Annotated in this window: 255 protein-coding genes, 1 other RNA gene, 2 pseudogenes and 1 other annotated feature (2 of these 259 only partly in view); of the genes and pseudogenes, 105 read left to right on the plus strand and 153 right to left on the minus strand. The window is 45.7% G+C overall.

Annotation, left to right across the window (positions count from 1 at the left end; all coding sequences use genetic code 11):
- On the minus strand, nucleotides 1-773 hold the 5' portion of the coding sequence (locus tag ITJ88_RS07045) for an ABC transporter substrate-binding protein (RefSeq protein ID WP_195865109.1). The gene continues 148 nt to the left of window position 1, outside the view; the window shows 773 of its 921 coding nt (coding positions 1-773); its start codon is at nucleotides 771-773; its stop codon lies off the left edge, out of view.
- A 183-nt stretch (nucleotides 774-956) separates the two neighbouring features.
- On the opposite strand from ITJ88_RS07045, the gene ITJ88_RS07050 reads away from it, so the two are divergent.
- Entirely contained in the window at nucleotides 957-1703 is a 747-nt protein-coding gene (locus ITJ88_RS07050) for an arylamine N-acetyltransferase family protein (RefSeq protein ID WP_195865110.1), read from the plus strand.
- A gap of 3 nt (nucleotides 1704-1706) precedes the next feature.
- Nucleotides 1707-2177 carry an NUDIX hydrolase gene (locus tag ITJ88_RS07055; RefSeq protein ID WP_195865111.1) on the plus strand — a complete coding sequence of 157 codons (471 nt, stop codon included), beginning with the start codon at nucleotides 1707-1709 and terminating at the stop codon, nucleotides 2175-2177.
- Between the two features lie 44 nt (nucleotides 2178-2221).
- Here the strand turns inward: ITJ88_RS07055 and ITJ88_RS07060 are convergent, their stop codons facing one another.
- From ITJ88_RS07060 to ITJ88_RS07075, 4 genes are all read right to left on the minus strand, one after another.
- Nucleotides 2222-2923: a DUF554 domain-containing protein gene (locus ITJ88_RS07060; protein ID WP_047395308.1), complete on the minus strand. Its 702-nt coding sequence runs from the start codon at nucleotides 2921-2923 to the stop codon at nucleotides 2222-2224.
- 16 nt (nucleotides 2924-2939) lie between these two features.
- Nucleotides 2940-3872: a DMT family transporter gene (locus ITJ88_RS07065; protein ID WP_058265884.1), complete on the minus strand. Its 933-nt coding sequence runs from the start codon at nucleotides 3870-3872 to the stop codon at nucleotides 2940-2942.
- Nucleotides 3872-4537, minus strand: a complete 666-nt coding sequence (locus ITJ88_RS07070) for a GntR family transcriptional regulator (protein ID WP_195865112.1) — start codon at nucleotides 4535-4537, stop codon at nucleotides 3872-3874. Before ITJ88_RS07070 ends, ITJ88_RS07065 begins: the two co-directional genes overlap by 1 nt.
- 84 nt (nucleotides 4538-4621) lie before the next feature.
- Nucleotides 4622-5392 (minus strand): CPBP family intramembrane glutamic endopeptidase, encoded by a 771-nt coding sequence (locus ITJ88_RS07075; protein WP_195865113.1) that lies wholly within the window; start codon nucleotides 5390-5392, stop codon nucleotides 4622-4624.
- 160 nt (nucleotides 5393-5552) lie between these two features.
- On the opposite strand from ITJ88_RS07075, the gene ITJ88_RS07080 reads away from it, so the two are divergent.
- Nucleotides 5553-5876 (plus strand): PadR family transcriptional regulator, encoded by a 324-nt coding sequence (locus ITJ88_RS07080; RefSeq protein WP_195865114.1) that lies wholly within the window; start codon nucleotides 5553-5555, stop codon nucleotides 5874-5876.
- Between the two features lies 1 nt (nucleotide 5877).
- Entirely contained in the window at nucleotides 5878-6624 is a 747-nt protein-coding gene (locus tag ITJ88_RS07085; protein ID WP_195865115.1) for a hypothetical protein, read from the plus strand.
- A 401-nt stretch (nucleotides 6625-7025) separates the two neighbouring features.
- Here ITJ88_RS07085 and ITJ88_RS07090 read toward each other — a convergent pair whose 3' ends face one another.
- The 3 genes from ITJ88_RS07090 to ITJ88_RS07100 all read right to left on the minus strand — a co-directional run bounded on the left by ITJ88_RS07090 (nucleotide 7026) and on the right by ITJ88_RS07100 (nucleotide 9225).
- Entirely contained in the window at nucleotides 7026-7256 is a 231-nt protein-coding gene (locus ITJ88_RS07090; RefSeq protein ID WP_195865529.1) for a helix-turn-helix transcriptional regulator, read from the minus strand.
- A gap of 160 nt (nucleotides 7257-7416) precedes the next feature.
- Nucleotides 7417-7989 (minus strand): GNAT family N-acetyltransferase, encoded by a 573-nt coding sequence (locus tag ITJ88_RS07095; protein ID WP_195865116.1) that lies wholly within the window; start codon nucleotides 7987-7989, stop codon nucleotides 7417-7419.
- Between the two features lie 15 nt (nucleotides 7990-8004).
- Nucleotides 8005-9225 carry an MDR family MFS transporter gene (locus ITJ88_RS07100; RefSeq protein WP_370567790.1) on the minus strand — a complete coding sequence of 407 codons (1221 nt, stop codon included), beginning with the start codon at nucleotides 9223-9225 and terminating at the stop codon, nucleotides 8005-8007.
- Nucleotides 9226-9342: 117 nt separating this feature from the next.
- On the opposite strand from ITJ88_RS07100, the gene ITJ88_RS07105 reads away from it, so the two are divergent.
- Both ITJ88_RS07105 and ITJ88_RS07110 read left to right on the plus strand, forming a co-directional pair.
- The gene (locus ITJ88_RS07105; protein WP_195865117.1) at nucleotides 9343-10974 is read left to right on the plus strand and encodes an ABC transporter substrate-binding protein; all 1632 of its coding nucleotides are present in this window, start codon (nucleotides 9343-9345) and stop codon (nucleotides 10972-10974) included.
- Between the two features lie 139 nt (nucleotides 10975-11113).
- Nucleotides 11114-12253, plus strand: a complete 1140-nt coding sequence (locus ITJ88_RS07110) for a globin domain-containing protein (RefSeq protein ID WP_195865118.1) — start codon at nucleotides 11114-11116, stop codon at nucleotides 12251-12253.
- Between the two features lie 50 nt (nucleotides 12254-12303).
- Here the strand turns inward: ITJ88_RS07110 and ITJ88_RS07115 are convergent, their stop codons facing one another.
- The gene (locus ITJ88_RS07115) at nucleotides 12304-13044 is read right to left on the minus strand and encodes a sugar nucleotide-binding protein (protein WP_195865119.1); all 741 of its coding nucleotides are present in this window, start codon (nucleotides 13042-13044) and stop codon (nucleotides 12304-12306) included.
- Between the two features lie 372 nt (nucleotides 13045-13416).
- Nucleotides 13417-14616: an MFS transporter gene (locus tag ITJ88_RS07120; RefSeq protein ID WP_195865120.1), complete on the minus strand. Its 1200-nt coding sequence runs from the start codon at nucleotides 14614-14616 to the stop codon at nucleotides 13417-13419.
- 175 nt (nucleotides 14617-14791) lie between these two features.
- On the opposite strand from ITJ88_RS07120, the gene ITJ88_RS07125 reads away from it, so the two are divergent.
- Entirely contained in the window at nucleotides 14792-15109 is a 318-nt protein-coding gene (locus ITJ88_RS07125) for a hypothetical protein (protein ID WP_064300912.1), read from the plus strand.
- Between the two features lie 48 nt (nucleotides 15110-15157).
- On the opposite strand, the gene ITJ88_RS07130 is transcribed toward ITJ88_RS07125, so the two are convergent.
- Nucleotides 15158-16093, minus strand: coding sequence for a cation diffusion facilitator family transporter (locus ITJ88_RS07130; protein WP_195865121.1), 936 nt, complete (start codon nucleotides 16091-16093; stop codon nucleotides 15158-15160).
- Nucleotides 16094-16266: 173 nt separating this feature from the next.
- Nucleotides 16267-17172 carry a methyl-accepting chemotaxis protein gene (locus ITJ88_RS16425; protein ID WP_195865122.1) on the minus strand — a complete coding sequence of 302 codons (906 nt, stop codon included), beginning with the start codon at nucleotides 17170-17172 and terminating at the stop codon, nucleotides 16267-16269.
- A gap of 262 nt (nucleotides 17173-17434) precedes the next feature.
- Here ITJ88_RS16425 and ITJ88_RS07140 point away from each other — a divergent pair, with 262 nt between their 5' ends.
- The gene (locus tag ITJ88_RS07140) at nucleotides 17435-17851 is read left to right on the plus strand and encodes a hypothetical protein (protein WP_195865123.1); all 417 of its coding nucleotides are present in this window, start codon (nucleotides 17435-17437) and stop codon (nucleotides 17849-17851) included.
- A 202-nt stretch (nucleotides 17852-18053) separates the two neighbouring features.
- Here the strand turns inward: ITJ88_RS07140 and ITJ88_RS07145 are convergent, their stop codons facing one another.
- Nucleotides 18054-18248 carry a hypothetical protein gene (locus tag ITJ88_RS07145; RefSeq protein WP_023468199.1) on the minus strand — a complete coding sequence of 65 codons (195 nt, stop codon included), beginning with the start codon at nucleotides 18246-18248 and terminating at the stop codon, nucleotides 18054-18056.
- A gap of 363 nt (nucleotides 18249-18611) precedes the next feature.
- On the opposite strand from ITJ88_RS07145, the gene ITJ88_RS07150 reads away from it, so the two are divergent.
- On the plus strand, nucleotides 18612-18938 hold the full coding sequence (locus tag ITJ88_RS07150) for a DUF3139 domain-containing protein (protein WP_195865124.1): 327 nt from the start codon (nucleotides 18612-18614) through the stop codon (nucleotides 18936-18938).
- 68 nt (nucleotides 18939-19006) lie between these two features.
- On the opposite strand, the gene ITJ88_RS07155 is transcribed toward ITJ88_RS07150, so the two are convergent.
- From ITJ88_RS07155 to ITJ88_RS07165, 3 genes are all read right to left on the minus strand, one after another.
- Entirely contained in the window at nucleotides 19007-19255 is a 249-nt protein-coding gene (locus tag ITJ88_RS07155) for a hypothetical protein (RefSeq protein ID WP_195865125.1), read from the minus strand.
- A 36-nt stretch (nucleotides 19256-19291) separates the two neighbouring features.
- Nucleotides 19292-19468: a hypothetical protein gene (locus ITJ88_RS07160; protein ID WP_156501870.1), complete on the minus strand. Its 177-nt coding sequence runs from the start codon at nucleotides 19466-19468 to the stop codon at nucleotides 19292-19294.
- Between the two features lie 560 nt (nucleotides 19469-20028).
- Nucleotides 20029-20778 carry an SDR family NAD(P)-dependent oxidoreductase gene (locus ITJ88_RS07165; RefSeq protein ID WP_195865126.1) on the minus strand — a complete coding sequence of 250 codons (750 nt, stop codon included), beginning with the start codon at nucleotides 20776-20778 and terminating at the stop codon, nucleotides 20029-20031.
- A gap of 82 nt (nucleotides 20779-20860) precedes the next feature.
- Here ITJ88_RS07165 and ITJ88_RS07170 point away from each other — a divergent pair, with 82 nt between their 5' ends.
- Complete coding sequence (locus ITJ88_RS07170) at nucleotides 20861-21268, plus strand: MerR family transcriptional regulator (protein ID WP_195865127.1); 408 nt, start codon at nucleotides 20861-20863, stop codon at nucleotides 21266-21268.
- Here ITJ88_RS07170 and ITJ88_RS07175 read toward each other — a convergent pair.
- Nucleotides 21238-22311, minus strand: a complete 1074-nt coding sequence (locus ITJ88_RS07175) for a threonine aldolase family protein (protein WP_195865128.1) — start codon at nucleotides 22309-22311, stop codon at nucleotides 21238-21240. The genes ITJ88_RS07170 and ITJ88_RS07175 overlap by 31 nt on opposite strands.
- A gap of 124 nt (nucleotides 22312-22435) precedes the next feature.
- Between ITJ88_RS07175 and ITJ88_RS07180 the strand changes: the two genes are divergently transcribed.
- The gene (locus ITJ88_RS07180) at nucleotides 22436-23113 is read left to right on the plus strand and encodes a hypothetical protein (RefSeq protein WP_195865129.1); all 678 of its coding nucleotides are present in this window, start codon (nucleotides 22436-22438) and stop codon (nucleotides 23111-23113) included.
- Nucleotides 23114-23312: 199 nt separating this feature from the next.
- Nucleotides 23313-23606 carry a hypothetical protein gene (locus ITJ88_RS07185; RefSeq protein ID WP_029341604.1) on the plus strand — a complete coding sequence of 98 codons (294 nt, stop codon included), beginning with the start codon at nucleotides 23313-23315 and terminating at the stop codon, nucleotides 23604-23606.
- A 41-nt stretch (nucleotides 23607-23647) separates the two neighbouring features.
- On the opposite strand, the gene ITJ88_RS07190 is transcribed toward ITJ88_RS07185, so the two are convergent.
- The 7 genes from ITJ88_RS07190 to ITJ88_RS07220 all read right to left on the minus strand — a co-directional run bounded on the left by ITJ88_RS07190 (nucleotide 23648) and on the right by ITJ88_RS07220 (nucleotide 28301).
- A complete protein-coding gene (locus ITJ88_RS07190; protein ID WP_195865130.1) occupies nucleotides 23648-24142 on the minus strand; it encodes an Imm64 family immunity protein in 495 nt (164 codons plus the stop codon).
- Nucleotides 24143-24208: 66 nt separating this feature from the next.
- Entirely contained in the window at nucleotides 24209-25345 is a 1137-nt protein-coding gene (locus ITJ88_RS07195) for a GGDEF domain-containing protein (RefSeq protein ID WP_195865131.1), read from the minus strand.
- A 134-nt stretch (nucleotides 25346-25479) separates the two neighbouring features.
- The gene (locus ITJ88_RS07200; protein WP_195865132.1) at nucleotides 25480-25725 is read right to left on the minus strand and encodes a phage holin; all 246 of its coding nucleotides are present in this window, start codon (nucleotides 25723-25725) and stop codon (nucleotides 25480-25482) included.
- A complete protein-coding gene (locus tag ITJ88_RS07205) occupies nucleotides 25722-26357 on the minus strand; it encodes a M15 family metallopeptidase (RefSeq protein WP_195865133.1) in 636 nt (211 codons plus the stop codon). Before ITJ88_RS07205 ends, ITJ88_RS07200 begins: the two co-directional genes overlap by 4 nt.
- Nucleotides 26357-27112 carry a helix-turn-helix domain-containing protein gene (locus ITJ88_RS07210; protein ID WP_195865134.1) on the minus strand — a complete coding sequence of 252 codons (756 nt, stop codon included), beginning with the start codon at nucleotides 27110-27112 and terminating at the stop codon, nucleotides 26357-26359. Before ITJ88_RS07210 ends, ITJ88_RS07205 begins: the two co-directional genes overlap by 1 nt.
- A gap of 173 nt (nucleotides 27113-27285) precedes the next feature.
- Nucleotides 27286-27771, minus strand: a complete 486-nt coding sequence (locus ITJ88_RS07215) for an NUDIX hydrolase (RefSeq protein WP_195865135.1) — start codon at nucleotides 27769-27771, stop codon at nucleotides 27286-27288.
- Nucleotides 27768-28301: a DUF402 domain-containing protein gene (locus ITJ88_RS07220; protein ID WP_195865136.1), complete on the minus strand. Its 534-nt coding sequence runs from the start codon at nucleotides 28299-28301 to the stop codon at nucleotides 27768-27770. Before ITJ88_RS07220 ends, ITJ88_RS07215 begins: the two co-directional genes overlap by 4 nt.
- A gap of 155 nt (nucleotides 28302-28456) precedes the next feature.
- On the opposite strand from ITJ88_RS07220, the gene ITJ88_RS07225 reads away from it, so the two are divergent.
- Both ITJ88_RS07225 and ITJ88_RS07230 read left to right on the plus strand, forming a co-directional pair.
- Complete coding sequence (locus tag ITJ88_RS07225; protein WP_195865530.1) at nucleotides 28457-29566, plus strand: GGDEF domain-containing protein; 1110 nt, start codon at nucleotides 28457-28459, stop codon at nucleotides 29564-29566.
- 103 nt (nucleotides 29567-29669) lie between these two features.
- Entirely contained in the window at nucleotides 29670-29897 is a 228-nt protein-coding gene (locus ITJ88_RS07230; protein ID WP_230088560.1) for a hypothetical protein, read from the plus strand.
- Between the two features lie 46 nt (nucleotides 29898-29943).
- Here ITJ88_RS07230 and ITJ88_RS07235 read toward each other — a convergent pair whose 3' ends face one another.
- From ITJ88_RS07235 to ITJ88_RS07245, 3 genes are read right to left on the minus strand one after another with little or no spacing between them, the layout of a single operon-like run.
- The gene (locus ITJ88_RS07235) at nucleotides 29944-30630 is read right to left on the minus strand and encodes a polysaccharide deacetylase family protein (protein ID WP_195865138.1); all 687 of its coding nucleotides are present in this window, start codon (nucleotides 30628-30630) and stop codon (nucleotides 29944-29946) included.
- A gap of 17 nt (nucleotides 30631-30647) precedes the next feature.
- Complete coding sequence (locus ITJ88_RS07240; RefSeq protein WP_230088562.1) at nucleotides 30648-31775, minus strand: MGDG synthase family glycosyltransferase; 1128 nt, start codon at nucleotides 31773-31775, stop codon at nucleotides 30648-30650.
- Between the two features lie 54 nt (nucleotides 31776-31829).
- Nucleotides 31830-32459 (minus strand): DedA family protein, encoded by a 630-nt coding sequence (locus tag ITJ88_RS07245; RefSeq protein WP_195865140.1) that lies wholly within the window; start codon nucleotides 32457-32459, stop codon nucleotides 31830-31832.
- 215 nt (nucleotides 32460-32674) lie between these two features.
- Here ITJ88_RS07245 and ITJ88_RS07250 point away from each other — a divergent pair, with 215 nt between their 5' ends.
- The 4 genes from ITJ88_RS07250 to ITJ88_RS07265 all read left to right on the plus strand — a co-directional run bounded on the left by ITJ88_RS07250 (nucleotide 32675) and on the right by ITJ88_RS07265 (nucleotide 34778).
- Nucleotides 32675-33217, plus strand: coding sequence for a GNAT family N-acetyltransferase (locus ITJ88_RS07250; RefSeq protein ID WP_195865141.1), 543 nt, complete (start codon nucleotides 32675-32677; stop codon nucleotides 33215-33217).
- Nucleotides 33218-33242: 25 nt separating this feature from the next.
- On the plus strand, nucleotides 33243-34046 hold the full coding sequence (locus ITJ88_RS07255; protein WP_195865142.1) for a hypothetical protein: 804 nt from the start codon (nucleotides 33243-33245) through the stop codon (nucleotides 34044-34046).
- A complete protein-coding gene (locus ITJ88_RS07260) occupies nucleotides 34039-34407 on the plus strand; it encodes a hypothetical protein (RefSeq protein WP_195865143.1) in 369 nt (122 codons plus the stop codon). Before ITJ88_RS07255 ends, ITJ88_RS07260 begins: the two co-directional genes overlap by 8 nt.
- A gap of 89 nt (nucleotides 34408-34496) precedes the next feature.
- The gene (locus tag ITJ88_RS07265; RefSeq protein ID WP_195865144.1) at nucleotides 34497-34778 is read left to right on the plus strand and encodes a hypothetical protein; all 282 of its coding nucleotides are present in this window, start codon (nucleotides 34497-34499) and stop codon (nucleotides 34776-34778) included.
- Between the two features lie 57 nt (nucleotides 34779-34835).
- On the opposite strand, the gene ITJ88_RS07270 is transcribed toward ITJ88_RS07265, so the two are convergent.
- Together ITJ88_RS07270 and ITJ88_RS07275 are read right to left on the minus strand one after the other, a co-directional pair.
- A complete protein-coding gene (locus ITJ88_RS07270; RefSeq protein ID WP_195865145.1) occupies nucleotides 34836-35018 on the minus strand; it encodes a hypothetical protein in 183 nt (60 codons plus the stop codon).
- Nucleotides 35019-35146: 128 nt separating this feature from the next.
- Nucleotides 35147-35782 (minus strand): NAD(P)-dependent oxidoreductase, encoded by a 636-nt coding sequence (locus tag ITJ88_RS07275; RefSeq protein WP_195865146.1) that lies wholly within the window; start codon nucleotides 35780-35782, stop codon nucleotides 35147-35149.
- Nucleotides 35783-35945: 163 nt separating this feature from the next.
- Here ITJ88_RS07275 and ITJ88_RS07280 point away from each other — a divergent pair, with 163 nt between their 5' ends.
- The 3 genes from ITJ88_RS07280 (at nucleotide 35946) to ITJ88_RS07290 (ending at nucleotide 37145) form a co-directional block, all read left to right on the plus strand.
- Nucleotides 35946-36377 (plus strand): Rrf2 family transcriptional regulator, encoded by a 432-nt coding sequence (locus tag ITJ88_RS07280; protein ID WP_195865147.1) that lies wholly within the window; start codon nucleotides 35946-35948, stop codon nucleotides 36375-36377.
- A gap of 89 nt (nucleotides 36378-36466) precedes the next feature.
- The gene (locus ITJ88_RS07285; RefSeq protein WP_370567773.1) at nucleotides 36467-36676 is read left to right on the plus strand and encodes a helix-turn-helix transcriptional regulator; all 210 of its coding nucleotides are present in this window, start codon (nucleotides 36467-36469) and stop codon (nucleotides 36674-36676) included.
- Complete coding sequence (locus ITJ88_RS07290; RefSeq protein WP_195865148.1) at nucleotides 36669-37145, plus strand: DUF6773 family protein; 477 nt, start codon at nucleotides 36669-36671, stop codon at nucleotides 37143-37145. The genes ITJ88_RS07285 and ITJ88_RS07290 overlap by 8 nt, the downstream gene beginning before the upstream one ends.
- A 45-nt stretch (nucleotides 37146-37190) precedes the next feature.
- Here the strand turns inward: ITJ88_RS07290 and ITJ88_RS07295 are convergent, their stop codons facing one another.
- The 3 genes from ITJ88_RS07295 to arr all read right to left on the minus strand — a co-directional run bounded on the left by ITJ88_RS07295 (nucleotide 37191) and on the right by arr (nucleotide 38409).
- Nucleotides 37191-37367 carry a hypothetical protein gene (locus tag ITJ88_RS07295; protein ID WP_195865149.1) on the minus strand — a complete coding sequence of 59 codons (177 nt, stop codon included), beginning with the start codon at nucleotides 37365-37367 and terminating at the stop codon, nucleotides 37191-37193.
- A 105-nt stretch (nucleotides 37368-37472) separates the two neighbouring features.
- Nucleotides 37473-37988 carry a hypothetical protein gene (locus tag ITJ88_RS07300; protein WP_195865150.1) on the minus strand — a complete coding sequence of 172 codons (516 nt, stop codon included), beginning with the start codon at nucleotides 37986-37988 and terminating at the stop codon, nucleotides 37473-37475.
- Nucleotides 37989-38007: 19 nt separating this feature from the next.
- Entirely contained in the window at nucleotides 38008-38409 is a 402-nt protein-coding gene (arr, locus tag ITJ88_RS07305) for an NAD(+)--rifampin ADP-ribosyltransferase (RefSeq protein ID WP_195865151.1), read from the minus strand.
- A gap of 199 nt (nucleotides 38410-38608) precedes the next feature.
- Between arr and ITJ88_RS07310 the strand changes: the two genes are divergently transcribed.
- From ITJ88_RS07310 to ITJ88_RS07320, 3 genes are all read left to right on the plus strand, one after another.
- A complete protein-coding gene (locus ITJ88_RS07310) occupies nucleotides 38609-39139 on the plus strand; it encodes a hypothetical protein (RefSeq protein ID WP_195865152.1) in 531 nt (176 codons plus the stop codon).
- Nucleotides 39140-39294: 155 nt separating this feature from the next.
- Complete coding sequence (locus tag ITJ88_RS07315) at nucleotides 39295-39714, plus strand: MarR family winged helix-turn-helix transcriptional regulator (RefSeq protein ID WP_195865153.1); 420 nt, start codon at nucleotides 39295-39297, stop codon at nucleotides 39712-39714.
- A 19-nt stretch (nucleotides 39715-39733) separates the two neighbouring features.
- Complete coding sequence (locus ITJ88_RS07320; RefSeq protein WP_023468160.1) at nucleotides 39734-40156, plus strand: MarR family winged helix-turn-helix transcriptional regulator; 423 nt, start codon at nucleotides 39734-39736, stop codon at nucleotides 40154-40156.
- Nucleotides 40157-40224: 68 nt separating this feature from the next.
- Here the strand turns inward: ITJ88_RS07320 and ITJ88_RS07325 are convergent, their stop codons facing one another.
- The 4 genes from ITJ88_RS07325 to ITJ88_RS07340 form a co-directional block, all read right to left on the minus strand.
- Complete coding sequence (locus tag ITJ88_RS07325) at nucleotides 40225-40755, minus strand: hypothetical protein (RefSeq protein WP_195865154.1); 531 nt, start codon at nucleotides 40753-40755, stop codon at nucleotides 40225-40227.
- Between the two features lie 262 nt (nucleotides 40756-41017).
- Entirely contained in the window at nucleotides 41018-41809 is a 792-nt protein-coding gene (locus ITJ88_RS07330; protein WP_195865155.1) for an ABC transporter permease, read from the minus strand.
- Nucleotides 41806-42600, minus strand: a complete 795-nt coding sequence (locus ITJ88_RS07335) for an ABC transporter permease (protein WP_195865156.1) — start codon at nucleotides 42598-42600, stop codon at nucleotides 41806-41808. Before ITJ88_RS07335 ends, ITJ88_RS07330 begins: the two co-directional genes overlap by 4 nt.
- Entirely contained in the window at nucleotides 42597-43601 is a 1005-nt protein-coding gene (locus ITJ88_RS07340) for an ABC transporter ATP-binding protein (protein ID WP_195865157.1), read from the minus strand. The genes ITJ88_RS07335 and ITJ88_RS07340 overlap by 4 nt, the downstream gene beginning before the upstream one ends.
- Nucleotides 43602-43742: 141 nt before the next feature.
- On the opposite strand from ITJ88_RS07340, the gene ITJ88_RS07345 reads away from it, so the two are divergent.
- From ITJ88_RS07345 to ITJ88_RS07355, 3 genes are all read left to right on the plus strand, one after another.
- Complete coding sequence (locus ITJ88_RS07345) at nucleotides 43743-44126, plus strand: hypothetical protein (protein WP_195865158.1); 384 nt, start codon at nucleotides 43743-43745, stop codon at nucleotides 44124-44126.
- A 156-nt stretch (nucleotides 44127-44282) separates the two neighbouring features.
- Nucleotides 44283-45368, plus strand: a complete 1086-nt coding sequence (locus tag ITJ88_RS07350) for a diguanylate cyclase (RefSeq protein ID WP_195865159.1) — start codon at nucleotides 44283-44285, stop codon at nucleotides 45366-45368.
- A gap of 63 nt (nucleotides 45369-45431) precedes the next feature.
- Nucleotides 45432-46043 carry a YdeI/OmpD-associated family protein gene (locus tag ITJ88_RS07355; protein WP_195865160.1) on the plus strand — a complete coding sequence of 204 codons (612 nt, stop codon included), beginning with the start codon at nucleotides 45432-45434 and terminating at the stop codon, nucleotides 46041-46043.
- Here ITJ88_RS07355 and ITJ88_RS07360 read toward each other — a convergent pair.
- Nucleotides 46032-46922, minus strand: a complete 891-nt coding sequence (locus ITJ88_RS07360; protein WP_195865161.1) for an ABC transporter ATP-binding protein — start codon at nucleotides 46920-46922, stop codon at nucleotides 46032-46034. The genes ITJ88_RS07355 and ITJ88_RS07360 overlap by 12 nt on opposite strands.
- 1 nt (nucleotide 46923) lies before the next feature.
- A complete protein-coding gene (locus ITJ88_RS07365; protein WP_195865162.1) occupies nucleotides 46924-47607 on the minus strand; it encodes an ABC transporter permease in 684 nt (227 codons plus the stop codon).
- A gap of 242 nt (nucleotides 47608-47849) precedes the next feature.
- Here ITJ88_RS07365 and ITJ88_RS07370 point away from each other — a divergent pair, with 242 nt between their 5' ends.
- The 4 genes from ITJ88_RS07370 (at nucleotide 47850) to ITJ88_RS07385 (ending at nucleotide 50307) form a co-directional block, all read left to right on the plus strand.
- Nucleotides 47850-48710, plus strand: coding sequence for an alpha/beta fold hydrolase (locus tag ITJ88_RS07370; protein ID WP_195865163.1), 861 nt, complete (start codon nucleotides 47850-47852; stop codon nucleotides 48708-48710).
- Nucleotides 48711-48753: 43 nt separating this feature from the next.
- The gene (locus ITJ88_RS07375; RefSeq protein WP_195865164.1) at nucleotides 48754-49140 is read left to right on the plus strand and encodes a hypothetical protein; all 387 of its coding nucleotides are present in this window, start codon (nucleotides 48754-48756) and stop codon (nucleotides 49138-49140) included.
- 162 nt (nucleotides 49141-49302) lie between these two features.
- Nucleotides 49303-49965, plus strand: coding sequence for a type 1 glutamine amidotransferase domain-containing protein (locus ITJ88_RS07380; protein ID WP_195865165.1), 663 nt, complete (start codon nucleotides 49303-49305; stop codon nucleotides 49963-49965).
- A 54-nt stretch (nucleotides 49966-50019) separates the two neighbouring features.
- Entirely contained in the window at nucleotides 50020-50307 is a 288-nt protein-coding gene (locus tag ITJ88_RS07385) for a putative quinol monooxygenase (protein WP_195865166.1), read from the plus strand.
- Nucleotides 50308-50376: 69 nt separating this feature from the next.
- Here the strand turns inward: ITJ88_RS07385 and ITJ88_RS07390 are convergent, their stop codons facing one another.
- The 4 genes from ITJ88_RS07390 to ITJ88_RS07405 all read right to left on the minus strand — a co-directional run bounded on the left by ITJ88_RS07390 (nucleotide 50377) and on the right by ITJ88_RS07405 (nucleotide 53902).
- Complete coding sequence (locus ITJ88_RS07390; protein ID WP_195865167.1) at nucleotides 50377-51231, minus strand: LysR family transcriptional regulator; 855 nt, start codon at nucleotides 51229-51231, stop codon at nucleotides 50377-50379.
- An 89-nt stretch (nucleotides 51232-51320) separates the two neighbouring features.
- Complete coding sequence (locus ITJ88_RS07395; RefSeq protein WP_195865168.1) at nucleotides 51321-52553, minus strand: chloride channel protein; 1233 nt, start codon at nucleotides 52551-52553, stop codon at nucleotides 51321-51323.
- On the minus strand, nucleotides 52550-52900 hold the full coding sequence (locus ITJ88_RS07400) for a potassium channel family protein (RefSeq protein ID WP_195865169.1): 351 nt from the start codon (nucleotides 52898-52900) through the stop codon (nucleotides 52550-52552). Before ITJ88_RS07400 ends, ITJ88_RS07395 begins: the two co-directional genes overlap by 4 nt.
- A 24-nt stretch (nucleotides 52901-52924) precedes the next feature.
- Nucleotides 52925-53902 (minus strand): DUF389 domain-containing protein, encoded by a 978-nt coding sequence (locus ITJ88_RS07405; RefSeq protein WP_195865170.1) that lies wholly within the window; start codon nucleotides 53900-53902, stop codon nucleotides 52925-52927.
- A 140-nt stretch (nucleotides 53903-54042) separates the two neighbouring features.
- Here ITJ88_RS07405 and ITJ88_RS07410 point away from each other — a divergent pair, with 140 nt between their 5' ends.
- Nucleotides 54043-54537 (plus strand): hypothetical protein, encoded by a 495-nt coding sequence (locus tag ITJ88_RS07410; protein ID WP_195865171.1) that lies wholly within the window; start codon nucleotides 54043-54045, stop codon nucleotides 54535-54537.
- A 64-nt stretch (nucleotides 54538-54601) separates the two neighbouring features.
- Here the strand turns inward: ITJ88_RS07410 and ITJ88_RS07415 are convergent, their stop codons facing one another.
- Nucleotides 54602-55633 carry a zinc-binding dehydrogenase gene (locus ITJ88_RS07415; RefSeq protein ID WP_195865172.1) on the minus strand — a complete coding sequence of 344 codons (1032 nt, stop codon included), beginning with the start codon at nucleotides 55631-55633 and terminating at the stop codon, nucleotides 54602-54604.
- 169 nt (nucleotides 55634-55802) lie between these two features.
- Between ITJ88_RS07415 and ITJ88_RS07420 the strand changes: the two genes are divergently transcribed.
- Nucleotides 55803-56873 carry a peptidyl-alpha-hydroxyglycine alpha-amidating lyase family protein gene (locus ITJ88_RS07420; protein ID WP_195865173.1) on the plus strand — a complete coding sequence of 357 codons (1071 nt, stop codon included), beginning with the start codon at nucleotides 55803-55805 and terminating at the stop codon, nucleotides 56871-56873.
- 67 nt (nucleotides 56874-56940) lie between these two features.
- Here ITJ88_RS07420 and ITJ88_RS07425 read toward each other — a convergent pair whose 3' ends face one another.
- Together ITJ88_RS07425 and ITJ88_RS07430 are read right to left on the minus strand one after the other, a co-directional pair.
- A complete protein-coding gene (locus ITJ88_RS07425) occupies nucleotides 56941-58551 on the minus strand; it encodes an ABC transporter permease (RefSeq protein ID WP_195865174.1) in 1611 nt (536 codons plus the stop codon).
- A 47-nt stretch (nucleotides 58552-58598) separates the two neighbouring features.
- Complete coding sequence (locus ITJ88_RS07430; RefSeq protein WP_195865175.1) at nucleotides 58599-59483, minus strand: ABC transporter ATP-binding protein; 885 nt, start codon at nucleotides 59481-59483, stop codon at nucleotides 58599-58601.
- A gap of 234 nt (nucleotides 59484-59717) precedes the next feature.
- Here ITJ88_RS07430 and ITJ88_RS07435 point away from each other — a divergent pair, with 234 nt between their 5' ends.
- Together ITJ88_RS07435 and ITJ88_RS07440 are read left to right on the plus strand one after the other, a co-directional pair.
- Nucleotides 59718-60311, plus strand: a complete 594-nt coding sequence (locus tag ITJ88_RS07435) for a TetR/AcrR family transcriptional regulator (RefSeq protein ID WP_195865176.1) — start codon at nucleotides 59718-59720, stop codon at nucleotides 60309-60311.
- A gap of 147 nt (nucleotides 60312-60458) precedes the next feature.
- Nucleotides 60459-60896 (plus strand): hypothetical protein, encoded by a 438-nt coding sequence (locus tag ITJ88_RS07440; RefSeq protein WP_195865177.1) that lies wholly within the window; start codon nucleotides 60459-60461, stop codon nucleotides 60894-60896.
- Between the two features lie 43 nt (nucleotides 60897-60939).
- Here the strand turns inward: ITJ88_RS07440 and ITJ88_RS07445 are convergent, their stop codons facing one another.
- The 6 genes from ITJ88_RS07445 to ITJ88_RS07470 all read right to left on the minus strand — a co-directional run bounded on the left by ITJ88_RS07445 (nucleotide 60940) and on the right by ITJ88_RS07470 (nucleotide 66097).
- The gene (locus ITJ88_RS07445; protein ID WP_195865178.1) at nucleotides 60940-61407 is read right to left on the minus strand and encodes a hypothetical protein; all 468 of its coding nucleotides are present in this window, start codon (nucleotides 61405-61407) and stop codon (nucleotides 60940-60942) included.
- Between the two features lie 124 nt (nucleotides 61408-61531).
- A complete protein-coding gene (locus ITJ88_RS07450; protein ID WP_195865179.1) occupies nucleotides 61532-61978 on the minus strand; it encodes a MarR family winged helix-turn-helix transcriptional regulator in 447 nt (148 codons plus the stop codon).
- A gap of 13 nt (nucleotides 61979-61991) precedes the next feature.
- Complete coding sequence (locus ITJ88_RS07455; RefSeq protein ID WP_195865180.1) at nucleotides 61992-63197, minus strand: MFS transporter; 1206 nt, start codon at nucleotides 63195-63197, stop codon at nucleotides 61992-61994.
- Nucleotides 63198-63377: 180 nt separating this feature from the next.
- Nucleotides 63378-64199, minus strand: coding sequence for an SDR family oxidoreductase (locus ITJ88_RS07460; RefSeq protein ID WP_195865181.1), 822 nt, complete (start codon nucleotides 64197-64199; stop codon nucleotides 63378-63380).
- 25 nt (nucleotides 64200-64224) lie between these two features.
- Entirely contained in the window at nucleotides 64225-65637 is a 1413-nt protein-coding gene (locus ITJ88_RS07465) for an aldehyde dehydrogenase family protein (protein WP_230088575.1), read from the minus strand.
- 97 nt (nucleotides 65638-65734) lie between these two features.
- The gene (locus ITJ88_RS07470; protein WP_023468128.1) at nucleotides 65735-66097 is read right to left on the minus strand and encodes an ArsR/SmtB family transcription factor; all 363 of its coding nucleotides are present in this window, start codon (nucleotides 66095-66097) and stop codon (nucleotides 65735-65737) included.
- A gap of 433 nt (nucleotides 66098-66530) precedes the next feature.
- On the opposite strand from ITJ88_RS07470, the gene ITJ88_RS07475 reads away from it, so the two are divergent.
- From ITJ88_RS07475 to ITJ88_RS07530, 12 genes and pseudogenes are all read left to right on the plus strand, one after another.
- Complete coding sequence (locus ITJ88_RS07475; RefSeq protein ID WP_195865182.1) at nucleotides 66531-67754, plus strand: MFS transporter; 1224 nt, start codon at nucleotides 66531-66533, stop codon at nucleotides 67752-67754.
- 15 nt (nucleotides 67755-67769) lie between these two features.
- Nucleotides 67770-68291: a GNAT family N-acetyltransferase gene (locus ITJ88_RS07480; protein ID WP_195865183.1), complete on the plus strand. Its 522-nt coding sequence runs from the start codon at nucleotides 67770-67772 to the stop codon at nucleotides 68289-68291.
- Between the two features lie 210 nt (nucleotides 68292-68501).
- Nucleotides 68502-72206 carry an ABC transporter permease gene (locus ITJ88_RS07485; RefSeq protein ID WP_195865184.1) on the plus strand — a complete coding sequence of 1235 codons (3705 nt, stop codon included), beginning with the start codon at nucleotides 68502-68504 and terminating at the stop codon, nucleotides 72204-72206.
- Between the two features lie 19 nt (nucleotides 72207-72225).
- Complete coding sequence (locus ITJ88_RS07490; RefSeq protein WP_230088582.1) at nucleotides 72226-75999, plus strand: ABC transporter permease; 3774 nt, start codon at nucleotides 72226-72228, stop codon at nucleotides 75997-75999.
- A gap of 140 nt (nucleotides 76000-76139) precedes the next feature.
- Nucleotides 76140-77034, plus strand: a pseudogene (locus ITJ88_RS07495) (DMT family transporter).
- 28 nt (nucleotides 77035-77062) lie between these two features.
- Entirely contained in the window at nucleotides 77063-77533 is a 471-nt protein-coding gene (locus ITJ88_RS07500) for a DUF7878 domain-containing protein (RefSeq protein ID WP_195865185.1), read from the plus strand.
- A gap of 20 nt (nucleotides 77534-77553) precedes the next feature.
- Complete coding sequence (locus ITJ88_RS07505) at nucleotides 77554-78084, plus strand: hypothetical protein (RefSeq protein WP_195865186.1); 531 nt, start codon at nucleotides 77554-77556, stop codon at nucleotides 78082-78084.
- Between the two features lie 250 nt (nucleotides 78085-78334).
- Nucleotides 78335-78673: a hypothetical protein gene (locus tag ITJ88_RS07510; RefSeq protein WP_195865187.1), complete on the plus strand. Its 339-nt coding sequence runs from the start codon at nucleotides 78335-78337 to the stop codon at nucleotides 78671-78673.
- A gap of 37 nt (nucleotides 78674-78710) precedes the next feature.
- Nucleotides 78711-79886, plus strand: coding sequence for a hypothetical protein (locus ITJ88_RS07515; RefSeq protein WP_195865188.1), 1176 nt, complete (start codon nucleotides 78711-78713; stop codon nucleotides 79884-79886).
- A 210-nt stretch (nucleotides 79887-80096) separates the two neighbouring features.
- Nucleotides 80097-80549 (plus strand): GNAT family N-acetyltransferase, encoded by a 453-nt coding sequence (locus ITJ88_RS07520; protein ID WP_195865189.1) that lies wholly within the window; start codon nucleotides 80097-80099, stop codon nucleotides 80547-80549.
- A gap of 163 nt (nucleotides 80550-80712) precedes the next feature.
- Nucleotides 80713-81066, plus strand: a complete 354-nt coding sequence (locus tag ITJ88_RS07525; protein WP_069940554.1) for a hypothetical protein — start codon at nucleotides 80713-80715, stop codon at nucleotides 81064-81066.
- Nucleotides 81067-81560: 494 nt separating this feature from the next.
- Nucleotides 81561-81872, plus strand: a complete 312-nt coding sequence (locus ITJ88_RS07530; RefSeq protein WP_195865190.1) for a hypothetical protein — start codon at nucleotides 81561-81563, stop codon at nucleotides 81870-81872.
- 382 nt (nucleotides 81873-82254) lie between these two features.
- Here ITJ88_RS07530 and ITJ88_RS07535 read toward each other — a convergent pair whose 3' ends face one another.
- Nucleotides 82255-83007, minus strand: coding sequence for a hypothetical protein (locus tag ITJ88_RS07535; RefSeq protein WP_230088589.1), 753 nt, complete (start codon nucleotides 83005-83007; stop codon nucleotides 82255-82257).
- Nucleotides 83008-83199: 192 nt separating this feature from the next.
- On the opposite strand from ITJ88_RS07535, the gene ITJ88_RS07540 reads away from it, so the two are divergent.
- A complete protein-coding gene (locus ITJ88_RS07540; RefSeq protein ID WP_195865191.1) occupies nucleotides 83200-83607 on the plus strand; it encodes an RrF2 family transcriptional regulator in 408 nt (135 codons plus the stop codon).
- 77 nt (nucleotides 83608-83684) lie between these two features.
- Nucleotides 83685-84587 (plus strand): NAD(P)/FAD-dependent oxidoreductase, encoded by a 903-nt coding sequence (locus tag ITJ88_RS07545; protein ID WP_195865192.1) that lies wholly within the window; start codon nucleotides 83685-83687, stop codon nucleotides 84585-84587.
- A 231-nt stretch (nucleotides 84588-84818) separates the two neighbouring features.
- On the opposite strand, the gene ITJ88_RS07550 is transcribed toward ITJ88_RS07545, so the two are convergent.
- Nucleotides 84819-85739 carry an NAD(P)-dependent alcohol dehydrogenase gene (locus tag ITJ88_RS07550; RefSeq protein ID WP_195865193.1) on the minus strand — a complete coding sequence of 307 codons (921 nt, stop codon included), beginning with the start codon at nucleotides 85737-85739 and terminating at the stop codon, nucleotides 84819-84821.
- Between the two features lie 188 nt (nucleotides 85740-85927).
- On the opposite strand from ITJ88_RS07550, the gene ITJ88_RS07555 reads away from it, so the two are divergent.
- The 4 genes from ITJ88_RS07555 to ITJ88_RS07570 all read left to right on the plus strand — a co-directional run bounded on the left by ITJ88_RS07555 (nucleotide 85928) and on the right by ITJ88_RS07570 (nucleotide 87575).
- On the plus strand, nucleotides 85928-86227 hold the full coding sequence (locus ITJ88_RS07555) for a hypothetical protein (protein WP_195865194.1): 300 nt from the start codon (nucleotides 85928-85930) through the stop codon (nucleotides 86225-86227).
- 16 nt (nucleotides 86228-86243) lie between these two features.
- Nucleotides 86244-86444: a hypothetical protein gene (locus tag ITJ88_RS07560; RefSeq protein WP_195865195.1), complete on the plus strand. Its 201-nt coding sequence runs from the start codon at nucleotides 86244-86246 to the stop codon at nucleotides 86442-86444.
- A 28-nt stretch (nucleotides 86445-86472) separates the two neighbouring features.
- Entirely contained in the window at nucleotides 86473-87162 is a 690-nt protein-coding gene (locus tag ITJ88_RS07565) for a hypothetical protein (RefSeq protein WP_195865196.1), read from the plus strand.
- 110 nt (nucleotides 87163-87272) lie between these two features.
- Complete coding sequence (locus ITJ88_RS07570) at nucleotides 87273-87575, plus strand: hypothetical protein (RefSeq protein WP_195865197.1); 303 nt, start codon at nucleotides 87273-87275, stop codon at nucleotides 87573-87575.
- Between the two features lie 58 nt (nucleotides 87576-87633).
- Here ITJ88_RS07570 and ITJ88_RS07575 read toward each other — a convergent pair whose 3' ends face one another.
- Both ITJ88_RS07575 and ITJ88_RS07580 read right to left on the minus strand, forming a co-directional pair.
- On the minus strand, nucleotides 87634-88251 hold the full coding sequence (locus tag ITJ88_RS07575; RefSeq protein WP_195865198.1) for a hypothetical protein: 618 nt from the start codon (nucleotides 88249-88251) through the stop codon (nucleotides 87634-87636).
- 69 nt (nucleotides 88252-88320) lie between these two features.
- Entirely contained in the window at nucleotides 88321-88650 is a 330-nt protein-coding gene (locus ITJ88_RS07580) for a winged helix-turn-helix transcriptional regulator (protein WP_023468096.1), read from the minus strand.
- 311 nt (nucleotides 88651-88961) lie between these two features.
- Here ITJ88_RS07580 and ITJ88_RS07585 point away from each other — a divergent pair, with 311 nt between their 5' ends.
- From ITJ88_RS07585 to ITJ88_RS07595, 3 genes are all read left to right on the plus strand, one after another.
- Nucleotides 88962-90164, plus strand: coding sequence for an MFS transporter (locus ITJ88_RS07585; protein WP_195865199.1), 1203 nt, complete (start codon nucleotides 88962-88964; stop codon nucleotides 90162-90164).
- 11 nt (nucleotides 90165-90175) lie between these two features.
- On the plus strand, nucleotides 90176-91126 hold the full coding sequence (locus ITJ88_RS07590) for a TIGR03571 family LLM class oxidoreductase (protein ID WP_195865200.1): 951 nt from the start codon (nucleotides 90176-90178) through the stop codon (nucleotides 91124-91126).
- A 218-nt stretch (nucleotides 91127-91344) separates the two neighbouring features.
- Complete coding sequence (locus ITJ88_RS07595; protein ID WP_195865201.1) at nucleotides 91345-92250, plus strand: TerC family protein; 906 nt, start codon at nucleotides 91345-91347, stop codon at nucleotides 92248-92250.
- Between the two features lie 51 nt (nucleotides 92251-92301).
- Here ITJ88_RS07595 and ITJ88_RS07600 read toward each other — a convergent pair whose 3' ends face one another.
- The 9 genes from ITJ88_RS07600 to ITJ88_RS07640 all read right to left on the minus strand — a co-directional run bounded on the left by ITJ88_RS07600 (nucleotide 92302) and on the right by ITJ88_RS07640 (nucleotide 99764).
- Nucleotides 92302-92940, minus strand: coding sequence for an ATP-binding cassette domain-containing protein (locus ITJ88_RS07600; protein WP_195865202.1), 639 nt, complete (start codon nucleotides 92938-92940; stop codon nucleotides 92302-92304).
- 12 nt (nucleotides 92941-92952) lie between these two features.
- Entirely contained in the window at nucleotides 92953-94434 is a 1482-nt protein-coding gene (locus ITJ88_RS07605; RefSeq protein WP_195865203.1) for a hypothetical protein, read from the minus strand.
- A complete protein-coding gene (locus ITJ88_RS07610) occupies nucleotides 94431-95216 on the minus strand; it encodes an ABC transporter permease (protein ID WP_195865204.1) in 786 nt (261 codons plus the stop codon). The genes ITJ88_RS07605 and ITJ88_RS07610 overlap by 4 nt, the downstream gene beginning before the upstream one ends.
- A gap of 10 nt (nucleotides 95217-95226) precedes the next feature.
- A complete protein-coding gene (locus ITJ88_RS07615; RefSeq protein WP_195865205.1) occupies nucleotides 95227-95949 on the minus strand; it encodes a hypothetical protein in 723 nt (240 codons plus the stop codon).
- Nucleotides 95936-96283: a PadR family transcriptional regulator gene (locus tag ITJ88_RS07620; protein WP_195865206.1), complete on the minus strand. Its 348-nt coding sequence runs from the start codon at nucleotides 96281-96283 to the stop codon at nucleotides 95936-95938. Before ITJ88_RS07620 ends, ITJ88_RS07615 begins: the two co-directional genes overlap by 14 nt.
- Before the next feature lie 143 nt (nucleotides 96284-96426).
- Nucleotides 96427-96906, minus strand: a complete 480-nt coding sequence (locus ITJ88_RS07625) for a DUF4825 domain-containing protein (RefSeq protein WP_195865207.1) — start codon at nucleotides 96904-96906, stop codon at nucleotides 96427-96429.
- Nucleotides 96907-97216: 310 nt separating this feature from the next.
- Nucleotides 97217-97729: a DUF2812 domain-containing protein gene (locus ITJ88_RS07630; protein ID WP_230088592.1), complete on the minus strand. Its 513-nt coding sequence runs from the start codon at nucleotides 97727-97729 to the stop codon at nucleotides 97217-97219.
- Between the two features lie 11 nt (nucleotides 97730-97740).
- Nucleotides 97741-98073 carry a PadR family transcriptional regulator gene (locus ITJ88_RS07635; protein ID WP_195865209.1) on the minus strand — a complete coding sequence of 111 codons (333 nt, stop codon included), beginning with the start codon at nucleotides 98071-98073 and terminating at the stop codon, nucleotides 97741-97743.
- Nucleotides 98074-98489: 416 nt separating this feature from the next.
- On the minus strand, nucleotides 98490-99764 hold the full coding sequence (locus ITJ88_RS07640; protein WP_195865210.1) for an alkaline ceramidase: 1275 nt from the start codon (nucleotides 99762-99764) through the stop codon (nucleotides 98490-98492).
- Between the two features lie 76 nt (nucleotides 99765-99840).
- On the opposite strand from ITJ88_RS07640, the gene ITJ88_RS07645 reads away from it, so the two are divergent.
- Nucleotides 99841-100092, plus strand: coding sequence for a hypothetical protein (locus tag ITJ88_RS07645; RefSeq protein ID WP_230088594.1), 252 nt, complete (start codon nucleotides 99841-99843; stop codon nucleotides 100090-100092).
- Here the strand turns inward: ITJ88_RS07645 and ITJ88_RS07650 are convergent.
- A complete protein-coding gene (locus tag ITJ88_RS07650) occupies nucleotides 100084-100965 on the minus strand; it encodes a LysR family transcriptional regulator (RefSeq protein WP_195865211.1) in 882 nt (293 codons plus the stop codon). The two genes, ITJ88_RS07645 and ITJ88_RS07650, sit on opposite strands and share 9 nt — an antisense overlap.
- A gap of 130 nt (nucleotides 100966-101095) precedes the next feature.
- Here ITJ88_RS07650 and ITJ88_RS07655 point away from each other — a divergent pair, with 130 nt between their 5' ends.
- Nucleotides 101096-101671, plus strand: a complete 576-nt coding sequence (locus ITJ88_RS07655; protein ID WP_195865212.1) for a LysE family transporter — start codon at nucleotides 101096-101098, stop codon at nucleotides 101669-101671.
- A 93-nt stretch (nucleotides 101672-101764) separates the two neighbouring features.
- On the opposite strand, the gene dmpI is transcribed toward ITJ88_RS07655, so the two are convergent.
- Nucleotides 101765-101962, minus strand: a complete 198-nt coding sequence (gene dmpI / locus ITJ88_RS07660; protein WP_195865213.1) for a 4-oxalocrotonate tautomerase DmpI — start codon at nucleotides 101960-101962, stop codon at nucleotides 101765-101767.
- A gap of 45 nt (nucleotides 101963-102007) precedes the next feature.
- A complete protein-coding gene (locus ITJ88_RS07665) occupies nucleotides 102008-102532 on the minus strand; it encodes a nitroreductase family protein (protein ID WP_195865214.1) in 525 nt (174 codons plus the stop codon).
- Nucleotides 102533-102677: 145 nt separating this feature from the next.
- On the opposite strand from ITJ88_RS07665, the gene ITJ88_RS07670 reads away from it, so the two are divergent.
- Nucleotides 102678-103016 (plus strand): winged helix-turn-helix transcriptional regulator, encoded by a 339-nt coding sequence (locus ITJ88_RS07670; protein ID WP_195865215.1) that lies wholly within the window; start codon nucleotides 102678-102680, stop codon nucleotides 103014-103016.
- Between the two features lie 107 nt (nucleotides 103017-103123).
- Here ITJ88_RS07670 and ITJ88_RS07675 read toward each other — a convergent pair whose 3' ends face one another.
- Both ITJ88_RS07675 and ITJ88_RS07680 read right to left on the minus strand, forming a co-directional pair.
- On the minus strand, nucleotides 103124-103675 hold the full coding sequence (locus ITJ88_RS07675) for a TetR/AcrR family transcriptional regulator (RefSeq protein WP_195865216.1): 552 nt from the start codon (nucleotides 103673-103675) through the stop codon (nucleotides 103124-103126).
- A gap of 82 nt (nucleotides 103676-103757) precedes the next feature.
- Entirely contained in the window at nucleotides 103758-104597 is an 840-nt protein-coding gene (locus ITJ88_RS07680) for a hypothetical protein (RefSeq protein WP_230088595.1), read from the minus strand.
- A gap of 191 nt (nucleotides 104598-104788) precedes the next feature.
- Between ITJ88_RS07680 and ITJ88_RS07685 the strand changes: the two genes are divergently transcribed.
- From ITJ88_RS07685 to ITJ88_RS07695, 3 genes are all read left to right on the plus strand, one after another.
- Entirely contained in the window at nucleotides 104789-105100 is a 312-nt protein-coding gene (locus ITJ88_RS07685) for a DUF2834 domain-containing protein (RefSeq protein WP_195865218.1), read from the plus strand.
- Between the two features lie 128 nt (nucleotides 105101-105228).
- A complete protein-coding gene (locus ITJ88_RS07690; RefSeq protein ID WP_195865219.1) occupies nucleotides 105229-106005 on the plus strand; it encodes a phosphatidylserine decarboxylase in 777 nt (258 codons plus the stop codon).
- 161 nt (nucleotides 106006-106166) lie between these two features.
- A complete protein-coding gene (locus tag ITJ88_RS07695; protein WP_195865220.1) occupies nucleotides 106167-106553 on the plus strand; it encodes a hypothetical protein in 387 nt (128 codons plus the stop codon).
- A 73-nt stretch (nucleotides 106554-106626) separates the two neighbouring features.
- Here ITJ88_RS07695 and sstT read toward each other — a convergent pair whose 3' ends face one another.
- The 7 genes from sstT to ITJ88_RS07730 form a co-directional block, all read right to left on the minus strand.
- Nucleotides 106627-107898 carry a serine/threonine transporter SstT gene (gene sstT, locus ITJ88_RS07700; protein WP_195865221.1) on the minus strand — a complete coding sequence of 424 codons (1272 nt, stop codon included), beginning with the start codon at nucleotides 107896-107898 and terminating at the stop codon, nucleotides 106627-106629.
- Between the two features lie 295 nt (nucleotides 107899-108193).
- A complete protein-coding gene (locus ITJ88_RS07705; RefSeq protein WP_195865222.1) occupies nucleotides 108194-109441 on the minus strand; it encodes an MFS transporter in 1248 nt (415 codons plus the stop codon).
- Nucleotides 109442-109781: 340 nt separating this feature from the next.
- Entirely contained in the window at nucleotides 109782-110090 is a 309-nt protein-coding gene (locus tag ITJ88_RS07710) for a hypothetical protein (protein ID WP_195865223.1), read from the minus strand.
- A 102-nt stretch (nucleotides 110091-110192) separates the two neighbouring features.
- Nucleotides 110193-110873, minus strand: a complete 681-nt coding sequence (locus tag ITJ88_RS07715; protein WP_195865224.1) for a hypothetical protein — start codon at nucleotides 110871-110873, stop codon at nucleotides 110193-110195.
- Nucleotides 110845-111489: a hypothetical protein gene (locus ITJ88_RS07720; protein ID WP_195865225.1), complete on the minus strand. Its 645-nt coding sequence runs from the start codon at nucleotides 111487-111489 to the stop codon at nucleotides 110845-110847. The genes ITJ88_RS07715 and ITJ88_RS07720 overlap by 29 nt, the downstream gene beginning before the upstream one ends.
- A gap of 43 nt (nucleotides 111490-111532) precedes the next feature.
- Complete coding sequence (locus tag ITJ88_RS07725) at nucleotides 111533-111790, minus strand: hypothetical protein (protein ID WP_195865226.1); 258 nt, start codon at nucleotides 111788-111790, stop codon at nucleotides 111533-111535.
- Nucleotides 111791-112036: 246 nt separating this feature from the next.
- Complete coding sequence (locus ITJ88_RS07730) at nucleotides 112037-112285, minus strand: hypothetical protein (protein WP_230088597.1); 249 nt, start codon at nucleotides 112283-112285, stop codon at nucleotides 112037-112039.
- A 10-nt stretch (nucleotides 112286-112295) separates the two neighbouring features.
- Between ITJ88_RS07730 and ITJ88_RS07735 the strand changes: the two genes are divergently transcribed.
- From ITJ88_RS07735 to ITJ88_RS07765, 6 genes are all read left to right on the plus strand, one after another.
- Nucleotides 112296-112997, plus strand: coding sequence for a hypothetical protein (locus ITJ88_RS07735; RefSeq protein WP_230088600.1), 702 nt, complete (start codon nucleotides 112296-112298; stop codon nucleotides 112995-112997).
- Nucleotides 112998-113212: 215 nt separating this feature from the next.
- The gene (locus tag ITJ88_RS07740; protein ID WP_035397757.1) at nucleotides 113213-113542 is read left to right on the plus strand and encodes a winged helix-turn-helix transcriptional regulator; all 330 of its coding nucleotides are present in this window, start codon (nucleotides 113213-113215) and stop codon (nucleotides 113540-113542) included.
- A 217-nt stretch (nucleotides 113543-113759) separates the two neighbouring features.
- Nucleotides 113760-114599 (plus strand): aldo/keto reductase, encoded by an 840-nt coding sequence (locus ITJ88_RS07745; protein ID WP_195865227.1) that lies wholly within the window; start codon nucleotides 113760-113762, stop codon nucleotides 114597-114599.
- Between the two features lie 962 nt (nucleotides 114600-115561).
- Complete coding sequence (gene relB, locus ITJ88_RS07755; protein WP_195865229.1) at nucleotides 115562-115786, plus strand: type II toxin-antitoxin system RelB family antitoxin; 225 nt, start codon at nucleotides 115562-115564, stop codon at nucleotides 115784-115786.
- Nucleotides 115783-115950, plus strand: a complete 168-nt coding sequence (locus tag ITJ88_RS16285) for a type II toxin-antitoxin system RelE family toxin (protein WP_230088602.1) — start codon at nucleotides 115783-115785, stop codon at nucleotides 115948-115950. Before relB ends, ITJ88_RS16285 begins: the two co-directional genes overlap by 4 nt.
- A gap of 640 nt (nucleotides 115951-116590) precedes the next feature.
- The gene (locus ITJ88_RS07765; RefSeq protein WP_195865230.1) at nucleotides 116591-118192 is read left to right on the plus strand and encodes a P-loop NTPase fold protein; all 1602 of its coding nucleotides are present in this window, start codon (nucleotides 116591-116593) and stop codon (nucleotides 118190-118192) included.
- A 919-nt stretch (nucleotides 118193-119111) separates the two neighbouring features.
- On the opposite strand, the gene ITJ88_RS07770 is transcribed toward ITJ88_RS07765, so the two are convergent.
- The 7 genes from ITJ88_RS07770 to ITJ88_RS07800 form a co-directional block, all read right to left on the minus strand.
- Complete coding sequence (locus ITJ88_RS07770; protein WP_195865231.1) at nucleotides 119112-120458, minus strand: S8 family peptidase; 1347 nt, start codon at nucleotides 120456-120458, stop codon at nucleotides 119112-119114.
- Nucleotides 120418-122586: a peptidase domain-containing ABC transporter gene (locus ITJ88_RS07775; protein ID WP_195865232.1), complete on the minus strand. Its 2169-nt coding sequence runs from the start codon at nucleotides 122584-122586 to the stop codon at nucleotides 120418-120420. The genes ITJ88_RS07770 and ITJ88_RS07775 overlap by 41 nt, the downstream gene beginning before the upstream one ends.
- Nucleotides 122587-122604: 18 nt before the next feature.
- A complete protein-coding gene (locus tag ITJ88_RS07780) occupies nucleotides 122605-123507 on the minus strand; it encodes a site-2 protease family protein (RefSeq protein ID WP_195865233.1) in 903 nt (300 codons plus the stop codon).
- Between the two features lie 124 nt (nucleotides 123508-123631).
- Nucleotides 123632-124351, minus strand: a complete 720-nt coding sequence (locus ITJ88_RS07785) for a flavodoxin family protein (RefSeq protein ID WP_195865234.1) — start codon at nucleotides 124349-124351, stop codon at nucleotides 123632-123634.
- 14 nt (nucleotides 124352-124365) lie between these two features.
- Nucleotides 124366-127386, minus strand: a complete 3021-nt coding sequence (gene lanM, locus ITJ88_RS07790; RefSeq protein ID WP_195865235.1) for a type 2 lanthipeptide synthetase LanM — start codon at nucleotides 127384-127386, stop codon at nucleotides 124366-124368.
- Nucleotides 127387-127455: 69 nt separating this feature from the next.
- A complete protein-coding gene (locus tag ITJ88_RS07795; protein ID WP_195865236.1) occupies nucleotides 127456-127650 on the minus strand; it encodes a lichenicidin A2 family type 2 lantibiotic in 195 nt (64 codons plus the stop codon).
- A 31-nt stretch (nucleotides 127651-127681) separates the two neighbouring features.
- Entirely contained in the window at nucleotides 127682-127912 is a 231-nt protein-coding gene (locus ITJ88_RS07800) for a mersacidin family lantibiotic (RefSeq protein WP_230088609.1), read from the minus strand.
- A gap of 479 nt (nucleotides 127913-128391) precedes the next feature.
- Between ITJ88_RS07800 and ITJ88_RS16295 the strand changes: the two are divergent.
- Both ITJ88_RS16295 and ITJ88_RS07805 read left to right on the plus strand, forming a co-directional pair.
- Nucleotides 128392-128508, plus strand: a pseudogene (locus ITJ88_RS16295) (transposase); the annotation flags it as partial.
- A gap of 213 nt (nucleotides 128509-128721) precedes the next feature.
- Complete coding sequence (locus ITJ88_RS07805) at nucleotides 128722-128979, plus strand: hypothetical protein (RefSeq protein ID WP_195865237.1); 258 nt, start codon at nucleotides 128722-128724, stop codon at nucleotides 128977-128979.
- Between the two features lie 387 nt (nucleotides 128980-129366).
- On the opposite strand, the gene ITJ88_RS07810 is transcribed toward ITJ88_RS07805, so the two are convergent.
- The 14 genes from ITJ88_RS07810 to ITJ88_RS07870 form a co-directional block, all read right to left on the minus strand.
- Nucleotides 129367-130263, minus strand: a complete 897-nt coding sequence (locus tag ITJ88_RS07810) for an IS3 family transposase (protein WP_425589484.1) — start codon at nucleotides 130261-130263, stop codon at nucleotides 129367-129369.
- Nucleotides 130206-130715, minus strand: a complete 510-nt coding sequence (locus ITJ88_RS16480; protein WP_425589483.1) for a helix-turn-helix domain-containing protein — start codon at nucleotides 130713-130715, stop codon at nucleotides 130206-130208. The genes ITJ88_RS07810 and ITJ88_RS16480 overlap by 58 nt, the downstream gene beginning before the upstream one ends.
- 74 nt (nucleotides 130716-130789) lie before the next feature.
- Complete coding sequence (locus ITJ88_RS16300) at nucleotides 130790-130957, minus strand: hypothetical protein (protein WP_230088616.1); 168 nt, start codon at nucleotides 130955-130957, stop codon at nucleotides 130790-130792.
- 294 nt (nucleotides 130958-131251) lie between these two features.
- A complete protein-coding gene (locus ITJ88_RS07820) occupies nucleotides 131252-132007 on the minus strand; it encodes a hypothetical protein (RefSeq protein WP_370567774.1) in 756 nt (251 codons plus the stop codon).
- 5 nt (nucleotides 132008-132012) lie between these two features.
- Nucleotides 132013-133017, minus strand: a complete 1005-nt coding sequence (locus tag ITJ88_RS16305; protein WP_230088623.1) for a DUF2716 domain-containing protein — start codon at nucleotides 133015-133017, stop codon at nucleotides 132013-132015.
- Between the two features lie 53 nt (nucleotides 133018-133070).
- Nucleotides 133071-133550, minus strand: coding sequence for a hypothetical protein (locus ITJ88_RS07830; protein ID WP_195865240.1), 480 nt, complete (start codon nucleotides 133548-133550; stop codon nucleotides 133071-133073).
- 10 nt (nucleotides 133551-133560) lie between these two features.
- Nucleotides 133561-134733: an SMI1/KNR4 family protein gene (locus ITJ88_RS07835; protein WP_195865241.1), complete on the minus strand. Its 1173-nt coding sequence runs from the start codon at nucleotides 134731-134733 to the stop codon at nucleotides 133561-133563.
- Nucleotides 134734-134805: 72 nt separating this feature from the next.
- Nucleotides 134806-135360: a hypothetical protein gene (locus tag ITJ88_RS07840; protein ID WP_195865242.1), complete on the minus strand. Its 555-nt coding sequence runs from the start codon at nucleotides 135358-135360 to the stop codon at nucleotides 134806-134808.
- 133 nt (nucleotides 135361-135493) lie between these two features.
- Nucleotides 135494-136072 (minus strand): hypothetical protein, encoded by a 579-nt coding sequence (locus ITJ88_RS07845; RefSeq protein WP_195865243.1) that lies wholly within the window; start codon nucleotides 136070-136072, stop codon nucleotides 135494-135496.
- 1 nt (nucleotide 136073) lies between these two features.
- Nucleotides 136074-136796, minus strand: a complete 723-nt coding sequence (locus ITJ88_RS07850; protein WP_195865244.1) for a DUF2750 domain-containing protein — start codon at nucleotides 136794-136796, stop codon at nucleotides 136074-136076.
- Between the two features lie 29 nt (nucleotides 136797-136825).
- Complete coding sequence (locus ITJ88_RS07855) at nucleotides 136826-137482, minus strand: hypothetical protein (RefSeq protein WP_195865245.1); 657 nt, start codon at nucleotides 137480-137482, stop codon at nucleotides 136826-136828.
- Nucleotides 137483-137511: 29 nt separating this feature from the next.
- Nucleotides 137512-138051 (minus strand): hypothetical protein, encoded by a 540-nt coding sequence (locus tag ITJ88_RS07860; protein WP_195865246.1) that lies wholly within the window; start codon nucleotides 138049-138051, stop codon nucleotides 137512-137514.
- Between the two features lie 16 nt (nucleotides 138052-138067).
- The gene (locus ITJ88_RS07865) at nucleotides 138068-139369 is read right to left on the minus strand and encodes a suppressor of fused domain protein (RefSeq protein WP_195865247.1); all 1302 of its coding nucleotides are present in this window, start codon (nucleotides 139367-139369) and stop codon (nucleotides 138068-138070) included.
- 573 nt (nucleotides 139370-139942) lie between these two features.
- Nucleotides 139943-140683, minus strand: coding sequence for a hypothetical protein (locus ITJ88_RS07870; protein ID WP_195865248.1), 741 nt, complete (start codon nucleotides 140681-140683; stop codon nucleotides 139943-139945).
- A gap of 280 nt (nucleotides 140684-140963) precedes the next feature.
- Here ITJ88_RS07870 and ITJ88_RS07875 point away from each other — a divergent pair, with 280 nt between their 5' ends.
- From ITJ88_RS07875 to ITJ88_RS07895, 5 genes are all read left to right on the plus strand, one after another.
- Nucleotides 140964-141203 (plus strand): hypothetical protein, encoded by a 240-nt coding sequence (locus ITJ88_RS07875; RefSeq protein WP_047395737.1) that lies wholly within the window; start codon nucleotides 140964-140966, stop codon nucleotides 141201-141203.
- A 109-nt stretch (nucleotides 141204-141312) separates the two neighbouring features.
- Nucleotides 141313-141699 (plus strand): hypothetical protein, encoded by a 387-nt coding sequence (locus ITJ88_RS07880; RefSeq protein ID WP_195865249.1) that lies wholly within the window; start codon nucleotides 141313-141315, stop codon nucleotides 141697-141699.
- 166 nt (nucleotides 141700-141865) lie between these two features.
- Nucleotides 141866-143758 (plus strand): glycosyltransferase family 2 protein, encoded by a 1893-nt coding sequence (locus ITJ88_RS07885; RefSeq protein ID WP_195865250.1) that lies wholly within the window; start codon nucleotides 141866-141868, stop codon nucleotides 143756-143758.
- Between the two features lie 170 nt (nucleotides 143759-143928).
- Entirely contained in the window at nucleotides 143929-144501 is a 573-nt protein-coding gene (locus ITJ88_RS07890) for a glycosyltransferase (RefSeq protein ID WP_195865251.1), read from the plus strand.
- 164 nt (nucleotides 144502-144665) lie between these two features.
- Complete coding sequence (locus ITJ88_RS07895; RefSeq protein WP_195865252.1) at nucleotides 144666-148187, plus strand: CDP-glycerol glycerophosphotransferase family protein; 3522 nt, start codon at nucleotides 144666-144668, stop codon at nucleotides 148185-148187.
- Nucleotides 148188-148430: 243 nt separating this feature from the next.
- Here the strand turns inward: ITJ88_RS07895 and ITJ88_RS07900 are convergent, their stop codons facing one another.
- Both ITJ88_RS07900 and ITJ88_RS07905 read right to left on the minus strand, forming a co-directional pair.
- On the minus strand, nucleotides 148431-149447 hold the full coding sequence (locus tag ITJ88_RS07900) for an SMI1/KNR4 family protein (RefSeq protein WP_195865253.1): 1017 nt from the start codon (nucleotides 149445-149447) through the stop codon (nucleotides 148431-148433).
- 37 nt (nucleotides 149448-149484) lie between these two features.
- Nucleotides 149485-151527, minus strand: a complete 2043-nt coding sequence (locus ITJ88_RS07905; RefSeq protein ID WP_195865254.1) for an acyltransferase family protein — start codon at nucleotides 151525-151527, stop codon at nucleotides 149485-149487.
- A gap of 309 nt (nucleotides 151528-151836) precedes the next feature.
- On the opposite strand from ITJ88_RS07905, the gene ITJ88_RS07910 reads away from it, so the two are divergent.
- Nucleotides 151837-152118 (plus strand): hypothetical protein, encoded by a 282-nt coding sequence (locus tag ITJ88_RS07910; protein ID WP_195865255.1) that lies wholly within the window; start codon nucleotides 151837-151839, stop codon nucleotides 152116-152118.
- Nucleotides 152119-152357: 239 nt separating this feature from the next.
- Here ITJ88_RS07910 and ITJ88_RS07915 read toward each other — a convergent pair whose 3' ends face one another.
- On the minus strand, nucleotides 152358-153029 hold the full coding sequence (locus tag ITJ88_RS07915; protein WP_195865256.1) for a 5'-methylthioadenosine/S-adenosylhomocysteine nucleosidase family protein: 672 nt from the start codon (nucleotides 153027-153029) through the stop codon (nucleotides 152358-152360).
- A gap of 259 nt (nucleotides 153030-153288) precedes the next feature.
- Between ITJ88_RS07915 and ITJ88_RS07920 the strand changes: the two genes are divergently transcribed.
- The gene (locus tag ITJ88_RS07920) at nucleotides 153289-154158 is read left to right on the plus strand and encodes a helix-turn-helix transcriptional regulator (protein ID WP_195865257.1); all 870 of its coding nucleotides are present in this window, start codon (nucleotides 153289-153291) and stop codon (nucleotides 154156-154158) included.
- Between the two features lie 74 nt (nucleotides 154159-154232).
- On the opposite strand, the gene ITJ88_RS07925 is transcribed toward ITJ88_RS07920, so the two are convergent.
- The 4 genes from ITJ88_RS07925 to ITJ88_RS07940 all read right to left on the minus strand — a co-directional run bounded on the left by ITJ88_RS07925 (nucleotide 154233) and on the right by ITJ88_RS07940 (nucleotide 158727).
- Nucleotides 154233-155030 carry an ankyrin repeat domain-containing protein gene (locus tag ITJ88_RS07925; RefSeq protein ID WP_195865258.1) on the minus strand — a complete coding sequence of 266 codons (798 nt, stop codon included), beginning with the start codon at nucleotides 155028-155030 and terminating at the stop codon, nucleotides 154233-154235.
- Between the two features lie 929 nt (nucleotides 155031-155959).
- A complete protein-coding gene (locus ITJ88_RS07930) occupies nucleotides 155960-156235 on the minus strand; it encodes a hypothetical protein (RefSeq protein WP_195865259.1) in 276 nt (91 codons plus the stop codon).
- Between the two features lie 94 nt (nucleotides 156236-156329).
- Nucleotides 156330-157196, minus strand: a complete 867-nt coding sequence (galU, locus tag ITJ88_RS07935) for a UTP--glucose-1-phosphate uridylyltransferase GalU (RefSeq protein ID WP_064300048.1) — start codon at nucleotides 157194-157196, stop codon at nucleotides 156330-156332.
- A gap of 34 nt (nucleotides 157197-157230) precedes the next feature.
- Nucleotides 157231-158727: a glycosyltransferase gene (locus tag ITJ88_RS07940; RefSeq protein WP_195865260.1), complete on the minus strand. Its 1497-nt coding sequence runs from the start codon at nucleotides 158725-158727 to the stop codon at nucleotides 157231-157233.
- Nucleotides 158728-159105: 378 nt separating this feature from the next.
- Here ITJ88_RS07940 and ITJ88_RS07945 point away from each other — a divergent pair, with 378 nt between their 5' ends.
- Complete coding sequence (locus ITJ88_RS07945) at nucleotides 159106-161049, plus strand: CDP-glycerol glycerophosphotransferase family protein (protein ID WP_195865261.1); 1944 nt, start codon at nucleotides 159106-159108, stop codon at nucleotides 161047-161049.
- A gap of 245 nt (nucleotides 161050-161294) precedes the next feature.
- Here ITJ88_RS07945 and ITJ88_RS07950 read toward each other — a convergent pair whose 3' ends face one another.
- The 8 genes from ITJ88_RS07950 to ITJ88_RS07985 all read right to left on the minus strand — a co-directional run bounded on the left by ITJ88_RS07950 (nucleotide 161295) and on the right by ITJ88_RS07985 (nucleotide 166892).
- Nucleotides 161295-161927 carry a hypothetical protein gene (locus ITJ88_RS07950; RefSeq protein WP_195865262.1) on the minus strand — a complete coding sequence of 211 codons (633 nt, stop codon included), beginning with the start codon at nucleotides 161925-161927 and terminating at the stop codon, nucleotides 161295-161297.
- Nucleotides 161924-162529, minus strand: coding sequence for an AAA family ATPase (locus ITJ88_RS07955; protein WP_195865263.1), 606 nt, complete (start codon nucleotides 162527-162529; stop codon nucleotides 161924-161926). Before ITJ88_RS07955 ends, ITJ88_RS07950 begins: the two co-directional genes overlap by 4 nt.
- A 29-nt stretch (nucleotides 162530-162558) precedes the next feature.
- Nucleotides 162559-163338, minus strand: coding sequence for a phosphotransferase family protein (locus ITJ88_RS07960; RefSeq protein ID WP_195865264.1), 780 nt, complete (start codon nucleotides 163336-163338; stop codon nucleotides 162559-162561).
- Between the two features lie 29 nt (nucleotides 163339-163367).
- Nucleotides 163368-164333 carry a LacI family DNA-binding transcriptional regulator gene (locus ITJ88_RS07965; RefSeq protein ID WP_195865265.1) on the minus strand — a complete coding sequence of 322 codons (966 nt, stop codon included), beginning with the start codon at nucleotides 164331-164333 and terminating at the stop codon, nucleotides 163368-163370.
- The gene (locus ITJ88_RS07970) at nucleotides 164308-165156 is read right to left on the minus strand and encodes a Cof-type HAD-IIB family hydrolase (RefSeq protein WP_195865266.1); all 849 of its coding nucleotides are present in this window, start codon (nucleotides 165154-165156) and stop codon (nucleotides 164308-164310) included. Before ITJ88_RS07970 ends, ITJ88_RS07965 begins: the two co-directional genes overlap by 26 nt.
- Nucleotides 165157-165258: 102 nt before the next feature.
- The gene (locus tag ITJ88_RS07975; protein WP_195865267.1) at nucleotides 165259-165744 is read right to left on the minus strand and encodes an NUDIX hydrolase; all 486 of its coding nucleotides are present in this window, start codon (nucleotides 165742-165744) and stop codon (nucleotides 165259-165261) included.
- A gap of 20 nt (nucleotides 165745-165764) precedes the next feature.
- The gene (locus tag ITJ88_RS07980; protein ID WP_069940480.1) at nucleotides 165765-166175 is read right to left on the minus strand and encodes a hypothetical protein; all 411 of its coding nucleotides are present in this window, start codon (nucleotides 166173-166175) and stop codon (nucleotides 165765-165767) included.
- 30 nt (nucleotides 166176-166205) lie between these two features.
- A complete protein-coding gene (locus ITJ88_RS07985) occupies nucleotides 166206-166892 on the minus strand; it encodes a VOC family protein (protein ID WP_195865268.1) in 687 nt (228 codons plus the stop codon).
- Between the two features lie 132 nt (nucleotides 166893-167024).
- Between ITJ88_RS07985 and ITJ88_RS07990 the strand changes: the two genes are divergently transcribed.
- Complete coding sequence (locus ITJ88_RS07990) at nucleotides 167025-167681, plus strand: carbon-nitrogen hydrolase family protein (RefSeq protein ID WP_195865269.1); 657 nt, start codon at nucleotides 167025-167027, stop codon at nucleotides 167679-167681.
- A 285-nt stretch (nucleotides 167682-167966) separates the two neighbouring features.
- On the opposite strand, the gene ITJ88_RS07995 is transcribed toward ITJ88_RS07990, so the two are convergent.
- Genes ITJ88_RS07995 through ileS form a run of 3 tightly spaced genes read right to left on the minus strand, consistent with a single transcriptional unit; the run spans nucleotide 167967 to nucleotide 172036 of the window.
- Nucleotides 167967-168443, minus strand: coding sequence for a GNAT family N-acetyltransferase (locus ITJ88_RS07995; protein WP_195865270.1), 477 nt, complete (start codon nucleotides 168441-168443; stop codon nucleotides 167967-167969).
- A 16-nt stretch (nucleotides 168444-168459) separates the two neighbouring features.
- Nucleotides 168460-168945: an SMI1/KNR4 family protein gene (locus ITJ88_RS08000; protein ID WP_195865271.1), complete on the minus strand. Its 486-nt coding sequence runs from the start codon at nucleotides 168943-168945 to the stop codon at nucleotides 168460-168462.
- A gap of 10 nt (nucleotides 168946-168955) precedes the next feature.
- The gene (gene ileS / locus ITJ88_RS08005; RefSeq protein ID WP_195865272.1) at nucleotides 168956-172036 is read right to left on the minus strand and encodes an isoleucine--tRNA ligase; all 3081 of its coding nucleotides are present in this window, start codon (nucleotides 172034-172036) and stop codon (nucleotides 168956-168958) included.
- Nucleotides 172037-172092: 56 nt separating this feature from the next.
- Nucleotides 172093-172338 (minus strand) — a binding site (T-box leader).
- Between the two features lie 84 nt (nucleotides 172339-172422).
- Here ileS and ITJ88_RS08010 point away from each other — a divergent pair.
- Nucleotides 172423-172971 carry a GNAT family N-acetyltransferase gene (locus ITJ88_RS08010; protein ID WP_195865273.1) on the plus strand — a complete coding sequence of 183 codons (549 nt, stop codon included), beginning with the start codon at nucleotides 172423-172425 and terminating at the stop codon, nucleotides 172969-172971.
- Between the two features lie 69 nt (nucleotides 172972-173040).
- Here the strand turns inward: ITJ88_RS08010 and ITJ88_RS08015 are convergent, their stop codons facing one another.
- The 3 genes from ITJ88_RS08015 to ITJ88_RS08025 all read right to left on the minus strand — a co-directional run bounded on the left by ITJ88_RS08015 (nucleotide 173041) and on the right by ITJ88_RS08025 (nucleotide 173987).
- Nucleotides 173041-173424, minus strand: coding sequence for a hypothetical protein (locus ITJ88_RS08015; RefSeq protein ID WP_195865274.1), 384 nt, complete (start codon nucleotides 173422-173424; stop codon nucleotides 173041-173043).
- Entirely contained in the window at nucleotides 173417-173626 is a 210-nt protein-coding gene (locus ITJ88_RS08020; RefSeq protein WP_195865275.1) for a helix-turn-helix transcriptional regulator, read from the minus strand. The genes ITJ88_RS08015 and ITJ88_RS08020 overlap by 8 nt, the downstream gene beginning before the upstream one ends.
- Before the next feature lie 136 nt (nucleotides 173627-173762).
- On the minus strand, nucleotides 173763-173987 hold the full coding sequence (locus ITJ88_RS08025; RefSeq protein ID WP_058265324.1) for a DUF2188 domain-containing protein: 225 nt from the start codon (nucleotides 173985-173987) through the stop codon (nucleotides 173763-173765).
- A 458-nt stretch (nucleotides 173988-174445) separates the two neighbouring features.
- Here ITJ88_RS08025 and ITJ88_RS08030 point away from each other — a divergent pair, with 458 nt between their 5' ends.
- Nucleotides 174446-176143 carry a methyl-accepting chemotaxis protein gene (locus tag ITJ88_RS08030; RefSeq protein ID WP_195865276.1) on the plus strand — a complete coding sequence of 566 codons (1698 nt, stop codon included), beginning with the start codon at nucleotides 174446-174448 and terminating at the stop codon, nucleotides 176141-176143.
- Between the two features lie 70 nt (nucleotides 176144-176213).
- The gene (gene solA, locus ITJ88_RS08035; protein WP_195865277.1) at nucleotides 176214-177347 is read left to right on the plus strand and encodes an N-methyl-L-tryptophan oxidase; all 1134 of its coding nucleotides are present in this window, start codon (nucleotides 176214-176216) and stop codon (nucleotides 177345-177347) included.
- A 67-nt stretch (nucleotides 177348-177414) separates the two neighbouring features.
- Here solA and ITJ88_RS08040 read toward each other — a convergent pair whose 3' ends face one another.
- Nucleotides 177415-177684, minus strand: coding sequence for a hypothetical protein (locus tag ITJ88_RS08040; RefSeq protein ID WP_195865278.1), 270 nt, complete (start codon nucleotides 177682-177684; stop codon nucleotides 177415-177417).
- A gap of 148 nt (nucleotides 177685-177832) precedes the next feature.
- Between ITJ88_RS08040 and ITJ88_RS08045 the strand changes: the two genes are divergently transcribed.
- The 4 genes from ITJ88_RS08045 to ITJ88_RS08060 all read left to right on the plus strand — a co-directional run bounded on the left by ITJ88_RS08045 (nucleotide 177833) and on the right by ITJ88_RS08060 (nucleotide 180326).
- Nucleotides 177833-178351, plus strand: a complete 519-nt coding sequence (locus ITJ88_RS08045) for a transcriptional regulator (protein ID WP_195865279.1) — start codon at nucleotides 177833-177835, stop codon at nucleotides 178349-178351.
- Nucleotides 178352-178450: 99 nt separating this feature from the next.
- A complete protein-coding gene (locus tag ITJ88_RS08050; RefSeq protein ID WP_056060843.1) occupies nucleotides 178451-178678 on the plus strand; it encodes a PLDc N-terminal domain-containing protein in 228 nt (75 codons plus the stop codon).
- Entirely contained in the window at nucleotides 178675-179559 is an 885-nt protein-coding gene (locus ITJ88_RS08055; protein ID WP_195865280.1) for an ABC transporter ATP-binding protein, read from the plus strand. Before ITJ88_RS08050 ends, ITJ88_RS08055 begins: the two co-directional genes overlap by 4 nt.
- Nucleotides 179556-180326 (plus strand): ABC transporter permease, encoded by a 771-nt coding sequence (locus ITJ88_RS08060; RefSeq protein ID WP_195865281.1) that lies wholly within the window; start codon nucleotides 179556-179558, stop codon nucleotides 180324-180326. The genes ITJ88_RS08055 and ITJ88_RS08060 overlap by 4 nt, the downstream gene beginning before the upstream one ends.
- 46 nt (nucleotides 180327-180372) lie before the next feature.
- Here ITJ88_RS08060 and ITJ88_RS08065 read toward each other — a convergent pair whose 3' ends face one another.
- The 5 genes from ITJ88_RS08065 to nikA are packed head-to-tail and all read right to left on the minus strand — an operon-like array spanning nucleotide 180373 to nucleotide 185376.
- Nucleotides 180373-181170, minus strand: a complete 798-nt coding sequence (locus ITJ88_RS08065; protein ID WP_195865282.1) for an ATP-binding cassette domain-containing protein — start codon at nucleotides 181168-181170, stop codon at nucleotides 180373-180375.
- Nucleotides 181167-181973: an ABC transporter ATP-binding protein gene (locus ITJ88_RS08070; RefSeq protein WP_195865283.1), complete on the minus strand. Its 807-nt coding sequence runs from the start codon at nucleotides 181971-181973 to the stop codon at nucleotides 181167-181169. The genes ITJ88_RS08065 and ITJ88_RS08070 overlap by 4 nt, the downstream gene beginning before the upstream one ends.
- A complete protein-coding gene (nikC, locus tag ITJ88_RS08075; RefSeq protein ID WP_195865539.1) occupies nucleotides 181970-182791 on the minus strand; it encodes a nickel ABC transporter permease subunit NikC in 822 nt (273 codons plus the stop codon). The genes ITJ88_RS08070 and nikC overlap by 4 nt, the downstream gene beginning before the upstream one ends.
- Before the next feature lie 20 nt (nucleotides 182792-182811).
- A complete protein-coding gene (gene nikB, locus ITJ88_RS08080) occupies nucleotides 182812-183753 on the minus strand; it encodes a nickel ABC transporter permease (protein ID WP_195865284.1) in 942 nt (313 codons plus the stop codon).
- A gap of 12 nt (nucleotides 183754-183765) precedes the next feature.
- Entirely contained in the window at nucleotides 183766-185376 is a 1611-nt protein-coding gene (nikA, locus tag ITJ88_RS08085) for a nickel ABC transporter substrate-binding protein (protein ID WP_195865285.1), read from the minus strand.
- 255 nt (nucleotides 185377-185631) lie between these two features.
- Between nikA and ITJ88_RS08090 the strand changes: the two genes are divergently transcribed.
- The gene (locus ITJ88_RS08090) at nucleotides 185632-186189 is read left to right on the plus strand and encodes a hypothetical protein (protein WP_195865286.1); all 558 of its coding nucleotides are present in this window, start codon (nucleotides 185632-185634) and stop codon (nucleotides 186187-186189) included.
- Between the two features lie 55 nt (nucleotides 186190-186244).
- Here the strand turns inward: ITJ88_RS08090 and ITJ88_RS08095 are convergent, their stop codons facing one another.
- Complete coding sequence (locus ITJ88_RS08095) at nucleotides 186245-187201, minus strand: sensor domain-containing diguanylate cyclase (RefSeq protein ID WP_195865287.1); 957 nt, start codon at nucleotides 187199-187201, stop codon at nucleotides 186245-186247.
- Nucleotides 187202-187588: 387 nt separating this feature from the next.
- Here ITJ88_RS08095 and ITJ88_RS08100 point away from each other — a divergent pair, with 387 nt between their 5' ends.
- The 6 genes from ITJ88_RS08100 to ITJ88_RS08125 all read left to right on the plus strand — a co-directional run bounded on the left by ITJ88_RS08100 (nucleotide 187589) and on the right by ITJ88_RS08125 (nucleotide 193035).
- Complete coding sequence (locus ITJ88_RS08100) at nucleotides 187589-188581, plus strand: siderophore ABC transporter substrate-binding protein (protein ID WP_195865288.1); 993 nt, start codon at nucleotides 187589-187591, stop codon at nucleotides 188579-188581.
- A gap of 20 nt (nucleotides 188582-188601) precedes the next feature.
- Nucleotides 188602-189597 (plus strand): ABC transporter permease, encoded by a 996-nt coding sequence (locus ITJ88_RS08105; protein WP_195865540.1) that lies wholly within the window; start codon nucleotides 188602-188604, stop codon nucleotides 189595-189597.
- Nucleotides 189594-190658, plus strand: coding sequence for an iron chelate uptake ABC transporter family permease subunit (locus tag ITJ88_RS08110; protein WP_195865289.1), 1065 nt, complete (start codon nucleotides 189594-189596; stop codon nucleotides 190656-190658). Before ITJ88_RS08105 ends, ITJ88_RS08110 begins: the two co-directional genes overlap by 4 nt.
- Nucleotides 190655-191407 (plus strand): iron ABC transporter ATP-binding protein, encoded by a 753-nt coding sequence (locus ITJ88_RS08115; RefSeq protein ID WP_064300081.1) that lies wholly within the window; start codon nucleotides 190655-190657, stop codon nucleotides 191405-191407. The genes ITJ88_RS08110 and ITJ88_RS08115 overlap by 4 nt, the downstream gene beginning before the upstream one ends.
- 28 nt (nucleotides 191408-191435) lie before the next feature.
- Nucleotides 191436-192131: a dihydropteridine reductase gene (locus ITJ88_RS08120; protein WP_195865290.1), complete on the plus strand. Its 696-nt coding sequence runs from the start codon at nucleotides 191436-191438 to the stop codon at nucleotides 192129-192131.
- Between the two features lie 124 nt (nucleotides 192132-192255).
- Complete coding sequence (locus ITJ88_RS08125; protein WP_195865291.1) at nucleotides 192256-193035, plus strand: HAD-IIB family hydrolase; 780 nt, start codon at nucleotides 192256-192258, stop codon at nucleotides 193033-193035.
- Between the two features lie 35 nt (nucleotides 193036-193070).
- Here ITJ88_RS08125 and ITJ88_RS08130 read toward each other — a convergent pair whose 3' ends face one another.
- The gene (locus ITJ88_RS08130) at nucleotides 193071-193337 is read right to left on the minus strand and encodes a hypothetical protein (protein ID WP_195865292.1); all 267 of its coding nucleotides are present in this window, start codon (nucleotides 193335-193337) and stop codon (nucleotides 193071-193073) included.
- Between the two features lie 165 nt (nucleotides 193338-193502).
- Here ITJ88_RS08130 and ITJ88_RS08135 point away from each other — a divergent pair, with 165 nt between their 5' ends.
- Nucleotides 193503-194609, plus strand: a complete 1107-nt coding sequence (locus ITJ88_RS08135; RefSeq protein WP_195865293.1) for a citrate synthase/methylcitrate synthase — start codon at nucleotides 193503-193505, stop codon at nucleotides 194607-194609.
- Between the two features lie 283 nt (nucleotides 194610-194892).
- Here the strand turns inward: ITJ88_RS08135 and ITJ88_RS08140 are convergent, their stop codons facing one another.
- The 8 genes from ITJ88_RS08140 to ITJ88_RS08175 all read right to left on the minus strand — a co-directional run bounded on the left by ITJ88_RS08140 (nucleotide 194893) and on the right by ITJ88_RS08175 (nucleotide 203317).
- Nucleotides 194893-195459, minus strand: a complete 567-nt coding sequence (locus ITJ88_RS08140; RefSeq protein ID WP_195865294.1) for a DUF1349 domain-containing protein — start codon at nucleotides 195457-195459, stop codon at nucleotides 194893-194895.
- Between the two features lie 41 nt (nucleotides 195460-195500).
- Nucleotides 195501-196214, minus strand: a complete 714-nt coding sequence (locus ITJ88_RS08145; protein ID WP_370567776.1) for an N-acetylmuramoyl-L-alanine amidase — start codon at nucleotides 196212-196214, stop codon at nucleotides 195501-195503.
- Nucleotides 196215-196337: 123 nt separating this feature from the next.
- On the minus strand, nucleotides 196338-196865 hold the full coding sequence (locus tag ITJ88_RS08150; protein WP_195865295.1) for a general stress protein: 528 nt from the start codon (nucleotides 196863-196865) through the stop codon (nucleotides 196338-196340).
- A complete protein-coding gene (locus ITJ88_RS08155) occupies nucleotides 196862-197908 on the minus strand; it encodes a DUF871 domain-containing protein (RefSeq protein WP_195865296.1) in 1047 nt (348 codons plus the stop codon). Before ITJ88_RS08155 ends, ITJ88_RS08150 begins: the two co-directional genes overlap by 4 nt.
- 82 nt (nucleotides 197909-197990) lie before the next feature.
- Complete coding sequence (locus ITJ88_RS08160; protein WP_195865297.1) at nucleotides 197991-199364, minus strand: PTS transporter subunit EIIC; 1374 nt, start codon at nucleotides 199362-199364, stop codon at nucleotides 197991-197993.
- A 12-nt stretch (nucleotides 199365-199376) separates the two neighbouring features.
- On the minus strand, nucleotides 199377-200261 hold the full coding sequence (gene murQ, locus ITJ88_RS08165) for an N-acetylmuramic acid 6-phosphate etherase (RefSeq protein ID WP_195865298.1): 885 nt from the start codon (nucleotides 200259-200261) through the stop codon (nucleotides 199377-199379).
- 120 nt (nucleotides 200262-200381) lie between these two features.
- Nucleotides 200382-201935 carry a lysine--tRNA ligase gene (gene lysS / locus ITJ88_RS08170; protein WP_195865299.1) on the minus strand — a complete coding sequence of 518 codons (1554 nt, stop codon included), beginning with the start codon at nucleotides 201933-201935 and terminating at the stop codon, nucleotides 200382-200384.
- A 428-nt stretch (nucleotides 201936-202363) separates the two neighbouring features.
- Nucleotides 202364-203317 carry an SMI1/KNR4 family protein gene (locus tag ITJ88_RS08175; RefSeq protein ID WP_230088631.1) on the minus strand — a complete coding sequence of 318 codons (954 nt, stop codon included), beginning with the start codon at nucleotides 203315-203317 and terminating at the stop codon, nucleotides 202364-202366.
- Between the two features lie 156 nt (nucleotides 203318-203473).
- On the opposite strand from ITJ88_RS08175, the gene ITJ88_RS08180 reads away from it, so the two are divergent.
- Together ITJ88_RS08180 and ITJ88_RS08185 are read left to right on the plus strand one after the other, a co-directional pair.
- Nucleotides 203474-204385 carry an EamA family transporter gene (locus ITJ88_RS08180; protein ID WP_195865300.1) on the plus strand — a complete coding sequence of 304 codons (912 nt, stop codon included), beginning with the start codon at nucleotides 203474-203476 and terminating at the stop codon, nucleotides 204383-204385.
- Between the two features lie 3 nt (nucleotides 204386-204388).
- Nucleotides 204389-204850, plus strand: coding sequence for a hypothetical protein (locus ITJ88_RS08185; protein WP_195865301.1), 462 nt, complete (start codon nucleotides 204389-204391; stop codon nucleotides 204848-204850).
- A gap of 78 nt (nucleotides 204851-204928) precedes the next feature.
- Here ITJ88_RS08185 and ITJ88_RS08190 read toward each other — a convergent pair whose 3' ends face one another.
- From ITJ88_RS08190 to ITJ88_RS08215, 6 genes are all read right to left on the minus strand, one after another.
- Nucleotides 204929-205405, minus strand: a complete 477-nt coding sequence (locus tag ITJ88_RS08190) for a glutathione peroxidase (RefSeq protein ID WP_058265298.1) — start codon at nucleotides 205403-205405, stop codon at nucleotides 204929-204931.
- A 73-nt stretch (nucleotides 205406-205478) separates the two neighbouring features.
- The gene (locus tag ITJ88_RS08195; RefSeq protein WP_195865302.1) at nucleotides 205479-205697 is read right to left on the minus strand and encodes a hypothetical protein; all 219 of its coding nucleotides are present in this window, start codon (nucleotides 205695-205697) and stop codon (nucleotides 205479-205481) included.
- A gap of 74 nt (nucleotides 205698-205771) precedes the next feature.
- Nucleotides 205772-205996 carry a hypothetical protein gene (locus ITJ88_RS08200; protein WP_174316164.1) on the minus strand — a complete coding sequence of 75 codons (225 nt, stop codon included), beginning with the start codon at nucleotides 205994-205996 and terminating at the stop codon, nucleotides 205772-205774.
- 19 nt (nucleotides 205997-206015) lie between these two features.
- Nucleotides 206016-206516 (minus strand): GNAT family N-acetyltransferase, encoded by a 501-nt coding sequence (locus tag ITJ88_RS08205; RefSeq protein ID WP_195865303.1) that lies wholly within the window; start codon nucleotides 206514-206516, stop codon nucleotides 206016-206018.
- A 25-nt stretch (nucleotides 206517-206541) separates the two neighbouring features.
- On the minus strand, nucleotides 206542-206832 hold the full coding sequence (locus ITJ88_RS08210; RefSeq protein ID WP_195865304.1) for a hypothetical protein: 291 nt from the start codon (nucleotides 206830-206832) through the stop codon (nucleotides 206542-206544).
- A 46-nt stretch (nucleotides 206833-206878) separates the two neighbouring features.
- Nucleotides 206879-208207, minus strand: a complete 1329-nt coding sequence (locus ITJ88_RS08215; RefSeq protein ID WP_195865305.1) for a M20/M25/M40 family metallo-hydrolase — start codon at nucleotides 208205-208207, stop codon at nucleotides 206879-206881.
- Nucleotides 208208-208314: 107 nt separating this feature from the next.
- On the opposite strand from ITJ88_RS08215, the gene ITJ88_RS08220 reads away from it, so the two are divergent.
- On the plus strand, nucleotides 208315-209235 hold the full coding sequence (locus tag ITJ88_RS08220) for a tetratricopeptide repeat protein (protein ID WP_230088641.1): 921 nt from the start codon (nucleotides 208315-208317) through the stop codon (nucleotides 209233-209235).
- 85 nt (nucleotides 209236-209320) lie between these two features.
- On the plus strand, nucleotides 209321-209509 hold the full coding sequence (locus tag ITJ88_RS08225; protein ID WP_029341400.1) for a hypothetical protein: 189 nt from the start codon (nucleotides 209321-209323) through the stop codon (nucleotides 209507-209509).
- Nucleotides 209510-209566: 57 nt separating this feature from the next.
- Here the strand turns inward: ITJ88_RS08225 and ITJ88_RS08230 are convergent, their stop codons facing one another.
- Both ITJ88_RS08230 and ITJ88_RS08235 read right to left on the minus strand, forming a co-directional pair.
- Nucleotides 209567-210415: an SMI1/KNR4 family protein gene (locus tag ITJ88_RS08230; RefSeq protein ID WP_195865307.1), complete on the minus strand. Its 849-nt coding sequence runs from the start codon at nucleotides 210413-210415 to the stop codon at nucleotides 209567-209569.
- A 39-nt stretch (nucleotides 210416-210454) separates the two neighbouring features.
- Nucleotides 210455-211108 (minus strand): hypothetical protein, encoded by a 654-nt coding sequence (locus tag ITJ88_RS08235; protein ID WP_195865308.1) that lies wholly within the window; start codon nucleotides 211106-211108, stop codon nucleotides 210455-210457.
- 399 nt (nucleotides 211109-211507) lie between these two features.
- Between ITJ88_RS08235 and ITJ88_RS08240 the strand changes: the two genes are divergently transcribed.
- Entirely contained in the window at nucleotides 211508-212821 is a 1314-nt protein-coding gene (locus tag ITJ88_RS08240) for a hypothetical protein (protein ID WP_195865309.1), read from the plus strand.
- Nucleotides 212822-213172: 351 nt separating this feature from the next.
- On the opposite strand, the gene ITJ88_RS08245 is transcribed toward ITJ88_RS08240, so the two are convergent.
- Both ITJ88_RS08245 and rnpB read right to left on the minus strand, forming a co-directional pair.
- Complete coding sequence (locus tag ITJ88_RS08245; protein WP_195865310.1) at nucleotides 213173-214318, minus strand: THUMP domain-containing class I SAM-dependent RNA methyltransferase; 1146 nt, start codon at nucleotides 214316-214318, stop codon at nucleotides 213173-213175.
- Between the two features lie 111 nt (nucleotides 214319-214429).
- Nucleotides 214430-214803: RNase P RNA component class B (gene rnpB / locus ITJ88_RS08250), an RNA gene on the minus strand.
- A gap of 134 nt (nucleotides 214804-214937) precedes the next feature.
- Between rnpB and ITJ88_RS08255 the strand changes: the two genes are divergently transcribed.
- Nucleotides 214938-215381: a hypothetical protein gene (locus tag ITJ88_RS08255; RefSeq protein WP_041255063.1), complete on the plus strand. Its 444-nt coding sequence runs from the start codon at nucleotides 214938-214940 to the stop codon at nucleotides 215379-215381.
- 47 nt (nucleotides 215382-215428) lie between these two features.
- Here ITJ88_RS08255 and ITJ88_RS08260 read toward each other — a convergent pair whose 3' ends face one another.
- From ITJ88_RS08260 to ITJ88_RS08275, 4 genes are all read right to left on the minus strand, one after another.
- Nucleotides 215429-216772 carry a S8 family peptidase gene (locus ITJ88_RS08260; protein ID WP_195865311.1) on the minus strand — a complete coding sequence of 448 codons (1344 nt, stop codon included), beginning with the start codon at nucleotides 216770-216772 and terminating at the stop codon, nucleotides 215429-215431.
- A gap of 49 nt (nucleotides 216773-216821) precedes the next feature.
- Nucleotides 216822-217235, minus strand: coding sequence for a hypothetical protein (locus tag ITJ88_RS08265; RefSeq protein ID WP_023467922.1), 414 nt, complete (start codon nucleotides 217233-217235; stop codon nucleotides 216822-216824).
- Between the two features lie 59 nt (nucleotides 217236-217294).
- Nucleotides 217295-217987, minus strand: coding sequence for a hypothetical protein (locus ITJ88_RS08270; protein ID WP_195865312.1), 693 nt, complete (start codon nucleotides 217985-217987; stop codon nucleotides 217295-217297).
- Nucleotides 217988-218056: 69 nt separating this feature from the next.
- Nucleotides 218057-219052: a potassium channel family protein gene (locus tag ITJ88_RS08275; RefSeq protein WP_230088647.1), complete on the minus strand. Its 996-nt coding sequence runs from the start codon at nucleotides 219050-219052 to the stop codon at nucleotides 218057-218059.
- 68 nt (nucleotides 219053-219120) lie between these two features.
- On the opposite strand from ITJ88_RS08275, the gene ITJ88_RS08280 reads away from it, so the two are divergent.
- From ITJ88_RS08280 to ITJ88_RS08290, 3 genes are all read left to right on the plus strand, one after another.
- On the plus strand, nucleotides 219121-219348 hold the full coding sequence (locus tag ITJ88_RS08280; RefSeq protein ID WP_023467919.1) for a DUF1659 domain-containing protein: 228 nt from the start codon (nucleotides 219121-219123) through the stop codon (nucleotides 219346-219348).
- A 36-nt stretch (nucleotides 219349-219384) separates the two neighbouring features.
- Entirely contained in the window at nucleotides 219385-219591 is a 207-nt protein-coding gene (locus ITJ88_RS08285; RefSeq protein WP_029341392.1) for a DUF2922 family protein, read from the plus strand.
- Nucleotides 219592-219680: 89 nt separating this feature from the next.
- Complete coding sequence (locus tag ITJ88_RS08290; protein WP_195865314.1) at nucleotides 219681-220574, plus strand: hypothetical protein; 894 nt, start codon at nucleotides 219681-219683, stop codon at nucleotides 220572-220574.
- A gap of 97 nt (nucleotides 220575-220671) precedes the next feature.
- On the opposite strand, the gene ITJ88_RS08295 is transcribed toward ITJ88_RS08290, so the two are convergent.
- The 5 genes from ITJ88_RS08295 to ITJ88_RS08315 form a co-directional block, all read right to left on the minus strand.
- Entirely contained in the window at nucleotides 220672-221742 is a 1071-nt protein-coding gene (locus ITJ88_RS08295) for a hypothetical protein (protein ID WP_195865315.1), read from the minus strand.
- Between the two features lie 12 nt (nucleotides 221743-221754).
- Complete coding sequence (locus ITJ88_RS08300) at nucleotides 221755-222573, minus strand: hypothetical protein (protein WP_195865316.1); 819 nt, start codon at nucleotides 222571-222573, stop codon at nucleotides 221755-221757.
- The gene (locus ITJ88_RS08305; RefSeq protein WP_195865317.1) at nucleotides 222570-223250 is read right to left on the minus strand and encodes an ABC transporter ATP-binding protein; all 681 of its coding nucleotides are present in this window, start codon (nucleotides 223248-223250) and stop codon (nucleotides 222570-222572) included. Before ITJ88_RS08305 ends, ITJ88_RS08300 begins: the two co-directional genes overlap by 4 nt.
- A 412-nt stretch (nucleotides 223251-223662) precedes the next feature.
- Nucleotides 223663-224097 (minus strand): hypothetical protein, encoded by a 435-nt coding sequence (locus ITJ88_RS08310; protein WP_230088650.1) that lies wholly within the window; start codon nucleotides 224095-224097, stop codon nucleotides 223663-223665.
- 135 nt (nucleotides 224098-224232) lie between these two features.
- Nucleotides 224233-224907 carry a CPBP family intramembrane glutamic endopeptidase gene (locus tag ITJ88_RS08315; protein WP_195865318.1) on the minus strand — a complete coding sequence of 225 codons (675 nt, stop codon included), beginning with the start codon at nucleotides 224905-224907 and terminating at the stop codon, nucleotides 224233-224235.
- Between the two features lie 107 nt (nucleotides 224908-225014).
- On the opposite strand from ITJ88_RS08315, the gene ITJ88_RS08320 reads away from it, so the two are divergent.
- The gene (locus ITJ88_RS08320; RefSeq protein ID WP_023467911.1) at nucleotides 225015-225698 is read left to right on the plus strand and encodes a lytic transglycosylase domain-containing protein; all 684 of its coding nucleotides are present in this window, start codon (nucleotides 225015-225017) and stop codon (nucleotides 225696-225698) included.
- 15 nt (nucleotides 225699-225713) lie between these two features.
- Nucleotides 225714-226200, plus strand: the 5' portion of a protein-coding gene (locus tag ITJ88_RS08325; protein ID WP_075642144.1) for a DUF1643 domain-containing protein. Its footprint extends 95 nt past the window's final position; the window shows 487 of its 582 coding nt (coding positions 1-487); its start codon is at nucleotides 225714-225716; its stop codon lies off the right edge, out of view.

Raw genomic sequence — 226200 nt, forward strand, 5'->3', positions numbered from 1 at the left:
CACTCTTTCAGTAACTTCGGATCAGCTTCCGCCATGAAGATGACGTCCGGATCCCACTTGACCATCTGCTCTAACGTGATCGTCACAGTCGGTTCCGCTGTTTTCGTAACGGCATTCTCGATACCGATCTTCTCGAGCAACTCACCGTCAAACGACGTCTCACCGTGTGCTGTCAGTGAATCGGCGCGGAAGACACCGACCATGACTTTCCGGTCATCTTTTGGATCAACCTTCTTCTTCGCTGCCTGCAAGCGCTCTTCATGCAGGGCAAGGCGATCGTCCATCTGTTTCGTTTTGCCGACCGCTTCCGCAATCGTCTTAAACGAATCGATGTTCTCTTCATACGTCGCATTGCGACTCTTCAAGATGATCGTCGGTGCGATTTCTTGTAATTGCTTATAAATTCCTTTATGACGGTTGAAGTCGCCGATGATCAAGTCCGGTTGCAAGGAACTGATCACTTCAAGGTTTGGTTGTTGGCGTGTACCGACTTCCGTGAACGAGATGTCTTTTCCGAGTAATCCAGAAACATCCGTCTTGTTTTCTTGTGCGATCCCGACCGGTGTGATGCCGAGTTCATCTAATGCATCAACGAACGAGAATTCGAGCGCGACGACTTTCTTCGGCTTTTCCGGTACTTTCGTTTTTCCTGCTTCGTGCGTGATCGTCCGCGTCTTTTCGTTCGATTGCTCTGCTTGACCTGAACAAGCTGCAAGCATCAAACTGCTCAACACGAGGAGCGTCAACGCTGTCATCCAAGTTTTCCGTCTCATGGTGAGACCTCCTTTAATTCGTGATTCGACATTGAGAATCATTCTTAATTAATCCTGTCTCAGCATATCAAAGATTTCCATTGAACAAAAGGGAAATCCTTATTTTCAGATAATATAGACTGAAATCCACATTTTCTGAAGGAATATGGGATAATCAGGTAGTGAACAAAGGAGGGACCAGAGATGGATTGGATGAAAGACTTAGAACAGCGAATTGAGTTTCAGCTCGATGCAATCACATTTGATCAATTACCTGACTTACTCGAAGCCTTCGCCTACCAGTTACCGTTCGAGAATACGACCGTCCTTGAGAAGCGCATGCGTCCGTTTAGCGACGAGCGCTTCATCGAGACATTTCTGACAGAACGACGCGGTGGTGTCTGTTATGACTTAAACGGACTGCTGCACCGGGTCCTGCAGGAACTGAACTGTCCCGTTCGACTCGTTCAAGCGACTGTCTACGATATGAAGTCAGATGCCTGGTCAGCGACCGGACCGACCCATGTCGCGGTCATTTGGAATGAAACACACCTGCTTGATACCGGCTTCGGCGTCAATTTACCACTCGTTCCTGTTCCGTTGAGTGGAGAGACCGTTCATTCCGCTAGCGGCAGTTACCGGATCATCAATAATGACACACTTGAGATGAAGCGAACGGGACAAGCGGAGTTTGTGACTGGATACCGGTTCGATCGCGAGACATCCATTACAACAGATGACTTATCGAAGATGGAACAGATCATCCAGCAGAGCGACGCTTCGCCGTTCAATAAAGGTCGCCTTGTCGCGATGCGGACGCCGCGCGGACAAAAGACGTTGACCGAGCGGACGTTACGGATTGAAGAAACGACGACGACCGAGTTACCGGTCGCAGGTCCCGCCCAATTCGAGATGCTGTACAACACACACTTTTTAGGACGGGAGTCGTAAACCATGGATCGTTATACACTTTGTTTAATCCGCCACGCAGACCACTTTTTACTCGTCAATCGGCAAAAACGTCCGGCGATGGGCATGTGGAATGGTGTCGGTGGTAAGATCGAACCGGGCGAGACACCGGAAGCTGCCGTCATCCGCGAGACGTTTGAAGAGACAGGCATCACGCTCACCTCAGTGACATCAAAAGGCATCGTTCGCTTACATGGGGAAGAGACCTCTGGTATGTACCTCTACCTGGCTGATTTAGAAGATCGTCCGTTTCCAACACCGGTCATGACAGTTGAAGGAATCCTCGATTGGAAATCACTCGACTGGATTTTAGGCGACGATAACATGGGCATCATCAGCAACCTCCGGCACTACCTACCGATTGCTCTGTCGACCGAGCACCCATTACTGCATGACTTCCATTACGATGGCCATACGATCACGGCATACGAGACACATGAATTGATTGAGACATAACACAACATCCCCGCTCGTCCTTTTGGATAGGCGGGGATGTGTCGTTAGAATAGATGTAAGCCCGTCACAATGACAGCGACGATGACGATGCCCGGTAACAAGTTCGCGACGCGGATCTTCGTGATTCCGGCGAGATTGAGACCGATCGCTGCAATCATCACTCCACCGGTCGCCGTCATCTCCAAGATGAATTCTTGCAGCGCGGCGTCGGGAATGAACTTCGTGATCGCAACGGCACTCAGTGCAATCGCCCCTTGATAGAGGAAGACGGGAATCGCCGAGAACATGACGCCGATTCCGAGCGTTGAACTGAGGACGAGCGCCGTGAAGCCGTCAATCAATCCCTTCGTATAGAGGACGTCGTGATCCTGACGTAGTCCACCGTCGAGCGCACCGAGAACACCCATCGCTCCAATGACGAAAATCAACGTCGCGGTAACGAAGCCTTCGGCGATATTCGATGGTCGACCGCGACTGATCTTACGCTCGAGCCATGCCCCCATCCGGTCGAGCTTCTCATCGAGGCGGAACCATTCTCCGATCGCACCTCCGAGAACGAGACTACCGATGACGATCAAGAAGTTCGTGCTTTTCATCCCCATCTGGATCCCGAGCACGACGACGGCTAGACCAATCGCTTGCAAGACCGTCTCCTTCATCCGTTCCGGAATCCGGTGGAACATCAATCCGAGCAACGTCCCGATGATGATCAGGACGGTATTGACGAGTGTACCTGTTAAAACCATCTGACAGCCTACTTTCTCAATTGATTTTTCGTTTCGCAGGACGGACGACCGTCCGCTCCGCCTGATTCAGGCTATGCAACGTCATCCCGAGCATGACGAGGATGATCCCGAATGTCGCGAGTCCCGTCGGTAGTGCCGCATGGAGAAACAAAATCTCCCCGAGAACGGTAAAGACGATCTCAAACGACTGGGTCGCCTCGATCGCGGCTAACCGGACCGGTTCCGTCCGGACGAGTGACGTCGCGTAGAAGAAGAGCGATGTCGCGATGACGCCTGAGAATAAGGCGACGAAGCCGGACTGGGTCACTTGACTGACACTTGGTAAGCCGACTTGTATGTAAGCAATTACGGAAAGCACGATCCAAAACGGTAGACTCGCGATCGTCATTCCAAGGATCCGTTCAAAGACATCGAGCTCATCCCCATACCGTTCCATCATCTTCCGGTTACCAAGCGGATAGGCAATCGCAGCGACGAGCACCGGCAAGGCACCGAACAGTAAGGATTGTAGCGATAGACTTCCTGCGACGGATAACTGCATGACGACGACCCCAAGGACGATCAAGACGGAATACTTAAGGGCCGACCACGGAATCCGTTGCTTGAACAACGGTGCAAGCAGCGGTCCGGCTAGGATCGTCAATTGCCACGTTCCGGCAATCAGCCAGCCCGGCGCATGATCGGCTGCAAGACAAATGCTACCGTAAAACAGTCCGAAACCGATCGTTCCGTACAGTAACCAAAAACCGAAGTCGGCTCGCAGTGCCTGTAAGACGCGACCAATTCCCCGACGCATCAAGACGATGACGACGAAGAACGGCAACATCAAGAAGAAGCGAAGCGACGCACTGTAGATCCAGTGCCCCCCTGCTCCTTGCATCGATTGATTCAAGATGAAGGTGACGGCAAAGAACATCGCCGCCAAGATCCCATAAATGATTGGTCGCATCAGCGCTCCTCCTTTAATGTCGAGACGAGTAAACGTCCGAGCCCGTTCCAGTTATGTTCCGTCTTCTGGACGAGCTGCTCGACATCCCGTTGTTGACATGCAATCAAAATCGCCGCATGATCGGCAATCGATTGACGACCGAGTCGATCGAACTGGGCGTATTCGAGCCGGCGGATCAGCGGCGTCAATCGGCGAATCGTTTCCCGTAGCTGAGCGTTCTGGCTGCGCTGCACGAAGACATCGTGAAAGGCATCGTCTAGCGTCAGTGCCGTCTCCGTCTCCTGTTGATCGATTGCCATCGTGAACTGTTGGTGAATCGTCTGAAGCTCCGTCAAATCGTCTTCCGTCAAGAGTGGTCCCGCTAGACGCGCTGCTAGTCCGTGCAGCGTCGCGATGATCGGATAGGTTTGCTGTGCCTGTTCAGCGTCAAGCTCCGTCACGATCGTCCGCGAGCCCCGTTTCGCAAAAATCAATCCTTCCTCCTCGAGTCGTTTCAAGGCTTCTCGGACCGGTGTTCGGCTGACTCCGAACATTTCCGCGAGCGCTTGATCGTTCACCTTCTCACCTGGGGCGAGGCGTAAGGTGATGATGTGATGCTGTAAACGTCGATACACTTCCTCACTGAGAGGAAGTCGTGCAATGACTAAATCATCTGTAAGTTTCATATAAGTAATATATTACATATTAATCATCGATACTACCTTTGTTCCAAATAAAAACTCCCCGTCAAAAAACGGAGAGTCAACTATTCAAACGTTACGTGGATTCATCGGTCCATTCAGATGGCTGAGATCATGTCGTTTCAACAAGATTAATTGAATGACGATCGCAACGAGAAGATAGACTTGCGCCAAAAGAACCGTAATTCCTAAATTAACATTCACGACATCCGCAGCGATGCTCGCGAAATCCCACAACGCATGGAAAATGATTAATGGCCAGAGGTTATTCAGCTTCAGTGCGATGATCGCTAAGAACACACCAAAGACGAATGTGTTCGCAAGTTGGAACAACATCGCTGCCGGTGGAATCAAGGCGATCAAATTAAGCAAGTGGAAAGATGAGAACAGAAGCGCACTGATAAGGACGGCACGATACGGATGTTCGTTCGGTTTGAGATAGCGTAAGATGATGCCCCGAAACAAGACTTCCTCATTGAAACCGACGAATAAGGTCGTCAGGAAGACGATTCCGACAAGTTGGAGTGCCGATGATGATATCGAGGACGTGAACAACGCATTGACGATCAATCCGACTTGAACGAGAACGATCAGCAGTAACGGAATGTACCAGATCAGACCCCGCGACTGCAATTTCGAAAACCCGACGGCAGCAAACGTGGCATGACGACGAATGTACCAGACGAGAAAAATCGCTGTTGCGACTTCACCGAAGATCGCGATACGTAACAACTCCGGTTCACCATAACGAATGCCGAAACCAAACGCAGAGACAGCCATGACGATACCCATGATGATGAAGACGACGGTCGCCGAGACGACAGTATTCCGCTTATCCACGATCAATACCTCCCTTTTCTAAACAAGCGACGTATCTACTTTATGATTTGTTTACCTTTTTTTCAGGGAAATGAATCTTTTTTCCTCCAGCTACCTTGCAATACAAAATAGCTTGGTATATCATTACCTTGTAATACCAAGTAGCGAAAGGATGATGCGGATGTCATCGACGCAAATGTTAAAGGGGATTCTCGACGGTTGTTTACTTGCACTGATCGCGGAAGAAGAGATTTATGGTTATGAGCTGGCGACGAAACTGAAAGCATACGGTTTCGCTGACATCAGCGAAGGAACAATCTATCCCTTATTGATCCGGATGCAGAAACTGGGCTGGATCGAAGCGACTTCACGCGTCTCTCCGTCCGGTCCAAAACGGAAGTATTATTCGATCACGACGAGCGGTGCAGAAGAACTCACCGCATTCAAGGAAAGATGGGAACACCTTTCGACAAGTGTTGAAAGTATTTTAAAGGAGGATGATTGAGATGACCCTATCAACGGAATCAACCCGATTTTTGGAAGACTTGAAGGTCTACCTGCTTGCTTCAGGTAAAAATGAACAAGCGACGAACGAGATAGTCCTTGAACTCGAAGACCATCTGATTGAAGCAGAACGCGATGGCAAATCAGTTCGCGCGATCACAGGTGACAGTCCGGCTGACTACATCCAGTCGATTTCGAAAGAGATGGCGTTCGATCCGAAAGAAGCATTTTGGATCGTCATACAAGTCTTTCTCGGTGCATCGAGTTTTCTCTATCTCCAAAATCTGCTGAATGGAACAACGACATTCAGCATCTTGCTAGTTGGTGGCTTCCTGCTGATTAGCGCTGTTTATTTGACGACCCTGGCATTGTTATTCCGTCAAGACGCCTTACGCGATACTGCTCGACCACGTCTCCTGCGCTACGGAATTCATGGGAGTGTTCATCTTCTTCTGATCGTCGGACTATTGATCGTCAACGGACTCATTGATTCGCCCAAAATCACGTTATCTCCGAGCGTCGGGTGGTTAATTGGTGCCCTTCTAATTGCCTGGATTCTAATCACGGCATGGAAGACGAAGACATGGATTTTACCGATTGCAGTGTTCGTCTTTTTCGTGCCTCAACTGCTGCTTTTGTTTGTATTTAATTTGTCAGAGATTACCGCTGTCCTCGTGAGTTATGTTCTGACCTCGATTACGATTGCAGTTACTTTTATCCGTTCATCTAAAAACAGTCAGGCAGATTAATCACTTAATCATTAAGTAGAAAATAAGACAAAGCAGCGATGTTCTCCTACCTTGAGAACGTCGCTGCTTTGTCTTATGACTTTTCACATATTGATTTATTTTGGGTGGATCAATGATTTACACTCGTCTTTTTAATGTAAAAATCACACCACCTAAAACAATGAACGTTAGAGGAATAAGTAATCCTAATATATTTCGATAATCGACAAACGTCAGGTCAGCGTAATTTCGATGATAGATTTCTAACAGTAACCAACCAATCGGAAAAATCGGAAAAGTATACGTATATGCGCTTGAAACAATTCGTCTTCCCCGCTCATCTTTTCCTTCCTCACCGAAAATAAACGGTAGCGATACGAATAAGCTCAATAGAAAAATCGGTATTACTATTATGTTTATAATCACCCTTTTCCCTCACCTTCTCGTTCATATTGAAATACTTCGTTAATATCCTTATTAAATAAATATGCAATTTCAAACGCCAGAATCAACGAAGGGCTGTAGCGACTTCCTTCTAAAGAAATAATGGTTTGTCTACTGACTCCGACCTTCTCTGCCAATTCTTTTTGTGACCATCCTTTTTCAGCTCTTAAGATCGCTAATCGATTCTTAATGAATCCATCACTTTTAATTCCCAAACCATCTCTCCTTTCATCAGTTCTATATTTATTACCATAAATAAACAGTAAAGTTTTTTTGACTTAAAGTAAAGTTTTTTTTACACATCAAATCAAATAAAAAGCGAAATTCTCAGATTAAGAGAAGTTCGCTGATTACTTGTGTCAGTTTCAATTACGTGTTCGTTATTTCACGCTTTGCTTCATACCGCTCACGCGTCCAGTTGTAGACATGGCTCGTCACGGTCCGTCCGTCAATTCGTTCTAAGACGAATGGTCGGTCAAGAACAGGCGTAAACCCGAGTTTCTCAACGACACGGCGTGATTGGTCATTGAAATCAAAGTGACCACACCAAACGATATCGATCGGCAGTTCCCGGAAGATGAAATCGAGCATCGCTTCAACGATTTCCGGCATCCGCCCTTCTCCCCAGTAGTTAGGCGCGAGGACATAGCCGATCTCGACTTGACGATCATGGGTGATCGATTCGTCCGGTCGACGATTGAAGTGAAAACCGAAGCTCCCGATCACTCTCCTAGTTTCCTTATCGGTCACGGCATATTCACCAGGTGACGCTTGGAAAATGCCGATCACTTCTTGGCTTTCGTCAAGTGACGCGTGCGGTGCCCAACCTGCTTTTGGTCCGACATTCGGATCCTTGGCGTAAGCATACAATGCTTCCGCATCCTCATCCTGCCAACGGCGTAACAGGTGCCGTGGCGTTTCGATAGTATCTGGTAAGTTCATCTGTATTCCCCCTTATTAAGATACGTTTCGCTCTCGTTCGACAGATTCCTTCATAAACAGACTCGTATAGACTAATCCAAATCCCGTCAAGAGGATCAATCCGAGGTATACACTCATCATCGACGGGATCAAGAAGGTCCCGACGAGAATCGTCGATCGAGAAAGTAAATCGGCTCCAGCAAACGACGTTCCCGCGAACGCTGAGTACGCCCCACGTTGATCGGCTGGCATCATGTTCGCTTTTTGAGTGTTCAAGACCGGAGAGTAGAGCAACTCGCCAATCGTTGCGATGAAGATGAAGACCATCAGTGCCGTCATGCTGTTGGCACTCGTCACGACGACGTAACCGATAGTATACAGCATCAGACCCGCAGCGAGCGTCCGGCGCGGAGACAAGCGCTTCGCTAATCGCTGGACGATGAACGTCAACGTAACGACGAGTAACGTATTTTCGATGTTGATGATACTCATCATTCGAACCCCGTTGATCGACCTCCCGGCAAATGATAACGGTTCAAACGAATCGGCGAGTCGGACGGCGACATAACTGCCCATCGAAAACTCAGCCGCTAAGATACACATCGAACCGAAGACAACCTTAACGAACGGACGGTCCCGCCAAGCGAGTTGATAGCTCGTGAAGATATCCGTGAGGACACCACGAAGTTTTTGACGTTGCCACGTCCTTGGTGTGTCGTCAAGAAACAGGTAGTATGCAATTGGTAAAACGGACGACGTGAAGCTCAAGATCCAGAACAACAGCAATTGATTACTGACGTAGAGCCAGCCTCCGAGTGCTGTACCGATGGCGATCGAGAGATTGATCAGCCAGTAGTCGAGCGCATAAACCGCTTGGCGGTTTTCCTTCGTCGTTGCATCGATGATGATTGCGCTCATTGCCGGCCGACCAAGATTACTCGTCACCGAGAAGACAGCGTAAATGACCATGAACAATAACATCCAGTCGAGTGTCAATGAAATCGTCATCGTGATGAACGTCAGCGCTGTGAGCGCAGAAGTCGTGACGAGCAGACGTTTGCGGGAAAAGCGGTCGGCAAGATATCCGCCGAGTAGATTCGTGATGAAGCTGACGAAGACCATCGCGATCAAAAATGCACCGGCGATGACCTCGTTGAATGCCCGGACGAACAAGAGGGCCATGAACGGCATGATGGAGAACGAGACAGCCCGGTTGAAAAACGATGTGATGAGACGTACTTTAATTGTTTTAGGTATTTATTTCCATTTCATATTGTCACCTTCCATTCTCTACCTGTATCATAAACAAGACAAGACACAGGAAAAATGGACGTCATTTAAAAAAGATGTCCCCTTTTAAGGAGGAGAAGGACGATGGATGCTTATCTTTTTATGTTATGGAAGACTTGCCGAAATGGACACTACTCGATTGCGACGCTTGCCGACGCCATCCATCTCAGTCCTAAACAAACGAAACGATATCTCAATAAATGGCAGGAAGACGGCTGGATTGGTTACACGAGTGGTCGCGGACGAGGCAACTTAAGTGAACTCGTCTGGTTGCGCCACGTTGAACGGGAGTATGCGAAACGGATGCTCGAGCGGATCGACCGTGACTCGATCGAATCGGTGACGGAGGAACTGACATGGGACTGGTCGCCAGCGCAAGCCGGACGCTTCATGCGACAACTGGAACGAAAATTCGGCTATACACAGACGACGTCTGATGCGTTATTGATTCCGCGAAAACGGAACTTCCTGACGACCCATCCGTTAGAAGCAGCGGATATCCATAGTGCCCATCTCGTCCAGAACGTCTTCAACCGGCTGTTTACGATCGATGTCGACGGCAATATTCAAGGTGAACTCGCCCATCATTATATTTGGAACGGTCCGACGCTCAGTCTCTTTTTACGGAAGGACGTCCGCTTTCATGACGGCTCACTCCTGACGAGTAAGGAAGTGACGAAGAGTCTGCGTGCTTTAATCGCCTACCCGGCTTACGCTTATTCCTACCGGCACGTAAAACAGATCGTCTCGAACGGTCCGTACCGGGTCGATCTCACACTCGATCAGCGCCGGAGTTCAATTTTGCCGCAACTTGCCTCGATACATACTAGCATCATCAAGGATGGCATTGGGACAGGACCGTTCCAACTAACGCAACATGACGACAAGAAAACCGTTCTGACGGCGTTCCCGAATTACTTTGGCATCCGCGCTCTGCTCGACCGGATTGAGTTCATCCAGATGCCGGAACAATATGACCCGGTCTATCGGACATCAGCATCTGACTCTAGTCCGATCGATACGATCGCGACACAATCCGGATTCGGTCTCGTCTTGCTCCATCCACGCGCCGGTGGTCCGTTTGAATCAAAAGCCGCGCGACATTATATCCACCGGCTCGTCGCGGAAGTTCGTGGTGGCATTCACGACTTCCATGAACGGGCACAACCGAACGATTGTGGTTTTCTTGAGTCCTATAGTCAACCCTATACTGTACCGGATGGTCCTGCCGTCTTTTTCACACAACCGATCCGAATCAAGTTGACCGATTTTACGGACAAGGTGACACGCTGGCTCTGTCAGCGATTTGATCAAGACGGGATTCCGTATGAGTTCGTCGAGGTCGGCTTTGAAGAGAGCATTACGGATTTTCATGTCTACGATACGATTGATCTCGCCATCCATGCCGAAGTGTTCGAGCGAAATATCCAGTACGCCTTTTATCAGTTCATGACAAACACGTTCTCACCACCGATCCGACTGTTTCAGCAGATGCCAGAGATGTTGAAATCGATCGAACAATATGACGCGACACCGTTCGAAGACTGGCTCCCGATCCACCAATCGATCGAGCGTTACTTGATCGATGAATCGTATTTCATCCCGTTCTATCACGATACACGACTGATTCCGTATCCGATCGAGCTGCAAAACATCACGATCGACTCGTTCGGTTACTTTGATTTCTCGAAGCTCTGGATTTCCAACCAATCGTGACGAATCGTTGACGAAATCTTGACCTGCTTGTGACAAAACGCACGGTATTCTTTAATCTAGTATTTTAAATATTGTATTAAAGGTGAGGCTGCGAAATACTAAGACTGTCTTCATTACTTAGTGAAAAGGAAGTGGTCTTATGTTATCAACCTCTACCATTCAAATCGTTCAATCGACTGTTCCCGTCCTTGCGTCGCACGGTGCCGCGATCACGAAAGTTTTTTATCAGCGCTTGTTTCAAGCTCATCCGGAACTGAAACACGTCTTCAATCAATCGAATCAACGGAGCGACCGCCAATCGCAAGCACTCGCGACCGCCGTGTATGCCGCTGCTGCTCACATCGATCGACTCGAGACGTTAAAACCGGTCTTATTACCCGTGCTCCATAAACACCGTAGTCTACAAATCAAACCGGAGATGTATCCCATCGTCGGACACGAATTGCTCGGGGCGATGCAAGATGTCTTAGGAGAAGCCGCAACGCCAGACATCTTGCACGCGTGGGGAGAAGCATACGGAGAGATTGCCAATCTGTTCATCACGCTCGAAGCCGAACTTTACGCACAGGATGAACAAGCGAAAGATTTTTCCGGTTATCAGACAGTCGAGATTTCGGATGTCGAGGAACAAGCGGATGGGATTCGCGCCTTGACCTTCCGCACGGACGGTCCACTCCCCGCTTATCAAGCCGGGCAATACATCACGGTACGGATTCAAGATCAAGACGGCTTATGGCACAACCGTCAATACAGTCTGACGACTGCATCGAACACGGAAACTTATACAATTGGTGTCAAACGAGAAGGCATCGTCTCGGACTACTTACATGCAGCGCAAGTCGGTGACACGGTATTGATTAGTGCGCCGGCTGGTGCTTTTACACTCGATGCATCAGGCGAACCCGTCGTGCTGATTGCTGGTGGCATCGGAATCACACCGATGCTTGCGATGGCTGACGAAGCGTTAGCTGCTGGTCGACAGGTAACGTTCCATCACGCCGTCCAAGACGAACGCAATCGTCCATTTACGGAACAACTTGCCTTGCTTGAGCAGCGTGGTGCACGCGTCATTCGTTACGCCGAACATCAGGCAACGGATCAGACAGGTCGCCTGCCGAAAGACGTTATCGCAAGCATTACGGATCTGACATACGTCTGTGGTCCGGAAGCGATGATTCAATATGTGATCGAACACTTCACGGCGTCACCAGACAAACTGCATTACGAAATTTTCGGACCGGCACTTGCCTTTGCGGCAGAAACACCGGTAACGCAGTAAAAAAACATCCCGCTTTCTTTGACACATGTCAAGGAGAGCGGGATGTTTGATTAGAGGGGCAATCGTTCTGACAACAGGCGGACCAAGACGACGTCCGTCGCCATTCGGTTGTCCCGGCGTGGTTCATCGACCGGTTCGATCGTCCAGTTTTTTGCGTGAAGCGTATTCAAGGCACGCGCTAAGTCGTACATCGAATAGCGATCGTTACCGTTCAACTGATAGAGACCTGCTTCCTGTTCGAGTAAAATCGTAACGAGCGCTTCAGCCGTATCTTCAAGCACCGAACTCGACGGATACCAATGCCGACTCGCTCGTATGACGCCGTGCTGTTTCATCTCGTTCGTGAAGTAGTCGACCATATTGTTCGAACCAGCTTCCGTCCCGATCTGCCAGCCGATCCGGACGATCTTCGCTTGTGGATTGAGTGCTTGAATTGCTTGCTCGCAAGCAATCTTGTAGGCACCATACTCGTCGGTCGCGTCCGGTACTGCGTCCTTGTCGATCGGTGCCGGCACGTCGTCCGAGAAGACAGACACCGTACTCGTGAAGAAGAACGGAATGTCATATTCTTGGCACAAACGGACGAGCGCTTCCGTCCAACTGACTGACCCCATCCCGATATGTAAGAAATAATCCGGTCGTTCCGTTTCTAAAAACGTGCGCATCGCGGATTCGTCAGTCGTCGAGACTTTCGTTCGGTCCCAGGCGACTGTCTCGATGTCGTGCTTTGCTAAGACATCCGCAACGACGGGTGCTACCGTACCGTTCATACCTGTAATGATTGCCTTCATGTTGATGCTTCCCCCTTATCTTCGATCGAAAATCATAAAACCCTTGCTACTTCAGTTTACACGGGAAGTATTGATTTAACGAATCTGAGGTCATTCTCCTAGACCATGCATGCCTCAAATGAAAAAAGCGTCCGCTATCCGATCTAACATCGGTAAGCAGACGCACTATTTAGTTCATGATTACTCCGAAACGCCTTCCGTTTCCATACGGCGCCACAGTACATTCAAGAAGACCGTCATCCCACTGATCGGAATCAAAAACAATAACGCCGTGATCCATAAACTATCCATCGACTCCACTCCTCATCGTTCATTTCTATCTCTAGTGTACAGAAGCGCGAAACCGCTTACCTCCACCTCAAGGCGGATATTTCATCCGACCTTGTCCTGTCGTTCCTCAGCAAAGGAAACGGTACGATGAAGGAGCAACCAGATACTGGTCATCACAAGACCACTTAAGGCAAAGAACAGGAAAACGAATGAGATGCTGAAGAACGACGTCAAGTACGACGACAGACCGTAACAGAGCGCAGAACACGCCGTTGACGCTGCGACCATCGCCGTCCGGACCCGGCCGAGTAAGTGCGTAGGTGTCGAGCGTTGCAACAAGGTCGAGAACGGAATCCCGAACAGTGTCAGCGCCATCCCGAGTAAGATGAATCCACCAACAGCCACTGGGACGAATGAGACATAAGCGACGATTGCAATCGCAAGACCTTGCAGGACGACGGCAAAACGAAACAGCTTATCCTGTCGGACGGAGGCGACCCATTTTCCGTAAAGGAGCGACATCGCGATTCCCCCGATCACCGTCGCCAGCTCGAGTGCAGAAAACGTCTGGGCATTTCCCGACAAGACATCCTTGGCATATGGCGCAAGTAAGGTATTCATCGGTGTGATCATCCAGTTTGCAAGGATTGCACAACCAAGGATCCATTTTAAGCGACCGTCACGCACGACGTGACCAATCCCTTCGAGCAACGCTTCGCGGTACGACCCTTGACGTACACCTTCTGCAACTTGCCCTGACATATGTCGAACGAGTAACCAGGCGACGAGATGTAGACCAAGATCAAGCCATAAGATGCTCGCAATCGAGAAATGGGCGATCATCATCCCACCGAGTAAAAATCCGCTCAGCGTACCGATCCGCTCAATCGTAGCAAGATACGCATTCGCTTGCGGCAATTGGTCATCTTCGACCAAGTCAACGACCCATGTGAAGACGGCATTGCCACCAATGATTTGCAGAATCGTCTGCACGACGAGTAAGCCGAGTAACCATGGCAAGACGATGTCCGTCAGACCGATTCCCGCTAACGTGATCCCAAGCGCCAGCAAGCGAATGAGTAATGATGTTTGATACAACGATGCACTGACGAACCGGTCGATCCACGGTCCAACGAACGTTGAGACGAGAAAACGAATCAAAAAGACACCGGTCGCTAGCAAGGCGACACCGGAAGCACTGATCTGTTCCGCACTTACCCAGTAGATCGCGATATAGACGAAACTCGTCCCGATGGTCGATAACAAATCCGAGACATACATAAAACGAAACGCACGTGACATGATGTTTTATCCCTTTCCTAAAACGACTTCTTGTTCATCTTACAATTTTTCTCAATTGCTGCCCATTCTTTTTTCGTCATCACATCGTCATCGTCTGTTAAGGCATTCTTACCCGTCTGTAACAGAGCCGACATGTTCATTCGCTATACTAAAACGCATAGGGAGGTGAAGATCCATGAAAACGCAAACGCGTTATGACTATGAAACCGAACAGGAACAGGTCGACGTCCCATCCGAGGCACGTCTAGGCTACTACTTTCTTTTAATCGTCCTGCCGCTTGGTCTCGCGCATCTTGTCCAGTCGCTTGCTCCTTCGCCGGATCAACACCACTCGTCCGTATTGACGGGTTTGACGTTCTTATCCATCGTCTTATTCATGTACTTAGGTAACCGAGCGGCTGGAAATGCCAAAACGACCTTTTTCGGATACTCGATGTTCTTGAGTATCAGTCTGTTCGCGACGTTGTTTCTACCAACGGTGCCGATCATTTGAGCATAAGCAAACGAGCACCCGTCCGACTTGGACGCGTGCTCGTTTTTTTTAATGCGTATGCGATTCGTGTTTTCCGTCACAATACAACGTATTGCCATGTGCGTGCTGATCCGTCTCGACCTGGATCGTTGCGTGGTTAATCCCGACGTGTTTCAAATCGTGATCAATCTGTTCGCGAATCGACTCTGACTCCCGGACAGTCATGTCGTCCTTGACGACGACGTGACACGATAATGCGTTATACCCACTCGTGATCGACCAGATGTGTAGATCATGCAGCCCGAGGACGGCTTCGTTCGTCTGAATCGTCGAAACGACCTCATCGATGTCGACGTCGCTCGGCGTTCCTTCCATCAGGACGTGAACGGATGCCTTCGTCACGTAATAACCACTCCGTAAGACGAGGATCGCGACGATGATACTTGCCAGTGGATCCGCCCATCCCCAACCGAAGAACATAATCAGAAGAGCAGCTGCAATCGCACCGACCGATCCAAACATATCGCTTAAGACATGCAGATAGGCACCACGCATGTTGAGGTTGTGTTCATGTCCACCGCCGCGTGTCATGATCCAGGCAACGAGAATGTTGACGAGCAATCCGAGGACACTGATGATCAGCATCCCGGTCGTTGCGACAGCGGGTGGATCGATGAAGCGTTGAATCGCTTCAATGAAAATATAGAGAGCGATGACGATTAACGTCACGCCATTTATGATGGCGGCTAAGATTTCAAAGCGTTTTGAACCGAACGTCTTATTCGCATCCGGTGCTTGACTCGAGAACTGGAAGGCTAACAGGGCGATCGCAAGTGAAATCGAATCACTTAACATGTGTCCTGCGTCCGATAACAACGCGAGACTGTTCGTCCAAATTCCGCCGATGACCTCGACGATCATGAACGCGGTGATGATCAGGAACGACAGGCCCAGTACCTTTTTATTGTCGGTATGATGATGTTGGTGATGATGATCATGTGCCATGACGTTGCCTCCTTTTGCCTTACATTCAAACGTCTATTTGAATTATAACGTGCATCCGTTCTGTGGTCAACGGGCTCATCTATTATATCCCACGCCTTTACTCTCCTAAAACGACTCATCTGACTAAACAAAAAAACGATGGCAACTTACCATCGCTTTTTCCATATCCTTTTTTAAATAAACGACCGAAAATCCTCTGTTTGCTGCTCGAGTTGTCGTGCGACCTCTTCGATCGCAGTAAAGCGTTGCATCGTTTCTTTTACCGTCGCAAGGCTCGACGCGACTTCGAGATGGGACGCTTCAATCTTTTTCATCATCGCCATGATTTGACGGTTCATCGTTTCCGTATTCGTGCGTACTTCGACGACTGCACTGCCGACTAAATCCGATAAGTTTTTGACTTCACTGGCAACAACGGTAAAGCCTTTACCGTGCTCCCCAGCCCGTGCTGCTTCGATTGCCGCGTTCAGAGACAACAGGTTCGTCCGGGCCGCAATCTCCTTGATCGTATCAGCGATCTTCGTGATCTCGATGGCTTGGTCATACAGCGTTTCGAACGTCTGTTGGTTTTCTGCCGTTTCACTCGCGATCGTGGTCATCGTCTCTTGAAGCTGGTTGCCCTCTTTCGATCCATGAACCGATTGCAGATTCAATCCCTCAGCAAGCGTCTGGAAGCTTTTCGCATATCCTTGTACACGATCGATCCGGTCCGTGATGTTACTCGCGATCTTGACGACACCGACGACCTCTTCTCCTTCAAAGATTGGCATGTAGGTTGCTTCAAGCCACAAGATGTCGCCCCGGGCATCGACTCGTTTGATTTTATTCGCTGTACTAAAGCCCGAAAACAAGCGTGTCCAAAAGTCTTGATACTCACGGCTGTTCGCGAATTCTGGTGTACAAAACGTATGGTGCTGTAAGCCAATCATCTCGTCCCGTTTATACTTCATCGTTTTCGCAAACAAGTCATTGACGTCGACGACACGTCGTTGGCGATCAAAATAGATCATCGCGACGTTTGCTTCAAGGCTCGACAAAATCGCTGGCGAGCGTAGCGGTCTCGGTAAGGTTTCATTCATAGTGTCATTAACTCCTTCTATGTATCATTCATGTACTAAGACAGTTTTTCAAGAGAACAATCTGTACCTATCTATCGTCATCAATTGACCTTTTTTATAGATGAATCAGCGATTATCCAAGTTGATTTTTCGCGAAAACGAGATCATTTCAATAAAAATATTATGACAGTTACAAACGATACACTACGGCATTGTCAAAAAGCGTAGTAGATGCTACATTTAATTATGTAGTAAATACTACAATTTTAAGGAGGAAATAAAAATGACACATAATAAGCCCCCTCTATTTTCGAAAGGACAAGCCATCCTCTTAGTTGTGCTCGGTGTAGCATTCTGGTTCGTCGGTGCCCTGTCAGTCAGATTCGGATCTGGAATCGGTATGTTCGAAAACGCTGGAAACGTGATTGCCTTCCTGATTGGTTTGCCAGTCTCGTGGATTTCCGTCATCATCATAAAAAAAGTCGCTCGTTTAAATGCTGAACAGATGGTGCCGGGTGTCAGTCTCGGACTGTTAGTGGCGACGTTCTTAGACGGAATCGTTCTAACGTGGGGCACATCGCTGTATGGAACGGATCCCTTACTCGTCGGACGTGGGGCAGCATGGATTCTTTGGGGGGTCTTCGCCTTTCTTGCTGCTGCTTTCATCGAGGCGAGACGAATGGGATATAAAATGTTCTAAGGCGATGAAATGTGTTCTACAGGACGACAAATAACACAAATAGACCATTGGACTCGTCACTCGTCCAACGGTCTATTTGTGAAAAGCAGGTGAATTCCAGTGCGTCGGTGAAAAAGATAATAATCGGAATCGTATCGTGATTACCTTGAAGATTTAGTTCGGTGGGGTCATATTTAAAAAGAACGATGGACTTCAAATGAAATCAATCGTTCTTCGTTTGCGCTTCGATTTTCTCGTTCCGAGCAGCCTCAAAGTTGCGATAAATCGTAAATCCTACTAAACCAATCAACCAGATAATGCCATACCCGAGTTCCCAATCGAATCCAAAATACAAGATTGACGATGTGATGACGACAATGAGAACTAACCGAATGCTCGATAAATGATACTTACTCATGATTTCCCTCCTTTTCTACCGCCACCGAAGTAGATGTATGTCACGAAAAGAATCAACGTCCACGTAAAAACCGCGAATATGATTTTAAATAGGCCGTCAGGCAGTATTTTTGAGATGTATAACAGGGTCATTAGGATTGAAAACGTTAAATGGTTATTTCTCATTTGTGTGGAGAGCTTATTCCAATTGAGCAGGACAAGTATTACCGCGACGGGTGCGAGGAGCGCCGTTAGGAAGAAGAACAGAACGTTCCTCATATAGTACGGTATCTCGTCTTTGTTTTTTCCCATCACATATCTCTCCTCATCTTCAATATAGAATACCTAGCTTCTCTATTCATTTCATCGGAACGGATGTGATTGTATGAAAAAAGAAGTACGTCCACTCATCTATACACTTATCGTTCTCGTCATCTTGATAGCTGCCTATCCGACTTACCTCTTCGTTTCTAAAACGATGACCGAAATCAAGATTGAACGAATGTTAGTTGAATCAGGATACGACCAAAATATTTCAAAAAAGGAAACGGTCTTTGAGTCGAAGACCGGAAGATACGTGCTGGAAATCAAATACACGAATGAACCAGACTATACATACAACTATGAAATCGTCGAAGATCATGTACTGACGACTGTATACGACCAGCATCATGTTGAAGTGACTGGCTCCGTTCAACATGAATTGAAGTAGACATCGTACTTTAAATAACAATCGAGCCCATTCAGCGATCGCACGAATGGACTCGATTTATGTACCTCTTAACATTCTTCTTTGATGTTCAGTGATTCTGCCGAGCGAATCGTAATTTGTTTTGTAGCATCATCGATGGATATGACACAATCCCATGTCGGCTTTAACTGAAGGACATCATTTCGATCCAACCACAAGACCGCAGTCAGTTCGATGAAGTCCCCCATCACTACCATTTTTCTCGCCTTCTCATCAACGACAGCATACAGTTCATCATCTAAGTTGATTTTCCAGTCAAAAAATTCACTGACGCTCATACGTTATCTCTCCCAATCCTTCATACGTTCTCTAGATCATTCCGCCGTAGAAAACGTAATCTTCCATTTTTTCCGCGCAATCAATACTACGATCAGCGAAGCCAACAAAGATATTTTCAGCGTCGTATCACTAATGAGCTGTAGCCCGTAATGCAGTGAAAAGAGCGTCGTGAGCAAGAGAACGACGAGTCCTAAGAACATCATGTTTTTCATTCGATCACCTCTTTTCCAATGGTCGTCTGACGTTACTTTCAATACTCTGACAAGTTCCGTCCAACTTGATTCCCCTTGTTTTTAAATTCCGATATGTTTAAACTAATACAATAACACAAAAAAAGGAAGTCATTCATGATAAAAAAATCCATAAAATACTTTTTATTGTCATTGATGTTACTTGTTATCATCTTGAATCTCTTGAATGGTCGAGTGATTGAAAATGAGCGATTAACGTTAGTCGTGAACATCGCTATCGTGCTGATGGCGTTATTTTTTATCAGTTTGAGGTTCTTCAAACGAAAAAGTAAATAGGATGCTTATAGCTCTAAAAAAAGTATGTAAAGGTGGTTAACTCGTGGGACAATTCATGATTTTTGGTGCCTTGATGAATCTTCTGATCATTGGCGCAGTCGTCTATGTCGTATGGAAATTAGCAAAAAAACTCTTTAAAAAATAAATGACGGATGTCCTTTTTTGATTCATTCTTGAAATTCGTGTCGATCATGATTACATAAGCAAGGTCCCTTTCTCATTCGAAAAAGGGACCTTGTTCTATTTTATCCTGCGTAGTTGAACAACGGACCACGCAATTCAAACTCATACGTCTCACCGTCGACGATGCCGACGATCGCGTCACTTTCGATCAACTGATGCAGGAAGCCTGCCATCTCAGCCGCCGTATGGTACTTCTTGACGTTCTTGCTGTAGTCGAATCCTGCTTCGCCGCGCGAACGATCCGCAAACTCTGTCTCAGTCGCAGCTGGTGCCAGTACTTTCGCCCGGAGTTTTGCCCCGCCTTTTTGCAGTTCTTGCGCTAGCCCTTCCGTATAGGCACTGACATAGAACTTCGTCGCGCAATACGTGACCGCGTTCGGAACGATCCGGTAGCCACCTGCTGACGAGATATTGACGAGTGTCGTTCCTTCAACGTCATGATGATCGCGGACGAACAGACTCGATAGAATCGTCAGCGCCTCGATGTTCAAGCGAAGCATTTTCTCGATTTTCCCGAGCTCAATGTCCTGGACGAGATCAAAATCGCCGAATCCGGCATTGTTGATCCACGTCTCGATGTTGAGTTCCTTTAGTCCCTCATATAAATCATGGACATTTTGGTTATCTGCGAGATCGACCGACTTGAGGATGACATCACTATCTGGTGAGATTTGTTTGACTTCATCCCGAAGTTTTTCGAGTTCTGACGTCCGTCGCGCGACGAGAACGAGTGATTTCCCTTTTCCTGCGAGTAGTTTTGCTGTCTCATATCCAATTCCTGAACTTGCTCCTGTAATGACCGTGTACTTCATGTAGCATATCCCCTTTTTGATTTGGTATAGTGAGAGTCTAATCCTTAGAGTGAACTCTAAGTCAAGCAGAAAGGTGAGATGTATGTATACGATTTCTGAAATCAGTCGATTGACCGATACGAGTGCCCATACGATTCGCTATTACGAGAAAGAAGGGCTACTGTTTCCGAAGCGCCAAAACGGTCAACGTCGATACGACGACCAAGATGTGACATGGCTTCGGTTCGTTCTCCGCTTGCGCGAAACGCATATGCCGATCGAGCAAATCCGTTCTTACGTGACGCTGTTTCTTGCTCACGGCGAGCAGGATACGACGCAAGAACGGCTCGCATTGCTTGAAGCCCACCATGCGAACGTCTTAGCACAACTGGCAGCATTACAAGAAACGGAGCGAATGATCGCAGAAAAAGTCGACACTTATCGTCGCCTCCATCCTATGATTCCCGCTCCTGATGTTGTTCAATCCTCTGAGAACGCCTCCGTCAATTGACGGTAGACCGTTTCACGTTCGTCAGGCGTCAACGCAAGAAAACTATCGCCGATATTGACTTCCGTCGCGCAGCCGCCATCTTTCTCAACGAGATAGCCAGCGATACCCACTTTTCCGTGCGACTGGATTTCAATCAATTTTTCTTCGACGACTGCTTTTTCTGCCTTGAAGTAGAGATGAAACATGTTCGAGACCGGCTCTAGGGGACGAGTCGAGATGCCTGAGATTGCATTCAAACTGCTCGCAAGCTCCTTTGCGGATGCATGGTACTCTGCCATGCGGTCTTTTCGTTGTTCATAATAAAAATCGGCAGACAGAATATACGGATATAGACTGATCAAGTCACCGCCGTAGCGACGTTTCCAGATTCGTGCTTCTTGGCAAAACGATTCTGGTCCAGCTAAGATTGCTCCTGCGACGCCGCCGAGTCCCTTATAAAAAGAGATATAGACACTGTCAAACAGTTGCGCAATGTCCTTTGCTTCTGCCTCATAATACGGTAAGACCTCAAGTAAACGGGCACCGTCCAAGTGAAGACGGATATTCTGTTTGCGGGCATACGCACAGATGACTTCGAGTTCTTCACGCGACGGAAGCAATCCGCCGAGTTCGCGTTGCGGCAGTTCGAGTAACAGACAACTGACGTCCGGCAAAGCTTTGACGTCGTCTATCGACATCAACCGATCGGCTTCTCCGACTAATACTGGTTCGATCCCGTGCAATTTTTTTAAACCGTCCTGTTCGTGAATCTCGAGATGACAGAGCGGGTGATAAGCGACCTTGCGATTGTCCTGTTCATCCGACCAGATACGTAGCGCAATCTGTTGCGCCATCGTGCCACTCGGGAAAAAGACTGCATCGTCGTGCCCGAGTAAGTCTACCATCTTGCGCTCGAACGTCTTGATTAATTCGCCATTGCCATAAATATCACTTGGTTGATCAGCCGAGACATTTCGGAGCGCTTCTTGTAACACGCCAACCGTCCGACTCCCATGTCCATCTAAACGTTTCGTCGTCTTTTGGTAACTCGATCGTAAATCCATCTCGTTCCTTCCCTTCTAAATCAATGACTATTTTTTGAAAAAATCAAAATATTCCCTCTCCACTTTTGCTATACTGTGTAACGAAAGTCTGTTAAACGTACTCGTCAAAGGAGGTGTCCCTATCGTGCAAACGCTTCGCACTCGCCTATTGTTTCTTATTCCACTCGTCTGTCTACTACTACTTACTGTGCAACACTTCGTCCCGTCGCTCTATACGTCACTGCTTGGACGAATCGATCCAGCAACGAATACATATTGCGTCGACCGTTGTGGTCCAAAGGAATCGATTTTCGATACGATCGAAGAAGGAACGTCTTATGGCGAAAGCACGGTCACGATGAGCGAAGCCGATCCGCCAGCTCGATGGTTCCGGACAGGATTCGATTCTTCAGTAACGACACCTCCTTATCTTCTCATACTATGTCTCATTCTCCTGTTTTGCAGCTGGTTTTTCTGGCATTATCTCCAGTGGTTGCGTCGACCTCGTATCGATCCATCAGAGTATGTGCTTCCGCCACGCTTCCCGATTTTTATTTATGAGACAAAAGACCTGCCTGCTGACTCGATTCGAAAACAACTCGCTCACTTTAATACACAATTGCCGCTTTCCTTACAGCGCCGGACCCACGAGACGGTAACGGAATGGTTCGACCGAATTGCGTTCCCTTCTCCCGTTGATCCGCTCTACTTCGAAGTGCGGTATGGGAAAGTGCCTGTCATCTCGACGCATCAATTGACCTTCTTCGTTCAAGCGATGGAGCAGTACCTTCGAAAATGCCAAGTCCGATCATCGATCTCTTGAATTCTTCCGCCCTGCTCATTGAAGCTTGGCGGTTTTTTAACGAAATCAGTTTGGATGACATATTGAAAGAAGGTTTCAAGTGTTTTTAAAATTTGGATTGACTATTTTTCAAAATCAGACGATTAGTTGCCAGAAAACTGGGTAATATAGACTATAGTAGAGAAAAAGTCGTTCAACCAGGAGAGTGAGGTGAGAGAAGATGATCAGTGCACAAGAAGCCTATTACATCAAGAAGGAATTGAATGAAAAATTCGAGGATCCACGGATTTCCTGTGATTTTTCAATCTTTTCACTTGAACCGTTCCAACTTCTCTTGCACGTCCAAGAAGATGTCGATGAACTCAGTACTGAAACACGCTATGGCTTAAGTCGCAAGATTCGGTCCCAGCTTAAACAACTTGATGCACGTGTCGGTGGTGTTCCCGTCAAAGCGGTCTATGTCATATCGGCCCCTCTCATTTCCGATCGATCGTATTGCGTCATCTTACAATGAAAAAAATCCCTCGCGTAAAGTAACGCGGGGGATTTCCATGTTCATCGGTTGGTAAAACCATCGATTTTCCAACCGTTCTTTAAAAAAGTATGCTCCTTGGACCAGTAGATAATCGCATATTCTCGATTGATGTGTTCCCGCTCCGTTATCGCATGCTCGATTTCCGCATCAAAATCACAATAGGCATATACAGCATTCGATCGATCGGCAATCCTCTGCATATCCTCCATGAAAATCGTCTCTTGCTGATCGAGTGACCACGCAGTTAAATTCTCTTCTTGGAAACCGAATCGAAAACCAAAGCAGTCAGGCTCTTTTTCAATCGTCATTCGAACCGGTACTGTTATTAAACCATGATACGCTGAGAAGACGAGCGAGGCATTCCCGTATTGATGATTCAGTAATGGACGCCAGTCTTTCGGAAGACCCTTTTCCTCATTCCAATGTGATCCATCGATATCCGTCGCGTAACTGTATCTGAGACATCGTATATCTGAATGAAACGCATCCAAGACCATTCGAACAGCGTGTTCCATATCTTGCGTTTTTTCAAAAACAAATCCTACCTGTATCAGCATTCTTCATTCCCATCTGATTATGCATTACCCTGCCATGTCACCGATTTGGTTCCGACCATTCTCTTTCGCCCGATATAACGCTTGATCGGCTTGGTCGATCACCTCTTTTTCCGTCGTTTCTGCTCCGGGTACAAGCGACGTCAAGCCAAGACTGACACTGACCCGGCAAAGTGGTTCATAGCGTTCATGTACGATATTCAAGTCGAGAATGTCCTGTCGGATGCGTTCTGCAATGCGCCGGGTTTCTTCTGCTCCACGCGGCAACAAGACTGTGAATTCCTCTCCACCGTACCGTGCGACTTGTCCATGCCGTACTTGACGCTTCAAGACGCGGGCGACTTCTTTTAAACATTCATCCCCTTTTAAATGACCATACGTATCATTATACGACTTAAAAGCATCGACATCGATCAAAATCAGGGAGAGTGGTGTCTGGTGTTGTTTGGCTTCTTCGAGGAGTTGCTCGAGTCGTTCATCGAACGCCCGTCGATTCGGGATGCCGGTCAAGGCGTCGTGAAGCGAACGATGAATCAAGGCTTGTTTACTGCGTTCCATCCGAAACGTCTGGATGAAGGCAATCAAGACAAGAACGGCAATGCTTGCGACAACGACGATGACCCATTTCGCAGCACTCGACGCTTGCTCGGAACGATTCGTTGCTTCGGCGATGATTCGGTTGACGTCCGTCCGTAGACGGGCATCGATCGGACGAAATGTCTCGATATATTGCATCCCTTGATAACGCTTTGCCTCAGCGGCTGCTTGATCCCCGTTTCGAACGAGTGCCAGTTGGGCATCATAAAATCGGATGGCCGTCTCGATCCGGGGAATCGCTTCCGTTCGGACGAGCTTTCGCATGATCGGATGATTCTCATCGAGTTGATTGAGTCGCTTGACCGTTTGATCAAGCCGATCAATCGTCCGCTCATACTGGGCTAGATCCGCCTCGTTCGGTGAGAGGATGTAACTGCGAACGACCAGTTCAAGATTGAGTAACGCCGGAAACAACTCCGCTGCTTCCGTTGAGATTGGAATTGCCTCGTTTAAGATGCGTGCATTCTCTCGTTCGATTTTCAGGAAAGCTTGATAGCTCCAAACGCTTGTAAATAAAAGCGCACAGAGTGCCAAAAACAAATAGCGCTGCAACGTTGACCATTTCACAAAAAGACCGACCTTTCTTTCTCTTTCTAATTGACTAAAGTCTATCCCTTCTATCGGTGTCTTGAAATCAAACTGTTAGTCGTTTGTATGAAATAATGCCCGTTGCCGACACATTCCAAACGCTTCCAGCTTTCTTAATCGGTCAAGGATGTGTTTTCCAACTGTTCCTGTGCCTGCCTTCGTCTCATTGCCCGCTCAGTCACGTCATTATTCTTCCACCAAGCGACGAGTAGACCAACTAGTCCGACTAGACCCGTCACGAATCGCTCGACGTCACTTGCCGACACTGGCAATGCTGTAAAACCGAGCGTCGGTAAGAGTAACTCAAGAAAAACATAGAGCGGAATCAAGAGACGGATCCACGCCTGAAATCGAATCATGGTGACACCGGAAAGAGGCGACGCCATGTTTGCGGACCAACGATTCCGTCAGCGACTAGACGACATGTCTGTTGGAACGTTCGAACGGCGTGCGTCAATCGGGCATCAAAGATTCCTGTCACCACAAGACCCAAGCGTTTTTCAATGGCTCGGACGAGTTCCGGTGCTTGGATTTTTTCCCGGAGATATTGACCTTGTTTTGGCACGTGATGGCGCGCTAGACTGACATGATCGTACAGTTCAAAGTGTGGGTAGTCTGGAAAACGAGACCAATCGCCTCCCCAGTCCATTCCGCGTCGTTTCATCGCGCGAACGATTCGTCGGAGTCGCGCATCTGGCGGAGAAAGGAACAATGCCCCATCCTGATAGAGAAAGACGTCGATTGCGACACCGAAGTTATGGTTTGATTGTCCGCCGCGGGCTTGCGTCACGATGGGTCCTGGCGTCGTCCGTCCTTTTGCATACAACGCATTCTGTTCCGCGATGCTCCGAAAGCTTTGCGCTATACCGAGCTTGATTCCATGCGGATAAAGCTCTCGTATCACGTCACGCGTGATCCGGACGACAGACGGATGCATGCCAGGAACGGATAGTTTTTGATTGGCACGTCGGAGTAATTCTTCTAGCTGCATCAGGCTCCCTCCCTTGTCAGTGCTTGTAATAGTTCAGCAATTTCGGCGTCGTCAGGTATGCTCTGGTTCTTCTTCTGGTGTGCTTCATATGCTCGTTGTGCTGCTTTTTCTTGTTCCACCCAGTTCGGTAATTGAAATAATGAAGTGTCTCTCCTTGAGCGTTTGGTTATTCGTTTCTGCCGTTCAGCTGGCAATCCGGTCGCAAGACGCTTGACGACTTGCTCGATGTAACCGAATTGATGACTGTTCGCTCGCGCCGCTTCTTCGATCGCATACTGGATGCGCTCGATCGGATGGTCTGTTGCCAGCTGTAGCAATTCCTGCTCGATTCGTGGTGTCGCCTTGCCGAGATTCATCTCGTATTGCTGCACCAGCTCCTTTTTTAAAATCGTATTCTTCAAGACTTCTTCTTCGGAGGCAACAGAAACCTCGGGGGCAGTCGTCACTTGACTCGCCGGGGACGGCGTCTCGACACGGGGCAGGACACGGTAAGCATTCGACGTCTGTCCCCCGTGTTTCGTGAACCGTTCGACTTTTTCGATCCGACCGCTTGCGATCAAGGACTGGATACATGACTTGACCGTCGATTTACTGCACGGAACAGCGTCGGCGATCGTCTGATAGGACGGAAATGCTTGACCATCCTGACCACTGAAGCTTTCAAGGATCAGATAGATCATCTTTTCATGGACGGACGCAAATGCCGTCCCGCTCCGTAAGAGCGTATGGGGAACCGGGAGATATGGGGCTTGCATGGTGATTCCTCCTTTCTAGGACATATGACAGGCAGAGGTCGAGGATTGTTCGAAAAAAATACATGCGAACCAATCAGATGATGCTGCTTGGTTTGACCAACACTCCTGACGATTCGTCTTTATGACATTGCAGACATAAAAAAGCGCTCTCCGTTAACGAAGAGCGCTCCTGTTCATTTCAAGACATCCCAATTCGAAAAGTGTCGTGCCTCGAGATCGAGTTGCTGTTCCTCGATCCAGCGAAACGCTTCGAGTACGAGCGGTGACGCGTTATCAATCGAGACGTCACTCGCCTTGACCCAGCGCGCACCGAGCGAGTCTTGTCCGACGAATTGTTCGGGGATACTCAGCGTTCCACCCGTCTGTCGGACGAGATAAAAGACGGCGATGTGATGGACTTCGTCGAACTCGCGCCAATCCCACGGAAGCTTGAAGTCCGCGACGCCGATCTGTCGTTCGAGTGCCACTTCGAGCCCGGTCTCTTCCGTGAATTCCCGGCGCATCGCCGTAGCGAGCGTCTCTCCTTCTTCGAGGCTTCCCCCTGGTAAGTCATAGCGATTGATATACGGTCCACCATTCTTGTCGATGACGAGTAAGGCATCCTCCTTCATCAATAATCCATAGACACCAAATGCCCGGTGGCAACGAATCGTCTTCATGTGTCATTCCCCCTTCTCTTCATCTGCAGGACGGTCGGGATGAATGGATCCAAAAAGCCGTCAAACGGAAACTGTTGCTGCGCGATTCGTTGTTGTAGGTTCAGTAACGATGCACGGGCTCGTTCAATCACATCAGGCGGATAATCGTACAATTGTTGGTTCTCTAAAAATTCGTCCTCGTCGACTACCGTCCATACTCCCTCGCGATGGACGAGATCGAGATCCAGATCAATGAACGATAAGCTATTTCCTTGAAGAACCGGCGGTAAGCAAATGTTACAGTAGTACGTCACCTCTCCCGTCCGCTCTAAATCGAGACCGACCGTAAAATCCGCATCAAGCGGATAGAATTCGAGACTATAATTGTCATATGTATAAACCGCTTCGCGACGATGATGCAAAAGTGTCCGCCCGGGCGTATTCGCGACGAGCAGATAGTTTTCCGTCTGTTCAAGGACATAGCCGTCCCATGAATAGTGCGGACGTCCATCAAATTTTCGCGCTTCTATCGTGACATGCTTCGGTTCCATTCTCACCCCACCCCTTCCCTAAAGCTCTCTAATTTTACCAAATAAATTTGTTTGAGCAAGACTTTACCTGAATCTTTAAAATTTTGAGACTCTCTCGTTGACATCCTTTAACAAACTGCTATCGTGAAAGTATCATACTCAAGGATGTGGAACCGATGTTCATTGCCGAGTTGTTATTAAATGCTTGTATCGCCTTCACCGGCTTTTATTTGATCGCCAAAATCATCTATAGTCAACGTCTTGCGTCAAGTAGCTTGAAATCCCTCATCGTCGGTCTCGCGACCGGGCTGCTCGGGGTACTGTTGATGTTTAAGGGGATTGCCGTCAACGAGTCGTTACGGATGGATTTGCGTCATTTACCGCTTGTTTTGCTCGCTTTTTATGGCGTCCGATCGCCCCTGATCATCGCAACGTTAATCATCGGCTGCTCCCGTTTCTACTTCGGCTGGACACCCCAAGCGATCGTCGCGTTTCTTGCAGTCCTTGGTATCAGCACCGGGATGTACTTCATCCATAAACGGTTGCTCCATCGACCATTCCTGCAAAATCTCATCATGAACGTCTGGGCGTTGTTCATGATCTCGATTGCTGTCTCGATCAATCTCGGCTTTAGTGACGCCGCTCTTCGTTTGCTCGCTTCGACATGGACGATTGGACTGGCGGTCGGGCTCTTATCGAGTCTGTTGACGATTGATTTTCAGTTGCTCAACGAACAGGTGCAGCGCTACAAACAATCAGCGGAACTCGATCATTTGACGGGACTGTACAATCGCCGTGTTTGGGATGAACGGACAGCACTTCTCGAAGAAGAAGGACGTGTCTACAATGTGCTCGCACTCGACATCGACCACTTCAAGCATGTCAACGATACATACGGGCATGCGAACGGGGATCTCGTCTTACAACAGTTCGCACGGATCTTACAGGAAGAAACGCGTCCGCATGATATCACGGCGCGCATCGGGGGAGAGGAATTCATGGTCCTCGTCTATGATTTGACGCCTTCGAAAGTCGCGAAGGTCGCCAACCGAATCCGGGAGCGAATCGCGAACACGCGCTTTCAGCTCGACGGCTTTCCCGCAATCTCGATCACAGCGTCCGTCGGCATCGCCCATGGGAAACACGTCGCTGCCCAGCGGATGAATATCCTTGCCGACGAAGCGTTATATGCCGCCAAGGAACAAGGGCGGAACCGTGTCATTCTGTACGAGGTCGATGCTGAGGCGGCGATGACGACGCAAGACCGCGAACCGGTCCGTTCTTAATCTTTATCATACCCATTCGATTATTGAGTAGACTGCGCTGGGTGATGCAAAAACAGCTCATCCATCCATAAGGAGTGAAGCAATGAAATCCGATTTTGAATTCATGACGACATCAGAAGCCATTCTATTCGTCAGTTCCTTGTTCATGTGGCTGTACATCGGGCGTCATTTCGTCATAATCACGTCGTTTGATGACTTATTTTTAACGCAATCGTGGTGGTTACTACTTCCGCTCATCACCTTCATCCTATTCTTACGCTCGTTCGTCGTACGACGCTTGATCCTCCATCATCGTCAAGCAGACGAGGACGACATATCACGCAATGCTTAATCCATGCAAAAGAGGACTTACCATGAAACCGGTAAGTCCTCTTTCTTTACGCTTGATCGATTCGACGAAACTGTAAGCCACGTGCTTTCCACTCCGGCAAGAGTTCTTTCAGCACCGCAATTGTCTGCACGGGTGCTTGTGGATCTGCACCGAACGTATCCCCATTATCGTGGAGCAAGATGATGTCTCCTTCTGACACATTTGATAGCAGCCGTTTGATTTTTGCCTTTCCGCCCTCTAGCTTCCAGTCCTCTGCCATCTTCGACCAGAGAATCATGTTGTAAGAAGGAGGACAGAGGACATCTCCAGCATTAAGCGCACCCCACGGTGGACGGTAGACCGTCGGACGTTCGCCCGTGATCCGTTCAATGACTGTAGCCGTCCGCTCGATACCTGTCCGGACGGTCGACGGTCGCATCGACCAGTTCGGACGATGGATATAATTGTGGATCCCGACTTGATGCCCTTCTTCGTGCATCCGGCGAATGAGGTCCGGATGTGCTTCTGCTTTATGACCCACGACGAAAAACGTCGCATGAATCCCTTCTTGTTGTAAAAGATCAAGCAGTTCTGCCGTATAGACAGGATCTGGACCATCATCGAACGTCAAGGCGACGGATCGTGAGTCCAGTGATTTCGTCACGCGCCATCCAAAGACGCGTGACGCCATATACGGAACGACCGTATAGGCGAGTGTCGCGAGAACTCCCGCTGTGACAAGACGTGAACGCATGTAAACTAACTCCCTTATTATCCATTTACTTTTTGACGACGATCTTGCAGGCAACCCTCAATCCGTTCAGCGAAAAATCGCTGATCGGCCATGACACGATCATTTTGATACTGTGTGACTGCCTGTTGCCAAGCATGCATGACGTCCGGGTTCTCAAGCGTCCGACGGATGACGTCCGCGAGTGAATCCGTTTGATTAAAGGAGAACGCAAGCCCCTTCTCCATCAAATACGTACGATTAATCTCTTCTTGCCCCGGTAGGACGTGTTGAATGAACAGCGGTACACGTTTTTCGAACGCTTCGCTAACCGTCACGCCACCCGGCTTCGTGACGATCGCATCCATCCGTTCGTACAATTGATTCATCTCATCTCGTGAATCGATATAGGCGAGTGGATGGATATGTGGATGACGTCGAGTGGCTAACCGTTTATAAAGCGTCTGATTGTTCCCGCACAAGACATGAAAATCTGCTTCCGCACACTGTTCGATTTGCGTCAGCAACGTCTCGAGTTGACCGAGTCCACCGTTTCCGCCCGCAACCAGAATTTGTTTGCGCGACTGCGTCGAACGAATGATCGAACCACCAGAAATGGCTGGATGGACAGGGATTCCCGTCACGAACAACCGCTCTTCTGGTACAGCATGGTGCGCGTGTAATTCCCGCCTCGCCTCACGATTTGGCAACAGATGATACTCGATATGCGTCTTTCCCCAAACGCGACTAACGAATAGATCGGTATAGGCATTGATGACGGGGACATCACAAAGGTTTCGTTCCTTCAATTGATTCAAGAGATAGGACGGAAACGCATGCGTACAGATGATGACATCCGGTTGTTCCGTTCGGATGATTCGTAACATCTGTTGTTGGAAATAATGCGACGTCCATCCTCTTGAGCGCGCGTTACTCGATCGTCCGGCAATATGCCGATGGTAAAAACGACTATAACCGTTTGAGAAATGTCGGATCCAGTTCAGATAAAACTTCGATGTCACCCATTCTGCGAACGGGCTGATCGTACTGAGTAACTCTACTTCCTTGACTTCAACATCTGGTCCCTGCAATCGTTCGGCAATGGCTTCCGCGACGAGATGATGACCGGATCGCATCCTTAAAAAAGGAAAGATCACTATTTTTTGCATCGTATGTCCACTCCTTCAAACTATCCGCAAAAATCCTTTAAAAAGAAGTATCGTTTAGTCTTCTTTTCCCGCTTGGTTTTTCCCTAAAACGACGCGTTTTTCGAGCCGTTTACGCTTGATCCATTTGACGAGTACACCGAGCAGAAACAATACGAGTAAGGCGAGTCCGAAATACGGTACGACTTCCGGCTTGATATGAAACGTCTTTCCGGCAAAGTGACCGAGTAAGACGAAAGGAACGACCCATAGCGCGGAACCAAGTGCCGACACAAAGAAATACCGACCGAACGGAATTCGCTTCATGCCTGCAAAATATGGATTGATTTGCCGCACGCCCGGAATATAAAGACCGGCGATGATCGTCCGATTAATCCGTTCCATATAGCCGTTCGACACCCGCTCCCAGCGTTCTCTCGTCAATCCGATGAAACGACCGTATCGTAAGACGGTCGGTCCGAAGAAGCGCCCCGCGCCATATGCCGTCAACATACCGACGAACGTCCCGGCGTATGCCGTTAAGATTGAGTAAATCAAACGTTCTTCGTTCCGACCACTTAAGATTCCAATCAGGACGAGTAGCGATTCTTCCGGTGCCGGAATCCCGACGATGCCAAAAAATAAAAAGATGAAAATAACGCCATATCCATAGGCATCGAGATACTGGTTGACCGTATCCATGTTCATGTTGTCACGTCCTCTACTGCTGTCTCTCTGTAATGTTTCATCGTCTTCTGACTATGTATTCGTTCCTGTTCATGCAATTCCTTTTTTAGAAAAATTAAAACCCGTTTTCAGCTAAAAATTGACCTATTCTCGTATCTCTCCTCGTGACAGTTCTTAGCATTTAGGAGATGATGAAGAGAGTGAAGTATATTTTTAAGGATAGAAGGAGGATGACGATGAAAGAGACAAAACAGCTGACGATTTGCCCGCTCTCGACCGAGAGTATTCCACTCGTTAATGATGCCAACGAACCGTTCCCAATCATCGGACGTATTGTTCCGCAGTTCTCCAGCACCACTTGGTCCTACACGGAAGAACTTTATGAAACAGCTACCGAGACCCATTTCCCGGACGACCGTCTCGATTGGTCTACTTATATTGATCATCAAGATCGTATCGTCCTACTCGCCTTCTCCGGCACTTCTTGTATCGGTCAGATCCGTCTCGTTCGTGACTGGAACCGTTTCGCCTACATCGAGAACATCGCCGTCAAACAAACGTTTCGTAAACTAGGCGTTGGACACCAACTGCTCGCCGCTGCGACGAAGTGGGCACAGCAACGCGAGTTGATTGGTCTGTCCCTTGAAGCACAGGACGATAATCTGATAGCTTGCCGGTTTTACGCGCGAGAAGGCTTCGTGCTTGGCGGTGTCGATAGCCTAAAACAATCCGCCAATCCACACATCGATCTGACGCTGTATTGGTACAAACTATTTTGAGCAACAAACGGAAAGGACTTATTTCATGGTATCGATCGTAAAGAGCAGTTTCATTTCTGCGATATTGTTTGCTTTCTTGTACGCACTGATTGCTGGGCTTGAGATGGGGGATCCAGCAATCTACGGCACGTCCTTCACCGACTTCTTCCTGATTGGTCTACTGTTTGCCGGTCCTGTCATCCTGATCGGTGCACTCTTGACAGAAGGGCTTCCGCGCCTGTTATTCCGTTCGACTATCTCATTCGCACAACGGATCATCCTCAATCAAGTCGTCGCGTTGTTCGCGAGTATCGTCCTCTATCTACTTGTGCAACCCAATCCATTTTCGTTCTATTTTGTCTTGTTCTGTTCTGGAGTAGCATTGGTGTATCTTCTCGTCTCCGAATCAGCGCGGAAGTATCCGGCATTCCTCCCCTATCTATTCGGGTGGCTCGGTCGGACCGTCCTCAGCTTCTTTTTGTTTCTTAACTTGTTTGGTACGATGACGATGAGGATTCCGTTTCTGTCTTATGCGGAGCAGTTGGTCAATGAACAGTTAGATGCTGTCATGCTACTGTTCTTCAGCAGCATCGCGATGGCTGACATGCTGTTAGCTGTCCATTTCACGAAGCGTTCGCTACCGTGGAAGACACATCTCCTCGTTCATCAAGGCACGGTCTTCGTGTTTGCTGGCGCGTTCATTTTGTTCACTTCGCTTCCTTCGGTATTTTTCACCGGAAACGTAGTCGCTGCCTTTTTATATGTGATGGTCACCCGCCTATTCATCGTCATGAAAACCGGGAAGGAGGAACACCATGATCCGTCTGTCATTTCGACTACTGATGACTAACTGGATTTTTTTAATGCTGTATCAACATCTCCCATCGTCACCACGCCTTATGCCCGAGACGGACGCTGGGTATTATTCAGGTGTTTTTGAGACATTGCTGTCGTTTGCGATCATCATCACGGTCGGCGGCATCTTAACGGACGCGATTCGTTACTTCGGCTTCCGAACGCGTCCACTTTCTTTTGCATCACATCTCTTCCTGAATCAAGGCATCGCCTTACTTATTGGTGGCATCTTATTAATCGTTTTCAATGGTCTGTTTCAACCGCTCTATTTTCAAGCGATTGCGAGTAGCGCCGCCTTCCTCTATTATTTAATGACACGTTTGACATTACTATACAAAAACGATTCAGTTGTTTGAAATCAGCCACATTCTTACATTTTTGTTAGGTAAGAATGACAAGCTAGGCATTATACTGAATGTATCGTTCAGTAAAGGAGACATGCCACATGTTTCGTCAAAAATCACTTTTGTACTTACTCATTTTTTTGTCCTTCGGTTTCGCCTTCGACACGATCACTGGATCGTCCCTCATTCCGTTCGTTGAACCCCTTCATGAATTGATTGCCTCACTTGCGCTGACGATCACGACCGCCTGTTTGTCACTGTTCTTTCTGTTCTACCATGGCGTTCGTCCGCATCTTGAATTACTGATCGTCCTCCCCTTTTTGATTTTGACGAGCGGCATTACGTTCTTGTTCGTCTTCTTGAACGCAATGACTGTCATTTAACGTCACCAAAAAGCCCGTCTTCTTCAAGGAGACGGGCTTTGGTCGGCAATATGTAGATCACGGTTTGGCGTTAAGCTCCAGCAACGGATCACTTTCACTCGGCCAATTGATTTGTCCCTCGTAATGATCCTCGATCGTCGCGACCGGTTTCGAACGTTCGAACCGAGACGGTTGCGTCGATGTCGTAAAGACGATCAAGACAGCTAACAGACTGATGATACTAAAAACTCGTCGCATCATGATTTATACTCCTTTAGTCGTTTCTATTCTCATATTAAACAAACCATGCTATTATGCCATCCGTCCTCCGCCGTATCTCTCACTCCGCCCACTAAAAAAGACCGACTACGTAAGTCGGTCTGACACCATCACCCTTGTTCGCCAACGACCGAGAACCGCTCGTTGAGATGTTGCGCGTTTTCTAGCTCATCGACTACAGCGATGGTGTAATCCGCGTAACTGATGTAGCTTTCCCCTTTTGCGTTTAGAATCATCTGCTCGCCGCCGACTGTATACGTTCCTGTGCGTTGACCGCTTGGATCAAAGAATCCAGCGGGGCTGAGATACGTCCACGTCACGTCGTGTTGCCCTTGCAGTTCGATCAAGTTTTTTCCCATGTTCGAGGCTGTCGGATAATACGCTTCCGGGAAATCCGGTGTTTCCATGACGCGTACTGTATGCTCGGCATCGACGAATAGGCTTCCCGCACCACCGACGACGAATAGTCGTGTCTTGCTTCCTGCTAACACATTGATTAAATGACGCCCGACTTCGATATGCTTCGTCTCCTCACCCGGTGCTGCATTAAACGCGTTGACGATGGCGTCAAATCCGTTCAGATCGTCTTTTGTCAGTGCGAGTACATCGCGCTCGAGAATCGTGACGTCTGCCGTCACTTTTGCCGCGTTACGGACGATTGCCGTGACGTCATGTCCACGTTTGATTGCTTCTTGTACAATCAACTGCCCTGCTTTTCCTGTTGCGCCGATGATTCCGATGTTCATGATGATTCCTCCTTTTGATATGTAACTAATGTGATTACATGTAACCAATATAGTTACAAATACTTCGTTTGTCAACTGTGTTGTTCCTATTCCCCGTTTCTTGCCAAATGAACGATACAGCGTATAATGAGAGAACAATATTTTTAAGAAGGAGGGTCATCCGTTGGCCATCAGTACTCGTTTTTCCGTCGGCATCCATATTCTCTCGTTGATTGCGACCGACGAGAAGATGACATCCGACTTGATTGCTGGCAGCGTCAATACGAATCCGGTCGTCATCCGTAAGATCATGAGCATGTTGAAGAAAGCTGATTTGATCGCGGTCCGCCCGGGTGTCGCCGGTGCGCGACTCGCCCGCCCGTTGTCTACTATCACGCTGCTTGACGTCTATCACGCCGTCGCTGTCGTGCCGGACAAGGAATTGTTCGGCGTCCATGCCGCACCGAATCCAGATTGCCCGGTCGGACGAAACATCCAATCGACGGTCACACCCATCTTCGAGCTTGCGCAATCTGCTCTTGAGAAGGTACTCGCTCACGTCACACTGGATGATATCGTCAGTGAAATCGAACAAAAAGAAGCATCGTCCTCATAAGGGCGATGTTTTTTGTCATATATACATTGCATATGTCATCTATATATGACATACTAGCTAAGGGAATATTTGTAAAGGAGTGGATGGATATGTCTACATCGTTGAGTCCGATGAAACAACTTCGCATGCAGCAAGGCTTAACACAAGGTCAACTAGCAGAGAGAGTACATGTCACACGACAGACGATCGCCTTGATTGAAGCGAATAAGTTCAATCCGAGTCTTCGACTTTGTTTAGACATCGCACACGCCTTAGAAACGGATTTAAATACATTATTTTGGGAGGAACAGCATGAGTAAGTGGTTAGAATTCTTTGGTATTAAAAAAGAAACGGATGAACGAGTCCAACAACAAGGGACAAAAGTGTTTTTTGAAGCAGGCATCTTCGTCCTCTTCTTAGCTTTACTTGATATCGTCATTCGTGGAGTGGTTTTAGAACGTCCGATTGTAGAGTGGGGATTTAGCTTTTTCATAATTGGAGGATATCTTGTATACGGCATTATTCGAATGGCATTCGCTGGAGTGTACGATCAAGATATTTATGATGAGACGTCCTTTAAGAAGAAAATGAGAAAACATACGTTAGAACATTTGTTGACCAGCCTTTTCTTATCCATCATCACGACGGTTCATGATGGTATGCCACATGATCTAATAGGATGGATGGAGATCCCCGTTAAGTTTTGTTGTGCGTTCCTAGCGATGCAGTTGGTAGAATGGGTCTTGTCTCGTATCTCACTTCGAAAAATTAAGAGAGAACTTCAGTAATACATAATGAAACGCATCGTCCTATAAAGGATGATGCGTTTTGCATTACATGAACCATTGATACAGTAGATATCCTCCACCGAGGACGACAAGCACCGCGAGCATCTCCAGACCACGCATCCCGTCGTTTTGCCCACGGGGTACGGCACTACCGAGACCTTGATCGACACCATCGCGGAGATGATTGAGTGGTTGTTTCTTTTCTTGTTTGAAGCGAGACATATAAACGACCACCTTTTTACATATTGTACCATTCCATCCTCACCTTGCAGTACATTCTGACAAAAAAATACGTGGTAGTTCTGATCCTACATTCAATTCGTTTCTCTATTCATTTCGAAGCAATTTCATGAACCCCATCTTTTCAACGATCAAAACATCCTGCTCGAAGCGTTTGATAGAATGTTTTGATGCTTGTTCGTCCAACGCATTCGGATGACCAAAGCATACATTTAGTATCGAATTAAGTTTCTCTGCCTCACCGCCGATGAAGTAGTGAGACATATAGGTGTTGTCCTCAGAAGCGATGACGACGAATGTCGCCATATCAAGCACTCCTTCGACGCTTTCTGCTGTCAGGAGTTTGTCTTTCACAGATGCATTCTGAAAGTCATACGATTCGATGGAGGCAATCCTACCTATTAACAGATTAAGAATTGATTTTCGGTAAATACAATAGACGCCAACGATCGTTTCAATGGGTGGAACGAACGGATCTTCGAGGATTGTGATCCATCGCTCATCCTGTTGATTCAGGCGGATGGCATGTAAGTGATTGACCAATAATTGATCAATGACGTTCACGTTCGTTGGTTGGATCGATTTAAAGTCATGTTCAGACAAGTCTTCTCCCCCCGCTCGTTTAGTCGATGATCGTATCCTTCCCTTCTGCGCGTAACCGCTGCAGCGATGCTTTCATCGTCTCAATCTCTTCATCTGTATGCCGCTCCCACGTTCCGAGTTCAGCAATGATCTTCACGGGTTCCGTCGAACGATACGACCGAGTCGGATTGCCTGGGAACCGCTTGTTCGTCAAGTTCGGATCATCCTCATACGCTCCGAGTGGCTCGACGAGGTAGATATGCTCCGGAGCGTCAGATTGCGCGAGCTCCGCGCCCCACTTCGCTGCATCAAGTGTTGCCGTGAAATAGGCGTGCTGGAGCGGTCGTTCACGAAAATTCGACGCGTGCCCTGGTTTCAATTCGTCACCGATTTGCAACGTGGCTTTTGTGCCATGGAAAAACGGACCTTCGACTGGTTTCATACGCTCGCCTCCTGACTGGATACATTCAGTATAGACAGTCGCTTCATTCAGGTGTAGTCTGTTTTAAAATGAAATTTCACGGTATACTTAGAGCAAAGAAAGATCTATTTGTCGTCAGATTGTAACTCGTTTTTTGTCTAGCCATCAGGCATGATGGGTATAGTCATTTTACATACCTATAGGAGGTCATCCGTTCAACGTGAAGTTCTTTAAAGCTTTAGCGAAAACCGAAGAGGCTGTCTGGATCCCAGAAGCCGAGTGGCAAACCGTTTGTGAGCAAGAAGGACTGACCGTGCCGCATCATCCGCAGGAACAATTCGTTGGTCTCGCGTACAACAATCAACGGCAAGTCGTTGAAGTCACGCGTAACGTGCGTCCCCCGGCACTCAGTTATTACGTCACGATCCTTGAACCACCCAATAGTCGATCCCTCATCTCAAAACGTTCATTTTTAACCGTGCTTCATGAACGAACGGAGCGCACGTCCCTCACCGAATACGGTACATTCTGTTTACTTGAAATCAACGTTCGGGAAGAAGGACTCGGCGAGCGTGGTCTGTTACTTGAGTCGTTGATTCATGACATCGAAAAAAAGTATACCCATTACGCGATTCGTGGTGATTATGCGAAGATCACCCTACAAGGACGCGTCTCAGATCACTGTTTTACGAAATATGGATTCCAGTTAACCGATTCCTATCTCACGCTCTCAAATGGGATTCCGTCCTGAACCGACCTGACTTGTTCAGGTCATTTTTTGTACAGTTCTTAGGCAATGATGGGAAGTGATGGGTTTGCGTTCAAACTAGTAGCACTACATATTTTTAATATGGTATGGTAAAAGTAATTCATCAGCAGTACATTCTACATTTAAGAGGTTCCCCCATGACAATAATGACAGAGACATATCCCATGACATGCTGGCAGACGATTTCGACGTATCATAATCAACAAATCAAGCGCGTCAATGCTTTTTTGAAACAATGGGATCTCTCCCATACGAACCTTGAAGTATTGCGTTGCCTACAGACGACCTCATGCACGAGCCAGAAGGAAATCGCTGAACGGATCCAGGTGACCGATGGCACGATTTCACACGGAATCAAACGTTTATTTGATCAGCAACTCATCACCCGCAAGCGCCAATGGAAGACGAACTATTTGCTCTTGACGGAAAAAGGAACAGCCATTCTGCAAGAAGTATTGCCTGCCTACGAACGTTTTCAACAGGAACAATTCGCCGCTTTGACGGCTCGACAACAGGAAGAATTAATCCGTTTCTTCGATAAGCTCAACCCTGCATGACAGAAGAGGAGGAAAAATCATGACCTTCACATTCGAATCTTCAATGCAACACTGGAACGCCATCCAGCGGATCCATTCTCGTTATTCGAAAGAAGTCAACGATGTATTGAAACCAAAAGGACTCTCGAAGTCCCAATTCGATTTATTGATGACCCTGTATCATCAAGAGAGTGCGACGCAAAAATCACTTGAACGCACGCTTGAACTTTCTAGCGGTGCCATTTCGCAAACGGTCAAGAAGTTGCTCGCGGAACACCTCGTCATCCGAAAACGAATCAACCGGGAAAAGCGGATTCTCTTGACGGAAGATGGTGCAGCGCTGATTCAAACGTCAGCTCCCGAGATCGAAGAGATTGATGATCGTTATTTCCGCGCCTTTACATCAAAGGACCACGAGACGTTCGACCAATTGCTCCATAAGATGCAAAGCGATCATTTTTAAATGCGCGTAATCGTTATAACAAAAGAGTCCTTCTCTCTTCTGAAAGCACAGTAGAGAGAAGGACTCTTTCATTGTTCAAATGGGAACGTATTCCTTTTATCTGAATCCGACAATAACGATTTATTTCGAGTCCACCATGCAATCAAGCTTGCCACTAATAAGATGCTTGCCCAGTAAATCAAGAAAGTATTGCTGTTAAAGAACTGACTGTTCATATAGGGCGAAGGTACCGACGTAATACTTGTTAAGTAACTTTCATCGATCGTTCCATTCTCCGCCCTAACTTGTTGTTTAACGAAAACTTGATACTGGCTGAATTGCTCGACTTGATAGAAGATGCCACACACAAGATAGATCATCGTACAGATCGATAAACCAATTAGGAATAAAAAACGTAACTGCGCTGCTCTCATCCATTGCACCACGAGACTGATTCCAAATGGAAAAATCAATAGGAGTAGCAGGAGCGGTATAAGCCCTAGATTACCATTGCCGCTGCTTGATTGCGGATACACTTGCGTCGAGCGACCCAAGGATACAAGAAGTCCACTAAAGATGCTCAATGCCACTACCAATCGGTCTACTCTTACGACTCTCATCTCACTACACTCCTCCTTTGAATAATGTTTATATTCCTTCCGTCTTCCCTCTTCATTATACAAAATCAAGACACTTAAAATTTCCTTTTTCAGGAATCAAGGGAACGGATTATTTTTCTTAACCTGATTTTTAACCATCATCCATTGCTGTACACAGTTGACATCGCTGATCTTTCAACTATGCAAAATCTTTACGAACGAGCTGATAAAAACATCCAAAAAGAACCTTGAAGCGTCGCAACACTTCAAGGTTCTTCTTCTTTCATGATCCCGTACTCGCAAATGCCTTCAGTCCGAACAACCAGAAACGATAAGCGATCAAACAGGCGATGATCGCGACGAGTGGTGTCGCAACAGCCATTACGCTGTAGCCTCTTCCGTCAAAGAAATACATCGCCGGATAAAAGGCAGTAAAGCCGAAGGGGATGATGTAAGTCAAGACGAACATCAACACCTTCGAGTAGATCGTCATCGGGTAACGGGCAAAATCACTCAAACTGAAAACTGCTGAGACGATCGGTAAACTGTCGACCATCCAAAACGAGAACGTCGCAAAAAACAGATTGATCGCGATATAGAGCAATCCGCTCGAAAAAACAAGTACGATCAGCATCAAGACATCACCAAAGCTCCAGATCATGTCGAGGTGATCGGAAGCAACATAGAGCACCCCACCACCAATCAACAGTTGGCCGAACCCGTCTTGTTGGACGCGCTCAGCGATGATTTGAAACAACGGATTGACGGGGCGCATCAACAACCGATCCAGATTCCCGGTCCGGATGTACTGCCAGCCGATTGTCCACAAGTTATCAAAGAAGATATGATGTAAGGCTCGTCCCAAAAAAGCGATTCCGTAAATGAATAGAATCTCGTAAAAGTCCCAGCCGTTTAGCGTCTCGATATGCTGAAAGACGACCGACAGGAAAAAGAGTGAGGCGAACTGTTGACCAAAGACCGACAAGACACCGATCAGGAAATCAATCCGGTATTCCATCATGACCTTAAAATGACTTTTGGCATATAGCCAGTAGAGTTTTATGTATCGTTTCATCCGCCGAACACCGTCACTTTCCGGATCGCGAGCGCGAACGTGATTCGCAAGATGACGAAGAATCCGATCAACCATCCGATTTGAATCAGTAACGCTTGCAGGATGCCGCTTGCGCCAATCTCTCCCGTATAGATCGCAACCGGGACGTAGACGAGTGAAGCGAACGGTAAGTACAGACTGATCGTCTGAAACCAGTCCGGGAACAGCGTCAACGGTACGATTGCACCGGACATGATCGTGATGACGGCGTCCTGTAAGACGGATAGTCCCCAAATGTTGACGGTATAGAAGGCAAAGATGCCGACGAGCAGATCAATCAATGTCGCGAGCAACACGGCACAAAGGACACTACCAACGAAGGCGATGCCAGCCAACCACGACTGTGGTCGATCCACGCCGATGAACAAGATCGAGACGAGGACGAGTGGCAGGATCGAGCGGAACAAGACCGAGACTTTTGAGCCGATGTCTTGGGCGAGTAGTTTATCGAGCAAGTGATACGGACGGAGCAACTCGATTGCGATTGCCCCTTGTTTGATCATTCGGGCGAGATCGCGTCCGGCACCCCCGCGGAACTGATCGATCATCGTCGCAAGCACAGCATACGTCAGCATCGTTGACAGCGAGATACCGGAAACATCGGTCTTATTATCATACACGGCTTGCCAGAAGAAATAGAGGATGAACAGACGCATCGTCACGCTAAACATGCTTGCCCAGTACCAGGCCGTGTAGGCGAGATCAACCTTGATTTGGGACCGCATCAACGCGGTATATTTGCTAATTCTCATGCACTGATCCCCGCTTGGTAGAGCTTGCGGATTAACGTCTCCATCTTCGGGACGGACACGGAGACGTCCCGAACGGCGTACAGCGAAACGATTTCCTTGATGACTTGACCGCTTGACAGTTCTCGGTCGTCAAAGGCGAGCTCGTACGTTAGCTCATCCGTCTCAAACAGGATCACACGATTGATCAACGCTGTCGGTAAAGCGAACGGCACCGGTTCTTCGAGCGTGATTCGAAGTGTCCGCTCGTGACTGAACGATGCCTTCAACTGATCGATCGTATCGTCATAGATGATTTTGCCGTCGTCGATGACGATCACCCGGTCACAGACTTCCTCGATGTCCTGCATGTCGTGCGTCGTCAAGATGACGGTCGTCCCCCAGCGATCACTCATCTCGCGGATGAAGTGACGGATCGTCTCCTTGATCTCGATATCAAGCCCGATCGTCGGTTCGTCGAGATAGACGACTTTTGGTCGATGCAGGAAGGCTGCGGCTAGTTCACAGCGCATCTTTTGTCCGAGCGACAGTTGTCGGACCGGTACGTCTAGGAGCGGTGCGAGATCGAGCTTCTCCCGAAACCACGCGAGTGTCTCGGCAAACTCGGACGTCGGTACTTGATAGATTTCCTTCAACAGCTCAAACGATTCTTGGACCGGAATGTCCCAGAACAGTTGTGTCCGCTGACCGAAGACGGCTCCAATTTGCGATGCGTTCTTGACGCGGTCGGCATGTGGATCAAGTCCGAATACCCGGACGTTCCCCGCGTCCGGACGCAAGACTCCAGCGAGCATCTTGATCGTCGTTGATTTCCCGGCACCGTTAAAACCAATATAGCCGACCCGTTCTCCTGGTGCGATCGTCAAATCAATCGCTTTGACCGCCTCTTTCGTCCGGTACGTCCGGTGAAACAACGCTTTGATCGCTCCGCGTAATCCCGGTTCCCGTTGTAGGATTTGATAGTGTTTCGTTAGTCCTGTTGCTTTGACGGCATATGGTTGCATATATTCTCCCCCTTTTTGTGCAAACGCTTTCCGAAAACGTAGTATACCAGAAAAATCCAAGATTCTTCCATCTCTTTTGAAAATTTTTCTCGATATTCTGACGCTGTCGCGTAATAATAGAAAAAAAGGAGTGGTCTGACCATGCTATTACGCCATATGACACATCGGCATCACATGAAATCAATCGTGACACGCGGTGGATTGTCACCGACATTCCAAATCGATGCACCAACAGGATGGATCGCCTTTGAAGTCGATCCTCCAAGCGTAGCGTATCAAACGCATTTTCATCAATTAAAAAATGATTGGCAGGATGGAGATGTCGTTACGCTCGAATTCGATGGGGAGCGGATGCAAGCAGCAGGCTTCGAGATTCTGCAATCAACAGAAGACGTCCGCAGTCACCAGGCAGAGAGATTAGGCGTATCGATCGAGGAAATCGGCTCGTATGCCTTCGTTCGCAATTTTGTCTCACTTGATTATCTAGTCGAGTCTTCGCGTGAGAAAATCTCAGAGTATTATTGACTTAGTTGAAGAAATCTCATCTTTTTTAAAAAATACGGAAATCAAGATATTTTCATACATCTTTAGGGTATGATTGGCTATATAGAATAAATATTCACTGAATGAAACATTTTTTTGCAGTTATTTTTCAGAACTCATTTCGAGAGGAACACGAACATGTGGAATACGCTGAACCATCTTATCCTCAACGTCGCTCTGACCTTTTTCTTCGTGCTCATCTCCCTGTTCTTTTTTAAGCGATTTCAGTTTCGAAACACGCTTGACAGCTGGCTGAAGAAAAATCTGTTAGTACTGATTCTTGCGACAGGTGCCGGCTACTGGGTCATCCATAATGCCATCACCTATGAGGGATTCCGTTTCGATTTGTCGATCACCTTAATCGTCATCGCTTTCATCTATGGAGGCATCAGTAGCGGCTTCATCACGACCCTCGTCTTCGCTTCCCTTCAAACGTTCGTTTTTGATTCCGCTCATGCCTATTGGCTGATCGGTACGTATCTGATCGTCAGCATCGTTGTCTTGTACTTACAAAATGAAGCACCGGATCGATTCATCTCGTTTCCAATCATCTTCACGATTGCACTCATTCTCTGTTTACCATACATTCAACATGTTCAACCGAATGACGTGACAGCGATGACGATCTTTCTCATCGGGAATGGTTGCGCCGGTCTCCTCTTGCACAGCATCTTGCATCAAGTCCGTTGGCACTTCAATCAAGTCCGGATGCATCGGCGTCTCGCCTTGACTGATACATTGACAGGGCTTGATAATCGACGTCGCCTAGAAGAGACCGTCCAACGGTACAAATCCCAACAGACAGACTTTTCAATCATGATCATCGATGTCGATCATTTCAAACAGGTCAATGATACTTACGGTCATGACCGCGGCGATCATATTTTACGGCAAATCAGCTCTTTGCTAGCATCATATTGTCCCCCAACTTGTGTGCTCGGACGATTCGGCGGTGAAGAGTTCATGATGCTGTTGCCGGAGCATTCGTTGCCGGAGACGCGTCGACTCGCGGAACAAATCTGTGAAGCCAGTGCCAAACGGACGTATGAGTTATCAGCGACGGAACCGCTGCAAGTGACATTATCGATTGGGGTGTCTCGCCAAACGCATCAACCGTCTGAGACCCATAATTTTCTGCAGACGATCCAGCAGGCAGACGCTGCCCTCTATCAAGCGAAGAAGAGTGGTCGGAATTGTGTCTTTCATCATGACCCGTTACGTTAAAGAAAAAAGTGCCCCCTCGCGTGACGTGGAGGAGGCACTGCTATCTGAAATGGAGGAACGAACGTGGAAATCACGCATGTCTTACGCTTTACCGATCGCGATGGCTTTCGACAGTGGTTGACGAACCACGCAGATCACGCGACCTTCTGCTGGGTGATTCTCAGTCGAAAACAAGCCGGAGAAGGTCTACTTTATCTCGATGCTGTCGAAGAGGCACTTTGCTTCGGCTGGATTGATGGCATTACAAAGAAGACCGAAGACGGTGAACTGGCGCAACGATTCACCCCGCGTCGAAAAAACAGCAACTGGACCGAACTGAACAAGGAACGGGTCCGTCGCTTAGAGCGCCTCGGCATGATGCAACCGTCCGGACGACAGGTTCTACCAGACATGCGCACTGATGCATTCGTCATCGATGACACGATCCAGACGCGTCTACAAGAAGACCCGATCGTCTATGAACAGTTTAATGACTTCCCGGAGCTCTATCGACGGATTCGGATTGATACGATTCAAAGTGTACGTAAGGATCCCGTTCTCTATGAAAAACGTCTGCAGACATTGATTGAAAAAACGAAACTAAATCAGATGTACGGTCAGTGGAATGACGGGGGTCGTCTTTTACTCGAAGATGTTCCGGAGACGGAATCAGAGGCTAGTCGGTCAGACCGCTAAGAAAATCTCTTCTAATGATTGACGTTCGATCTGCACCTCGTAGACTTTGACGTCTTGTTTCGCAAGCATGACGAGTAACTCTGGAATATCCTCTTCCGTTGATAAATCCAGCCGTGTACAATCATCGGTTTGCGACAAAAGTCGAGCGTATGCTGGCAGATGCGATGGCTCTAATCGTGGAACAGTCCGAATACGGATTTGAATCTCCTGACTCATTGCTTCTTGTAAGGACGCAACGGTTCCACAGCGGACGATTCTTCCCTCCGTCATGATGGCGACACGATCACACATCTTTTCGATCTCATTCAAGTTATGCGAGGTCAAGAAGATCGTTTTTCCGTCCGCTTTTAATGCAAGCAACAATCGCTGGATCTCGATCGCCGATTCTGGATCAAGACCGGACGTCGGTTCATCTAAAAAGAGTAATTCCGGATTTCCGGTGAGCGCTTGTGCGATGCTGATCTTTTTCTTCATCCCGAACGAAAAGCTCCCAATCTTTTGTCGCTCGGTCCCGCTTAATCCGACTTGTTGAAGCAATCGTCCAATTTCTCGCTTCGTGATGCGAACTCCTGATAATCCTGCCATGTAGTTAAGAAACGCACGTGCCGTCATATCATGATACAGATTCGATGTATCCGGCATGACCCCAATCCGTTGTTTGATGGCATCCAGTCGATCAGCGGGTTCACCGAGAAGTGCGACGGTTCCGCCTGTCGCTTGTGTGATTCCGGTCATAATCTGAATGAACGTCGATTTCCCAGCACCATTACGACCTAAAAAACCAAAGATTTCTCCTCGTTCAACCGTCAAATTCACCTCTCGTAAGACTTCCTTCGCACCGAACGATTTCTTCAATCCTATTACTTCAATCGCACTCATATTACAAATCCTTTCGCTTTAACGTGAGATAGGAGATCGTCAAAAACAATCCACTCCATAAAACAGGTAACAGTAATAACGTTCCAGACATGATGACAGCGTGATACGGCAAGATGTATTGAAACGGTATCAGATACCATTTATCCGAGAACGCTGACCAGAGACCGATGATCGGGACGATAATCCCAAGAAAAATACCGAGAAACATCGTCAAACCAGGTTTTGTAATCATCGTAGATAAAAAGATGTTGAAACTCGTGATATATAGGATGACGATCAGAATCGTCAGATAATCGATCCAGAACCATTGCTGCGCGTAGAACGAGACAATCAGGAAATTGATCGTAAGCGTCGCGCACCAGAATAACAATGATCCGAGAAACTTCTCCAAAACGATTCGCAGACGCGACGTCTTCGTGACCAGTAAACGAATCGTCCGCGTCTCGATTTCACGATTGATGATGTCATGTGATAACGCAGCCACGAACAGAAAACCGAAGAACAGGATGAAGAACTTAATGCTTGAAGTATAGGCAGACGGTTGATTAACACCAGCAAGCAGTTCCGGATGCCTCGTCAAATACGATGCTGTGAAGACGGACGTGATCGTCAGAAAAAGAATCAATAGAATCGCTTTGATGCTTTTGAAGCTGCTCGTGAATTCTTGTTTTACGATTGGAAACATGACAGACTCCTTCGGACATATTTTTGATTAACGCAAGCGTTCTTTTACTTTCGTAACAAGGACACCGAGTCCATATAAGGTAACGGCTGTTAAGAGCATCGTAATGATGGTTTCCATGTGAATTCTCCTTTACGCGAATGACGTGTTATCTTACTCTACGCTACTCTTTGAAGAAAGTTTCCTTATTTTTCAATTTCCAACATTCTCCTCATGGTACAGTAAAAGAAAAAAGGAGACGGCAAATGAAACGTTATACGATCACCTGTCAGCAACAATCCGTTCATATTACGGAATGGGGAAACGAACAGCTTCCGACGATCGTCTGCTTCCATGGACTCGGCAGTACGAGTCTCAGCTTCATCGAAATCGCTGAAGCGCTCGCGGACGAATTCCGTCTGATTGCGATGGATTTACCCGGTCACGGCAAAACACCAGCTTTCTCAGATCCCCTACACTATCGCATGAAACCCTTTACGGACTGGATCGACGAAGTCTTACACATCCTTGATGTCAAGCGGTTCTATGCCTTGTCGCACTCGTGGGGAAGTGTTCTCTCGCTCTATTATTTGATTGAACATGCAGACCGTGTGCTTGGCACGATCCTAATTGACGGCGGCTATCACAGTAAACGGCTCTACGGTCGTTCCGTAGAGGAAGAAGTCGCCTTTTATGAACAAGATTTCGAGGATTCCGTTTCAACATGGGACGAATTTTTGGACATTGTCGTTTATGCCCCAAACGCCCGTCGCTCCCCCTCCCTTGATCAAGCCGGAGTCGATCTTCTTCGGATGGAGGAAGGACGATTCCACTGGCATGCGCGAGGAGCGACGGCTGCTGCGATCGTACGCGCGCTTCACCACGAGGATGTTCTTGATTTCCTCCCGGACGTTCCACCAGCGGACATTCAGTTGTACGTTGCTACGTTACCGGCGGATCAAGCATCGATCCGTCAGCAGGCGACGAACCGATTACATGAGATGACGCAAGCGACGGTCCACTTCGTCCCGGAGACAGGACATCTATTACACTGGGATCGCCCTGACGTCATCATCGAAGCGATTCGTCATTACTGGACGTCCGGAAAAAGATTGTCTTCCATTTGAAAAATGGTTTATTATGGAATTAGAGTAAAAAGGAGGGGTTCATATGTTAAAACGGTTAACGTTCGTTTGTGTGACCTTATGCGTCGCGATCGTCGCTACCCTTGTCGCTGCACGCCACTCAACTGGAAACACCATTTCGTTTGAAGAGCCGTTATCGGTTTACCTCGCGATTGGACTAATCATCTTCTTATTCTTACCACCGCTCGTCCTATCATTTTTCGAACATCCTGTCCTGAAGATCATCAATGTCGTCTATCAATCCTTAATCGTCTTCAGTTTCGTCGGACTGATTCCCGTCGGCTTCTTGATTCCGAACGGATCCTCGACGATCATCGTCGCTGTCCTTGGAACGGTCGCAAGTCTTGCTAGTGTCATCGTGACAGTGCGAAGTCACTCGATGTTCACTAACTATTCTTCTGACGTACGTTAATCTATCTTTCAAACTGCTTCCGCCATCATGGTGGAAGTAGTTTTTATTTTTATGTATAAATTTATTTATCGATAAGCTCATTTTTATTAATTTGTTTTTTGATTCAAGCGGGCGTATTCTAATCACGTAGCCAATCGGCAAACGAAAAAGGAGGAACACATCATGAGTAAACACGTCTTAATGGTCGTCACGAACGCGAAAGAAATGAAGGAAGGTCACGCAACAGGACTTTGGTTGTCTGAGTTCGCGGAAGCTTACATCGAATTCAAAAACGCAGGATATACAGTAACGGTCGCAAGTCCGAACGGCGGCGAATCACCAATCGACGCACGGAGCCTTGAAGATGAAGTCCCAGCTGAGATCCAAGCGACAGCTCCACTCTTGAAAGAGACACTTGATTTGAAAGCAATCCAGGATTTCTCAGCATTCGATGCAATCTTCATGCCAGGTGGACACGGTACGATGTTCGACTTGCCACAAAGTGATGCCTTGAACAACGCCCTTCGGACATTGTTTGAAGCGAACAAGACGGTCGCTGCGGTCTGCCACGGACCCGCTGGACTCGTCAGTGCGACACTCTCAGACGGAATACCACTCGTCGCTGGAAAGACGATCGCAACGTTCACGGATGAAGAAGAACGCGCGACAGGCCTTGACGTCTACATGCCATTCTTGCTTGAGACACGTCTTCGTGAACTTGGTGCGAACATCATCACGGCTGACAACTTCACGGAAAACGTCCAAGTCGACGGAAACCTTGTCACGGGTCAAAATCCACAATCTACGATTGCGGTCGCAAAAGCCGTCATCAATACACTTAACTAATCGAAACAAGGGATCCTTTGGATGAAGGATCTCTTTTCATAGGAGGTTCTATCGATGATTCAACTGATTGCCCGGATTGAAGCGCATCCGAATCAAGGCGAACAGCTCGCTTCTATCATCGAAGGTGTGATCGCCCCTTCGCGTGCCGAGGCAGGCTGCCTGACGTATCAGACACATCGCGCTATCGATGCTCCGAACGTCTTCTACTTTTATGAACAATGGCGTGATCAAGACGCCTTCGATCAGCATGTCGCCTCACCGCACTATCAAGCTTATCGAGCAGACAGTGTCCATCTCGTCGCTGATCGTGCATTGACGTTCTTAAATGACGTATCGAAGTAATGTATATTTCATACAAAAAAGTCCAATCCTCAAGCATTTGCTTGTGGATTGGACTTTTTTTCATACAATTCAACCTAACGCCTTAATCACCTGTTGCAAAACCGGATCATGACGCGAGTCCGTTCGATAGGCGACGTATAACTGATTCGTCGCGAATCGTTCCGGTGCAATCCGTTGTACCCGTCCAGCACTGACCGCTGTCTCGACGAGATAATCAGGCAGGACGCTGATCCCGTGTCCTGCTTCGATCGCTTTTAGTATCGCATCAACGTTCGGTAAGATCATTTCCGGACGAATGCCAGGTCGTTCTCCGAACTGCGTCTGATAGTACCGACGAATGATCGGCAGCTCGAGTCCGTAACTGATCCAGCGCTGACGGTCCATCCATTCCTTTAGATCCGCTTCCGGAACTTCGTAGTCAGTCGGAGCGATCAAATGAAAGCGTTCGTCAGCAATCGGGACGTACTGGACGCCCGGCTCATCGATCCGCTTCGTTGCGATGATGAAGTCGAGCTCATTCGTAAGCAAGCGTTGCAACAAGGGAACCGTCAAATCAAAGACTACCGTGAACTGTGCGACGTCGAGCGGTAGCTTCGGTACGATCCCATGCGTGACGAATTCCGTCGGTCCCCCGAACTTCAAGACCGGACGAGGTTGCTCCCCTGCTTCGTACTTCATCTCAAGCGATAACTCCTCGAGCCGATCAATCAATCCGACGACTTGTGTATAGAGGGCTGTTCCCGCGTCCGTCGGAATCATTTGCCGTGGCGCACGGATGAACAAGGATGTCTCCAGTTCTGCTTCTAGTGCCGCGATATGCTGGCTGACCGCCGGTTGCGTCAAAAAACGAATTCTTGCCGCTGCCGAGACGGAACGCTGTTGGTAAACGTGAATGAAACTGCGATACCATTCAAAATCAATCATATGGTTTCTCCTTTTGCTAGGTCTTCTTAAAAAGTATAGATTCATTCAATCCATAAGACAAATAACGAATAATTTAGTAAGTCATAAATTTATTTATCGGACAATATAAGACGATTTCCGTAGTATTTCGTGAATTGTTGAACGCCAAGACAGACAAGTAGGATCAGTGGAAAGAACTGCAACGGGAATAGAAAGAGAAGAAGCGTAGCGGTCACGAGTGGCTGACGCAAGACGACAGTACAACTTGCCGTGACGACAAGTGTCACGATCAATCCAGGCATGAACGGACTTAATTGGCTGAGACAGAATGCCATGACAGTGCTCGAAAAAATTAACGGGAATATCTTTCCGCCTTTCCAACCGCAGGAAAAACAAAGATGCGTCAATCCCACCTTTCCAATCGCAAGCAACAATAAGGCGCCGATTGCCCAGGAGGATCCTTCTTTCGTAAAATCGAAGATGTCATGTTCACCAGAAAACAATAAGTAAGGGGAAATCATGGATGCAAGACCAATCGCGATTCCCGCGATAAGTGCTAAAAGGATTGGATTTCCGACGCGGGAAACCATCCAGTTCGTCACTCGCTCCGTCCATAGGAAGAAGAGTCCGAACGCAATCCCGAGGAGAATCGCCGGAAGGATGAACCAGATGACGGTCGCATTCCACGTAATCGGTGGTATCTTGATTGCGAACACGCGGTCATGGGGTACGAGGTGCATGATGAAACGAAAACAGGCAAAAGCGACGAGCGTACAAATGCCGTAATAAAAGATGCGTTGTATCTTTTGCCAGCGTGACGTTGCTTGCTGCATCGGTTCCTCCTCGATGGCTTCAGAGACACTGACAAACGGGGCATGAAAAATCGTCGCTAGCATCGCGGCGTATCCCGTCTGCAAGAAACTTTGCCGCTCCGGCTCCGTCAACCTTAGCCGGTCACCGATCCACGTCACCATTCCTCCTAAGATGCTGATCAACGCAGCTTCCGGTCCTAAACTCGCTCCACACGTCAGCACGATCCATGCAGCAACTGCGTTTTTCCAAAGGGCACCGCGATAAGGCACACGACCTTCTTGCTTGAAGTTAGCGAGCGTCTCATGCATCGTCTTCGGGTAATCGCCCACTGACTTTTGAATCAGACCCACACCAATACCGCCGAGTAGACCGACACCGAGTCCATAGAAAGATACATCGAGTACAGACGGTAACCACTCCCACGCAAAATGAATCGATGCGTTGATGCCACTTAAAAACAAGGCAGCCGTCAATCCGACGATTGCTCCGAGGATCAGACAATGCAAGAAGTGCGCCAGATGCGGTTTCATTTCTGCTCCTCCTTCTTCTTCTTGTCCCGGTGATATTGTTTTAATGCCATATTGAAGTTCACGATGACGGCACTGAGAACTCCGACGCCAAGCATGACGTACACGATCGAAAACAATTTACCGAACGCTGTCTGTGGGACGAGATCCCCGTATCCGACCGTCGCGAGTGTCATGACGGAGAAATAAAAAGCATCTAGAATACTGAACTCTTCGACATTGTGATAGAAGACCGTCCCAATCAAGAAAAGTGCGCCGACCATGATCATCAATGCCTTTTGTTCTTCTTGCTTGAATAAGATACGGATGACATGAAAAAAATTTCGGATCAAGATAAAGAACGCTAGCATGCTCTTTCCTCCTCAGCTCCGTCATCACTTCACACGTTCATTGAACAATTTCTCTAGTTGGTCAGGATCAAGTTGATTCAAATCAGGGATCTGGATCAAGGTCAGTTTGACATGCGATAAATCATAGTCGTCGAGTGACTGTTCCAAAAGTTCTCGTTCATGTGCATCATAGCGTTTGCCTAACGTCGTCACCGTTAGTTGCTGGCGTTTCTCGTCATAGCTATGCTGAACGACGAACGTCTCTTGAAATGTTTCCTCGACATAACGGTCAAGATTCGTCTCAAACAGACTATCCTGACTGAGCAGATAAGCTGTATAGACACTTGGTATGCTGATGAGACAGGCTAGCGCAATTAAGGAACGATTGATTCGTTTTGATGACTGAATCCGTAAACTCTGATCTGTCCGTAAGAGCCATTTGACACCAAGGAACGTCGCGATCAAAATAAAACTACAGTTGATCAAGAATAGATAACTGGCACCAAGCGCGTAGGTCATGTTCTGATTCGCAATGGCGTAACCGACCGTACAGACCGGTGGCATCAAGGCGGTAGCAATCGCGACACCAGGAACGATATTATTCGCTCCTTTCTTGCGTAAACCGATCCATCCCGCGACTCCCCCAGCAAAGGCGATCAGCACGTCCCAAATCGTCGGGAACGTCCGTGCGATCAGTTCATCACTCGCTGCCGTCAAAGGCGAAAAATAGAAATAGACGGTCGATGTCACGATGCTGATCGTCAACTGGACGAGCAACAGTCGGAGTGCTTTCTTGAATAGAGGTATATCCGAGATCCCTAACGCCATACCGAGACCAAGAATCGGATTCATCAGCGGTGAAACCAACATCGCTCCGATGATGACAGCGGTCGAATTCAAGTTCAATCCAATCGAGGCGATGAAAATCGCACACATCAAGATGACCGCATTGCTCGACCGAATCGTCAGCTCCTGATCGATTTTGTTTCTCGTCTCTTGCAGATCATAGACCGATGCTTCCATGAAGGATCCACCTTTCCACCGTCGATCAATACGAGTCGCACCATTCAAGTCATTGGTTTTTATTTACCCACTTTTAGTGTGTTCGTCTTATTTCCCGTATGAAAAATAAAAAAATCCCTTTAACGAAAGGTACATTGCTCATGAAAAAATTCCGCGGCAAACGCCGTTATTTTAAAAATCTCGAACTGGAATTCAACAGTTTTTCTTCTCCAGCCTATATTGATTCAGACGTCTGGTTTAACGACTGGCACGAGCACCCTGACTTTTATGGACATGGCAACGCGAGTCTGCGTATTCGTAAAGCACATCTTCGGATTGCGTTGAGCGCTATGCAGGACATGCGACAAAAACTAGAGGAAAAACAGATTGAACATCAGCTTTACATAACGATTGTTCTCGAGGATGCTTCACAAGACGCACTTCATGTCCACACGCCGAATCCGGACGGCACCCCTTTCCCACTCGAGCGGATTCAGTCGTTCCCTCTCGCTTCACACATTCCGACCTGGGTAACGGAACTCTTTCCGGGCAACCGGTATACGATTCATCAATCACAGGAAGAATTCATCGATTACACGGAAGAGACACCTGTCAGCTCGACCGTCACCTTTTTTTACATCTTGCCTAACCGTTAACGATACGACAACGAGCTATCCTTTCCATCACAGGAAGAGGATAGCTCGTTTTGTTCGGTTTCTCTTATGGTAGCAAGACGACCTTACCTAATTTGCCAGCTTGTTTGAAGTACGATTGGGCTTCTCGCGCTTCAGCGAGCGGGAACGTCCGGTCGATGACGGGCTGAATCGTCTGCGTCCGAACGGCCTCCAGTAATTTCTCATAATCATGGCGATTGCCAAGGACGGATCCTTGGAGACGGATATGTTTTAAATAAAGCGTCCGAAAATCGAGCGACGTCACCTGTCCCCCGGACGATCCGGAAATGCAGTACGTTCCGCCACGCTTCAGCAGATCCAGTCCTCGTTTGAACACCGCATCGCCGACGACGTCGAGAATCGCATCGACCGGATCGACTTCTTGCATGACCTGCTGATCCCAATCCGGCTCACGGTAGGAAACGACCAAGTCCGCCCCGAGTTTTTGCAATTGATCCGTCAGCTTCAAGTCACCGACGAGTGCGACGACACGGGCACCGAAGACACGTTTCGCAATCTGGACGTTGAGTGAACCGACACCGCCGCTGGCTCCTGTTACGAGTACCGTCTGTCCTTGTTGTAAGTCAAGTTGTTCGACCATGTGCCACGCCGTCAATCCACTGACCGAGAAGACCGCACTGTCCGTATAGGAAGCAAGCGGCATGTCGTAACAGAGTTCGAGCGGCCAGCAGACATACTCCGCGTATCCGCCGTTATACTCGGAGCCGATGAACGATAAGTCCTCAGCACTTTGTTCGTCAGCGATTTCTCCACTTGCCGTGAACGGGAACAAGACGACGTCGCGACCGATTTCCGTCTCGGCGACACCGTCTCCGACCGCGACGATCCGTCCGCTGATGTCTGAGCCGGGAATCCGTGGGAACTTGACACCTTCTGCTTTCCAGCCGGATTCACTCTCTGCACCATAGGCGCCTTCCCGCATCCAGATTTCTGTATTATTCAAGGCGCAGGCTTTGATTTCAATCAACACCTCGCCTTGTTTCGGTTGTGGTGTCTCTTGATCGATATAGGCGAGCTGCTCAAGCCCACCATGCCCCGTTACGGTGACTGCCTTCATGTTTTTGCCTCACTTTCTTTCCCTCATATGATATCTCTCTTCTTTACCCATCTATCCTGATTTTAATATCCTGCTTCCGTAACCCGCTGTCTCCTCCTATAGAACGATTCGTCCTCGTTTAATATCTAGATATAATATGGATACGAATTCACGTCTGGAGGAACGATGTATGAAAAAACGATTAATCTTTATAGGGACTTTAGCAACCATCACGGTGCTGGGTATTTCTTGGTCGAGAGGTGGCGCAGACCCCGTCATGAAAGACAACTATCAACCTATCCAAAAAGATACGATGTATCGAGGACAGGTCGCTTGGCCACAAGAAACGCGCGATCGTTCGATTGCCGGGGAAGCGAGCGGTGTCGCTGTTGCTCCGAACGGTGACGTCTACTATTTACACCGGGGTAGTAATTCATATGGCGATGACACCTACATCACAGAACCGACATTGATCGTGCTCGACGGGAAGACGATGCAGGTGAAGAAACGGTTAGGCGCAGGACTATTCAAGTCACCGCACGGTCTCGAAGTCGATGACAAAAACAACATCTGGATTACCGACATCAGCCTGAACCAAGTCTTCAAGCTCGACCCGTCAGGCAAAGTCTTGCAAACGTTCGGAAACACATATGGTCCGTTCACGGAAGTCGGTCTGCGCATCCGAAACGTCTTGCCAAGCATCCCGCTACAGCTGGATGAAAAGACGTTCGCTCGTCCGACAGACGTCACCGTTTTCAAGGACGGCTCGTTCGCCGTATCTGACGGCTACCGGAATAGTCGCATCGTCATGTTCGATCAAAAAGGAACAGTCAAATGGGAAGTCAATGAACTCGGTAAACAAGACGGACAGTTCAATCTGCCGCATGGGATCAGTAGCGACGATGAGATGAATCTCTATGTGGCGGACCGGGACAACGCCCGGGTTCAAGTCTTTAATCGAAATGGCAAACACATCGATACATGGTCGTCAAAAGAACTCGGTCGACCGTACGGGATCGAAGTCGGTGCGAACGGTAAAGTCTACGTCGCCGATGGCGGAAACTATCTAAATGGACAAAAAAAGAACGCGCAGAGTCAAATCGTCATCTTGAACAAACAAGGAAAGATCGAGAAACGATTCGGTGTATGGGGCAAAGAAGCGGGACAACTCCGGATTGCGCACGACATCGCGGTCGGTTCGGACGGAACGGTTTATGTCGCGGAACTAATGAATGAGCGACTTCAAGTGTTTTCCAAGTGATGAAATATACCTCGCCTTAATACGTCAGCAGCCTGTCTCGTTATTAAATCGAGACAGGCTGCTTCGTTTAAGACCCTTCCTGAAAATCACGACGTGCATATCCGACTTGACCGATGACAACAAGTAGACATGCTACTACGAGCAGGACACCGAACAGTATTCCATCGAAGTCTTCCGTCGGTACTTTCGGAATCAATCCTTGGATCGCCGTATACTCCACCCATTTTGGTAAGTCGATGATTCCACCGAAATACCCAATAAAGAAGGAATAGGTCACGTATACATAGGTTAACTTGCTCCACGTTGGTCGCCACCCGATGAAAAGAGCAGCCAACCCAAGAAACAGGAGAACTGATGGCAGATAGTTGATTCCGGCAATGAAAAAGTCAGTGAATGTCATGGTCGCGTCCGGTCCCATTACTGAAATGGCAGTAAAACCTAGACTACTGATGACGATGAATATCGAGATGAGAGATGACGCGACAGCTAAACCAATCGTATTCCAGTACAGTTGTTGTCTTGAGACTTTCGTCGCGAACAACGGACTCAAGCGCCGACGGTCCTCTTCGGTGTATAACCGGTTCATGAGCGTAATCGGTAGAATCGCAACGAGGACCATCATGATCATCATGATCGTGCCGGTAAAGGATTCTTCAATCGTAGCACCTGAAACCGTGAACATCTGCTGGATGGTTGCATTGCTGTCAATGAATGTCTGCATGTCTCCATAAATCGAACCATAAGCAAGAGCCATGATTAGAAAAGCGACCATCCATGCGATGATGCTTCCGCGACTAATCCGAATCAACAGACCACGGATCGATAACAAGGATCGATTGGCTGTAGCACGTCCCTCTTTTTCAGGCAGATACCCAGCGCCCATGTCCCGATGATTTTCAAGAACTAGAGCCACGGTCATCAAAATGAGGCTCACTCCGATCGCCATTACGAGAAACAGCCAATTGTTCTCCGTGAATGGATAGGTCAAATACGTCCATCCCAGCGGATTGAGCACTGATAGTTGGTCATTCGATACATCCGTACCGGCGCGACCTAAATAAAGAAGACCAATCCATCCGATCATACCTGCCGTCGCACTAGAAGACGACGGCATGATTTGAGCAATCAGTAAGGCAAACGTTGCACCTAAGATCCCTGCAGCCCCAACCGAAAGACCAAATAAAGCTGCACCCGCATTTGAAAACGTCTCGACTTGAAAAGCAATCAACGCACCGCTGATCAGTATCGAAATACTAAGATTGATTAAAATCACTTCAATTAGAATAGCGAGTGAATTGGCTTGTCGTCCGATTTGAAAAGAACGCATCAACTCCGTCAGCCCTAAATCTTCTTCCTTCCGTGTGTGTTGAATGACATGGAGTGACGATAAGACCATCGACAATAATGCACAGAAGATGAGCATTTGATGTGAGAACATGGCGCCTAGCGTATAGTCCGCTATTGAAACAGGCGTCGTACCAATCATCGAGATCATCGCTGGATTTTTCAAGGTTTCATATAATCCACGCAGACTATCCCCTTTCGCCATCTCTTCGAAAGAAGGAATAAAGCCGACCGTAAATAAGGTCACACCGAGCGTCCATATTATGATTTTTTTGCTATCCCGTCTGAGATACTGAGACAACAGGATCTGCCAACAGGTAAACTGAAATCGCATTCGTCTTCCTCCTTTTTATCATGTGCAGCACGTAGTATATACCGTCGTCATTTTTCGTAATGGCGCATGAACAGGTCCTCTAGTGATGGAGGCACTGCTTCTAAATAAACTACTTCCAGTTTTACCGCCTCTGTAAGAACCGCATTCATGCGAGAAGAATCCATTGAAAATACTGCCTGATTTATATTGCGCTGCGTGAAGTCATGAACACCGTCCAAGTTTTTAATCAATGAAAGATCCTGTTTCGTCTCTAACGTGATGACCGATCGTGTCAAATGTCTCAGTTCTTGCAACGTTCCCGTCTCAACGATTTCGCCTTTTCGAATGATGACGACACGATCCGCTAGTCGTTCGACTTCGCTGAGAATGTGTGATGACAATAAAATCGATTTTCCAGCTTGTTTGATTTTTTCTACCTCTTCTTGAAAAACAGATTCCATCAACGGATCAAGACCGGATGTTGGTTCATCGAAGATGTAGAGATCGGAATCGACTGCTAACGCGGCAATCAAACCGACTTTTTGCCGATTTCCTTTCGAATAACTTTTCGCCTTCTTTTTTGGATCAAGTTCAAAGCGATCGATTAAAGCATCACGCTTCGTTTGGTCTCCACCACCGTGTAACTTCATGAATAGATCAATGATTTCTCCACCCGTCAGATTCCCCCATAATGCGACGTCCCCTGGCACATATGAGATTCTTTTATGGATCTCAACACTATCGCGCCAGACATCCTTCCCGAAGATTTCCGCCTTTCCCGCATCTCGTTTGATGATCCCAAGCAACGTCCGAATTGTCGTTGATTTTCCTGCACCGTTCGGACCGATGAAGCCAATCACTTCACCTCGTTGAGCCGAGAACGTGATGTCGGATAAAGCTTGAAATTTCGAGAATTTCTTTTTAACTCCTTTTAGTTCAATAATCGGGTTCATGTTTCTTCCTTCCTCTCTTCATCTCTAAATTCAGACTTAAAACAAACTAAATCAATAAGTGTAGTTTTAAACTAAAGTAAACAGTTTAAATAAAATACTAATTAATCTATTTTAGTTCATTTTATATTTTTTATTTTTATCTGTAAAGATAATAATGTACTGAAATTAATTTGATAGTCCATTTCTAATCCATTACACTAGAAGGAGAAGTATTTTTTATAAGAGGTGAGACAAATGAATGGTTTTGAAAAACGAACAGAAGAAAAGAAAAAACAGATTCTCGATACAGCGTTTCGCTTGATGAATCAACAAGATGGTCATAAGACAATGACAGTCGATGAACTTGCCAAACAGGCAAATGTCGCTAAAACGACGATTTTCAAATACTTCGGTAATAAAGAGGCATTGGTCCAAGAAGTGTACAAACGGTTCATTACGGAGATGAGTACATCCGTAGAAGTCATCTTATCCAAAAATGAGTCTTTCGAAAAAACGCTTCTTGAGATCAGCTTCAATAAATTACGATTTCTGAAGGATCTCGATGAATCGTTTTATCTTGAGATGATGCAACAAATCACAACAAAACAGGATGATGGTTTGTCAGTATTAATGGAGAAATTCGCAAGTGATAGTCACGCGATGATGCTTGATTTATTTCACCGTGGTCGTAAGGAGAAGAAGATCGACTTGAAGTATTCCGATGAGTTTTTGCTACTCTATTTCCAAACACTTGCGGAAGGTCTGTCACATCCCCAGATTTACGAGCAACTCTTACCTTACACGTCGAATTTCTCAGAAGTGATCATCAAAGGAATCTCACCTCGATAAATACGATTTGACTTGAGAGTGATAGAACCTGAGTAGGAAACGACATCGCCTACGGTTTTTGAAAAAATGAATGACCTCAATTGAAAAGGCAGTAATGTTGCCTTTCTATATTTTGGTAAAATAAAGAAAATCCATTGGGGGTGTCTCATGAAACGTGGTCTAACATTAGCCGTCCTACTGATCCTCGTCGTTTGCGTCATCGTTTTCGAACCGTTCCGTGGCGCGCCACCGAATCCCGAAGTCGAGGCAAACGGAAAGGATGTTCCGACCGTCCAGGGGTCTTACTGCTGGGATAGCTTACTTCGCAGTCAATGTGTCGATAAGACGTACCGTGACGGTCTTGACCTAGCAAAAGGGAAAACGCCAGTTACCGTCTCTGCTGGAGCACCCGTCCGTGTCGAATTATCCGGTGATCTTAAAAGCGTAAAACTATCACAGTGGGACGATCAAAAACAGGAATCCCCTGTCGCTTTGAAAAAAGATCAGTTCAACGCCCCGACAGAACCTGGTCTCTATGCGTACGAACTAAACTCGCGCTGGGGACAAGGAGACGGACAATTCGGATTCTTACTGAAAGTGCAGTGAAACAATAACCCCCTTGACGTACGATGACGTCAAGGGGGTTATTTCATCCTGCTTGGTGATAAAGTTGCAAAATGCCAAAGACAGTCAAGATCATATACCCTGTCCCGATGAACAGAAAGACCGGGCGAATCAATTGATCCTTCGGTTGGCGCGTGATGCCTTCGAAGAAACCACCGGTGATGAAACCAAGAATCAAGATTCCAAGATACATCAATAAGAACGTCAGGATACGACCTCCAAGACCAGTCTGCAACAAGACTGGCGAGAGCCAGATCAATATCCCAATAAAACTAACAAGCCCAAGAATTCCGATCACGATCCCGTATAGCGGTCGTACTGTATTCAGACGCTTGAAAAAACGTTGTCGCTCAACGAGCATCATCGCCGACAGACATGTCAGTAAGAACACTACCAAAAAGTAGAGCGTTTGTGAGATTGGCTCCGTCATCGAGAAGAGTGGCGTGCTGAGTACGACAAGTAGTGGCAATACGCTAAGTATAAAGAATTTCACTGTCATTCTCCTTTCAGTGAATCAATATAAAAGGTGTTTCTGAATCACTTATGACTTAGCGTATCATACAAATCATTCCAGGATTTTCCCATTTGATTCGTTCTGATTATGAAAATCCGTTTCCTTACGATCGATGGAGTTCTTGAAATCGATCAATCATGCGCACAAGGGAACGATTGATGATGTCCAGTTCCATTTCGTCAAGAATCGTCGTCATCTCCTCCGCCAATTGCTCTTCAATCTCATCCATCGTTCGCAAGTAGGCTACCCCATTCGTATCGAGTTGGATGAAACTTTCCCTTAAGTTTGCTGGATTCTTTCGACGCTTGATGAATGTACGTTCTTCCAAGATTTTCAGTACTTGACTGACCGCACTCTTCGAGATTCCCATCGTTCGTGCGATTTCCGTCGACGTCCAGGAGTCTTTTCGTTTGAACAATAGCAGTAGCTGTTCCTGTTGTTGACTCAAAGCGAACGGATTCAACGCTGCGAAAAACTTCGCCAGCTGAAGATCTAGTTCATCGATACGCCGATACATCGTCAAGATGTCCTGTTTTTTAGATCCTTCCATTGTTTTCCTCCTGTCATGAAATGTTCCGAAAATCTCGACTTCTGCGATAGAGTAACAGACCACAGATGACACCCATCACTGCGAACGCAATCAGCAGAAACTGAATTGGAATTTCGATCGCGACTAACAGTGATAAGACCGCGAACGCAATCGGTTCTAGACCGGAAGCGGCAAGCGCCATGATGCTCATGACGCGTCCGATCTTATCCGGATCACTCCGCTCCTGTAAAATCGTCACGGTCGGCAGATAAACGAGCATCAACAAAAATCCACTCATCGCCGCCGTGAAAGCAAGTAACGGAATCGATGTCACCTGGGTGTACAGCAAGAAAGCACCTAACGTCAAAAACAGCGTACGAAAGACGAACCGACCGCGATGAATCGACCTTAGAAACAACACGACGACACTGGCAACAAATGTCCCGACAGCAAGGCCACCTTCGATGAGACTGAGATCCGCTGCTGATCCTTTCGCTGCGCCGACGAGAATCGGGATGCTCATGATCAACGGTCCCATGACGAATAGATTGACGATGGCAATCGACAACGTACCAGCACGTAAGACGGGCGTCTCTTTGACATACCGAATCCCTTCGCGTAAGTCGCGTAAGACCTGACGAATCGAGAGGACGGCGATATCCGGAATAGGATCGCGAATCAGCCGCGGTAGGACCAGTAGGGCTGCAATAAAGATTAAGATCATCGCTGTCCCGAAGCTCAGTCCAAATCCCCCTTGCGTCAGCAGAAGTCCTGCGAGAAACGGACCGATGACGAACATCAATTCGAGTGATCCTTGAAATAAGGAATTCGCCCGCTGTAATTGCGACGCAGGAACGAGAGACGGCAACAAGGACGATAAAGCAGGATAAGACATGCCATCCAAAATGCCAAACACGACAGAAATCAAAAAGAGTGTCCCGACCGAGTACGCATCAGCGTAATGTAAGAGCACGACACCAAGCATCAAGAACGCCTGTCCGAGATTCGTCCAAAAGAGAAGACGGCTCTTCTGGAATCGATCGGCGAACACGCCACCAAACACCATCATGATGACCCGGGGCAACGACACGGCTGTTAATATCAGACCAAGCAAGGCGGGCTGTCGCAAGACATCAATCGTCAACCACGACACACTCAAGAAGAAGATCGCAAAGCCGAGCGTTAATGTCATACCGGACAACCACATGAAGACAAAGCGTTGATTCCTCAGCACTGCCATGAATCAGACTCCCTTTCCTTTATAGTTAAGTTAACTAAACTATATGAAGCGACCGATCGCTTGTCAACGGAGCAATCGGTTAACGAGGCTGATTCAAAAGTCAGTCTCTATAAAAATAAGGATGGCAGAATGATGATCTGCCACCCTTACCGCATTCTTTTTTACGTCAGTCGCAACTAATCATGCTTTTTCGATGACACGACGGACAATCCGGAAAAAGACCGCGTGCGGCAAGAATCGTTTCAATCGAATTAAGTTCGCTGCGTTCTTGCCGACGGGATATCGCATCTTTTTCGAGTCATCCATCACGGCACGGTGAATCGCACCCGCGACGACTTCCGGTCCTTCAGCTTCTTCTCCTGCTGCGTTCGAATTTTTGAGCGCCGTTTTCATATAGTCGGCATAATCCACGATGTTCGTTTGCACGAGATCTTGCGACCGTCCGTAGAAGTCGGTCTTGATCGGTCCTGGTTCGATCAGTTTGACGGCGATCCCGAGCGGAGCAAGCTCATAATGTAGCGATTCCATGAATCCCTCAACAGCCCATTTCGAGCTGTGGTACAGACTATAGATTGGAAACGTGACTTGTCCTCCGACGGATGTCACAGTCACGATCTTCCCCTTTCGTTGTTTTCGAAAGAGTGGCAATGCCTGACGCGTCACGTTCATGACACCGAAGACGTTCGTATCGAATTGACGTTTGATTTGCTCCGCTGTCGCCTCCTCGAAGATCCCGACCGCACCGTACCCTGCATTGTTCAACAGGACGTCAATCGTACCGAAATCGTTCGTGATGGCTTCAAAGGTTAGACGAATGCTCCTCTCGTCCGTGACATCCAGTGCATACAAGCGAACTCCCGGTAATGAGGCGAGGTCACTTGACGTCTCCGGCTTTCGCATCGTCGCTGCGACATGCCATCCTTCCTGACTGAACCGTTCGACGGTTGCCCGACCGATTCCGCTAGATGCTCCTGTGATGACGATCGTTTTCTTTTGTTTCATTGTGAATTCTCCTTTGTTGTTTGACTTAGCGTGCAAAATAACGTTTTGCGATGGTCATTTTTTTCGACGTGTACGGCGCGTAGCGTAACGATGGATCTAGTTTCGTCGACGTTTTGACGATGCTCTTCGCATGCGAGAACGTCTCAAAGGTGTGTCTGCCGTGATACGCCCCCATCCCGCTACCACCGACTCCACCAAACGGCAGTTCAGCGTTCATCAGATGCACCATGCCATTGTTGATACATCCTCCTCCGAACTCGACGTGCTCCAAGAAGTAGGATTCCATCTCCGTTGATTCCGTATAGAGATATAAGGCGAGTGGATAACGATTGCGACGAATGATCGAGACAGCTTGTTCCGGTGAGCTGAACGATACGATCGGAAGTAACGGACCGAAGATTTCTTCATGCATGATGTCGTCCTCAAGCGATACGGCGTCAAGCAACGTTGGCTCCACGTAGCGATCCGCTAAATCGATTCGTCCTCCGTGAACGATCGTGCCTTGTTGCATCAGACGATGCAGAGCGTGTACGCGGCGCTCATTGATGATGCGTCCATAACTTTCACTCAATTGTGGATCCGCTCCAAAAGCACGTCTGATTTCTACTTTTAGCAACTGGATCAACGCATCCTTGACTGTCTCTTCAACGAGCAGATAATCCGGACAGACACACGTTTGACCGGCATTGAAGAATTTCGACCAGACGATCCGTTTCGCTGCTACTTGGAGATTCGCACTCTTATCGACGATGACGGGACTCTTCCCACCAAGCTCAAGTGTCGTCGGTACCAGTTTGGCAGCCGTCTTCATGGCGATATGTCGTCCGACACCCGGGCTTCCCGTAAAGAAGACATGGTCGAAGCGGAATCGGTCGAGTAACTGGTCACCGACGACTGCCCCATCACCGAGGACGACACTGATATAGTCTGGATCGAACGTCGTTGCGATGAGCTCTGCAATCAAACCCGACGTATGCGGTGTCAAATCCGACGGTTTCAAGACGATGCAATTTCCGGCTGCGATTGCGCCGATGACGGGTGCAAGCAACAGCTGGAACGGGTAATTCCATGGTCCGATGATTAAGACGACACCGAGCGGATCGTGTCGGATGAAGCTCTTTGACGGCTGCAGGACGAGTGGTGTTGCGACTCGCTTCGGCTCCATCCAGCGCGCTAATTGTTTTTTCGCTTCACGTAGCTCTTGATAGAGCACGCCGATTTCTGACGTGTAGGCTTCAAATGTCGGTTTTCCTAAATCCTTTGCTAATGCTACGAGAATCCGTTCTTCGTTTGATCGGACTAACTGTTCCAGCCGTTCGAGCTGACGTAACCGAAAATCGATCGTCTTTGTTTTCCCCGCGTCAAAGAACGCACGTTTCCCACTATAGACTTCTTCGGTTACGGCTTGATCTTGTAAAATCATGGTTGGGTGTTGCATCGTTCATCGCTCACTTTCTTTATGTTCTTTCGTTTAAACATTTAAACGTTTAATGTAAAATCAAACTCTCTTCTCATGTGTGAGAAAAGAGCCTCGGTCAGCGTAGGATACAATCTTCTTCGATAGCCGCCGTCAATGTTTTCAAGACGTTGACCGCTTCTTGTAAAGTCAGATAATAGTAGTTCTCCGTACCGACTTTCTCAGAAGCGACGATTCCTGCTGCCCGCAATACTTTCAGGTGATGCGAAATCGCTGGTCGAGATAACGAAATTTTTTCATCCAATTGACTGACGTTCAAACGATCGTACCGTGCCAATTCAATGATGATCGCTTGACGATTGACATCCGATAAGACTTGAAAAATCGGAATCGCATCTTGAAAATACCCTACTGCTGCGTCTAGAGCTTGTACATCCTGTTCGTTTTTTCTCATAGCGCCTCCGTTTAAACGTTTAAACATTTAAATTCATGCTCCTAGTTTACAATCCTTTCTTTCCGTTGTCAACTGATTCATTTCATATTCTTATTTACAGGTTCAGGAAACTCATGATAGGATGGTAAAAATTGCATGATTCAAACGCGTCGAAGAGAACAGTACGTCATCTCGGCTTTTCCTAGAGAGCTCCGATTGGTGGAAAGGAGCATCAGCCATTGACCGAACCAAGCCTCTGAGCAGCACGGTGGAACCGAATCGGGGATATCGTGACGGGTGCTCCCGTTATCGAGCTCAGGTATTTGCCGTTTAAAAACGGTCGTACCGATGAAGGCGATACCGGTGACGGTCTCGCGAACAGGGGTGGCACCACGACACGCACAGTCTCGTCCCCAAGACCAACGTCTTGGAGGTGGGATTTTTTTATTGGCTTAAAAAACAATAAAAAGGAGTGTGTCATATGTCGAATTGGAAATACCCTGGATTGCTATTACTTGGTGTCGGTGTCTCGAACATCGGCGCTTGGGTCTACTTCATCGCCTTGAATTTAATTGTCCTTGAACGAACGGGATCAGCGTTCGCCGTCTCCGTTCTCTATATTTTATTGCCGATCTCCGCGCTGTTGACGAGCCTCTGGTCCGGTAGTGTCGTCGATCGGATCAATCAGCGTCGCTTGCTCGTCATGCTTGACGTCGCCCGTGCCGGGCTCGTCTTTTCACTGACACTGATCGATTCGTTGTATGTCCTCTATGCGATTGTCTTTATCCTGAACATCGGCAACACGCTGTTTGAGACATCATCATTGATCTACATGACGAAACTCGTCCCGGAGACGAGTCGTCAACGGTTCAATGCGTTGAAGAACTTTATTCAGTCGGCAGGCTTTATTCTCGGACCGTCGATTGCTGGATTCTTATTTTTAATCGGTTCCCCGGAGACGGCAATCGTCCTGAACGCAGGAGCGCTGTTGTGTTCTGCTGCCTTACTGTCCGTCTTGCCTGACGTCCGCCAGGCGACTCCAGCGACGTCCTTCTCACTCCAAGTGATTCTCTCGGACTGGAAAGAGACGTTTCAGTTTGCACGGACTCGGCGCTACATCACGCTCGTCTACGCCTTCTATGCGCTGATGATCGTCCTGATGAGCGGACTCGATTCGCTTGAAGCCTCGTTTGCGACGATCGTCCTACATTTGGATGAGAGCACGTATGGATTTCTCGTCAGTATCGCCGGAATCGGCATCATCTGTGGTTCTGCAATCAATGCGACCTTCACGCATCGCTTGTCGCTCCGCTTCTTGATTCAATTTGGAGCACTGCTGACACCAATCGGTTATGTAATCTTTGCCACAGCGGCGTCATTCCTGACGGCAGCGATCGGCTTTTTCTTGCTGACGTTCGCCCTTGCGTTTGCGAACACCGGCTTCATGACGTTCGCTCAAACGCACATTCCGGTCGAAACGATGGGACGATTCCTCAGTAGTATCCATGTCGTGCAGTCAGCTGGTGTCATTCTCTTGACGGCGTTGATCGGTTTCTATGCGGAGACCTCGATTCGCTTGACGTATACCGTCGCTGCAGTCAGCTTCCTGTTCATCGGTGGATGGATCGTTTGGACCGTCCAGGATCGAACGAAACGGCATTATTATACGACGGAAACAGACGAAGCGATCAAGCTTTCGTCATGAGAAAGGAAGGTATTCATGCACCTGACCGCAAAACGAATTTTCCTCCGTCCGCTTGACGTGACCGATGCACACGTCTTATTCGAACAAACCCAGGATGAGACATTACGTTTCCTGACTTGTACGACGGCGACGTTTTCGCTCGAGCAGATCGAACGACACATTCTTTCGATTCAAGCTGATCCATCGCGCTTCGATTTCGCTATCTGTTTGAATTCCGGTGAAATGATTGGTGAATGTTCGATTTTAGACATTGAGGCAGAGTTGAAACAAGCAGGCTTTCGTATTATGATGCGTGCCCTCCCGTGGACCAGTCAAGGATACGGGACAGAGGCGATCGCGTGTATCATCCGGTTTTGTTTCGAGGAACTTCGACTTCATCAACTTAAACTTGAAGTGTTTTCGCATAATGAGCGAGCCATCGCTGCCTATAAAAAAGTTGGCTTTGACATCGTAGAAACGATTCCTGATGCTGTATCCTTTGAAGGGCGTTCGTTCGACGAGATCATCATGCGGAAATGTAGCCCACTCTATACTTAAAAGAATCACTCCTGATGTAGCACCTCCTTCGTGAGGTGCTTTTTCTAATTGATTAAAAACGAACATATCGAATTAACAGATTTTTTAGTCAATTCACTATTATTTGTATATAATGGAAAAATAAAAAGAAATATATGGATATGTACATAAGTGATAAGGAGGTCACATTACACCATTTTCTTCAAATCAAACGAAAGCGAGGGATAGTACATGCTGAGATTCATCTGGAATTCCTGGTGGCGCAATAAGGAGCGGTTCATCTTGCTCCTCGTCGGCGTCCTGATCGTCAGTACCGGACTGAGTTACTTGATCGGTACGACGCAAGCGAACAACGGAACGGTCGTCGATGAACTGCAAAAACACTGGGGCTCATCGTATGATATCGTCGTCCGTCCGGAAGGCAGCCGGAGTGTGACGGAAGAATTGAACCTGCTCGAACCGAACTATATGAGTGGACTCGACGGTGGGATCACCCGCAAGCAGTACGAGACAATCAAGCAGATTGCTGACGTCGAAGTCGCAGCACCAATCGCGATGATTGGTTATACATCGACATCGAGTAGCGTCGGTACCCATACGATTCAAGAAGAAGGGATTTACCGCTTGAAAATCAAGGATTCTCAAAATACGGGACTCCAAAACGAATCTTATACCATGACAACGTTTCTTGCTGCTGGCTGGGAACCAATGGGTGATGCAACGCGCACAGGCGTCTCTCCTTTAAAACTTGGTGAACAACCCCTCTATGACTACGGCTCAGAAGTCATGATTGCCGGAATCGATCCTGCTGCTGAAGACCAGCTCGTCGGTTTGAAAAAAGCGACTACTACCGGAACGTATAGCCGTTTCTTCAGCGAAACGGATCTTCCCGCTTCGTACGGTGATCAAGCGACGCAGATTCCGATTCTATTGAACTCTCGCGAATACGTCGATGCGATGCGTACCTATACATATGAAAAGGTAGAGCTTCCGTTCACTGCAACCGGCGTTGCAGACATGGTCCAAAAGATTGAACAAAAAGGTGGGAAAGCATACCTGAGTAAACTACCAGTAGGAGAGCCTACCTCCTATTCGATCACGACTCAAGACGTCCAAAAAAAGTTGGTGGACGGTATCCTTAAAAACACCTTGTCAACAGACGAGGCGAACAATAGTGATTCACTGTCTTCCATTACTTTGAAACCTTCACCGATTGAATACAAAACGATTAAAAGTCCGTATGGTTCCCGTTGGCCCTTTACCTACCAAGTCCAACCAAAAGAAGTCGCCAAGGAATCCTTGCTCTTCAAACGAAGCATGTATCGCGAAGCACGTGAATTCGAAGGTGGTTTTAAAGGCTGGAAACAAGTCCATCTCAACTATATCGGTGTCTTTAACCCACGGAAGCTCGATGTTTCAAAGGATCCGTTAACTGAACTTCCAATGGAAACTTACTTCCCGGCAAAAGCACAGTGGGTCATGGATCAAAATGATCGTCCGGTCAATCCAGTCCGTGACGTCAAGCCCGCCAACGACTCCTATGACTTCCTGACGAAACCACCATCGATGCTGACGACGCTCGACGCTGCCTTTAAGTTACGCGGGGATAAAGCAATTTCTGCGATTCGCGTCAACGTCAAAGGGGTCGAGACGATGAACGCAACAAGTGAGAAAAAATTGCAAGCTGTCGCACAAGAAATCGAGGATAAGACGGGTTTAATCACGGACGTCACACTCGGTTCCTCCCCGCAACTCGCCTTGACGTATTTACCCGGTCTAAAAGGAGAATCGGCACTCGGTTGGGTCCAGCAACCGTGGATCAAACTCGGGTCGTCGATCGCAATTTTCCAAGAGGCGAAAGTCGGAATGAGTGGCATCATCGCGAGCGTCATCGCTGTCGCGCTCATCTACGTCTTCAGTTCGAACATCATCTTGCTCTATGCCCGAAAAAAAGAATTCGCGATTTTACTCGCGCTCGGATGGCGTTCACGGCAGCTATCGAGACTCCTCTTCCTAGAAGCAACACTTCTTGGAACGCTGGTCGCACTCATCGCCTGGGTGATTCTTGGATCATTTTGGATAACAGCGGATCACCCGATTGCTCTCGGACGCATCATCTTGATCGGATTGTCCGGGCTTTTGATCTACTGGGGCGGTACGATCGTTCCGACGTTACTCATCAGACGCATTCAACCATTTGAAAGCATGCGCTCTGGCGAAGTCTCAAAAGGACGTCGTTTCGTCCGGGCACAAAGTGTTCTTGGAATGAGCATCAACCAACTCGCGACTTACTGGCAACGCACGCTTCTGTCCATCATCGCAATTGCCTTACCGACGAGCTTGTTCATCTTCTTCTTATTCATCACGTTCCGACTGAAAGGCGTCTTATATGCAACCTGGCTCGGTGAATACGTTGCGCTCGAAGTCGGTACGATGCACTATGTCGCAATGGGCGTCGCCTTACTCATCGCCATCCTGACGACGACCGAGATTATGTGGCAAAACGTCAACGAACGAAAGAATCAACTCGCTGTCCTTAAAGCGACAGGCTGGCGCAACGGTCAAATCCGACTTCTCGTCTTAAGCGAGGGTGTGATGACTGGACTCTTCGCTGGAATCGTCGGTCTACTTGTTGCCTTAGGAATGATTGGCTTCGTCTATAATCAGTTCCCATCCAGTGAACTCGGTTTCTTAAGTCTTATGCTCCTGATTCCGGTGACGACTGGTGTGTTTGGTGCCTTGCTTCCTGCCCAGCGTGCTGTGCGGATCACGCCGAACGCAGCCATCGGTGGCGTAAACGATAATCAACAATTGACCGAACGTCGCTTCAAATGGGCACTCGGTAGCATCGCTGCTACGCTCGTCATTGGAACGACGAGTTTATTCCTCCTCGCTGCACCTGAAACGAGAACGGCTCAAAAAGAAATAACGACACCAAAAGTACAAACGACCGGACAAAAATTAAAAAATCTCGCTCAAGATCCTGACGATAAGAAACATACTGCCGCAGACAACACGGCACTGGAGCAATTGATGAACGCAGGCGCTATTCAGACGTACCCGGGTGACCCGGCGGCGAAGAATTATGACTTCTCTGTTAAAAAGCTCGTCTCAACACCAAAAGAGTTAAAGCTCAAGGAGAAGTCAGGATATCGTTTCGTGACGATTCCAGTTTTCCTTCATAACCGGGATGAATTAGCTGCAGATTCGTTTTCGTCGTATCGACCACAAACCTTCTCTTTGATTGCTCTTGACGGAAAAGAGTTCACTCCCGTCGATTATGTCAATCACAATAAAACGGCTTGGATAAATGCATTTAAATACATCAATTCGAAAAAATCGTGGGTCGATCTTGTTTACCAAGTACCAGTTGATCAAAAAGTGTTCGTCTTGCTTGCAAAAGATGAGGCCGTCGAAAAAACGACGACCGTCAAGATCACGCTCGACGATATCAAAAAAGCGAATGCGTCCGCTACTAATCCTTCAACAGAGGAAACGGAAAAATTAAAAACATTGATGAGGCGAGGTGTCACGCAAACAACTCCCGGGAATCCGAAACATCAATTTGATAGTTTTCATGTCGAGGCATTGATTGACACACCAAAAGAACTGAATCTAAAGCAACGTGCTGGTTATCGTTTCTTGACGATCCCTGTCGTCATGCAAGATACAGGGGATGATCTGGGAGGATTCATCACTTATCGTCCCAGTCGGTATGCCTTGACAGACTTGCAAGGAACCGATTATGAACCGGTCGATTATGTGAATCGCAATGAGAAAGCCTGGAAAAACGGCTTTCAATATTTCGCACCGTACAAGTCACGAGTGGAGTTGGTTTATCAAGTACCAATCGATCAGAAGCGATTCGTTCTGTTCGCTTCTGATCCAGCCTTTCCCAAACCAACGACCGTCAAAATTGATCTGACGAAACAATAATTTAAACACTAGGAGGAACTTGACATGGATCGTCCAATCATTGAAAGGAATCGAGGTCTTGTCGATGCTTAAATTCATTTGGAATTCCTGGTGGCGCAACAAGGAACGCTTTATCTTGCTCCTCGTCGGCGTCCTGATCGTCAGTACCGGACTGAGTTACTTGATCGGTACGACACAAGCCAACAACGGAACGGTCGTCGATGAACTGCAAAAACGCTGGGGCTCATCGTACGATATCGTCGTTCGTCCGGAAGGCAGCCGGAGCGTGACAGAAGACTTAAACCTACTTGAGCCGAACTACATGAGTGGGCTTGACGGCGGGATCACCCGCAAACAATACGAGACAATCAAGCAGATTGCTGACGTAGAAGTCGCAGCACCGATTGCGATGATTGGGAACTACAATACGAATGCTGAAACGGATACCTATAATTTCAAAGAACCGGGCATTTACAAAATTTCGTTTACGGATATGCAAGATACCGGGCTAAAGAAAGAAACAGAATCTTATTCATTCTTTGCCGGAGCCGGTTGGTTCCCTCCTGAGAGTGACGGATTGAATCGAGATGTTTCACCGCAAGAATTAGGCGAGTTTCCCATCTACGGTTACGGGAGCGCAGTGATGCTTGCCGGGATTGACCCGGAAGCAGAAGCACAACTCGTTGGACTCGATCAGGCAACCAAAAAGGCTACGCATAGTCGTTATTTCACGAAGGACGATGTCGTGAACGATTATGGTGACGGTGTTTGGGACATCCCATTGATCATGAACAGTCAGGAATACGTCAATGCTTCGCGGACCTATCGCTACGAGAAAGTCGATATCCCGCTCGTCAAAGATTCAATGGTTGAAACGGTGCGCAGTATCATGAAAAAAGGTGGCGAATCCTATCTCAAGACGCTTCCTGTTAAAGATACGAAGGAATACTATATTTCGACAGAGCAAGCATCAAAGCAACTTATTAAGAACATTCTAGAAGATAAGGTTCCGGAAAAAGCAAATGGTAGCTTTGACTGGATGTTTTTAAAGCCATCGTCTGTCGAGTATCAAACGATTGCCAGTCCCTTTGCCAAACGTTGGCCGTTCACCTATCAAGTAACACCTCAAGAAGTCGATAAGGACGCCCTCATTTCGAAACGATCGATGTATCGAAAAGCGCGTCTCTTCGGTGACAACACGGGTAACCTTGATAAAGTACCGAAAATGCATTTGAACTACATTGGTGTCTTTGATCCAAAAAAATTGAACATCTCGAAGGACCCATTGACGGAATTACCGATGGAGACCTACTTCCCGGCAAAAGCCCAATGGGTCATGGACAAGAATGAAAAACCGGTCAATCCAGTCCGGGAAGTCAAGCCGACGAACGATCCGTATGACTTCTTGACGAAACCACCATCGATGCTGACGACGCTTGACGCCGCCTTTAAGTTACGTGGTGATAAAGCCATCTCCGCCATTCGTGTCAACGTCAAAGGTGTCGAGACGATGAACGCGACGAGTGAGAAAAAGTTGAAAGCTGTTGCTCAAGAGATCGAGGACAAGACCGGTCTGATCACCGACGTCACGCTTGGCTCCTCGCCACAGCTCGCGCTGACATACCTCCCTGGATTAAAAGGTGAATCGGCACTCGGTTGGATCCAGCAACCGTGGATCAAACTCGGTTCATCGATGGCCATCTTCCAAGAAGCGAAAGTCGGCATGAGCGGCATCATCGCCAGTGTCATCGCCGTTGCACTCGTGTATGTCTTCAGTTCAAACATCATCTTACTTTATGCCCGCAAGAAGGAATTCGCGATCTTACTGTCGCTCGGTTGGCGTCCACGTCAGCTCTCGAAGCTTCTGTTCCTGGAAGCGACACTACTCGGCACACTCGTCGCCTTGATTTCTTGGACGATCCTCGGTTCGTTCTGGCTGACGACGGATCATCCGATTGCCTTATCACGGATCATCTTGATCGGACTTGCTGGTCTATTGATTTACTGGGGCGGTACGCTCGTTCCGATGACGCTCATCCGCCGGATTCAACCATTCGAAAGTATGCGTTCTGGTGAAGTTTCAAAAGGTCGTCGCTTCGTCCGGGCACAAAGTGTCCTTGGGATGAGCATCAACCAACTTGCAACGTATTGGCAACGGACGATCCTCTCGACAATCGCGATCGCCTTGCCGACGAGTCTGTTCATTTTCTTCCTATTCATCACCTTCCGACTGAAAGGTGTCTTGTATGCGACATGGCTCGGCGAATACGTTGCACTCGAAGTCGGCACGATGCATTATGTTGCGATGGGTGTCGCTTTACTTATCGCCATCCTGACGACGACGGAGATCATGTGGCAAAACGTCAACGAACGAAAGAGTCAGCTTGCCGTCTTGAAGGCAACTGGTTGGCGGAACGGTCAAATCCGTACGCTCGTCTTAAGTGAAGGATTGATGACGGGACTGTTCGCTGGAATCATCGGCTTACTGATCGCTCTTGCGATGATCGGCTTCGTCTATAACCAGTTCCCAACAGGTGAGCTTGGTTTCTTGAGTGTCATGTTGTTGATTCCTGCCATCACGGGAGTTCTCGGTGCCCTCTTACCCGCTCAACGCGCCGTCAGCATTACACCAAATGCTGCGATTGGAAGTGTCGCAACGAATACGAAAGCGACGGAACGACGTTTCCGACTCGCCTTATCCGCAGTTGGTGGTGCCCTTGTCGTTGGTGTCGCTTCCCTGTTCTTCTTTGCTACGACAGAAGAAGGTCCTACGTCCACGAAACCGGTACAAACAGCTGCACCAACGGTCAAGACGACAGGAACGAAATTGGCAGATGTAAAAGACAAGAAAAAGAAAGCGTCCTCTACGAAAAAAGTCAATTCGAGCAAGCTCGATCAACTAATGAATCGTGGAGTCGTTCAAACCTATCCGGGAGATCCTAAAACAAAAAGCAATATTTTCCGCGTTGATAAACTTCTCCTATCACCTCCAAAGGAGTTGAAATTACCAAATCTTGATGATGAACAATATGTTACCGTTCCCGTCATCCTTGAGAACTACAAGGATAAAGACGCAGATGGCGGATATGGTATTTATAAGCCAAATCTATTCACGTTAGAGGATACAAGCGGTAATGTATACGAAGCTGTCGATTATGAGAACCGGAATCCAGACGCTTGGAAGGACGGCTATCGCTATTTCCCACCTTTCGTTTCTCGCGTCGATCTTGTGTTCCGTGTTCCAAGTGATAAAAATACGTATGTTCTTCTCGCGACAAGCGAAGCCATTGCGAAGCCGACGACCGTCAAAATCGAAGTCGATGCTGTAGATGTTACATCAACCACCGTGAAGACCGGACAAAAGAAACAGTCAAAGAAAAAGAATACAGACGCCATCGAAGAACTGATGAATAAAGGTGGTCTTCAGACTTATGCTGGTGATAAAAATTTAATGAAAGAACGTGGGTTCATGGTCAGTTCGGCGAAACGTGTTCCACTTAAGAATCTTCCGAAAGATAAACAAGCCGTATCTGTCAGACTTGAGATGCAGGTAAAGGGTGAAGATTCAGCTGACTCTTATATCGACTATAAACCCTCTTCTTTCCCATTGATTGATCGTCACAAGAAAAACTACACGCCTGAAGAAACGATTAATCTGAACAAAAAAGCCTATTCAGAAAGCTTAGGTTATTACGCTCCGTTACACTCCAAAATTGATGTCATCTACATCGTACCTAAAAATGAAAATACCTTCGTCATGAACGTAAAAACAGGATTCACTGGTTTTCTCTACACCGTTAAAATCAAATTATGATTATTACTTAATCACTGGCTGTCATATGACGGTCAGTGATTTTTCTATTTATACCGAAATTAATTTCTTAACGTTCTACTTTTGGTAAGATGAAATACAGGAAAAGAATTGGAAGTAAACTACTTAAACGAGGACCTGCTATGACCTATTTCATGTATCTATTTTGTTTGATCGTCTGGGGACTGAACTTCATTGCTGTCAAAATCCAAGGAACACCTGTCGGCCTTGGAAGTATCCCTGACCTATCGATTAGCGATGACCGCTGTTCTTTTCATTCTATTCGCGCTATTCGTTAAACGAACGAACAAACCTACCGCGTCGGACATGCCTTTCATCGTCGTATTCGGTGTCTGTAACTTCGCTCTGAGTTACTTATGTCTCTATTACGCGACGATGTTAAGCTCTGCCGCCATCGTGACGTTGATTTTCTCACTCAAGGTCATTCTGACACCAATCGCTCTGCGCTTGTTTTTAAAAGAGACCCTCCATGCGCGCGTTTGGATTGGCGGATGTTTTGGTATCATCGGCGTCGGTGTCCTGATTGTTCCGAGTCTAGGCAGCATCCATGGAATGACCGATTTAAAAGGTGTCTTGATTGCTCTAGTCGGCACGCTATTGACTTCAGTGGGTGACGCCAGTTCAGCGCGGAACGCCAAGCAACGAATCAACCCGGTTCACGCCAACGCGATTGGATTCACTGTCGCGAGTCTACTGATGGGCGCCATCGTCTGGTTCCAAGGAACACCACTTACGGTCCCGACAACCGTCACCTATCTTTCTGCTTTGCTGTATTTAACCGTGATCGCATCATTTCTTGCATGGCTGTTTTATTTGAAACTCGTCGAACGAATCGGTGGTGCGAAGAGCGGCTATATGGTGGCACTATTTCCGCTAATTGGCGGTGTTGCTTCCGTATTGATCGGTGAATCGACGCTGTCTCTTCCTTTAATCATCGGATGTCTGTTTAGTTGCATCGGGGCTTCGGTTGCTCTAGGGATTCGTCCGTCTCGGCAACGAAATAAGGTATTCAGCTAATGTCAATTCATGAACCGGAGTGATGAACATGTCTTCTCAAATCAGATGTACGTATGATTTTTTAAATTCACCGAACGCTATTTCAAATGCTTCAGCAAGGGACATCCCCACCATTCTATCGATTGAAGCAAATGTCAAAATCATCATTGATCATGCACTATATTTTGAAACATCGTTAGCCATCTTCGAGTTTTATAAATCGTTGTATCGGTGGAAAAGATTGGTGACGCCTTCATGTACTCCTGCCTTTTATTATTATTCGGTGGAGTTTGATCATGATGAGGAAGGAGCAATCGTATCGATGGTCCCTTCTGCTGATCAAGGAAGGATTCAATCGATTTGGGGCGATGAACGGATGAACATTGTTTTTCCGCTCGACACCTTAGTGACGTGTTTGTCTGATTTAGAAAGGCAACTGAGATTCGATCTTGAAGCGTACTTCGAGATTCAGCTGGATGCCTTCATCCGTCACATTCCCTATTCGTCACCAAAACGCTAATAGAATAAGGAGACTTCTATATGCCTGACTTATCCCAGTTCCAGATCGAGCTTGATATCAGGAAGCCAACACCCTATTTTCAGTCAACACCAGAACGCCGTATCCGCTTTTTAATGGAAGACCTAACTGCCTCGCAGTTGAAAGAAATTCTTCAGACGATTTTTCAAGAAGACAGACCGATCCATCTTCTATTCGTCGCTGCGTACATTCATCGTTTTCGTCGTTATTCAGCAAAGGCACGAGTTGGCTCGTCGATTACGATTCGAAACTGGAAAGAGTATATCGTGGAAGATAAAGGAGCTCATACGGGTGTCGTCTATGCACATGTGAAAGATATAGAACTCAATGAGATCATTTCCTATTGCACAAATGTCTATCGAGGGCACACATCAGCTTACATCGTCTTCCATGACTCGGATTTCCTTTTGTATGTGTCGACGGATGTAGTGGATATCATTGGCGATGCGACTGCGATTAAGTCACTCAAAGAAACATATGTTGATCTTTACGACCGATTTTACGATGATTTCGATCATACGCTACGTCACTAAATGATATTACGCTTTGAATCCACTATTTATATTGCCATAAAGGATAGAAGATCAGGTCTTTCTGAACTTCTATCCTTTTTTGACGTTTTGAATCATGAGTCAATAATATGAAAACTCTATGAAACTACATCCTCCAGTAGAAGGGATTCCATTATTTCTTGTGGAAAAATATTCTAGTAGTTTTATCAATTAATCTTGTTATGCTTATTGTTTGCAAAATTCGCTGACAAGTTAGAAGGAGGTTAACGAAGTGGGACCAACCAATGACATGTGGGTGTGGATATTGACCTACGCTTTCTTTTTCATCACGCTTATCAGTGCAATCTACGTCGCGATCAAGCATCCATCTTTGAGAAAAGCGTCAATCCGAGCGGTGGTAGCGATCTTTTTCCTGTATGCATTATTCATTTGGAACTCTTTGTACCGTCTTGACATTACAGAATTTAGACATTTTTACGAAGGATTGACGACACTGCGACCGTGGGCATGGATGTGTGTCTTCTTATTCGCCTACACATTAAAGTGGTGGTATCTCGCCTTTCTTCATACCCGTCGTCCGAGTCCCTCTTCACATGAGGTACAGCAATGAACTACATTTCTGAAAACCTTCGAAGGAGCTACCTGATATGAAAGTACAGCGATTCGCAGCCGTTTTTTGTCTTTCGACCATCGTTTGGACGACAGCGGGTTGTACCGTGATGGAAGAAGAAGCAACACCGCGTGTATCACAAAAAAATGTCGCGTCACCTGAACAAGTAAACACGTCCTTGAAGAAAGCAACGACCGACTCCAAGAATCAACAAGCAATCGAATTAGAGAAGCAAACGGAGCGCGTCACGTTAGGTCAAACGAAAACGTACGACCTTTCTTCATTACTGAGCAAACACCGTCTCTCGATCGATCCGCAGTATTTCTATCAAAACCAGATCTTCTACTTTGACCTACAAGAAAATAAGAGCACCATTTATACATACGATACGAAACGACAGCACAACAAAATCGTCCATGCGACGAAGCATGCAATCCCGATGATGACAGGTACAGGTGCGTTTTTACTATGGGTCGAAACGGAAGAGCCGACAAAAACCGGTGTGAAATGGTCGATTCGTCAACTAAACATTACGACGAATCAGATGACGACGCTTGATACTGGCGAAAGTCGCTTTGATACGTCCCCTCCGAGAATCGATGTCACGTCAACTCGTGCGTCCTGGATTACGCAAGGAGCGACTGCACAAAAAACGGTTTCCACGTTAAAGTCGTATTCGTTAAAAACCGGAAAAATCACACCACTCCATTCCTTCATCTTAAAAACAGGAAAGGTACGAGACGGTCTATTCACATACGAGCACCGCGATAGCGATGACGGCGTGACCTTATACACGTCTCATTTTAACAACGGAAAGAACGTCCGTGTGCTTGAGACGCTGGATGGTGCCTACAAAAAAGAAATATCCGGATTAATTGATTTCAGTCGCAGTGGCACCTACTTCGCTTTCGGAACAGAAGGCGACGCCATGTTCCAACCCATCGGATTGGACGAAAGGACGCTAAACTATTCCGCTTCCAGTGCCCAGACGACGATCGGCGGCATTCAGTTCCTCTCAAACACTCAAGTCGTCTTCCGCGAAGGCATCCATCAGTTGATGTATGCGGACTTAAAAGCGAAGACCGTCGCTCCTTTGACGGACTTCGAAGAGTTGGTATCCCCTCCTCTACTACAAGATGGAAAACTCACTTACTCCATCACGAACGATAAAAAATCTACGTTGCATGTCGTAAAGCTTCTCCTGTCTAATTAAACGATCATGATCTTAATCTAACGAAAGAAAGTCGTTTTCCGGTACTCTGTACGGATGACGACTTTCTTTCTTACATGCTCTTTTGTACTCTTAAGAAGAATAGAGGCTAACAAGTTCTTTCATAACGCTTCTACATCAGCTATTGAGGCAGCAGAGTGAAACTAAAGTCTAAGACAAACGTATCTTAATCGATCCGTGAGGAGAATGAATATGAACATCCGACAATTGTCCGTCCATGAAGATCCACCGATGGAGCTTTTGCTAGCAGCAGACCCGTCTCAGAAGTTAGTCAAAAGCTATGTAAAAAGAGGTTATTGTTTTGTCGCTGAAAGGAATGAGCAATGGATTGGTGTATATGTACTTCTTCCGACAAGACCCCAAACGATTGAAATCGTAAATATCGCAGTGGACGAGTTGTATCAAGGAAAAGGTGTCGGAAAAAATCTTTTACGACATGCGATTCGCACAGCGAAAACACTGGGCTATATGACCATTGAAATCGGAACAGGCAATTCAAGCATTGGACAGCTAGCACTTTACCAAAAATGTGGATTCCGAATTGTTGGAGTCGATCTGAACTTCTTCTTGAGACACTATGAAGAGGAGATCATCGAAAACGGAATCCGTTGCACGGATATGATTCGGTTATCCCAAGACATATAAGAATTTCAGCATTCTTTTCGAAAAGTATATTCCGCTACTTCATAGTAAAACTCGAACGATTATGGATAAAATATCATTAGGCTATAAGCGTTATATAGGATTGCAAAAAATGGATTCATACTCCATAATATGAACATACGTTCTTATTATAAGGAGGTCCACCATGCAACACCTTCAAAAAGAAATGACTCATCCGGTATCGTTATCTACTATGAATCCGCTTATTTATCTCTCCATCGATTCATCCGTTATTCTTCACAATGATTCTCCCGTTTCGACGACTTATAAAATGGAAGTCATGTTATTCATCGCTTTACGGGAGAGATTATCCTTAAAACTGCTTCCTCTCCATCACTCCGGTGGCGCTGCAGAACTTGTCTACATAGAAGAAGTCGACTTCGAGAGTCGGCAGTTGGCGCTCTTTCATATGAACGATTCGTCATTGTCCTATCATCACTACGTCGCAAACGATTACTTACTCTCCCAACAGCCTCAACTATTACTAAACTTGGTGTAAAACTAATAAAATTCATTTATATGACGCGTTCAGAACGTTCACATATGTTTTTTAATACTTTATATCTATCACTACATAATTTAAAGACACACTATCACTATTTTTAAGTCACCAAACAATCTTCCCATTTTCTTAACAAAAGGATGTTTTTATTCCTTTCTGAAACATTGTGATGAAAATCCACGGTTCTAATTGGAATTAATTTTACAGATACATTACTTAATGGCATAATAATGGTAACCTTTTCATGAGGAGGAGATCCATTTGAAAAAACAACTTGCTTTTGCCGGTTCTTTTGCGCTCTCAGCTATCACGATCGTCATCATTCTTAAATTAGTTGGAGTCGATCTCTAAAGCAATCACTCAAATGATGTAGATTTTCAAATTAATGATTCAATCGCTGTTATGATGCATCGTCTTTCGATCATCTGTAACAGCTTTTCTAGGTTTAATGCTATGGAACGATCGGAAGTGATGAATTGAAAAAAGTCGGAATGAACGTTTTGGTTGCCTTACTCCTATTAGGAGGACTGCTGTTTTACTTAGACGTCCGATACGATGAACGATTCGAGCAGCACGTCAGCACAAAAGTCGAAACCTATGTCGCGAAAAAATACGGTCCAGCTCATGTCGTCTCACTCCACTCTGCTTATGACGACAAACACCGCGATAAAGAGAAACGCTATAAGATTGCCGTAAAAGTACAGGGGCAAGGACTTCAAAAAGAGGAATACTTGCTATATCGTCTTCAAGACGACCGAGTCGTCGAGATGGGCACGACGACCAGTTTGCCGAAGCGAAACTAGAGTTCACGATGATAACTTGTTTCGCACTACATAACATGAAAAGTCAGCCGATTCCTTTTTACATGGAATCAGCTGACTTTTTTATTTAATCTGTTTTATGACTCCGAAATACCGTAAGCCAGTAACAGCAAATAGGACATCATACACAACGTAATAAGATGGATACCAACGATTAGCCATCTAAGTATTCGATGCTTCGTTTTGTACCCTGTGAATACGCCGACTAACGGAACGATAAACAGAAGCAGGATATAGACAGTTCCAAACCCTTTCAGACTGACTCCGCTCTTCATCAGAAAAAATAAGAAACAAAAACAGATGAATGCAGCTAACGAAAAAATACTGTAACGATTCATAAGCCCTCCTCCACTACAAACACAGCTTAGCGTCTTACCGTCTGAAGATTAAAGTATTCCGATAGTGGCACGATCCGCCCCTGTTCATGCCAGTTCCGATATGCTTCAAAAACACGTAAGACGTCCCCGTCATATCGTTCCTCGATGAGATGGTGGATCGCGAGAAAGCTCCGCCAATAATCAAACATGATACTCGACAGACTACCGGCATAGGAGGCACTCCCAAATTCATCAATCGAGCGCGCTCCATACTCCTCCTGAAAGAGCTCGACCAGCTCTGTCTCGATTGTCGTAATTCGCTTGAATGCTTCGTCCGACAACAAATGCTTCCGGGGTAGATACTCACACATTCCCTCTTCGAACCAGATCCCGTCTGCTCTCTCATCGTCGAATTCATCAACGAACAAATCCAAGTGATGCGTCAGTTCATGACCAGCAATCGTCAAGACGTGATCTTCCGCGAGTGTTTCGTAGAACGCTCGAATATGCGGTACGTCCTTCCCGTCGAGTTGGGATAAAAATAACGTTCGCCACTCTGTAACATCTGGTGATATGTAGATCAAGTCCTTATTCGTAAATGCTGGAATCGGAATGTCCGAGAAGACGGTCGTCGCGAGTTCCGCTGACGTCCAAATAATTCCTTTCGGCACGTCGATCAGTTGATACGTCTCTTGTAAGATCGTTTGATACTCGTCTAACCGTGCTTGAAAGCGATGCGTGACCGCTTCGTATTTGTCATAGTCCGTTTTTGTCTCAAACGCATGAATCTGTTTCATCATCTCTATATCCCCCATCCTTAAAATAGCCTATTTCATTTTAACATATATTGGATAATGACTAAAAAACTACCTTTCACAGGTGGTTATAAATTGTAGATAAACCCTTCTTTCGTTAGTTTAAGAGATAACATTTGGAGATTCGTACGAATAACGGTATTATAGACACATCAAGTCTGTAATTAAGGTGAGAATATGAAATTATCAAAAGCAACCAATTATGCACTTCATACGATGTTATTTTTAGCTGTAAATCAGCCTCATGATCATATTGGTGTAGCCTCGTTAGCCAAGCAACAAGGCGTTTCACCCACATACCTCTCGAAGATTTTAACTAAGCTAGTCAAAACGGGTATGGTGATCTCGACTACTGGAGCTACAGGTGGATACAAATTAAAACCAAGTTGGGAAGAGATTTCATTGCTTGATGTCATCATTGCAATTGAAGGCGTACCATCCATGTCTGACGCTTGTCTGAATGACAATCCGAACTGCTTGATTCTGAAATCACTCGAGGCTGCTGAACACAAATTTTTAGATTCATTAAGACACACGCTTATTAGTGACTTATCTACTCAAGTTAATGAGACATCATCCATATGAAACAATGTGATGTCTTATGCTTTAATTACAGACACTATGACTCTTTAATATCTGTTATCTAAAAGGAGGAAACGTTCATGAACGTATATGATTGCATCGTGATTGGCGGAGGTGCCGCCGGATCAGCTGCTGCCCTAACATTAGGAAGAGCTCGAAGAAATATTGTAATTTTCGATGATGCTACAAATCGAAATCGTGTCACACAAGAATCACATGGTTATCTAACTCGAGATGGAATTACACCGTCAGAGTTTAGGGAGATCGGATTAAAAGAGCTACAAGCATATCCGTCCATTACGATTTGCAACGAAAAAGTCATCGAAGTAAAACAAGATAATCAGAATCATCTGTTTGAAGTTTCAACTGGTCAGCATCGTTATACAACTGAAACACTACTACTCGCAACCGGAATTCAAGAAGAATTCCCCCTGGAGGCAATCAAGGAGTATTACGGAAAAAGTTTGTTTAGTTGCCCCTATTGCGATGGCTGGGAGATGCGAGACTTACCCTTAGCCGTCATTGCCGAAGATCCAGCTTTTGCTCACCATTTAGCAAAACTCGTTTTCAATTGGTCAAAAGATTTAGTTGTTTTTACAAATGGTTTTGAACTATCTGAAGACGTTCGGAACGATTTAGATCGTAACCATATTCAAGCATACACAACAAAAATTAAACGCCTACATGGAAAGGCAGGTATTCTAGAACATATTGAATTAGAAGATGGAACAATGGTTGCAAGACAAGGTGGATTCGTCGTTCCTAAATTCCATCGTTCAAACGATTTGGCTCAACAATTACGATGTACATTCGATGAGAGTGGAGCCATCGTAACGGATGGAACTGGTCATACATCCGTTGAAGGGGTATACGTTGCCGGAGAGACTGAAAAAAGCGGTCCTTCTTCTTTATTGCTGGCAGCCGCTGATGGCTCCCGTGCAGCTGCAAGCATCAATTTCGATTTATCATCTAAACGTTTTTAGGACTTCAACAAGAATACTTCCTGTATCATCTTTAAGATGATACAGGCGTTGAATGACCCGTTTACTAAAGTGAAACTAAATCAAAAGCCTTCCCGATTCAATCGGGAAGGTCTTTTTTGAATGATATTATTTATGCTGAACGATATCGTAGTTCATTCGTTTTTTTGTATGTTATACATTTTTCTCGAGCAATGAACACTCAAAAACAATGGCTTCCAAGCTACTGAATCATTATATTTCTTCTGCAATTAACACGACGACGTTACCGAATTTTTGCCCAGCGTCGACATAACGATGGGCTTCGACGATCTCATCAAGGGAATAGATATGGTCGATGACGGCTTTGAATCGTCCCGCTTCAAACAGTTCATTTAAATAGTGTAGATCCTCTTTCCGTTCTTTCGCCACACCTTGTCCCGCGACAGATGCAAAGGCACCGTTTTGTTTGACGTGTCGTTTCGCTTGCGTCTTATTGATCTTTCCGGATGCATCGAAGACGGCATCGTACTTCAGCAACAATCCATCGTAACCATCCTTTGTATAATCGATGACGTGATCGGCACCGAGCGCTTTGACCCGCTCCGTGTTTCGTCCACTACAGACAGCCGTCACCTGCAGCCCTTTTGCTTTGGCGATCTGAACGGCAGCCGTCCCGACAGCGCCCGACGCACCGTAAATCAAGATTGTCTTCATCTGATCGATTTGGAGTTTCCGGAAGAAATGAAGCGACGTCGTACCACCGAACGGGAGACAGACGGCTTCCGTGTACGATGCGTGCTGCGGCATTTTTGCAATGCAACGTTTCTCAGACACGCACGCATATTCGGCGTATCCACCGAAGCCAAATCCCGTCAAGGCATGGACACGGTCTCCGACTTGAAACTGCTTGACGTCCTGACCGACTTCGACGACTTCACCGGCAAGAACGACGCCAAGGATCGGTTGTCGCGGTCGCTTAAAGCCGACAGCTAGACGCATTGGAAGTTTTCCTAACAGCGGAACATCGAGCGAACGCATGCGACGATCTCCGGAATGGACAGCAGATGCATGTACTTTAATCAGTAGATCGTTTGATTTTGGAACCGGGCGTGGTACCTCTGTGATGTGCAAGACGTCCGGGGATCCGTAGCGGGTACAGATGGCTGCCTTCATCGTAATGCCTCCTCATATCGAGATGATGGTATTCCCTTAATCATACGCCGATTTCGATCTAAATTCCTGTCGTTTTGGAGTAAGAAAGATTTTTTAATTCGCATCAATCAGTATCACAACTGGTAAAATTTATATAATAATACGATTTCATCTAACCCTACTAACTGACGAAAGCAGGTGCCTGGTTCATGCCGACACGTCGTTGGCTTTTTGCTTTTATTCTATTCCTTTGTATACCGCTTAGTGCCTGTACACACGAGAACGATGCACGTATCGTCGAGAAAATTACAGGGGATACGTTATTCGTCGCTCCGAGTGAACAAAAGCCGGACGAGCAGTATGCATTGACAGAGATTCGCGTCACAACGGACACGATCGTGTATGGCAAAACGGATAACACGGCTGCCATTCAGACGGGTGATACGATTCAAGTGACGTTTGCAAAGAACTCGATTGTCGCGACCGAGATCCGTCGAACGAAAAACTAAGAAAGAGGGGTTCTCCATGATAGTCCAAGTACTTCGCCATCTACGCAATATTTTCATGATTACTACTGCGATTTTTGGTTCATCCTATTTTTTTCAAAAGAATATCGGTAATGATCTCATTGGCTTCTTGTACATCGGAATCATAGGTGCGATTGGGTTTTTCATTACCCTCGGACTACTCTGGTATCTTAAACGAAAAGAAACGCACGGTTTTTAATACGTTTGTCAAAGGAGACACGTTTATAATGGGACATACGGAAAAATCACACCTCATTCAGTTGAAAGTACTCTTCGCGCTTCTGATCACGCTTTCGATGATGGGTGCTATTTTCGCACCTCATTCTGTCGACGCGACGACAAAGGAATATACGTCGTACAAAAAACTAAAACTCGGCATGACCGCGACAGACGTCGCAAAGTCGCTCTATGGAAAATCGTTTAAGAAATACATAAAGAAAGAACATGGCGTCACGACACTCAATCACAGTGTAGTATTGAGTGAAATCAAAGACGACTATGCTTTATACGCTTTCTCATTTTATCCGTACGATGAAAAAAACGATCATTGGTCTTTACAGCGCATGCATCTGATCTTCAAAACGAAACAAAAAGGTCACACGTTATATCTTGCGCAAAAGGAATACACCCCTAAAACGCCTTCGAAAAAACGACTCTTGCCAGGAAAGAAATTTAAACCAGGCATGACGATAGCTGAATTCGATCATATTCTTTCAGGTAAAGGGCTAGGTGTCATGACGGCTCACCGCACAGAAGATTACTCTGAGATCGGAAAAGCCTATGATGACAATACAGTCGAATATCCAGAAAAACAGACATCACTCTTTTACTCGTATCGAAATCCAACGGGTGATGATTGGATGATCGTTGAATTTAAGTATGATTTCGATCAAAAGAGATATATCGCTCAAAAATAACGAGTATTCATCTTCGGATGAATACTTTTTTTACTTTTAATTGAAATTGATTGAATCTTTTTACAGATCGTTTCGTAAAAATCTGTATACACGAAAGGAGCTCGACACACATGTATGATTTGTTATTGGCCGTTGGTATTTGTCTCGTTGGCTATTGGTTCTACTATGTCTTCTTACTCGGATTCAAAAAAGGAAATATCGTCATGACGTTTAACGAGCGGTTCATTCATCATGAAGACCACATTCAAGCTGTAAAGCGAAGATTAAAGGATGACGGTCGACACTTCGAGTATCTTGGCAATCGCAAATTCATCGTCGATGGAAAACCGTACCTGTTCATGGAACGGACGGTTCCAGGGGACTTTGGTCCTCTGCAACAGACGATTCTAAAAGGTCAACGTAAAGCGTTCTAACCAAAACACCGCTCCTTCTGTCGATGACAGAGAGAGCGGTGCTCGTTTCATTCAAATGTTATTCAGGTGTATGTACATCTAACGCATCGATGACACGTCGAATCGCGAGTAACGAATGCTCTAAATCGATCCAGACCTTAAAGTAATACTCGAAAAAGACACCTTGGTTCCGCATCCGTTCTAATGTATTGATGGGATCTCCATCAATCGTAAAGTCAAGGCTCGTATAGTTCGAGTATGAATCGCTGAAACCTCCGTCTTCCTCATCGTAATCTTCTTCAAAGTATTTCTCCATCCGTTTCTCATTTTGTACATCTATTTCACGATAAAAGGCTCGTGCTGAGTCTTTTGGAATATTTTCATGAAACTTCTCGCCCGTATCATACTTCTCTTGATGATACCATTCCCATAAAACGACCCACTTTATGACCAATTCATCAATCAAGTAATGACCAAGCGCCCGGTCCATTCGGCAAAAGTTAAACCGAAACGTCCGTTCACCAAAGTTCGTCTTCAAATCAAGGACGACTTTGATATCATTGGTTTCCGGCGGATGACCGAAAAATAAGATGCCATGCTCGAATCCTTGTGCAAACTCCTCGATTGACTGGCGTCTACCTGCTTTATCCTCAAAACTAACGGTAATCGAATCAAATTGAACGATTGGTTGTTCCATCTGTCTACCCCTATTCTGTATATGATGTACTCAAAAAAGCGAGCCTCGAGCGAGACTCACTTTTGTTCGTCATGACGAGACGACTTCTCCACCCGTCAAATCGATATGTCCTTCTCCCCATGCGCACATCGCGTCAAGAATCGGCTTCAGCGACCAGCCGTACTCGGATAACGAATAGACGACTTTCGGTGGGACTTGTTCAAAGACCGTCCGGATGATGACGCCGTCTTCTTCTAACTCCCGCAATTGTTGCGTCAGCATTTTTTGCGTGATTGTCGGCATTAGCTTGCGGAGCTCACTCGTCCGACGCTCGCCTTTGATCAAATGACACATGATGACGACCTTCCACTTTCCACCGATGACTTCAAGTGTTGCTTCGACCGGGATATTGTATGGCATATATGTTCCATCCTTTCGTGATTCCGTTAAGGGCATAGGTACTTTTTAGTGCCTATCGTACTTGAAAGTGCGTACTTCCCAAGCAGATTAGCTGGCTATATGATAGCAATTGTCAACGGAAAGTACAACCTCCTTTTAGACCTTGCATCTAAATGAAGGAGTAGAGTACTTTTTAGTGCCTATCGCACTTTAAAGTACGTACTTCCCGAAATGAAACACCCCGGTTATGCTGGGGTCATGTCAATCGGATCATGTTTGGTCGGGCCCACCGGACACGATCCCCACTGAAATCATCTTTAGGAGGAATCCCCATGAATCAATTAAACTCACAGATCCAGGAGGAACAGGTCCCAAGAAACGGCGGACTTGCCCTACTTGCCTTAGCCATCAGCGCATTTGGGATCGGTACGACGGAATTCGTTCCCGTCGGACTGCTCGCAGCAATCGCTGGTGACTTAAATATCGGTATCACACTCGCTGGTCTCATCATCTCTGGTTACGCGATCGGTGTCGCCGTCGGTGCTCCGATCTTGACAGCACTAACGAACCGGATGAATCGGAAAACGTTACTGATGGCATTGATGGTCGTCTTCATCGCTGGTAACCTCGTGTCCGCGATTTCACCGACGTTTGAATTGTTGATCGTCGCTCGTTTCATCACCGCCTTCTCGCACGGTGTTTTCTTCTCAATCGGTGCGACGATTGCCGTCCAGCTCGTACCGGAGCATAAAAAAGCGAGTGCCATCGCCTTGATGTTCACGGGTCTGACAATCGCAACGGTCACAGGTGTACCACTCGGAACATTCATCGGTCAATCATTCGGCTGGCGCGCGACGTTCTTCGCGGTTGCTGCACTCGGTATCATTGCGATCATCGCAAGCTTCTTCTTGATTCCAAAAGACTTGAAACAATCACCACCTGCTAAGTTCTCCGACATGTTCAAATTGTTGACGAACGGACGCTTGATGCTCGGCTTCTTGATCACTGCCCTCGGTTACGGTGGAACGTTCGTCGCCTTTACGTACTTGACACCGATCATGCAGGACGTCACGAAAATCAGTCCGAGCTTAATCAGTATCATTCTGCTCGTCTACGGAATTGCGGTTGCGATCGGAAACACGGTCGGCGGAAAACTTGCGAACGGTAATCCGATTAAAGCGTTGTTCTATATGTTCATCATCCATGCCATCGTCATGATCGCCCTCTCGTTCATGATTCCGTTCAAAGTTGCCGGTATCATCGGGATCATCTTAATGGGACTCCTAGCGTTCATGAACGTCCCTGGACTCCAGCTCTACATCGTCCAGTTGGCTGAAAAATATGTCCCAGCAGCAGTCGATGTGGCGTCTGCTTTGAATATCGCAGCCTTCAACATCGGGATCGCACTCGGAGCAACGATTGGTGGTCTCGTCACCGATACGATCGGTCTCGTCCACACGCCATGGGTCGGCGGGATCATGGTCATTCTTGCCGTCATCTTGACAGGTGTCTCGCGTCGTCTCGAACATCAATAAGGAGGACTACTATGTTTTACGATCATAATAGTTATCAGCGGATGTACCGGGAGGGCGAGCTCACGCTCGGTCTCCACGTCCCGCTCGAGAATTTCAAGATGCGAACACCGACGCTTGCCAATCAAGTCGAGCTCGCACAAAAAGCAGAGAACTATGGTTTTACGACACTCTGGTTACGCGACGTTTTATTAAAGGATCCTTATTTTCTTGATCCGGCTGTCGGACAGATTCATGACATGCTGATATACGGGACGCATCTCCTCAGCCAAACGAAACAGATCGCCCTCGGAACGTCAGCACTCGTCTTGCCGCTCCGTCATCCGTTACGCTCTGCGAAGGAAGTCGCGACGATTGATGCGTTGTTCCCGGAACGTTTGATTCTCGGTGTCTCGTCCGGTGACCGGCAAGCCGACTTCCATGGACTCGGTGTCGATCATCCGAGCCGTGGTGCTCAGTTCAAGGAAGCACTGCAAGTGATGGAACAAGCTTTATACGAAGACTATCCGCAAATCGATTCGACGTATGGGGAAGTCCGTGGTGCGACACTCGTGCCACGCCCGAAGAAACGAATCCCGACGATGATCACGGGTTTCGCACAGCAGGATACGGACTGGCTCGCAAAAAACGGCGACGGCTGGATGTATTATCCGCAAGGACCGTTCGAACAAGCACGTGCCATCGAACAATGGCGGGCCGCGAGTCAAGCAGCCGGTAATACAACGTTTCGCCCGTTTTCGATGCCGATGCATCTTGATTTATCCGCGAATCCGAACGAGGAAGCGACACCGATTCGACTCGGTTTTCGGATCGGACGCAATCGACTGATCGAGTTGCTGGAATTGTATCGTGAGCTTGGCGTCAATCATCTGTTCTTCGCCCTATTCGACGGTGAGCGATCAGCGGAAGATGTCATCGATGAACTCGGAACGTACGTCGTACCGCATTTCCCTCCCTTATCATGATGACTTATATAATTAAAAGTAATATACATGAAACCCAGTCCCTTCTCGGAACTGGGTTTTATGTCGTTTCATTGCACATCACTTCGAATACATTCTTCCACTTTCGGGGATTGTTTTTTAACCAATTGCACATTCCGAACATTTATTTCTTTACTTTTGAGTTCTCATGACCTTATAATAAATTCAAGATAACAATTACCTTAAAGGAGGAAGCGCTGTTGACACTACTCATTGCTTTTCTAGCCATCGTTTTCATCATGCTCGCCCTTGACCTTGGAGTCTTCCATCGTAAGGCACATGAAGTTTCGCTTCGGGAGGCCTGGACGTGGACGTTCGTCTGGATCGCGATTGCGATTGCCTTCGGGGGCTGGCTCTACTTCGATCAAGGTAGCTCCGCTGCAATCGAATATACGAGCGTTTATTTCATCGAGAAGGCTCTCGCGATCGATAACGTCTTCGTCTTCTCGCTCGTCTTCGCGTACTTCGCGATTCCATTGAAGTACCAGCACAAAGTCTTATTCTGGGGTATTCTTGGTGCAATCTTCTTCCGCGTCATCTTCATCGTCGCTGGTGTTTCGTTGCTTGAGAACTTCGCTTGGGTCTACTACATCTTCGGAGCGTTCCTCGTCTACACGGGTTGGATGATGTACAAGAACATCGGTCAAGAGACGTCGCTCGAAGAAAACAAAACGATTCGTTGGCTAGAGAAACGTTTACCGATCACGCAAGACATCTCGTCTGGTAAGTTCGCAAAACGAATTGATGGGAAACTGTTCTTCACGCCGCTCTTGATTGCTCTACTCTTCATTGAAGTATCGGATATCGTCTTCGCCGTCGACTCCGTTGCAGCAAGCTTCGCGTACTCGCGTGATCCGTTCATCATCTTCTATGCGAACATCATGGCGATCCTCGGACTCCGGAGTCTCTACTTCGTCCTCGCGAACTTGATCGATCGTTTCTACTATTTGAAACACGGTCTCAGCTTCATGCTCGTCTTTATCGGAGCGAAGATGATTCTCGGTGATGTCTACAAAATGCCGATCTGGATGTCGCTCGGTACGATCGTTCTCGTCATCTTGATTAGCGTCTTCTACAGCTTCTACAAGACGAAGCCAGGAAAATAATCGATCGTAATGCAACAGGGAGTGGATCCGTTGATCCACTCCCTGTTTGTGTTAGCCGACCTGTTCGAGCCGACCTTGATTGATGCGGTAGACGGCGTCACAAAGTACATCGATGTCCTGTTGATTGTGACTCGTCAAGATGATCGTCTTCCCTTCTTTTTTGAACGACAACAAAAGTTCCCGCAGACGCAAGACACTATCGTGATCGAGTGCATTGAATGCCTCATCCAAGATCAAAATGTCCTGCTGTTCCATGATAGCTTGCGCGATTGCGAGCTTTTGTTTCATTCCGAGCGAATATTGTTTGACCTTCTGACGATTACCAGGCTGTAAGCCGACGGTCCGCATCGCTTGTTCGATGTCAGCATCTGTAATCACTTTTCGGATTGCTGCGAGTTGCTTTAAGTTCTCAAACCCTGATTTATGGGCGATGTAACCCGGTCGATCGATGATGACGCCGACGTTTTCCGGAAAGCGTCGTGTCGGACCAAGCTGTTCATTCCGGACGGTGATCGTTCCCGCGTCCGGATGAATGAAGCCGCAAATCATCTTGAATAAGACGGACTTTCCTGAACCATTCGGTCCCGTGATGCCAACGATGTCTCCTTTTTGAATCGTCAAATCGACGTCTGCGAATAACGGATTGCCTTGATACCCTTTCGTGACCTGCTCGAGCTTGATCATTTCCATGATACGTCCTCCTTATATTCGTATGCTTTTTTGAAACAGAACATATAACCAGACAAGTGAAAGCCCAACGTAGATCAACAAAACGATCAAGAGGTGTGTCAGACTAAACGACTGCAATTGGGCGAATCCATTCAATCCGGACGGAAAGATGCCATACCGATTGAAGTTCGGCAGTAAGAAAACCGATAAGACGCCGAACAAACCGAGCATCGCGTATCCATCTGGGAATTGCCACAGCAAGATGAAGCTGAAAAGAGAATAAAGCATTAATTGCAGCATCGAGATGCCAAACAGTTGCAGCAACAATTGCATCGTTGAAATCGATAAAAGGCTTGTCGAAAGCGACAGCGATACGCCTTGCAGCATTCCGATTACCATCGTTCCGAGGATCAGAAGTGAGAGAGCAAGTATATAAAAACGCCCTTCCCTTACGAAGACATGCAGTGCCCATTTCTCGAGTCGTTGGTAACGCATCCACGTGTATGGTCCGATTGCCGTCATTTGATCCTGCAGACGCAATTGACTTAAGTAAGCGAGTCCGAAGAAAAGGATCAGATGCGACACGAGTTGGAGAAACGAACTGTCCTCCGCACTGACACCGTAAAACACGACGACGAACAGATCACCAATCGTTTGCAGCTCAGTTGACGCTCGACTACTACTGAGGAAGATGTACAGACTAGCAACCATCGCATAGACGAGATACGGCAATAATTCTTTTATCGAAGTCAGTAGCTGACGGAGCGATTGAATCCATTGGACCGACAAATAAATCAGTGCGATCACGAGACTGAGGATAACGAGTGCCATCAAAGGATGCATTATATTGGATACAGCCCCGACAGAGAAATACACAGCGGGTGAAAAGAACTCCCCTACTCCAAACGATGATTTAAAACTAAAGATACACCAGATCACTACCCCTGCCGCCTGAAGCAACAAGCCATTACGCTTTTCGTGCAATAGAAACATAAGACACATCAATCCATGTAGGACAATGCTCGTAAGCAACCACAGAATCGGTTGTAAGAAAATCACTGACAGGGGTGAATGGAAAGTCGCAATGAGATAATGACTGATGCTACCACTCGTTGCGAGTTGACTATATGGACTCCACTGCAACGTAAACGATTGATCGCTAGCACTAAGAAGACTCAGCAACAAAACGAATCCAAACAGTGTCAGAACAGCGCGTACATACCGTTTTGTCGAGTAGTAAACCCAGTTCCGAAATGAGCCAACCCGAATCAAAATCGTCGGTTCATACTGCTGTCCAATCGTTCGAAACGAGAGGAACAGCAGTAACGGCATCAGGAAAAAGAGGATTAGGTACATATCATTTTGAATCGCAAATGTGATGTCCCACGCGTTGACGTTTTTACCGAATTCTTGTGCTTCGGACAGAACTTCTTGCCGTCTATACCATGCGACGTAGCTGATCACGAGGAGGAATAGACTGTTCAGTACAATCGAAATGTTTTGTGTCCTCTTCATGATTGGAAGATCCACTCCGGTTTCGGTCGAATCATCGTTAGATAGAGCGTGATGTTAACGACGATCAAAATAGCAAACGGCACGAACACCGTCCAAAGCGGTTGTTCCGTGATATTGAACGGAAAGACCGTACTGATGGGCGAGAACTGTGGTGCTTGCATGATACCCGCGACGAAATTAAAAATATGATAAGCGACGAATGGTAACGAAATTGCGAGATAGACTTGTTCGAGCGCCAAAATCAACAGATAAGCAAGCGTCGCATACGCGGCTCCGTTGAGTCCAATCCAAGCAGCATAGAGGACGGCATAGAGTAACGGATGAATGTCCGCCAAGAACGAAAATGCATTTGAGGTCTCATATGTCTTTTCGCTGAGAGACGTAAAATTGACTAGACCGAAAAACGGTTCGATATAATGAATGAGGACGAACGTCACGATTGTCATTAAAAAGAACACGAGTCCTGTCAGCATCGCATTGACGAAACCGACCGCAAGCAGATAATCCTTTAGACTCGCACGTGTTCGGACATATGTAAGATAGTTATCCTTGTATTCAGCGATGAAGATTGGCAAGAAAATTAGGACCGCTAGTACCGGAAACAGCATCGGGATCGTTCCTGATAGCGTCTCCTCGAACACTTCGATCGGTAAGAAGAACTGATAGCCTTCATAAATGAAACTGAATTGAAGCACTGGTAACCCGAGAATGATCAAAAGATATAACACGCATCGTTTCACCGTGAATGCTTGCGACCAAATGAGCATGATTTGCTGCAACATATGACCCCTCCTATTTTCGTAATGCCCAAAACCAATAACCCAGGACGTTAAAGAATACGACTGAGACGATACTTAATAGATGCAATCGTCCTGCATGATGGAGCTTGATGATGCTCCAAATGACCGATGTCACGAGATAGATCGTCATGCCGATCAACATGAGCACAGCACCGAATTTCGTGACGTCAAAGCTTTCTGTCGTCGTCAGGTGCTGTTCGTCAATCAGATACATGCCGTGTGAAATGAACAACTCCGGTAACCATATCGATTTATGAATGGTGAAATCACGTGAGGACGCCGTGTCTTGTCCGGAAATCGATACTAGCAATAGATGATCTTCTAAAATACGTTCATACGCTTCAATCGAGCGTTCATTACCATAAAAGGCATCCGCATAGGCGAGTGACTGATGCTGGCTCAACATCATCGTGCCGATAAAGCATAGTATCGTTGCAGCAGCGATGCTGATCCCGATTCGAAGCAACCACGAAGCGAACGTCCGCTCTTTTCGATAGACCCACGTCAAGAGCTGATCGACATGTTCCTTGCTACCGTAGCGATACATGGCAAGCTTCGTCGCTTCCTCTTCCGAATAACCTTGAATCATCAAGTCTCGCATCGATTGTTCGAGATGGCTACGCGTCTCTTCCATGACGTCAATGATTTCCGGATCCGTCACATCCGCATCTTGATACAAGTTGCGGACGAAATGATCGAGCTTATTCAAGCGCACCGTCTCCCTCTTCAAGAAACTTCGGGAGTAGTTGCTTCAGAAAACGCCATTCGCGTCTTTTTTTCGCAAGAAGGATTTTTCCTTCAGGCGTCAGCGTATAATATTTACGCCGTCCGCCGCCCGCTGCTTCGTCACTCCAATAGGATATGACGAACCCTTTTTTCTCGAGTCGTTTGAGTGACAGATAGAGTGTCGCCTCTTTCAGTTCAAACTGCTCGTCTGACGTTTGCCGGATCGTCTTCGCGATTTCATACCCGTATCGGTCTTGTTCGTTCAACAACGACAAGATGATCGTGTCGACGTGCCCCTTTAATAATTCTTTATCGATTTCCACCCCGTACAACCCCTTCCTTATTCTGGATGTATCAGCACCTTAACGATAAACCAAATTACTCTGTATTGCAAAGTACTTTATACAACTTATGGAAATGAATCAATGAAAAAGCACGCTCCTGTTCAAGAGCGTGCTCGGTCGGTTCAGTTCAATAAGTCGTTTACTTTCTTCGAATCTTCGATAAAAGGCTTCGTGAATGCCTTCAGCGCTTTCTCATTATCGTACGCCGTAAAGTCTTTTCCATACCAATCGCGCAGCTGTTGTTTCGTAAAGTGATACGAAGCATCCTCGATCGTCATGTTGACGTGGTCGACATTCGGAATCAATGTGAACAGTGCTGTTGCATTGTAGATTGCCGTACGATTACTTTTTTGTTCGACCTGTCCTTCTTCATATCCAGCATAACGTAACGTGAGTTGATACGGTTTATCCTTCGTCGACAGTTCCATTTTCTTCAACTGATCGCCATGCGGTAGCTGTTGGACGATGTCTCGTACGTTACTGTTATCTCCTAAATATGTACCTTGTTGATCAAATACATCGGTTTGTGTTGCCGCTGTTCCGCAACCACTGAGTATTAGCATGCCGCTCGCTAGAGCAATGGCGCTCATTCTCTTTCTCATCATACTCTCTCCTTTTATCAGACCGATTATACCTAATAAACGTAATCAAACAAAGAAAAGTTTCAAAATAAAGGAAATCAGCGTTTTAGAGTATTCGATGACTTTGATTTTATGTAGAGAAAGCTGTACCCAGTACCTATACTTGCAGCAATCAAAAGCTTAATAAGACAAAAACGAGTGAACCCTTCAAAAGCATATCCTTTTATCTTTTGAGTTAGAGTAGTTTCCGTAATCCAATCAATCGTATATCCGGCGCTGAAGGATAAAAGTAAGCTAAGACAGATAACATAGGTTATCCGCCTTGAATGCGTTATAATTTTCGCTCAAATTGTTTTCTCTTAAAAAGAAATCCGAGATACGGTAGCCCAGTAGCAATTAAGCAAATTGTAACTATGAATTGTAATACTGATATTAGATCGGTAATAGTGTCTGACCAATCTAAAAATAATAACATCGTGAATACTATCCAAATAATGAATGTTGGTTGTACTAGCCGCTTTATTTCATTTTCTTTGAACGAGTACTTCTCATAGGATGTTTCTATGTCTGAGTAAATAGGCCGTGCCATTAAACTTCCTTTGAAAATATGAACTTCTCCCTTATTTGATGCTACATGTTCCCATCCGCTTGCTGAAAAGAGTTCAAAATAATCTTCGTCAGGCTGTTTTCGATAGTCTAGACTATACTTCACTTCTTTCGGTTCGCCTTTAAAAAATGTGTAGCCGAGAGTATCAAACTTTTCTAAATGCCAGCCTTCGGCAGCCAAACGTGACAGCTTATTCATTTCTTTGTCTTCCGTTAATGCGAGCCCCCAACTTGCCATGTATTTTCGGTTCATGAGTTATTCTCTCCCTCTAGTATAAAGTGTGCATCCTCAACCATTGCCTGTCTGCGTAATACATCTTCTTTTAACAATTTTAGTCCTGCTTCTGTAATCAAATAACTTTTTTTCTTTCCGTCACCTTCCAACGGCTCAATCAATGATGCTTTGACTAACTTTTTAATTACCGTGTACATCGAAGCAGGACCGATTTGCATTCGACCATTCGTCAATTCTTCTACGAATTGCATAACCAAGTACCCATGTCTCGCTTCTGTAAGCGCAAGTAAAATGTAAAATGCACTATCAGTTAATTCTCCAAGTTCAATTGTGTCATTTCTCGGCAAAATGATCCCCCTTTTATATCATTCATTGATATAGTTCTTAAATACATATTATATCGTTTTATGATATATGTCAATGAATGATATATAGTCACTATTAGGATGTTTTTGGTCCACGCTAACTTAAATTTATGAATAATTACAGATGGTTGAAATGTACCAGTTTTGTCATGATTTTTAACAAATAGCATAAATAATATTGAGAATTTCCTATATAATGTTAATTACTATGTTACCCTAATATCATTCGACTCGCTCGAAAATAAAGCTATATCTATTTACGGAGGTCTTTGATGTTACATCTATCTGCCTACCTACTCATTACGATTCTTTTATTCGCCCTACTGACATGCGGATTTGTTTTTGTGATACGCCGGTTCATCAGAAAAATCAAATCGTAACTTATACAACCCGGTCTCTCAGACGAGAGAAGCCGGGTTGTTGTTCGTTTCATAGAGTTGTCGGATACGATGCACGATGCCGTTTGCCGTTTCCGGTACAGGTGGCATCCATAGACCCGTCACCGGACCGTAGACGACGGGATTGATTGCCACCTCGTACCCACCATACGGGTGTTCTTCCGCAGTCGGCAAGTAACCGATGTAACCGTTCGTATATCCTCCAAAAAAGGCGAGTTCCGTTTGACGGGTTTGCTTTATCTGTAGCGCTGTCTCACAGAACGGCTCCATCGGGATGCCTGAGAACGAACCCTCATTTAGTTCAAACAATTGAACTTCGACCGGGATGGTGAGTGTCGTTCCCGATTGCTCTTGAACGTACGCCAACCAGCGTGCTGCGCTGATGCCCCATGTCTGTTCAGCGTAAGTTGCCATGTCTTGCAATACGTTCGTAGCCGGTACTTCAGTTAAGCGCATCGGATAAATTACTGACTGAATCCGGTGGTGCGTTAACGGTTGAAACGACACTTCTGGAATCGTCGTTAAGACGTGTCCACTTAAAGCAAACGCCATCTTCTGTAGACTTGCTAGGTCACCGCGATATTTCGCATTGACGTTTCCCGTCGCCCCTTGGACGATCACGACTGGACAGCCGAGTGCCTGTTCGAGGATCGTTCGAGCGACGCCCGGATAATCACCGGATAAGACGACACTGTCTGATTTCAAGACGTTCGGATGCGCTGTACAGAAAACGAAGGCTCCGGCAAGACTCGCATCATCGACACGGCGAACCAACAGTGTCCCGATTCGGTCATCCGTCGCACCCGTAGGATTCGTTCCCATCACCGCGTGACCATTTATTTTCTCTCGTCGATTGACACCAAGTTTCCCGGACGTCACACCCCAACCCATCTCGACCGGTTGCATCGCTTCGCTTGCTTTGACGGCAGAAACGATCGCTTGTTGCGTCAAGATCGTTTTGTAGGCGACGGTCAACGGTTCAGTTCCCGCTGTCGCTGGTCCCGAATGCGTATGCGTATAGACGACCGTGATCTGTTCCTTCGAGACGTCTAGCCGGTCGGCGATACCTTCACGGATGGTATCGGTATCTGCGACGAGCAACCCGATGTTATCGATGCTGACAAAAATCGATGTCGTCTGCTCACTTTCGAAGATGCTCGCTGTGACATATAGCGGATCGTGTATGCTTGCGACACCTTCTTCTCGGTGATAACCGATGAAGGCGGCACCGAGCGGCGGATTGATTACTTCCTGATGTATTCCAAAACGACTCATGTCTAACGTTCCCCCTTGAGTAACACACTATTTCTTCCATATACTAACATTAACTACAGTAGAGGAGGACATGCAGATGGCGATTCGTTGGAAGGAAGAGATGATTCAGTTCGAGACATTTCGTGAAGCCGAAGTTTGGGCGGACTCGATCACGAATGAGATTCATGGGCGATCAATCACTGGATATTGCACCCCTGACTTTAAAGTCGCGACGAGTCTTGCATTTTATTTAGCGGAAAACCCAGACTATCGCGTACGCTCGGCAACGGTTCACCTCGATGAAGAAATCTATTATCAAGTCTGGGTCGAGATACTCGATTCACTTTGACTTCATGAATTGGTCGAGGACGATTTCCTGAAACGCACGTGTCACGGGTGAGCCCCACTTCGACTGCTTCGTGAGCAGATGGGCATACATCGGTTCAAACGTCTCATCATGTTGAATGATTTTTATCGCACCTGCTTCCACTTCATCTGCTACCGTCACATACGGTAACACAGCAAAACCCAGACCGTTCATCACCATCTTCTTGATTGCCCCGATACTCCACAATTCCTGTGTCTGAAACGAGATGTCTTGGTTTCTGACGCACGCCTCAAACATCATTCGGTAACTGCATCCGTCTTCATTCGTCAGATAGACGTATGTGTCCGCGGAAGATCGAATCGCGTCAAAATGATCCGGCATCGTCGGATGACCAATGATGACGATCTTCTCTTCTGTCAAAACATCATGCGTACATCGTTCAGCGGAAAACATTGGATACAGCATCAAGGCGACATCGACCCGTCCATGTAAGAGTTCATCTTGATTTTCCTTACAAGTTCCATTCGATAAGATGATGTTGACATTCGGATATGCTGTCATGAACGTCTGTAAGACGGAACCAAGACGAGAGATCGTCAGTGACTCTGGCGCTGCGACCTTCAAGACGCCTTCAAAGGGATCCTGTTGTTGAATCGACTTGATTTTCTCATGTGTCGCTAGTAAGTCTTCAGCCAGCGGGATGATTTCCTGACCTAAAGGTGTAAGCTGAAGTGTACGATTGGCATAGAAAAACAAAGCACCGCCTACTTCTTGCTCGAGCAGTTGCATATGGGACGTGATCGTCGATTGCGTGTAACGGAGTTCACTTGCAGCTGCCGTATAACTCCCTGTCTCAATGATCTTCAAGAAGCTGATTAAATGACGAATTTCCATTCTAAGACTCTCCTTTCATCATTCCATCGATAAAACTGATGGAATGATTTTTTATTTCAATTTTATTTATCGATCTTGACATCTTACACTAGAATTCAAGTATTCGATAGAATGAAAAAGGAGTTTTCTCATGAATGTTGTTGCTTTTTTATCTTATGTCATCATTACGTCCATCACACCTGGACCAAGTAATCTGTTAGTCATGCATGAATCGAGCCACTTCGGTTTTCGTGGTGCTTGGCGATTTAATACCGGAATCCTACTAGGGTTCATGATACTCGGATTGATCAGCGCATTAGGGACGACGCTTTTACAAGCGACCTTACCTATGATTGAACCAATTCTGCAGTGGCTCGGTGCCGCATACCTCGTCTACCTTGCCTATAAGATTGGTTTCCCGAAACAGACAGCCAGTCAGATCGACACCGTGCCAGCGACATTTTTATCCGGTCTGTTGTTCCAACTCATCAACGTCAAAAGTATTCTCTTTTTCTTAACGGCTTTATCAACGTTCATTCTGCCCCACAGTACGTCTACTGTAGAAATCGTTCTATATACGTCGTACGCTATCATCCTTGGTTGGATCGCCTTATTGCTTTGGGCAGGAAGTGGCTCGTTGTTTCGTTCGTTATTTCAAAGATACGATGTCGCATTTCGTATCGTTATGTGTACGTTGATTTTGTATTCTGCCGTCACGATCTTTTGATCGAGATATGCGTTAAAGGACCACGACTTCTTAATAGAAGAAATCGTGGTCCTTTAGATACACTGTATTTACAGTTTGTCGAATGATTCAGTTTTAGTTTCGTTCTGCGACGATTTCAGAAAATAATCGTGTTCCATTTCCGACGTTATCGAATGGATTTTCTTTGATGATCGTCAAGAAACTCTCCTCTGGTGCTTTAGTAATCTCACTTGCTTTCGTAACAAGTTCTTTGACTAACGCTGCTTTTTGTTCTTTCGTGACCGGTCCGATTTCGATTGTAATGAGTGGCATATTTTTCGTCCCCTTTTTCTTTAACTGATTTAGTTTGTTTTGTGGTTAGAGATAACTGACGTTGTCGTCATGAAAATGTCGTTCCTTGACGGAAGGATCATCTGTAGATCCAATCGCTAAGGCAATAAAAGGTGAAAAATTATCAGGAATTTTCAGATCGTGTCGTAATGCTGCTTCTGCATTTAATGCGTAAATGACACCGTTCATCGTGACAGAGTTCAGCCCTAAACTCGTCGCAGCAATCGACACGTTTTGAAGCGCCAATGCCGCATCCAATTGCTCTGCCTGATATTTGTTATGCGGAGCAGAGACAATTAGTAAGGTCGGTGCTCCGTAAAACGGTTGAGGAACGGGTATGATGCTCGAAACAGCGGTTGATAAGGTATCCAGTAATGCTGGATTTTGAATAACTGTGATATGCCGGGCTGAATCCGAATCCGGAAGACCCCCTCCACTGATTGGTGCAGCATTTGCCGCATGAATCAACTGCTTCAATTCTTCTTCTTTGATTTGCTCGGTCGTAAAATGACGTATACTTTTTCTTTTTATGATTGCGTCCATAGCGTTCATGGTGTTGCCTCCTTTTCGATCACCGGCATCCATCGATTGGCGTCGGTGTATGCTATAATCCTAGTACCAAAAAAGAACGTCGACAAGAATGCAGTTTTTTATGAGTCACTTAGAAAAAACTGAGTAAGGAGTGAAAAACATCGTCATGCCAACGAATGAACCATTAAAAGAATTAAAGATTTGTCCGGTCAAAACAAGCTTGGACATCATCGGTGGAAAGTGGAAGCCATACATTATTAGAACCCTATTTTTAAACGGAGTCGTCCGGTACAACGAATTAAAACGTGAAATTCCTGGCATCACAGATATGATGCTTTCCCAGTCCTTAAAAGAGCTAGAACGGGATTTTGTCATCGATCGCGTTCAGTATAACGTCATCCCTCCTCGCGTCGAATATTCGTTGACGGAGAATGGAATGGGACTTTCGATTGCTGTTCAAGAGTTAGCAAAATGGGGTAACATCCAACTCGATCGTAATGTCTGACTAGAAAAGATGCTGCTATATAAACAGGCTCTCTATCGACGCGATTGTTCGTGTCGATAGAGAGCCTTTCATTTCATCAAATACAGACGTTACTTCCCCTTAATGATTCATTGTCGCGAATCGTACAGTGTGACCATTGCTTCAACCGCAGCATCCATCCGATTTTGTAAACCAATCTTATTCAAAACGACGAGCCCCTCAGTAAAGGCAAAGAGCAACGCAGTTTGCTGTTCGACATCTTCCCCCTCTGTTGGTACATAGATCTGTTTAATCCAATCGTCGAACGATTCTCCAATCGTCCGCGTGATCGACGTATACGGTTCCCCCTGACTCGTTGCGAGGTGGGTGATCTCGAACCAAAGATTCAAATATGGCTTGATTCGTGGCTCATCGATCGCTTGTCGCAGAAAACGGACGAATGCCGTGAACTCGAGTTTTAAATCTGGCTGCTGCAGTAAATCAATCAGTTCTTGGCTGATCGCAGTCAACACCGCGGTCTCGATGTCTTGTTTATCCTTGAAATAATGCATCAGCATCCGGTCACTCGTCCCGGCAGCGGTCGCCATCTTCTTCAGACTCATCTCCTTGATGCTTGATGCTAACGTCGCTTTTGCGATGTGATGCGTATAATCCTGTCGCTTCTGTTCAAACTTATCCATATCCGATCGACTCCTTCCCTTTCCATCATACTCGATTTTAAGAAACGGGCACTACGCAAAAAAAGCATCCACGAAGGATGCTTCATTTTAAAAAGCGATTGATGATCTTCTTAAAAGCAAGATCCAGTCGGACGTTTTCGTCTTTCGTCAGCTGTTTCGCTTCTTCAAAGACAGCTGCTGCTTCCTCGAATTTATTCTCGTAAATCAAGATCGTCATTTTCCCACGCTCCGGTCCGACGCGCTCACTCGACGTCTCACGTTCTCGTACCATCGCTTCAGCTGCTTGATCCACGCGCTCGATCCGGTCTTGCTTACTGATTTTTTTCTTGATCAGTTTTCGTTCGAGTTCTTGTACGTATGGAAGTGATTTAATCAACATCAAAGCCGGATCAATCGGTCCATATTGGGCGACGAACGCCTCCATTTGCTGTCGCTCGTAATCCATGACTTCTTGATAGAGTGGTTTGCTTTCCTTCGCTAATGCCTGCTCGACCTTGACGAGTCGTTTGACTTCTTTTTTCATTGCGACCATTCGTTTATCGAACGCTTTTTTCTCAGACGATGTATCGACTGCTTTTAGATCGACTCGCATCGCTCTGATTTTTCTTGACTCCTTCACGTTATCTGAATCGTATTTTTCTACTTTCGGATTATACTGCTCGACCGCAGTCCGATATGCTTCGTTTTGATAATAAGAAGGAATTTTGATTGGGGATTTGGAGCTAAGATCCGATAAGATGTTGCCGTACTTCGTGATGACCTTCAATTGATCGGCACGGTATTTTTTATAATCGAACGCTTTTTTCGTCTGTACCACTTTTGCTTCAACAAGACTGCTTCCACTTCCGATACTCGCTCCACTCATCAATACGGCTACAGCCGCACTACAGGCGAAGATTGTTCGCAATCGCTTTACCTTCATATGTTCGCTCCGTCCCTTCTCGTCATCCACCGTTCCTTTTTCCGTATTATACCAAATTGAACAGCATCACATTTCGTTATTTGACGGATCAGGGTAATAACTTTCCTTTTACATATCCTCGATTGACGTTTAATTGTAGTAAATGCTACATTTATTTGTAGTAAACACTACACTTATAAGGAGGATCCTTCATGAAAGAATCTCAAGCTTCATTTGTAGACACCATCCCGAAACCTTTATTGCTCGTCATTACGATCGCGTTCGCTGTTTTAACTGCGTTTTCGATAATCGACTTTGGTGTACTTGGCATCTTTGCGGAAGCGACACAAAATACGGCGACACTCCAGATTTTCGTCGACCTGATTCTCTGCGCCCTCTTCATCATCGTTTGGCTCCGTCATGATACACGTCGTACGGGACGAAGTTTTCCGCTTTGGGCAATCATCACCCTCGCGATTGGTGCGTTCGGACCTCTACTCTATTTATTGACTCGAAAATCATGACGTTCTGACACGTGCCGCATCTTCGGTACGTGTTTTTCTTAAGACAAACTTAAGAAAGCGACTCCGACTATCAACAGAATTCGACCGTATCCTAAGAGGTAGATTACACATTAAAGGAGTTTTACCTCATGAAGAAGGCCATCTTTGATACGATCGTCCACTTAAATGCTCGACCAGTTGTTGCGAACACACTAAAACGGTTTGCAATGAGTCGCTTTAGTAAACTACTCATCCGACCTTTCATTCGCACCTATCACATTCAGACGGATCAAGCGCTGAAGTCCGTTGATTCGTTTACCTCGCTGCACGATTGTTTCGTACGCGAGTTACGTTCCGGTATGCGACCCATCGCAAAGGCGCCGGATGCCTTCGTCAGTCCGAGTGACGCCGTCCTCTCCATCGTCCCGGCGTTAACGCAAGATAGTCGGTTTACGATCAAAGGACAAGACTATACCGTTGCTGAGCTGATTGGCTCAAGCGAACGCGCCCAGGATTACGCGAACGGTGTCGCCTTAATTTTCTATTTGAGTCCGACCGACTACCACCGTGTCCACTCGCCAGTCACGGGCGAAATCACGACGAGTTATACACTGGGGCGAGAATCGGCACCCGTCAATGACATGGGGCTACAATTCAGCAAACGTCCGCTAACACGTAATTATCGCCGCGTCACGCGTTTGCAAGTCGATCACCGCGCGATCGAGCACGTCATGGTCGGTGCGCTGAACGTCAATACGATCGTTCAGACACATCAAGGACGACTGCTGGAGCGTGGTGCAGAGTTCGGCTACTTCTCGTTCGGTTCGACCGTCATCCTCGTTTTGCCACCGGACACTGTCGAACTCGCACCAGGCATTGAACGTCGCGTCAAGATGGGTGAGCAGATCGGACGCTGGATCCCGTAAAAATGGATTCCCTTTTTGTTAAGATTCCTGACTAAGAAAAACATTTGAATTTGCTAGACTAAAGGAAACCACTGTTCAATGGGATGGCGACCGTGAAGAGCAGTTGACGTTCACGTGTATCGACATGCAATAACATACAAAAATGAGAAAGAGGTTATATCATGAAAAAAGTCGTTTTATCATTCGCTTTCTCAATTATGGCTGTATGGATATTAGTTGCTTGTAATAACGAAGAGAATATGCAAAGTACTAGTGAAAAACCGACGGCATCCGAAGTATTGAGCGAAGATGCTAAAGCAGACATTTTTCAATTCAATGATACGATCTACCAATCAGATGTAGCATGGGCAGAGAAAACCGAAGTCACTCAGAAGGAAAAAGTCGGTGAAATTAAAAGAAGAAGTTCGGATAGAGACGATTTTGATAATGGGACTGCTACGAAACTCTCTCAGGGTACCGCCCTATACTCTACTAAAGAAAGAAATGAGATTTTGCTAGTGAGCTTCAACGGGAAATTAAAAAAGTACGTTGCTTTAGGAGAAGGTTAATTTGTCTATAAGAAAAGGCATCCTCAGCTGGGATGCCTTTTTCTTATTTAGATCATGATGATAGAAAAACTAATCAGCCGTTGACGACCTTTTCAGATACAGCTTCATTCATCGACTGACGATTGATTGACAGCTGTTCGCCTTCTTTCAAACGTTTTCTGTAATCAGCTGTCGCTGTAAATAGAACGTCTGTTGACGAGTTGAGCGCTGTTTCAAATGAATCTTGCAATACACCGATGACGAAACCAACAGCAACGACTTGCATTGCAACGTCATTCGGAATCCCGAATAAACTACATGCGAGCGGAATCAAGAGCAGCGATCCGCCAGCGACACCAGATGCGCCACACGCACAGACAGCAGCAAGAACACTTAAGATGATAGCTGTCGGAATATCGACTTGAATGCCAAGTGTATTGACGGCAGCAAGTGTCAGAACCGTAATCGTGATCGCCGCCCCCGCCATGTTGATCGTTGCACCAAGCGGAATTGAAATCCCGTAAGTCTCTTTATCGAGACCGAGCCTCTTAGACAATTCCATGTTGACTGGAATATTCGCTGCAGAACTTCGTGTGAAGAAGGCCGTGATCCCACTCTCACGTAGACATTTAAAGACGAGCGGATATGGGTTTTGACGAACATTGATGTAGACGATTAACGGATTGACGATCAGTGCCATGACAAGCATCGTACTGATCAGTAACCCTAGTAAGCTCACGTAATCAACAAGTGACGAGAGACCGTTCTCCGTAATCGAACCGATGACAAGCCCCATGATACCGAGCGGAGCAAGCTTGATGATCCAACCAACCATTTTCGCAAGTCCATCTGAGAAGTTCGAGATGAACGTTTTCGTTGAATCTGACGCGTTTTTAAGCGCTAGCCCTAAAACGATCGCCCATGTCAGAATGCCGATGTAGTTTGCTTGGACTAATGCATTGACCGGATTATCGACCATGTTGAGGACGAGTGTCTTCAGCACTTCGACTGCGTTACCCGGTGCTGTCAGTTCCTCTGTGCTCTCTTTGAGTGTAATCGTGACCGGGAACAGGAAGCTGATGACGACCGCAATTGCCCCGGCTAAGAACGTACCGAGCAGATATAAAACGATGATTGATTTCATGTTCGTTTGCTGACCTTTTTTGTGTTGCACAATCGAAGCCATAACTAGGAAAAAGACCAAAATCGGCGCGACTGCCTTTAGTGAGGAAACAAATAATGTTCCAAAGATGGTCAAAGAACTCGCTACTTCAGGAATCGTGACGGCTAAAATAATCCCTACGATCAAGCCAATCGCGATTTGTTTCACTAAACTGATTTGGTTCCACATCTTCAACAATTTCATACGTTCCCCTCCAGGCTTACAAAAAATAAGTTATTTAGAATTCGAAAAACGATGACTTCTCTCTTCTACTCAAAAGGATGAATAGTCTAGTCATTCACTTTTCTAAAAATTCTCGCAGTTTGTTGTGTTCTATTTTTGCATAAATCGTGTGAAATAAAAACTAGTTTTTTGCAAGAAATATGATTCCTTTTCCTGGATGTTAAGTGAGCATACGAATGCAATCGATTGCATAATTACAAAAAAAGTAGAAGAAGATGCGTTCCTTCTCCTACTTCATTATGTAAACTAAAATGTTTCACAGATGTTGATTGACCTTTATTCTCTCTTCAGCAGTCTTCTCGAATTTAGTATTGACAGGTATCGTTAACGCTCTAAGTGTCGGATGAATTAAGAAATAGCCGGCAAAGCCAAAATAGCCGATACCAGAGATCAATAAGATTGCTGTACTAGAAGACCATTCTCCGAAAATCCCTCCCGCAAAATATCCAAGTGGACTTAACGACCCTAACAGTGAAGAGAGAAACGAAAAACCTGTTCCTAAATAGTCCGACGGAAGATTGACTTGGATGAGCGTATACAGATATATGCTGTTCACACCGATTCCAATCCAAGCGATTCCAAATAAAACGATGGGAAGCACCCCAGCATCATTTACTAAAAACGCACCAATCCAAAACAGACCGGATAGGAGCGCTGCAATCGGCATGACACGATTAAGAGCAAACGTCTCCAAGCGACTTGATATCAATGTTCCGATCATCGTTCCAAGTGAAATTGCTGCTAACCAAAACCCGTACTCTGCTGATGTCTCAGAAATGATTGGTAACACCGCAAGTCCCATCGTCGCAAGAAAATTCATCCCGATGATGCCATAAATGATGGTCAGTAATTTCTTTTGTTGCTTGACAACATATAATCCTTCTTTGAAGTCTCGCTTATACTGGTTCCAAAAGTTTCGTAAGGAAATGGGTTGTTCTTTTTGCGAAGTTGGCACTTTGAGTACGATCAAAAATAAGAACCCGATCCCTAGCAATACGAGACTATTCGCAGCGAATACGATTCCGACGCCGACAAACAAAATCACGATACCTGCTAACGCATCCGCAATCAAATCAAGTGTTTGATAAGAAAAGGCGAACACTGAATTGACTTTCGTCAACTGATCATTTGATGCCAGTCGCTCGATGAGTGTATTTTCGGTGGGATACGAGATTTCCGCTAATGTTAAGGCTAAAAACAGAATAACGAGCAGTAATGGAATCCAGAGCGTCTCGTTAAAATAAAGCAAGGTGATGATTCCGACCAAAACGGCTTGCCCGACGCCTGAGAAAAAGAGGAGTTTCTTTTTCGAATAACGATCAATGATCGGACCGTACAAAAATTGAAGCGTCACAGGTAACACAGCAATCGTACTCGTTAATCCGACCAGAAATGGCGAATTCGTCGTCGTCTTGACGAACCAAACGATGGCAATCATATAAAAGCTGTCTGATATGTTCATCAGAATTCTACCAAGTAACAAGATGACTAGTTGTTTGTTCAATCGCCTTCCCCTCTCTCCAATAGTTAAATTTTATTGAACTTTATTGTAGCGTAAAGGACTTGAAGAAAAATGTAAAGCGATAAGTTCAATTTAATTTAACTAGATCCTTGAAAAAATGCTTCTTCGTAAATAGAGCCTTTACGAAAAAGCACGTTTACTACTATGTAGAAGATGTCCTTGCGTCGTACATAAAAACGATTCCTTCTTTGATCTGTTCCGATTCAACACGATTTCGCCTCTAATCCTTCTATCGTCCGCTTGAATTTCGGATGATTCTCGAAGCAAACGTTGAAATTCTAAAATCAGCGTTCTAAAACGGTTCATCACGAATTTTCACTTCTCAAGAGATCATTGTTTTTTTGCGTTTGACGATCAACAGAACAATCACGAACAGAAACTCAAGGATTGTAAAGATGCCGACGAAGAAATAGACGACTAACACCTGACTGATCCCATCGACTGCGATCGTGTAAAACCACAGTAATGAAATGCCCGTCGTATAAAGAAGATTGATGATCGTTCCGCTAATCAAGCTAGATTTCAAACTTTTCTTACTCCGCGCCTGACTCACGATGATGATGATGGCACCGATCACCCAGACGATGAGTATGAGTTCAAGGATAGTCTTATCGTTCCATTGTACATCCATGATCTACTCTCCTTTTCAATAGGCTGATAAAATGCGATTGACACCTATATTTTACAGCAATACAGACTCTTCCAGCCTTCCGAAAGTTGAGTGAATGAGTTTTTAAAGATCCAAATCAGGATAGTCCTTCATTTTCCTAACCCGAATACTTTCCTCCTGACCGATTTGATCGGTCTCTTTCAAGCGGTGCTGAACGACGAGCAGCACTAGTACAATCGCGGAAATCACACAAATCGTCGCACAGTACGGTTGCGCGACGCGCTCGAACTCTAACGCTGATAGCACCTGCAAGATCGTCAATCCCGCGAGCATCCCGTGGAAATATCGTTGATAGCCGCGCGGTATTCCTGGCTGTCCGAACGTCTCATACCAGACGTATAAGCCGAGTCCGAACGCGAGTCCGTTCAGGATCGGCGAAGGAAGAAAGAAGAGCATAATGCCGAGACCGAGCATCAACCAAGCGTATCGGATCGCAGGCTTAAAGAAAGCAGGATCGAGCTGCGCTTCCTCTTCCTCGATGACGGGCGCTGCTTTCTCCGCTTCAGTCAACGGTCGAAAACCAAGTGCTTCTTTCGCTTCCGCTAACTCAAGCATTCGTTTCTTCATCCCGAAATAAAACGGAAAACGTTCTTTGACGACCTCCCCTTCATCCGTTCGACCATCCGCTTGCTCTTGCACGGATACCTGATACAGCGTGCGCCCCATCCGGTAACTGACCCAGTAGTCGGTCGTTTGACCATTATTACGCTTGAGTTCAATCACCTTCGTTTGTTGATTCGTCATGATATATGATTCCTTTCGTCGCAAATTCCTGTAATTGCTCTGTCGCATACAACAGGAGAATGAATCCTGAGATGAGACAGACTGCTCCGTTAATCGATAGATTGATCGGTGATAAATAGTTTTTCGATGAGCCCGCTAAGGCGAACATGAAAAGTGCTCCTGACCAGCGATACGTGCGAGCACGTGCAGATTTCCCTTCGAGATGCATCGGCCAGAAAATCATCAGAACGACGAGTGTTATGTATCCTGGGATTGGCAAGATATCAGTCAGCGTCAGTAATCCACTGAACAAGATCAATAGAGCGCTTAAAATACGCAACTTTATGATGCGTCGGTCGGCTCGAAAATCCATCGCTTCAGACAGAGCAAAAGGTGACCGGATGTAACCATCGTCTAATTTTTCACGAACCCACGTTTTTTTCTGACGATACGCGAGGAACGGATTTTTAAAAACAATCCGCTTCGTTGCGGACTCTTCATTCCTTTCCATCATATCCTCGCTATCGATTGCCTGCTCTTTTCGGGCAACACCTTCCCGGCAGAATAAAGTGCGCCCCTCTTGGTGAAAGACGATGTGATGCACACGATCGTCGACTTGTTTCACTAATTGAATCATGATTTGTGCTCCCTCTATCTTGCTTTCTAAATACCTACAGATCTCACCATGCTGCGCTGACCATGTATAGTATGAACAGTCCACCTAGAACACAGACGTAACCGTAATGTCTGACGGTCAACGAACAAAATAGAATGACGCCAATTGACAAAATGATACTGAGTACGAATGAATCCACCGTGTCGACGCTATCCCCGTGTCCTTCTAACGGCGTCTTTTTCGCATGCTTCGAGCGGATGAAATAGATGCCTAACGTCAACAAGAATATCCCGACACCAAGTCCAAGAAACGGTATTACCATAGACGTCTCCTCCGACATATGTATTCTTTGAATATGTTTATTTCATGAAGTTATTATACAACTAATAATTACGATATTTTCCTTTATTAAGTTTCATTGAAAAATTTTCTATGTATGATTTTTTTATATCTTCTTTTTTACAAAAGGAGCGCAGAACTATGTACGCTTCCATCGCACCAGCCTGCACTCCTATTTCGCATGATGTATTCACTTTTTTTATGTAAGATTCTTATCCGAAAAATCAGGTCATGGACCTGTACCACAAGAGACCGCGTACTTTTTTTCACTCACTTTCTTCGAATAACAAACAAAAGGAGTTCCGCCCGTTTCACTTTTCCAATGGTACCAAAACATATGGTAACGCTCCGCTTGCGGATCTTGTTCCGTAATGATTGCAAAGTAACTTTGATAGAAATAGCCATCTTTATAAAGTTCGTGTCTTAGAGCGCCTCTTGGCGAAGCATCCGTAAACAGAACCGGTGATAGGATCGGCATGAGTAGTACGATGATGGCTAGCGTTCCGAAACAGATCAGGACTATTTTCTTTCTGTTCTTTTTCTTAGAATTCGATTTACCCATCTTTTTCAACCTTTCCTTTTTTGGTTTTTTTTGTTATATAGTAACATTATCCATACAACAGAAAGAGGTTTTGATATTGAAGAAAACTATTTTATTATCACTCTCTTTAGGTGTACTTCTATCTTCTGGCTTTTTGATCAGTAACGCAATAGCGACTTCTAATATTTCACAGGAAAAAACTGAAAGCACGATCTCAAAGGAGCAAGCCCTCACGTTTTTCACGAAAGTCCTGGAGCAACAAAAAGCTGATTTTTTAAACAATACGCCGTTAGCACACACCAATCAATCGAGATTATCTTCACGCGACGAGGCTGTATTAATTTTTCTATCTAGTACAAAAGTGGATAAACAACAGCTACATTCATTTAGTTATAAGATTTCTAACGTAAAAGTGTACTCCGAAAATCAACGAAATTATGCTGAAGCTTATGTAACACGAACTTTCAAATTCGGAAGTGGGCTTGAAACGGGTTTAGGTGATACATTAGTGCTTGAAATCCAATCAAGTCCAGATGATTTAAAAGGATCATCTCACACCATTTCCTCGAGTAAATCAACGAGTGAAGTAAATGAGAAGGTCTCTGTTGATGAATTTTTAGAGAAGTATGAAGCAGAGGCAGAAAAATAAAATAACGTACAGCTACGCCTAGGAAAAAACTACATCGGATATTTTGCTAACGTCCTGCTTTACAACACGAGTAATGCTCAGTACTAGTTGATATAGTCATACGAGTTCACTTCTTTTGAATAGAGTACAACTTATGCTATATTTCGTTTTGGTAATTCTTTTAACGAAGGAATCAGTCTTTGTATTTTAATTTTATGGATGAAGGAGTTATCGTGTTGAGTAAATTTAGCATCCCTGTCGAAGCTGCTTTAAAAGTAATCGGCGGGAAATGGAAAGTCGTCATCTTGTGCCACTTGTTTAAAGATAAGTACCGGACAAGTGAGTTAAAACGTCTCATGCCGAATGTCTCTCAAAAAATGCTGGTCCAGCAATTAAGAGAATTAGAACAGGACGGTGTCATTCGACGGGTCATCTATCACCAAGCTCCACCTAAGGTCGAATATGAGTTAACGGACTATGGACGATCGTTAAAATCGACCATGGATGTCTTATGTGACTGGGGAGAGCAGCATCTCCAAAACGAACACTTGAAGAATAGCTGTTAATTTTTCTGTACTTCCCTAAACAGCCTTGCATTTTCGAATGCAGGGCTGTTTGCTGTTTGATTTTTTTTACTTCCCTCGCCCCTGTGATTTAGGAAAAGTCACTTTTTGGTGACTATGGAACTTTAAAGTGCCGTCTTCTTATTTCTTATTGCTCCCGATATGATGATGTCACACAAACAGCATGATTTTTTTGCTGTAATTTTGATAAAGGAGCTAGATGAATATGAAAATCTCTACAGTACGGTTAAACAATGGCGTGGACATGCCACAAGTCGGATATGGCGTATTTCGTGTCGAGGACGGTGCGGATCTCGAGCAAGCGGTCGTGACTGCAATTCGTGAAGGCTATCGCAGCATCGATACTGCAGCCATCTATGGTAACGAACAAAGTGTCGGCAGAGGCATTGCGAAAGCTATCGAAGAAGGACTCGTAACACGCGAAGAACTATTCGTGACATCAAAAGTCTGGAATGCACATGGATCATATGAAGAAACACTTGCTGCTTACGCAGAATCCTTAGAAAAAATGCAGTTGGAGTACCTCGATCTCTACTTGATCCATTGGCCGGGGAAAGCCAAGTATCAATCTCCTTGGAAAGCACTTGAAGAATTGGTTCAAACGGACAAGGTCCGCGCGATTGGTGTGAGTAATTTTCAAATCCACCATCTCGAAGACTTACTGCAACATGCATCCATCATACCTGTCGTCAATCAAATCGAACTCCATCCGAAGCTAACTCAGTCAGAGTTACGTCAATTCTGTAGCGAACATGGGATTCAAATTGAAGCCTGGTCACCGCTTATGAATGCGGAACTTCTAGAAAATGAGATCGTTCAGGAGCTCGCTACACAATACAAGAAATCAGCTGCTCAAATCATTCTACGATGGGATATTCAGCAGGATATCATCACGATTCCTAAGTCCATGACGCCTTCACGGATGCAAGAAAATCTACGTATTACTGATTTCGAAATCCTTCCAGATGATATGGAACGATTAAACCAATTGAATGAAAATCTTCGGAGTGGACCGGATCCAGATACGTTTGACTTTTAATCAACATGGACACTTTATCCAATCTGAAAAGGAGCTTACCGATGTCGATTGAAGACTTGCTACAACAAACACAACAGGAAGAACATACTTTACGTTTTAAGCGATTCTCACACGATGATATCTTTCCGTGATGAATAAATTATTCGATTCGGTCATTATCGAGTGAAAAGCAGGTGCTTTTGCTGATCGAGTCCTAAAAAATGTGAAGTCCCATATAATGAACCAATGGATGATGCGAAAATCACACATGTCGCAAAATTGATTCAAACTGATGAAGCTACTTACGAGGACATTGTAGGCAGTAGTCCCCAAAAAGACATTCCCCGCTGGAGTAACTACAATTTAGGACACGATGTCCTAGACCATTATTTTAAATTACATCCAGATTCTAAAATAGAGGAATAGTCTTTTAAAGGTGAAGCTGACCTTTTAAACGGATACAAATACCAAAAGTTACTTCAGTGAGAAAACTATATTTTTGATACATTCTATAAAAAACATACAGATGAAATAACAATAACAGTTCATGGTCGTAGGGAAATTTTCTCTATCGATCTCAATAACATCTTGAGATAAATCAATATCTATGAAAAAAAGAATCAAGGTACAGATGCTCTAAACAGATCCGTACCTTGATCTTTCTTCAATTTAAAACATTTTTTGTCTTCTTGTAATAGATACGTAGCGCCGTTTGATGTATATCCTGTTGTCTGAAACGAGGAGGATAAAAGAAATTATCATGATCATCGCTTTCCTAAACATGGTCAAAATAAAGATATATGACTATGTTTAATTCAATTTGAACATGATTTTATTCACTTATTTAGATCTAATCGTACTCATTTATGATATTTACAAGTTGAATTTCATCACTTCAAAAAATTTTTAATAAGGTTCATCGCCATTCCTATCTACTAAAACCTTAATCTATATTACAATGTCTTACAAAGGAGCTGATACTCATGAGTACTATTTCCGTACGTCTTGATGATCAGGATATACGACTCATCAAGGAATATGCGAAGGCAAAGAATATCACGATTTCTACACTTGTACGCGATGCCGTCTTCGATCGCATCGAAGATGAGATTGATTTACAACTCTATTATGATTCCATAGCAGCAGATCGTAAAAACTCAGAAGCAATCACTTTCGACGAAACGATGAAGGAACTTGATTTAGAATGACGGCACATACAATAGAGTTTGAGCGCGGAGCTCAAAGGTCTTTTAAGAAGATTAATCCCCAACAGGCTCGGATCATCATGTCCTGGATCAAGAAGAATCTGGTCGGGACGGATGATCCGCGTCTTCATGTTAAAGGGCTGGTCTCGAATCGCTCTGGCGAATGACGTTATTACATTGACAACTATCGTCTAATTGCTGACATCCAGGACGAGAAAAATCGTGATCTTAATTCTTGAAATCTGTCTTCGTTGTAAAATCTATAATAAGAAATCTATTGCTCATGTACGAGTAAAAATATGAGTTTTTGATTGTGTCTGTCTAACAATCGTTATGTATACAAAAATGAGTATTCTTCCACAAACGTTTAATTGATTGTAATGCTTAATATCTATTAACTAATCTTTTTATTAATGTGTTTCAAATAGCTAAGTATATATAAAAATAAATAAGATAAACATAGATTCACTCATTTAAGCTAGCTTCTTCTCGCACCAATCAAAGCTGATCATTAATCATTTTTAACTTGTTTGGTATCTGCTCTCCTCTCGCTTGATCCATGACCTTAAATATCTATAATACATTCATGTTCTCAAATCATCACTGCTTCATTTATCTCTACATAATGAACGAAACTATTCTATTGAAGTTATAAGATAACGTTACTGATTCATTGTGAAAAAGTTGTCAATGAAATATTCTTGAAAAATCAAACCCTGATAATAATTGTTTTTACAGATTTTAAATTTATTATTTATTAATTCATACTTCAATATAACCAATAAAAAAATAGATAGGAATGATCAAATGAATCAAGATAAACTTTTAAATATTTTAGTTGATAAAAATATTGATATTACAAAAAAAGCTTTTACATTCTTAATCAAAGGAACATGGGGTATCGGAAAGACTTTTTTATGGAATGAATTTGTAGAGAGAAAAAATGGAACAGGTAAATTAAAATTTATAAAATTTTCTTTGTTTGGTGTCGAATCAATCGAGCAATTAGAAAGACAATTAAAAACTGGATTTATAGAAAATGATTCAAGAATAAGGGAGGCTGTCAGGCAATCTTATAACGTTTTCAACAAAAAAATAGCAGCTGGACAAATTGATGTTTCCCGATTTTTTAATTTTTCTATTAACACAGTCATTTGCTTTGATGACCTAGAAAGAAAATCAGATAAATTAAGCTTAAAAGATATTATGGGTTTTATTGAAAATATATCACTCAATTCAACAGTTTTTATATTATTAAATGAAGATGCTATAAAAGACGACACATATTATAAAAACTTTTTAGCATATAAGGAAAAAATTATTGATTATGAATATGAATTGACTGATGTAAGCGATCAAATGTGTAATAATGTTTTATCGTATTCAAGCTTGAAGAAAGAATATAAGAATGAAATGATTCGCGTATTTCAGTTACATAAACAAAGTAATTATCGAATTCTAATAAAAATAGAAAGATTAGTTCAAGGCATATTAAATGAATTAAAAAACTTAAATGTCAGTATAGTTAGTTTATGTAGCAGTGTAATTATAGAAGAACATAATGAAAACGTTACTATTAATGAAAATATTTATAAAGAAAATGACATAAAGGTATCAATTTTTATTTTGAGAGAAAAAATAAAAACGTATTTAAAAACAAATGAATTGAACTTTGAGGATTTTAACAGCGTTTTAAACCCAATATCTCATGAGAATTCTGAGAATAACAAATTAAATACACAATTAATTGATTATATTGAGAAAATGGAATATGCATTCTTAAAAGATGACGAGTACTTAAAAGAAACATATTCTAACATTATTGATTTTATAGAAAATCATTCTAATATATCTTTTAACGTAAAATTGATTATGGATTTATGGATGCTAACAAAAAGTTATGGAACAAAATACGAATCTATTATCAATTCTGATTTAAAAAAAGTAGATGAACGTTTCATAAAGCTTATAGAATTTTCGATTAGCGAAATGAATATCGCAGAGCTATATAGTTTTAACCAAGATTTATCTCTGAAATTCCCTTATTCCGAGCAAAAAGTATTCACAGATGAGATAATAAAAAAACTACAAGTAAAAGTTTTGCATGAAATTAAATTGAACAACCTAAAGGCTTTTGTTGATGCTTTTGAAAACAAGTTGTATGAAAAAGCAGCGAATATTTTAAAGGGGCAACCAAATTTGATTTTAGATAAATTAGAAATTTATCATTTACTATCACAGAAAAATGTAAGTCTTGAATTATACGGTTTTTTGAAACAAACTACTTCAAACATTATGGATGAGAATATAAAAACTAAAATTAGAGAACACTTAAAAAAACTCAAGAATGAAGTTTCTGATAATGTTACTAGAGATAGATTCATTACTTTACTGTCTGACTTAAGATAAAAATAACAAATAGTTCTTGATATAAAATTTACGATTAGAAGTTGCTTTATCAATGGCAGAATGTATAGTTACAGCATTCACGTGAAATTGTACAGATCAGGCTTTGTAATCGAAATGTACCAACTCGGTTATACACGTAAAAAGTTCAAGCCAGTATACTATCTGAAGTGAGTTGGATAGATGAGAAGACTATCGAGAAGAGAGCAGATAACTATTCTTAGAGGGAGAATAGAGATATAAGTCAAGAAGTAGGATGTTTAGACAGACATAGGGATATGAGACACATATAAAAACACCTTGAGTAGGATGCCAGTACACCATATTATTTCAGTGACAGGTAGCCTAATTTTTCTTGGATTCATTCTTCGTTTTAGTAATTTAAGTAATAAGTAACGAGTTCAGCGAGCTCATGGTCTCTTAGTGAATTAAGCTTGACGTACTGAAACTCTTCAGACTTTAAATTAGAGTGGAACGATTCGATAACTGCGCTGTCCCAAAAGTTTCCTCTACGAGACATGTGCTGCTTGTTAGGTGATTCCTTTTAACGAATTCTTGAAAGGCGGGAGATATTAGTCACCCACTTTTGATTTGGTCTACTTGCTGTGAAGTCACGCTCGAGAAGATTAGGTGTCGTTATGATTCGCTCACCTTGAGACTTCCATCTTCGCTTCAATTTGTCTGATTTGATCTGGATTGAAGGTGCGTCTGTTCATGAATAGTTCTCCCGTCTAAATTGAATAGGTACAGTATATCGATATCTTTAAACACAAAAAACCCCGAATGGGGTCTTTTATCAAGTGTCCACCATTCAGGGTTCAGTTCATAAATGTGTACCACTACGAAGGTGTTTTATATTGTCTAAAAATTTAGGTTAGTCTGCTCCTATATCGTTTTTTAACGGTATAGTGCGATAAATATTTTATTTTAATATGTTAGGTAAATAAATATATTTGTTTTGATTCAACTTCTTAAATTGCTTTAAAGCTTTATTTGGTTTGTTTTTCAATTTTTCTTTACTTATTAACAAAGCTATCGCTCCAGAAACTTTTGGAGCGGCATAAGATACACCAGCATCTTGGTAGTAGCCTCCATCCATACCAGTCGTCAGTATCAATTCTTTCTCAAACCATCCTTCCTCCATCCATTTCTCTTGTCCATATTGATTTAAGTAACTGAAGTCTCCTCCTGCTGCGTAATAGTCAATAAAACCTTTACCATAGTTGCTAAATATAGATTGAGTATTTAATGGACCAATAGATCCTACAGAGACTACTTTCGATAATTGAGCAGGCATATCATAAATTTTTACTTTTTTGTTTTTTGATGATTCCTCTAAATCATTTCCAAGCAAAGTAAATAATTCTTTCATATCATTCTGATTTCTAACGTTCACTCCAGCATTACCTGCAGCAGCCACCACGATACTCCCTTTTTTATATGCATAATCTACAGCTTTTTTATAGGCTTTATACTCTTTTAGATCATTTGTTCCATCTTTGTATTGACCAGAAACTAACATATATTCTCCAAGACTTAAATTAATTACATCAGCATCATCGTTTGCAGCCTCAATAATTGCTTTTAATATCCATTCTGTCTTAGCAGACTTTTCCCCAAAAACGCGATAACTACGAATACCAATTCCAGGAGCGACTCCGTGTAACTTCCCATTAGCCGAAATTTGACCAGCGACACCTGTACCATGTCCCATGCGATCTTTATAATCATTTTCATTTCCAATTTCGGTACTTTCGGTTCCATTATATCCACCGACAGGAACTAAATTCTTTGATCCTTTGACAACACTATCTTTTAAATCTTGGTGCTCGTCATTTATACCTGAATCAATTATAGCGACTACTGTTCCCTTATTCGCCTGATGCAATGAGTAGCTCAATTTGTCTCCTGTAACTTGCTTCATATCCCATTGAGCTTCCCAGAGTGAAAATGTTTCTTCGTTTAATGATGAATTTTCTTCTCTAGCAATTGGTTTTAATGAAGAAGAAGAAAAAACACTTTCAATAAATTTGCTTTCCTTTAATTTTGAGTGCGAATCTTGAACAACTATTAATTTTAATTCAGGAATTTGATAAGTAACTTTTAATGCTTTGTCTTTTATGACTTGCTGCATTGATTCTTTTGAAACACTTTCTTTGAAGATAATTACTTTTTCGTTATTATTACTAAGAGCATCCGCAGACACGTTAGAAGGTATTCCATATAAACTACCTACTAAGACTGACAGGATGGTTACTCTTTTCATCATGTTCAGATTCCCCCATTTTTAAATATAGTCTATAGTATCGCTGTCTATTGTTAATCAATTCAGAGTGTGTTCCACTCTCAACAATTCTTCCCTCATGTAATACAACGATTTTATCAGCACTTTGAACTGTATTTAATCGATGAGCAATGATTAGTTTACCTACTTTTAAATTTTCAATGTTTTCCTTTATTAAGTGCTCGGTGATATTATCAAGACTGCTAGTCGCCTCGTCAAAAACAATTAGCTTAGGCTTTTTTAAGAGTGCTCGAGCGATAATCAATCTTTGTCTTTGTCCTCCTGAAAGATTACCACCCCCCTCGGAAATGATCGTCTCAAACTTTAATGGAGTTTTTATGATGTCATCATAGATCATTGCCATTTGGGCCGCTTCTTCAATTTCCCTCTCCTCTACTTCAGCACCCATTCCAATATTTTCTTTGAAAGTTCCATTAAAAAGCTCTGCCTCTTGTAGAACTGATCCAATCTGCTTTCTTAAAGTAGGAAGATGATACTTTTCAATAGCGACATCATCAATCAAAATCTCACCTTTAGTCACTCGATGTAAACCTAATAGTAGTTTAGCAATTGTACTTTTCCCAGATCCAGAAGGACCTACAATTGCGACTGTTTCTCCTGGCTTTATTGTGAAAGAGACATCTTTTATAGTATTTTCTACAAATTGATTATGAGAAAATGAAACATTTTTGAATTCAATCTTTCCCATTTTTAACTCTTCATATACTAAACCTAGATTTGTTTCTTGTTCCTTCTTAGTTTTTATTACATCTACTAACCGTGTAAAGTATGCTCTTAAAGAGACTATCTGTGTATAGTGGTTACTCATTGAAATGATTGGTGCGATGAACGATACTGCGATTGAACTAGAGGCAATGACTGTCCCAACTGTTATATCTCCTCTTAAATAAAGCATTGTTCCCATCCATAAAATCAATAACGGAATCATTACTTGAATTCCAGATGTAATAGTGTACACAATACCTTCCCAAATGTTTAATCTTTGACTGCTCTTTAATTGTGTATCATAATTTATACTCCACTTACCCAAGAGTTCTTCTTCAATCCCTAACACTTTAATATCCATAGCATTGTGAACGATTTCAGTAACCTGTGATTGAACCTTAACTTTATCTCGTATACTAGTGTCTACCAGTTTTCTTACGATTTTTGAATTGAAAAATAGGCTTATCATCAGGATGATAGACAGTATCAGTAAAAAAACTGCCAGTATTTTTGAGAAAGTCATTAAAATGAAAAAGTATGTGATGATCAACATGGCATCAATGATTATAGAGATAAACGTAGTCGAAAGAATGTCTCTTATGTAAAAATTAGAGTTTGCTCGAAATAAGATATCTCCATTGGATCGATTATCAAAAAAGGAATGAGGTAATCTAACCAATGTATTCATGAAATCAGTCATGATTGATTTATCAATACTTGTCTCAGCCTTTGCTAAAATAAACGACCTTACTCCTGTGAAGAATAAATAAGTAATGAATATCCCTAGTATCGTTATACCGACAACATTCATTAAGGACTCTTCTTTGTTGATTAGTAAATGATCAGTAGTCCATTTAGTTACTAAAGGGATAGTTAATAATACTATTTGAAGAAGGATCGTCAATGCTAACAAATGGAAGACTGTCTTTTTGTGTTTGCTGAAATAATGAAATAAAATATTCGATTCTTCAATTGACCTTTTTTGGAACGTTGACGAGGGTGAAAACATGATGGCAAATCCACTCATTTTAGTTATGAAGTCTATTTTTTTTAACCTCATACGGCCTTTCGCAGGATCTACAATGTGGAAAATGTCATTACGTATTTTTTCTAAAATTACGAAATGGTTTCCTTCCCAATGAAGTATGGCGGGTAAAATCAAATTTTCAATACCACTTTCATCTATTTGAACAGCTCGACTCATCATTTTTTTATTATCTGCAATTTGTGTTAAGTTCAGAAACGAATAACCACCACGTGGACTAGGAAACTCATCGCGTATTTCATTTAGTGTTATTTGATAATCATGATAATTGAGTATCATGGCGACACAAGCTAAACCACATTCACTAAATTCCATTTGTTGAATAAATTTAACTTTTTTCATGCCGATACTCCTTTTTGATTATAAATTAAGCGCTTTTAATAAGATCATTTGTTGATGAGGATCAACCATTTCTTTGTAAACTTCATTTTTTGAAATACAAATTTTTTTATAGTCACTACTATTTTGTTTGAGTATGTTTAATGAAATACTATACATGCATTTTCCATACCAAAAATTTATTTCTTTTAACTGTTCAATGTATTCTTCGTTCATTTCTTTTTGAATCAGGCTTTTTATTAATGAATTATAAAAGCCTAGTATTTTTTGTTGTATTTCCGAAGAAACAATTTTTTGAGCGAATATTAAAGAAGTACTTGCCTCATCATAATTTTTTTTATTTATGTGATAATGAGCCTTTAAAATTGCAATTGAGAATACCTCATCATCATTAGATGCTGCAGTCACTTTTTTTTCTAACCAAAGAAACTCATCTTCTTGAATATCTTCTATCGCCTTATAATAGAGGTACTGTACAGTATAGTCATCTACTACTTCAGCATTACTTTTCTTCATTAGAGAAACAATTTCTCCTCCATCAGTACCTTCTACCGGTATAAGTGTGATTATCCCAATTATTAAATTCAGGATTAAAAAATAAGAATAAGAGTCACTAGAGGTAAGTTGAATATTAGGCTCAATTGCTCGATAACTTAACATAATCACTGCAACAACTAAGTTAATTAAAGGACCTCCAATATAGTTCAATAACAGCTTTCTTTTAAGATTTTTTATATCTTTTTTAGATTTAAAGTACATTTTGGTTGTCCCTAGTGCTAAAAATACATTTTCGTTTATCATAATTTTTATTTTTCCATTCACTTGAATTGCTATCAGGAACCACCATGTTAAAAAATGTAATTGAGCATGTTGTATCAATCCCGCTACTAAGTGACCTATTTCATGAATAGCGATAACAACCATCATAAATAGGAATAGTTGAAGTATCAAAAGATACAAAGAATCGTTTTGATACTTGTAAAAGAATGTACACACACTGACCATTATTAAACTTAGTGTTATCGGATGTAAGAGTAGATACCTAGATTTAAGCATACGATTCAAAGTACTCCTCAAGCGTGTCGCAATCAAATAAATGATTTTCAACCCAATATTTATGTTCAAAGTGTTGTTGTTCATATTGACTTAAAATAATTTTCAACGTATTGAATGTAGTTTCTTGATAATCAGTCGGAGTAAATTTATAGCTAGAATCAAGAACATGCAACATTGAATCGACAGTCTCTTCTACATAAGTATCAGCTAAAAAACTTTCTGTTTTAATAAAATTTGTTTTGTGAATAACTGACGCTCCCATAAAACTTAACGTTTTTTCCAGATAATCTGTAACGAATGTTGCTCCATTACTTTCAGCTGTTGAAATTACAATCCCAGCTTTTTTTACAAGCGTATATAGATGTGCCCAATATGATAAGCGATCGATTAAAACTTTCATATCCGAAGAAACATTGTGTGAATATACAGGACTTGCCAAAACTATATAATCGGCTTCTTTCATTTTTCTTTTTAACATTTCTCCATCGTCAGGTTTATCTTTTAATTCACTTGGACACTGGCCAAGATTAAAACACTGCCTACACCCTGTAGAAGGATTTAATTGAGTGTTTAATGGCGAATATATATCAATCTGAAGCTCAATTTCTTTAGAACAAAGAGTTTTAAATCGAGAAATAATTTGATTTGTCAAATCAAATATTCGTGAATCTTTATTTCGTGAACCAACGTAGACAAATATTTTTTTCAACATGATTTTTTCCTCCTTCAACTCAAAATACTTGGTACTTCATCTGGATTGATCAGTCTTAAAAGTTGGTACCCTATGCCAGAAGTTCCAGTAAATAAACTAATGTCTTCAAAATTGCTATTATGCATTAACTTATACTCGTTATTATTATTTTTAAGCTTCAAAACCGCCATGCCAATACTTCTACCTTTTTCAAACGTATCTGATGACGTCAAGAAATATTCTACGAGACTCATATTCCCATGACAAATTGAATCATTATTCATCAATGTTTTATTTTCTAACCGAATGTAGTTATTTACAAATACTTTATGCCCCTGCATTTCTTGGTCAAACACTTCATTTTTTGTCATATCGATCCCTAAACAACCTGTGCACCAATGAAGACTTTTGCTAGATTGTAGACTTTCTGGAATATCAATATTAGAAAGAAGCGAGTTAGCAAAGTCATTGTATTTTTTGATTTGAGTCAAATTAAATAATCTCTTAATAATTACAATTTTTCCAAACTCGCCATGACCAAAACTCGGATCTTTGATTGGGACGTTTTTATTTACTAAGAAATCACCACATTTTATTGCCAATTCTAATACTCTTGACATTTTTGTATGTTCATAAAGACGTATCAAACTTCCAATTAGGCTAGTAATCCCGTTAAGATAATCTAATTCAACAATTGAATCGCTCTTATCATTCAAAATTTCTTCTATTTTAGAACAGTATTGAATAATTAATTTTAAAATCTTAGCATTGTCATCTTTGAAATCATTCATATACGAAAATGCGTGCAGATAGGCTGGATACCCTGAAAGTCCAAGCTTATAATCAAATACTAATTCTGGATTACATTGCGCCAATAGTTTTTGGTAAAACTCTTCGTACTTTTTGATACCCGTTTGATTATATAAGTGATAATAAAACAGTAAAATTCCAGAGGAACCATTATAAAAATCATCCGAACTCGGAGTCAGCGACCAGACATCATCATCTGATTGATTACTCGGAATAATCCAGCTTACATGGTCCAAATCAATTGCTTTTTCAATTATGCTGTCTGCAATCTCATAAATTTCATTCAATACGATCTGTTCATTCCACTCAAATGATAATTTCGAAAACGGTTCAGAAATTGTCTCTAGCGCAGATAATTCTTTTTTTCTAACACTTGAGAAATCACCGAAGTGTAATTGTATGACTGAAAGTTGATGCTGCAATTCGCTTTCAGACACTTCATTGAAAGTGGTTAAAAGATATTCATAGGGCGTATAGTCATAATAGTTCTCAATCATCATGCTTTTATTCCCTTCAATATGAAGAGAATTAGTAACATTAAAAAATACTGGAATATCGTTAAATATCATATCTCGAGTTTCTGAATCAATAATTGATTTATCGGCATATGGAAATACCCACATGTTCTCGAGTGCTTTTTCTCTATCCAACATATCCATCAACATTTGAGGATGCTGCATGTGCATGAGAATAGTGGCATACTGGTTTGTGTCTCTAAAAAGAACTCTTACTTTTAAATTTTTGAATTTCTCTAATACTTTAGAGTTTAAGAGTTCAGCTTTATTTTTTATAATCATTTCATACACTGCTTGAAAACCAGTTAGTATTTGAATTTTATAATGTTTATAGTCTATTTCTACAATGTCATTTTCAAGAGTTGGTAAATTTTTTGATCCTTTTAAAATAAACTCTTTATATTCATATCGCATTTCGTCAGTTCCCTGATTTACTGGCTGTAAGACCTTATAATCTAACTTGCTTTCTCTTCCATTTAATGCACTTAAATCTAGTTTTTCAGTTTTCAGTCCATTCGTTGGTAAGAACAGTGTTCTCGTTACATTTTTAAAATTGCGATCTCTAATTTCTTTAAGTGTCAGTTCTTCTTCTTGACCGAATAAAGGATTTTGTCTTTGAATTAATGTTTCTAGATCAATAATGACTGGATGCGAACCATGCGAGATCAGATTCTCCATGTGAATATCCGTTCCATTTAAAATCTGGAAAATTGCCATAAGCTGTCCAAAGCGATGATAGAAATCTTCTATTTCTTCTATAGATTCGCAATATTTTTGCTCAATAAATAACTCATACGAGTATGTATTTTTATTTAACGTGGGCAATGTCTTTAGACTTTTAAAGCTAGGATAATTTAATCCGTTCATATAATTTATGAAATCATTAAATACTTTATTCACTTTCAAATCTTTAGGCTTATAAACAATTTTTGTTGAATTTAATAATTCTAATACTGTTACAGTTCTTCCCTCTTGGTGCGTATCCCCTTCACCAAACTTCATCCCAATGATTTTTAAATCTCCTGTTCGAAATTCGCACATTAATTCTTTTTGATCTTTGACAATACGGTTCACTAATTCATTAACATGGTCAATAAAGAATAATGAGCGCGAAGATAATAATCTTGTAATAACCATGTACTTATCGAAAAATCCATTCAATTTTTTTATTTGATCGAAAGATTTAACAAAATACATATAACGCTCTTCAGGTGATTCTCCAATTAATAAGCCTTGCTCTTTTTCAAGGTTCAACTCTAATACAAGTGTTTTATGAACAATTTCTGACAACTCATTTGTTATGTATAGAATTACCTGTTCGAAAACAGATGTAGAAAAAATATCTTTTGATGAATCTTCAAAAAATAGTTGTTTTAAATCACTTTTAATATTTTCTATAAATGGACGGATTACATTCGAAAAATTATCATATGTTTCATTTGAATCTAAAATATTCTTTATCCCACGATCGTAAAATTTATACCAATCTGACTCAGTAGCAACTTTTTGATATTTTTCTTGCAATTCAAATTCTGGTTGATAACAAATCGCATGAGAAAAAATATTTTTGTTTAATTTTTTTGTTTTCAGCATTTCGTTGAACGTATTCTCAGAAATAATAGACATCTCTTGTCTCCATTTTAACAATGATGGATGAACATTTGAGATATCTGTTCTTTGTAAGATTTCATACCTTTCTTTGATAGTTAAAGCTTTAAAAAGATTTTTCATTTTAGTGCCTCCATTCTATCCTCAAATTAAAAACTTAGAAGTGAGCGACCGAAGCCGCTCACGCTATTCTTATTTTTTATTATCTTTTCCGCACTTTAATCCTGCAGAAGCTAAGTAACTGCCGACAAAAGTAAGTAAAGCAGAACAAACCATTGATGACCTAACGTCTACATCAGTAGATCCACCAAAAATTTCATTCATCTCTTCTTCGGACAATTCTTTAAGGCTTGTTCCTACAGCATCAAGACTTTTAAGGTTTTCCATCAGAACCTCCAAGTATTAGTAGTTTTTAGTTTTATCCTAAGCAATCTTTATTGTGACTTACAATTCCACTGATTGCAGATGCTCCTGCACCAATACAAGCTTTTGTACTTTTTACAATTGAACGAGCTACAAGAGAAATTACTGGAGTCCAACGCGGATCTACATCTGAAGCACCATAAATCTCAGACATCTTTTCAGTATCCAACGATTTCATTCCCTCGCCACATGTTGCATTCATAAGCATGATTTCTTTTTCAGTCATTTTTACATCCACCTTTTAAAATATATTTTCATTTCAAATGTGAAATATTACGTCTAATGTTTCACAACGAATTGAATATGTTCATGTTAACAAACCAAAAATGGAATAAAACCCCTCTAAATGGAATTGATAAATACGTCCTATAAGGATTCTTAATTCAACTTATTTTGTTTGAGAGTTTTTGTAATTCTCACTTTCATTGCGGCTGTAAGCATTCTTAAACATTTAATAAAGTAGCTAATTTAGTTAGTTTTTAAATAAATAAGTTCAAAAGAACTAGTTTTATATTTTCGTTTTTTATTAAGCGTTTACAAAAATATCTAGCGACTCTCTAAATAAAGAAATCATTAGACATTTGATTAGTCAGCTAGCAACCAATAAGTTAGCTTCTGGTTTTTTATATATTTAATTCTTGTCTTATAAATAACTAAATTAAAATTTAGCTCAGACTGAATACAAAGCGTAATTTTTCTCTTAACGAGAAAGAGAAGCGTCGTATGCGTTGAACCCGCTACCGCGGATTAAAAAAAACGACGCTTCAAGCGATGCTTACTTTCATTGCTCTGAACCTCAAAAAGCTTGAGAATCGGTCCTGAGATTCCTCTAGGAATCCATGTTTCTTTGACATTTTAGTGATCAATACATACAATAAGTCCCCATTTCAATCACGAAATGAGGGATTGTCTACAATCAGAATTTAGCTTTTTCATTTTCTATACTTTGGCCATAACTTTCATTTTTTCACATTAAATTTGAGTAAAAATCCTACTTTTTTCATACTAACTAAACTGACATATATACTTGATGAATTGATAAAAGGACGTAAGACTACAACCAATCAGCTATTTGAAGAATTTATTGTACTCACCGAACGAGAGGAAATTGATTCTAAACTCAGCGAGAAGGATGCGGTATTAGAAGCATCCCTTAAGCAGATCACGCTTCTTTTTCAAAAATTTGCTATATATCTTGAGGCGTTACAATATGAAAATCAACGTATTCAATCACGTCATCTAGAGACAGTCAATAAATTAGAGTCAGAAGTGCTACAAGCAATAGAAAATTAAAAAGCAGAATATGTAAACAAAATCTCTAATCATAAGAAATAACTCCAAGACATGACTAAAAAATTGGAACAAACAGCGAATGCATTGCTTCAAGCAAGAGATCAACAAAAAAAGCTGGAAGTAACTAAAGTCACCTAATAAAAAAGATAAGTATTTCATTTGGAAGGAAATAGCACTTAACTTGAGGAAGAACGCGATTAATCGATTGAATTGATGAACAATAAGAAGAAAATCGAAAACTGTCCATCGTCAATCAAATTTTATTCCGAGATGACACTTGCACAAGTCCATGTCATCGCAGATATCGTCTACGCACAAGAGTGAATCATCTAAAACAAAGCCGCTGTGATTGAACTGAACCAAAAAAGTTAGACAATAAATAATTTGTCAGGCGACCTTGAGGACCTGAGTCCGGTATTCAACCGGGCTCAGGTTTTTTAGTCGTCTCTTGATACGACGATGGTTATAGTACTCGATGTAACGCTCGAGCTCACATTTGAAGTGATCCATGTCATCGAACTCCTTGAGATACAGGAGCTCTGACTTGAGCACGGCGAAGAAGCTTTCGATGGCTGCGTTGTCGAGACAGTTGCCCTTACGGGACATGCTTTGTGTAATGCCGTGCTCGTGGAGCGTACCAGTGAACGCTCTGTATTGATAATGCCACCCTTGATCGGAATGAAGGATTGGGCGCGCCTCTCCGTCGAGCTTCCCGATTGCCTGATCTAACATTTCGCCAACGAATCGATATGTAGGACGGTCCGATAGGGTATAGGCGATGATCTCACGGTTTCCCAAGTCCATCATCGGAGAAAGGTAGAGCTTCTCCCCGAACAGGTGAAATTCAGTGACGTCAGTCACCCATTTCTGGTTCAGACCGGTGGCCTTGAAGTCACGTTGAAGAAGATTCGGTGCGACCTTTCCGACCCGTCCTTTATAGGAGCGGTATCGCTTCATGCGGACGAGACATTTGAGACCGAGTTCGTTCATGAGACGGCGCATGGTCTTCGGATCGTGCCGGAAGCCCTGGCGTTCGAGAAGTGCGTGGATGCGACGATAGCCACATCGTCCCTCGTGTTCGTGGAAGAGGGCATGGATGGCCGCCTTCACTTCCGCATACTTGTCTTCGCCCGTCAGGCGCGTCCGCCAATAGTAATAAACGCTTCGTGCCATACCGAGCACGCGGAGGAGTCCCGGAACGGGATAGATTGATCGCAATTCATCGATTACTTGTGCCTTGATCCGGTTCGTCGCGCATTCTCTTCTTGAACCAAGGCTTTCAATTTTTTTAACGCAGCGTTCTCCATCTCGAGATACTCGATCCGTTCTTTGAGCTTCTCGACTTCTGTCATCTCTTCAAATTCCTTCTTCTTGCGTCTCGCCATCGGGGCACGTCCTTTCGGTCTGGCGACCAGACCTGCGGTCCCTTCCCGATCATACGTCGATCGCCATCTCGAGATCATCCCCGGGGAGGAAATTCGGTATTTTACGGCCGTCTCTCTATTGGACAGCTTATTAGTCGCCATGTCGTTTAATACCTCCAGTTTAAATGCCAGCGAGTGTGTTGTATAGGAAGGATCGAAGATCGTTTCCCCCCAACGCTCATAGAGACGTGACCACTCACGGACCAGGTTATGCGCTATCCCGAATTCTTTCGCCACACCTCGGTATCCGTCTCGTCCTGTTAGATAACGCTCAGCGACTTGGACTTTAAACGCCTTTGTATATTTGACCATAAAAAACACCCCATAAAAGTTGGATTTTATGTCCAACTTTTATGGGGCAGTTCATGATCAGCGGTTTTTAGTTTTTACTCTGTTTTCGTGATTAAAATATGGGTTCTTTCAGGAATCTCAATGTCTTCTAACTGATCAAGTTCTAAAGACAGTGTCATACTTTTCTCTTGCGGATAGGACTCTTCCCCAATCCAACATGTATACAGTTCAAACGATTCACCTTCGTCTAAGAAGTCGTTCATGAACGTAAATAGATAACGTAGCTTTTCCTTTGACTCTTTTGAAATGCTGGAATCAAAATGTTCAACGATCTCGATTCCCCAATGACTCGAAATCTCGTACACATACCATTTATGAAACTGTCTCGGTTTTACTTCATACAGACAGTCTTGATCCGCAAAACAGGGTCCTATATACAAGGGAAGTGTTTCATCTTCTTCATCCAAATTGAAATATTTTTCAGGAATTTGTCTCTCCATACAGATATATGACGCTAAGGTCATTACGCATCCTCCTTATGTTTGATACTTCTATCGTTACTTGAAAGATGTCTCTACATTGTCTATTTTTCCAAAATGTGCGATCTTTCCATTCGTACAAAAGTGATCGAGCATGCCAAATCGATTCGTTGCATCGCGCGTCACGATGAAGTTATAAGCCATCGTTAACGAGAATTCAGACACGAAGTCCTCCAGCGTTTGTTTTGAAGAACGCGAATACTTCCCTGTCATCACTTCTTTTCGATTCAGCAAGTACAACAGACGGTCTTCAAATACCGTTTGCCAATTGGTATCGTGCAACGTCATCACGTGAATCGAATCATCATTTTTTAAGACACCTCGACCACAAAAGACGACCTCGACCGGAAACGTGGCGTATGGTAAGACCGCATCGAAAAAGTTCTCATATTCAGTTCCTACGTCATCAAGGCTCTCATATGCAGTTCCATACATCGAGACACAATCGTTCGTGACCCGGACGATTCCTTGTCCTTGTTTTTCGACGATGAGTGTCACCTCTGCTTCAGTCGCCATTTCCTGCTGTTCGATGACAAGATGTTCGAGAAATCTTTCAAGCTGTGAGGCGTCAGTCATGATGAAATGGGGCTGGACCATCCAATCCGAAAAATCGTCGATGTTTGGATTCTGTTTGAGTGGTCGTTCTAGTAACTTTACTTCAAACGGATACGCATGCTGATTTACCTGAAGGCGGACGAGATCTTGCCAATCGTCGCGTGGTAGCAGTTCTCGGAACACATCAATCCATTCGTTTTGTTGAAAGGTCAATTTCACCTCAATCACCCTCTTCGGATTTCATTCATAAAAATGTCTGTCCCTTGGAACGCAGAAATCATATCTTCTCCAAACACCGTGATACTACCCTCCCACGGATGACCGAGGTAACCCCAGCGGAAATCGCGAGCGATGAAAAAGGAATAGTCGCCATCTGGAACGGCTAGAATCATCCAGTCTCCTTCTTCATTTCGAAGAAACGGACATCTTGGGTCAATCCAGTATCCTTGATGATTCCAATCGAGTGCCATAACGCGTTCTCCGTCAACGGTCAGCTCAGTCAGAATACGTTTTAGCTCCCGCTCGATCTCTTCTCGTTTCTCATAATCCACTTCGTATGTAATGAACGGACTTGGGGCATTTAAGGATGGAAAAACCGTCGTACTAGGCGAGAATTGAAATTGTTGATCGATGACGTGCCATACCTTTTCGTCCTCCGCTTGCGTCATCGGAATCCAGCTCCACGGTTTCCCCTCACCAATCAAATCAAACGTCGCTCCTTCAGGATAAAGAACGGTGTACACTTCTCCTTCTTGTACTGCAATTTTTGGTTCGTCTTGTATATCGCGTGCTTTCATTTCTTCAAAGATCAGTGCGACGGCTGCTTCGACATCAAGGACATAGTAAAAGATATTTGTCGTACCACTACCAATATCTCCTCCTTCGCAGTATCCGTTCCCCATATGAAGCAAACCATAATGGATTACTTCTTCCATCATGTGACGTCGCTCAAGTGCTGCTTCTTCCTGACCTTTCTCATAAGAAAACTGAACAACCAGTCCGGTATAATAGGTCTCGTTCAGCTCGCGGTAACCTTGCCGTTCTAACTCCTCAACCAGCTGCAAAATTTGTACACCTAATCGTTTGAAGCGAGAAACGCGCATCTGTTTTACGTCTTCTGCTTTCACCCACGCTCCAACGATTCCTTGATGCTGCACGATGGTGCGTCCTTCCGTATAAATCGTTTGGTAGAGCATATCTGAGCCGTTTTGTTTTGTCAGCTGTATCATATGACTTCTCCTTAGACTCATTATATTTTCAGTTTCGTCACTCTTTTCTTTATTCACTCCCACTGACACGATACGCTTTGATACGTTTCAAACTGTAGATACACGAGTTGATTCGCATTAAGATGAGAGATACTGAGTGTGTGCTGTGATGGTTGCGTATAAGGCAATTCGAATCTGACACCTTCGACTTTTTTCAATAAAAAGTAAGCCCAGTGCCGATCGTATTCATTCTCAGACAAAGCCTCCCATAACGCATCTTCACAATGATTCGCCTCGTAGGTATACAATTTCATAATCGTATTCTCCGCTATCACGGGTAACTCCGCGAATATGGGAGGGTTCGGAATTCGCGGTTTCTGAATGACCAAGGTATAGCCATCTTTCAGAAGACGATCCAATTGTTCGCGGCTATCCGGACTCTCCTCTTCGATGACGGAAGCCGGGAGTTCTCTGATGCGGATCGGTAACCCCACCTCATATTCAAAGGGATCTTCGAGTGCGAGTAAGTCTTCACGGGAATAGATTATTTTCATGAGATCATCCTCACATTCTTTTATGGAGTGCTTTAAGGTTACACGCGCGCCATGCATCACGGACGATATCTTGGAAAGTCGTCGCTTGGCGTTTGAGTTTAAGTGTCCGGTAGTCGAAGCAATATACGGCTTCGTCTGGACGCTCTTTCAATACCGCATAGTATTCATCTTGTCTAAACGACGATCCAAAAAAGAAATACTTGTCACGGATCGCATCGAACTCGGTTAATGCGTATTCCTCGAGACTAACGGAGAGATTGCCTTGGATCTCATGTGATAATCCGTTCCAGCTCGTCAACGGAATACCGTATAAGTTCAACTCTTCGGCAAAACGCACACCGTTACAAACCCGTAAAATCTCTTTATACCAGTCTGGAATCGCGAAATGATCAATCTCAAACGCTTGAATACGCGCTTCTGGACAGGGACTCTCCACTGCCACTTGATAGTTTTGGATGGAGGATAAATAGTCATACAGATGCAGTTTGTGCTCCACCTTCTGACCTTCGATCGGAATACTGTACTTCAAGGATTTTTGATCGTTCACATAAAATAATCGCATCGCCTGAAGGATACTCGTAAGAAAGGCATCGTCAGGCAAAGCAGTGTTCTGATGATTCAGTCGTGGTACGTCGACGTCTTCCAGCGATATTTCTTCCTCGTCATCATGTTCTTCAAAAGCTTCATGTTCTCCGAGGGCGATCGCGATACCTGTCACGTTCCCGTCTTCTCGGCGGACGAGGACTTCATAGTGTCCGTCCCCCATCAACTGAACGGCAACGCCGAACGGAAACAGGAATATCTCGTCTTCCATCATTTCGTCTGAAATCGCGATATAGAACGGGTCGATTTCTTCGTCGAACTCTAGCGTATTTCGAATCTCCCAATCGATTGCTTCCCGTCTCCCGTAATCCGCTGTGTTCATGACGACGAGCTGCGCTGAATCGACGATGACTAGATCGGATAACGGCTCGAAATCGGATGGAGCCATCTTCGTTTCTTCATTCATTGTTAGGTAAAGCAAATTAATTGATTCGTACTCATCTTCGTCATAGAAGACCGTCCAAATCGAACCTTGTTCAACTGGAATTGTCACGTTGTATTCTACATCCGGCTCAAGGAAAGCCGGATCCGAGACGATCAAATTCCCTTTGTGACTTGTAAACGTGCCTAGCTTTTTCATGATGTATACCTCTTTCTTAAATATAACGGGGAGGACATTTCCAACTTGCTAATGCCATTGGATTAATCAAACTTAATCCTTAGATTCTTGTTGCATCCTCCACTCCATGAATCCGGTGATTTGCTCTTGCCGGAAACGAATCCAATCCGTTAAGGTTTGATTCATCTTCTTCCATTCGTTAATACATGTCGATTTCAAAACCGCATCATCGAGTTGCTCGATTAGTAACCAAGCTTCTGTTAAGGTTGCTGCATCCTCTTCTATTTCTCCTAAATACAAGTCTTCATCAAGATGGTGGAAAGAATACCAAAGTCCATACAAGTGATGATCAATCATTCTCTCGATCGCTAACTGCTCCCGTCTTCCCCCTCGCGTAATCGCTTCTTGTAAGTAGATGTAACGGTCATCTTCATCAAAGAAAAGACCATACCAGCGATACGGTCGGACGTCATCCGACATCTCTTTCATCCACTTCTTCAAAGTCGGTTTTAGAAGACGTTCTTTTAGCGGATGAATCAAGAGGAACGAAGCGTCTGTCTCTCCTTCACAGGTAGATGATAACCAACTCACAAACGTCCGCTGTCGCTCGAAGTTCCACGTATTCGCTTCTTCAATGAATCTATCCATATGTACTAACCACTCTTTGCGTAAGCCACGATTTTTGGCAAGAAGAGCGGTGTGAAGACGTGGTAGATCAGAAACGATAGGGTCTTGTAATAACTTATTTAGAAGCGACATGTTGCATCTCCTTTTAAAAATGTCATTTCTCTACTTTCATTTGTTGTCTCGTTTTTCGAAGATGAAACCATAATAGTATTCCTGTACTTATCGAAAGAACCGGGAAAAGATACGGGATATACGATTCCTGCTGATGAATCACGTGCATGAAAAAGTAACTAATGAAGCAGACAATTCGAAGCCATGTAGAAAGATAGCCTTTACCGATAAAAGCTAAAAACATCAAGGGAATACCCATTCCAAATACTACAATTGGTAAGACAGAGAACGGTGTCACGAACTGAAACAGACCAAGTCCCACCAGAAGATAGGCGAAGCAGGACGTCCGTCGTCGAAACTTCTCGCGTTCCTTTCGTCCAGGTTGTATCCCGTAAATATCATCCTGCTTGTATCCTTCCGCTTGTTTCTCGGCAATCAGTTCCTCCATCCGTCGTTTCGCTTGACGCCTCGTCGAGTACTGTTCTTCCTTCTCATCGCTGACATCTTGATCCAACTTCCATTGTTCGGTGACACCGTGATAGATCTGGATTGTTCGACCATCACGATACAAGTACCAAAAGTACGTAATGCCATCCACCTGTTTACTGAGTGTCTGAATCATGTTAACCCTCTAGATCTGCTAGGACATCTTCTGGATCCAACTCAAGTCCGACGAGCTCCGGTCCCCAATCCAAGCCACAATACAGACCGTCGTCAATCATGTTCGGTAACCAGCCATTCATGTACAAATCCAGGTCTAAGCGAATCAGATGATAGTCCGACCATTCCTTCGTCTGCAGTGCTTTTGCCGCCGCTTCCGTCGAAAAGAATAACAAGACGTCTGTCTCGTCTTGATTCGATGGACAATACGCCCAGCCCGACTGTTCAAATTTTGATAGACCATAGACAGCTCCCGTTTCAAGAACCGTCTCTAAGAAAAGTTCTGCTTGTTCCGCACTCTGTTCCATTTGTTGTTCCTTTTCAACGAACGCATTCAACGTCGGTGCTACTGGAAACAACTCTTGTTCTTCGTGGTCCCACAAGACGATCGTCTCTGTGTCCGGTAACTGATATCCGAGTTCGTCACCTGTTCCGTCCGCCGCAATCCGCAAGAACCCTTCTGGGTACTCTTCTGCATCCGTCGTGTTGACACGAACAAGGTCGTCCCATGTCCGCTTGATATACTGCTCGTCCTTGATCGGATGAAACTCCCATTCGCCGATGCTGAATTTATTTTCGTGCTTGTACCTACTTCGTAGTTCTTTCGGAAGCTTAAAGCCGAGTTCTGCTTCTACCTCTTGTAATCTCTCTTCTGTGACGCCTGGTAAACCGATTTGATATGCCATCTATATGACTCCTTTGATCTTAAATTAAATTATTTGTAGGTATTTAGTGCATAATCCATCTGATAATCCGTTGGTAAGATCGCTTTTAGCTGATCGACGGTTTGAAAGGCATCTCCATTCGAAAACCACATGAAACCGAGCGCATCATGCGATGGAAGGATAAACGGCAATCCATCACGTGCATCAACTACATGCGTGTATTTCGCTTCTTGAAAGATCCCTCTCCCAGAAGTCTTCAACTCAAACGTATGTCGTGCAAACGTGATGAGGAACGTTTCACTATAAGCAGCTCGAAAGAAGGACTCTTTTAAGACGAAACGCAGATCATTCGCATTCAGCACTTCGATACAACAGTAAAAACTGGTACGTCGCTGATCGCCTTCGTACCGTGGATGTTCATGGCATACGAATGGTCGCGAATTTAAACGCTCTAAGAGGTCCATCTCATCTTCTCTAATCTCATCAAAATTAGTCGTGATATATAAAGGAAAATGATTGAAGCGAACCAGCGTGTCATATAATACTTCCTCCGTCAATTCACTGGTAAAGCTACTTACTGTATGGTCATAACACATGATTTCGTAAATAGTTTGCAATGGACCAAGCACGTTGATTTCGGATGTCTGAAGCATACGTTGGATACTCTTCGACTGAAAAGAATATTCGTCGATTGTCAGCTCGTTCATACTGTTCCTCCTAACTGTGTCGTCATCGTTCAATTTTTCCGATTAAAATTCTTTCCTGCGGGATAAAGTCCGGTCAAACGTCTGCCGTAATGAACTTTTGCCTGCCCCATTCGGATTTTCTTCAGATTAAACTGGTCCTTAAAATAATCAATGACGGGTTCAACGATATAGGACGGCTCCAAGATATGAAGGACGAATTCGATCGCTTCTAAACCATATTCATCTTCAACAAAATACCCGTTGCCGATTTCAAAAAGAAATTCATTGAGGTCTTCTTCAATGCTCGAACGATGCTCAAAGATGACGTCATACTCTGTATCCTGACAAAAGATCTCGACGACAACTTCGTGGTAATCCGCTTCTTGAACGACCGAGTATCCGTCCTTTTCTTTCTCAGCTATGAGTTCTCGAATGTAGGCATCCAGATTAAAAAAGCGCGAGAACTTTTGCTCGCTCATTGGTTCTTTCAATCTCTCTCCCATGATGCCGTGAAACGTGTAGAGTGTCCGTCCATCCTTTTCAAACAGCCAAAAATGATTTTGACCGTTCATTGGTTTGATGAGTTGCATGACTTCCCTCCCGTTCTTATAGATCCGCGAACATTTCTCCATTGAGCTGGCGAATCACCGTATCGTTCGGTAACTGTTGTCGTAGTCGTTTCGCCCAGTCCGTCCGAAGATCATAAGCGAAGTGTTCTTCGTTCGATAGCAGATAAAGCATTGTTCCATCATGACCGACAATCACGACGGTCGTCTCTTCCGGATAAACGAACCGATCTTCTAAGACACGTGTTTTTCGGTACGTCGTTTCGACCTCTTGTTGAATCGACAAGCGATCGGAATACGAAAACATGAACAGTTCGTTCATCGATGCAACTCCATAAGCGTGTTCAAGGATGAGTTCGAGCATCCTAGCATTTTCAATCTTTACCGTGAAAAAATGACTCTCACTTGTCGATGTTCGTTTTCCACGTAACCAACCGTTCGATTGTTTCTGCCTAGACAAGACATGTGAAGTGAACGACATATGATGTTGCGAGAAAAAAGCCCTGCTGTCTTTGTCTTCCTCTTCAAAAGCAAAAAAGGTCGCGTAGATCGGAAAACGATTTTGATGATTTAGAAAATCAAACAGGAAAGTCTCATTTTGATCTGTATCGCCTTGTTCTCCCGATTCAACACTCATGTGATACGCTTTCGCTAGCGGTCCATTTAGTACGAATGGTCGTTGGATATCGTCTTCAAAAAGGGCGTCGGTAATTTCGCATTCGCAAACGAATACCTCCCTGTTAAAAATCGATTCTTCAATTTCTTCATTGTCTCCCACGAGCGGATGTCGTTTTAAATTAAGCAGCTGCATCTCAGTTTCATATAACATCTCATTAAATTCCTCAGCACCGTATTGTTCGATGTAAGCGACTTCCGAAGCAAAGATGGGTACGAACCAGACTGGTAACACCGTCTCCGGTTCCCCGAATGCCGCGTTCCCTTTATAGACTTGAAATGATTCTTCAAAGTAGAACGGTGTCGTCACGTATAGGGCAGCGAAGCCGTACTTCGATAACAACCCATCCGGCATCGGTAAATACTCGCCTAAATCATAAGCGTGTCCAGTCTTTAATGCTTCCAACGTCAAGCGATAGATCAATTCAATTAAATCCGACTCGGCATCTTGTTGCATGACAGATAGCATCACTTCTTGATGGATAACGGCACCGTTCTCGAATTGCAATGGGTGATGTAATAATCCAAGTGATGTCACGGTATTCGCATTCGCAAACGGTGCATTTTGAAATTGCAACAATTGAATCGCATGATCTTGTAATTCTTCCATCTCAAGGTGACCAGTACTTTCACCACAATGGGCTTCTAAGTGTTCTATGTAATTCATATTTTTATATCCTCATTTCATGACATTAAAAAATGTCATTTTCAATAAATATCTTCTACCATATATTATATATTTCATAATACAATTTTGGGATTTTTTATTTTTTCCTAGCGGAGGGTATCGTGACATCTAAAAACGACAAAAATGACTCCGATTCAATACCGAAGCCATCTCATAGCAATGTAAAAAAATAAAGCGACTTTTTAAAATGTTCATCCGTTAGGCTTCACTCACATGTATCGTTTTCGTTTGTAGGACTTTCCTTCGATCCATATCCAAATCCGAATTGATAGGTAAACATCAATTATGCCAATGATTAACGCAACGACAATCATGAGAACACCATTATTACCAGAAACGAATAGAGGGGATAAAATTGTAAAAGTAATACTCAAAAGAATTGGCAATGTGATACCCATCCAAACAGAATTAAACATTATTGCCTTCCACATTCATATCATCCTTTTATGTGTAATAGTTGGTCTAAGTGTAGCATCTAGTGAGCAGAAGAAAAGAATTGCATGTTAAGAGCGACTCTATGTCGCAATCACTTGGAAAAAAATGATGCTTTCTTTAAGCCTTTATTTTTTGTTGCTTAACCAAAACAGAGTCATCATTCTTCCGATAAATTTTCGTTCGTAATCTATCTCCCACTGTGTTTATGATGATGTCGATCGTATTCTCATTTTCCCAATACAATTCATATCCATATAAAGAGATAGGGTTCAATATACTTCTTAACGGTATAATGACTGATTGCGGTAATTCAAATATACATCCATCATATAGGCTTTTCCGAGACTTCATATCAGTAATCACTAGAAACAAATTTAGGTTAACAGGTGTCAATTTTGCTTTTAGAGTAGCTCTCATTGTTTTCGTTTTGTTATTTTTCCTGCCTATGTTCTGTACGAATATAAAGTTCTGTTCATACACGTAATTTTCTATTTTATTTAATTCATCATCGGTTATACATTCTCGGAATATTGAATGTCTAATTCCTTCTACTAAAGTACTCAACGTTTCTTTTAAAAAATCTAAATTCTTTTTTGACTTTAATTCCTCCATCTTAGTTTCTTTAAAATAATATTCGCGTCCTTCACCATTTTCACTTCTGATTTTTAGTTTTTCTTCTTCTGTTAAACTTTCATAAAAAATAACATAAAGCGAACTGTATTTCGGAAATTGTACCTTTAATTTTTTCAACATCCTTTGAAACATAAAGATCAATGGTTCATTTTTTGGATCAAAATAGTTAATATCCAACTCATTATTTGCATTTTTCTCAATATATAACACTTCGAGTTCTAACATGATTTTCACCTCTCTTAAAAGCTGTAATGATATGATGGTTTCAACTTATATCTTAAGGCACTTTTTACTGATCTAGACGAAAAATATGCCTCAATTGGATTGAACGGATGTATAAGTACGGATAATTCCTTTTAATTTTTTTTTCGAGATCTCTATATATCAAAATCCAATTCAGTTGATATATTCCATTTTGATTACAATTCAAAATTAACACGTTTATATGTAAGCGTTATCATTATACTGTAAACGATACTAATTCTTTGTTTAGGAGTTGAATCGAATGGATACGGTCATCAGTCATTATTCGAAATTCAAATGCCCACGTTGTCGTGAGAAATTCAAGGATGAGATTCTCATTGAAGATTTACATAGTGTATCGCACGAGGAGCGGCGCTTAGGTGTTGAAATCCAATATGACTTCTCTTCGGAAGTCGCTTGCCCGAACTGCCACCACCAATGGCTCATCGAAGGAAACGTCTGGGAGTATCCTGAAGGCGTCATCGATGCGATTGAACTATAATATGCCTACTCTAAGGCACTTCCCTATTTCTCAAGTACGTTACATATGAAGCGTTGCCTTGATGTACACTATCGGTAATACAAAACATGTACTTCGGAGGTGTTCGCATTTGAAAGTGAAACTTTTATCTTTCCTCCTTTTTTCGATCGTCTTCCTAGCAGGATGTAGCGATTACGATCAAGACGGAAATACGACAAGCGAGAAAGCAAAACAGAAATACGATGCAGCTATCAATCAAGTCATTAAATCTGAAAATCAATACTTGAAGAAACAACAGGTTGATCGACAACTAAAGCGAAATTCTGGAGAAACGGGCGTCATCGTCTATGAGGATCAAGATTTAATCGAAATCTATTACGACCAATCATCTAGAGGAGAAAGAGCCATTTATCAGAAAGACGGATCCACTTACGCGCGGAAGACGTATACGAAACGAATCAGCCGTAAAATCGATGACTCTGAAAAAAAATATCTTGAGAACATTGGAATCAAGTAATTTCAATTTTTTATGACCGCGCTTAAATGGTCGATGACTCCCTTCTTTGATCGGGTCATCGTCCTTTTTTGTATGTTCTCACCTTTCTTACGCTTGAGAGCATCCATTTTGTGGTACAGTTCAAATGGTATTTTTTAAAATATTTTCTTTAAGGTGGGAATTACTGTTGGGTAAAATTGTTTCAATTATCATTCCTGTATACAATAAAGCGACGTATCTCTCGACGTGTATCGCGTCGATTCAGGCACTCACGCTTGACCATTCAACGATGGAAGCGATTTTCGTTGATGACGGTTCGACCGACGAGTCGCTATCGATTCTTCAAACGGCTGCAGAAACGATGGATTTCATTCGCATCATTGAACTCCCTGAAAATACGGGAAGTCCTGCCCATCCGCGAAACGTCGGAATCGAAGAAGCGACAGGTAGATACGTCACGTTCTTAGATGCTGATGACCGTCTCGATCCGGTCGGATTCCCTCAGCTCGTCGCACAAGCCGCTTCGAACGATACCGATATCGCATTCGGTCAAACGATCAAACATACCGACACGTCGATTCAAAAAGTCGGGCGGTTCGCATCGTTCACGACTACCAATCAGCTCGTGCCATATGAAATCGACAAAGTATTTCGCGCGGTTGGACCTCCGGGGAAAATCCTGAAGCGCTCCGTCTTGATCGAGCATAACATCCGGTTCAGCCCGATGCAGTTCGGTGAAGATAAACTTTTCTTCTTCGAAGCTATCTCCAAATGTCAGACGGCTTCAATGAATCCGGCACCTGTCTATCACGTCAACCGATTTGCGATGAATGATTCGTTAGTCGGACAGACGAGCATCTTCGAGAAGACGACTTTTAATTTACAGGTGCTTGAGAAAACGCTTGAACTGGATATTCCGACAGTCGCCAAGACCCATGCCTTGAGCCGTCTGATCGAGATGGATTTCCTCTCCCGTCTGTTCAACAATAAACGGTTCCTCGAGCATCCGCAACAGCAGACCTTCTTTGATTTATTCGGTGAAATGATCACCATCTTTGAACGTCATGGTGCAGATCCAGCCGATTTCATTTTCGATGACATCTTCCAAAAGCAGTACGCTTTGCTGCAGCAACAAGATTATGACAGCTTCGTCACCTTCATCACGCTACTCGTCCAAAAACATAAAGCCCGGCGCTATGTATCGGAGAACCGTCTTTATTATAGAATGCCGGAATCACTACACCATCTCGGACCTGTCCTTGAGCCGTTCTTTGCCACGTATGCAGGCACGCGTCTCGTTGATGGTGTCTTCTATGAAGTCGTACAATTATTCAAAGACGACACGGCTTCGGTCGATCAAGTTCTCTTAATCGCGCCTAACGATGAAGCAACGGAAACCGCCGTTCCGTTCCAGATCGAAGGGACTGAATTATTCATTTCGACGGAGGCACTCGAACGACATTCACATCCATTCCAATTGATGCTGATCCATGACGACTATCATCCGTTCGTCGTCCGGATGACGTTACCGAGTAGTGTCAATGGGATGCATCTGCATTACCAGCAACTTAATGTCGAATTTCGTCCAGCGGAATCCAGATCACCTGTACAGAAAATCGACGCGACGAAGTATCATATCGATGCACCGACGCAAGTCGTTGTACTCGAGAAGGCTTTCTTGTATGACGATCTGGAATTCGAGCATAAGCAGACAGCACTTGAAGTCGGGCAATTGCTGGCGATTTCCGATCTTCAGTTGACACTGGCCGGCACACCACGACTCGTCACGGTTGACGGTGCTTACGTCACGGCAAACAAAAAATACGTCCATCTTCCGCCTATGATTGATGACGAGACGTACCTGACTGATCTTCCGACAACAGTCCAGATTTTGAAGACATGTAAACAGTATGCTGATCGTGACTTTAAAAACGAACTACCAACGAAAAATACACCGGATACGGTTCTTTCGATTGAGAAGATCGTTCTGTCATCCAAAGGCACCCCACGCTTGAAAACGGCTCAGGATACGTACATCACAGCCAATCGTTCATTCGTTCAACCCATTCATGAAGCTTAACGATACGCCTAGGGACATCTTCATTTCATCCTTAGGTTCCTTATTATTCCAACTAAGGAGATGCCCTATGAAACGAGATTTGTTTTTTACAGAATGTACGAGCGAGAAAGCCCACTCCTTTAGGGGTGGGATGATAGCAAGTTCGGGGACGGGGTGTCTTCAGACACCGCATGTCCTCGACGGTTCTTCCTGAACCTGATCCAAATCGGTTCATCGTCGTCTCGCGCATTCAAATCAAAAAGGATGTCGCTGCCAGTATCCGTATCATGCGGAAGATCGTCGACCAGCATCCGAATGCTTTCCTTGATTTCTATGGCTTCGGTTACAACGATCAGCTCGAAAAGGATTTCCACGCGTTGATCAAGGAACTGTCACTGACGAAACAGATCCGGTTCAACGGATTCATCACGAACATTCAAGACGCCTATCATGGCGCCGTCGCAACGATCTTCACGTCGCAATCCGAAGGGTTCGGGATGGCGATCCTTGAGAGCATGGGGCACGGTGTTCCGGTCATCGCCTATGACATCTGTTATGGTCCGCGTGAAATCATCGCGCACGGGACGACCGGTTATATCGTTCCACCTGGTGACATGTCAGCTTTTGCAGCAGCAGCAATCCACTTGATGGAGCAGCCCGCTCTACGCCGTCAAATGGGGGAAGCCGCCCTGCACTCGATCAACCGGTTTTCTGATGAGCTCTTTACGACAAACTGGTTAACGCTTTTGAGTGAGCTCGACTAATCGGTTATTGACCTTCTCCTCTGTGAGAAGGTTTTTTTCGTCTATCCACCAAAGTCCGTATTGTTTTTCAAAATTTGGGATGTTTTAGCTATTGATTGTGATAGAATGCTAATGGAAGATAACGCTTTCATAAAATATCACCTAGTAGGAGGTCCCTTGATTCCATGCTGTTTAAATCTGTTCTCCGGGTGCTCCAATTCGGGCACACTGTACTTCCGAAGAAACCAAAGAAACTTAAACGATCGGTGTTAAAAGAGTCGTTACAGATTCAATCCTCACCGACAGACTATACGCTATCCGGTCAATTGAACGATCCGTTGCTGACGATCACGTCCTTACTCATTCGCGATCGTTTGCAAGAGACGGTCCTTGAAGTGCCGAACCAACAGCCCGATCATCGCTTCTCTTTCCAACTGCCGCATACGCTCGTCTCTCAGCTGAGTCAACATGCTGCTCAGATGCAGGATGCGGACGTTCCGACAGTCGAAGAGGATGGTCTCGTTGAAATCGAGTCTGTCGAAGCCTATCAAGAGACTGCCTATCCAGTCGGTCGTTTTTCACTCTGGCTGACGTTTACGAAAAAAGTCGAACACCTCACACCAGAACAATTACACAAATGGGAGTCTGACGGCTTACCGAGTCATGCTACGCTCGATGCATCCGTCTTCACCCGTGAGATTTTGTTAGGACGTTTCCTTGACACGCAGATTCCCGCGCCGGTCGCGCCATTGATGGATGAGACGTCCAACGATTTCGTCCAGTTGTATACGGATTTAAAAGGCAACCTGCGTCTATTGTTGAATAAAGAACCGCAGATGAAGCCGAAGATTCAGATTGATGCGGTCCGCAATGAGACGAAAGCGACGACAATCATCAGCGGGAAAGCCTTTACCCGTCACGCGTTCATCAAGACGGGACGATTGCTCCTCGTGCACCGGGAAAGTGGCAATCAAGTTCCGGTCCCGATCGATTGGTTGTACCAAAATGAGACAAGTGCGAAAAAATTCGGATTGTATCGTTATCACTACACGGCGACGATCCACTGGTCGCAACTCTATCAAGCAGCGCAATTACAAGAAGGGGTGTATGACGCCTTCGTCGCACTCGACTTCTATCACCGGTCGGAACCAAAATTACACCGTCTCGGTCGCGCCCGGTACATCACGCGTCAACTGACACCGGAAGCGTTAGGGAAAGATGATACGTCGACGATGCACATCATCCCGTACTACACGGTCGGTCACCGGAATCTATCGTTTGAGATGACCGAGTTTACGAATGAAAATTACGCCTATCTGAATCACCTGATGACGTTCGCCCCGCTCTACCGGCTGTTTGCCGAGAAGAACACGTGGCTTGTCGGAGAACGTCCCTATAAAGCGCAGGACAACGGATATCACTTCTTCAAGTACATGCGCGAAACCTATCCGGAGCGACCGGTCTATTACGTCATCGATCCGACGTCGAACGAATACGCACAAGTCGCTCCGCTCGGAAACGTCTTGCCGATCAAATCGAAGGAACACATCTATCACTCGTTGATGGCGAAAAAGGTCATCGGGACACATCATGCGGAATACTTGTATCCGCTCCGGTCCGAACCGTTCAAACGGAAGATGCGGGCGGATCGTGTCTTCATCCAACACGGGGTTCTCGGAACGAAGAACATGAATGACCAATACGGGAAATTCGCCGCTGCCTTCGATACGGATCTGTTCCTCGTCAGTTCCGAGCGTGAGAAACGACTTGTCACACAAGACATGGGCTACGCTGAGCGAGAGGTCAAAATCACCGGTTTGTCTCGTTTTGATGCCCTCTTGAACGACGACGTTCCAGTCAAACGTCAGATGCTCGTCATTCCGACGTGGCGCTCGTGGTTACAGACGCCACTCCAGTTCTTCGAATCGGAATATTATCAGCAGTACCAAGCGTTCCTATCGAGTGAGCGTCTGCATGCATACGCAAAACAACATCGTCTCGAGATCGTCCTTTGCCTGCACCCGAACATGCAGCAATACTCGAGTCACTTCGAGAACTTACCGATCACGGTCATCCATCAGGGCGAACGTGATGTCCAAGGGTTGTTAAAAGAGAGCCTCTTGCTTGTCACCGACTACTCGAGTGTTGCCTTTGACTTCAGTTTCTTGAAGCGACCGGTCCATTACCTGCAATTCGATCCGAAACGCTTCATCGGTCCGCTCGGTTCGTATCTCGATCTCGAGAACGAATTACCGGGTCGGATTTCAAAGACGATCGATGACTTGTTCGAGGATCTCGATGCGACGGCACGCCGTCATTTTGAGATGGATGACGAATTCAAACGCCGCGCTGACGTCTTCCTGACGAAAACGGATACTACCTATTCCGATCAGGTCTATCAAACGATCGCGAACTATACGAAGCAGACGAGTCTTTTAGAGAAGATTCAGACGAACGAAGCGGCGAACATCCTCTTTAAGATCTATCGTCGGAGCCGCTTCTACTTCCCGACGATGAAGGCAGGATATCGACTCATGCAACGCGTCTTACCGGTCGACCAGAAACTTGTCGTCTTCGAGAGCGGTCTCGGTAAACATTACGCGGACAGCCCGCGTTACATTTACGAAGAACTGAAGAAGCAAGCACTCGGCTATAAAGTCGTCTGGATCTATAACAAAAAGCTCTATCTGAGTGATCCGAACGCAAAAGTCGTCAAACGCCTGTCTCCCGCCTACTTCTATTACATGGCGACGGCGAAGTTCTGGGTCAACAATCAGAACTTCCCGCACTACATGACGCGGCGGAAAGAGACGACGTACATTCAGACGTGGCACGGCACACCGCTGAAGAAGATGTTGTTTGACTTAGATGAGATCCATGGACGGGATGAAGGCTACGTCGAACGAGTGACGAATTCGATCGCGCAATGGAGCGTCCTCTTGTCTCCGAGTCCTTATGCGACGAACATCTTTAGAAGTGCATTCCAGTATAGCGGTCCTGTCGTCGAATCCGGTTATCCGCGAAATGATCTCTTCTTTACGGCGAATGATGAAGCAACAATTGAACGGATCCGGACACAGCTGCAACTGCCGGAAGGCAAAAAAGTCATCTTGTATGCACCGACCTTCCGCGATCATCAATCGCTCGGGAAAGGGAAGTTCTACTTCGATTATCCGTTTGATTTCGACCGGGTCGCGGAAGCGTTAGGCGATGAGTACGTCTTCTTGATTCGGACGCACGTGCTCGTCACGAAAAAGCCGAAGATTCCGGCACAGCACCGGGAACAATTTATCGACGTGACGGCCTATCCGGATATTCAAGAACTGTATTTGATCACGGATCTGTTGATCACGGACTATTCTTCCGTCTTCTTCGACTTCGCGAATATGAATCGACCGATGATGTTCTATGCGTATGACCTTGATCTCTACCGGGATACGCTGCGCGGATTCTATCTCGATTACTACAACGATCTTCCGGGACCTATCTTAGAGACGGAAGAGGCTTTGCTTCACGCCTTATCGGACATTCCGCGTCTGACGAAAATATATCAAGCGCAACTCGATACGTTCCGTGCAACGTACGGTCCGATGGAGGACGGCTTCGCCGCTTCCCGTGTCGTCGATGCGTACTTCGGGACGAATCCACAGGTTCGCACGGAAGCACTCGAATTACGTGAGCAACCGGACGGCAGTTATTCTGTTTAATTGTTTCAATCTGTTGAATAAACGCTCCCTCTCAAAACAGACGGTTTCATTCTTTCAACCGTTTATTTTGAAGGGAGTTTTTCTGTGTTTTCGTTCAGCCCTTCTGCATAGTTCATACGTTAAGTGATGCTAAGAATAGGAAAACGGCTTGAGTCCAGTAGAATTAAGGACTCAAGCCGTTTCATTACGTTGCTTATTCGTTTGACGGGAAAATCGAGCATTTACGTAGTCGATCGGATGATATTAGCTATTGACCTCAATGGTGTCTTGAATAATGTAGTAGAGAAAATCGGAGAACGATTTGAATGCATCACGATCATCATAGTCTTCTTCCGGTACGTTCACTTCTCGATACACTACTTTAGGCTCACCATTCACTATATGTTTGAAATCAATACACGCATAAAATTCCTCAAGGTCGTCAAAATAAAAAGCCACTAGATGTTTTGAAAGAGCATGCTCAAATTCTGTTGGATGATACAATTCGAGATTCGTTTTTACTAATTCCTCATTGAACATCGTAAAAAACTGGTTGTCTCCAAAGATACCCCCTCCGAATTCTTTCAAAAAAGTCACGTAACTTTCAGGTAAGGTGACGTTTAACTCTTTTTCAATCACCTCGACTTCAGCGTCCGAAATCCCTTCTCCAAACTCAGATAACTCTGGATGTGCATGGATCAACGCTTTTGCTTCGGAATAAATATTCTTATGCTTTGTCTTGATCGCACTCACCTTTTCGATTGGAATAGAGGATTCGTCCTCTATATCCTCTAAATACGTTGACACGCCACTATCACACACTTCAAATAATCTTTCCGTGAAGGAATCTGCATAATATGGTTCATCACTTGGATAAAAACATACTTTTGCCTCTTGATCATTGTAGGTCAAGGCTTGTAAGTCTAGACAAATGAGCGATGAACTAAAATCTTCCATTTGTATTCCGATTAAATGTGAAGGAACTTCACTTTGAGATTTGCTACGGAGTTCCTCGTTATATTTTTCAAGTCTAAATACAAGATCTAACTGGTTGTTTGATGGACTGATTCCCCAGATCTCTTCATCATGCGTAGCCAGATAACTAAACTTTTTTAGAAATTCTTTGTACATTGGCGGAAACGTGATCTGAAGACGATGTTCGACTTCAAGAATCTCATTTTCCGTTGACCCATTCCCCACTATGAAAGCTTGTGGGTATTTTTCGATTAGTTTTAAGCACCGATTGAACTTTGCCTTAATATTTGCCATGGTTTCTTTCATTGCCTCCTCGTTAAGCTTCACGACACGCTCTCAATTTCTATTGGTTCGTGTTAGCTGTTGTACTCGCTAATTTGTCCGCGAGCACTTCGTCGAGCTTTTTCTTGAACATCGGAGCAAAGCTTTCCGCATACGTATTCGTCATATGGCTGTTGTCACGATAGATGACGACATTGCCGATGACGGGGCGATACTCACCTTTGACATGGAAGTAACGCGTCAAATCCAGCTTATGGAGCGACTGATTCGTTTTTTCGAACTGTTTCCAGTACGCCTCATCCGTTTGGTTCGGTTGTGTATTCATCTGTTTCGTCGTATCCGCGATGCTTGTCGTCTCGAGCGCCTCGAGTACGTTGAAGTCATACCGTGGATTATCCCGGAGTGCTAGACCATCGATCCCATACTCGTCCTTGACGAACTGCATCTGGTCGACCATTTGTTGATGGATGCTGTCTTTTGAAGCATCCGCTGCTGTTACGTGTGAGATGATCAAATCGACGTCAGCATCCTTCAAATAGTTCAAGACGTTCTGGTTCCAGATTCCTTTTAAGGAGTCCGGTTCATAGCCGGTCGAAAAACGTGTTCCTGACCGCGTCAGATTGAGTAAACGGATGTCCGTTCCTTTGATCGCTTCATGTAATGCACCGAACCATTGCTCCGAGTGCGAGCTCCCGACGAGCGCAATCGTCGCTTTATAATCCTTCGTCTTTCCATATTCGCCGACTTTCGCTTCCGTCTTTTGCAGCCCTTGGTTGCTACCATCCGTATGGACGAGCGGTAAGTCATTGAAGACGTTCGCATAAGACGGGAACGGATCTTGCTTCGGTACAGGCAGTGTCTGTTCGATCGCTAAAGCACCCGGATACTTATTCTTGCTGACCGCTCGTTTCAGCTCTTGCTCTTCCATATAAGCGAGTCCGAGTAAGGATCCAATCAACAAAACGTTGACCATCAACAGCGCACCTAGCTTCTTGAACGCTGTCCGATTGACGGTCGAAGTCCGAATCGGTTTCTCAACCCATTCCGTCATCAAGTAGGATAAACCGATCGATGCAACGATAATCAGTGTACCGACGAGCAGACCTGGCGTTTGTTGAACATTGTAGCGATAGAACTCAAGCAACACCCAGTGCCAAAGATAAATCCCGAACGCGATTCCGCCGAGTTTGACCATCGGCTTTGATCCGAGGAATCGTTTTAATCCGAATCGTGTCTCTTGCGTTCCTGATAACACGATCATCAAAGCACATGTCATCGGCCAGAGTGCGATATAGCCAGGGAACATTTGCGAGACGTTAAACAGAACACCAGTCGTCAGCAAGCCAAGCAAACCGACCCAGCCGATGATCGTCGCTATCCACTTCGGAACACGAATCGCCGATAAGTTCACACATAACAGACTACCTAAGGCAAATTCCCAGACCCGCGTCGGCGTAATGAAATACGCCCACGGCTGATTGGCTTCTGTCAGGTAGATCGAGTACGCGAGTGACGTGACGAATAGGAATCCAAGCAACCCATTTAAAACGGTTTTAATCGATCGAATCTGATACTTGTTCATCATCCATAAGATGAACGAGAATAAGACGAACCAAATCATATAAAACTGCCACTGGATCGATAGCGCCCAAAAATGTTCAACGGGTGACTTCATCTGGGTCGCGTCCAAGTAATCCGTACTCGAGACGGCGAGTTGCCAGTTTTGATAAAAGAACATCGAGGCGACGACTTCACGAATTGTTTTCCCGAGAATGGATGCCGGTAATAAAAATGTGCTTAGTACTAACACGACGCCTAAGATGAACAAAACGGATGGCAAGAGTCGTTTCAGCAACTTTGTGACGTACGGCAGGAATTTGAACTCCCCTGTCCGGTTGATCGTCGAGATGATCGATGTCGTGATCAAAAAACCAGAGATGACGAAGAAGACATCGACACCTCCTGAGACACGATTGAACCAAATATGATAGATTGCGACGAGTAAGGCAGCTACCGTGCGTAACCCTTCGATTTCCGGGCGAAACCGGCTTTCAATATCAATCCGTTTCTGACCCGGTTGACCAGATACTTTCCATTCCTGCATGCTTCTATGTCCCTCCATCTACTTCTACACCTACGAATCCTGACGATTGCAGCGCATTTCTTGTACAGTTCGGTATGTACTCACCATTTTAAGAAAACGTTTCCATTCACTATGATAGAACATATTTCAAAAAATACAATGCTACTGAACTATATTGCCGCAAGAAACTTGGAAAATATGTAAAAGAAGTGCACTGATGAAAGATTACGTTAGAAACCGGTATAAGTAGTCGGCAAATATCCGTTGCATGACTTTTAATTGGTGTATTATAAAGTTAATTTAAAAAAATGAGTTTTTGGAGTGATAATAATGGAAGATAAGGAAGAAAAAGCACCTTATTATTTAAGAAGAATCCCCTTCTTTATTATTTCTTATTTATTTGCACCTTTAGCTTACATCTTACTTTTCATCAAATGGCGTACATTAGATTCTTCCGTACGAGATGCACGACTAATTGTCGCATCACTATTTTTACTACTCTTCATCGTTGATTTTTTTCCAACTGGTATTTATCAAAACATCGTACTTGCTACCGCCATCACAATAGGTTTATTTATTACCTTTGTTGGATTAGGTGGCGGAACAAAATAGCTCGTTAACCGTACACCCGGATTTAAGAACGTCGTTTTGTTCCGAATCTTATCAATCCATTTCATTTTCTATTATATATTTCCATTTTAAATGTTCATTATTGAAGTACTTAAACAAACTATTTACGAGAAAAGATGATGAAGATGTGGACGTGAATCGAGGATAAGCTGTACAAACGAAAACATTGCATGTGAAAACGCAGATTTTTCGTTCGATGATGAACGAGATATCTGCATTTTTTATAAGAATCGTACCAAATAATCAGAAAAAATTTTCGTCATGACTTTCGGTGTGTTCTCGATATAGATCCGCATCTGTTCGACGTTTGCTTCGACAGCATTTTCTTCTTTCTCTTCGGTCGGAAAATCGGAGATGCCTTTGATGATGATACATTCGACTGCATTTTTCTGACAGATGTACGCGATAGCCCCCGCTTCCGTATCGGCAATCGTCAATCCGTTATCCCGCAGTTCGATATAGTCTCGCCACATGACGACAGCACGGTCTGCTGTTCCGATCGTTCCGAGATGAAAGTCGTTGCCATACTTCGATACATCGAGATCGACGGCGAACGAGGGTTTGATCAGTGGTTCAATCTCTTTGACCGTGCAATCATATTGAACGGCACGATCCGAAACGATGATGTCAAGTACGTCGTACCTCGGGTCAATCCCGGCACACGTTCCGGCAACGATGACCTTCGTCAATGAGAAACGGAGGATCATATATTGATTCGCTCCGATACCGTTTACTTTTCGAACGCCCGTGCTGTAAAACAGAAGTGTCTTCCCGTTTATCTCACGCGTGAAGTATTCACCATACGGATAAGTGATTCTTTCCTCAGGCGAGACATGAAAATACGCCAGTGTCGCGTCAAACTCCCATGTGGTGGCGATGCTGATTCCGATCATGTCGTATTCCTCCTTTTAAGTTTTGCTACCCAATGTATGTTTTATTTTACGATAACTTATTCTGTTTTAAACTGATTTTTCCCAGAAGATAGCAATTATTATCAAAAAGCGTTTACCGTTCGAGTCTATAATAAAGAGGTAAACAAAACAGAAAAGGAGTCCTGCCGATGATTCTCGATATATTGACGTCCATTGTTGCGGAAATATTGCATAGTCAGATGTACTCGCCTTCTACGAAGCGCTCGGAATTACCTGAACGATGACTGTCATTGATGTCATTCTTAAAGATATTGAAGCGCACCTATTTGATGATTGGCTGGTGGAACAACTAGCAGAGCGCCATCACTACTCCACTTTTCATTTCGGACGACTCTTTAAACGGCAAGTCGGTCAGACGATTGGGGAATATGTCCGTTTACGCCGTTTGTCGGTCAGCGCCACTCTTTTAAGAGACGGCGTCGACTTACTCGAGGTTGCATTGATGTGTGGGTATCAGTCACAAGAAGCCTATACGCGGGCGTTCAAAGGGTTATATCATTTACCTCCACGAAAATATGTAAAGCTGATGGAACTAATGACGAATAAGGAGATGATTCAAATGGAAGAACAGCATATAGAAGGTTGGTTCTTAAGCGGTAGTCATGCCGGATCCTATACGCTTAAGACCGATTCAGAGATTGTCCATCAAGGACGTAGCTCTGGAAAAATCAGTTTTACGTCTGACACGGAAGAAGCGGGCATGTTCGGGACGATGATGCAAAGCATACAAGCTACTGCTTATCGAGAGAAGCGAATCATGGTCGCGGGTTTTTTGCGAACGGAAGCAGTCGAAAGGGCAGCCATCTGGTTTCGTGTTGATGATGTTCATGGTGACCCGGTACAGTTTGATAACATGACGAATCGTGGATTGACCGGTGACCAGGACTGGACGTATTGTGCCTGTGTTCTTGATGTTCCCCTCGAAGCTGCATCGCTTCACTTCGGTGTATTACTAGAAGGAAGCGGAACCGTTTGGGCAGATTCATTCACCTGTCATGAAGTTCAGACATCTATTCCATCTACAAATCAATTACATCAGGAGATTCTTCCGTTACATCCGACAAATTTGTCGTTCGATGTGATCTTTTAGTGAGAATACAAAAGATCCAACGTAGAAGAACCGTTTATCGGTCTTCTGCGTTGAATCATTTTTTTTTGCTCACATCATGACAACGCATCAATCTCTTTTTGGCGCAAGATCTCCGCAATCTGATGGTGTTCGTTATCCAGTGCCGCATCACGCGCTGTCCGTCCGTCTTCATTTCGATGCAGTGGATCGGCTCCATAAGAGAGCAATAACCGGACGACCCGTTCATAGCCGTAAGCACTCGCTAATGCGAGGACTGCCGTATCGCCATCCGCGACGTTTTCCGCTTCGATGTCAGCTCCTGCCTTTAGAAGCACTTTGACCGCTTTCGGATGATTATTCCCGACTGCGAGATACAGCGGAGTGAATCCATCTAATCCGACAGCATCGACTTCTGCTCCTGCCTCCAGCAATAGCTGGACTTTTTTCGACTTACCTTCCTGCGCAGCATAATGTAGCGGTGTCACACCTTCCCCGTCATCGGTCCGTTGATGTAACAACTCGACGTTCTGCGCTAGTTTCCGTAAGACTTTTTTATTGCCGCCCCGACCCGCTACTAAATGAAGCGCTGAGAATCCGTGTTCATCTAAATCAAGATGAGCGCCTCGCTTGATCAAAAGTAACGCAATGTCGGTCTTTTGATCATAAAGCGCAATGTGCAACGGTGACATCCCGTCCTGATTGGGAAGGTTGACATCTGCGCCATGATCGAGCAACAATTCGACGATCCGTAGGTACCCTTCCTGAATCGCCCAATGAAGCGCCGCAAATCCTTCTTCATCCAGTTCGTTCAGATCGTCACCACGTTCGATGCAGCGCATTACTTGTTTTCGTTTGCCCAAAAAAGCAGCATCTTGGATGGATCGTTTCGTCATGTCCGTTCGCCCCTCACCTGTTCCGTCGTTGTTCTCATTTTACAACAACAATCAGTTGTCATGCGCAAAAACGCCTTCGAACATCTGATGTCTTTTGTACCAAGTTCAGTTCGTCACTCATGACATTTATCAATTTTAGGGAGATCGTTAGAATTAAAAGAAAAATAATCATGATCAGAGCATAGATAAACATCGTGAAAATAATGGATTCGTCATATCGTAATATATTTCACTTGATCACTTTGTATAGAAGAAAGCCCATATTATGAAGCACATGTGGGCTTTCTTCTATCGTGTACTCAGCAATAGAACAATTGAATACTTTATTGATTTGATGTGTTTTTTTTGAGAGATTTTTTAGAAAAAACACCTTCCGTTATTAGGAAAATGACAGCAATTGCCACAGACTTTATTCCATATTCGACCCATGTATCCGTCGACTTCGGCATTCCTTCAAAAAACATTAGAAAAATAAGAAAAAACATTGCTGCGAAAACACTTTCTAAAATTTGATTTTTCATCTTTCTGTATCACCTCTCAATTCTCCATACTTTATTTTACTTTTATAAAAGTAAAACATTTCAATTTTACTATATTTATATAATTACATTTATTTTTTACCAATTCAACTTAAAAAAAGGTTTATCCTATTTTTAACGAGGAGGCAATTACGTTCTACCTAACAATTTATGGAACGAAATCAACAATTTCTCGTTTGATTTGGATGAATTGAGAAAAAGTATCACATAAGCAATTTTTTCGCTCAAAATCGCCTTCTAGAGAAAAATAAGCAGGAGTAGCTGTGCGAAGCTTGACCCTGATAAATGATTCGAGACGAACGAAAAAGCGCAATCCTTCTCAATTAGAGAAAAATTGCACTTTGTCTTCAGTCTGAATCGACTAACTTCAGGTGGTCTTTCGTGTATCTCTTACTTTTCACTCGACTTATCCTGCAGGGAGCGCTCTACCAAAAGCACGAAAACGACTGCTGTTAGGACGCCAAGCACGCCTGGTAACACGGAAACGATTGGATCACTGAAAAATGCCGTTGGGATGAGTGCTGTCATTCCCCACTTCACACCCTTCAAGATCGCAAGCGATAGGAGTAAGATCAGGAAGATTGTTTTCTTTTCGACACCTGTGAAAAATTGTCGTTCTGCTTTTTTATCAGTCCTCATACCGAGCCACGTTAACATATGTAGCACCTCTCTTCTCCTTTTTTCTACGTTTCGACTAGACGGATTGGTTTCATGAATTACAAAAAAACCACTCTGAATCATGTCAGAGTGGTCCATCATGTTAAATGTCTAGTGTCTTGATGAAAGCTTTCAGCTCGTCACGCATCTCTGCATCTTTCAAGGCATACTCAATCGTCGTCTTGACGAAACCGAGTTTCTCTCCGACGTCATAACGGTTACCCTCGAAATCATACGCATAGACTTGGCTATCCGCATTCAATCGCTCAATCGCATCCGTTAATTGAATCTCACCGCCTGCCCCTTCTCCTTGATTCGCTAGATAATCAAAGATATCCGGTGTCAGCACGTAACGTCCCATGATCGCGAGGTTCGATGGTGCTGTGCCTGGAGCCGGTTTTTCGACGAATTTCTTCACGTCATACAGTCGTCCGTTTTGTGAAACAGGATCGATGATGCCGTAACGATGCGTATCTTCCGGACGGACTTCTTGTACACCGATGACTGATTTTTCCGTCTGCTCGTAGACGTCCATCAATTGTTTGATTGCCGGATCATCCGACTCGACGATATCGTCCCCGAGTAAGACTGCGAACGGTTCGTTCCCGATGAATTGTTTTGCCGTCAAAATGGCGTGACCGAGACCTTTTTGTTCTTTTTGGCGGACATAGAAGATGTTCGCGAGGTTCGTCGAGAATTGAACCTTCTCGAGTAATTCCGTCTTCCCGGAGTTCTCGAGCGTGATCTCGAGTTCTTTTTGGTTATCGAAATGATCTTCGATGGCCCGTTTGTGTTTCCCTGTGACGATGATGATATCTTCGATGCCGGCTTTTGCCGCTTCTTCGACGATATACTGGATCGTCGGTTTATCGAGAATCGGTAACATCTCTTTTGGCATGGCTTTTGTCGCAGGCAAGAAACGTGTCCCGAGTCCTGCTGCTGGAATAATGGCTTTCGTGATTTTCTTCATAACGTTCATCCTCTTCATCGTTCAAGTAGTAGGTTTAGTTGCTTAATTCTTCTAGTAATCGTCCATAGTTCTTTACAGCCGTCTCGAGGTACAGCGATGGCTTCGTCTCGACGCGCTCGAGTGGTCGTTCGACGAGTTGCACCATCGCGGCAGCAAAAGCTTCCATGTCGTTCGCTGGAACAAGGTAGCCGTTCTCGCCGTGGGCGATGATTTCGCGTGGTCCGTATTTGACGTCATAAGAAATGACTGGACATCCGACATTGATACTTTCCATGACCGTCAGTCCAAATCCTTCAAATTCACTCGTCAACAGTGAGGCTTTCGATTCCCGGAACACTTCTGCCGGATTCGACGTGAAGCCGTGGATTTCGATATCGTCCTGTAAGCCGAGTTCCTCGATCAAACTCTCCATCATCGCCAGTTGCCCTTGTTCATCCATGCCGTAGAGCACAAGCTTCGTCGCGTGACCGGATTGTTTGAAGATCGCATAACTCTTGATCAAATGATCCATCTGTTTTTGCAAACCGAATCGACCGATGAAACAGAATTGATCCTTGACCTGTTCGCGTCGTTGCGTTTGTTCTGGGACGATAAAGTGCGGAATGATGGAAATCTTCTCTTCCGGGATGTTATACCGCTCCAAAATGTCTTCTTTTTGGTGATTCGTCAGACTGATGAAACGTGTCACTTTATCGGATTCCGAGAACATCGTCGTATATGATCCTTTGACGGTCGAACCATCCAAGTGTGAGTTGTGGATGACCATGACTCGTTTGACATCTGCTTTGATGTTGAGAATCGAGCGGTCCAGTAAACGCGCATCGACGAACAAGACATCACCGTCTTTAAACAATCGATTGAAGTAATACTCAAATAAGTCCTTCTCTTTTTTGAACGCTTTGTACATTCTGCCGTTGCGGTATAACTGAATCAAGATGAGCTTCGGGCGCGCCATTTCATTGTAGAACTTCTTACAATAGACATTGCCTTCCGAATCATATAGCTCTTCCATCATCTTTCCATGATGGACCGGCGAATAAATCGTCTTCCGGTGCAATTGACCGTAGACGTTATATTCCCAGCGCTCGACTTTTTTACGGGAAGCGTTCGTCATGAAATCCTCGAATTCGACGACTTGCGTTTCCGGGTAAAATTTACGGTAGAGGACATACTCATCTTCCTCATCATAATAACGAACGGCGTCACTGCCTTTTTTCTCGACACTTTTCAATCCTTCGATTTCACGCGCTGTTTCTTTGATGATCGGTTTGTTACGAAAACGAGTCGTTGGAATACTTAACAATTTGTAATCTGATAGCCAATCGTAGATATTTTCAAATTGTACTTTCGGACCGACCTTCTCTTCTGTTCGGAACAATTCGTAGACTTCCATATAGTTTGCATTATAGTTCGTCGTAACAATTGTTGAACCGGCGCCAAGTTCTTGTTCCATGAGCGCAATCCGACTCAATAACGACTTCGTTCTACCACCGTGTTTTGGTGGTAATGTCGATGTTACCGTATACAGCATCTGTCATTACTCCCCTTCACCCTTCAAGATTGATCCCTGTTTTTTTCTGTGAGTTCAACCTCTATATATAGCCGACTTTGCTTTTTCATAAACCTCTTGCGATACTAGTCGCATTTACCAATACAGTTTCTATTTATCTCCTTTTTTATGAACAAAGTCAATCGATTTTGTATAATATCCAATCATTGTCATGGTTCTGCAACCAATGATCTGTCGAAGATACGGTAACGTCTGTCTTTTCCCAATATCCTTCAGCAGTAGACTATACTGCAGTGGTTTCAATCAATCTACATCTTTGCAGAAATCGGAAGATATTGTATGGTAAGTGATGTAGTTTAAGAACGACTGAATCAGAGTATGAAAGGAAGCCACGCACCAATGAAAATCACCTGTCGTGATCATACGTTTTTGATCGAGAATCTTCCGCATCAAAGCCTACAGTTAGCGATCAATGAACAACTGATACCACTCCAAAAAATAGAGACAGCCTTTGTGCTATCGATTGATACATTGCTCGATATCTTCAAAAAAAAGAATCATCCGGTTAAATTCGTCGATGAATCCGGAACACCAATCTCGTTCAAACATCTTTCGGAGCCACTAGTCCTCGCACCGAATAGTTACATCAAACAAGGGAAACATTCCTATTTCATTTTCATCGACCAAGACGATGAGCTCAGTCTGATCTATAACAAAAAACCGTCCATCATGAATTTTTATGATCAAGACGTCCTATTTGAGGGCATCACTCGTCAAGACGACGTCCTTCTATTGAAGTTTTCGTTTCACTCGAAGTATTTCGAAGTGGAACAGCCGAGTTGTTTCATTAAATTCAGACATCTGGAACAAAAAATCGCCCTGCCGATTAATCGCTTCAGCGTCACACCAGTTGATGCCCGTCGCTTCAAGACAGAGGTCGAAGCCGTGATCGAACCAGAACTTGTCAATCAATTGCTTGGTGACCAGTATGACTACGAAACCCTTAATGTAAATATCTACGACCTATTGTTCGGATTTTCGATTCGTGAGATGCCGATTTCTGGTTTTACACCTCGGATTCGCCACTTTAAAAATCACCCAGAACTCTTGAACGATGAGCACTGGTTGCCGTTTAATGAGCAATACGATGTGCTGGTCCGCCCCTATTCAACCGTGTCGGAACGTCTTGCGATGCGTCTAATCCCGGTACCAGTCGAGACAGTCGAGTATTACGCGGACCCTCAACCGTTACTTGGACTGGATCCAAATAAGAAGACGATTATCTGTTTTGAATATCCGGATAAAGCACAAGATAACGGGATGATTTTCTTCAAGTATCTCGTCGACCAGCATCAGAAGCGCTTCAATATCTTCTACATCATCAGTCGGTCGAGTCCAGACCTCAAAAATCTTGTCGGATATGAGAACCATATCGTGTTCTACAAATCACCAGAGAACATCGAGGTCGTCCAAGCAGCAGACATTCTCTGTCATACGCATTCTTCAAGTTATGCCTTACCATTCGCTACCTATCACACCGAGGCGATGATGCAAACGAAACAAAAGCTGTTCTTGCAACACGGTGTCATCGGGTCAAAAGATGTCAGTCATCTTTATGGAAAAAAGATGCCTCATCCATTTACCGACTTATTCGTCGTCTCCTCGGAGCGGGAGAAACAACTCATCGCTCGAGATTACGGTTTTCATCCTGACGAAATCATCGTGACGGGTCTCGCCCGATTCGATCAATTGATCACGGAACGATCACGTTGGCTCAAGCGATATAAAAACCGGAAAAAGCTGTTGATCATGCCGACGTGGCGACCGAAACTCGATACGTATCCAGACGAACAGTTCATGGAAAGCGACTATTATCAGGAGTTTCAAGCGTTGATCACGGACGAACGGTTGAAAGGCTTAGTGATGGACAACAAAATTGAAGTCTCGTTCTATCTTCATCGCAATTTCCAAAAATTCAGCTACTTGTTCCACTCGGACTTCGTCGATGTCATCAGTCAGGATGCGTTTACAGTCAAGGAGCTACTTGAAAATCATCATGTGTTGATCACGGATTATTCGAGTGTCGGTCTCGATTTTTCCTTGATGCACAAAAAGGTCATCTACTACCGCCCACCTGTCTTAGTTGGCGAAGATAACGCCGGCGAATCGACGGATTTGTTACCAGGAGACGTCATCGAAACAAGAGACGCCTTGATGGAGTCACTACGCGAATCGAAGATGCCTAAAAAGTTCAAACGTCATCTCAGTCACATCTATGCGTTTGACGATACGAAAGCAAGTAAACGGATTTTCGAAGCGATGCAACATCATTTTCAGCTATAACAAATGGAGCTGACTCAAAAAAGAATGACGCGTCTTTTCACGCCCTTTCCTCAGGCGAGACACAAGCCAGTTTTCCTGCTTCATTTAAGCAGGAAAGCGGGTCTTGTTTGTCTCTGACAGCGCATAAATGCGCTTTTCCTGTAGGAGTGGCGTGTGACGCGTCTTTTTTACGAGAAAAGGGTGGCAGATCATCATTCTGCCACCCTTTTCTTTGTAGAGACCAACTTTTGAGTCAGCTCTTTTTTTCATCGACGAAATTCCAATGAGACCCCCTCGGCAATCTGGGAGGACTGTTTTAACAACTCCCGCTTGACTGGATCAATCCAGTAATACTGAATCCGCTCACCAAACGTAACGTGAACGCAAAGCGTCTCTACGTGTTCGCCTGACTCAGTCATCAATAGATCGTACCGCAGAGGTTGCACCTGAACCGGCACCTCACGTCCGGAAACGGCACTGAAGCCGCTAAACGAGAGCGTCGAATCAACAGCCAGTGGTAATACTTGCAACAACAATTCGATTGAAAATAGATCAACAGTTTCAGCATGAATCGACAGGACAGACTTTTCATGTCCTCGCGTAATCACGACTTCATCCGCTCGATACAAGGCATGCACAGTTTGAACACCAGCTTGGTACTCGACGAATTTGAGTGGCGCATAACTTTCTGCATCCATCGTCAGGCGGATCGTTCGATTGCCGATTTTTTCTGACACCAATTCTTGCTCCCGTACCAAGATGGATTGATGTGCTGTTTTTTCTAACCGAATCGTTTCGTAGGTCTGTCCAATCTGAACCGATTCTCCTTGTTCTATCCAGTAGACCTGTTTTTCGTCTTGTCCCTCGATGAGGGGATACGTCAGCTCATTCAAGTTCATATTTCGCTCCCCCTTCCTAAGATTCCAGTGACAGACAACTGATGAATTGCTGCTTGTCGGACTTGCTCCGGCGTTTTCGCTGTCGTATCAATCGAATAGACCGGAAACTGTTTATACCAGTTTTCTTCGAGTGCCCAAAGCGGTTGATGTTGTTCAAAAGATTGACGAGTTCTTGTCTGATCAGCGTCCCGACGCGTTTGTAAGAGTTGGTTTGACGCGCGTAAATAAAGAATCTGGTCGGACCGACATTCTCTTAATGCTTCAAGTTCCGTCTTTAAACGAGATTCCATATCCCAGTCATGCCCATGTACCTGTGGATAGTGAAGCGTATAAAATTCAAGATCTTCTGGACCACGATCTAATATGATGTGTCCATCAGGAAAATGGAGAAATCGTTCGATTTCCGCTTGAATGAACAGGCGCTGATTCTCAACGAATCCGTCTTCGGTACGGATGTCTAATCCGAGCTCTTTTCGTTTTTGAACGATCGGATATGGATTTTCATAATAGATATGCAACTCCGGGTAAGCGTCTTTGAGCGCTTGCGCTAATGTCGTCTTCCCGGAAGCCATTGCCCCTTGAATCGAGATGATGGTTCTCATGAATGGCGTTCCTCCTACTTGTATATACTTTAAGTATTAAAAAAATAGGCGCCGAGGTCTGGATGACTGATCAATTCCTCTAAACGACTTTGTTCAGCATCTGATACTTGCTCAAGCGTCCTAAGAATCGCCATGAGTCGTAACCAGTCTGCAAGGTTCGATAGCTGGATTGACGAAACAGCTTGATAGCGGTCGAGGTATTCTCGACAGACGTATCGTCGCATCTCGTCCGGCACTACTGTTCCACCCGCAGTCCGTAGCAAGAGCAACGTCCGCGCGACATCCGCGATCGGTGGACCTGTCGTCGCATCATGCCAATCAATGACGACGAACGTTTCATCTACTGACACGAGGATGTTCTGAAAATGGAAGTCCCCGTGAAGCAATCCTTGCTGTTGGGGAATGTGAAGCTTCTCTAACAGTCGTTCCGCCTTCAAGCGCAACGCAGGTGGCAGATGATGTACTATTTGTTGGATGACATCGTGCCATTCAGGAGCTACACGCGATTGTTGCTGATGAATCTGTTGATGCAATGTCGCGAAGGCGTTAAGAAAGTCCGTTATTCGGGAGGGTTCAAATAACTCTAACAATTCATTGCCATCGATCCGTTGCATCTCAATGAACGGCGAATCTTCTAATTCAACGGCATATACATTTGGCGTCGGGACAACCGTCCGCTCGAGTTCTTCGAGCATACGAAATTCCTGTATGATTCGTTGTTTTTCAATCGATTCATGGAAGTATTTACGGACTCTCTCGTCAGAGATCGTCGTTACAGTAGCGGTAGAACCTTTTTTTACGTTAATCATCACGACATTCTCTCCCATCTCTTAGTTCGTTAGGTCGTTTCGCGAATCATCAAGGAAGGCTCGAGTAACGCACTTTTGTTACTGTTATTTTTAAGTTCATCATTCCATAACCGCTCTGCCGCTAGTCGCCCAAGCCCCGCGACTGGTTGCCGGATCGTCGTCAATCCAAGCGCTCTGGCAATTGGTACATCATCAAACCCCGTAATCGCGATATCCTCTGGTACTCGAATGCCATCCTTGCGAAATTGATGGATGAGACCTACTGCGACTTCGTCATTGCCGACGATGATGGCATCTGGCAAGTCTATCGTTAGAAGCTGACCTGCTAGTGCTTGTCCGTCTTCGAAAGAATAGCACCGATCCGCGTACCATTGAATTTCATGATGGAGCGTAGACGCCTTGAGATATTGATCGAACGTCTTCCGTCTGACTCTTCCGACTCCGCTATCTGGATTTCCAAGACAGAGACCGACTGTTGTTGCTCCTCGTTCTTCAACATGTTGTAGCAACATCGTCATTGCTTTTCCATGATTAAAAGAGATCGACGGCACGCTACCCTGATGGTCTTCGCAGGCAACGACTGGTCCAAGCGTCCGCATCGTTTTAAGTAACTGCGGCTGACTGATGGCGCCAATGATCAATCCGTCAATCCGCTTATCGCGAAGGTATTGCACACTCGCTTCTTCTTTTGCTGGATCGTGTTCCGTCTGGATGACAAGGAGTGTGTGGTTTCGTTCCATGCACACTTGACCGATCCCCTCGATTAATTGATGAAAAAACGGATGACCGACACGCGGCACGAGGACACCAATCGTATTCGTCTTACCGCGTGAGAGGTTGATCGCATTTCCGTTTGGACTATATTCCAGTCGCTCCATCACGTCTAAGATGATTCGTCGCTTTTCTTTTGATACATGCTTATGACCGTTTAAGACACGGGATACCGTCGACTTCGAGACGCCCGCTTGTTTAGCGATGTCCGAGATGTTCGCCATGCTGTTCCTCCTTCTTTTGTTCCCATCGTTCTAAGCCGTTTAATGCCTCCGCTACACCGTCCTCGTCATGATTACTGGAAAGGTATGTCGCTCTGCTTTTGACAGATGCTTCAGCGTTTCCCATGGCAATCGATGTTCCCGCCACTTCGAACATCGGTAGATCGTTTTGATTGTCACCGATTGCAATGATGTCCTCGAGTGTCATCCTGTACGCTCTTGCGATGTCTTGAACGGCGGTCCCTTTCGTCACGCCGTTTGCCATGACTTCTAAGTTATAGGCACCTGAACGTGTCACGGAACAGATCTTCAGCTGCAGGAGTTGTTGTTCGAGGTGTTCGAGTCGCCATCTGTCAGGTGAGACGAACATGAATTTGATGACGTCCAGTTGATCGATTGCGATTTTGTCAACTTCCTCAACACCGTATTGCGTTAATTGAGCCTGAATCGCTTCTTGAAACGCAAGATCTCCGCCTTGAAGAGCAGCAAGCGAAAAGCGCGGTAACAAGATGTTGTCTTGTAGATAAATATGTATGAATACGTTTGTAGATCGTACGATCTCCCAAATCGTTCGACTGCTGGAACGATTCAAAAAATACCGTCTACCTTGTCCCACCTCGACCTCTGCCCCGTTCGCACCAATGACCGGACAATTCAGCCCATGTTGCGCTAGAATCCGTCGCGCATCAAAGGCAGCTCGCCCGGTGACGATGATGACGATATCTCCTTTATCCTGCCGTTTCTTGATGGCTGCCTGATTTCCCGCAGAAATCCCGTGTTCCTTATTCAATAACGTTCCATCTAAATCAATCGCAAAGCATCGCATCGCGTTTCCTCCTTTTCGTGTCCTCTTGATGCTACAGGCTGAAACGCGTCCCAGTGCAACAAAAAATCTTGAATGAATAGTTCATTCAAGATTTTTTGTTTTTTATCCTTTGCTTCCAATGGAGAGGTGATGTGCTGTCCGTTGTTTTTGAACATACTCCATCAAGATCGGTCGTTCCGGTGGATTGAGGTTTTCTGGTAGCTGATCCATAGCGAAAAAGCGTAATTCTGCGACTTCTGACGGATCCCGAACCACTTCACCCGTATACGTCGTACACAGAAATGCCGAAATCACATTATAGACTTCATCCCCATGCGGATACTTATAGTAAAACGCATCACCCGAATAGACGTTCAATAATTCGAGATGCTCCGCTTCAAGACCGGTCTCTTCCCTTAATTCTCGTTTTGCTGTCTCTACGAGCGTCTCCCCGATCTCAAGCGCTCCACCAGCGAGTCCCCAGCAACCGTTATCTTGCCGAAGTTGTAATAAGACTTCTTGTTTATCGTTGACGACGATGACACACGCCCCTGCCATGACGAGTGGTCGTGTGCCGACGAGTTTGCGTAATTCTGTGATGTATCCCATGTCATTCAGTCCTTTTCCATTTAAATCACTTTCGTTCGGACGCGCATCCGTTTGAGTCCCGTCAATAGGAGACACAACAAGATGATTCCCGAAACGAACAGTACGTATGTATGAATCGTAAAGAGGGAACGGAAATCGATCAGTGCCACATTCTGCTGCATCTCAATCCAACTACTTAGTATGATTCCACTGATTGCAAGTAAGATGAGTACGCCGACCTGTCGACGTGTCAGCGAGACATACGTCAAAACGCGCATGCCTTCACGGATCACGAATGGTAGGAGAACGAGGAGTGCTGCGACCGGTAAGATGACCGGGTCACCGCCTTGCTGAATCGGCATCGACCGGGTCAAATAGCCAAACAGAAAAAAGAAACCACATACGAACAACAATAATCCGAACGCGATACTCGCATTCACCGCTTTATTCATCTTACTTCCCTCACTTTTTAGAATAATGAATTATGAAGAAACGGCACTTTGATGCCATACGCCCGCTGCATCTAGCCGGACCCGATGTCTGCCGTCGAGTTCCATCTCGATCGGACTGATCTTCGCCGTCTTCGGTGAGAACAACCATGTCCGACCTTCTGGGACGAGCAAGATATGCGTTCCATCCGCGACTGGTCCGAGGAAGTTGAGTGACGCGCCATTGAGCGGACGTTCCCGTCGCTCGAGAACACCGATCTCCGCTAGCTGCTCACCGACTTCAAGCACATCTTTCACCGTCAGACTCATCTCACCGATTCCGAGGATGTCCGATACATCAAACGTCAGTTCCGCTTTAGATGGATTGATTTGATGCCGCGCAATCAGCTCCAAGACGTTCTCATCCGGGTCATAAAAGTAACAGGAATGTGAATCCGTGAAGTCAAAATAAATCTCGTCCTGTCCATCTTCGATCAAGAGTGGTGTCCGTTCTACGAGCCACGCTTTTCCTTGTTGGAAGACGTTTTCCGGAATGTTGAACGCCATATGATACTGCGTATCAACATCGTCCGTCTGTCGATATGTCAGTTGATCGGTACCGATTTGCATCGTAAACGAGTCGTCCGTTTCCGAGACGAGCGGGAATCCGATCTGTTTTATGTAAAAAGCCTTCATTGCCTGTAGATGGCGTGTCACAAGAGTGGTTTTTGAAATGTTCAAGCTGATGACCTTCCTTCATTTGCAGTAAAATTTATCAAAAAGCGATATGCTTTATTTTACCACTAATGGTAAAATCATGACGAATGGAAAGTCTGATTTTTCAGATATATTTGTACCTGAGAGGATGTTTTGATGAAATTATTAATCGCCCAACCGAAACGCGAGACCGGGCTCGAGCAATTCGAACGTGAAATCGCCGCTTATCCTGAAGTCGACCTGATTGTCTACCCGGAAGGCTATTGTACGGTCTCAGAACTCGAACGCGTGCAACATCTTGCCAAGCAGTTCGAAACAGCCATCGTCCTTGGTTACAAAGATGAAGCGAATCTCGATCGCGCTGTCATCATCGATGCGACCGGGACGATTCTGCTTGATCGCGCCAAAACACCAGAAGCTGGACCGCTTTATACACCATCAACAGCAAACGACGGGTCGTTCCGCTATGGATACGTCCTCTGTCGCGAAATCTTTTTAGGAAAAGACGGACTACGCGAGGAATCCGGACTTGATCTCATCTTCAACCCGATTGGCGTCGGCATGTTCAGCGAGGAACAGTACGTTGAGTGGTCCGGTGAAGCGCGTATCATCAGTCAGGCGCAACAAGCACTCATGATCGGAACGAGTCATGCCGATGGTTCGTACCGCAACTGTGGTTTTTCGATTCCGATTGCCTACATCTTTGACGAGACTGGTAAGCCGTTGCTGTTGTCTCATAACGATACGCGGACACGTCTGTTTGATACGGTCACGCGTCACGTCGAAGTCGTCGGTACACCCTCTTTATCGTAAACGAACACACGCTTCTTCCGGTCAGAAGAAGCGTGCCATTCCTTCAGGAGGTGCTCTTATGTCTCAAACAGGTCGTGCGTCATTCTTTTAGAAACGATACTTCTATGTCTTCTTTCCTTTGTTCCTCTTCGGCGTTAGTCACGAATCGTACTTGGTCGATAATCCGTCAGCCAACCTCGAGGACATCGGTGAGTTCGTCTTCTTTTGCCTTTATCTGTTTAACTTTGCCGTTCTTGCCGCTTTTTTGACGAATCTGTGGTGGTTCTTCCTTCCGACAAAACCCGCTCATTCCGAAACTGATTTTTGATAAGAAACGAGTGTCGCCCGTTCGTTGAGCGGTTGACTGACACCCGTCAATTGATAGCCCATCTTCTCATAGAAGTAACAGTTACGTGTCTCTTCGCGAATCGTCCGCAGTTCCCATGTCGTTGCAGCCGGATACGCTGCTTCAACGAGCTGTAATGCGCGTTGGGAGATTCCTTCACCTTGACGGGCTGGATCTAAGAACATCGGACTGATCGCGTAGCGACTCGGTGCTTTCGCAACGACACAAATCCCGCCAACGACAACATCGTCGACGATGATTTGATGAAACGTACTGCTCGGATGCGTGATCCGGTGAATGACACGATCGATCGATTCGTTCGCCGGATTCGTTGCAAAATCTTGATACCGCTCGAGCGTCTCTGAAAACGCCTCGATTTGAAGCGTATGAAGCTTTGCAGCGTCTGCAAGAGACGCTGTCTTTAATTGAATGTCCAATAATACTCTTCCTCTCTTAACGGAACCATTCCCAAAATGGCGTGCCTTGCGCGACGATCAAGTAGTCGAGCCATCGCTCGAAACCGAACGGCATCGCGTCTTCCTCCCATTCCTCGAAATTTAGAAATTCCCCACTCCAAATCCGATTTCCTGCCGGTCGATTCATCTCGTAGACGATCCACTCCCCGTCTGGTCCTGCACCGATCGCTAAGAAGTTTTCGGGACATTCCCACATCTCGCTATACGTCAGGCAATCTTCGATCGAAAAGAGTTCGAATCCATCGTTGTAGGATAACGTTTCGTGTTGAAAGAGCTTCGCCCCGTTATGTTGACGCAAGAACGCCTGATAGTCGTCTGCCGTCCAGTCAGGTAACAGCGCGAGCTGTTCGTCCGTTGCTCCTCGGTTAAAGATGAAACGTTCTCGTGCTACTTCCCCTTCTTCCTTTTGGACCTCTAACAAACCGTCGACGAGTCGACCTTTTAATGCTTCTAATGCAATCATGTTCTTCTCCTTAACAATATTCTTTCGTTGGTGTGAACGAGACACCGACATCGTGTCCGCCTAGCTGAACATCCCCTGCTTTCTGTAGCGGTTCAGTTCGCACGGAGGATAAGGCAAGGTGTTTGAATAACAAAGGCTCAAACGTCTCGACGATCGGTTGGAACGTCGCATCGACCGATAAGACGAGATCGATTCGGGCGTCCCGCGATAACGCTTGTGCCTTTCGTTCCGACTGGATATAGCGGACGAGCTCCCGCATCCAACGTTCCTGCTCCAGTGCTTCCGTGATCCGCGTATCGAGCGTCACGGTGAGTCCACCACTCGTCGCAGCAGCAAAGCCCGTCTGGACGATTGGTTCGACGATGACGTCCGCTTGACGCACCTCGACTTCATCGCCTGATGTGGTCCGGTAGATCAATCTTCCGGTCTCGAGCAAGTCGGAAGTCTCCTGTGCAGACAATTGTTGTAGCCATTGGTGGATCGCGTTCGCTTGCTGTGCGAATTTCGCTCCGGCTGCGCGGAAGTTCAGTTTCAGACGGAACCGTGTCGTTGCTTGCGTCGTCGGGACGATTTGGACGTCTTTTACATTCAGTTCCTCTTGGATGATTGCCGTATAGTCCGACCACGAAAAGGTTTCACTCGATTGGACGCCTAAGCTAGCAAGCGGTTGTTTGACTTTTAAGGCATGCGTATTACGTACTTGTCGTCCTAACTCGACGACAGAGACAACCTGTGCCATTTCGTATTCCAGATCAGGTCGGAGCATCGATTGATCGGCAACCGGATAATCCGCTACATGTACGCTCATTCCTGTTAATCGCTGATAGACATCATCAGCAAGGTATGGGGTGAACGGTGCGAGTAGTCGTGCCGTCGTCGAAAGTGCGAAGTGGAGCGTCATGTACGCGGCTTGTTTCTCTTGCGACCAGTCAGCTTGCCAGAAACGTTCCCGCGAACGGCGGATGTACCAGTTACTGATCTCATCGACGAGTTGCGCAAGACTCCGCGCTGCTTGAGTCAATTGATAATCGTCCATCGCATTCGTCACGTCTTGCGTCGTCTGATGGACACGCGAGAGCAACCATTCGTCAAGACGCGTCCGTTTTTGCGGACGAGAGCCATCAAATCCGTCCAGCTTGGCATACGTCAGATAGAACTGGACGGCATGATCCAGTGTATCGACTAGTTTTGATTTTGCTTCTTGGACGATCCGCGCAGCAAACCGTTTCGCACTCCACGGACTGCTGTCGACGAGTAGCGCCCAGCGTAGGCTATCAGCACCATATGCTTCGATTAACGCCACCGGGTCGAGGGCATTTCCACGACTCTTCGACATTTTCTGCCCGTTCTCATCGAGGACGTGCCCGAGTGCGAGGACGCGCTTATAGGCAGGCTGTCCCGTAAAGAGTGTCGAGATCGCTTGCAAGCTGTAGAACCAGCCCCGCGTCTGATCGATGCCTTCGATGACGACATCGGCTGGATAGCGGTTAAGCGTCTGCGTCCGTGACGGATAATGCTGTTGCGCGAACGGCATCGCTCCGCTATCAAACCAGACATCGATGACTTCTGGTGTCCGGTGCATCACTCCCTGACACGTCGGACACGAGACCGATAACGCATCGACGTATGGTTTATGCAACTCGACGGATTCCGTCGATGTCGTCCGGTGCAACAAGTCAGCCTTGTTTTTTGGAACGAACGTCGTGTCACACGCTTCACACTCCCAGACGTTCAGTGGTGTACCCCAGTAGCGATTACGACTGATGTTCCAGTCGACGAGTTGCTCGAGGAACTTTCCGAACCGCCCTTCCTTGACGTGATCGGGGTACCACGTCACAGAAGCATTGTTCGCAAGGAGTTGTTCCTTGACGGCCGTCGTCTCGATGAACCAGTTGTCTTGTGCGTAATAGAGCAGTGGTGAGTCACATCGCCAACAATGCGGATAGCTGTGCGTATAGCGTTTTTTCGCAAACAAGCGTCCCCGTTCAGCGAGCAGCTGGATGATCGCGACGTCTGACTCCTTGACGAATCGACCAACGAGTGGTGGAACGGCATCCGTGTAACACCCAGCAGCATCGACGACGTTAACGAACGACAGACCGTTTTCCCGGACGACCCGGTAATCTTCTTCCCCGTATGCTGGAGCAAGATGGACAAGTCCGGTTCCGCTCGTTGCTTGGACGAAGGACGCCCCGACGACCGTATGACCATTCTCTGGCGTCACGAAATCAAACGGTGGTTCATAACGCAAACCGACGAGTTCCGCACCGAGCTGTTCGGATACGACCTCGACGGATTCTGAGAACAGTTCAGCGACTAACGCTTTAGCGACAATGAATCGCTCTCCTTCGAACGCTACCGTGACATACGTCAATTCCGGATGAACCGCCACCGCGACGTTTGCCGGTAACGTCCACGGTGTCGTCGTCCACGCTAGTAGAAATGTCTGTTCCATGCCGACGATCGGGAGTTTGACCGTCGCCGATAAGTCCGTCACGTCCTGATAGCCTTGCGCGACTTCATGGGAACTGAGTGACGTCTGACAGCTCGGACAATACGGTGATACACGATGTCCTTTCGTCAACCAGCCTTTGTCATGGATCGTCCCAAGGATATGCCAGACGCTCTCGATATACTCGTCATCCATCGTCACGTAAGGATCATCCATGTCGACCCAGTAGCCGAGTTTTTCCGTGAAGGCACGCCACTGTGTTTCATAAGAGAAGACGCTTTCCTTACAGCGTGCGATGAATGCTTCGACACCATAGTCTTCGATCGCTTGTTTGCCGGAGATGCCGAGTTGTTTCTCGACCCCGAGTTCGACCGGTAGTCCATGTGTATCCCAGCCGGCTTTTCGTTCGACCCGGAATCCTTGCATCGTCTTATAGCGGGCGACGGTATCCTTGACGGTTCGTCCAAGTGCATGACCGACGTGGGGTAAGCCGTTCGCGGTCGGCGGTCCTTCGTAGAATACGAATTCCGCTTCCGTGCGTTGCTCAATCGATCGTGCGAAGACTTGGTCTTGTTTCCACCTGTTTCGGACACGCGCTTCGCGTTGTTGTACGGTTTCTGCTTGGTTTAGTGATGTCATCTCTTGTTCGCTCCTTTGTCGGTAACTAAGGGAATACAAAAAAGTCCGCCCCCTTTGACAGGGACGGACTTCACCGCGATACCACCCATATTCCGTCGAGAATACTTATTCTCGACAGCACTTAGTTGCACACTATCATGCGCATTCCATGTAACGGTGGACACCCGGTCACGCTTACTGAATGGTTCAGCGTGACTTCTCAGAGAGGATCTTCATGATTGATCTGGCTCCCGGTTCTCAGCAATCCCGGTTTTCTGTAAGGCAGAGGGACAATCATTACTCTTTCTCGTCAACGAAATGATATGCTCTTGTTGTGGAGAATCTTACCATATGCCTTAAACACTGCACAACAACTTTTTACATTTTCTTGCAAAGGAGTTTTTTGAATGTTACATACTTTCCCAACGCTTAAAACGAACCGCCTTGTCTTACGCGAAGTGTTACCCGAAGATGCTACGAGTGTCCTCGCTTATTTATCAGACGAACACGTCGTCAAACAGATGGGACTCGCTCCGTTCCAATCAGAAGCAGACGCGCTTGAAGAGATTGACTGGTACGCCTCGATTCGTCGCGAAGGCACGGGCATCCGGTTCGGGATCACGTTACAGGAAGACGATGTCATCATCGGCAGTTGCGGATTCTTGAATCAGTCGGCACGCCATCAGCGGGCAGAACTCGGGTTTGAGTTGAGTCCAGCTCATCAGGGACAGGGCATCGCGAAAGAAGCCGCGCTTGCGGTCATCGCATATGGGTTTGAGGAGCTCTCTTTAAATCGTATCGAAGCACTTGTCTTACCAGCAAACACCGCTTCGCAACGATTGCTCGAACGGCTTGGTTTTCAGCGTGAAGGGTTGCTTCGTCAATATGAAAACTCGCGTAGTCAGTTCGATGATTTGTATATGTACTCGATTTTGCGGAGTGATTGGTCGTCTTAAAAAGATAATCTGTGAAATATCAAAAGTCGTTTAGATGGGTAAATCCGTCTAAACGACTTTTATACCGTTTTATCGATAAGATCTTGCTTTTAAAAATTCTATGATCGGCAACAGTGTCAGTCCGATCGCGAACAAGACGATCAATAACAGATTCGTTGATCCATGTAAAAAGTAATCGAGACAGATGAATCCAAAGATCAGGACAATCAGAATTTTGTAGCTAACGAGACCGCTTTCCGTCGTAATCTTTTTGCCGAGTTCATCTTCTGGCACAGGACGCTCGTCTTCTCCTGATCGTGCCCACGTAAAATACGAGAAGAACATGATCAACAAAATCGCCAATTGAACGATGGAGAAGAACGTTACGTTGTTTTCGATGATCATACTAATGATGGTAAGACTCGCCACTATCACGAGCGTTACTAAAAATAAACCCGTTTTTTTCTTAGACATCCCATTCCTCCTGTTCTGAAATGAACAGATGATCGACTTGTGTCTGCAAGACTTTGGCGATATGAAACGCTAATTGTAAAGTCGGATCATACTTGTTGTTTTCAATCGCATTGATCGTCTGCCGACTGACCTGACAACGGTCAGCCAGTTCTTGTTGCGATAATTTTGCCTCTAGACGTCGCTCTTTGATGTGGTTTCTCATGTTCATTCCTCCACGACGTGTCAAATTCTTTTTACATCTTTACTGTAATGAACTTCCATCCTCATGTCAAAACCATTTGACATGAGGATCATTAAAAAACACGTTCTGATGATCAGAACGTGTCGTATATGATAGCTCAACCTCGTGGTGGAAATGGATCATGTCCGTAAGAATCTTTTTCGCGAATCTGCCCTTCTTTGTTATGAATCACGAGTTCTGTCTTCTGTTTTTTCGCAATGCGACGCCCTTCAGCGATCGCTTCTTTCTGTGTAGCAAATCGTTTGGTTGCTCGAGTCGCACCAGCAGCTTTCACTTGATAGCCACCTTTAGGATGTGGCGTGACATGTTGCTCTCGTTTCATCCAACTCCTCCTCTCATACGTGTCAGCTAGATACGTTCACGTCACATTGATGACTATCTTGATGTCCCTGTTTCAACAGTATCTTCGATTGGCAACGTAGACATGTCATCAATCGGAAGGTTGCTTTTTTCGTGCTGACCGCGTGTCTTCGTAATTCATTCTCATATACATGTCTTGCCTTGATTCGATGGTCGACTTCACTTTCCATCCCAATCCCTCTTCCCTCAACTTATATTTTTTTCTAACTATTATGTGCCCTGAATCATTCTTGATAAATCCTTTTTTAAGAAAATCAATCTTTCTGCGGGCAGCTTCATAAAATATCGTCAAAAGGTCCTGTTTAATATGTATTTTACCGACCGATAAATGAATTACAGATAGAAAATATGAGTTGAGAGGACTAGTTGAACGTGAAGAACACAACCAAGAACCATTCCATCCGAACGCGCCTTTTAGTAATGATTAGTTTGATTTTGATTGCCTTTTTTGTTTTTAGTAGTCTAGCTTTATACTTCAATACGAAACAAACGGCAGTCTCAACATTGAAAGCGACCGCTGAAAAGGACGCACTGCGCATCAGTAAAACGTTCGATACGGCAGCTTACAGCGAATTTCTACAATCGCCTGTCGCGTCCGAACAATACGAAACGTTACGAACAGAACTCGATACGTTACGTAAGCAAAATGGACTCTTATATACATACACAGCACGGATCGACCAAAATAAGGTTCGATTATTAATCGATGGTTTACCAAAAGATAAGGCTGCAAAAATCAATGCCCCGGCAAGTGGCGCAACTGTTGCCGATATGCAGGACGTCCTAAAGGGCAAAACACATACGACCGACGTGATTGACGATCCAATTTACGGCCAGTACATCAGTGTCTACGTTCCGCTGAAGGATTCGACCGGGAAAATCATCGGTATCCTTGGAACCGACATCGCGGCGAAGGAAGTCGATGCCCTGACGACCGATCTATTGCAACAAAACGCTCCGATTTTCATCGGGTTGATGCTCCTACTGTTGACGATAACCCTTATCTTGCTTTACATCGTACTCGGTCGAAAGTTACGTCCGCTCGAGACGTTACAGAAAGTCGCTGCCTTGATTGCCGACGGACGACTGGATCAGGCAAAACAAACGTTGACCGATTTGACGATTGCTTCGAAAGACGAAATCTATGCGCTTGCGATCTCGATTCGTGATATGAACGAGATGCTGCGGACGATGATTGTCGACATCAAACAGACGGCTACTCTCGTCTCAACGACGAGTCAATCAATTGACCAAAGTACGTCGGAAGTACTCGACGGTTCCGAACAAATCGCTCATACGATGTCGGAAATCGCGACTGGGACGGAAAGTCAGACCCAAGTCACGCTCTCATTGAATGATGAGATGAATCGGTTCGCAACATTGATCGAGACGACGAATCAGTCTGGTGTCGAAATTCAAGGAACAACGGAGCAGATGGCAACACTGACACGAGTCGGACGGGAGCAAATGTCCGCTTCCGTCGAACAGATGCGTCACATTCATCAGCACGTCACGCAATCTGCTGAACAGATTGATCTACTGAAACAGCAATCATCAGATATCCAAACGCTCGTCGGCATCATCCGCGGTATTTCTGAGCAAACGAATCTACTCGCCCTGAATGCCGCAATCGAAGCGGCACGGGCTGGTGAACAAGGAAAAGGATTCGCTGTCGTTGCGACTGAGGTCAAGAATCTTTCTAGCCATGTCGCTAGCAGTGTCAGCGAAATCGCAACGATTGTCACGTCGATCGAAGCCAGTGCGCAGCAGATGCAACATAGTTTCAAGACGACGGTCGAAGCAACAGCAGCCGGTGAACAGATCGTCCTCGATACGGATACGACGTTCGAACGGTTGACGGATCAAGTCACGCATGTCTCATCAGCAACACAGCAGATGACGCAACAGATGGAAGACGTCTTGCAGGCAGAACGATTCATTCGCAATGCCTTGACGGAAATTGCCGCTGTCGCGGAAGAACATACGGCGAGTAACGAGGAAGTTGCCGCTGCGTCTGAACAAATGATCGCGACGATCACGACGCTGCATACGCTCGTCGGTGATTTAAACGCACGAACAGAACATTTAGAACAGGAAGCCCGTCGCTTCGAGATTTAATCTTTCATTTGTTCTTTTCTGGTTCTCACTCTATACTGGTGTGAACTTACATATGAAGGAGTCGAACCAGATGGCCCATTATGATGTCATCATCGTCGGTGCCGGATCCATGGGGATGGCAGCCGGCTACTATCTCTCACGAACCGATCAAAACATCTTACTATTAGACGCTCACAATCCACCGCATGATCAAGCGAGCCACCACGGCGAGACCCGAATCATTCGCCATGCCTACGGGGAAGGTGAAGCTTATGTGCCGCTCGCCTTAGCCGCGCAACGCTTATGGTACGAGTTGGAACAGATCAGCGGTCGGAGTCTGTTTCTGAACACCGGAGTCTTAAACGCTGGTCACCGCTCGTCCCGTTCGATGCAGACGATCATCAGGAGTGCAGCGCAGTATGATTTACCGCTTGAGGTCCTGACAGCTGACGAAATCAGAACCCGCTGGTCCGGTTTAACGATGCCCGACGAGTATATCGGTTGTTTTGAACCGACGTCCGGTGTGTTGAAGTGCGAGGATTGTATTGAAGCATACCGCGATCTTGCTGTCGCGAACGGTGTCGACATCCGGACGAATGCGAAAGTGACGACGCTTACCTCCCACGCCACTGGAGTTGACGTAACGGTCGGATCAGACACCTATTCGGCTGACGCATTAATCGTCGCAGCCGGTGCCTGGTCTGGTCCGTTGCTCGAACAGACTGGACTCGCCTTACCGCTGCGACCGGTCCGCAAGACGTTCGCCTGGTTCGAAGCAACGGAAGAGATATTCAACGACGCGGTGTTCCCTGCCTTCGCCTTTGATACACCCGCCGGTTATTATTACGGTTTTCCAAGCATTGCTCAAGCCGGCCTGAAAATCGGACGCCACGACGGTGGCATTCCCGTTGATCCGAATCAACCACGCCGTCCATTCGGTCAAGAGACGGGTGATCTGGCTGATTTACGACAGTTCACGAATACGTTCATTCCCTCGATCGATACTTTAGCTCACGGCAAAGCGTGTCTCTATACGATGACGCCAGATGAGGATTTCATTATCGATTTGCATCCGGACTATCCGCACATCGCAATCGCCGCTGGCTTTTCGGGTCACGGATTCAAGTTCAGTAGCTTAGTCGGAAAAGTACTCAGTGAATTGATCATGCAACGATCGACGACTGAACCGATCGGACCGTTCGCGATTAAACGTTTTACGAAATAAGGCTTATGAAACAATAAAGACCGGCAACGAAAAATCGTTGTCGGTCTTCTGTATCAACGGTATGATGTCACACCGATTCATTCGATTCCTGCTGATTTTTTGCAAATAGCTTTTCACGCTGTTTTTTCTCATCTTCAGTCCACCAGCCATGGATCAATAAGACGAGTCCAAGAATCAACGCACTCATCGGGAAATATGTTAAGTAATACTCACCAAGGTTTTCTCCTAGAAATTCTGGAGATAATTCAATATACGCTCGGAACATCTGAACGATGAAGAATAAGAAAAAACTTGTAATCAGGGCATATGTACCGTAGCGATAACTTGTATTTTTCATATGAAGGCTCCTTTCTAAACATACTCTAATATAAATCATTCAAGGAACATATCAAATTTCCTCTTTTTACATTATCATTTTTAAGAATGTTTCCAAAAGCATGATAAGATAGTTTTAGAATCGATTGAACGAAGGAGTGGAATACGTCGTGAACTTTAACTTATTCAAAAATCATGTCCGGTTTAAGATTGCACTCGAATTGATTGATCGCGAAGACGGCTTATCAATCATGCAACTGAATCAACGTTTAACGGATGTACCGCAGTCTACTTTGTACCGGCAAGTCAATGCGATGATGGACGATCAGTTGTTGAAGGTCGTCGCCGTCCAGCGTGTTGGAAAAGTCGAAGAGAAGATCTATGCCTTGAACACAAGCGGTTACCAGATCAGCGAAGCGGACTGGAACAGTGCGACGTACGATGAAAAAGTGAATTTCGTCTCGTTCTACTTCATGTATGTCTTGCAGCAGTACCAGACGTACTTCGAACAGACCGTTCTAACGCAAGGTCAGGACCACTCGACGTTCTCGATCGCGAAATTGCAACTGACGGATGAAACCTTCAATGATTTTCAACAGGACATGCGGACACTGCTCGAAAAATATCATCACCTGGAGACAGAAGACCAGGCAACTGAACGGACCGTCTCACTCGTCATCTTGCCGTAGACACTCTCCGAATTCAGGAGGGTGTTTTTTTATCAGTAGATCTTTTATTGACTTTTCTATTTTCATTATTGATAATGGTAATAGAAAAGGAGGGTTTTTATGAACACAGATTTCTCTGCCTTATCACACATCGACTGGGAACGATTCCTGCCCCTATTATTGATTTACATCTCCATCAACCTGATTCTACTTAGCTGCGCCTGTATCGATTGGTTCAGACGGAAGGACCGGATCGCGACACCGACTACTTGGTTATTGATCATTCTCCTCGTCCAGCCGATTGGCTCGATTCTCTACTTCGTCCTCGGAAGGAGGATGACAGCATGATTCAGATTTCTCATCTCCAGCTTTCACTTCAACGACGTCTTATCCTAGACGATATTTCCTTTACGATTCACGAACATGAATGTCTTGGACTGATTGGTCCGAATGGTGCCGGAAAAACGACACTCCTGAAATGTCTGAGCGGCATGATCGAGAGTGACCGTGGTTCGATCACGATGTCTTCGCGCTCCATCCGTCAAGAGCAGCAATCGATCGGCTACTTATCACAACAAACAGATTTCAAGTCTTGGATGACGTGCGAACAATCACTACGTTTTTTCGGACGCTTGTCGGGGCTTGATCGCGCAACGTTAAATAAGCGGATTCCAGCCGTTCTACATGAAGTTGGACTCCACGACCAACAAACAGAAGTCGTCGAACGCCTGTCCGGCGGCATGCGCCAACGTCTCGGAATCGCCCAAGCCATCTTACATGAACCGACATTTTTGATTCTTGACGAACCAGCTTCCGCCCTAGATCCGAGTGGTCGACATGATATCAATCAATTGATCCTCCGCTTAAAGAAACGGATGACGATCATCGTCTCAACGCACCTGTTAGAAGACGCAAAGACGTGTTGCGATCGCTTCCTCGTCATTAAGCACGGAAAATTGCTGGGGCCGCTCGATAATCAACGCAACGTGGATCAATATCGGATTCAAGTCGAGACGCTTACAGCTGCCCCTTCGTTTTCTGCGACACGATTTCCACGAGTCGAGATTGATCGAATCAACCCGTGCTGCTATCAGTTCTCCGCACAGCAGCCGCTTGATCTCTCACAGTTAGCGATCACTCTGATTCAACAGGGATGGTCGATTGCTTCGATTGCCTATCAACCGATCGGACTTGAGGAACGGTTCCTCGACATGGTGGCAGACGTATGAGGACCTTCTATACACTGACATGGACCGAGTGGTTGGAAGCATGGAAAGAATGGAAGATCGTTTGGTTACCGCTGTTCTTCATTGCCCTCGGTGTGACCCAACCATTGCTGTTGATGTATATGGATGTCTTGCTCGCACACGTCGGAAATGCAGAAGGAATCATCGTTGATCCGGATCGTCCTGCTCCGCAACCGCTTGACGTCTTCAGCGCAACAATCCATGGGCAATTCAATCAGCTTGGCTTGATCGTCCTGATCATGAGCTTCATGGGACTGCTCGCTTCAGACCGACAAACCGGTATGCAGGATTTCATTCTGACGCGCCCTGTCTCTCGGACTGTCTATCTCCTGTCGAAATGGTTCAGTCACGGGATGATTAGTTTATTCGGGATGCTGATTGGGGCCCTCACGTCCTACTGTTTGACCGTCTATTGGTTCGGATTTCTCTCACCGATGCTTGCACTACGTATCATCCTCGATTTTAGTCTTTGGACGTTATTCGTCGTCAGTCTGACACTACTGATCAGCACCTTCTTGCGACGTGCTGTTCCGATTGGTATCCTGTCGCTCGTCGTTTCCTTACTACTTGTTGCACTACCTTCGCTAATGCCAGACGTATTATTTTTCACGCCTGGGGCGCTACTGTCGCTCCCATCGCACACGTCGTTTTTTTCTTCGTCCCATCTGATTGGTGTCGCTTCTTGTCTCGTTTGGATTCTTCTCATACTCGGCTGGTCAGCTCTTCGGTTCCGAAAAACGGCTTATTGATCCTCTTTTACAACAAAAAAGGATAACGGAGCCGTTCAGCCGTCCGTTATCCTTTGTTTGCTTGTGTCTTTCGAATCGTTCGTTGCCTTGGATGCACGGCAAGTTTTGCTTGGCGCATCCGTTCGACGGCAGGATCCGTCGCAGCATCGAACGCTGCTAAACTTGGGTAATGCCCGACGAGACGTCCCTGCTCCAAAATCGCAAAGCTGTCACAGAGTTGTTCGGCAGCTTTAATGTCATGGGTGATGAAGACATATGTTAGACCGTGCAGCCGCTTCAAGTCAGCTAACAGTGCGAGAATCAATCGTTTGTTGACCATGTCGAGGCTACTGACTGCTTCGTCTAACACGATCAGACGTGGTTCAGCAGCAATCGCTCGCGCAATCGCGATCCGCTGCAGTTGCCCGCCACTGAACTGCGCCGGATATTTCGTCAAATCCGATGCCTTAAGTCCGACTTGTTCAATAAGCGTGACGAGACGCTGTTGCCGTGCTTCACCCTTTAAACGAATGAAGTTATCAAGCGGTTCGGCGATAATATCGGCCGCCGTCAGCTTTGGATTGACAGCAGCAAACGAGTCCTGGAAGACGACCTGAACATCTCCTTGAAACGGTCGTTTTGTCGCATGCCGGTCGATACCGTTGAACCAGATCGTACCGCTTGACGGGCGTTCGAGCCCAAGCAACAGTCGTCCGAGCGTACTTTTCCCGGCACCACTCGACCCAAGTAGTCCGAGACAACGTCCCGCTTCAAGCGTCAACGACACATCATGTAAGACGGTCTGTGCTGGTCGAAACCGGCGTTTATAGACGTGTGAGACTTGATCGATCTGTAGTAAACTCATCCGAACGCCTCCCTTCCTAGATGCTGTGCAAGAAGGGACTGTGTATACGGATGTTGCGGTCGATCAAACAATTCAAAAACATCTGCTTGCTCAACGATCCGTCCTTGCTGCATGACGAGGACATCGTCTGCAAGTTCAGCGATCACACCGAGATCATGTGAGATGAGCAAGATTGCCGTTCCGTAAGTCGCCCGCATCCGTTCGAGTAATTCAAGAACCGTCTTTTGATTAAAGACATCGAGTGCCGTCGTCGGTTCATCGGCAATCAAGACGCTTGGGCGCAGGGCAACAGCTAAGGCGATCATGATCCGTTGCAACATCCCTCCACTCAGCTCGAACGGATAAGCTTTGAGCAACCGGGCGGCATCCGTCAGATTGACTTCTTCGAGTGCCGTCATCGCTTGTTGTTTCGCTTCACGTTTTGAACAACGTGTATGGGTCTGAATCGTCTCGATCATCTGGTGCCCGATCGAATAGACCGGTGTGAAGGCACTCATCGGATTTTGCATGATGAACGCAATCTCACCGCCCCGAATCGTTCGCACAGCGCGTTCTGATAAGGATTGAATTGATGTTCCGTTCAGTCGAATATCGCCAGTGACGTCTGTTGTCTGTGGATTAAGTAGACGCATTAAAGCGAGACTCGTCACTGTTTTCCCACAGCCACTCTCTCCGACAAGACCAAGAATCTGTCCAGCTTGAATCGAGAACGTCACACCTTCGATCAATGTTACTGGTTGTTTCGTATGGACGGTCAGACCGTCGACAGCTAAGATCGGTTCGATACGGGCACCTCCTCTCATTTCATCGTTTTTGACACACCGAATCGTTCTGCTAACTGTTCTCCTACTAGGTTAAAGCTGATGATGACAAGCATGATCGCAAGTCCCGGATAAATCATCAATTCCGGATTCGTCCGGATGTACGATTTTCCTTCGTGAATCATCGCTCCCCACTCGGCAGTTGGTGACTGAACACCAAGCCCGAGGAACGACATCGCCGAGATATCCATGATCGCCCAGCCCATCTCAAGCGTTCCGATGACGAGCAGCGGCGGTAAGATGTTCGGCAGGATGTGCGTCCGAATGATCTTCCACGAAGACGAACCATTGACGCGAGCAGCGGCGATGAACGCTTCCGTCTTCAGCGTCATGACCATTCCGCGGAACATCCGCGCGTAGTAGACCCACTGGACGAGCATCAAGGCGATGATGACCTGCTTGAGACCTGGACCGAAGAGACCGACGAGACCGAGGACGAGAATCAGACTCGGAAATGCCATTACACCGTCACACAGGCGCATCAAGAGCTGGTCGACCCAACCACCACGGTAACCGGCAAGTGTTCCGACGAACAGTCCAATCGCAAGTGAGGCGATGAAGATCAACACGGCACAACCGAGTGAAATCCGCGCGCCGTAAATCAAGCGCGATAAGAGACAGCGTCCGAGCTGGTCGGTTCCGAGCGGATAGGCTGACGACGGACCATGGAGCTTTTGCGTCAAGTCGACGAGGTTCGGATCATGCGGCGCGATCCATGGCGCGAACAACGCAATGCCTGCCATACCGATTAAGACGAATGCACAAAGATAAAGAAACGGCGTATACCGCGACCGGATCATCGTTGCTGGAAGTGGAGTATTCATACCGTACCTCCTTTTTTCGCTAGGCGTGGATCGAGCACGGCTTGAATGATGTCGACGAGCAAACTACTACCGATGAAAACGAGGGCAGCGAGAAAGACGTAGCCTTGGATGACCGGCATATCCCGGTCAAAGATTGCTTCAATGAAGTAGCGACCGAATCCTGGCCACGAGAAGACGGTCTCGACGATGATCGTTCCCGTCAGCAACTTTCCGAGGTTCATTCCAAGACCCGTGATCATCGGCGGAATCGCCATCCGAAGAACGTGTTTCCCAAGAATCCGTCCTTCCTTTAATCCACGTGTCCGGGCAAACAAGACATACGGTTCGTTCAATGCTTCAATCACACTGCCACGGAGCAATCGTGTATACAAGGCAATCAACGGAAAGGCGAGCGTCAATGCCGGTAAGATCAAGTGCATCACACTTCCCGTCCCCCCGACCGGAAACCAATCCAGCTTTACGGCAAAGAAGAAGATAAACAGATACCCAAGCCAAAACGACGGGATTGAAGCCCCGATGAAGGCGATTGCCCGACTGAGATGATCAAAGAATCCATTCTTCTTGATCCCAGCAAGGAATCCGAGCGGAATACTGACGACGAGTGCGAGCAGTAGACTCGTTAATGCCAGCTCGACCGTCGGTGGTAAGCGGAGCAAGACATCTTCAAGGACCGGTTTTCCGGAAAGATACGATGTGCCGAAATCGAGCTGCGCCAAGCGGATGACGGCATCGAAGTATTGTTGGTAGAACGGTTGATCGAGTCCGAATTCTGCTCGTTTGGCAGCGAGTAGTTCATCCGTCGGTTGGATATGAGCAGCGGACAGATAGGCCTGTGCCGGATCAACCGGTGACAAATGAATCAACCCTGTCAGAATCAAGACCGCCAGTAACAAAATCGGGATGACGGATAATATGCGTTTGACGAGGAAGACCCCCATGTCATCCCTCCTTTACTTAATGCCGATCCGGGCAAATGGACTCTCATCCCGGTTCGCCGGGAACTGGAAGTTCGTCACGTCCGACTGATAGATTGCCATCTTCTTCAAGTACGAAATCGGAATCAATGCCCCTTGATCTTGGAGTGATGGCAGAATGTCGGCGTACATCTTCTGACGCTTCGTCTCGTCTGTCGTTTTTAAGACATCTTTGATCTCTTGTAAGAGTTGTTCTTTATTCGGATATGCCGAAATCGCTTCTTTGAAGCCGAAGCCATCCGTATCAATCAGGTTCACGAACGTATGCGGATCATACGGTGCACCGAAGTTGCTGTAGAAGTTGATGTCAAATCGGTTGTCTTTGAAGCGCTGGACTTGATCTGGCAGTTCGACGGCTTCCGTCTTCAGCTCGACGCCGATTTTCGACCATTCCGACTGGAGTGTTTCGGCCATCGCCTTTTGGACCTGCTCGGCCGCATCATACATCATCCCGATTTGCAGCGGTTGCCCGTCCTTGACGCGAACCTTTTCACCTTTCGGCAGTTTCCAACCTGCTTCATCAAGGAGACGATTCGCTTCCTTGACGTCATAATCCCGTTGCTTCACTTTCAGGTTCGACGTGTACGGCATGTTCGGTGGCAACAGGTAGTCAGCTGGTGCTTCTATTCCCGACGTGATCCCTTCGACGAGAGCAGCTTTATCGAACCCGTGCTGGAGCGCCTGGCGGACGCGTTCGTCAGACAGACGCTTATTTTTCGTATTCAAGACGAGGAGACGCGTCGCGACTGGTTCGGACATCTCTGTCTTGTAGGATTTATCCGTCTTTAACTGATTGAAGGCATCGATGCTGATCGCCCCTTCACCGTAAATCAGATCAACTTGTCCTTTTTCGAGTGCTAAGACACGTGTCTCCGCATCCGGGATGATGTCGACCTTGATGTGATCGATGTTCGGTTTCGGACCCCAGTAGTTTTTATTGACCTTAAACGTCGCATACTGATCCGGTTTGTATTCGTCGAGCATCCATGGACCTGTCCCGACTTCCTTTTTGACACCCTTCGACGTATCGCCGTTTTCCGGGAATCCCGCTTCTCCGAGGAAACGGACCGGGCGGACGACCGCGAGTTCCTGAATCGTCGGGTAATAGGCTTCGGATAATGTCAGGCGGAACGTCTTCGCATCGACAGCTTCTGTCTTCTCGATTTTCGTGATGAAGCCAAGCCAGCTATGTAAGGCTTTTTGTTTGAGGATCGCGTCAAAGTTCTTTTTGACGATCGCTGCGTCAAACGTCGAACCGTCCGAAAACTTGACACCGTCACGGAGCGTAAACGTATACGTTTTTCCGTCTTCAGAAATCTTCCAAGACGAGGCTAAGTATGGCTCGAGCTTTCCACCTTCTCCGTAGTGGACGAGTGGCTCATAGATCATCGACTGTGCGAACAGTTGTGATGGATTGTAGACGTGCGGGTTCATCGTTCCGACGTCGCGTGGCCACGCGAGCGTCAATGTATCTTTATCTTTTCGCTCTCCTGTCGACTCGCCCGGGTTCGAGCAGCCGATCAATAATGATGTCAAAGACAGGATCGAGACGGTAGAAATCAGTAATTTTTTACGGTTAACGTTCATGGTAGACAGAACTCCCAACTTGTATTGATAATCATTTTCAATTGTAAGAGGGAAAGGGAAGGATTGTCAATGGATAATCCAGCTTTTAACTGGACGTAAAGGCGCTTTTTGACAGGATTTCCACGCTTAACTGAGCAACGTTCCGTGTATGCCTCTTGTTTGTCAATAATTGTAATCAACTGCGTTAACCGGTATCCTAGTTTGTATGTTGCGTTTCTTGTCTGACGAAATGATTCGCACGGAAAGGATGATGGTATGTCACGACTAGTTTCCTCCGTCTCACTTGTATTTCTCAGTATTCTCTTAGTTCTCCCATTGCTAATGATCGATGGACTGATTTTATACGTTGGCGATATGTCCTACGACTCGTTCGTTGGTTGTCTGGTGTTTCTTTTATGTTTCTATCTCGCTAGTCTGGTCGTCAGCGTCGTCTTCGACGGGATGATGCGTGCGCTCGGCGGACTGTTTAAGCGTCGTCTCTCGAACATACTGTTTGCTGTCGTAAACGGTTCCGTCAGTTTGAGCGTCTTACTCTGGATGGACCTCTACGTGGAGTCCGTTACAATCTCGCTTGCGACGAAAGTCGTGCTGGTATCTGTACATACGGTATTGTTTTACCTGATTCATCAATCGAGCGATTCGACTACTCCGTCTTCCGAAGACAATGCACAATATGAGCCCATCGTTAAAGACGCCATCCGCTTGTTAGAAGATGTCGATCCCGTGACATGCGTCGAACAGTTATGTCTCAAGTACCCCGAGCTTCCGAAAAAAGATATCATTCGGATCGTTTATCGTCTTCATGGCAACTAAAAAGACCTGATCGTTTCTGAGAAGATTCAGAAGCGTCAGGTCTTTTGATATTCGTTCATTTCTTCGCCATCTCATAGAACTGATACGTATTCTTCCCAGACGACTTAGCGGCATATAGCGCAACATCCGCCTGTTGTAATAAGGCCTGCAACTCTGGACGGAACGCAGTGTCATACATCACGATCCCGATACTCGTCGACACGCGGTAGTCCGTTTCCCACTCACTTAACACAGTGACGATCCGCTCTGCGAGTCGTTCCCACCCTGCCCTTGAATCCGAATGACCGAAATGGAGGATGAATTCATCACCGCCTAGCCGTACGGCCATCGCATCATCTTGTTCGCGGACGAACTGTCGCAAGCGTTGTGCGACTTCTTGCAGGACGATGTCCCCCGTCTCGTGTCCATAGACGTCGTTGACCTGCTTAAAGCCATCGAGATCAAGGAAGAAGACGGCTCCTGTCTGCCCGGGATGCTCCTCGAACTGCTTCGTTAAGTACCGCCGATTATGCAGTCCTGTCAACGCGTCCTTCCAAGCATGACGCTCAAGCTCCAAATAGTACAAGAAGAGTCGAACGATTCGTTGCAACAGCTGAACATTCTTCTGTTCATACAAGCTGACCCGATTGTTGATCGCACATAATGTGCCAAACGTCTCCCCGCTCGTCAAGACGATTGGAATACCCAAGTAGGACCGGACGTGAGCGTCCTCCAAACCCTTTCGCCAGTCGCCGAGTTGTTCCGCGTTCGGAATATCTTCGAGCACGACCGGCTGTCTCGTCTCAAAATCAATCAGCTTGCATAACGATTGGTTCAATTCAATCTGCATGCCTTCCACCATCGGGATATCTGCTTTGTCGTTCGCAATCTTCAACATCCGTTGTTGTCCTGCTTCGATTGCTGATAAATATAGCATCTGGTCCGGTAGAATCTCTTTTGCGAAATCGAGGACATCATCCGCCAATTCATCAAAATTTTGATACATCTTCAAGTCTTCAAATGGTTGATTCATACAGCACCTCATTTCGAAGTCATCTTCTGCAGCGTCTCTGATTTGAAAAACGAAAATGTTACATTTATTACCACTTTCTCTTTTGACTATTATTCAAACCTGTTTTTGTAAAAAACATTCGATGGTCCTATTTCTAGTCCTAATTGAGAAAGATTATCATTTTTTTATTTTCGTATAGTTTATAGAAGGTAAAAATTCGGACAGCCATTTGACTGGAAATGAGCATTGCGTCTTCTAAAATCGTCTGCTATCATTCTCGGTGAACATGACAATGATAATCATTATCACTTATTGAGAACAGATGACTCGGATAGAACTACATAATCCATCTGCTACTTAATCCGTGATTCATGCGTTATCAATTTAAACAAGAGGAGCTGAATCATCATGGGGAAATGGAAAACACCACTCGTCGTGAGTTCGCTTGCTGTCTTACTGGCCGCATGCGGGAACGCAGGAGAAGCAGACACAAAGAAAGACGCGGAAGCACCGAAGACGGTCAAAATCAAGGATGCACACGGAACGGTCAACGTCCCGGTTGATCCGAAGAAGGTCGTCGCACTCGACAACCGGACATTCGAGACGCTTGCCGCATGGGACGTCGAACTCGCAGCAGCACCAGTCGGACTGCTCCCGGCTGAGTCACCGTATGCAAAAGATAAGGATATCGTCGATGTCGGCATGCACTTCGAACCGAATCTCGAAGCAATCGCTGGTGTTAATCCGGACGTTGTCATCGTCGGGCAGCGCTTCGCTGATCATTATGAAGACATCAAAAAACTCGTTCCGAACGCCGCTGTCATCGACCTTGACATCACTTTACCGGAAGACTCCGGTACACCAGGTGAGCTACTCGTCAAAGGACTTGAAGATACGACAGAGACACTCGGACAAATCTTTGATAAAAAACAAGAAGCGGATCAGCTCGTGACGACGCTTGAGCAATCGATCAAAGACGTCAAAAAATCATATAACGGACAGGACAGCATCATGTCGGTCATCGTCTCAGGTGGCGATATCGGTTTCTCGGCTCCGATGAGTGGACGTGTCTTCGGACCAATGTATGATTTGTTCGACTGGAAACCAGCCCTCGAAGTCAAACAAAAATCGGGCAACGACCAAGGGGATGAAGTCTCGGTCGAAGCAATCGCTCAAAGTAACCCGGACTGGTTACTTGTCCTTGATCGTGACGCACCACTTGGAAACGCAGAAGGTGCCGTACCGGCGCAAGACGTCATCGACCGTGCACCTGCCCTGCAGAAAACAAAAGCAATCAAAGACGACAACATCGTCTACGCACCGAAAGACACGTATTTGAATGAATCGATCCAGACGTACTCGGAATTCTTCACTGACATCGCGAAAGCGTTCGAGAAGTAATGGCACACGCACAGCAACAAATGAATGGAAGTGTTGAGCCACCCGCTCGACCTTCCTTTTCTGTCGTTTGGACGAAGCCGTTCGTCTTGACCTTATGTCTCGTCTTAGCGCTCGCGACGGCGTCTCTCTTCACGGGTGTCTACGAACTACGGAGTGCCGCGAACGATTTTGATATGTTCTGGATCACACGTGTTCCACGGACACTTGCCTTGATGCTGACCGGTGCTGCGATGGCGATGGCTGGACTCGTCATGCAACTGATCACGCAAAACCGCCTCGTTGAACCGACGACGACAGGAACGATCGAATGGGCGGGACTCGGACTGTTAGCCGTCTACTTACTCGTTCCGGCACCGTCATTGATGATGCGGATGAGCGGTGCTATTCTTTTTGCGTTCATCGGAACGATGGTCTTCTTCTGGTTTCTCCGTTCAGTCCGATTGCGATCATCGTTGATTGTTCCAATCATCGGACTGATGCTCGGAGCCGTCATCTCCGCTATTTCGACGTTCCTCGGGTTGTTCTTCCGTGCCAGCCAAGCGATCGAAGGCTGGTTCGTCGGCTCGTTCGCGTCCGTCCAGATCGGTCGCTACGAATACCTCTGGATCATCATCGGTGTCACGGTCTGTATCTTCTTTCTCGCGAGTCGCTTGACGCTCGTCGGACTCGGTGAAGACATTGCGACGAGTCTTGGCGTCAACTACAATCGATTGATGCTGATCGCGACCGGGCTGATTGCCCTATCCGTCGGTGTCGTCGCGACCGTCATCGGCAATCTGCCCTTCCTTGGCTTGATCGTTCCGAACATCGTCTCGATGTTTCGCGGTGACGATCTCCGTAGTAATCTGCCGTGGGTCTGTCTGATTGGGATGGCGACGATTCTAATCAGTGATTTGATTTCACGCACGATCATCCGTCCGTTTGAGCTACCGGTCTCGTTGATTCTCGGAACGGTCGGGGCAGCCGTCTTCATCATCATTCTGTTACGTCGACGGAAGACTGGAGGTGTCAGATGAGTACCGCGATTAGACAACAAGAACATACACGAATTCAACCGAGCGTTACACGTGAAACCAATCGCCGAGCGTCTGCGTTTCAGTCGAAACGACTCGAGCGCCGCTACTGGATTCTCCTCATTCTGTTCCTCAGCGGCGGAGTGCTCAGTACGATTGGTCTCTTGCTCTACAACAATCCGGTTCCGTTTGATTCTCCGTCCTTTTGGCCGGTCGTCGAACGCCGGATCACCGCAGTCATCACGATGGCGATTGCGGCAATTTGCCAAAGTCTCGCGACCGTCGCCTTTCATTCGGTCACGAGCAACCGGATCATCACACCATCCCTGCTTGGTTTTGATGCTCTCTACTCGACGATCCAGACATCGATGATCTTTTTCTTCGGTGCGGGAGCACTCGTCGGCTTTACCGGCACGAGCGCCTTTTTGACACAGGTCGCGATCATGCTCGCGATGAGCCTCTTATTATACGGATGGTTGTTGTCCGGAAAATACGCGAACCTGCAGCTGATGTTGCTCGTCGGGATCATTCTCGGCACGGGTCTGAACTCGCTGTCGTCATTCATGCGAAAGATGCTTGCACCGTCCGAATTCGATATCTTACAAGCACGATTATTCGGTTCGGTCACGAATGCCGACGCATCTTACTTCCCGATTGTCATTCCGGTCGTCCTCATCGTTGGTCTGTTGCTCTACTTCTCGTCAAGACGACTCAACGTCGTCGCACTCGGTAAAGAGGTCGCGACATCGTTCGGCGTCAATCATCGTGGCAGTGTCATCTACTTCTTGATTCTGATTTCACTCCTGATGTCGATGTCGACGGCATTGATTGGACCGTTGACGTTCTTCGGCTTTTTAGTGGCGACACTCAGTTATCAGGTCGCTGCGACGTACGATCATAAATACGTCTTCCCGATGGCATTCGCAATTGGTTTCTTCGTTTTGACGACTGCCTATTTCTTCATGTATCACATTTTCAACACGCCAAGCGTCGTCTCCGTCATCATTGAACTGTTCGGCGGACTGATATTCCTTATCGTGTTGCTTAGAAAGAGGTCTCTATGATATCACTTGAACAAGTTAAAAAATCGTATACGGATGAGGTCCGAATCGGTCCAATCGACTTAACGATTCCTAAAGGCGGATTCACGGCGTTGATCGGTCCAAACGGTGCCGGTAAGTCGACGACGTTGATGATGATCGGTCGTTTGCTTGATCTCGATGCCGGACAGATCGAAGTCGCTGGTATGGATGTCACGAGTAGCAAATCGAAAGACTTGGCGAAGATCATCACCATCCTGCGACAGGAAAATCATTTCGTGACCCGGCTGACGGTCCGCCAGCTCGTCGGCTTCGGACGTTTCCCCTACTCAAAAGGTCGCTTGACGGCTGACGATGAGACGATCATCTCGAAATACATCGATTTTCTCGAGTTGACATCGCTTGAGAACCGCTACCTCGACGAATTATCGGGCGGACAGCGGCAACGGGCATATGTCGCGATGGTACTCTGTCAGGAAACGGAATACATTCTACTCGACGAACCCCTCAATAATCTTGATATCGCCCGCTCGGTCCAGATGATGGGTTACCTGCGACACGTCGCTGATACGTTCGGACGGACGATCATTACCGTCTTGCACGATATCAATTTTGCTGCGAAATACGCAGACCACATTTGTGCGATGAAGGACGGACAAATCGCCGCCTTCGGAACGGTCGCCGAAGTCATGGATGAAGCGCTATTATCCGAGATCTTCGAGACTCACCTTGAGATCATCGAAGGTCCATACGGTCCGATTGCTGTCTATTGATACTTTATATAGAAATGAGGAATGAATGATGCAGATCGATTGGCTACCACTAGAACAGGTAACGCAAGAAGGCGAACACACTTACACGTTTCACTTGAAACGTCCAGATGGTTTCGTTTGGGAAGAGGGCGCCCATACGCATATCGCGCTAGAAGGGTTTAATGCAGGCGAAAAGCCGAACCGCAGTCTGATTCGGCACATGTCGATCTCGACGCTCCCTCATGAAGAAACGATCGGCATCACGACGCGGATTAAACCAGAATGTTCCGTCTTTAAGGAGACACTTCGGCAGCTGAAAATGGGTGAGAAGATTGCTTTGTTTAAGACGCATTCGAACATTCCACTACGTCGGGAAAATCGTACGGTGTACTTACTGTCAGCCGGCGTCGGTTTGGCAACGTTTCGTCCGATCATCCTGCAATATCAGGCTGACAGAAGAGGCATTCCGCACATGCACTCGTTAAACGTCGATTCTGCGCGTACTGAACTATTCAAAACTCAGCTTCCTTCGCACGAGCAGTTTAGCCCGGCTTATGTCGAGAGTCGCGCTGCTTACTACGATGCTGTCAAAGCGATGACAGAGGATAAGGAAGGGTTGTTCTACATCGTTGGCAGTGATGAGTTTCTTCGAGACACAATTGACGTGTTGCAGGCTGCTAACATTCCGGCAGCACAGATCATGATTGATAAACGTCAGGACCAGCGAGATACGTTTTTAGCATAAGGTACCAATGATTAGACTTCAGCATTGACTGGAGTCTTTTTGTTTTCTCAAAATAAAGAATTGGTATGTTATCTGTAAATATTTGTTATGATAAGTGCATCAACTGACTTTCGGAGGGTTGCTTATGAATTTTGTATTTGATCTCGACGGCACAATCTGTTTTAAAGGAAAACCGATGTCTCAAGACATCGTACAGGCGCTTCATGCAGTCGAGGACGACGGACACCGTGTGATTTTTGCTTCAGCACGTCCTATCCGTGACATGCTACCCGTCATTCATCCTTCATTCCACGACCATATCTTAATCGGCGGAAACGGATCGTTGGTCGCATCGGAACAAACAATCGTTCAGTCCAAATCGTTCGACGATCGTGAGCTTTCCCTTATTACGGGATTACTCGACAAGCATAAAGCCACATATTTAATCGATAGTGACTGGAATTATACATATAATGGACCACAAGACCATCCTATCCTGAACAATCTAGATCCGGCTAAGACGGCACAAAACGTTCCGCTAGCTCACCATGATCGAATCATAAAAATACTTATTTTGAGTGCCAATAATCTGAAATCCTTAGAAAACGAGCTACTTCGAATGGATGTCGTTGTTCATTATCATGGATCGGAACAAGTATTGGACATTAGTCCGACCAGCATCAATAAACGGACTGCTTTACAAACACTCGGTATCGAGAACGAGGGATACATTGCTTTTGGGAATGACGCGAATGATATCGAGCTATTCAAAGGAGCACAGTATGCGGTCATGATCGGAAGCCATAAATCACTCCGTTTTTACGCAGATCACACCATTGACTCCACCAGTCCTTTAGAATCTCACATAGTCGAACAAATCAGGCATCTAAGCCAAAAATACGTCTATTCCACGTCGTATTCCTAAATAACGCCTGGTGAAATTTTCGGATCAATAGTTACTCATCCGAAGAGGAATACGATGGGTAAGAATAATCCGCTCATCAAGAGCATTCCTACCAGGACAGCGATACTCGATTTAAAAACCGACAGCGTTTGTTCCTCTAGTGGCTTGAGCCGTTTCACAGGAATGAACATGGTCAATGAAGCAACGACTAATGCAAGCGGCTCAAGAATCGTTCGACTCACGGAAAAGAAAATATCGATCATTAAAAAGACATGTAACACAAAGAAAAATCCCATTAAGCGAATGATCATTGCTTTATTCATATGTACTCCTTCATGGCTGCTATAAATTTGGTTTGTTTCATGAAACAGAATGCCCTCTAATTATAGCGCTTCACAGAATAATTTTGGAAACGCATTCAAATAACTGGTGATTTGGTATCGTTGTAAGTCATACTGACAGTAGATATTAGAAAAGGAGTGTTGAAGATGGAATACAAAAAAGGACTCGAAGGCGTCATTGCCGCTGAAACACAAATCGGTTTAGTCGATGGAACGTTAGGTCACCTTATCTATCGCGGACACTGGGCAAAGGAACTCGCATTATCCTATTCATTCGAAGAAGTGGCGTATTTCATCTGGAATGGTGAATTCCCGACTGAATCGGAACTTTTGACGTTCAAAGAACAGATGACGAGCTACCGTGAACTTCCTTCTTACGTTAAGACGATTCTCGATACATTGCCGAACGAGATGGATGTCATGAGTACGATGCGAACAGCAATCTCGGCACTTGGTACACCCGCTTTCGCTTGGCCACCGACAATTGATCAAGCGATGCACATAACAGCACTCTTACCAACAATCATCGCCTATAAATATCAAAAAAATCAAGGTGCTGACTTCATCGAACCGAATCCGGAACTTGATCACGTCGCGAATTACATCTATATGATCAAAGGACAATTGCCGAGTGAAGTTGAGATCAAAGCGCTGACGGCGTATCTGATCCTAACGATTGAACACGGCATGAATGCTTCAACGTTCGCTTCTCGTGTCGTCGTCTCGACGGAATCGGAAATGATCTCTGGCGTCTGTGCCGCGATTGGTTCCATGAAAGGACCGCTTCATGGTGGTGCTCCGTCAGAAGTCATTGAGATGATTGATGAGATCGGAACGATCGACAATATCGAACCGTGGATCCGGAACAAGTTAGAGAAAGGCGAAAAACTGATGGGCTTTGGTCACCGCGTCTACAAAACACGCGATCCGCGTTCAGAAGCCTTAAAAGTCGTCTCAAAAGATCTCGCGCAAGAGAGCGATTGGTTCAACCTGATTACACAAATGGAGCAAACAGCAATCGATTTACTCGAGGAATACAAACCGGGTAGAAAACTGTATACGAACGTTGAATTCTTCGCGGCAGCCGTCTTAAAAGGACTCGACATTCCGAAAGAACTGTTCACACCGACGTTCACCTCTAGCCGTATCATCGGCTGGACGGCACACATCCTCGAACAATCGCAAGACAACCGGATCTTCAGACCACAATCGTCCTATACAGGACAGATGCCGGAACACGCAGCTAAGTTTTGATTAGTCTCTAGTTACAATCAAAAAATGAGGCTGACTCAAAAAAGAATGACGCGTCTTTTCACGCCCTTTCCTCAGGCGAGACACAAGCCAGTTTTCCTGCTCCGTTGAAGCAGGAAAGCGGGTCTTGTTCGTCTCTGACAGCGCATAAATGCGCTTGTTCCTGTAGGAGTGGCGTGTGACGCGTCATTCTTTTTGTTACGAGATAAGGATGGCAGATCATCATTCTGCCATCCTTATCTTTGTAGAGACTGACTTTTGAGTCAGCCCCATTTGCTATGGCGTTTTATTTAACGATAGTTTCTAATGAGAAATCTAGTACTTCCACTTCACACCCTGCCGCTTCTACATCCGGGCTACACGCATACGGTCCAATCTTCAAATCGGTCACGTCATGTAAGTGTGCGATCCGGAGTTGCTCTTTGTGTTCTCCTGTTACGTGATACAACGTGACATCTTGATTGAGATAGTGGAGTTCAAAGACAAGCGGTGCATCAAACAGCGTATTGTCGACATCCCGGCACGACCAGTCCGAGTACCCGAAGCTCGTCACGACGGCACCCAGATGCGATGGGCCATCCGGAATGAATTCAGCCGACACTTTCACCCAGTGATCATCGTTCACATAAAGCAAAATCCCCGCCTGATCATATGTCGCATTCGGATTTAACTTTACTTCAATCCGGCACTTGAACTCCCCTTCCGGTGCATCCTGTAACAACGCATGGCCTGTCAGACGGTTAAACTGATAATGGGTATTGCGCCAAAAATCCGTATCCGGATCCGTCATGAAACGTAATGGTGTTTCCTGTTCGATACGTGTCGGTGGGTTTAACCAACTTGTATTCTTCATCGAATTCTCCCCTTTTTAATCATTGATGATTGATTGAACCTTTATTTTAGCGACGCATCGATCCCTTTTACCATCCCGTTCACGAGCTTTTTTTGATAACTGTCAGATGCTAATTTTTGATCTTCTGTTGGATTTGACATGAAGCCCATTTCAATCAACACAACAGGAGTCTTCGACCAATTGAAACCCGTCAGATCTTTTCGTGGAACAAGTCCAGTTCCGTAACTCTTTTTCGCCTTCGTCGATTCAATCAAGTGCTTCAACATGATGGTTGCTTGTTTTTTACTCGTCTTATTGATCGCCTTCGTCACTTGATCATCTGGATATAAGACGGAGATTCCTTCTACCTTTCGATCCGTGTTTCCGTCTGCATGAATCCGAACGGTTAAGGCAGCTTTCTTCGCATTACAATATTTTGCACGCTCTGCATTACTGATGTTGACATCATGTGTCGTTCGCGTCATATGTACCTGATATCCCTTTTTCACTAATGCAGCTTTTAATTTCAATCCGACTTGTAAATTCAGTTTATACTCTGGAATTTTCGTCTTTACTCCGCTCGTCCCCGCGCTCACTTTCACTTTCATGACCTTCGAACGTGGAGCGACCGGTTCTTTTGCTAAGTTTTGCTTTTTTTGATGACCTGGATCAATACAAATCGTTTCCTTCTTTGACGTCGATTTCGCCTGTCCATCGAGTGGCATCGCACTTCCAATCAATAGACTTAACATGATGAGTAAACCAATTCGTTTCACTTTTCATCACACTCCATACCATCCATTTTGCAAAACTTATTAACGTCCTCTTAGCTTCCGTAACTTTCGATAGCCACGAATGAGCATATCGAGCATACAATCCCTCCTATTTTCTATGAACCCTTAGACTACTTGACGAAGTCGTTGCATATCCTTATTCAATGCTGATCGTTTCAAACGTTTGTTCCGTATTAAGTATTGCACATCTGACCGGTTATCGTACATAAGTTGGATATGGAAATAATTGATATATTCAAGAATTGCGAATACATATAATAACAAGGCAAGTTGTGTTCCGGAGACGGGAAGCTCAGATCGGAAACGCATCCAATCGATTCCGAACGCACACGCTGTCAGGACGATCAAAGCCAGATTGATGACACGACAGAGACGTAATCGTCGGACGACGGGTTCCGGGGTGACTGACGTTCCTTCCTTCTTCAGACGCCTTGACTTGCTGTACCAATACCAAGCTCCTTGAATCAACAACAGCTCAAACAAAAACAGTGACATCCAAAAGGCACTGAGTTCAAATAACTGCAGTCGTGGAAAGACACGATTACCAAACCAACTCAGCGGTAAAATCGTGACGACCGTGAACAGCTCCCCTCGGTACAGATAGGCGAGTCGTTCCGCAACGAGCTGCTTCATGGCCTCACCCATTCGATACGGAACTTACTTCCTGGACCAAGTCGTGCGATCAATGGTTGATCAGCCTCAATCACGCGTCCGATGACGTTGACTCGCTCATCTGCCGACAAATTACGTTTCGTGATTTGAACCTCACCCGCGTATCGTCCATATTTTTCATTATCGATCGTGATCGTTCCAAGCGGACGGGCAGACGGATCTTGCGGTGTTAGATCGATCGTCGACGGCTTCATTCGCGACTCGACGGATCGAATGACATCCCGCGCTGGATCAAACCGATTCGTTTCCGTCTCCCGTTGTGCTTGCTGTCCGTTCGCGAGTGCCCGCAGTACGATAATTCCGTCTTGCTCTGCTTCGAATTGCCGAATCGTTGCCTCCGATAATCGTGGATCTCCGACAAGAATCCGGTCAACGGTCGATTGTAAGTCGATATAACTGGCGAACGGTGCCGCATGCCGGTGTTCTTCAAGTGTCGGTAACGTTTCAAACAACGGTCCACGAAGTATTCCGTCACCCGGTATGAACGCTTGGACCCGTAATCCTTGCGTCTGCAACCAGGCATTCTTTTCGTCAAACCATGTCCGGTTGAGTCCCGTTTCCGGTCGCGGATAAAAATTATGCCACGCTTCCGTTTGATCGATTCGCAGACCCTGTGCCTTCATCTCCGTCAATTCGTCTGCTGTTAACGTACTGGCGTTCAGTGCGACCATCATCTGTTTCGATAACGTCGCGATTTGCTGCGGACTGATGCCGTAATCAAGACGCAGTCCAGTCACGCCCCAGTCCGTTAACGTCGCTGCCGTCTCCCATGTCTTGCCGAGCGTCGCGAGCGACGCTGGTGCGATGTCCGCCACGAGTTCGAATCCGAGCTCACGTGCTAAGCGACCGAGCGCTTGCAAACGTTCGACGTACAGTGAAGAATCGTCCTCGGGAATATGTAGCGATGTAAAGAGCGACGTAAAGCCAACAGCGCGCATCCGCTGTAGCCACTCGCTCGTCTCGTCTGTGATCGGTTCACTTAAATAGATTGATAATCCTTTCATCGACTCACTCCTTCTCTTCTCTACTTAGAGAAAAAGCAGCTGATTCCTTCTTTTGAGAAGGATTCAACTGCTGGTCAACACCTTAAATACCGTCTGCCATCTCTTCTTTGAAACCGAACCAATACGTGAACAGGAATCCTGCCGCGTACGAGATGACGAGACCACCGATGTACGTCAAATACATTCCGTCGTCGATCAACGGTGTTAATGACAAACCGGATACGCCGACTCCAAGCGCCGTCGTCTTCATTGTTGCTTGGAAGGCACCACCGACTGCTGCGCCGAGACATGCCGTTACGAACGGACGACCGAGCGGCAACGTAACACCGTATAACAGCGGTTCACCGATTCCAAGGAAACCGACCGGAATCGCACCTTTAATGATGTTACGCAGGCGCGGATTGCGCGTCTTGACGAAAATCGCCATTGCCGCCCCGACTTGACCCGCTCCTGCCATTGCAAGAATCGGTAAGAGTGGTGTGTTGCCAATCGTGTTCAAGAACTCGAGATGGATTGGTGTCAATCCATGATGAAGACCAACCATGACGAGTGGTAGGAAGAAGCCAGCCAGCACGGCTCCGGCGAGTGGTCCACCGACCTCAAGCACGGCATTGATTGCTTTCATGATACCGTCTGACAACAGTCCAGCAACCGGCATGATCGCATAGAGCGAGGCAAATCCGACAATCAGCACCGTAAACAGTGGCGTAAAGATGATATCGATCGATGCGAACATGAAGCGACGGATGTGTTTCTCAAGATACGTCATCAACCACGCAGCGAAGATGACACCAAACAAGCCGCCCCTGCCTGGAACGAGCGGTTCCCCGTAAATCGTGATGTCCGCAAGCACGGGGTTGAATAGAATCCCACCGGCAATCGCCCCGAGCACCGGCGTGCCGCCGAACTCCTTCGCCGTATTCCAACCGACAAGGATTGCGAGATATGCAAAGACCGTCCCACCGATCAAGAGTAAAATCTGCATCCATGTCTGTGTTGCATCGACACCCGCATTTTTTGCGAAGTTCGCACCACCGTTGATGATACCGGAAGCAACAAGACCCGGAATAAGCGGGATGAAGATGTTCCCGATTCGGCGCAAGAAGCGTTTGAACGGAGACTGTTGTTTTGCTTTTACTTTTTGCCGTTCGACGGCGGCTCGTTCTTCTGGCGTCAAGTTCGGATCAACGGACTCTTCCCCGATTGCGAGTCCTGTTTCGCGACTTAAGTGATCCGCTACCCGATTGACCGTTCCCGGACCGACGACGATTTGTAACGTCTCGTCATCGATGACCCCCATGACCCCATCAATCCGCTTTAACGCATCGATGTCTGCTTTCGTCGGATCCTTTAACGATAAACGAACCCGCGTCATACAGTGCGCAAGCTGCCGGAGATTATCTTTTCCACCGACGTGCTCGAGAATCGCGTGTGCCAGCACTTCTTCCTTCTTCATCGTGTTTCCCCCTTAGAGTGCGTCTCGGACAAATCCGTTCGCTTGCTGTAATCGTTCGACGGCTTTCGCATGCGGAACATTCGCGAGAATCATGACGATCGCCGTCTTGACGTGCCCGTTCGCTTCACTAAAGACACGCTCCGCCGTTACGGCATCAACTCCTGTTGCCTCACAAATCATTCGCTTCGCCCGGATCTCCAGTTTTTCGTTCGTTGACTGGACGTCGACCATCAGGTTTTGATAGACCTTGCCGACACCGATCATCGCCGCTGTCGAAACCATGTTCAAGACGAGCTTTTGTGCCGTTCCAGCCTTTAGTCTTGTTGACCCCGTCAAGACTTCCGGACCTGTTTCGACTTCGATCGCATAACGCGCGTGCCCACTGATGACCGCATCCGTGTTGCAAGAAATCGCTGCCGTCACCGCTCCGACTTCCTTCGCGTAATCAAGCCCACCGATGACATACGGTGTCCGCCCGCTTGCTGCGATCCCGATGACCGTATCACGTGCTTCTAGCTGGAGCGCTTTCAAATCGTCGACGGCAAGCGTCCGACTATCTTCTGCTCCCTCGACCGCCTTGATTAACGCGCGTTCGCCGCCAGCAATCAAACCGACGACCATGTCTGGTGAGACCCCGAACGTCGGTACACATTCTGCCGCGTCAAGAATCCCGAGCCGCCCGCTCGTACCGGCACCGATGTAAATCAAGCGTCCTCCGTTATTGAATGATGCAATGACATGTTTGACAACTTCCGCGATGACAGGAATTTGTTCCCGAATGACCGTCGCGACCGTTTGATCCTCAGCGTTCATCACCCGTAAGACATCCTCGACAGTCATCTCATCGAGTTGCATCGTCCGTTCATTTCGACGTTCCGTTGCTAATTGATCTAACATCTGCTTCACCCTTTCTCTTCCCTCCCTTTATTATACAATTAAGAAATTTTAATTCAATATTATTTATTTAATTTTGAAATTAAATTTCGATATATAAAAATAAGGTTTTGTTCTTCTTTTTCAGGCTCGGTCTCTTGATTTCCTGCTTGTCGTAATTTCCTCATTCGCAAAGTCCAGTAACGCAGACATTCGCTCCCGACCAATCGTCGCGACGAGTAACGGGATGCGTGGTCCGTAGGATTGATTGATCGTCAGTTGATAGAGTAGCGTCGCATAGTGTTTCTGCAGGCGAAGCGTCTCCTTTTTTTCAGCTTGCCGTGTCAAACGGTAAAAGGCAGAGAGGATGTCTTCATCCGATCGGAGAGCAACGACGAATTGTTGGATCCAGTCCTGTTCCGTTCCCGTCAGTTGCGCATGTAGTTCATAATTCGGAACAGAACTGATATGAAGTTCCCGCTCCGGACACCATTGCGTAACGAAAGTACGAGCACGGTCAATCTGTTGAGGCGGAACGCTCGCGCAAAACACATTTTCAATCAAATCAGGGTCAAAACCAACCATCGGACCAATCATCGTCAACTGCGTAAACGAAACAAGATGAGCAGTTCCACGATGACTCCAACGCAGACTTTGCTGAATGTCTTCGGATTGACGCGATGAGTGTGCGACAAATCGCTCGAACTCACTGTAATTGCGTAACACATCTTCATCGATCCCGATATGAAAGGCGTGATTCGGACGATGTTTCGCAAATAAGAACAGAAGAATGCTCGGTGGATAGACGGCGAGTAGATCTTGCGGAGTCAAGACACCACCACTTGAACTCGACATTTTTTTCGACTCCCCTTTTAGACGAATGAATTCATACGGGAGATAGAGCGGTGCCGGCTGTTGGAAAATTTCTTGCGCAATCCGGGACGAAACCGTGTAACTTCCGTTTGCTGCCGAATGATCCTTTCCACCCGGCTCGAAATCGACGCCTTCATGTGCCCAGCGCATCGCCCAATCGACTTTCCAGTTCAATTTCATCCGATGTTCCGTCCACATATCGACCGTTGCCATATGACCACATCGACAGCTGTAATGGTACGTGGCTTCAGCTTCATCGAACGCATCGATGGTAGTCGCGTCGGTTCCACAAGCAGCACAATAGACGGTCGCCGGGTAAAACGCTGCTCGCTCATCATCGGATCCTGCCGCTGTCTTATGGTCGATCAAGATGTCATAAATCGCGTGACGATGGCGAAACGCGTGGATGATTTGTTCAGCATAAATGCCAGACGTATAGGCTTCGTGTTGATAACGGTAGTCTGGTGTAATCTCGAATGCTGTCAGCATCGTTTCGAATTGCTGTTCAAAGTACGTCGCGTAACTCATGTCGGATTGATCCGGTGCCGGAACGGCGTTATAAGGCATCCCGATGTATCGAGTAAATGCTTGATCGACATCCGCGGGTACTTTGCGGAAGCGATCGTAATCGTCCCACGAAAACAAAAAGCGGACGTCTTTACCGAGGTCTCGCAGCGCACGCGCAACGAAGTACGTCGTGACGACTTCCCGGAAATTGCCGATATGAACGGGACCTGATGGACTGATCCCGGCAGCACAGACGTATGTCTCTTTATCTGGCTGACGCTCGATGATGGTTCTTGCAATGTGTTCTGCCCAATGCATGATGATTCCTCCAGTAGTAGACAAAAAGCTGATTTTCGCCCGTTAGTTGCCTAAAGGACGAGAATCAGCTTCCCGTGGTACCACCTTTGTTCGTCCGCCTGTCACCAGACGAACCTTCACATGTACAATCATACATGCTCTCGATAATGGGAGAACCCATCGTAGCATCATCCATATCGGAATCCGTACGAAGCTCGGAGGCTTTTTTCAGAGAGAAACCCGGTCATCCGCTCTCACCATCTCGGACTCGCTTGGCACCGTCAATTTCTTCCTACTCTTCTCGTCATCGCCTTGATTATGTAATTTTGATTAGCATACAGATTCATCCAGTTCATTGTCAATTCTTTTTTGAAAGATGAGGGGATACAAGATAAAACTTTATTTTGAGTTTCGATGGTGAAAATCATCGAATTCAAACAGTGATTGTATCATTCCCACCCTGGAAGTGGTCGTGGTGGTTCCTCAACGAAGGCACGATATCCATCAAAGCTCAGTCCTTGACGTTGCGGATTATGGTTACGAATCAACGGATTACCTGTCTCGTCCTCGTTCTGCCAAAACCGATGTTCCGTTTGAAAGACCATGATCGACGAATACTGGAATCGCTCTGCCATTAGATATTCTCGAACCGATTGCATCACTTGTTCAAAGCGCGAATCCGAGTCGTAGCTACTGCCAAGACGTTCTTTCTCTTGTTTCCCTTCGAAAATCTTAACCGAGAAATACGCATCCCTTTTCGCAATCGGATACTCGATTTCAACGCGAACCGAGTCGACGAAGCGGATTGGTCGAGGTTTGCTCACTTCTTCTTCGGAATTGTAGTCCTCTACATAATAATCATTCGTTGCAATCGAGAAGTCCTTGAACTCCCAGAACATATCGCCTTGCGAAATGATCGCATACTCGAGGAACGTGCCGAAGTTCTGTCCAATCGGGTCAGTCTCCTCTGTCGATAACTCATGAAACATCCAGTGCATATACGGTGTCTCATCCGTCTTTGCATCTCCCGTCTGGATCAAGACATATCCTTCGTTCATTTCGCCAATCATCAAGAAGTGATCATAGTCTTCATGGATCAGGTCGTCCTCTTTAGCCTGGATCGTCATTTCAATGACTTTTTCAAGCGGATACAGTTCGATACCGAGACCTTGGATCATGAACAACTCCGCTCCGTCATGTAAACGAAGGAATGTCTTATATTCACTTGGTAACGTTAGCTTGAACTGTTTTTCAAATGACTGAATCGCCTGTTCCGTCACCGGATCATTTAAATTGAATTGAGCGACTCCTGTATCGTATCGTCGCTGAATGAAGGTCGACCCGTGATTGATTTTTTGTGATAAGACGTCAAGTACCGCTTCGATTTGGTTCATTTCTTTCATCGGTCCCATCCTTTTCATTTTCGTATTCGTGAATGATACGACTTCACCCTATACACCATACCATTTTTTCAATTATTTGGTGTATTCCATCCTATTCGTTCTGTGGTATTCTCGTTCTAATATCATTTTAAAAAATTGCATTCGAAGAGGTGACTCATGTCTAAATCATCATCGATGTTGCTCATATTACTCGCTGCGATCTTTTGGGGCACGACGGGGACCTCACAAGCCTTTGCGCCAGAAGATGCACACCCGATTGCGATTGGTGCCGTTCGTCTGGCTGTCGGTGGACTGTTCTTACTCTGTCTCGTTCTCTTCAAAGGAACGCTGACGTTACGCGACTGGCCGGTGCGGACGATTTTACTCGCTGCCGTCAGCATGGCGGGCTACCAACCGCTGTTCTTCTCCGCTGTATTGATGACCGGTGTCGCCGTCGGTACCGTCGTCGCAATCGGTAGCGCACCGATCTTTTCCGGGTGTATCGAGTGGCTGTTCCTAAAGAAACGTCCAGCGTTGCTGTGGTGGGCATCGACCGGACTATCGATCACCGGCTGTCTGTTGCTTTTGAACAATCAAGGAACGGTCGCGATTGATCCAATCGGGATCGTCCTTGCACTCGGTGCCGGACTATCGTTTGCCGGGTACACGTTCGTCAGTCGAGACCTCGTCAAGACGCATTCGCCGCTGTCAGTCGTTGCCGTCATTTTCACGACGAGCGCCTTACTGTTGTCACCTCTGCTCTTCTTATTCGATCTCTCCTGGTTGTTCACGTCACGTGGTGCCGGAATCAGCCTCCATCTGGGCGTCGTTGCGACCGGAATCGCTTACTGGTTATTCGCGAAAGGACTATCGAACGTACCATCGTCGACTGCCGTCACGCTCTCGCTCGGTGAGCCGCTGACTGCCGCCTTGCTTGGTGTGTTCGTCCTCGGTGAACAGTTAAATGGTACGGCCTGGTTCGGAATCTCGTTATTGTTACTCGGAATCGCCTTATTGATCGGTTCGTCTCGCCTAGCAGCGCGCCAAACCGTTTTGACAGAAGAACGACAAACTCGGACTGGGGGCTAAATCATGCAAGAAATCACGCTTGAGAAACTACAATTTCGCGAAGATTATCACATCGGACTCAATCAGTTCTTGATGGATGTCGCAAATGGTAACCGATTGATCTTTCATTTTCGTGGGCATACGGAGGAGACGATGGTCATCGTCGGCGACTACAGCTGTAATTACTTCCGATTGACCTTCGAGGCAGATGCGATTCTGCTTCGTTCACCGGACCTCTATGAACTAAAAGAAGATGTCGAGATCAACCCGATTCCACTTCTGACGCTGACCGATTCAAAGCTGCTGACGTTCGCACGTGAAATGATGGGACTCGATCCTACAAAAGACTGGGTTCATTACTGGCTTCGTGCGTTCGAGCAGGATTTTCATGTCTTGTCTCCCCGTCCACCGGTCCTGACCGACCTCGGACACAAGCGCAGCGATGCAATCGTCAAGCATTCCTTTGATTCGTTTAGCGTTGAATGACATAAAAAAGCCCTACCTAGCCAAAGGTAGGGTATTCGTTCGTCCCGCCCAACGGCTCGCGCCGGACGGTTACTATGATTATAGATACAAGGATAAGGTTTTCTCAACCGACTGGACGGAATCGACCGGACTGAACCGCTGTACGACACGACCTTGGCGATCGATTAAAAACTTCGTATAGTTCCATTTAATCTTCGACGACAGCAGACCGGAGCGTTCGCGTTTTAGGAATGTATAAAGCGGATGTTCATTTGGTCCATTGACGTCGATTTTCTGAAACATCGGAAACGTCACGCCATAGTTCAGCTGACAGAACTGCATCGTCTCTTCCTGACTCGCGAACTCCTGCTGATTGAATTGATCGCACGGAAAGCCAAGCACCGTGACTCCTTGCTCGTCATATTTATCGTACAATGCCTGTAGTTCGCCAAGTTGTTTGACGAGCCCACATTTGCTTGCCGTGTTGACGATCACGAGAACACGCCCCGCATAGTCACCTAATGAAACAGTCTCGCCTGCTGCGTTTTGTACGGTTGCATCGTATACGGTTTGCATGTTTCCCAGCTCCTTTGCCCCGAGTATAAGACAAAACGCGCACCCTGTCGTTTTCAGGCATGCGCGTAATGCTTTACCAGATCGTCTCTTCTTTGTCGCTCAGTTTGATGACGAACGGTAGGATCAAGACGAACAAGAGACTGACGTATCCGAGCGATAAGTAATGTTGCGAGTCTTTTGAAATGTATTGCTTCACGCCGCAGTTCGGACACGCTTTCCCATGTTTCGCCAATCCGACAGCGAGCACTTCTTTTGTGCTGAACTTATACTGGCAATTCGTACAACGTACCATCTGATCATCTCCTTCTTCCTTATCTACTGGTGGATTCAGGAAAAAGTTTCATGAAATTAAAGGTAACCGACATCTTACCTCATCGATTCTTCCCGGTCGCTCAACCGAATCAGAAACGGCAAGAACAGGACGAACAAGAGACTGATATTCCCGAGTGATAGATAAAATTGTGACTTCCGCGACATGTATTGTTTCACGCCACAGTTCGGACACGTCTTGCCTTTCCCATGTATCGCAACACTGACAGCGAGCACTTCTTTTGTGCTGAACTTATACTGACAATTCGTACAGCGTGCCATGACATCATCTCCTTTTCTGTTATCTACTTATAGAGTTTGGAAAAGGTTCCGTCGAGTTGATGGGTTGTAAACGCATCTTCAAAAATTCATAGCTTCCACCATTCGTCGCCTGTTGGAAGCGTTCGACGGGAAGGAAGCCACTTTTCGTATACAGGCGAATCGCCCGCTCGTTGAATGTCGCGACAACTAATTCAATTTGTTTAGGTGCATATCGGTCCATGATGAACGAAAGACCGGCTTCTAAAAATGCCACTCCATTTCCTCGGCCCGTCAAGTCTGGTCGCATGCCAAGCCCGACGTCAACGACGTCTGCGTTTGGTTCAAATACATAATAACCAATCAATTCTTCCCGATCCAACACAGCAAAATAATGTTCCGTCCGCTTTGCTGGATCGAGAAATTCTGCTAAATCTTCTTCGTCATTCGGCATATCATAAAATGCAAACGCCCCGTCATATTGCCACTCGTAGGCAATCTGTTCCGCCTGTCGTTGCGTCAGCGGTGAAAATGTATAGCTCATCAGGATTCAGCTCCTCTTCGGTTCGTCAACGCGATCGATTCTTTCGGTAGTCTAACAGTAGCGGCAATACATTTAATCCGATCGAGATGAACGTCAATACCCACAGTGCCCGTTCCATGCCCGGTACGACGTCCTGTAACGCTGCCCAATCCTCCCGCGCCACGAATTCCGCAACGAGTCGGTATTCGGCGCACAAAGTCAGTGCCGTAAAACTGAGTCCGAGCACCATCAGGAAACGATAGTCCTTACCGATCACATAAAAGATAATATTGAGTGCCGTAAATCCAATCGCCAGTAAACCCAGTATGATCCACATCGTATTGTCTCCTCTCACCTCTCCTTTTTACTATATTTGGAATCCATTACTCGGTATATCCGCCTAGAGTTGGATTTTCTGTCCGCTCAGCGAAATAACGCTCGAGCAGCCGATGATGGAGTAACGTTTCGACCAAACGGACGGTTTCGAGCGTCGCTGCAAAATCAACCTGTTCAAAATCCGTATGCTCATGCAGATAGCCGACGGACAAGTTGACAGCTGGAATAGCTCGTAGCGCGAATAGTTTCGCATCACTGCTCCCCCCGTACCGTGTCATTCGCCAATCTGGCATATCACTCAACAGACCGGCTTGCTCAAAACATGCGCCAAAAGCCGTCTCACAAAAATCAAACTCACCGTGACATCCTGTAACGATGTCGCGTGTACCACGGCGATCAAAGACGATTGCTGCGTCGACGTCCTCTAAAAAGGACGCGTCCATCGCTTCTGCTCCACGACAACCGATTTCCTCTTCGACTGAAAATGCGAGCTTGATCGTTCCGCGGAAGTCAGTCGCTGGGATGCGTTCCATGAGTTCAAGAATCGCAGCGATGCCCGCTCGATCATCTGCCCCAAGAATCCCGTTTGAGCTCGTTAAGATTGTTCCTTCCTGAAACAGCGTCCGGTACGAATCGATACGTTCGACGGTATCGAGATGTGCCGATAATAAAATGACCGGTCCTTTCCCTTGATGGTAGGTCACGAGCAGGTTCCCTTTTTCATCGACAAAAGAATCGTTAGCAAACCGGCGGACTGCCTGTTGTACGCGACTGCGAACCATCTGTTCCCTTCTGCTTTGTCCAGGAATAGCGAGCCATCTTAGCAGACGCTTTCTGAAGCGTTGCAATTCCAGCTCTTGTATCGTTGACGCGTCTTGTTTGATGCGATATAAGACTTCCGCCAAATCCAGCAACAGCGAACGTTGGTCTCTCACTTCAAATTGAATCCACCGATTCTGTAAGGACACAGTTAACCCTGGAACCGCATCTGCCGCTAAACGAAGCAAATACCGTTGCTGGTTCGTCAGCAAATCCTGCGTATATACCCGAGCAGCTCGTTTACCGTGACCGTCACAACAGGAACTTGTCAAAATCCCAAGTTCGTTCATCATACTAACGACGCCTCGGACATACCCGTCAAACAGGTGATAGGGTAACGCCTGTCTTCTTGGATCAAACAATGCTTCCATCCCATGATCGTCAAGTGGTGCATGACGCTGTTTTGCTTGCTCGATCCAATCGAGGATCTCTTCATCCGTCGCTTCTTGTTGACCCGCTCGGTGCACGACATCTTGTACACAAGCTGACCATGTTGGTTCTTTGATGACTTCCCCGCTTAAAATGCCATATCGGATCCATTTGCTTTCGTTTCTCATCTCACATCGACTCCTTTAGTGTTGGTACCTATAGAGTAGCAACACCACTGTGACAGCTTGTCACACACGTTGGTCCGCCCTATGATGAAAGAAAAGAGACAGAAAGGATGACCGGAATGATAACGAGTTATGCACGAGCGCAAGAACTACACCGCACCATTCGGGAAACGACGGATCGAGATGAAAGAAGACATTTAGAAGACGAACTGACGAATCTGTATGTCCGCCAAGCGGAGTACTCGAAATTTTCGGAGACGCCGGATTATGACGCAGCGCGTCGCGCATTGACTATGGCACTTAAATTTCGCCCGAACCACCCGCTTGCGAATTATCGTCTCGGCTATATTCTTTATATCAAACGCCAGTACGCGGAAGCGATACGTCACTTCAGCCGAGCGCTCGACGGTACGGTCGACGCTGGTCTAAGCGACATCCAGACGACACTGACGCATATCTTCGTCGTCAACTGCAGCATCTACCTAGCGCGCGAATCACTTGCTGAACTCGAATACCGAGAACACGAGGAGCATCCGGACGAAGCGGCACGACTCAACAAATATCGAAACGAATTACTCGTTGAAGATGAGCACCTGTTTGATCGTCTTTATTATCGAAAAATTCAAGACGGAACGGAGACGTTAATCAATGAACGTTCGTTTCAAGAATATCAAGCTGACGATCAAGAAATCGTCTTACGAAGCAGTTCAGAGGGAACCTTCGTCGAGTGGAAAAATCAAACTATCTTACTGAATCCGAACGGTTTCTTGACACTCTTCGTGATTATGACGAACACGACGTCGACGTATCCTGCGCTAGCCGATCGATTGACGGAATTGAGTGGTCAAGCGATAACTTACGATCATGTCCGTCAGCTTCTCCGTCGTTTACGAAGTGACCTATTTTTCTTCCAGGACATCGTCCAAACGACACCGCTTCGCATGAATGATGGCACGCGTTTGAATGGCTTTTCTGTCGCTGATGATGTGAAGGTGACCGTCTTATGTCGAGCGGATCATTTGTTGAACTAGAAAGATAAATGGATATCATTTGTAAATGAGTGTTTTGAGCGCTATACTCTTACTTTCGCATCCGCTACTTAGGAGGAGATTACACATGGAATCACTGAAGGAGTCATATGTAAAGCTTGATGGGTATGTCGTCGTCAAAAAAGATGGTGGCCATGTACCGCACGAGGAATTTCTCGTCGAATTCACCAGCTGGCTAGAGACAAAGGGTCGTGGCTGGACAGGACTTTCTACTCAAGTCGATCAGGACGGCAACGCCATCGACAATATCAAATAACTACATATCGCAAAAAGACCGGTCGAAGGAGCATTCCTTTGACCAGTCTTTCAATTGCTACTCCATGAAATTGATTCGTACTCCGATGATTTGTTTATCTCGATTTTTCTTTACTTTCAGATGATAAATGCCGTCTCCATGTCCAGACTCGGTCATGATACCCGCTTGAAACAAATGGACGTCCTGTTGACCGAAAAAGAGTTCCTCGGCTAGTTCCTCTTCACGAAACGCAACATCATCACCAATCAGTAAAAATCCCGAATCAATCGCAATCTCATGCGAGCGCGTCCATCTGCCCGTCGGCTGATCGACACCTTCGTATACTGTAAGTAAACGAACCGTTCCATCTGAATCATATGTAACGGAAGCCGTCCATGCGCCAGACTTCACTTGCTCCAAGACAATCGATGCTACATCTTTTTCATTCGAATCCGTCACGAGCAGTCGATGACTACTAACACTAAAAGTACCCAGGGTAATCTTTTTATTAGCCCGATCACGTAACATTTCGGATTCTACCCATTCGTTGAGTGAAGAGGCACAATATTTTTCAAGCCCCTTTTTAGGATGCCACGTGAAGACGAGCTCTTGTAAAAAACGACGTCGAATCCGGTAGCACAACCGTCTCCCATCTAAATGTTCACCAAAGCAGATCATATCCTTCGGTAAATCATCTGGACGATTTATGTGATGGTGGATGATATCTTCGACTTCAGAATGACTCGATTCAGTAGGTATCGAATAGAGTTGCCAGTCATGAAAGGCTGCACCATTTGATTCCTGCATGAGTGAAATGTAATCCGTCGGGAATTTTACACCGAGGATTTTTTCTGCACGCTTTAGATCGATTAGTGATACACCCGGGCGTTTAGACGATGGATTGATCTGTTTGATGGCTGGTTTCATGCAGCACCTCCGATAGCTGAAGAGTGAATTTACTCTTCATTACTCAAGTTCATATAGTTCATCATTGACTTGATATGTGATGATTTCTTCCGGCATACTCCGAATGACGTTTTCTAACGAATTCACCGATCGATCGCTTGAACATATGAAAAAACCACATCCGTCATGACCAGGCTTGATAAGCACCGATGGAGGAGTTCGATCAAATGAAGCAATCGGTAGATATTGCTGGAAACCCCAATGTTGCCTTTCCTCAAACGTAAATTTTAAATTATCGTAATTCGAAATCACATAGAAAACATTCTCTTCTGCTAACCAGTACGTCTCGCGAATGACGCGAATGAGTGCCTCCTTGTTCTTTAATTCAACTGTAAAATAAACAAGCGGATCTAAATGATATTTTCGACTTGGATAAACCGTTTGAATGGTATAGTCAATATCCTGTTGCTGAAAGAACTGCTGATGTCGTTCTCTTAATACATATTCATCTAAAAAATACAGATACAGTGGAAAATCATTTCGATGCTCTAAAAACTCAAACAAAATTTTCTTCGTCGGTGTAACACATTCGTCTCCCTCTGACGGACTAATTAAATATGCCGTTTTAATTGACTCGTCCATATCTAAAAAGTGACCGAACAGACGACCTAAATCACCCGTCACTGCATATTCCTCAATCCAGATTTTTGTCATGCTTATCTCCTTTAGTACGTATAGGTACATCATCAATGTTTATCTTTTGCTTACTGTTCATATCATCCTACTCAAAAATGTTATTTGCGCGACTTAAATACCCCTTCAAAACTTGTACTTTTTAATTATGTCATTTAAAAGGTATTTTTTATATTGTCCTAATTTAATCTAGAGAGGTTCTTAAAAACTATGTAATGATTGTGCAACACCGGTCACGCGAATACCAAATGTAACTTAAGCATAAGACCTTTTCGACAGAAACTATAACAATTGGAAATTAATGCAGTAACTGCATTTCAATATTTATATACGTTAAGTATACGGTTGTTCGATACGAAGATAGTTATCCCATCGCTTAAATCCATGTCGTATAATAAACCATTTTGAGTTAGAATTAATATGGAAATTAAAAACATAAATGACAATATAGGTATTAAAAGAACTGATAAAGGAGGGTATACATTGGAAGAAAGAAGGCGTTTGAACCGGAAACCATCTGGAATGGGAGGAAAAGGTACGCTGTTCGCTATATTCGGTGTACTCATCGTCGGCATGTTCGGTAGCATCTACAGCGCGCAGAATGACAAACCGCCGGAAGTGAAGAAAGAAGTAAAGGCAGAAGACATGAAAGAGAAGAAGAAACCGGAAGTCAAAGCAGATCTCGAACATGCGACACCAGAGACGATTAGTAGCGAACTGAAGAAATATAGCGAAGACATCAAAGGCGCTAAAGTCAGAAACAAAACATTAATTGTGACTTACAAAGATTCAGGATTCTGGAGTGAGAACACACTTTTGGATTCGTACGCTCTCGACTCTATTCGATTGACGAAACAACTATATAAAAACAAAAGCTTTGATCTATTTGCATTCGAGCGTCCTACCGTCATGACCGATGATAACGGAAATGAAAAAATGGAAACCGTGCTTAAATCTTATTACACCCGCGATAAACTCAATCAAATGAATCTCGATAACTTTTCAGACATGGTATTAATGGACACGGAACGCTACTTTCAAAAAGCGAGCGGCTACTGGATTCACCTCGGACTGTTTAACAGTCTAAAAAAAGACATGATTAAAAAGTTGAATTCTCCAATCAACTTCAAAAACATGGATGGCACTCGATATGACATGAACATCGACGCGACGAATGACGTAGTGGAGCAGCCCGATTCTGTGGAAGACAAAGAACCTATTGTGGCGGAACCAGTCACTAAAGAATCAACAACGGAAGATGCTAAGGCAGAAGATGAAGTAGCTGAATCGTCGTACGATACCGGTACATTGTTATCAGCTATTTTTAATATCTCTCCAGGATTCGATCAAATGATGTTCAAGATTGATGATTTGAATGCATCTATCGGAACAGACAAAGAAAAAGTAGTCGCACCTTTGTCCTCTAGCCTGTTCGAATTAAAGTCGATGATCGATGCGACTGGGAAAGAAATCATGACGATGCAGCAAACGGCTTCCCCTCCAGAACTCAAAAATACTACTCAACAACTAGTTACTAATCAAACGGAATTGAATTACCTTTATTTAGAACTTCAACAGCAATTTTATAGCATCGATAAACATGATTACCCCGATGCTGAGAAACTAGCAAGTGATATTAGAAATACGCTCGCTAGCATGAAACGACTAACTCAACCGAACATCGAAGCATACTCTAAATATTTTATGAGTCATGCAGATGAAGAAGGTTCGTGAACATAGCACACGGAAGGCACTCTAGTGCCTTTTCTTATTTACATGAATAGAACGTATGTACGTAAGAGATGAAAGTTTAATTATAAAAATCTACAAATACCGAACTAGCGTCGAAAGGCTGGCTCAATCCCAAAGATCATTAAAGAAATACTCAGTCATGCTACTGATAAAACGACGATGAATATGTATACGCATGTAATTCACACGTTACATGAATTACCGACAATAAACTCGCGACATTAATAGACAACAAAAAAACCGCTCAACCGAGCGGCTCGTGACATCTTGGCGAAAAAATAAAAAAGTGGGAAGTGAGTGGGAACTGACGCCCACTCACCTCTCACAAATCGCTTAAGCCTGCGGTCTTTTCCGACGCAAACCATAGTACTGATAGAATTGAACTTCGATATTCCCGTTATACAGCTTTCGGCGCTTCGTCGCTGGTCGACCATACGCTTTTTCGAACTCGACATACGATGTAATCATGTAGACACTGTAGTATGGGAATTCTTTATACGCTGTTCCGATCTTGCGGTACAGCTGATGAACTTCACGTGCGTCCTCGAGACGCTCCCCATACGGCGGGTTCCCGATGATGACACCGAAATCTTCCTTCGGTTTGAAGTCTGCTGCGTCGCGTTGCATGACGTTGATCGCATCGCGGACGTCTGCGAGTTCTGCGTTCGTTTTCGCGAGCTTGACCATCTCTGGATCGACATCGCTTGCGTAGATCTTCAATGGTTTGTCCCACTCGGCTTTGTCGTTCGCTTCGTTGATCGCATCGAACCATGCCTTCTTCGGAATGCATTTCCATTCCTGTGAGACGAACTCGCGGTTGATCCCTGGTGCGATATTACGCCCGATCATCGCTGCTTCGATCGCAAGCGTACCTGAACCGGTGAAGACGTCGTAGAGCGGCATGTCCGGCTTCCAGTTCGTCAGCATCAGCATCGCTGCTGCCATCGTCTCTTTGAGTGGAGCGGCCGAGTGGAATTCACGGTAGCCACGTTTGTGCAATGCGTCGCCTGATGTATCGATCGTCAATGTCGCGATGTCTTTTAACAAAGCAACTTCGACCGGATAGCTCGCGCCTGTCTTCGGCAACCATTCCGTTCCTTTGTTGTACTGTTCTTGCATGTGCGAGACGATCGCTTTCTCGGTGATCTTCTGGCAGTCACGGATCGAGAACAGCTTCGACTTGACCGAACGACCGTTGACGATGAAGTTTGCATCCCATGGCATCAATTCGTGCCACGGCAGTGCTTTGACTTGATCGAACAATTTTTCGAACGTCGTCGCGCGGAACTCAGCGACGACCAGTTTGATCCGGTCCGCTGTCCGGAGCCACATGTTCAAACGGGGAATGTCCTCCATCTCACAATCGATGTAGACCTTTCCGTCCTCGACCGTACATTCGTATCCTAACGCACGGACTTCTTTTGCGACGAGCGCTTCGATTCCCATCGCCGCTGTCGCGATGACTAAGCGTTTTGCCATATCGCGTTCACTCCTTTATCGTTTCTTCCACTGAATCGTTTCATTGCAATAAAAAAAGAGCCCAGGGTGGACCTGGACTCTCGTTCAACTTAAAAATAACAGCCTATGTGGTCCTGTAAGCCATGTTCTGTTCCTTAGTGTTCCAAACGGTTTGACCCTCACACGCAGGCGACAATCATCTATCTCCGTATTTGCATACGCTCTCCTTCGCGTTCAGTTCCGCTCCGGAAATTCCCCTACCAAATTTGGGTTTCTCGCTCGTGGGGTTTACCTCGTTCCACCTTCATGGTTTCCCATGAAGCTCCGTCACTGTGGCACCTTCAAGAAGTTTCGGCCATATCCGAAGACTTAGGCGTTCCTTCTGCCGTCAGCTTGACGCTGCCTACACTTATCTTTTTGTGTAGCACGATCACTACAGCCATCGCAGGCTGTGCGAGCATGGACTTTCCTCAAAGCACCGAAATGCCCCGCGATTGTCCGAACCAACATAGTCACTGCTTATGAGTGTAGCGTAGATGCCGCTTTCCTGCAAGAGGCAATTCTCGTTTTATAAACGAAAAAGTTGCGTCCCTGCCTCATTTCACGGTATAGTACAAGAGTTCAGAAGGGGGCATGTAGCATGAAAAAACGACGCTCTGGTACGAACCGGCGAACGGTTCGCAAGTTGACATTCCTGATCGAGATCGATGAGATCAAGGCACTTCATCTGCGAAACGGCATCTTCGCCTTCTATCGTCAAGGAGAGCTCATCCACGCGTTCGAGCCGTTCAACGTCAAGGCGCCCGATGCACTCTCAAAACGTAGCTATCATTTCGATCAACACGATATCTTGCTTATGAATGAACGTTTCCCTGAGCAAATCCCGTTGTATGATAATGCGATGACGTTACGCTCTTGGGCCGACCAGGTCGCTTATGGTTTATACCAATTGATCGATTCCAGTCGCCTGTCGTTCGTCCATGAGGATGACACAGGATACAAGATGGAAGCGATGATCACGTGGACTGGAGAGGCATTGACGCCTCCGACGCCCGTCTATAAAAAAGGAAAAGACCCGAAGTAACCTTCAGGTCTCGTACGGCGCTTCTCACTCGGTGGGAGGCGCTTTTTTTATTTCACTGTCAGGAGTCGTTCGACGGTCCGCGTATGGCGTCCGCCTGTCGTCGTAAAGACGAGCTTGTAAGCCCCCTTCTCTTTCAACTTATACGTAAACTTATGCGTCCCGTTCGTTAAATTCGATTGCGTGAACGTCTTGACGACCTTCCCGTCCTTATAGAGACGTGTCGTCGTCTTCGCACTCGCGTACTCATCGAAATAGAATGAAAACAGTTGGTTCGGCTTGACCGTTGACGGCAACGAGATCTTCGAGATCGGTGCTGGTAACGTCGCCAAGATTCCGGCGTTCAAGCGACCCGTCCCGTAATGCGACTTCGTATCGCCTGATTTTTTCGTCGCTGCCGCATATAACTTACTGCGCATCGTCGTGTTCGAGACGAACGGATTCTTCGATTTTGCGAGTGCCAGTACACCGCTGACGACTGGTGTCGCCATCGACGTTCCGTCCAAGTAGCCGTATTTATTCCCGACGATCGTCGAGTAAACCCCTTCACCCGGCGCCATGATGTTGAGTCCTTTGCCGTAGTTCGAGAACGTCGAGGCACGACCGAGCGTCCCGACTGATCCGACAGCAACGACTTGACTCATTGAGCCTGGGAAAAGAACTTTCCCCTTCCCGTCGTTTCCGGCTGCACCGACGACGAGGATGTTTTTCGCTTCTGCTTTTTTGATCGCGGACTCCATATATGGATCGTATTCATATTGTCCGAGCGACAGATTGATGACATCTGCCCCTTGCTCGATGGCATACAAAATTCCGTCGCCGATATCGATCGACCCGGCATATTCTCCGTCAAAGACGTCCGCCCCGATCAGTTTGACACCCGAAGCGACACCGACGATTCCTTGACCGTCTTCACGCGCCCCGACAATCCCTGCGACATGTGTCCCGTGATCATCTGGTTTTCGAATCCCGGAAATCGTCGTCGTTTTATAGATGACATCCTTGAACTCACGATGTTTCGTATCGATCGCGTCATCGATGATTGCAACACGAACATCCGATTTCCCGCGGCTGTACTTCCAGTAAGTCGGAATTCGTGACTGATCGAGGTACGTTTGCTGGAACTGGGCAGAATCCGTCGCTTTTTTGACGTCCGTGATCGGAATCAAATCGGCGTCGATATCCTCTTCCCCGAGATGTGCCAGTGGCTCGACGAGAGAAAATCCTTTTTGTTTCAGGGCACGAATTTCGGTCAGCCCCTGATTCGCCAACCATTCTTGTTTTTGTTGTTCTGTAAAGGTTGGATCGTATTGTACATATTGAGACTGCGCGAAAGCAGACGTTGGCATGGCGACGATTGTCGCTAGCGTGAGTAGTGCAAGTTGCTTTTTCATGGGTACCCTGCCCTTCTCTGTTTACGCGCCGACCGAAGAATCGTCTGGACTAAAGCGGAACCGTACCGTCCGGTTCTTCGCTGACTTCAAAAGGAATGATCTTTCCGATCGTCACGTAAGCATAATAGCGTGCAAGGACCGCACGCCAACGCGTTGCATCGATACCCGTCAGGTCTTCACCTAACGGGGAACCATCGAACGTCTCGAACTGTTGGCAAAAGAATGCTTCCTCTTCTTCATGCCACGTTACTTCTTCGCCGATGAACCCGGTCGAAAAGCGGACGAAGTCCGCAATCGAGGGTCCAATCACTTCTGCCGGCAAGCGTTCGCTCATCCGTCCGACCAGTTCATACCGGTCGCGTTGTGCTTGTTCCGCTTCTTCAATCGAATGACACAGCAGCACTTCACGATTTATTTCTACTAACACGACATAGTCACCACTCGGTAAATTGACGTGAATCATCCCTACACCCCTTGGATTGGATTCGTGCGGCTTCTAGGTGTCATTTTTTCTTCGATAATTTATAATGTCCATTTTCGATCAAATGTTAATTCAATCGGCTCGTTATCTTTCGACTTTAACATAACGACCCGTGTCGTTTCAATTTGATCAACGAGATCCGCTTGACGAAGAGACTGGATTTCCTTCGATGAACCGGCTTCAATCCGGTCTCTGTACGGGGCAAGCAACTCTTGTTGATTGCTTGCGAGCGCGTACCAGGCAAGACGGGCGAACGGTTCATCCTTTGCTGTCTCAAGTGCGTAGCTCTCAAAGATATCTGGAAGATAACTGCTAAATTGATCAAGCGCGTCGATGCGTTCTGCAACGTCGAGAATCGTTAACCAACTCGGGAGTGACAGCAACGATTCGCTTGACCACCAGTCGAGTAAATCGACATGTTCCTTAAGTAATTGCTGTGTTTCTGGTCGATCAATCATATGTTGTAGGGTCTGGATGAGTTCGTTCCAGGCAAGTGACCAGTATTCCTCTGACGGATTAGCTGAGAGGAAGAATTGACGGTAGACCGTCAGTAGTTCCGAAACGTCCGTTAATGGTTCGACTTCCAATCGTTGATTAAAGCGACTAACTGCTTTTGTAAAATAACTTGGTTCAAGCGTCAATGCCATATAGAGTAATTTCGGTGCATTTTTAATTTCGCCTTGATCGACCGTCTCAAATAATTCTTGGATCCATTCTGGTTGTGGTTGTGTCATAATCCTTTTCCTCCGTCTAGTAAATTTGTTTACTATACCCGAAAAAAGATTAGTTGAATCATGCCTACCTTAAATTGCTCCGATTCGTTGGGCGGTTTCCTCCGAACATAAGACGATCAGCGTACCGTTTTTCGGAATCGGTTCGTCGAGACGTTGGTTCAAATCAAGCCGCTTCCCGTCGGATAGAATCGTCACTCCTTCTTCCAGCAAAGCGTGAAACGCATCGCGGTACGTCGCCCATTCCGGTCGCGTCGGAATCGAGAACATCCCTTCACCGTCTTTCGTCAACAGATTCGTCACGACCTTCGTCACACCGGGATGATGGGACGCGAGGATCGCCATCCGGGCAATCGTCTCGTCACCAAGCAACACTTCATCGACCTTGACCTGTTCAAAGCTGTCGAGATGTTCTTCAAGCATCATCTCAACGATCGTATAGATATTCGGATTCGCCCGTTCGATGCTTGAGGCGATCAACAACGTACGACCGTCAGCGTGGACCGGCGGAATCGAATGATCGGCGAGAACGATCGCCCGGACCGCCTTTTCGATGTGTGCCCGCTCGAGCGTTGACGTCAGCGCCGGATCACCACAGACGTAATGGAACCGGGGATGACTGAACGGCTCTTTCTCCAGATCGTCGACGAGGACGACATCCGTATGTTCGAGCAATGACTCGATGACGTGCTTCGAGCGCCGACTGTATCCGAAGACGACCGTATGCCCTGTTTCTTTCACTTGTAACAACCCTCTTTCCTTTTGATTACGAATCAACTGGACACCGTCGACCAGTTTTGAGATCAATCCACCGACGATCCCGATTCCGAAGATGAAGACGAAGATCGTCAGAATCCGACCGGTATCCGAGTTCGGGAAGAAGTCGCCGTATCCGACCGTGACGACGGTCGTCATCGTCCAGTAGACAGCACGGAAGTAGGATCCGAACGTCGCCGGCTCCAGCGCATACATGATGCCTGCGACACCGAAGACGAAGATCAACGACGCATACCCGAGCGTCCGCATCCGTAGAAACGACACCTTTCGTAAAAAACGTAACCAGACCATGTTTTTTTCATTCCTTTCGAACAATCCGGTCTCTTCCCCTGTCAATAAGGGCGAAGGAGGTGATACACATGACACAAGCAGAAGAGATCAAGACGAGTCTCGTCATCGTCTTCGAGCGAAAAGACAAAGTGACAGCAAACGGTGATGCCGTCGTCGCACGCCGCCGCTACAACGGCTTACGTTCGAATCTTCCAGCAGACGTCGTCGCTTCGATCGGGCAATCGATTGGCAGCTTACTCGACGGACGCTACGCGCTGACGGAAATCAGCCGTGACTACGCTTTACTGAAGGCATAACCCATCCTCTACATTTCATGAAAGGAGTGACCATTGATGGAACATACGATCGTCCTGACGTTCGATACGGTGACGAAAAAACCGTATCGCTTACGTATCGCTGGTGCGAAGGAGAATGCGACCGTGGCTGAGATTAAAGCAATCGGTGACTTGTTCGTCGCCCATGACCCGTTCATGAACGGTGTCACACGTCTCGCGTCCGCCGAATTGCAAAACAGTTCGGAATCGGCATTCGTCTTGTAAGCTTTTTCAGTCCATCGTCACGGGATTACGTGACGATGGCTTTTTTTTGGTATACTAGAAACATCAACCAGCTGAAAGGAAGTCAATTTATGGCCAAACGCCCACTCACTCCTCGCGAATGCGAACTCGTCGTCTGTAGTCTCTACGTAATGGAACTCATCCCGTTCGAAGGCATCATGGAACGTCTCGAATCCATTACGCTCCGAGACATCATCGGCCCCGTCGCACGTGGTGAATCGACGCGGGAGCAAGCTGCTGACGCGCTTGACCAGTACATCAAGGTCCGACGTCGCCGGTTCCGCAACGTCCCACCGGAACATCTGTGGTCGCTTGACGACCGGATTGAACAAGAGGCACTGCGGATGATCCGCAAGCGTTCGCCGCTCTCGGCAGGAGAAAAGCTCCAGCCGAAAGCCATTCCTCATGAAATGGGGGATACGGTCGAGATGAAAGTGACCGAAATCCAGGATCGCAACAACAAAGTGACCTTGATCGGAAAAGTCGGTAACGTCACGGCGAAGCTTCCGGTCGCGAACCGTCAAGCCTATAAAGGCAATAAGACGATCTCCGCCTGGATCACGGGTGTCGAGAAAAAACCCGCCTTACTTCATTTGTCGACATCCGACTACGGCAAACATCAGCCGTCAGAAGACGTCAAGGCAGCGTATGCGACTGCCGTCGCCGCGTTACGTCGCTATTTCGAGACGAACAAGCTCCCGACGACCGAAGAAGTCGATCTCGCAAAATCACTGTTTCAACGGATGATCCGCCGCGATCAGAACGATTGGTTCACGGTATACGTCGCGATGGGGCGCCCGCAACTCGATCACGTCCGGCGATGGGTCAAGGTCATCCAGATGCTCGCCCGCTCCCTGCGCGGGGACGAGGAAGCAACACAACAACTCGCTTCGCAGGAAGATCGTTTTTTCAAGGATGCCTTATTGCGTGCCTGTAAAGCAGCAGAGAAAAACTTCACGTCTTGATGCTTTCGCCTTAGAACTCGTCGATTCCTAGTCAAAACGAAAAAAAGAACGCTTCGGACCGGATAAGTTTTTCCGGGACGAAGCGTTTTTTCGTGGATCATTGAACCGCAAAATCATAGATACGCGTTCCTTTTTTACGATTCGCATCTTTGATTTCTCCTTGATACATCAGTTGCTCATTCTTCAGATCGATCACTGACACTTGGAATCCATCGTTTGTCTCGGAAGAGAGATAAAGCTGCGTCTCGTCCTTCGAATCCAACCAATCAATTTTTTTCAAAACGAACGGACTGCTTACGCTATGCTCGGATAATCGTTTCGTTTCCAAGTCGAACATCGACCATTCGATTCGTTTCGTCTCCCCTTCCGGCAGGCGGAAGCCGATGAGATAACGACCGTTCGCATAGGGCGTATAACCGATTTGCTGCTGATTCAACTCCTTGATGGAACGAACGCTTTTGCCGTCATCGAGGAAATAAGATAGTTTAGTGTTCTCCTCATCGCTGTCAGACGGTTGTTCCGTGTAGACCACCTCATTTTGATGAATCGCTAAAAATTGACGAGCGTGTTTAGGCGCCACTGGCTTTTGAAGAACGATCTCTTCAACCCGGTCGCCTGTTAAATCGAGCACAAGCAGTTTTGTTTCCCTTGGCTGATCGACTCGATCGAGTTGGATGTAGACCTTCATCGCCTGTTTATCGACAACACTGGCTTGTATGTCCATCCCCGTCTCAAGTTTTGTATCATACTGAAATGTTTTCTCGAACATCTCCTCCGTCTTAAACGTAAACATCTTAAATTGCAGTTTATTGTGTTTGATCTGAATCGCATACTCTGATTGTCCATCACTGCTAGCGTTCGTTTCCATTTGCGTCGTAAATTCGTAATATTCATCTGGCAAATCCGTCATGCTATCTTCACGGAATAGTTGTCCGACGTAAGAATTTGACTGTTTTTCGATGTCTCCCTTAGCGTTGACATCATAAATCGTCGAACGCATGCCTTTCGTCTGAAGACGTAAATTAAAATTTTCGATTTGCGAAGGTTTTCCACTGACGGTCTCGAGCGAAAAGTCTGCTCCTTTGATCGACAGCGTGTAGCCGATGTAGCTTCCGATTGTTATGAGAATGATCACTCCATAGATCAGAAGTTGACGATATCGTTTCATGAGATTTCTCCTTTAGACGGATAGACGCGTCTGGACTAACCGCAGATTTTTGTACGACACATATAACGTTAAGAGCACGATGTACCCGAGATAAAATTGCATGTGCAGTTGACTCAAATCGTTCGAAATAGCTGACAATGCTAAGCCCAAAATGATATAACCGCCAATCAACGCAATCCCATGTAATCCGACGAGCAAGAACGCTTTTCCCTTTCGGAACGATCGTTCAAGTAATACTGTCATGAAGACGAACGAGATGACGATGAATGTCATCAGTAAGATGAATAAAATATCACTCGGATACATCGTATAGAACAACTTCATATAGATGGAGTATTCATTGATGCTGGCTGTGACCTGTTGAGCATCTGGTAACAACCATAAGTAGAGATTACGACTAAGCAACAACAGCCCCCACTGAATTCCGATCAAACTAGTCACGACAAGTAAGAGCGCCGTCATTTTCGATGCAATAATCGCCCGACGTGACCCCGGTAACAATAGTAGCCGGTAGATGTACTTCGTCTCGCCCACCCAGTCGCGATACCAAATCCAGAACGCGAACAAGACGATCATCCCCATTGCTAATACAATGATTGAATCGTAAAAATCCGTTGCCTGTGCGAAGGTCAACGCACCACCTGCTCGCGCGATCGCATCCATTTCTGATATCTGCTCGATACGCATCGTTTTCTCGATCGTGCTTTGATAATCGTAAATCTGATAGAGCAGTGACGCGATTTCCACGACGATCAACCCTGAAATCAACAACACCAGTAATTTCGTACTTCGTTTAAGTTCTTCATTCGTTAATAACAACCAGCGTTTCATCCTTGATATACCTCCCGCATCCGGTCTTGGACCGATTGATGATGACGGCCGCGTAACTCATCCGTCTCTTTGACTTCGACGATTTTCCCGTCCCGTAAGAACAACACTCGGTCAATCACCTGTTCGACCTCGGCAATTTCATGAGTCGTCATCAGGATACTCCGTCCTTCCATGAACTCACTTGAGAAAATCCAGGCAATCTGTTCTTTCATGAAGAGATCGATTCCCGCGAGCGGTTCGTCAAGTAATATGTAAGGTCGATCGAGGGCGAATCCTAAGACGAGATTGAACTTCGCCTTGTTCCCTTTTGATAAGTTCGCCATTTTATCCGTCGTAAACAGCTGGAACGTCTGCAGCAACCGTTCCGCTGTCTCTTGATTCCAATCTGGATAATGATCCGCCATATACGCGAGCGCTTGTCCGATCGTCATGTAGCTCGGCATCGTCTGGAGATCAGGCACGAACGCGATCTGGTCGCGCGACGCTTTACCGTCGACCGTCACCGTCCCGGCATCTACCGGAATCAGACCGAGAATTGCTTTTAAAATCGTCGACTTCCCTTCCCCGTTCAAGCCAATCAGACATGTCACTTCGTTTAGACCGACAGAGAACGTCACGTCGCGTAAGACCTGTTTTTTTCGTCCGTATCGCTTTTGTAGCCCCTTCACTTCAAGCACTAGAATTCCCCTCCTCAATTCCTACCATTGTATTAAGACAATAGTACATCTGTTAACTGTATGGTACATGCCATACAGTCTAGCGTCAACCTGTTTTTTCCTGCTATCATCCAGAAAATGAAAAAGAGCCGGACAATCATGTCCGACTCCACGAGTATTTCGACTTCGTTTTTACTTTTTAATTTATGAAAGAAGAGAGACGTTTTGTTCACTCGAAATCGCTTCCTAGGGAAAAACAAGCAGGAGCGACCCTGCAACGAAGTGAAGCGGCGCGATGCTTGTCCCAGGAAAACGATTCGAGATGAACAAAAAAAGTACACGTTATCTTCACGACGTCTGATTCTTTCGATTTGTTGATCAAAAAAGAGAGGACGCCCTAATGGACGCCCCCTCTGAACACGTGACTGGTGTTTCAATAAATATCAATCGTTGACTCCAGTGCCCGGCATGTCCGACGCACGGTCGGTAAGAAGTCGGTACGTTTTGCGACACCGCCTTCAATCTGGACATGCTGAATGCCTTTCGTCCGCTGCATCGCTGTTAAGACGGTGACCAGCTCGATGAACCAATTCGAGATCAGTTCGACGACCTGTTCGTCAAAAGCGGCAGCGCCATACACATCATACCCGTTCTCGCAGAGATGGTTCGGGAAGCGGGCTTTGAACCGATGAATCAAAGTGTCCGTCGTCGGAATCAAAAATTCGTCGTAGATGACACGTTGTTCGGCATCAAGCGTTTGTTCTGTCACACCATCCATCATTAAATGTGGCTGATTGCCGATATTCAATGTCCAACTCGTCTTCTTTCGCTCGCCAGTGGAAGTGATCGTTCGCATGGTTTCATCCATCTCCTTTTGATGTGTAAGCGTTTACCTTCTCATTTTACCTGTCATTTGACCTGTTCTGCAACCGTCAACTTGACCAATTTAAACGATGACTTCGCTTGACATTCAGTCTACCAAATTCAACGCTTTTTGACGATGTCAGGAATTAACATCGTCCTTGTAGATGTAGACGGCAACGAGATCAATCAAGACATGGATGATGATCAGCGGCCAGAGTGTCTCGAGCGCTAAGTACAAGTAGCCGAATCCCGCTCCGATCAGTCCTGTCACGAGAATCGCGAACCACCCTTGATAACGATGGGCAATCCCGAACAGGATGGCACCGATCCAGACGAAGCTGACTTCAGAGAACGGTAAAAATAATCCAAGCGTATGGAAGAGAAACCCGCGATAGATCAACTCTTCCGTCACCCCTGCCATTAGCGCGACCATTTGGAACCCGGTCCGCTCCTCTTTCGTTCGCGGCAGAATCAGTCTCTCCGCCTCACTTTGATAGAGCGGCAACAAACGTTTCCGAAACGCTGGAACGGTCGCTGTCAAAAGCAAGACGATACAGAGAAAGACGATCAGTCCGATCGTCGCGTACCAGACTGGACCACTTGGGACAAAAAACGTCAAACCGATTTCCGGTAACCGTGTACCGCTAATCAACGTGCCACCGACGAGCAACAGACATAAGATACCGCTCGACTGGACCATCGAGGGGTAGAATTCCTTGCGGGGAACGATCGTTAAGTCGACCGGTCGGACCGCTGCGATGATTGAGAGGACGACGAGCAATCCGAGTAAAAATCCATTTACGAAGAGATACATGACTTCGACTCCTTTTTTGATTCCACACTCCCGTCACAGAAAGTGCTATTAGACCCTACTAAAATATGATACCATTCAGTGGAATCCTATATAGAGGAGAGAACAATATGCGAAAAGTTTTTCGAATCAGCATCTTGTTCGTACTGTTCGCCCTCATCGTCAGTAGCTTCATCTACTGGCAAAATCGGGAACGTGTTCAAAATGAAATGTATCGTACGTATTATGGACAGCATGGCGTACCTGCCGAGAACATCGACATCTACGAACAAGCCGCGGCACGTTACGGCATCGACTGGAAGCTACTCGCCTCCATCCATCGCGTCGAGACGATCTTCTCAAACTCGTCAGCGATGCAATCGTCCGTTGGCGCCATCGGTCCGTTCCAATTCATGCCGAAAACATGGGTCGGTTGGGGATACGAAGGTGGCACGTCGCTCGGTGACATCGAGCATGACGGCATCGACGTGACGGATCCGGAAGCCATCGAGAAATATGGTGGTCTCGGAGTGGACGCGGACGGCGACGGGAAAGCCGATCCGACGAGTCTCGTCGACAGCGCCCACACGGCAGCGAAATACCTGAACCAACACGATGTTACGAAGACATCAGACCGAGACACGCTCGCGACAGCACTGTTTGAATACAATCGCAGTGAACAATATGTTTCTGACGTGCTCGCCCAATATGATCGTTACCAGCAACACGTCGAGGCGATCGATGCGAACGACCTCGACCTCAAGAAGAAGACACTCGCATTCTTCCTTCGCATCAGCTCACGTTTGACCAATTAAAAGGAGGCACCACCCATGACACCAGCCGATTCTTCCGAACTCTTGATTGAGGAATCGTCGATCCGCGTCCAGACGACGTTTGATCGAGACAAGACGAAACGCTATTTACGCAGCTACATCTTTGACGACATCGCAGAAGGGACGCACGTCGCCGCTTTAATCTACACACCACGGACGACGGACGCCTTTCTCTCTGGAACGACGACACAACGTGCGTACAATTTGATGAAGAAGTATGTCAGTGACCCCGTCAAACAATATGACATCATCAGTTTGATGCCAGACCTGCTCGTCAGCGAGGATCTGCCGTTCGCGCAAGCGAGCTTCGATGAGATGAACTATGAATTCGTCGCGAAGACACTTGCTGAAGTCAAAGCAAAAAATGGCGTCGTCCTCTGTGGCTGGGGATCGCCTGGTCGCCTGATGCACCACCTGCCGGCATATGAGGAACTGTTTGAGCAGTATGCCGACATCCTCTATTGCTCCGGCATCACGAACAAAG

The organism is Exiguobacterium abrahamii, from assembly GCF_015645365.1.
Classification (GTDB): domain Bacteria; phylum Bacillota; class Bacilli; order Exiguobacteriales; family Exiguobacteriaceae; genus Exiguobacterium_A; species Exiguobacterium_A abrahamii.

Coding starts and splice junctions, on each gene's coding strand:
- ITJ88_RS07050 (WP_195865110.1), top strand. CDS start 957: ATGGATTGGATGAAAGACTTAGAACAGCGAATTGAGTTTCAGCTCGAT.
- ITJ88_RS07055 (WP_195865111.1), top strand. CDS start 1,707: ATGGATCGTTATACACTTTGTTTAATCCGCCACGCAGACCACTTTTTA.
- ITJ88_RS07060 (WP_047395308.1), bottom strand. CDS start 2,923: ATGGTTTTAACAGGTACACTCGTCAATACCGTCCTGATCATCATCGGG.
- ITJ88_RS07065 (WP_058265884.1), bottom strand. CDS start 3,872: ATGCGACCAATCATTTATGGGATCTTGGCGGCGATGTTCTTTGCCGTC.
- ITJ88_RS07070 (WP_195865112.1), bottom strand. CDS start 4,537: ATGAAACTTACAGATGATTTAGTCATTGCACGACTTCCTCTCAGTGAG.
- ITJ88_RS07080 (WP_195865114.1), top strand. CDS start 5,553: ATGTCATCGACGCAAATGTTAAAGGGGATTCTCGACGGTTGTTTACTT.
- ITJ88_RS07085 (WP_195865115.1), top strand. CDS start 5,878: ATGACCCTATCAACGGAATCAACCCGATTTTTGGAAGACTTGAAGGTC.
- ITJ88_RS07095 (WP_195865116.1), bottom strand. CDS start 7,989: ATGAACTTACCAGATACTATCGAAACGCCACGGCACCTGTTACGCCGT.
- ITJ88_RS07105 (WP_195865117.1), top strand. CDS start 9,343: ATGGATGCTTATCTTTTTATGTTATGGAAGACTTGCCGAAATGGACAC.
- ITJ88_RS07110 (WP_195865118.1), top strand. CDS start 11,114: ATGTTATCAACCTCTACCATTCAAATCGTTCAATCGACTGTTCCCGTC.
- ITJ88_RS07115 (WP_195865119.1), bottom strand. CDS start 13,044: ATGAAGGCAATCATTACAGGTATGAACGGTACGGTAGCACCCGTCGTT.
- ITJ88_RS07120 (WP_195865120.1), bottom strand. CDS start 14,616: ATGTCACGTGCGTTTCGTTTTATGTATGTCTCGGATTTGTTATCGACC.
- ITJ88_RS07125 (WP_064300912.1), top strand. CDS start 14,792: ATGAAAACGCAAACGCGTTATGACTATGAAACCGAACAGGAACAGGTC.
- ITJ88_RS07130 (WP_195865121.1), bottom strand. CDS start 16,093: ATGGCACATGATCATCATCACCAACATCATCATACCGACAATAAAAAG.
- ITJ88_RS16425 (WP_195865122.1), bottom strand. CDS start 17,172: ATGAATGAAACCTTACCGAGACCGCTACGCTCGCCAGCGATTTTGTCG.
- ITJ88_RS07140 (WP_195865123.1), top strand. CDS start 17,435: ATGACACATAATAAGCCCCCTCTATTTTCGAAAGGACAAGCCATCCTC.
- ITJ88_RS07145 (WP_023468199.1), bottom strand. CDS start 18,248: ATGAGTAAGTATCATTTATCGAGCATTCGGTTAGTTCTCATTGTCGTC.
- ITJ88_RS07150 (WP_195865124.1), top strand. CDS start 18,612: ATGAAAAAAGAAGTACGTCCACTCATCTATACACTTATCGTTCTCGTC.
- ITJ88_RS07155 (WP_195865125.1), bottom strand. CDS start 19,255: ATGAGCGTCAGTGAATTTTTTGACTGGAAAATCAACTTAGATGATGAA.
- ITJ88_RS07160 (WP_156501870.1), bottom strand. CDS start 19,468: ATGAAAAACATGATGTTCTTAGGACTCGTCGTTCTCTTGCTCACGACG.
- ITJ88_RS07165 (WP_195865126.1), bottom strand. CDS start 20,778: ATGAAGTACACGGTCATTACAGGAGCAAGTTCAGGAATTGGATATGAG.
- ITJ88_RS07170 (WP_195865127.1), top strand. CDS start 20,861: ATGTATACGATTTCTGAAATCAGTCGATTGACCGATACGAGTGCCCAT.
- ITJ88_RS07175 (WP_195865128.1), bottom strand. CDS start 22,311: ATGGATTTACGATCGAGTTACCAAAAGACGACGAAACGTTTAGATGGA.
- ITJ88_RS07185 (WP_029341604.1), top strand. CDS start 23,313: ATGATCAGTGCACAAGAAGCCTATTACATCAAGAAGGAATTGAATGAA.
- ITJ88_RS07190 (WP_195865130.1), bottom strand. CDS start 24,142: ATGGAACACGCTGTTCGAATGGTCTTGGATGCGTTTCATTCAGATATA.
- ITJ88_RS07200 (WP_195865132.1), bottom strand. CDS start 25,725: ATGATTCGATTTCAGGCGTGGATCCGTCTCTTGATTCCGCTCTATGTT.
- ITJ88_RS07205 (WP_195865133.1), bottom strand. CDS start 26,357: ATGCAGCTAGAAGAATTACTCCGACGTGCCAATCAAAAACTATCCGTT.
- ITJ88_RS07210 (WP_195865134.1), bottom strand. CDS start 27,112: ATGCAAGCCCCATATCTCCCGGTTCCCCATACGCTCTTACGGAGCGGG.
- ITJ88_RS07215 (WP_195865135.1), bottom strand. CDS start 27,771: ATGAAGACGATTCGTTGCCACCGGGCATTTGGTGTCTATGGATTATTG.
- ITJ88_RS07220 (WP_195865136.1), bottom strand. CDS start 28,301: ATGGAACCGAAGCATGTCACGATAGAAGCGCGAAAATTTGATGGACGT.
- ITJ88_RS07225 (WP_195865530.1), top strand. CDS start 28,457: ATGTTCATTGCCGAGTTGTTATTAAATGCTTGTATCGCCTTCACCGGC.
- ITJ88_RS07230 (WP_230088560.1), top strand. CDS start 29,670: ATGACGACATCAGAAGCCATTCTATTCGTCAGTTCCTTGTTCATGTGG.
- ITJ88_RS07235 (WP_195865138.1), bottom strand. CDS start 30,630: ATGCGTTCACGTCTTGTCACAGCGGGAGTTCTCGCGACACTCGCCTAT.
- ITJ88_RS07240 (WP_230088562.1), bottom strand. CDS start 31,775: ATGCAAAAAATAGTGATCTTTCCTTTTTTAAGGATGCGATCCGGTCAT.
- ITJ88_RS07245 (WP_195865140.1), bottom strand. CDS start 32,459: ATGAACATGGATACGGTCAACCAGTATCTCGATGCCTATGGATATGGC.
- ITJ88_RS07250 (WP_195865141.1), top strand. CDS start 32,675: ATGAAAGAGACAAAACAGCTGACGATTTGCCCGCTCTCGACCGAGAGT.
- ITJ88_RS07255 (WP_195865142.1), top strand. CDS start 33,243: ATGGTATCGATCGTAAAGAGCAGTTTCATTTCTGCGATATTGTTTGCT.
- ITJ88_RS07260 (WP_195865143.1), top strand. CDS start 34,039: ATGACTAACTGGATTTTTTTAATGCTGTATCAACATCTCCCATCGTCA.
- ITJ88_RS07265 (WP_195865144.1), top strand. CDS start 34,497: ATGTTTCGTCAAAAATCACTTTTGTACTTACTCATTTTTTTGTCCTTC.
- ITJ88_RS07270 (WP_195865145.1), bottom strand. CDS start 35,018: ATGATGCGACGAGTTTTTAGTATCATCAGTCTGTTAGCTGTCTTGATC.
- ITJ88_RS07275 (WP_195865146.1), bottom strand. CDS start 35,782: ATGAACATCGGAATCATCGGCGCAACAGGAAAAGCAGGGCAGTTGATT.
- ITJ88_RS07285 (WP_370567773.1), top strand. CDS start 36,467: ATGTCTACATCGTTGAGTCCGATGAAACAACTTCGCATGCAGCAAGGC.
- ITJ88_RS07290 (WP_195865148.1), top strand. CDS start 36,669: ATGAGTAAGTGGTTAGAATTCTTTGGTATTAAAAAAGAAACGGATGAA.
- ITJ88_RS07295 (WP_195865149.1), bottom strand. CDS start 37,367: ATGTCTCGCTTCAAACAAGAAAAGAAACAACCACTCAATCATCTCCGC.
- arr (WP_195865151.1), bottom strand. CDS start 38,409: ATGAAACCAGTCGAAGGTCCGTTTTTCCATGGCACAAAAGCCACGTTG.
- ITJ88_RS07315 (WP_195865153.1), top strand. CDS start 39,295: ATGACAATAATGACAGAGACATATCCCATGACATGCTGGCAGACGATT.
- ITJ88_RS07320 (WP_023468160.1), top strand. CDS start 39,734: ATGACCTTCACATTCGAATCTTCAATGCAACACTGGAACGCCATCCAG.
- ITJ88_RS07325 (WP_195865154.1), bottom strand. CDS start 40,755: ATGAGAGTCGTAAGAGTAGACCGATTGGTAGTGGCATTGAGCATCTTT.
- ITJ88_RS07330 (WP_195865155.1), bottom strand. CDS start 41,809: ATGAAACGATACATAAAACTCTACTGGCTATATGCCAAAAGTCATTTT.
- ITJ88_RS07335 (WP_195865156.1), bottom strand. CDS start 42,600: ATGAGAATTAGCAAATATACCGCGTTGATGCGGTCCCAAATCAAGGTT.
- ITJ88_RS07340 (WP_195865157.1), bottom strand. CDS start 43,601: ATGCAACCATATGCCGTCAAAGCAACAGGACTAACGAAACACTATCAA.
- ITJ88_RS07345 (WP_195865158.1), top strand. CDS start 43,743: ATGCTATTACGCCATATGACACATCGGCATCACATGAAATCAATCGTG.
- ITJ88_RS07350 (WP_195865159.1), top strand. CDS start 44,283: ATGTGGAATACGCTGAACCATCTTATCCTCAACGTCGCTCTGACCTTT.
- ITJ88_RS07360 (WP_195865161.1), bottom strand. CDS start 46,922: ATGAGTGCGATTGAAGTAATAGGATTGAAGAAATCGTTCGGTGCGAAG.
- ITJ88_RS07365 (WP_195865162.1), bottom strand. CDS start 47,607: ATGTTTCCAATCGTAAAACAAGAATTCACGAGCAGCTTCAAAAGCATC.
- ITJ88_RS07370 (WP_195865163.1), top strand. CDS start 47,850: ATGAAACGTTATACGATCACCTGTCAGCAACAATCCGTTCATATTACG.
- ITJ88_RS07375 (WP_195865164.1), top strand. CDS start 48,754: ATGTTAAAACGGTTAACGTTCGTTTGTGTGACCTTATGCGTCGCGATC.
- ITJ88_RS07380 (WP_195865165.1), top strand. CDS start 49,303: ATGAGTAAACACGTCTTAATGGTCGTCACGAACGCGAAAGAAATGAAG.
- ITJ88_RS07385 (WP_195865166.1), top strand. CDS start 50,020: ATGATTCAACTGATTGCCCGGATTGAAGCGCATCCGAATCAAGGCGAA.
- ITJ88_RS07390 (WP_195865167.1), bottom strand. CDS start 51,231: ATGATTGATTTTGAATGGTATCGCAGTTTCATTCACGTTTACCAACAG.
- ITJ88_RS07395 (WP_195865168.1), bottom strand. CDS start 52,553: ATGAAACCGCATCTGGCGCACTTCTTGCATTGTCTGATCCTCGGAGCA.
- ITJ88_RS07400 (WP_195865169.1), bottom strand. CDS start 52,900: ATGCTAGCGTTCTTTATCTTGATCCGAAATTTTTTTCATGTCATCCGT.
- ITJ88_RS07405 (WP_195865170.1), bottom strand. CDS start 53,902: ATGGAAGCATCGGTCTATGATCTGCAAGAGACGAGAAACAAAATCGAT.
- ITJ88_RS07410 (WP_195865171.1), top strand. CDS start 54,043: ATGAAAAAATTCCGCGGCAAACGCCGTTATTTTAAAAATCTCGAACTG.
- ITJ88_RS07415 (WP_195865172.1), bottom strand. CDS start 55,633: ATGAAGGCAGTCACCGTAACGGGGCATGGTGGGCTTGAGCAGCTCGCC.
- ITJ88_RS07420 (WP_195865173.1), top strand. CDS start 55,803: ATGAAAAAACGATTAATCTTTATAGGGACTTTAGCAACCATCACGGTG.
- ITJ88_RS07425 (WP_195865174.1), bottom strand. CDS start 58,551: ATGCGATTTCAGTTTACCTGTTGGCAGATCCTGTTGTCTCAGTATCTC.
- ITJ88_RS07430 (WP_195865175.1), bottom strand. CDS start 59,483: ATGAACCCGATTATTGAACTAAAAGGAGTTAAAAAGAAATTCTCGAAA.
- ITJ88_RS07435 (WP_195865176.1), top strand. CDS start 59,718: ATGAATGGTTTTGAAAAACGAACAGAAGAAAAGAAAAAACAGATTCTC.
- ITJ88_RS07440 (WP_195865177.1), top strand. CDS start 60,459: ATGAAACGTGGTCTAACATTAGCCGTCCTACTGATCCTCGTCGTTTGC.
- ITJ88_RS07450 (WP_195865179.1), bottom strand. CDS start 61,978: ATGGAAGGATCTAAAAAACAGGACATCTTGACGATGTATCGGCGTATC.
- ITJ88_RS07455 (WP_195865180.1), bottom strand. CDS start 63,197: ATGGCAGTGCTGAGGAATCAACGCTTTGTCTTCATGTGGTTGTCCGGT.
- ITJ88_RS07460 (WP_195865181.1), bottom strand. CDS start 64,199: ATGAAACAAAAGAAAACGATCGTCATCACAGGAGCATCTAGCGGAATC.
- ITJ88_RS07465 (WP_230088575.1), bottom strand. CDS start 65,637: ATGCAACACCCAACCATGATTTTACAAGATCAAGCCGTAACCGAAGAA.
- ITJ88_RS07470 (WP_023468128.1), bottom strand. CDS start 66,097: ATGTTTAAACGTTTAAACGGAGGCGCTATGAGAAAAAACGAACAGGAT.
- ITJ88_RS07475 (WP_195865182.1), top strand. CDS start 66,531: ATGTCGAATTGGAAATACCCTGGATTGCTATTACTTGGTGTCGGTGTC.
- ITJ88_RS07480 (WP_195865183.1), top strand. CDS start 67,770: ATGCACCTGACCGCAAAACGAATTTTCCTCCGTCCGCTTGACGTGACC.
- ITJ88_RS07485 (WP_195865184.1), top strand. CDS start 68,502: ATGCTGAGATTCATCTGGAATTCCTGGTGGCGCAATAAGGAGCGGTTC.
- ITJ88_RS07500 (WP_195865185.1), top strand. CDS start 77,063: ATGTCTTCTCAAATCAGATGTACGTATGATTTTTTAAATTCACCGAAC.
- ITJ88_RS07505 (WP_195865186.1), top strand. CDS start 77,554: ATGCCTGACTTATCCCAGTTCCAGATCGAGCTTGATATCAGGAAGCCA.
- ITJ88_RS07515 (WP_195865188.1), top strand. CDS start 78,711: ATGAAAGTACAGCGATTCGCAGCCGTTTTTTGTCTTTCGACCATCGTT.
- ITJ88_RS07520 (WP_195865189.1), top strand. CDS start 80,097: ATGAACATCCGACAATTGTCCGTCCATGAAGATCCACCGATGGAGCTT.
- ITJ88_RS07525 (WP_069940554.1), top strand. CDS start 80,713: ATGCAACACCTTCAAAAAGAAATGACTCATCCGGTATCGTTATCTACT.
- ITJ88_RS07530 (WP_195865190.1), top strand. CDS start 81,561: ATGAACGTTTTGGTTGCCTTACTCCTATTAGGAGGACTGCTGTTTTAC.
- ITJ88_RS07535 (WP_230088589.1), bottom strand. CDS start 83,007: ATGATGAAACAGATTCATGCGTTTGAGACAAAAACGGACTATGACAAA.
- ITJ88_RS07540 (WP_195865191.1), top strand. CDS start 83,200: ATGAAATTATCAAAAGCAACCAATTATGCACTTCATACGATGTTATTT.
- ITJ88_RS07545 (WP_195865192.1), top strand. CDS start 83,685: ATGAACGTATATGATTGCATCGTGATTGGCGGAGGTGCCGCCGGATCA.
- ITJ88_RS07550 (WP_195865193.1), bottom strand. CDS start 85,739: ATGAAGGCAGCCATCTGTACCCGCTACGGATCCCCGGACGTCTTGCAC.
- ITJ88_RS07555 (WP_195865194.1), top strand. CDS start 85,928: ATGCCGACACGTCGTTGGCTTTTTGCTTTTATTCTATTCCTTTGTATA.
- ITJ88_RS07560 (WP_195865195.1), top strand. CDS start 86,244: ATGATAGTCCAAGTACTTCGCCATCTACGCAATATTTTCATGATTACT.
- ITJ88_RS07565 (WP_195865196.1), top strand. CDS start 86,473: ATGGGACATACGGAAAAATCACACCTCATTCAGTTGAAAGTACTCTTC.
- ITJ88_RS07570 (WP_195865197.1), top strand. CDS start 87,273: ATGTATGATTTGTTATTGGCCGTTGGTATTTGTCTCGTTGGCTATTGG.
- ITJ88_RS07575 (WP_195865198.1), bottom strand. CDS start 88,251: ATGGAACAACCAATCGTTCAATTTGATTCGATTACCGTTAGTTTTGAG.
- ITJ88_RS07580 (WP_023468096.1), bottom strand. CDS start 88,650: ATGCCATACAATATCCCGGTCGAAGCAACACTTGAAGTCATCGGTGGA.
- ITJ88_RS07585 (WP_195865199.1), top strand. CDS start 88,962: ATGAATCAATTAAACTCACAGATCCAGGAGGAACAGGTCCCAAGAAAC.
- ITJ88_RS07590 (WP_195865200.1), top strand. CDS start 90,176: ATGTTTTACGATCATAATAGTTATCAGCGGATGTACCGGGAGGGCGAG.
- ITJ88_RS07600 (WP_195865202.1), bottom strand. CDS start 92,940: ATGGAAATGATCAAGCTCGAGCAGGTCACGAAAGGGTATCAAGGCAAT.
- ITJ88_RS07605 (WP_195865203.1), bottom strand. CDS start 94,434: ATGAAGAGGACACAAAACATTTCGATTGTACTGAACAGTCTATTCCTC.
- ITJ88_RS07610 (WP_195865204.1), bottom strand. CDS start 95,216: ATGTTGCAGCAAATCATGCTCATTTGGTCGCAAGCATTCACGGTGAAA.
- ITJ88_RS07625 (WP_195865207.1), bottom strand. CDS start 96,906: ATGAGAAAGAGAATGAGCGCCATTGCTCTAGCGAGCGGCATGCTAATA.
- ITJ88_RS07630 (WP_230088592.1), bottom strand. CDS start 97,729: ATGGCAAGTTGGGGGCTCGCATTAACGGAAGACAAAGAAATGAATAAG.
- ITJ88_RS07640 (WP_195865210.1), bottom strand. CDS start 99,764: ATGAGTCGTTTTGGAATACATCAGGAAGTAATCAATCCGCCGCTCGGT.
- ITJ88_RS07645 (WP_230088594.1), top strand. CDS start 99,841: ATGGCGATTCGTTGGAAGGAAGAGATGATTCAGTTCGAGACATTTCGT.
- ITJ88_RS07650 (WP_195865211.1), bottom strand. CDS start 100,965: ATGGAAATTCGTCATTTAATCAGCTTCTTGAAGATCATTGAGACAGGG.
- ITJ88_RS07655 (WP_195865212.1), top strand. CDS start 101,096: ATGAATGTTGTTGCTTTTTTATCTTATGTCATCATTACGTCCATCACA.
- dmpI (WP_195865213.1), bottom strand. CDS start 101,962: ATGCCACTCATTACAATCGAAATCGGACCGGTCACGAAAGAACAAAAA.
- ITJ88_RS07665 (WP_195865214.1), bottom strand. CDS start 102,532: ATGAACGCTATGGACGCAATCATAAAAAGAAAAAGTATACGTCATTTT.
- ITJ88_RS07670 (WP_195865215.1), top strand. CDS start 102,678: ATGCCAACGAATGAACCATTAAAAGAATTAAAGATTTGTCCGGTCAAA.
- ITJ88_RS07675 (WP_195865216.1), bottom strand. CDS start 103,675: ATGGATAAGTTTGAACAGAAGCGACAGGATTATACGCATCACATCGCA.
- ITJ88_RS07680 (WP_230088595.1), bottom strand. CDS start 104,597: ATGAAGGTAAAGCGATTGCGAACAATCTTCGCCTGTAGTGCGGCTGTA.
- ITJ88_RS07685 (WP_195865218.1), top strand. CDS start 104,789: ATGAAAGAATCTCAAGCTTCATTTGTAGACACCATCCCGAAACCTTTA.
- ITJ88_RS07690 (WP_195865219.1), top strand. CDS start 105,229: ATGAAGAAGGCCATCTTTGATACGATCGTCCACTTAAATGCTCGACCA.
- ITJ88_RS07695 (WP_195865220.1), top strand. CDS start 106,167: ATGAAAAAAGTCGTTTTATCATTCGCTTTCTCAATTATGGCTGTATGG.
- sstT (WP_195865221.1), bottom strand. CDS start 107,898: ATGAAATTGTTGAAGATGTGGAACCAAATCAGTTTAGTGAAACAAATC.
- ITJ88_RS07710 (WP_195865223.1), bottom strand. CDS start 110,090: ATGGATGTACAATGGAACGATAAGACTATCCTTGAACTCATACTCATC.
- ITJ88_RS07715 (WP_195865224.1), bottom strand. CDS start 110,873: ATGACGAATCAACAAACGAAGGTGATTGAACTCAAGCGTAATAATGGT.
- ITJ88_RS07720 (WP_195865225.1), bottom strand. CDS start 111,489: ATGATTCAATTAGTGAAACAAGTCGACGATCGTGTGCATCACATCGTC.
- ITJ88_RS07725 (WP_195865226.1), bottom strand. CDS start 111,790: ATGGTAATACCGTTTCTTGGACTTGGTGTCGGGATATTCTTGTTGACG.
- ITJ88_RS07730 (WP_230088597.1), bottom strand. CDS start 112,285: ATGCCGATCCTATCACCGGTTCTGTTTACGGATGCTTCGCCAAGAGGC.
- ITJ88_RS07735 (WP_230088600.1), top strand. CDS start 112,296: ATGATGGCTAGCGTTCCGAAACAGATCAGGACTATTTTCTTTCTGTTC.
- ITJ88_RS07745 (WP_195865227.1), top strand. CDS start 113,760: ATGAATATGAAAATCTCTACAGTACGGTTAAACAATGGCGTGGACATG.
- relB (WP_195865229.1), top strand. CDS start 115,562: ATGAGTACTATTTCCGTACGTCTTGATGATCAGGATATACGACTCATC.
- ITJ88_RS16285 (WP_230088602.1), top strand. CDS start 115,783: ATGACGGCACATACAATAGAGTTTGAGCGCGGAGCTCAAAGGTCTTTT.
- ITJ88_RS07765 (WP_195865230.1), top strand. CDS start 116,591: ATGAATCAAGATAAACTTTTAAATATTTTAGTTGATAAAAATATTGAT.
- ITJ88_RS07770 (WP_195865231.1), bottom strand. CDS start 120,458: ATGATGAAAAGAGTAACCATCCTGTCAGTCTTAGTAGGTAGTTTATAT.
- ITJ88_RS07775 (WP_195865232.1), bottom strand. CDS start 122,586: ATGAAAAAAGTTAAATTTATTCAACAAATGGAATTTAGTGAATGTGGT.
- ITJ88_RS07780 (WP_195865233.1), bottom strand. CDS start 123,507: ATGGTTGTTATCGCTATTCATGAAATAGGTCACTTAGTAGCGGGATTG.
- ITJ88_RS07785 (WP_195865234.1), bottom strand. CDS start 124,351: ATGTTGAAAAAAATATTTGTCTACGTTGGTTCACGAAATAAAGATTCA.
- lanM (WP_195865235.1), bottom strand. CDS start 127,386: ATGAAAAATCTTTTTAAAGCTTTAACTATCAAAGAAAGGTATGAAATC.
- ITJ88_RS07795 (WP_195865236.1), bottom strand. CDS start 127,650: ATGGAAAACCTTAAAAGTCTTGATGCTGTAGGAACAAGCCTTAAAGAA.
- ITJ88_RS07800 (WP_230088609.1), bottom strand. CDS start 127,912: ATGACTGAAAAAGAAATCATGCTTATGAATGCAACATGTGGCGAGGGA.
- ITJ88_RS16480 (WP_425589483.1), bottom strand. CDS start 130,715: ATGGTCAAATATACAAAGGCGTTTAAAGTCCAAGTCGCTGAGCGTTAT.
- ITJ88_RS16300 (WP_230088616.1), bottom strand. CDS start 130,957: ATGAACGACTTCTTAGACGAAGGTGAATCGTTTGAACTGTATACATGT.
- ITJ88_RS16305 (WP_230088623.1), bottom strand. CDS start 133,017: ATGATACAGCTGACAAAACAAAACGGCTCAGATATGCTCTACCAAACG.
- ITJ88_RS07830 (WP_195865240.1), bottom strand. CDS start 133,550: ATGAAAATAATCTATTCCCGTGAAGACTTACTCGCACTCGAAGATCCC.
- ITJ88_RS07835 (WP_195865241.1), bottom strand. CDS start 134,733: ATGAAAAAGCTAGGCACGTTTACAAGTCACAAAGGGAATTTGATCGTC.
- ITJ88_RS07840 (WP_195865242.1), bottom strand. CDS start 135,360: ATGGATAGATTCATTGAAGAAGCGAATACGTGGAACTTCGAGCGACAG.
- ITJ88_RS07845 (WP_195865243.1), bottom strand. CDS start 136,072: ATGATTCAGACACTCAGTAAACAGGTGGATGGCATTACGTACTTTTGG.
- ITJ88_RS07850 (WP_195865244.1), bottom strand. CDS start 136,796: ATGGCATATCAAATCGGTTTACCAGGCGTCACAGAAGAGAGATTACAA.
- ITJ88_RS07855 (WP_195865245.1), bottom strand. CDS start 137,482: ATGAACGAGCTGACAATCGACGAATATTCTTTTCAGTCGAAGAGTATC.
- ITJ88_RS07860 (WP_195865246.1), bottom strand. CDS start 138,051: ATGCAACTCATCAAACCAATGAACGGTCAAAATCATTTTTGGCTGTTT.
- ITJ88_RS07865 (WP_195865247.1), bottom strand. CDS start 139,369: ATGAATTACATAGAACACTTAGAAGCCCATTGTGGTGAAAGTACTGGT.
- ITJ88_RS07870 (WP_195865248.1), bottom strand. CDS start 140,683: ATGTTAGAACTCGAAGTGTTATATATTGAGAAAAATGCAAATAATGAG.
- ITJ88_RS07875 (WP_047395737.1), top strand. CDS start 140,964: ATGGATACGGTCATCAGTCATTATTCGAAATTCAAATGCCCACGTTGT.
- ITJ88_RS07890 (WP_195865251.1), top strand. CDS start 143,929: ATGTCCTCGACGGTTCTTCCTGAACCTGATCCAAATCGGTTCATCGTC.
- ITJ88_RS07895 (WP_195865252.1), top strand. CDS start 144,666: ATGCTGTTTAAATCTGTTCTCCGGGTGCTCCAATTCGGGCACACTGTA.
- ITJ88_RS07900 (WP_195865253.1), bottom strand. CDS start 149,447: ATGAAAGAAACCATGGCAAATATTAAGGCAAAGTTCAATCGGTGCTTA.
- ITJ88_RS07905 (WP_195865254.1), bottom strand. CDS start 151,527: ATGCAGGAATGGAAAGTATCTGGTCAACCGGGTCAGAAACGGATTGAT.
- ITJ88_RS07910 (WP_195865255.1), top strand. CDS start 151,837: ATGGAAGATAAGGAAGAAAAAGCACCTTATTATTTAAGAAGAATCCCC.
- ITJ88_RS07915 (WP_195865256.1), bottom strand. CDS start 153,029: ATGATCGGAATCAGCATCGCCACCACATGGGAGTTTGACGCGACACTG.
- ITJ88_RS07920 (WP_195865257.1), top strand. CDS start 153,289: ATGACTGTCATTGATGTCATTCTTAAAGATATTGAAGCGCACCTATTT.
- ITJ88_RS07925 (WP_195865258.1), bottom strand. CDS start 155,030: ATGACGAAACGATCCATCCAAGATGCTGCTTTTTTGGGCAAACGAAAA.
- galU (WP_064300048.1), bottom strand. CDS start 157,196: ATGAAGAAAATCACGAAAGCCATTATTCCAGCAGCAGGACTCGGGACA.
- ITJ88_RS07940 (WP_195865260.1), bottom strand. CDS start 158,727: ATGCTGTATACGGTAACATCGACATTACCACCAAAACACGGTGGTAGA.
- ITJ88_RS07945 (WP_195865261.1), top strand. CDS start 159,106: ATGAAAATCACCTGTCGTGATCATACGTTTTTGATCGAGAATCTTCCG.
- ITJ88_RS07950 (WP_195865262.1), bottom strand. CDS start 161,927: ATGAACTTGAATGAGCTGACGTATCCCCTCATCGAGGGACAAGACGAA.
- ITJ88_RS07955 (WP_195865263.1), bottom strand. CDS start 162,529: ATGAGAACCATCATCTCGATTCAAGGGGCAATGGCTTCCGGGAAGACG.
- ITJ88_RS07960 (WP_195865264.1), bottom strand. CDS start 163,338: ATGATTAACGTAAAAAAAGGTTCTACCGCTACTGTAACGACGATCTCT.
- ITJ88_RS07965 (WP_195865265.1), bottom strand. CDS start 164,333: ATGGCGAACATCTCGGACATCGCTAAACAAGCGGGCGTCTCGAAGTCG.
- ITJ88_RS07970 (WP_195865266.1), bottom strand. CDS start 165,156: ATGCGATGCTTTGCGATTGATTTAGATGGAACGTTATTGAATAAGGAA.
- ITJ88_RS07975 (WP_195865267.1), bottom strand. CDS start 165,744: ATGGGATACATCACAGAATTACGCAAACTCGTCGGCACACGACCACTC.
- ITJ88_RS07980 (WP_069940480.1), bottom strand. CDS start 166,175: ATGAATAAAGCGGTGAATGCGAGTATCGCGTTCGGATTATTGTTGTTC.
- ITJ88_RS07990 (WP_195865269.1), top strand. CDS start 167,025: ATGAAATTATTAATCGCCCAACCGAAACGCGAGACCGGGCTCGAGCAA.
- ITJ88_RS08000 (WP_195865271.1), bottom strand. CDS start 168,945: ATGATTGCATTAGAAGCATTAAAAGGTCGACTCGTCGACGGTTTGTTA.
- ileS (WP_195865272.1), bottom strand. CDS start 172,036: ATGACATCACTAAACCAAGCAGAAACCGTACAACAACGCGAAGCGCGT.
- ITJ88_RS08010 (WP_195865273.1), top strand. CDS start 172,423: ATGTTACATACTTTCCCAACGCTTAAAACGAACCGCCTTGTCTTACGC.
- ITJ88_RS08015 (WP_195865274.1), bottom strand. CDS start 173,424: ATGTCTAAGAAAAAAACGGGTTTATTTTTAGTAACGCTCGTGATAGTG.
- ITJ88_RS08020 (WP_195865275.1), bottom strand. CDS start 173,626: ATGAGAAACCACATCAAAGAGCGACGTCTAGAGGCAAAATTATCGCAA.
- ITJ88_RS08025 (WP_058265324.1), bottom strand. CDS start 173,987: ATGAAACGAGAGCAACATGTCACGCCACATCCTAAAGGTGGCTATCAA.
- ITJ88_RS08030 (WP_195865276.1), top strand. CDS start 174,446: ATGATTAGTTTGATTTTGATTGCCTTTTTTGTTTTTAGTAGTCTAGCT.
- solA (WP_195865277.1), top strand. CDS start 176,214: ATGGCCCATTATGATGTCATCATCGTCGGTGCCGGATCCATGGGGATG.
- ITJ88_RS08040 (WP_195865278.1), bottom strand. CDS start 177,684: ATGAAAAATACAAGTTATCGCTACGGTACATATGCCCTGATTACAAGT.
- ITJ88_RS08050 (WP_056060843.1), top strand. CDS start 178,451: ATGAACACAGATTTCTCTGCCTTATCACACATCGACTGGGAACGATTC.
- ITJ88_RS08055 (WP_195865280.1), top strand. CDS start 178,675: ATGATTCAGATTTCTCATCTCCAGCTTTCACTTCAACGACGTCTTATC.
- ITJ88_RS08060 (WP_195865281.1), top strand. CDS start 179,556: ATGAGGACCTTCTATACACTGACATGGACCGAGTGGTTGGAAGCATGG.
- ITJ88_RS08065 (WP_195865282.1), bottom strand. CDS start 181,170: ATGAGTTTACTACAGATCGATCAAGTCTCACACGTCTATAAACGCCGG.
- ITJ88_RS08070 (WP_195865283.1), bottom strand. CDS start 181,973: ATGAGAGGAGGTGCCCGTATCGAACCGATCTTAGCTGTCGACGGTCTG.
- nikC (WP_195865539.1), bottom strand. CDS start 182,791: ATGATCCGGTCGCGGTATACGCCGTTTCTTTATCTTTGTGCATTCGTC.
- nikB (WP_195865284.1), bottom strand. CDS start 183,753: ATGGGGGTCTTCCTCGTCAAACGCATATTATCCGTCATCCCGATTTTG.
- nikA (WP_195865285.1), bottom strand. CDS start 185,376: ATGAACGTTAACCGTAAAAAATTACTGATTTCTACCGTCTCGATCCTG.
- ITJ88_RS08090 (WP_195865286.1), top strand. CDS start 185,632: ATGTCACGACTAGTTTCCTCCGTCTCACTTGTATTTCTCAGTATTCTC.
- ITJ88_RS08095 (WP_195865287.1), bottom strand. CDS start 187,201: ATGAATCAACCATTTGAAGACTTGAAGATGTATCAAAATTTTGATGAA.
- ITJ88_RS08100 (WP_195865288.1), top strand. CDS start 187,589: ATGGGGAAATGGAAAACACCACTCGTCGTGAGTTCGCTTGCTGTCTTA.
- ITJ88_RS08105 (WP_195865540.1), top strand. CDS start 188,602: ATGAATGGAAGTGTTGAGCCACCCGCTCGACCTTCCTTTTCTGTCGTT.
- ITJ88_RS08110 (WP_195865289.1), top strand. CDS start 189,594: ATGAGTACCGCGATTAGACAACAAGAACATACACGAATTCAACCGAGC.
- ITJ88_RS08115 (WP_064300081.1), top strand. CDS start 190,655: ATGATATCACTTGAACAAGTTAAAAAATCGTATACGGATGAGGTCCGA.
- ITJ88_RS08120 (WP_195865290.1), top strand. CDS start 191,436: ATGCAGATCGATTGGCTACCACTAGAACAGGTAACGCAAGAAGGCGAA.
- ITJ88_RS08125 (WP_195865291.1), top strand. CDS start 192,256: ATGAATTTTGTATTTGATCTCGACGGCACAATCTGTTTTAAAGGAAAA.
- ITJ88_RS08130 (WP_195865292.1), bottom strand. CDS start 193,337: ATGAATAAAGCAATGATCATTCGCTTAATGGGATTTTTCTTTGTGTTA.
- ITJ88_RS08135 (WP_195865293.1), top strand. CDS start 193,503: ATGGAATACAAAAAAGGACTCGAAGGCGTCATTGCCGCTGAAACACAA.
- ITJ88_RS08140 (WP_195865294.1), bottom strand. CDS start 195,459: ATGAAGAATACAAGTTGGTTAAACCCACCGACACGTATCGAACAGGAA.
- ITJ88_RS08150 (WP_195865295.1), bottom strand. CDS start 196,865: ATGAAGCAGCTCGTTGCGGAACGACTCGCCTATCTGTACCGAGGGGAG.
- ITJ88_RS08155 (WP_195865296.1), bottom strand. CDS start 197,908: ATGAAAGGATTATCAATCTATTTAAGTGAACCGATCACAGACGAGACG.
- ITJ88_RS08160 (WP_195865297.1), bottom strand. CDS start 199,364: ATGAAGAAGGAAGAAGTGCTGGCACACGCGATTCTCGAGCACGTCGGT.
- murQ (WP_195865298.1), bottom strand. CDS start 200,261: ATGTTAGATCAATTAGCAACGGAACGTCGAAATGAACGGACGATGCAA.
- lysS (WP_195865299.1), bottom strand. CDS start 201,935: ATGCATTGGGCAGAACACATTGCAAGAACCATCATCGAGCGTCAGCCA.
- ITJ88_RS08175 (WP_230088631.1), bottom strand. CDS start 203,317: ATGAAAGAAATGAACCAAATCGAAGCGGTACTTGACGTCTTATCACAA.
- ITJ88_RS08180 (WP_195865300.1), top strand. CDS start 203,474: ATGTCTAAATCATCATCGATGTTGCTCATATTACTCGCTGCGATCTTT.
- ITJ88_RS08185 (WP_195865301.1), top strand. CDS start 204,389: ATGCAAGAAATCACGCTTGAGAAACTACAATTTCGCGAAGATTATCAC.
- ITJ88_RS08190 (WP_058265298.1), bottom strand. CDS start 205,405: ATGCAAACCGTATACGATGCAACCGTACAAAACGCAGCAGGCGAGACT.
- ITJ88_RS08195 (WP_195865302.1), bottom strand. CDS start 205,697: ATGGTACGTTGTACGAATTGCCAGTATAAGTTCAGCACAAAAGAAGTG.
- ITJ88_RS08200 (WP_174316164.1), bottom strand. CDS start 205,996: ATGGCACGCTGTACGAATTGTCAGTATAAGTTCAGCACAAAAGAAGTG.
- ITJ88_RS08205 (WP_195865303.1), bottom strand. CDS start 206,516: ATGAGCTATACATTTTCACCGCTGACGCAACGACAGGCGGAACAGATT.
- ITJ88_RS08210 (WP_195865304.1), bottom strand. CDS start 206,832: ATGTGGATCATACTGGGTTTACTGGCGATTGGATTTACGGCACTCAAT.
- ITJ88_RS08215 (WP_195865305.1), bottom strand. CDS start 208,207: ATGAGAAACGAAAGCAAATGGATCCGATATGGCATTTTAAGCGGGGAA.
- ITJ88_RS08220 (WP_230088641.1), top strand. CDS start 208,315: ATGACCGGAATGATAACGAGTTATGCACGAGCGCAAGAACTACACCGC.
- ITJ88_RS08225 (WP_029341400.1), top strand. CDS start 209,321: ATGGAATCACTGAAGGAGTCATATGTAAAGCTTGATGGGTATGTCGTC.
- ITJ88_RS08230 (WP_195865307.1), bottom strand. CDS start 210,415: ATGAAACCAGCCATCAAACAGATCAATCCATCGTCTAAACGCCCGGGT.
- ITJ88_RS08235 (WP_195865308.1), bottom strand. CDS start 211,108: ATGACAAAAATCTGGATTGAGGAATATGCAGTGACGGGTGATTTAGGT.
- ITJ88_RS08240 (WP_195865309.1), top strand. CDS start 211,508: ATGGAAATTAAAAACATAAATGACAATATAGGTATTAAAAGAACTGAT.
- ITJ88_RS08245 (WP_195865310.1), bottom strand. CDS start 214,318: ATGGCAAAACGCTTAGTCATCGCGACAGCGGCGATGGGAATCGAAGCG.
- ITJ88_RS08255 (WP_041255063.1), top strand. CDS start 214,938: ATGAAAAAACGACGCTCTGGTACGAACCGGCGAACGGTTCGCAAGTTG.
- ITJ88_RS08260 (WP_195865311.1), bottom strand. CDS start 216,772: ATGAAAAAGCAACTTGCACTACTCACGCTAGCGACAATCGTCGCCATG.
- ITJ88_RS08265 (WP_023467922.1), bottom strand. CDS start 217,235: ATGATTCACGTCAATTTACCGAGTGGTGACTATGTCGTGTTAGTAGAA.
- ITJ88_RS08270 (WP_195865312.1), bottom strand. CDS start 217,987: ATGACACAACCACAACCAGAATGGATCCAAGAATTATTTGAGACGGTC.
- ITJ88_RS08275 (WP_230088647.1), bottom strand. CDS start 219,052: ATGGTCTGGTTACGTTTTTTACGAAAGGTGTCGTTTCTACGGATGCGG.
- ITJ88_RS08280 (WP_023467919.1), top strand. CDS start 219,121: ATGACACAAGCAGAAGAGATCAAGACGAGTCTCGTCATCGTCTTCGAG.
- ITJ88_RS08285 (WP_029341392.1), top strand. CDS start 219,385: ATGGAACATACGATCGTCCTGACGTTCGATACGGTGACGAAAAAACCG.
- ITJ88_RS08290 (WP_195865314.1), top strand. CDS start 219,681: ATGGCCAAACGCCCACTCACTCCTCGCGAATGCGAACTCGTCGTCTGT.
- ITJ88_RS08295 (WP_195865315.1), bottom strand. CDS start 221,742: ATGAAACGATATCGTCAACTTCTGATCTATGGAGTGATCATTCTCATA.
- ITJ88_RS08300 (WP_195865316.1), bottom strand. CDS start 222,573: ATGAAACGCTGGTTGTTATTAACGAATGAAGAACTTAAACGAAGTACG.
- ITJ88_RS08310 (WP_230088650.1), bottom strand. CDS start 224,097: ATGGATGAAACCATGCGAACGATCACTTCCACTGGCGAGCGAAAGAAG.
- ITJ88_RS08315 (WP_195865318.1), bottom strand. CDS start 224,907: ATGTATCTCTTCGTAAATGGATTTTTACTCGGATTGCTCGTCGTCCTC.
- ITJ88_RS08320 (WP_023467911.1), top strand. CDS start 225,015: ATGCGAAAAGTTTTTCGAATCAGCATCTTGTTCGTACTGTTCGCCCTC.